We start from the raw sequence: 230,686 nt of genomic DNA on the forward strand, positions 1-230,686 counted from the left end.
TACGAGACGAATTCGCGATGTTGCCGCTTCCGCCCTTCGGGCTGATTAGCGTCCCGTTCCTTTCCGCCATTTTTTCTGTCTGGGCAAATTGTCGCCCTTGCTTGGGTTTTTTTGTTTTCCTTGCTATAAACCACGCTACTTTCAGCAGCCAACACACCATGGGGCTCTGTCCGGAAAGGGGTCTGAACCTCTCTGGATAAGCTAGAAACGAATAAAAAACGAATGTCTTCCAAAAGGGTCAGACCCCTTTTCGGACAAAGCCAAAAGGACTCAGTATGACTCCCGTCAAATCACTTAACCATGTCGGAATCGCCGTCCGTTCGCTCGAAGACCAACGTTCGTTCTATGAGGGCACGCTCGGTGCGGAGTATGAGGGAACCGAAGAGGTGCCGAGCCAAAAGGTTCGCGTCGCATTTTACTTGATCAACGATGTTCGACTCGAACTTCTCGAGCCCACCGATCCGGAAAGTCCGATTGCCAAGTTTATCGAAAAGCGAGGCGAGGGTTTGCACCATTTGGCCTTTACGGTCGACGATATTGAAGCTCGAATCGCCGAGTACAAAGAAGGGGGCGTTCGCATGATCGACGATACCCCTCGGCCTGGAGCTCACGATGCCCGCATCGCATTCGTGCATCCGAAGAGTAGCTGTGGCGTGTTGACGGAACTTTGCCAAGTCGGCGCCCACTAAGGGCTCTTGAGTATCCGCCGCGTAAAGGCGATAAACGAGACTCACAGCCAAAAAGTCCATTCTGCGCGTGCCGTCCAACGGCGGCTCGCTGTCATTTTTTACTGACCGTTCCTCTCGAGGCAACCGATGTCGACCTCTAAATTGTCTGTCAAAGACGACTTCCCCCCTGTTGAATACGAAACATGGCGCGCGACGGTCGAAGCCGACCTGAAAGGTGCTCCGTTCGAAAAGAAACTCGTCTCGCATACCTACGAAGGGATCGGTATCCAACCGGTCTACACCCGTAAGGACGAGCTTGCAGGTACCGATCCGACGGGATTTCCCGGTTCGAGCCCATTCGTTCGCGGCCGCAATCCGCTCGGCAGCGTGCTGACCGGGACCGATCTTCGCCAAGAACACTTGCATCCCGACTTGGGCGTTACCAACAAGGCAATCCTAGCGGACCTCGAGGGCGGCGTCACGTCGATCTTGATCAAGCTCGACTCGGCGGCCCGCGCGGGGCTCGATCCCGACAAGGTCGATGACTCGGAAAGTCACGACGGTGTCATGGCCTACGACGTCAACGATTTAGACGTCACGCTTAAGAAGGTGGGACTCGACATTATCGACGTCACACTCGACGCGGGGGCGGCATTCTTGCCCGCTGCTGCGACACTTGCCGGATTGTGGGAAGACCGAGGCGTGATTCCTGCCAAAGCTCGTGGAGCGTTTAACGCCGATCCACTCGCCGCACTCGCTCGCGATGGAAAACTACCGGTCAAGGTGGAAACGGCAATCAAACAGCTTGCCGACTTGGCAACCTGGACGTCACGCCACTATCCAAAGGTGACCTCGGTCGCTGTCGATACCGCCGTCTACCACGACGCAGGAGCGACCGCGGCCCAAGATATCGCCTTCAGTATGGCGACTGCGGTCGAATACTTGCGAGCGATGACCGCTGCGGGAATGACCGTTGATCGGGCAGCGGAACAAATCTTGTTCCGAACCAGTCTTGGCACCCACCATTTCTTGGCGATTTCGAAACTACGGGCTGCCCGCGAAGTGTGGGCACGAGTCATCGAAGCGTGTGGCGGATCGGCAAGCGGAATGAAGGTTCACTCTCGAACCGGCAGCCGGGTGCTGACGCAGCGTGATCCGTACGTCAACCTGCTCCGCAATACCGTCGCTTCGTTCGCGGGGATTATCGGTGGTGCCGATGCGGTCACATCGGTTCCGTTTGATCAAGCGGCTCAGTTGCCCAACGATTTCAGTCGCCGGATCGCCCGCAATACGGTTCTGATTCTAGACGAAGAATCGCACCTTAACTGCGTTGTCGATCCTGCGGGTGGCAGTTGGTTTATCGAGAAATTGACCGATCAATTGGCCAAGAAAGCTTGGCAGATTTTTCAAGAGATAGAACAGCAGGGCGGTATGATCGCGGCGCTTCAAAGCGGCTGGGTCGCCTCCCAAATTGAGGTCGCTTTCGCACCACGCGCGAAAGACATCGCTACCCGACGCGAAGGAATCACCGGCGTTAGCGAATTCCCGAACCTTGCCGAAGAGCAACTTGAGCAACGTCCCGTCGATGTGGCAGCACTACGCATCGCTGCGGCCGAACGCCACAAGGCGAAAGCGGCTTTCCTGGCAGATCTAAGCGGTGAATCCGATTTGTCGGCAGCCTGCTTCCAGGCGGCATCGGAAGGTGCTTCGATCGCTCAAATCGCTCGTGCGATCGGCTTTCATCAATCGTCGACCGAGATCACACCAATCGAAGCTCACTTGTTCGCCCAGCCGTTCGAAGAACTGCGTGACGCCAGCGACGTGTGGTGTACGACCAAGGGACAACGTCCACGCGTGTTCTTGGCAAACATGGGGCCCGTCGCCCATCACACAGGTCGGGCAACGTTCGCAAAGAACTTTTTTGAAGCAGGCGGTTTCGAAGTGATCGGAAACGATGGCTTCCAAGACGCCGATGCGGCTGCCGCTGCATTGAAGGACAGCGGTGCAAACATCGCTGTTATCTGTTCTTCCGATAAACTGTATCCCGAAATGGTCCCTGCGGTGACGCCGGCTCTAAAGGCCGCTGGGGCACGAAGCGTGATTCTCGCAGGCCATCCTGGCGACAATGAAGCGTCATGGCGTGAAGCAGGAATCGATCGTTTTATTTTCATCAAATGCGATGTGTTGGCCACGCTACGCGAACTGCTAGTTGACGAAGGAGTCCTTTCGTAATGAACGCCATCCCAAATTTTAGCGATATCCCTTTCGAGTCTGCCGCGAACGCGTCTGAGACGAAACCGAAGACGACACGCCAATCATGGCAGCAATCGGTTAGCGAAAACCAAGATCGTTTGAACTGGAAAACCCCAGAACAAATTCCGATCCACGCGTTGTATTCCGCCGACGATTTGAAGGACGTTGACCACCTCGATACGATGCCCGGTTTCGCACCGTTCATCCGTGGTCCCTATGCGACGATGTACGTGATGCGTCCATGGACCGTGCGCCAATACGCTGGTTTCTCAACCGCGAAAGAGTCGAATGCGTTCTACCGTCGTAATTTGGCGGCAGGCCAAAAGGGCTTGAGTATCGCGTTCGACTTGGCAACGCACCGCGGTTACGATTCGGATCACCCCCGAGTCGGCGGCGACGTCGGTATGGCAGGTGTCGCGATCGACAGTATCTATGACATGCGGACCCTTTTTGATGGCATCCCTCTCGATAAAATGAGCGTGTCGATGACGATGAACGGGGCCGTGCTACCCGTGATGGCGCTCTATATCGTCGCGGCGGAAGAACAGGGAGTGAAACCGGAACAACTTTCGGGAACGATTCAAAACGACATTTTGAAAGAGTTCATGGTTCGGAACACTTATATCTATCCGCCTGAACCAAGTGTTCGCATCATCGCCGATATTTTTGACTACACGTCGCGAGCGATGCCAAAGTTCAATAGCATCAGTATCAGTGGCTACCACATGCAAGAAGCGGGCGCGACCGCTGACTTGGAGTTGGCCTACACACTCGCCGATGGTTTAGAATACGTTCGGACCGGTATTAAAGCGAACCTCAGCGTCGATGCATTTTGTCCCCGCTTGTCGTTCTTCTGGGGCATCGGAATGAACTACTACATGGAAGTCGCCAAGATGCGAGCGGCTCGATTGATTTGGGCCAAGCTGATCAAACAGTTCGATCCCAAAAATCCCAAAAGCTTGTCGCTGCGAACGCATAGCCAAACAAGCGGATGGAGCTTGGTGGCTCAAGATGTTTACAACAACGTCATCCGAACGTGCGTCGAAGCGATGGCTGCAACGCATGGCCATACCCAGTCGCTTCATACCAATGCACTCGATGAAGCCATCGCACTGCCGACCGATTTCTCGGCTCGTATCGCTCGCAACACCCAGTTGTTCTTGCAGCAAGAAACCGATACCTGTAGCGTCGTCGATGCTTGGGGCGGTAGTTACTTCCTCGAAAAATTGACTCATGACTTGGCCCAGCGTGCTTGGAGTCACATTTTGGAAGTTGAAGAGGTCGGCGGGATGACCAAAGCGATTCAAGCAGGTATCCCGAAGATGCGAATCGAAGAAGCTGCCGCACGCACCCAAGCTCACATTGATTCGGGCAAACAGCCAGTGATCGGGATGAACAAATACCGATTGGAGGTTGAAGATGAGTTGAAAGTACTGCAAGTCGACAACACGGCCGTGCGAACCGCTCAGATCGAAAGCCTGAAAAAACTTCGCGAAGAACGCAACCAAGCGGATGTTGATGCTGCACTCGCCGAACTCACAAAAGCGGCTCGAGATAAATCGGGTAACTTGTTGGAATTGGCCGTTTCCGCGGCACGTGCGAAAGCGACGGTCGGGGAAATGAGTGCCGCTCTCGAAGAGGTCTACGGACGCTACGAGGCTCCGGTGACTGCGGTGCGAGGAATTTATGCGGGCGAGATTAAGGGACAGGATTCGATGAAGAAAGTCTTGGATTTGGTCGAACAGTTTGAAAAGGCGGAAGGTCGACGACCGCGAATCATGGTCGCGAAAATGGGTCAGGATGGCCACGACCGAGGCCAGAAGGTGATTGCATCGGCGTTTGCGGATCTCGGTTTTGACGTCGACATCGGACCGCTGTTCCGTACTCCCGGGGAAACGGCGAAGCAATCGGTCGAGAACGACGTCCATATCGTCGGCGTCAGTTCGCTAGCCGCCGGTCACTTGACGCTCGTGCCTGAACTAAAGCAGGAACTTGCAAAGCTGGGACGCGAAGACATTATGATCGTTGCCGGAGGAGTGATTCCCCCGCAAGACTACCAAGCGCTCTACGATGCGGGCGCGGCCGCTGTCTTCGGCCCCGGAACGGTGATTAGCGAGGCAGCCGTGATGCTGCTGCAAAGGCTGGCGGACCAGCTGGAAATTTCGCTTACACCTGCGTAAGGTTCTCTTAAGGCCGGAGACCGATACATTGTGGCAACGTGTCGCCCTTCGGGCTAGCCGTTCGGCATCCGTTTCGGTGGCTCACGCCACCGGCAAGGAGATGCCGGCTTCCAGCCTAGGTTTGTTGCTTTTCAGCAGGCCTTGATGGGCTGGTTTAGGCAAACGGATGGGCCTTTGGCCCTGAAACGCTCCCCACCGACTTTGGGTCGGTGGGAACACGACTAGCCAACCAATCTTCGCTCCATCGATACCGAGTCGAAGAAGGCGGTCGTCGGACATTTTCTTTTTTAACCTTGATAAACATGTCAGCCACAATGACTCGCCGCCGACACTTGACCGCAGACGACTACTTTAACGGTGTCCGCGAACATAATCTCTCCGTATTCGCTCAAGCATTGACGGTGATCGAATCGAGTAGTGATCGCCATCGTTTGATCGCCGAAGAATTGCTAACCCGTTTATTGCCGTGGACTGGCAATGCGCTGCGCATCGGAATCACAGGCGTGCCTGGTGTTGGCAAGAGTACGTTTATTGAATCGCTGGGCATGCTATTGATTCGGCGGGGGATGCGAGTCGCTGTATTGGCAGTCGATCCATCAAGCGGCGTTAGTGGAGGCAGTATTCTGGGGGACAAAACCAGGATGAATGAATTGGCCTCTCAAGACAACGCCTTCATTCGCCCCTCACCTGCTGCGGGAACGCTCGGCGGTGTCGCCAACAAAACTCGCGAAACGATGTTCATTGCCGAAGCAGCCGGGTACGATGTGATCTTGGTCGAGACCGTTGGCGTTGGGCAATCCGAAACGATGGTTTGTGACATGACCGATTGTTTCTTAGCGCTGATGCTGCCCGGTGCGGGCGATGAATTGCAAGGCATCAAACGAGGCTTGTTAGAGCTGGCGGATGTGATCGCGGTGAATAAGGCCGATGGCGACAACCGCAGAGCGGCCGAACTGGCTGCCCGCCAATACCATTCGGCACTCGAATCATTGACCGGTCACGACAGCGACAAAGCGCCAACGATTTTGACGTGCAGTGCGCTCGACGATAGCGGAATCGATTCGGTCTGGGAAGCCATTGAAAAGAAATGTGAAAGGCGACGAGAGACGGGTGAGTTCAGCGAGCGACGCCAAAAACAGAATTTGCGTTGGTTGTGGGCGTTGGTCGACGAGCAATTGAGAGAAGCGATTAAGAAGCATCCCGTTGTCCGACAAATTTACAGCGATATCGAACAGCAGGTTTTGGATGGGCAAATGCCCGCCGCCGCAGGTGCCAACAAGATCTTCGCCGCACTGTCCCTCGGCGGATCAGGTCAGTAGCTCAGGTCAGTAGCGCCGTCTCTCCGAGTCGTCTATGCGTTCGTTGGACCGCGCGGGCAACGCCGCGTGAACTCGGGCTATACGGGCACGATCGGTAAGTGACTCATAAAAAGATTACTCTTTTTTATTATCATCTTGAAATGGGATCGGTTGGTCATGCAACTCAGCCAACGCGTTGGCTGCAGCACGCTGTTCGGCATCCTTCTTGTTGTTTCCCCAGGCACCGATGAATTCCCGTTCGCCGATGACCGCTTGCACCATAAAGGCTTTCCGATGATCGGGGCCAACTTCGCGAATCATTCGATACATCGGAGTGTGGGACAGTTCTCGTTGTGCATACTGTTGCAAAACACTCTTGAAGTTGCTGGCACCTTGACTTTCAACGGCGATTCGCACTTCATCGGCAAGCCATTTTCGGAGCCTTGGACGGATGATTTCCGTACCGCCGTCAAGGTAGATCGCTGCGATCACCGATTCGAAGACGTCGCTAACGAGCGACTTGGGAAAGCTCCGGTTTCGAGTGACGCCACGCCCTACAATTAAGCAGCGGTCGAGGCCAAGTGAGATGGCAATTTTTCCACACGCCCGGCGGCTGACCACGTACGATTTGATCTTTGTCAAATCGCCTTCATTGTATTCGGGATACTCTTCGTAAAGCCATTCGCAGACCGTCAAACCAAGGACCGCATCGCCGAGAAACTCAAGCCGCTCGTTGCTGTCGAGTCGATGAGGGGCGCCCGACGCATGAGTCAAGGCGGACAGTAGTAGCGAAGGATCACGAAAGCGATAATCGATAATCTGCTGACACTGCTCCAGTTTCGATGCCTGATCACTACCTTCAATTCCAACGTGTTCTTCTACCAAGTTCACGTTAGATGAATCGCGATGAGAAGATTCCGGGTCCGATGATTCCACAAAAATACCGTATCGATTGCAATGTGACGCGAGTACAACGCCAATCGATCTAGCTTCAACACGCAGCCAATGGCAATTGCGAGTATCGGACCTGTCGATCGTTTTGTTGTGTTAAACTCATGTCACACGCCGGTGATCGGGTTGATGCTAGCCGATGGGAAAACCTTCCGTTTCCCGAAAGTGTTTTCGTGCGTAACCCGACTGCCGGTGTGCGACTACGGCACAGTTTACTAAAATCCAAGCTGCCTGAATAGATTGTTTTTTGTTAAACAACAAAGGCTCGATTCACCCGACGACACCCACCGATTCAATAATGGTTTCAATAATAATCTCAATCGTCTGCTTAAGCGTCATTTTAACGAGCGTGGGGTTGTTGTGGTTTTGGTTTGTGCGTTCAGGCGATTGATGTGCGGCCAGCATTTCCCACCACCGCAACGACCTCCAAGGCACTGGCTCTTAGTTGCTTCCCGATCCAGGCAAAACTAATGTCCATCGTTTGAGCATATCCCAGGTCGAATCGTGGCGGTGCCGCGGCGACTTGCAATCCGGTCACCAAGCCTTCGGTCGTGATTGCGCCACCGCTACTTCCTGGTCCGAATGGCTTTTTCGATGCGTCTTGGTTCGACGCGATTTTGTAGGCGACAATGTGCTCAAGTCGTCCAAGTCCTGGGATGGATAACGATGGGTAATAGGTCTGCCATGACCAAGGGAAGGAGACTCCGTCGCCAACAAATTCGCCTGACGTTCCCGCACTTACCCAACGACGAAGATCTTTGGCGGTTGCGATTTCCAGTGGCGGCGATCCGATTTCACGAACAAATCCGCTAAGCCAAAGCCGGTCCCAGCCCGTTTCGACCAATGCGACATCGGGGCCGCCCGGTATCCGTCCCCGAATCACGACGCGTGAACGGATTGTTTGCGGGCCATTTCCACAAACGGCAACCCGTCGAATCTTGGCCCGATCCCGACGATCCGTTCCCCCGCGACCGACAAATAAGTGCGAAACCGTTAACAATCCCCAACGCCACCGCGGATCGTCGGGCTGATGTGCGTCGGGCATCGCTGGCACCGGACGAACCGTCGTCCAACGAACGACCAACGACGCGGTCGCACGCTCAACTTCCGTCGTGATGGTCACGCCCGTCGGAACGACCTCTCGCACTTGGCGGACTTGAGTGGACAATTCCAGTACTCGATATCGCCCTGTCTTGCGATCAAGTAAACGAACCGATTCAATTGGGTTGATACGCCGTGATTCTAGAACGCGTTTGAGTTTGCGGGTGACGTTGAACTGGGCACGAATACCGTACGCATTGCCGACAACGGACAACCCCGGAGAAAATCCGACGGAGCGGATGTTCTCGCAGTCACGCTTCGTCGCCCGCTGCATCAAGGTTTGTTGCAATCGGCGCAGAGCATCGAACGACAATGACGCGGACCTCTTTTTCATTCGCCAAAATCACTTGTCATTTCGATATCAAACGAATCCAAGTCAGGATATCGTTGTGACAACCAGTCCTCGATCGCTTCATGAACGGTCACATCGTAGGTCGCGTCAGGCAGCTTCACGCGGATGCGTAGGATCCCATTGTTTGTCATCGCATCAAAGAGATCAAACTCGATTCCCATGCGATTCAAATGGGCACGAAGGTCGGTCGATAGCTGGGAAACGTCCACGGCTGCGACGGGCGGTTTTAATGCAACGATGCCTTCTGTTTGTTGTTCTGCTGGCTCCGAGCTCATCACTTGTTTCTCGCCAAGGCTAACGGCCGTAACCGCTGGCGTGGCCGCCATCACATCGAGTGGTTGGAACACCATTTCGCCCCCGACAAATGTCAATCCGTAGAGTGAGCCCGTTGGGTGTTGGCCGCAAATCCCTGGGGCTTGGCATGAGGCGTGAGAATGTCCATCCATTTCAATCGGACAGCCCGCAAACGGCATGAAGCCCAGATAGCGAAAACCGTAGAGCCGTTTGACGTTGCAATGATCTTTGCCGACGACCGACTCATAGAAACCAATCGGCACGTTCCTCGCTGGGACGGTGAACGACAAAGCGTTCGTCGATTTCTCTCGGGCTGACGTCGGAATCAACCCGCCTGCAGCACTGAGCAAACTGCCGATCGCTTCGACATTCTCATCCGTTTGGCTATCGAGCTCTTGGCTGATTTCCGTCAGATTCCAGCCATCTTCAAGCTTGATGCCGACATCCGCAATCCCGCATCCCGGACGAACACTGATCGAATACTCTTCGCTAAAATCGGGCATGTAGACAAGCGAGACGCGGACCATCCCTGGTACCAGAGTCGATTCACTTTTATTGACCACGACTTCGGCGGGTTCGATTTTTAGATACGGTTTTGGGCGATAATAACGAATGCCGCTATCTTGGTCGGTCGGACTTTTGCGAACGATCACTTTCGGTGTGCAGGCAGGCAGCGCAAGGGAAAACAAAAGGAGAGCCGGCACATAGCGGAGACATTTCCTTAGCGGCGGCGAAAACGTAGACGATGACATGGTGGCATCCGGTATGAGATACATTACTTCCAATCCTAAAAATCGGTCGTACCGGCGGTGCCGATTGAACCCACCCAAATGGTGACGCCGTGGGAGTTCTGCGTAAACTATCCGGCTTGGAGTCTGTTTGGCGATCCGCTCGGAGAGCTCGGCGAGATTGCAGCGAAGCTGCATTTGAGGAATAAAAAGTGGCCAGCGGCCAAACGCTCGATCGGCTCAAGAGTGAACTGTTGAAGAAAAGGTGTCCGGTACGAATGGCGTTGTCCACAGTGTTTTACGCTATTTTCGCCAATTTGGCGAGTCGTTGTTTGAATAACTTGCGGGGTATCTTCATCAGCTTGAGAATCTTCTCGCGGCGCTTGTTTTCGCGCGGCTCGATGCGTCCTGGCGATTGCCAATGACCGCGCAAACACTTTGCAACAAGGAAGCTTGCTTCATTGGTTTGCTCAAGCCAACGCACGCGCAGAGCAACCAGTTTGTCGAGAGCAACTGATAGGTCTCTGTAAAACTCAAGCTTCTTGCCTCTCTTGTATGCGTTAGGCCCGCTTGCAGCATCTTGACTCGAACGAGATTGTACGTCATTAGTCCCGCCCACAACTCTCGTTCAATTCTCTCTGGGTTCTGATTTCGTAGATGCTCAAGACCCATGGTGCATTTAATCCACTGGATATCCTTTTCCACCAGCCATCGCCCCCGATAGAGACCTCTAATCCAATGGGCAGGATGTTCCTCGATATCGAGCATCGTAGTAGCCATGGTGAATGACTGGTACCTCGAGCCTGCTTCACGAATCTTCTGATCGCATAGTCTTATGGAGATTGATTCAGGGACTTTGTTGTATTCCTTTTTCGTCATCCAATTTGGACGTGGCGGGCGCACCCAACTTGTTATTCGCTCGCTCTTGCTGAGCTGCTTCGCACCGATCGGATGGCTCTCTCGTTTATGATGGTTCTTCATTACGACTTCGACACCGATCTCTTTGCACATGGCAATCAACCAATAGGTACAGTAGTAGGAATCTGCAACCAGCAGATCGCCTTTTCGCAAGGAACCTTTTAGCTGACGAAGAAGCGTTGTTTCTCCACTTCCCTTTCTACTATAGGGTGCCGTCGCTAAGTCGATCAGTAAGCCTGTCACCATGGAAATCAATCCGACGCACCGGAGGATCGGAAAACCAAGTCCTTTAGCCTGCGCAGGGTACTGTGGGTACTTCTTCTGATTCTCTTCGGTGTCGGGAGCGTCGATTGTAAAACCATCTACATTGATGATCCGACCAAAGACGCCGCGTCTTCGAATCGCTGCGATTGTCTCTAGTCTCTAGCACCCGCCCTTAAATCGATGGTCATTATGATAACATCGAAACAGAGTCACGCGGGTGATCCTTTCTTTACAAGCCGTGGAGCGTTACCAAAAGTTGTTGAAAATGATGAAGCCTCTTTTAAGACGAAGCTCGGTAAGAAAGTTAAATCATTCAAGGATGCTTTGTTTGTTGTAGAAGCGACCGGAGGTTACGAACGACAAATCGTAAAGTGGCTGCAAGCAAACGATTTGGATGTTGCAATTGTTAATCCGAAACAGGTGCGACACTTTGCCAAAGGGATTGGTCACGATGCAAAGACCGATCCGATCGATGCCAAAGTGATCGCAAAGTTTGGAGAGGTTGTTCAGCCAGAACCGAAAGCAATCCCCTGTTCTGAGAGCGAGAAGCTTGATGCACTGGTCACTCGACGTAAGCAGTTGCTCGATCTTATCAACCAAGAGTCCAACCGCTTGAAACAAGCTTACGGTTCGGAGGTAAAAGAAATGATACGAGAATCGCTAGAAAGCCTGAAAAACCAGAAAAAAGCACTCGAAAAGCGTATCAAAAAAGCGGTTGCCGCGGACAAGAAGAATGCACGCAAAATCGAAATCTGTGAATCGGTTGATGGAGTTGGAAAGGTGACAGTTGCAACCTTGATGTCTGACCTTCCCGAGTTAGGTCAACTCAACCGCGCCGAGATTGCAAAGCTAGTTGGCATTGCTCCCATCGATCGTGATTCGGGAACGAAGAGTCGAAAACGATTGACGCAGGGAGGACGGAGCTACATTCGCAAAGTTCTCTACATGGCAACGCTGGTGGCCACACGCCGCAATCCGGTGATCCAGGTATACTACCAACGCCTGTTAGCCAAAGGCAAACTGAAAAAGGTTGCTCTGGTGGCAGCAATGCGAAAGTTGATCACAACCCTGAACTACCTCGTGAAAACGGATCAGTTGTGGGAGCCCCCTGATTCGTTCAAGCAAGAAAGAGGTGCCGCTTAAAACGCACGTATACGTTTTAAACGACACCCCAGGCGAGTCATCATCGACGCACCGTCGGCTCGGTTATTCCTTCAGTCAGTTGGTCCTCACCAGAGCTGCCGTCCGCTTCACCGAGCAAACCTATGTTGCCACAATACTACCAAGCCGTGAACCAATTCATCGAACACCGGAGTTATGCTCTTAGAAAACCTCGGGGGTTTGGGGGCTGGTCCCCAATTCCGCTGGAGGAACAAAATCGGAGGTCGGAAATACTTTATTTCCAAACCGAACTTGACAAACCATTAGACCGTTGCTGACCCCCGCGAAGCGTTCCTCGGGGAAGAGGCACGAAATCACTCCATCGAACAGTTAGCAGCTAACAACAATGGTGCTGACTCTGAAGCCGTAGCACCTTTTCATCAGTTAGGACAAGGGGGGGATGGCTTGGTGAAACGCCTACTTTTGAGCCGCGTGAAGGAACCTCTTGGTACGAGACCGAACCTGGCATGTGGATGATGATGTCCGAGGTCCAATACAGAGACTACTTGCGGACACAAGAAGAGCTCGTGAGTCCGATTCCAGACGACGATGGCGATCCTGAGCCAGTAGACGAGACCTATCGAGGAGGGCTACCGGCGACAAGCCTCGACGAAATCTGGATGGCTTCTGGAGGGACAGCACGCGGCAATATGGACTCTGTGCTCGGCTGGATCGGATTCGGGGGAGAGGTTGGTGGATTGATTGGGAGTATTTTTGTTGAGCCAATCGACTGGTTTTACACAGGGAAGGAAATCTATAATGAACCAGGGAATTCCTGGTCCTATGCCGGTTTAGTACCTTTTATTCCAGCAGCGGTAGGCAAGGGAGCCAAAGCAGCAGACAATGCCATGGATGTGGCAAAACAAATCGAGAAGACAGTCCCAGGGATCGCCCCAAACAGAGTACCGGCGGACTTTGCGGACGAGGCAGCTGATATAATGGAGAACGCGGCACGAAGCCGTGGGCTAACTCCGAACGCGAATGTGGTAAATATGGCGATACTCCGAAAGAAGATTCTCGAAAAGATCGCCGGGAAGCAGAAAGGCATCGACTATCACTTAGACGACCACATTCCGGAATTGATCGGAAAGGCAGACAAAGGGTTGGTGGAATATTGGCGAAAGGAAGTTCACCGCCTAATCGACGAAATGGAAGGCTGGGGAGGACGTTTGTCAAACAACGATGACGTGATGAACGCAGCAGCGAAGTATCGCGAACGGCTGGAAGAGATTCTAAACAAACGACTACGAGACCTCGAAGGTTAGGGACGGTGACGATTATGACGAATGAAGACTACGAGCAACTTCGCGTGCGATTCCGCGCCGTGTTCGATGCGAAGTGGGACCGAACTGAGTTAGAGAATTTTGATGACTTGCGTGAGAAGTTCGCTTTCCACATGGCGGACATTGCGACGAACCTGGATAAGCTGGCGAAATCTTACGAGTCCAGAGACTGTGACACCGCTTGCCTGGCAAACCAGACGGAGTTGTTCTTCGTTCATTGCGTCCCACACTTGATGGCGGCTGGGCAAATATACGATGAAATCCCGCAACTATTTGAAGAACAGAAAGGCGTCCATGACTGGAATAGTTTTGTCGATGAGGAGGTAACGAAGTAGCTGATGCAGCCTTGCCCCAAACAGTGGAGCAACTTGGAAATCACGACGTAGTTTCCAAGACGGCGACACCGGGCTGAAAAACCACGCTGGCCGTCACTCAGAGCTTTCGGCAGCCGATTACTTGCGGCGCGGGCAGGAAACCGTTCGTAGCGGTCGCCGCTTAAAGGGTGGCGGCCAGTACCCCGACGTAAGCTACTACGTTAGAAAAGTTGGGGACGACGCTTACAGTCTTGCGATCACTGACAAGAGCGGAATGATACTTTCGATTGACACGTGGCAGCATGGGGCAACGCCTATGACGAAGGCAGACATTTTGAAGGGACTTGCAAAAAGCGGCGTTACTCCACCGATAGGATTCTGGGAGCGACTATGATGTCAAAAGGCAGAATCTTAGATATAAAAACAAAGTTTGAAGCAGCAAATTTACGCGTCATGCTTCCAGACGGTATTTCCGATCTGTTCGATGTTCAAAATGAGGTCATCCGTTGGCTTGTCGTTGATGAGTCGAGCGAAAAAGGAGTAGAAATCGAATTCCACCTTTTCGATGACTTGGGAGGACCGACTACGAAGTTAACCGACATCCTCTACGTGGTTTCGACTGACCGAAAGGCCAAATTATACTTTGATAAACGGGAGTCTTCAGAATGGCGGGAAGGACTGACCAAGTTCGTTAACCAGATAAAGTCGATGGTCGTTGTGTAAAGCCTTGCCCCACGTCCGGGACTGGGTCGTATTGTTGGTCGAGGCGATGCGATAAACCCCGGCTTGCTTGCTGACGACTTGGCCAAAACATTCTCCGGTGGTCGTTACAGCGAAGGTAAACGCTTCGCGGGGGTCAGACTTGATCTTCGGTTTTCAGGTGGTTCCGATGAATGCTTTCCATTCATACAAGGCGGACTATCGTGCCTCGTTTACCTCGTCTTGAATACCCGAACGCCATTTATCATGTAATCACCCGTGGCGATGGAAGAAGAAAACTCTTTCACGATGCGCGGCATTACGAACGATTTACTCAAGGCTTGAGCGATGAGGTCGATCGTAGTTCTTGGCTCGTGATAGCCTTTTGTTGGATGCCGAACCATATTCACGCGCTGATTCGTACCCCGAGACCCAACCTGTGCAAAGGAATGCAACATTGGCTTAGTGGCTACGCCAATTGGTATGCGAAGCGAAATCGCCGTACCGGGCACTTGTTTCAGGGACGCTACAAAGCATTCTTAGTAGAAGATGAGGGTTACTATTGGAATTTAAGCCGGTATATCCATTTGAATCCATGCATGGGAGGAAAACCGCTTGCATTGACGCCCGAAGCTTACCCCAACAGTAGTTATGGAGGATATGCGCGGAAGAGTCGTCAGCTTGACTGGATTGCCTACGAAGAGCACCATCGTTACTGGACAGGACTTCATGGCGGTAGCGACCCATTCTCAAGTTACCGGAAGTTTGTCAAACAAGGTCTAACCGGTGAAGTGGATTCAAAAGTCGATCGGTTGCGAGATTGGGTCTACGGAAGCGAAGATTTTCTCAAACGGATGTTGGCCATGGCCGCAGGAGAGGATGTTGATGAGAACGATCGTCGTATTCGCAAGACACATCCGCTCAGTGCAGAGCAAATCATTGGTGCGGTAGCGGATTACTACCACGTTGAGCCACAAGCTTATCGCATCTTCCGTAGTCCTGCGGGTGGCCGCGACTTGGCAGCTTACCTGTGTCGACGTTATAGTGGAATCACCTTAAGAGAACTGTCCTTGCAATTTGGATTGTCTCATCCAGACGGATCAGCCAATTTGGTACGACGGGCGAAAGCGAGACTAAAGGAATCCGTGAAATTGAGAAACGAATGCCAGAAAATCGAAGAGCTACTAGGACTGAAAACCGAAGATCAAGTCTGACCCCCGCGAAGCGTTCTGCAAAACCTCGGGGGTTTGGGGGCTGGTCCCCAATTCCGCTGGAGGAACAAAATCGGAGTTTGGAAATACTTTATTTCCAAACCGAACTTGACAAACCATTAGACCGTTGCTGACCCCCGCGAAGCGTTCTGCACCGGTCCCGGCGATCCCGACGAACTGCTGGCCGAACTCGCTTCGTTCCGCACCGCCAGCCGCCAAACGCTCGAACAGCTCAAGAGTGAACTCGCCACAGCACTGGCAGATCAAAAATGACCGCTATTTCAAAAGTCGGCAATGTTCTAAAATAAGGACAAGGCTTTCAGGCGAGTATTTCAGGCGCCTGAAATAAGCAATACCTTCATCAAGACGCAATAAGCACAAACGCAATGAGATCAGGCAGTTACGTCAAACAGCCGACCGACTACCGGGCGTTCATCCCGGCCAATCTGCCGCCCGATCCAGCCATTAACCTGGATGCAGAGTTGTTGAAACTACTCTCTGACGCGGATCGAGCGTTGGGCCGTTTGGACGGTGTCGCTACCGTATTACCCAATCCAGACCTGTTTGTTGCGATGTTCGTTCGTCAGGAAGCTGTGCTAAGTTCGCAGATCGAGGGTACGCAAAGCACGTTGCAGGACATCCTTGCCTACGAAGCCGATTCAGAACAAACCACGCAGCCGGGCGATGTTGAGGAAGTTGTCAACTATGTCGCCGCAATGAATCATGGACTCAGACGTCTACCCGAGCTTCCGCTCAGCCTACGTCTGATGAAGGAAATTCATGAAAAACTGCTTCACGGTGTCCGGGGCAGTGAATGGTCGCCGGGTGATTTTCGCAAGAGCCAAAACTGGATTGGTCCGCAAGGCTGCACGTTAGCCACCGCAGACTTTGTTCCACCACCACCTCACGAGATGATGCAAGCTCTCGACAACCTAGAGCACTTCATTCATGACCGCGAATCCTTACCCGTCCTGATTCAATGTGGGCTGATCCATGCGCAGTTTGAAACCGTCCACCCTTTCTTAGATGGCAACGGACGTGTGGGCCGACTGCTAATCACCTTTTTGCTATGTGAGCGGGAAATTTTGCAGCGTCCACTGCTGTATTTGAGTTACTACTTGAAGGCTCGCAAAGCTGAATACTACGACCGACTCATGGCGATTCGCATTAGTGGCGACTGGGAAAGTTGGTTGAAGTTTTTTCTACGAGGCGTTTACGAAGTCAGTATCTCGGCCACCAATGTTGCCCGACAGATCATGGAAATGCGAGAGCAACATCGTCATTTGATCTCCACTGAGATTACTGCTGCCGCCAACGCTCACAAACTGCTTGACCACATGTTCGAGAAGCCGACGTTTTCGATTAACCAAGCCAAAGACGTGATGGGATGCGCTTTTGCCACTGCGTCATCCGTCGTCGAGCGACTGGAGAAAATGGGACTGCTCCGCGAGATCACCGGACAAGAACGCAATCGTCTGTATCAATACCAACCCTACGTCAGCGTCTTTCAAAAGCTGATGCCTGCCGAGGAAGAAGGCAAGTCAGCATGAGCATCGCCCCCGAATCTGCGTCGGTTCCGACAACGGCCTCCTAGTCTTCGCCGCCACCAGAGCCTCCACACTGGCAGTCACCGCAGTGGCAGGAAGCGGTCAGCCAGAATCCCGGCTTAGCGCCCTTCTTCGACAACCTTGAGTCGTTTGTGGAGTTGCCCAAACGCATAGGGACAGAGCATGAGATTGGTGTATTTGCCTTCTCCCTAGCGGAGGTATAGGATTCTTTAGAGAGTTTGCTGACGCTTTTCTTCAGGAGGTGCGTGATGGTTCGTTTGGCCCTTAGCGAGGTGTTTGATCCACAGGAGGTGGTGATCGCCCATCTCTACAATCGGACCTGCCGACGCTGTTTCCTGATGGGATATGACCAAGTCTCTGGCAAAAACTTCGATTACCGGAAAGTTTGGATCGAAGAGTATCTGAAGCAGTTTGCGCAAGCGTTCGGCATAGATTTGCTAGCATTTTCGATTCTATCGAATCATTTCCATGTGATTCTGAGATCGCGGCCGGACGTCGTCGCGACCTGGGACGACGAAGAAGTGGCTCGGCGCTGGTTGATGCTTTGTCCACATCGCCGTAAGTCAGGCGGGTCGCCTTTGCCTCCGAGCGAGCCAGAGCTCAAATCGATTGCGGGTTGCCCGATCAAATGCCAAGAAATCCGAGGGCGGCTGAGTAGTTTCAGTTGGTGGATGCGGTTATTGTGCCAACGAGTTGCAATGCGAGCAAATCATGAGGACTTTGGGAAATGGTTCTGTAGTGTTGCAGGAGGCCCTGATTGCGTCGATTCAATGCGTTGTCACCGAACGCACCGCCGCTATCATCTTTGCCGCCGCGCTCGCGAGCTATTGACACTCCCTGACTAGGCGTCTCTTCTCCATTTTTCTTGTCGTGACCTTCTTTGCGATGCCGAAGGAAAATGTACGTACTCGTTGCGGCCCCTCCGAGGAAAAGATCCTATCTCACGGGGGCACACGCCCGTTTCCCAACGATCAAGTGCAACAGGCAACACATAATTCTCGGCGAAGTCCAATCGGGGTGATACTACACCACCTGACATCATGCTCTGTCCCTTCGTCTCCTCTGTCCCTTCGTCTCCTCTGACCACCTTAGAAATGATTGTCACCAAAGCAGGTTTGGTTCCCTGGCCTAAGCTGATGCAGAACCTTCGAGCAACCCGAGAAACCGAATTGCTAGCCCACTACCCTGCTAAGGATGTGACCAGCTGGCTAGGCAACAGCCCCAAAGTAGCCAACGACCACTACGCCATGACGATGCAGGCATCATTCGACCGTGCAGTTGTCGAGGGTGCCGAGATTGCAGGGGTAACCGGTGGAGTACTTTCAAAAGTACCCCCGAAAGTACCCCAGACATTGCAGGACAGTACGCCATTAAGCCAAGACACAAAAAAAGCCGATGCTGAAAACCCCGTAAATAACTGGGATTGTCTTGCATCGGCTGTTGCTGTCTTGCCCTTAAGCTACCCCGCAAGGACTCTCACAATCGCCTGGAACACAGGGAAATACGCAAATCGATCAATCGGCGGTCCCACAGGCGGTCCCATTGGTGCACGGGATCAATGATCTAATCAGCGAATCGATCATCGAACTACAGCGAGAAGTGCTGGCGATTATACAGAGGATGGACGAAGTCTCACAACGCGATCTAGCGGGCATAGCGAGGGGTTTGGACAAACAGGCGAAGCAATCCAACTAGGGTGCAACGGAGGTGCCGTCTAAACTGCAGAAGATCACAGCTTCCGAAGAGCAAACAAACGCATGATTTGCCGTTCTCGATCGCGAGGCCGTCAAACGCGAGTGTGGGGCGTTGTCGATTGTTCACAGGTCAAGTTCGGTTCATTGATCACGAAGACGCTGCTAATGGCAAAGGGAGTGCAGGCAATCGGATGTGTTCAATTGGAAACAGCGAACTAGATCCGCTCGTCGGTACTTGCATGACTAACTGTCTTGCTCGTTCTGCAACTGGCGAAAAAAAGTTTATTGTCACATTGCATAACTCATTGAGCCGGTGCGGTGAACAGCTCATTGCACCAGTGTCGCCAGCTCAGTGCAGTATCGATTTTGGTTTAGCTGCAATGCCGCTACCTCGCTAACCCATCATGGCCGTCGTGCCTGCCTTCTGTCTTGTTGCAACACGACAGCGGATCGATGACGACCGAGGACACGCGAGCACAAAAGGTGACAGCGGGAGAGGGGCAGCGACAACGCGACCGTGGCAAAATGAAAGGCTCCCCGTCGTTCACTTGAGACAATCGATGGAATCAAATCGTCAATCTGTTTTTTTGACCCGCGACCCCCGGTCGGCCCAAACACGGTACCTAGTTATCTAGCAATCGTACCGTTTGTAATCGTCCCACACGATGAATGTATGAGCACCGAAGGTGTTGGCAGAGTCGTCAGGGGTTGCCGTCGCAAGCCTCCCGACACCCCAGCTTGCTCAGTCATCGCAAAATTGGATTCAAATAAGTCATGTGATGCAGGTTGCGACAGAACTGTTGGCATAACCGGGCCGTCGCGGTTGATGCTCCATTTGAAAACGCGCGATCGGCGGCTCCGCGTTTATGCCTTTGTTATGCCAAAATCTCGCGAAGTAGCGTTGCCTTCTGTTCACGAATGAAATTCAACTCATTTTCTTCGGTCTCGCTCATGTACGTGACATCAAGGGGGAACCTGAAGGCATGGGGCGAGATTGACTCGCGAATTGAAGGAAGTTCCTCGCGAGTTCGATAGACTATCAGGATGTCTACGTCGGATGCCTCGACTTCCTGATTGACGATCGACCCAAACAAATACACGCTGGACTCGATTGGGAGACGGCTCAATGGACGCAACGATTCAATTACATCTGAAGTATTAATGGTTGAGTGCTCCTAGTAATTGGCCCCATTTCAGTACACGCACGCCACAGTGCTTTGCTGCTGTAACGCTCTCTCCAGACGCTCTGCAGTTTGGATTTGATGCGAGAATGATGTCACAAGTGCCGAAACGGTCGATACCATCTCGAACTGACTCCGCGGTTAGATCGTAGTCATTCAAGGCCAATACGGTCATAGGCTGTCGTGATCGACGTTCAATGCGATACAACCGATTGTTTAGGCGTTGAACATTGGTGACAGCCGTATGCTGGCGCAGGCCGCGCAGAATGAATCGCGTCTCTTTCGGAAGGTAGTTGCGAAACTCCCGTTCACGGGCCGCTCTATAGAGATCACCTAGTCCGCCTATGCCAATCGGGCGGGATTCTGAGAATTGGATAGCCGACTGATCATAGAGTGCATCCTTCTTTATATTCATTGCGAATTCAATATCGCTGGAGGTGCACAGCTCATTAAGGTCTGTCGAGCGAACGGTTTCGACCGACATCGTTGCAATATGTACCGGTCGTTGAAGATTCTTGACCGACAATTCGATTTGGTTTGTGTCGCGTGCATTCGCAGACTGGATATCTTCATAAGATATCAGTTTGCTACAAGCCCAATTGGCAGACCATGAATCTTCCCGCGTCATAGCTAGTCGGCAAATAGCCGCTCCATGTCGGGAGGAAATTGCGATCCGTTCTGATCAGTTTCCCCTAGATGCTTAGCCTCAAAGTCGTCGACGTGCTGTCGAAACAGTTCAACTGTCTTGCGTTCGTCCGGCGTCAACATGACGCAATTGGCGTCACACGCAGTCAATAGCCGACGGTTGTTGGGAATAATCTTCACCCGAATCTTCCGGAGCCACTGGATGGGCATTGAACTCTCGGGGTTGAAGCGTTCTTCCGTCATCGGACCGTATTGCTCAAAGATGGTGTGATTTTCGGCGAGCAGCGGAGTGATGAAGTTTCGCGTTTCTTCTCTCGTATCGAAGGACACTACGCCAAACAGATTTGTGATCTTTTGTTTATGTGTCTGTTTCCAATTGATTACAAGTGCCTCGGGGTATTTGTCCTCGGCCTTGTCAATAATTGTATGGCAGGTTGGGCAGAGCAAGATGAGGTTTGTGTAGCGTCCGCGTTGTTCAGCAGTCAGCGTTGTGTTCGCCCTGGGTCCATCATCAGCCGCGCTGATGATGTGCGCCATTTCTGCAACATGCACAGTGATATCTTCGATATCACGAAACAATTCGGATAAGCACTCTGGATTCTGACAGAAGCCCCCCGAGTCAGCGAACAAACGGAGCTTTGTTTCTGTCGTTGGGGCAATTCGCCCTTTGTCACAACCTGCGCGCCGTTTCTTCGGCTTATCGTTCTTGGCTACAGTTTTCTTCTTCACGAAAAACGACGCCTTGTAGGCATAACGAAGTAATTATCCCTGGTTGGGACAGCGATAAGTCAGTCACGGGGGGTGTTATCACCGGTTTGATTGAGTGTTCTCGCCGGGGAGGTGAGATCGCCTCTTTGAGTATTCTCACCGACGCGGACTCCCCTGTCAAATTGCGGGCCGGCTTCGGTGGCTTTGCTGCACAGCCTGCTACCACGCTACTGCGTGCACCTCGAAGGAATCAAACCCCGTTGCGATGGACCGACGGCGATTGGGATGGTCCGCTGTTATGCCATTTCATTTCGCACATGCCGATTGGTCGAGTCAACGTCTTGCGAGCACGCTTAGCTGAGGATGATATTTCGTTAAGCGAGTTCACTGACATTGACGGTGTGCCCATTGAGTCGTTTGCAACGGAGGATGCCTGCGAACAATCCACAGGCTTTGGAAGAGGTTCGGCGATACATCGATCTGGCGACCACAAGTCACAAAGAGATCGTCATGTACGACATGTGTTATGGTCGCTTTTCAGATCGTCCCTACGCATGGCCGGAACTGGAAACAGCGATGTTGTTGGTTCGACTGTACGCAGCCGGTGAGATTCTCTTCATGCGTGTTGGTGACGCCATCAAACATGATGATCTCAACTCGGCACTATCGGAAACGAAAAACTGGCGAAAGATCACCGTGGTTCGAAAGGTGACTGCCAAGATCGAGGATGTGAAGAAAGCTCGTGAGCTTGGCAAAGAAGTTTTTCACGAGATGGGACCAGAAACGGAGGATGGACTCTACGCATTTTTGCGAAAGAAGCTAGAGCATCAACAGTCGTCTCTAAAACGATACTCCGAGCTTGCCGAAGATGGTCGCTACCCTGGTAAGGAAACCATTGGCGATTCATTGTCCACGATCAAATCCTTGTTGATGGTGGATGAAAGCAATCGATTTTTAGAACGCTTCAACGAGAACAAAGACAGTCTGCTCCAGCTATCCGACGACTTCAGTGACCTAGAACATTTCTTTGAGAGTCAGAAGCCGACATGGGACAAGATGCTCAAGGCGGAACAACAATTCAATCTAAACCAGCGTCAGCTTGAACAGGACGCAGATGCCAAAAAGGCGTTGGATCGTCTGAAAGTAATTCGCACTGCTGCTGAACCTTACGGGATGGTACAGGAAGTTAGTCCGCTTGTTCTTACGGTGCAGCAGGTCAATGACAAGCTAGTAAGCCAACAGCGAGAAAAATCACTCGGGCAGATCGAAACACAGATCCAAGCGATTCGACAAGAGCTTGCGGCGGCAGGTGATGATCCTGGGTTGTCATCGTCGTGTTTGAAACCGCTGGAGTCCGTCAAGAGTCAAGTGACTGGTCAAACTAGTTTGGCTCACATTACACAGGCAGAAACGGATGCAGTGAACCTGAAAGATGCTGCTATTGCAAAAATTGGTGATTTTCTCGCTCAGCAAGTAACCAAGAAAGCGACAGTCGTTGCTGAGGACGGTTCTAAGAAGGGAGGTGGAGTCGGTATCGTAACTCCCAAGTTCAAGAAACCAAAGGTAGTTCACCCAAAAACACTGACGACCAAGACTTACTTGGAAACACAAGAAGACATTGACGAGTTTCTTACCGCACTTCGGAAGGAACTCGAAGCAGCGATCAACAACGACGAACGAATTGAGATTCGCTAGCACAAACCAGGACCAACAGCATGTACCAGACCGGCGGCACTATCAAAGAGATACTGGAGTCAATCCAGCAGAACAGGTTCGTCCTTCCGGCGATCCAGCGTGAGTTCGTTTGGAAACCCGAACAGATCGCACGACTGTTTGACAGTCTGATGCAAGGCTATCCGTTCGGCACGTTTTTGTTTTGGAAGGTCGATAAGCTAAACAGCAACAAATACAAGTTTTACAGCTTCGTTTGTAACTATCATGAACGAGACGCTCCGCATTGCCCTCAGCTTCCAATTTTCCACGATACTGAACTCACGGCAGTTCTCGATGGGCAGCAACGACTGACAGCGTTGAACATTGGACTATGTGGATCGATGGCTTGGCGGGTGAAACATGGTCGCCGAAGCAATCCAGATGCGTTCCCTGAAAAACATCTTTTCCTCGATCTCCTTGCTGAGCATGGTGACGACGATGAGAACAGTGAGAAGTATCGTTTTAAATTCTTGACGAATGAACAAGCCAACGAAAGTAAAGATAGCGAATGCTGGTACAAGGTTGCCGACGTTTTGGCGTTTACAAATCCAACATTGGAGATGATTCAGTGGCTGAACGCCCGATTGCCACAGAATAGGGTCGAAGCTGCTTGTGGTCCACTCAATCAGCTCTACCAAGTCATCCACAATAAGAGTTTGCTTTCGTTTTACGAAGAAAAAAGCCAAGACTTGGAGAAGGTTCTCAATATCTTCATTCGCATGAACAGCGGCGGCACAGTCCTGTCGTATTCCGACCTACTGCTTTCGATTGCCGTCGCACAGTGGACAGGCGATGCCCGCAAGGAAATCCACACGCTCGTTGACGAACTCAACAACACCGGCGATGGATTCAACTTCACTAAAGACCTAGTCCTGAAGGCGGGGTTGATGCTGGCCGACATCGGCAGCGTCGGATTCAAAGTCGAGAACTTCAATCGTAAGAACATGGGGATTCTCGAAAAACGATGGCCAGAAGTTAAAGAGTCGCTGAAGGTCGCAGTCCAATTGTTAGCCAGTTTCGGTTTCACTGAGAAAACGCTAAGAGCCGACAGTGCATTGCTGCCAATCGCTTATTACGTCCGTCACCGCAAGCTCGACAGCAAGTACCTCACAACAAGTACGAATTGAAGACAAACGAAGATGAATGCTTTGACGGAATCCGGTTTCGCAGTTCGAAAGACGGAAAGGGTTGCTATGTGCTATTCTGCGATCAAGACGATTGTTTGCCAGATGTTGATTTGCGGCGGCGAGAACAACAGCTTGAATTAGACCAGGGATCTGTGAGGCGACTGGACTCAAGAAGATGGGCAACTGCGAATTTGGGAAGAGGAAATTAAAATGGACACCAAACAACTCACCGAAGCCCTGAGCAAAATCTACGACGAAGAACACCAGCGGATTGTTTTTTGGAACGATCCGCAGCAGGAGTTTGACCGAACCGTGGAGACGCTAGATCTCGATGGTATCAATGTCGTCAGACTCGACCAAGTTGGCAGCATTGAAACGAAGCTACGGATCGAGCGTGAAGAACCCGATGCCAAGTTCCTGTTATACGCTCCAACCGAAGAACCAGAGTTTGAAGACGACATCCTGCTCGACATCCGTTTGTATAGCCGCAGCTTTCGAGCAGATCGTTCGTCCATCATTCTCGATGAATTGGGACTGGCTCGGCAGCACCTTCGCAGCCATTTGACACTTCGTCGAAAGTTCTTCGACAACAAGGAACGGCTTGGCAAGCTCAAGCAATTGGTCAACGCTGACGACAACGAGTTGGACTTAGATCGCAAAATGTTGGCGGTCATCACGAAGGCCGATCAACCTGAGCTTTTTAGCATTGTTCGCACTTTGTTCCAATCGTTCACCGAACAAGAAGAGATTGACCTAGAAACGCCGCCGCCAAACTGGACACAAATCGAAAAGTTCGATCTGGACGGATCTTTTTGGAAGATGGTTTCCACGGCATTTGGTTACGAGGAAGAAAGTCCGACGCTGCAAAAACTGCTGATGCGGTTGATGTTGTCCGACTTCGCTCATCAACTTGGAATCAATGTCCCCCCTGCAATCCTGAAGTATCAGTTGAGCCGCAGCGGCACACGCAACGCCGTCGTCTGTCTCGCCCAGTGGCGAGACAGTGCAAAGCAAGCCACCAGCTTCAACATTCTGTCAGATGTGATCGCTTCCGCAAGCATACTGTGTCGGGGTTGCTCAAGCTGCTGTATCCCAACGAGGAATATGACAAAGAAGCTGTACGTCGCTGTCTCGATTACGCATTGGAAGTCCGCCGCAGAATCAAGGAGCAGTTGAAGAAAATCGGCGGCATGGAGTTTTACGATGTTCACTTCAGCTACATCGACGTGGAAACTTCCGAAGAGAAATTTATCTCCGTTCAAGAGCAAGGCGGCGGTTCTCTGATCCCTGATGGTCCCTTGAATCCTGGTGTGATGCACACTGTCGCCACAGGTGGAAATGATTCACATCTGGGGCTATATCGACTCGAAACGCAGGTCACCAGTGGCAACGGATCGCTGAAAATGTCGGGACTTGGATCAAACATGAAAGCCAAGGAAGCGATCAAGGTTGGTTTCGACTATTTCAAAGCGAACGCTAGCGGCGTCAGCGCATCGGTTAAGGTGGGCGATCACGACTACCACTTGCACATCATCGAACTCCACAATACCGGTCCCAACAGTGCGATGACATTGACCACGTTTATCGCCCTTTGTTCGGCGGTCCTAGCTAAACCAATTCAAAGTCAGATGGTCGTGTTAGGCAGCATGAGTCTGGGCGGCAACATCATTCCCGTCGAGAACCTAGCCGAGTCACTTCAAGTCGCCCACGACGCCGGTGCCAAACGAGTTTTGCTACCGATGGCCAGCGTCAGCGACATCCCAACAATCCCCGGCGAACTGTTCGCCAAATTCCAAACCAGCTTCTACTCTGACCCCAGAGACGCAGCGTTCAAGGCGTTAGGAGTCGAGTAGATTCAGGCTGAGGCGGTTAGCAGTTATGAATTGCCGGATGACTTTCAGCCTCGCATTCCGGCTCAGCCGAGTACAAGTGATGGGGACTACGACCACTACGGCGAGATGATTGAATAGCGGGCATGTCTCCATTTGGGGACATGGTCTATCTACACCGATGTGCGACAAACATACGATCGATGAATTAGAGGGGGCGTTGTCGCGGCAACTAGGCTGGCTGAGGTTGGGGCGGTCCAAAACGGTTGCAAGCTGCCGCAATGCTGACAGTAAGCGGTCGATCGGGATAGATCTTAGTGATGATCTTTTCGCGGAAGGACCTCGCCTCGTCGATCGAGATGACAACCCCATAGGTGCTATTGGCGTAGGCGGTGACGCTACCGTGACCTTCCTACCGTCGCCATAACGCGACGATGCTTTTTGGAGACACCAACATTGTGTCGGTCGTGCTCGCGTGGTTCTAAGGTCTTGGCTCCACGTTGACCGAGAAGACGGGTACATCGTGAATGTGTCCGCAAAATATCATAGAATTCTAAAAATATTCTCCAATGTCTCAATAGGCTTTCGCTGTGCTTGCAACGTGTTTGAACCCTCTTTGAACTCTCTTTACAACCACTTTCCAGAGACTTGCAGTTCGAGGTATGCATATGCCCACCGTTGCATTGTTTTAAGCGACTTAATTGGACCTTGCACTGGACTGACAAATCATTAGAACAGACCATTCTCTGTTCGACGGACCAGCATCACATGGCAGGTGGATCGCTTCCACTGTATTTGCGATCGGCCAACCCATTGCCCTTAATGCGTTGGTCGCGTCAGGCGTCCTGGAAGAACGCGAAGATGCGTACTAATTCACCCAAAGACTATCTCTTCCCAGCACCGCAGCGGCCGTTGTGCTTGGCCGATCGGCAAATGGTTGGACGGAATGGAAAGATAAAAACGGAACGACGTTAAGCGAAATCCATCGGGACACAGACGAAGACAACAACGCGGATACTCAATCAACGACAGAGGGCTAAGACGATGTCAAACGGCGAAGACGGAAAGAAGTGGTTGATCGGTCGCGACGATTCGCTGGCCGACGGAGACTCCGATTCGCGGTTTGAAAACTACGCCGCGAAGCAAAACAGAGAACACAAGCAACAGGGGGTCGGTCAGGGTGACCCCGTTGATCGTTCGGGTCTAGCAAGCTACCGCAAACGCGAAAATCTTGAGCCTCCCGCGACAACAATCTCCATCGCGGATCGAAGGCTGATTGATCTTCTCGACGAGTACGCATGGGTTCTCAATGACTCTTGGTCGGTTCCCGACGATCTCTCACCAAGGAAGTTTTGCCCGTCCGAGGTGCCGAACCCAAGATGGGACTCGTTGATCTGCCGACTCTTGCGTGATCGCGGTTTTTCAGCAGAAGTTGAAGAACTCGAAGGCGCGATGAGGGAATACAGGCAATTTGCCCGTGGATTTCCGTATCGGCCCCTTCAGGACGATGATGAAAATTGGTCTTATTTCGTTAACAGGGTCGTACAACCGGCACGGGAACCGTCTGCTTGGATGTGGCGACTTCTCTCGGATATGCGACAGGTGGTCGCCAATCAGTCGGGCATCCCAAACAGCAATGAGTTCGGTTCTTTAGGTGCGAATGAAGCTCATTCAGAAGGGTCGGAAGTCCCCCCCGCTGAACACGAGGCTTTTATTGAAGATGCCAACGTTGATTCAACCGAAGTCGTATTAATGCAGGAGGCACTTAAGACTGTCGTCGCGAACGGGCTTTCAGGAGTCGTGGCGATAGCGGCAAATGCCACATCGGCAGAGAGGGCCAGTGCTTCAATGAACCGATTGCTAGATGAGGACGCAAATCGCTGCGATTGGTCTCTAGAGAAATGGGTTCAGGAGTTGAGTTCGCGAAAAGAAAACTATTCAAAGAAGACAATCCAAGCTACAGCCAAGATAAAAGGCGGTGGATGGCAACTGTGCTTGAAGATGCGAGAGGCTAAGAAAAAGGACCGGCTGGTTTCCAAGGAAACTGGAAAAGATTTCTCATCGTCGAACCGTTTATAAGGAACTTTGGTTTCCTCAGAGGAAACTGAGAAGGTTTAGGAAACCAGGAGGCGGGACTTGTATACAAGTTCCTTCACTTCCTACATGGAGTTCCTTACATGGCCCATTCAAAGAGACGTCCCAGAGATCGGGACAAAATTGCGACACTGGTTCGCATTTTCCGAAGTGCCGTCACGAGCGGCGATCAAGTACTACGGGATGCTACTGCCGCTGAGCTAGCCGAGTACGGCATTGAGCTTGGCGATACATTCTCAGCCTGCCAGCGACAAGCAGACGGCACTACGGCACCAGGTTCGAGCGTGGGAGGCGGCACCCATGAGTAATGTCACAATTACCACCGTCTTATCAGACGATGACCGAGCGGCAATTGTCCACGACGTGATAGCTGCCTTCCGTCAGATCATGGCTGAAGCTCAGGAGCCGCGTCTAGTTGACGGCGACAGGCTAGCAGAGCTACTGGAAGTCAGCAGGCCCACCGTCGATAGGAATCGGGCCGATGGTGTTATTCCTAGCATCACGATCGGGCGGAGGCGTCTGTACAGACCCGATGCCGTGATTGATGCTCTTGAGCGTCAGGAGGGTAGCACCAATGCCTAGAACCACACAGAAACCGATTGTCGATTCTTACGCGACGATGCAGAGCAATAGCGATGATGTGGACCTGGGCGGTGATACGTCCGCAGTGCCGAGTCAGATTGTTACTCTTGCCTCATTTATTGCCAATCACCCGAAGCAATCGACACCCGTGATTGATGGCTTGTTGCGTTGCGGCGAAACGATGAACGTGATTGCAGCGTCAAAAATTGGCAAGACATGGCTCGTGCATGGTATGGCTCGTTGTGTCGCTACTGGCAGCGATTGGCTGGGCTATCCCACTCGACGGGGCCGGGTATTGATCGTAGATGCTGAGCTACACCCTAGCGAGCTGGTTCAGCGTCTACAGGCCGTGGCCCCTGAGTATGCGACCGTAGCAGACTTTCCGATTGACGTTATGTCGCTGCGGGGTCGGATGGTGAACATTAACCAGTTGGCTGAGCGGCTGAGGACGGACGTAGCACCGGGACGATACGCGGTGATTGTGGTTGATGCTCTTTATCGATTCTTGCCCAAGGGATGCAGCGAAAACGACAATGCCGCCATGATGGCGATTTACAATTGTTTGGATGGCATTGCTGGCCGTACCGGGGCAGCCATCGTTGTTGTCCATCACAGCAGCAAGGGCGATCAGTCGGGTAAATCGATTACCGACATGGGTAGCGGTGCAGGGTCGATAGCACGGGCGACAGATACGCACCTTGCGATACGTCCACACGAAGAAGAAGGGCTAGCCGTCTTGCAGGCCGTTTGCCGATCGTTTTCACCACCGGACGACATATCGATCAGGTTCGATTTTCCGCGATGGGAGCTGGCGTCCCGGGAGCCACGATTAGCTACCCGACAGACTACGGGCGACGAAAAGCAAAAACGCCTAGACACCGAGGCAGATGACGCCATACGAACAGCACTCAATGGCAAGTCGCTATCTGTATCGCAATTGCGAACCGCTACCGGGATGGGACCGGATCGGATACGGCGAGCGTTGTCACGACTAAAAACGATCAGCAAACGCTTGAAGAACCGGAGCACCGGCAAGAAGTCCGAACGGTTTCGATTGCCAAAACAACAGGATGGTTGAACGGGAGGTTGAACGGACGGTTGAACGCATACAACCACCGTCGTCAGCGGTTGAACGACGACGCTTATGTAATAGGCGTCGTGTCATCAACCGACGTAGCAGGATTGAGAAGAATGGTGTGCGTGCTAGTCCGAGTTCCCTTTTATCGATCAATGCAAGCTGTTTTGAAACTAGATAGCCAAAACACCTTTTGTTCAGCGTCAAGCAAATGCGAGTAAAAAGCAATGAATGTAGTAACGAACAAATACGGCAAAGCGTCGGATGGACCTTTGAGGCAATGGCTATGCAGGAACTAAACAGATGCGACAAACTGCCGCTTGAGTTTCAAGCAAAGCCTATTGAGTTTCAGGGTTGTTTCTGGCGTTCGTGATGAAACAACCCGTAAACGAAGAAATCACGATGACAAAACATGCGCACAGAACTAGGAAAACTGGTCTTTGGCATGTTGGCGGCGTAGTATGCAATCGTCGCGGCTAGGCTGATCCCCGAAAACCGGATTACACCACCGGCTGCCGTGGCGTTTCTTTCCTTGGTGTTTTGTAAGGTGTAACGATGGCTAGCTTACGTAAAGAATCCGACCGAGGCCGTACTGGGTGGCGGCTGCGGTTCTATGTCGATAAGAAACAGCGATCACTCTATTTGAGCGATCCGAGCAAGCGACGGGCGGAAAGCGTGATGCGTCACGTTGACGAGCTTGTGAGGGCCAAGGCTGCGGGCGTTAGTGCCGATGCCGCTACCGCAAAGTGGGCCGATGATCTTGATGGGCGGTTGTTTGATGCGTTGGCCCGTATCGGTCTTGTCGATGCGAAACGCAACAAGAGCAAGGGCGATGCAGGACGCTTGCTAGGTCCGTTCTGTGATGCGTACATAGCGAGCCGTACCGATCTTGCCCAAGGGACGATCGACAACTATGGGCACGCCCGACGGTTGCTTGTTGAGAAGTTTGGGGAACGATGCGTTATTGGTTCGATCACTGAGGGCGATGCAGAACGATGGCGACGATGGCTCCTTACCATCGTGGTCAAACGGGATGCCGATGGTAAGCCCACTAAGACGATGGCTGAGGCGACAGTGAGCAAGCACGTCAAACGAGCCAAGACTTTGTTTTCCGAAGCGGTAAAGGACCGTCTGCTAACCGAGAATCCATTTCTAGGACTCAAAACCAATTCCGAGGTGAACCGCGACCGCGACCACTACATTAACCGGCAGACGGCAACCAAGGTGCTTACCGCTTGTCCCGATCACGATTGGCGTTTGATCTTTGCACTTGCCCGGTTCGCTGGTTTGCGACGATGCGAGGTTCTGGCGTTGACCTGGGCGGACGTACTCTGGGACGTTGACCGGCTACGGATCGATTCACCCAAGACGGGTTTGCGATTCTGCCCGATCTTCCCTGAGTTGATGCCGTTTTTGAGAGCGTCGTTTGAAGCGGCCCCCGATGGTGCCAACCGATGTATCCAGCGATACCACCGGCTGGCGAACCTTGGGACGCAACTAAACCGGATTATCGAATCGGCGGGGCTCGTTCCCTGGGAAAAGACTTTCGGCAATCTGCGGGCGACCCGTAGGACCGAATTGCAGGAACGCTATCAAGATCACGTCGTCAATTCGTGGATGGGGCATTCAAGCAAGACGGCAGCGAAACACTACTTGCAGGTAACGGACGATCACTGGGCGGCAGGGGCGACGGCAGAGACCGGGGAGCCGATCGACACTGATTCGATTTATGGCGGTCTTGTGGGCGGTCTTATCAATGCCGATCAGGACGCCTCTAGGGAAATCACCGAACACGAAAAAACCCGTAAAACACTGGGTTTTACGGGTTCAGGATTCGTTAGGGTTACCCCACTAGCTACCCCGCAAGGACTTGAACCTTGAATGGCTGGACCAAAACCAGCTGTGTTGCCAATTACACCACGGGGTAGGAGTAGGCGAGAGTTTAGTATCTTTCTCGGTTATTGAAAAGAGGAAGTTTCGACTGTTTCTTGCGTTCCTTTCTTTTTTTTTGATTGCAACCATTTTTCTGCAAGTGCAACGAAATTCTTGCGGTCTTTGAGATTCTGCGGACGTCGAATCATTGTTTTCGCGATTAACTATTGAGTTTGCACTGCAAATGCAAGTCTCTGTAATTCGCTGGCCAGGTCAACGTTGACGACCGCGACTTTGGAGCCCAGTTTCAATGTAACGGGCGCGAAATTCAATAATCCACTGACGCCTAGCGAAACCAATTGGTTCGCCACTTCGGCCGCCTGGGCCGCGGGAATCGCCAGAATTGCCAAATGTGGCGGTTGGGCCGATAGTCTTGCTTGCATTTCGGCGGCGTCATGAATGGGGACCCCTCCGACAACCGTTCCGATTCGGGCGGGGTTGACGTCGAAGGCCGTCGTCAACGTGAAGCCGAGTCGCGAAAAACCGCGATATCGCAGCAGTGCGTCCCCTAGAGAGCCCGCGCCGATCAGGACCACCTCCCAGCGTTGGCCTGACCCGAGCACCTTGCCGATCTGTTCGAGCAGTTCTTCGACGTCGTAGCCGACTCCTCGCCGGCCGCTAGTTCCGATCGTGCTGAGGTCGCGGCGCAGGATCGCGGCCGAGACGTTGACGAGTTGCCCGAGTGTTCGGCTGTTGATCGTCTCGGTGCCCGCTTCCCGCAGACGATGAAGCTCACGAAAGTAGAGGCTGAGCCGACCGACCGCAGGCCGCGACAGCTGGGCGCGCGAGCGATCTTCAGCCTGGTCATTTCCAAGTGACAATTCTTCCGACAATGATTCTTCCATCGGTGACTCGGACGACATGGGGAACGCCATTTTTTTGTCGAGATCGGGAATCGCGGGATGAGTCTGGTACGGTGTATTCTGCGAAGGGCAGTGGGTGCTAGTCACCCTTAGTGTAACCTATTTTCGCCAGCCAAGAAGCTTGATAAAATAGGGCTGCCGAGCGTGATTCGCTTTCTGCGCGAAGTCCTTCACAAGGTTATTTTTCGATGTCCTACGGCGACTTAAATCCTTATGCGGCACCGGCTGAAACCGATGCGTATCGTGGATATTCCAATCCACACCCTCCTTTGGCAACTCGGGTCGAACGCTTTGTAGGTTCTCTGATCGATAGCTGCCTCACCATTCTCGTGTTTTTTACCGTTGGGATTCCGTTGTTTTTCGCGATCGCTTACTTCGGAGTTGAGTTTGACTTCGATCGCCCCGCATTTGATTTTTACGGGGATCTCGTCGCCGCGTTGTTTGCGGCCGTTTTTTTTATCATCATCAACGGCTACTTGCTGGCAACCAAAGGGCAAACCGTAGGCAAACTCGTCATGAAGACACAAATTGTGTCGGAAGAAACCGATCGCATTTTACCACTGGGGCGGTTGCTTCTTTTGCGTTACGTGACGATTTGGATCGCAAGCGGTTTGCCGGTCGTGGGGGGCTTCATCAACCTAGCCAATGCACTGGCTATCTTTCGTGCGAACCATAAATGCATCCACGATGACATTGCGGGAACCAAAGTCATTAAGTTGCTAAGCTAAAACGATCGTCTAGCCGGCATTCGTCAATCGCTGGCGGAGAAGTTAGCGAGGCAGTCGGCTTCTTGCAACATTTGATCGACCATGGCACGGACCGTGCTACCTCTGCTTTCTCGCAGCACTTGTTTTGCAAGTTGTTGCATCTGTGTTAGAGATAGTTTGGAGAGTACCGATTTGAGTGGCAAAATTCTTGGTGATGATACCGAGAATTCTTTTAGCCCCAGTCCCACGAGTATGGCAAAGCAGGCAGGATCGCTAGCCATCTCTCCGCAAATGCATAATCCTTTCTTGTGTCGCTTGGCGACGTCGACCAAGTGGGCGATCGCTTGTAGGACCGCCGGGTGCAGCGAATCATAGTATCGCTCGATGTGAGAATTGCCTCGGTCCGCCGCCAGCATGTATTGGATCAGATCGTTGGTGCCGAGAGCAAAAAAGTCGACCTCGGTCGCGAAGTGATTGGCCAACAAAACGGCAGCGGGAACTTCGATCATGACGCCAAAGGGCACGTCAGGAATCGACCATCCTTCCGCTTCCAGGTTCTGTTTGGCTACACGTACCACCTCTTTGCAAGCGATCACTTCATCCATGCTGCTGACCATCGGAAACATGATCTTTACATTGCCATGCGTCGACGCCATCAAGATTGCTTCGATTTGAGTTTGAAACATTTCGCGATGGTCTAGCGAGACACGAATACTACGCCAGCCTAAAAAGGGGTTGTCTTCTTCGGGCACTTCAAAGTACGGCAGCATTTTATCACCGCCGATGTCGAGCGTTCGAATCGTGACCGATTCTCCAGCGAACGATTCGACGACAATCCGATAGATATCGTACTGCGTTTGTCGATCAGGAAAATTGGTACGTGCCATGTAAGGAAACTCGGTACGATAAAGTCCGACGCCTTGTGCTCCATAGCGATGAGCTAGTTCCAAATCGCTGACCAGGCCGACATTGGCACGCAAACAAACGCTGGTTCCATCGCTCGACAGTGCATCGCGATCTTTGAATTCCAACAACTGTTCCTGCTGGCGGACGCTATCGGCCTTCAATCGTTCGTACTCCGAGCGGATAGCATCGCTGGGCTCGATATGCACACAACCGCTGTTGGCATCGAGAATCAAAGAGGCCCCGGAGTCGATGAGTTGCAGAGCATCTTTGACGCCGAATAGCGATGGGATGCCGAGTGACTTTGAGATAATTGCTGCGTGTGAATTGCGGTCTTCGGATTCGAGGATCAACCCCAAAATCATATGATGGTCTAGCGACGCGACATCCGATGGCATTAGTTCTTTGGCAACGATGATCCCTGGATGATGTAGCTGTACCGATTCACTTTCCTCGCCGAGCAGTTTGGCGAGCAACCGTCGACCAATATCTTCTAAATCGATCGCTCGCTCTCGCAGGTAGGGATCATCGATCCGCCGAAAGGCAGCAACGTAGTCGGCCAGTACCGTTTTGACCGCGTTGACGGCACTCGATCCCTGATCGATTTTTACCAGTAGCTTATCGATCAAAACACGATCTTGAAGGATCATTAAATGGCTATGGAAAATGGATGCGTCGGCATCACTCAATCGGTCGGCAACTTTTTTCTCTAAGCAGATCGTGTCGATTCGCGCTGATTCCAGTGCCGATTCGAGCCGCTCTCGTTCACTTTCCATATCGAGCGATTCATCGTCCAATCGGTCCGTTAATCCAAACGCGTGTCGAATCAAAACAGCTGGGCCAATCGCGAACCCGGAAAAAGCGGATTGGCCACGAAGAGCCACTGGTTTTTCACAGCATTGTTTGTTTTTGATTTGCTCGACTTTCGAAGCATTTGCATCAGCTTGTTCGCGTTCGAGCTGGTCGAGTAAGCGGGCACTCGCGACAACGGTTGACAATTGAAACGCGATCGTACTTAACGCACTCATCTCAAGAGGGCTAAACCAGCGTGGTTCAATCGATTGGATCGCCAGCACGCCGATGAGACTTTGCTGATTGAATAACGGAATACCAAGAAACGAGTGGTATATTTCTTCGTTTAAAGATTCGACGAATAGAAATCGCTCGTGTTCCTGAGCCTCATTGACATTCACAATGCCGCCCGTTTCAGCGGTATGCCCAATCAGACCTTCCCCGATGCTTAGCGTGACCTGGCCAATCAAGTCGGTTGATAAACCGATCGTCGCCCGCAGCGTTAGTTTGTGATTGTCGTAAAGGTAGATCGAGCAGGCTTCGGTATGCATCCGCTCGGCAACCAGCTGGACGATGTTTCGCAGGGTTTCGTCGGGTCCATGCGAATCGAGAATCAGCTTCGTAATATCTTCGAGTGTCGATAAACCGATTCGTTCGCTTTGCATGGCTTCGGGGCTGCTTTGGGAAGTGGGCCTTGCAGCCCTGAGAACCTATCCGAAAAGGGGTCTGACCCTTTGGAGGTATGTTGATTTTTAGGGCGTTTTTGTCCTTGCCGGAGAGGGTCAGACCCCTTTTCCGATGGGCTCGATGCGTCTTGCGTTTCCCTGCGGTGCAACCATCATACCAGCAGCATGATCGTTTCAGCATCATCGTCTCGCCAATTTGTGCAGGAAATGAAAATACTCTCGTTCAAACTGGCTTCAGGGCTCCCATCTTAGTGTTTTCGAATTGCAAAAAATAGGTGCCGTGAATGCCTGGGAAATAGGCGTGGTGCCTGTTTTCTGGGCGGTTGTTTTCGTTAGCGTGATTGGTCAAGGAGCTGTATGCGTCTTTAGGGGGTTGATTGCGTGGCAATCTGATCCCGCAAGGCGATTTCGTACAATCGGCACGGTAGCTGCACAAGTGGACAAAGATGAGGCGGGTTATCGAACCAGTTTCCAAAACGACCCAGCAATCGAGGCCTGAATGATGTATGTAGACGTTGACCATAAACGAACTCCAGCGCCCGCCGCTGGGTCCTCCAAGCATGGGGCACCGAAGCACTGGCTTGCCGCGGCAAGACGAGGCCTTGAGCAGGGTAGCGAGACAGAGATTCTCGTCGACCTACGAAGTGTCGAACTGATTTCGAGCCAAGAGATCGGCGAATTGATTCGGCTGCAGTTATCGGCGCGGCAGAAAAGCAGACGGCTGGTTCTGAACAATCCTCAGCCGAATCTGCTTGAAGTGTTTACGCTAACTCGGCTCGATCGATTGATCGAACTGAGGCATTCTGCGGTAACGCCTGCCACGTTCGTTTAATCCTGTTTTAGAACATTTTCATTTTACAGAATGCCATCGGCTGCGTGTTTCGTGGCGGCGGGTTCGAGCCGCAGCGATCTTCTCAACGGAGGCTGGAAGCCTCCGTCGCATCAAGAGTCAAAATGCTCTAGTAGAGCAGGAATTCGCACATGCAACTAACGGTGACGGCATCGTCGGTGCCGAGTGATGCGGCGGATCCGGCAGTACGTTCAATTGTCGGCATGTCGGCGATGTACATCACATTCACGTTCCATGCGACGTCGATGCCACGAATTTTTGACCAGGTGGTGAAGCCGGTTTCGATCGTGTAAGTCGTCTTCTCAAGTTCGGCAATCGCCGTGGCGGTGACCGATCCCGAGGAAGCGACGTAGTCGGCATTCATATCGTAGATACCCACATTGAAATCGAGCTGACTGGCCCGACCAAACAGGTAGCCATCCCAGCCGCTAACGATCTTGGCGCCCTGGAAATCGCTATCAAGAGATTCGTCGAACAACCGAGTCGCACCATCATACAGGTCAAAATCTTGGTCAAAGGCCATCAGACTATAGGCCACACCCGCGGAAAGGCCGCCGAATCGAGTTTGCCAAGTATCGCGGATGATCGCGTCACCGCCGTAATGTCGAACGCTACTATCGACATTCGGGCTTGCACCAGCTAGAGCCGCTGCAACTCCGTCCGCCGGGTTTAAGATCGAGATATCGCCGGCCGTGCCGTTGGATGAGCCATCGGCCCAGGCGTAAAAAAGGTTGCCTTCGAAACTGGTCCGCGTACCAAGAGCACGGCGGACGGCATCGATGCGAACGATCCCGCCGAAATCGTCAAGGCTGTCAGAAAACGCACTCGAACCATCGGATGCAGTGCCGAGGTCATAGTTCGGCAGGTCGGTGATCCAGGCTCCGACGCTGCCGGTCAGGTCAAAAGGGGAGTTGCTTATGGTGCTTTGCGCTTGAGCGAACCCAGGGAAAAGCACGCTCAGCGTCGTTATCAGTAGGGGGAGGGTGTAACGCATAGCTAAGGGTGTTCCAGTAATTTGTTCTCTTGATTAAGCTTTCTAGGAGCTTCGTAGTGATTCTGGTATCGATCCAATTCCTGTGAGTGATTCAATACCGTCGCTTAAGAACTCGGATTCTTCTCGTCCGAGGCGAAGGTAGTAGGACTTAGCTTGACGTTTCGCCGTGGTCGTATTGTTCACGATGGTCCGATTGTAGAAATTCTGCGGAATGAAAAGGATTTGTGCGTTTTCTCGATTTCTGGATAAACCATGTCGCAGCCCCTAACCGAAGAGCAGCAAAGCGATGAGGTGCGTTTTGGTTTTGGAGCCAATTGGAAGGCGTTTCTCGAGTCCTTGGACGAAGCACGTATTCAAGAAGCGGTCGCGTCTCTCCGAGAGAATTTGCTTTGCGAGTCTTATGCAGGGAAACGCTTTTTAGACATCGGTAGCGGCAGCGGACTGTTTTCACTTGCTGCCCATCGACTCGGATGCGATGTCGTGTCGATCGATTATGACCGTGAGAGTGTTGCTTGTACCAAACGTCTAAAGGAGCAATTCGGCGATTCGAGTCGATCGTGGTCGATCGATCGAGGGTCGGTACTCGATCCGGCCTTCATGAATTCGATCGGTACATTCGATATCGTCTACTCATGGGGTGTATTGCATCATACAGGCGACATGAAACGTGCGATTCTACTTGCGAGTGAACGAGTCAAGCCGGGTGGAAAATTCTTTATCTCCATCTACAACCATCAAGGTGGAGCAAGTCGTCGTTGGCTTAAAATTAAGCGGATTTACAATCGCTTGCCACCGAGAGTGCGGCCGATATGGGTGATCATGATCGCGGGAGTTTACGAACTCAAATTTGCTTTCGCTCGGCTTTTGCAGGGACGAAATCCGCTGCCTTTTGCCGATTGGAAAGCAAAGCGTCGTGACCGCGGGATGTCGGCCTGGCACGATTGGGTCGATTGGGTCGGTGGGTTGCCGTTTGAAGTGGCGACGCCTGAAGCGATTATCATGCCGCTTCGCGAACAGGGTTTTGTACTCGATCGTCTGAAAACCGTGGGCCACGGATGGGGATGCAATGAGTACGTGTTTCATAACGAAATGTAGATCGTCGATCTGCCGTCCGAGTAGAACGCGTTTGCAGTCAATCGATCGAAAGTTGGGCTCAGCCCATCGGCGGAGGTTATCCCTTCAGAGAGCTGAGCGACATTGCGGCGAAGCCGTTTTACGGTTTCATTCGCTGTGAGTTCAGAGCCTCGATGAATTGGTCGAGATCTTTTGGCGAAACGAGGTAGCTGCGTTTATCGGTCTTGATGCAAACCCGACGTACCGACAAGGCGGGAGCACTGGCAATGCTGCGCGATTTCGTTACCGACTCAATCGACTCGAGTGGGATTTGGTAGCACAGCATTCCACAGCGAATTGACAACGCGTCCGTTAGGATCGTGTAACGACAAGGAGCCGTGAACAAGGCCGTCAACAGGAGGCATCCTGTACCGACCAAAAAGACGATCGACGCATCGCCAGGCTGTTCCTGAAAAAACAAGTACAACCCTAGCGCAATCGATAGGCCTGGAGCGAGCATCAACAAAGCGGCCAGCCAAAGATCGATCGCCGAGTCGAATTGCATCGGTCGTTTAGAGTGTTTGTCAAATGCGTTCATCGGGTCGGTGGTTGATACCCTATTTCGCGAACGGCTTGATAAAGGGGATCACGTCGGCGTCATAGCTGAATCCCACTGTATCACCAACGTCAACAAAACGTTTGATTAAGTTGCCTTCCGCATCATAGATGAGGACGGCAGGAATCGACGCCAGATCCAGTTCGGAAAAAATATCGTCGCTGGCCGTTTCGCTGATGTACGTAGGGAACGTTGCACCCACCTCCGCTAAGAACGCGGCCACGCGGTCTTCGTAATAATCAGCCGGTCGGGTTTTTCGTCCATCAAAATCAACGTTGACACTAATGCAACTAACCTGCTCTCCGAGTTCGCGATGCAAACGGACAAGACCAGGGAACTCCTCTAAGCATGGTTGGCATGACAATGACCAGATGTCGACAACCGTAAGTTGGTTGCTGCTAGTAACCTTCTGCTCGATCTCTTTCCACTCCGCATAACCGATCGTTTGGCGGGCAGCGGACACATTGGGCTGAGAGACTTCCGACTTGGAAACGTCGGCATCACTCGGCATCTCGAGTCCGCCCGAACCACTTGGTGGCTCAGCCTCCGTCGCGGATGATGGCTCTGCGTCAGGGTCGGGAATAGCGCCCGCAGGCAATTCAAGTTTCCCCGGGACATCCAATTCGCCTGACGACTCGGTGTGGTTCGGTAGCGCCGTCGGGACCGAACTCGATTGGCCAGTCCCCTCGTCAAGGGGGCTGCTGCTATCGGGCGGTGCTACTACCGAGGGTTCCGTCGGGTCACTGTTGCAGCCTGCGAGCGAGACGAATATCATTAGCAGACTACTTTGCAAGCAAATCTTTTTGTGCTGGCTCATCATTCTCATCATCAGTTCTCTTTGATCCACGGATAGTTGTAATCAATCGATACGTTGAATTTTCCATTGCGAATCTTGCATTGTATCGCGACCGCCTGCGAAGTGTTCGGCGAATCGATGCGAATTATTGTAAGATAGATTGCTTTCTCTAACACCACATGCGGAGCGAATTCCTGTGACCGCTTCTGGCGAATCGCGAAACGACCCTTTCGGCACGACAACCCAGCTTCTCGTTGCCTCGAAGGAAGGTGACGTGGATGCGTTCGGTCGTTTGCTTGAGCAATATCGCGGCTACCTGTTGATGTTGGCACATCGCTATTTGTCACAGCGGCTTCGGCGTCGCATCGATCCGTCGGACATCGTGCAGTTGACTTTTCTGGAAGCCAACAATGACTTGAGTGCCTTTCGAGGGAAAACGCCAGCCGAGTTTTCGGGTTGGCTGCGAGGGATCTTGCGTAACAACGTTGCCACCGCTGTGACGCGGCATGTGACGACCCAGAAACGATCGTTGGCACGAGAGGTGGATGGGAACCGGAACGTCCGTGACGAATCAGGTGGCGATGCCTGGATCCAGCAGTTGCCAGGCAGTACGACCAGTCCAAGTGGCGTGGCGATTCGCGGTGAAGCAACCTTTGCGCTACTCGATGCGCTTCATCAATTACCGGAAACGCAAGCCGAAGCGATCCGGCTTCGCTATATGGAGAGTTTGCCACTTGCCGAAATCGTCGAGCGAATGGGGAAAAGCGACACCGCTGTCGCGGGGCTTCTCAAACGGGGACTTCAAAAGCTGCGGACAATCTTGGATGCCGAAACGAGTCCATGGTTCTAGGGATGCGTCAAGGTCTCGTTCACGACGACCAACCCCGTTTTTTTAATCTGGACAAAGCACGGAATGGCGTGGACGGAAGAAATTCTGAAACGTGAAACATCCTTCCGTCGAGCTTGTCTCGGCGGAGGAAAGCGGAGGAAACAAGTGGCGGCTACAAACCGCACGACCGAAAGAAATTCGCCCCACCCTCACGAATCGCCTCCGGCGATTCGTGAGGGTGGGGGAGCGTGGAATTTTGCGTTCATGGTAGCTGCCACTTGTTGCTCCGCCCGGACAAGCCGGACGGAAGCAGGGCCCCCCCCCTGTGAAATTCACTCCGTTTTTCTTAAGTCCCAGCCCCATCAAAAAGCAAAACGCTCGAGAGCGGCTTGTTGTTTTTTGTTCTCGTTTAACACTCCTGCCTGAAAAAGAGCATTGCTAACTGGGAACGAGCGTGACCATCAAGTGGGCATGTGACCAGGGACCACCAAGACCGGGTGGGGACTGCGACGGATTCGATCTTGTACGAACCCTTGGCCGAATCGATCATCCACTTCGAGCGGCATGACGAGCAACATTTTTTCGGCGGCCGCGAGCAAGTTTGGCGGAGCTTTTTCGCCGGCTTGAGGCAGTAAGTGATAGGTTAAATTTCGCTCCGTTGCTGTCTTGGCCATTTCGCGGTGGATCGCTTGATGAGCTTTGGCTAGTGCATCGCTAAACTGATCGGGTTCGAGCGCTTGCCCAGGGTGCAACGCTTCGATGATGCTACGAATGTTCTCGAACTGTTCCTTTTCGATCACCAGGTTAAGGGTGACGGTTGCATGGTCATCGGCCAGCCCGAACGCCCAAGCGGCAGCCCGGTTGGCCATGTCGCATTCACTGCCGAGCACGACAGAAACCCGCTTGGTGCATTTGCCGAGCAATTGATCTCCCCGGCGGATGACCAGAATCGGTTTCGTTGATCGAGCGAGAAGCACATCGATAACCGTCCCTGCACTGTCGGTTCCGACGTGTTCGAACGAGCGACCGAACGGGCATGGGACGATCACCAAGTCGACATTGTGATCTGCAAGTGCCGAGATGATTTTTTCGTAAGCTTCGCCTTCCGCCCCTCGGATCGGTCTCGCGCCGCTGACTTCTTTTGCCCACCGCGGTGCGATATCGTCCGATGCATTCGCGGTGTCGCGAGCATCGAGGACAAGTGTTTCGGTATTGAACTTTTCTCGCAAAAAACTTACCGCGGCTAGTGACGCTTGGTCTTGGTCCGATCCATCGACCACCCACAATGCACGCGATGGATGCACCGGCTGAATCGAAACCGCTTGGCCGACCTTGGAACGTTCGAACATCCGCATCGACTCTTCGACGTCGCGTTCCAAATCACTCGTTCGTGGATCATTGTTCATAAAACTATGCCTTTTGTTGTCACGGATAGGCTACGGTAGGTCTGGAATCCAGCCCATGTTGGTCGCTAACATCACATACGCGATCGCACCGATCACTTGAACGACCATAATCGAACCACCTAGCTTTAGGAATGTCCCCCAGCCGACGTGGACGTTGGCTTCTCTCTTTAACGCGTAAATTGCAATCACACAGGAAATCGACCCGATCGGGGTTCCGTTGCCTCCGAGGTTGCAGCAAATGATCAATACCCACCAGAGCGGTTCTGCGGGTACGGCGTCGCCAGAGATGTCTTGCACGATCGGGATCAACGTTGCGGCGACGGGGATATTGTCAACAATCGAACTGGCGACTGCCGAAAAAACACCCAACAGCGGCAGTAACCATTCCAATCGATTGCCGGATACCGCTACCACTTGCTCGGCGACCCAAGCCAATGCCCCGGTTTGCTTGACGCATCCAATAATCAAAAACAGACCCATGAAAAACAAGATCACTGTCCAGTTGACTTTGCCAATAGCGTCTTCGACCCCTTTTCCCGCGAATAGTAGTGCCGCGGTCGCACCGACCATGGCGACAAAATCCATGCCCACACCGAGTTGCTGAGCGAGTGCGAATCCGATCACCGTCAACGTTAAGATCAGGGCACTTCGGATCAGAACTTTACGGTCTTCTACCAATGCCCATGGGTCAAACGTTTCAATCTGTTCACGCAGCGACGCTCGTTCCGCTTCGCTTTGATGCCACGGTAAGTCATGGCGAAAGAAGAAACGTAGCCCCGCAATCGCGACACATAGACTAATCACCGCATAGGGTAGCGAAACTTGAATGAATTGCATGTAAGGGATGCCCGCCGCCGTTCCGATCATAATGTTCGGCAACCCACTGGCGAACGTTGCGATCGCGCCGCTGTTGGCACAGATCGCGACGCTCAAAAGTAAGGGCGTCGGTTTGTAATCGAGCGAACGGCAAATGACGAGCACCAGCGAACTGAGGATCAACATCGCTGGAACGATCGTCAGCACCGACACAAACAGGAACGTGACCAAGCACAACGTTATGAATAATTTGGATGCTTGCCCACCCGTCAAGCGGACAATCCACATACTCAAGAAATGGAACAAACCACTACGGCCTACCACATCGACTAGAATGCCGGTGCCAATGATGACGCCGAAGATGTTCAAGTCCTCTTTGAGAAAATCGTAGATTTTGATGTATTCAAACAAACCGAGCGAAAGGCTCATCACGACCAACACCGCAGCGCCACACAATGCGGCAACCGTTTTGTGAAACCGTTCGACCGCGACGCCAACATAGGTCGCCATCATCACGGCAGCAAACAGCAGCATGATCCAAGCCGAGGCAGGCTCGACTGGGGTCGCTTCGATGGCGGACGCGAGCAAAAGCATGTATGATCCTTGGTTGTACAGTCGATAAACAATCTCTCGTCCCCAGGCTCCGGCCCGAGAACGCTCTACTTCCGAGGCTCCTGCCTCATGAACCCGTTGTAAACAATCGTAACCCCTAACCTCTTTTCTTAGAAGGCGAGCAAATGGTGAACCTGTCTCTTCTGCAAATCTTAGCGATTTCCAGCTTCCTATTGGTTCCCGTTTGGACTTCGCATTCGGCAATCGCTGATGAAACCGGAGAAAATTCAATGATCGATATCTGGATTGGAACAAGCGCTTCACCCTTGAGTGAAGGCATCTATCATTGCAAGTTTAACACCAAAACGGGGCAGTTATCGAAGGCGGAATTGGCTGCCGAAGTCGACGGACCTGGTTTCTTGGCAATGCACCCAAATGGCAATGTTCTTTATGCGGTCGGATCGCTTGATGGGAAAGCATCCGTGATTGCTTTCCAAGTCAAAGACGCAGCTGGCAACGTTCAGCTTGAATTGCTCAACTCCCTACCGATTGGCGATGGCGGTGCTGCGCACGTGTCGGTCGATTCACAAGGCAAAATGTTGTTGACCGCGCAGTATGGTGGCGGTTCGGTCGCCGTGTTTTCACTGGCCCCCGATGGTTCGATCGAAGGTCGCACACAGTTGATCAAGCATCAAGGCGGTTCGAAGGTGGTTGAGAACCGGCAAGATCGGTCGCACGCTCATTGGGGTGGCTTTTCGCCCGATGAACGGTTTGCGTTTGTCCCCGATCTAGGCCTCGATCAAGTGGTGATCTACCGCGTCAACAGCGACGAGGCAAGCCTATCGGCAAACGGCTTTGGTGAAGCACCCAAAGGAGGCGGTCCGCGTCACATGGCGTTTCATCCGAACGGACACTGGATCTATGTTGTCAATGAACTCGCCCTGACGATGACGGTGTTCGACTATGATGCCCCAAGCGGAGCAATGACACCGAAACAAACGATTGAAGCGGTGCCCAAAAAGATCATGGAGAGGGAACTGTTCAACAGCGGATCCGAGGTGTGCGTCCATCCAAATGGTCGCTTTCTCTATTCGGCGAACCGAGGCCACGATACGATTTCCGTTTACAAAATCGATCAAGCGAGCGGTCGGTTGGAAGTCGTTCAAATCGAGCCCATTCGTGGTGCGACGCCTCGCAATTTTAACATCGATCCGACCGGTAAATGGCTGCTCGTGGCGGGACAGGATTCGAACACGCTCGCCTCGTTTGTGATGGAAGCTGAAACCGGAAAATTAACTTACAATCGCAGTATCATCTTCGTCCCCACACCGATCTGTGTTCTTCCCGTCGGAAAGAATCGGGACTAGTTTAACCGAACTCGTTCCCAGGCAGGAGACTCGGTACCGTAGAACGCGGCCCCGCTAGGCAGGCGGGTTGATGGAAATCGTTCCTAATCGATCAACGGTAGTTCATCATCCCGCTGGGACGCCATACCTTCTTTGAAGTGACGGCGGCACACGGAGAGGTAACGCTCGTTGCCGCCAATTTGAATTTGACTGCCGTCTTTGACGGGTTGTCCCCTGGCATCGATACGCAACACCATCGTTGCTTTGCGTCCACAATGGCAAATCGTCTTGATTTCTGAAAGACTGTCGGCCCACGCCAACAAGTGTTCGCTACCTTCGAAAAGATTGCCCAAAAAATCGGTTCGCAACCCGTATGTCATCACAGGGATATCGAGCAGATCACAAGCATCGCTAAGTTGCCGAACCTGAATTTTCGTCAGGAATTGTGCTTCGTCAACGAACACGGCATTGAGCGTTTTTGTTTGGTGCTGCGCTGCAATCGTGGTAAACAGGTTGTCAACTTGAGTGAAAACGGTTGCATCGGAGGAGAGTCCGATTCGTGAACGGACTTTACCCACTCCATCGCGATGGTCAATTTCAGGTATCAGAATCAGAGTGTTCATACCCCGTTCGCGATAGTTGTAGCTCGCTTGCAACAGTACCGTGGACTTACCCGCATTCATGGCTGAGTAGTAGAAGTAGAGTTTCGCCATTGGGGTCTATCCCGGGAGAGCCAAATCGTGGGGGGATGTGGGGGATGGAGTGGGTAGGTTTTCGCTTTCGTTCTATCGTCCGGAGGACGTGACGCCACCGATTGAGATTGGTTGCTTTGTGGGCTAGGTCCCTGCCAACGCATCCCGTTGCTTTTGAGTCAGGGTCGCGATTCCCAGGCGAGCTAAGCGAAGCAGTTCGGCAAGTTGGGTATCGTCGAAGGTGGCTTCTTCCCCCGTTCCTTGGATTTCAACATACTTACCGTTTCCGGTCATCACAACGTTCATATCCACATCAGCAGCGACGTCGAGCGGGTAATCCAAATCGAGTCGGACAATGTCATCAACGACTCCAACGCTGATGGCGGCCACGCTGTCGCGAATCGGTCCGTCACCAATTCGGCTGCCGGGAATTGCGATCTCGACGGCTTTCGCAAGTGCGATAAAGCCACCCGTGATTGCCGCAGTGCGCGTCCCACCGTCGGCCTGCAGGACGTCGCAATCGACGGTGATCGAATTCTCACCGAGCAGATTCAGATCGATGATTGCTCGAAGGCTGCGCCCGATCAGGCGTTGGATCTCCGTGGTTCGTCCATCGATTTTGCCGCCTCGGTCACGCGGTTTACGCGGGCTCGTACTGCCAGGCAACATGTTGTACTCTGCCGTCACCCACCCTTTCCCTTTACCTGCCATCCACGCCGGCACCGAACGGTCGAGCGATGCGGTACACAACACGATCGTGTTGCCGGATTGATACAGGACGCTCGCAGGATTAGACGGAATGTAGCCCGATTGGATCTGAACATCGCGAAGTTGGTCTGATCTGCGTGGTGGGTTTGGCATAATAAGTTTCTAAAATTCAGGGTTGTGGTAAATGTTTGAAATTGGAAGCCCGTAGCCTAGGCTTCCAGCCTGGGACCGCACATACCCAGCCCCGTAGCCTAGGCTTCCAGCCTGGGAACGCACATACCCAGCCCCGTAGCCTAGGCTTCCAGCCTGGGACCGCACATACCCAGCCCCGTAGCCTAGGCTTCCAGCCTGGGGCCGCGCATACCCAGCCCCGTAGCCTAGGCTTCCAGCCTGGGACCGAACATACCCAGCCCCGTAGCCCAGGCTTCCAGCCTGGGGCGCACACACCCAGCCTCGTAGCCTAGGCTTCCAGCCTGGGAACGCACATACCAGCCCCGTAGCCTAGGCTTCCAGCCTGGGACCGCACATACCCAGGCTGGAAGCCTGGGCCACGGTTGATACGCTTTATTCTTGAACGATGACACGTTGCCATGAATTTGGCTAGAATCAACAGCATCGATGCCGAGTCATGGATGTGCAAGTTTGGATCAAACCAAAAAACTAGCGCAGTGACAACCACCTTGAAACCAACGGTTGGTAGAAGCGATGAGCGAAAGTCGAGCCAACGAAGCCAGCGTCGCCGACGAGCGATTGGCCCAAGAAATCGAACGGCGACTGCGACAAGAAGACAGTGCACAACGCTTGAAAGCACGCTACGAAGCATTGCTTTTGGGAACGCGAAGCATCGTGTGGACCACCGATCCCGAGGGCCAATTCGTTGAGCCACAAATTTCTTGGCAACGTTATACTGGCCAATCGTGGGATCAACATGCGGGCCGAGGGTGGTTTGATGCGTTCCACCCAGACGACCGAGCGGAGTTTCGCGAATTGTGGCATTTGGCGGTATCTCAAAATTCAAACTTTCGCGCTCAAGGACAGATCTGGCATGACCAAAGTGGTGAGTTTCGTCTGTTTATTGCCGAAGCCGTTCCCGTTCTTGATTCGCTCGGTAACGTCATCGAATGGGTGGGAACGGTCAGTGATATTCACGAGCAACGAGTAGCCGAAGACGCGCTTCGCAAAGCGGAAGTCGAATCGAATCGTCAAAAGCACGAACTTGAAACGCTCTACGACTCTGCACCGGTCGGCATGAGTTTGGTCGATCGCAACCAGCGTTTTTTGCGAATCAACCAAGCGATGGCAAGTATGAACGGACTGCCACGTGAAGAGCATCTTGGACGCAGGGTCGCCGATGTTGTGCCTCAGCTCGAAAAGACGATCGTCCCCATTTATGAAAAGGTTTTTAATACCGCTGAACCTGCGCTCAATTTGGAACTAAAAGGGTGTCGCATTCGCGGAAAACCTCAACGCTGGTGGCTGTGCAGCTACTTTCCGCTGATTGGAAACGATGGAAACGTCTGGGCCGTCAGTTCGATCGTGCAAGACATCACACGGCGCAAAGTGCACGAACAGGAACTCGAAAAAGCAAACCAATTAGCGCTCCAAGCAAATTTGGCAAAAAGCGAGTTCTTGGCAAACATGAGCCACGAAATCCGTACGCCGATGACGGCGATCTTGGGATATGCCGAGTTGTTGATGCGGCACCTGAAGAATCCTGACAACCGCGGAACGGTCCAGATTATTCAACGCAACGGTGAACACTTGTTGCATTTGATAAACGATATTCTTGATCTGTCGCGAATCGAAGCGGGCAAACTAGAGGTCCGTTTGCATACTTGCAATCTGCCACAACTGATTGTCGACATTCGCACATTGATGCAGGTGCGTGCCGACGAGAAAAAAATCGATTTTGTCGTTCGTTGTGAAGGTCCGATACCTCAGTTTTTTGAGACCGATGCAGCACGTGTGCGGCAAATCTTGATCAACTTAATCGGGAATGCGATCAAGTTTACGGATAGGGGTAGCGTCGAATTTGTCACCCGGTTGGTCAACCTACGCTCCGAGCCGATGTTGGAATTTCGAGTGATCGACAGTGGACCAGGGATTAGCGAGTCCTTGCAAAAGCGATTGTTCGAGCCGTTTTCACAGGGGGACAATTCGGTTCACCGCACGTTTGGCGGCAGCGGTTTGGGACTGGCGATTAGCAAACGACTTGTCGGTATGCTTGGCGGTGAAATTTTACTCGAAGGATCTTCTGAAAAGGGGACGACATTCACCGCTCGCGTTCCTTGTGATCCACTCGCGAAAATCGACTTAGTCTACCCGACACTCCAGGAAGAGACGCGCCAAAAGCAACGCTCCGAAGTGATCGCTCGCACGCTCGATTGCAATGTTCTCATTGTCGATGACCGTCGTGAGGTTCGTCACATCGGCCAGAGCTTTCTCGAATCGGCTGGCGCAACCGTCATTGCCGCTCAAGATGGGCAACAGGCTCTCGATATGGTTGACAAGTCGACCAAGGAGGGTGGTAACGCAATCGATTTGATTGTCATGGATATGCAGATGCCGATCATGGACGGCTATCAGGCGACCGACAAGCTTCGCAAACAAGGATTTGCAAAGCCGATTATTGCTTTGACAGCCAACGCGATGAAAGGGGACCGGGAACGATGCCTCGGCCTCGGTTGTGACGATTATCTTACCAAGCCGATCGAAAGTGTCTCGTTCATCGAAATGGTAGCCCAATACACACAAGACATTAGCGACGAAGAACTGCTGCAAATCCGCCTGCGTCGTGCGACCGCCGCGGACGTGAGTGTCACGCCATCCACGTGCCACCGTCGAGAAGCAAAAATATTGGTCGTTGACGATAATGCCGATACAGCCAGTCTCATGCGAATGCTGTTGTGCGCTGAAGGGCATGATGTCCAAGTGGTCGGCGATGGCAAAACCGCTCTGCGAAAAGCGAAGACGTTTTTGCCTGATGTGATTCTGCTTGACATAGGACTTCCCGACATCAATGGTTTTGAAGTCGGCGAGCGTCTTCGCAAGCAAGGTTATAGCGGGCGCATGTTCGCCGTCTCGGGGCATGGTGAAGCCGATGACTTGAAGCGATCCAAAAACATTGGATTCGACAAACATCTCGTCAAGCCTGTGCCCGTGAACGAGTTGCTCCGACTAATTGATTCGTGAAGCAAACCTTCGCAAGTCGAGTGTCACCGGGTACTCGCAGCGCCCAACCAAGGCTGGCATGTTGGGCACATCGATTCGCCCGCCAGTCATGGTGGAGGCTTCGAATTGAATCGTTCGTCGTGATTCTGCTTCGGCCGCATTGATTGGGAATGTCTCGTTGCTCCGTCCACCGGGATGGACAGCGTGATAACGACAGCCACCGACCGATAAGCGGTTCCGCATATCGATCAGGTCGAACTCAAGAGGCGTGTGGATGCCAATCGTGGGATGCAAGCAACGTGGCGGTTGCCAGGCGCGATACTTGATCCCCGCGACAAATTGGTTCTGAACACCGGTTGCATGTAGCGGTACACGTATGCCGTTGCACGTCAAGGCATAGCGGGTCGGGTCCATACCGCTGGCCATCACCTGCATCCGTTCGAGTGACGAATCGACGTAGCGAGCGGTTCCGCCCGTCCCCGGTTCCTCGCCCATCACATACCATGGTTCAATCGCGCTACGAAGTTCAAGTTGGATCCCTTGATAATCGATCTCTCCGATCATAGGAAAACGAAATTCAAATTGCGGCGCATACCACTCAGGTCGCAAATTTGCACCGTGGCGGTTCAATTCAGCGATCAGTTCACAGAGATCTTGCCAGACAAAGTGAGGTAGCATGAACCGATCGTAAAGCGTTGTTTGCCAACGGGTTAACGGGTCCATGCACGGTTTTTCCCAGAAGGTTGCAATCGCCGCTCGTATCAATAGCTGCTGCGCCAAATTCATCCTCGGGTTTGGCGGCATTTCGAATCCGCGAAGTTCGACCAATCCCAAGCGACCTGTCGACGAATCGGGTGAGTAGAGTTTGTCGATACAGATTTCGGTTCGGTGCGTATTGCCTGTTAAATCGACCAACAAGTCACGAAATAGTCGATCGACCAACCATGGCGGACGGTTCTCGCCGAGTTGATCGAGCTGGGCCAAGGCGATCTCCATCTCGTAAATCGCGTCGACCCGCGCTTCATCCATCCGCGGTGCTTGGCTTGTCGGGCCAATGAAACGACTGCTGAATAGATACGAGAGCGATGGATGGTTGTTCCAGAACCGAATCATGCTCGCTAACAAATCGGGCCGACGAATGAATGGACTATCCGACGGCTTTGCACCTCCGAGCACGATATGGCTACCGCCACCGGTGCCGGTGTGCCGGCCATCGATATCAAACTTTTCTGCACCCAAACGACTCTGCTTCGCCTCTTCGTAGAGTGTCTCAATTTGGTCTACCAATGCATCCCAGGATGCGGTTGGGTGCGTGTTGACTTCGATCACACCAGGATCGGGAGTGACTTTGAACAGCTCGATGCGGTCATCGGGTGGCGGCAAGTAGCCTTCCAGAATGACGGGGATGTCTAGTTTTTCGCAGGTCTCCTCGATTGCAGCGACTAAATCCAAATAGTCTTCAAGTCGCTGCGCCGGAGGCATGAACACATGCAATCGCCCGTAGCGACATTCCACACACAACGCCGTGTTGACGACGTCATCGCTTGTCGGCAAATCATCGTCGACCTCATCATCGAGAATTTGTTCGTTGATCGGTAGGGAGCTCGCTTCGTCATCCACTTGCACGACCGCTTCGTTCCCTTTTTCCAATGGCGGCAGTGGCGGACGGGAGGCAAACGGATCGGCAGGTGATGAGTAGAATGCACCTTTCGCTGCGGTATCGCTCGGCAGTGTTGAGATCGGCAATCGCAAGCCGATCGGTGAATCCCCTGGGATCAAGTACAGCTTTTCGCTGCGAATCGGCCATCGGCCGCTAATCCAACCCGGTCGCGCTTGCCACCAAGCGCGTCGCAGCGGCAAGACAAAGCCGATCGGTTTGCTCAGCCCGTTGGTGAACGTCCGCATCATCATCGCTCGTTCATTCGGGTCTTCCAATTTTGGATCGGTTGGATCGACATCGACCGGCAACCGCTGCTCTCGCCACAGATAGTGAAAGACGTCCTCATAGACGGGAAACGACATTTTGGCACTGATATTGAGCTCCGCTGCCAAATGCCGGACGAATCGATTTGCGTCGTCGTGCGTAAACCCGTAGTCGGTGCCTTCGTCAGCGATGTACTTAGGATCTTTCCAAATCGGATGCCCATCGCGTCGCCACATGCATGTCAGCGCCCAACGAGGCAACGATTCGCCGGGATACCATTTGCCCATTCCATAATGCAGAAGTCCCCCAGGAGCAAACTTGTCGCGCAGGCGGAGCAGCAAAACATTGCTGAGCACTCGCTTTTCTTCGCCAACCGCGTCGGTGTTCCATTGTGGATCGTCCATATTATCAATCGACACAAACGTCGGTTCACCGCCCATCGTCAAACGAACGTCGCCTGCATCAAGGCGTTCATCAATCTTCTTTCCGGCGTCTAGAATCTCAGCCCACTGGCAATCGGAGTAGGGCTTCGTGACCCGTGGGTCTTCGTGGACACGAACGACACTCATTTCATGTTCAAACTCGACATCGCACGGTTCGTGTCCTCCGGTGATCGGTGCGGCGCCATCGTACGACGGGGTACAAGCCAATGGGATGTGTCCTTCGCCAGCAAACAAGCCGCTCGTGGGGTCGAGCCCGACCCAGCCGGCTCCGGGCAAGAAGACCTCGGTCCAGGCATGCAGATCACAAAAATCGGCAACGGGTCCCGATGGTCCTTCGATCGGTTTTTCATCGGCGGTCAATTGGATCAAATAGCCACTGACGAATCGGGAAGCCAAGCCGATGTGACGAAGCGTTTGCACGAGAAGCCAGGCTGAATCACGGCACGAACCGCTGCCTTTTGTCAGCGTTTCTTCGGGCGTTTGCACGCCTGGTTCCATCCGCACCAAATACTTCACCCGCTGTTGGGTGAGCCGATTGATGTCGACGAGAAAGTCGTTGATGCTGTTGGACGATTTCGGTAGCGTCGCGACCCATTCTAAAAAGGGCTCGGTCGGCGTTTGGTAGGCCAAGTAGGGTGCGAGTTGCAGTTTCGAGTCTTCGCGATATTCGAAGGGCCATTTTTCCGCATCCTCTTCGACAAAGAAATCGAACGGGTTGATGACCGTCATCTCGGCGGTCAAGTCAACCGTGAATGACAACTCGCTGGCGCGTTTGTTGAACACGAACCGAGCAATCGGATTGCCGAATGGATCTTGTTGCCAATTGACGAAATGGTCCTCGGGCTCCACCTTTAGATTGTAGGCATTGATCTTGGTTCGCCCATGATAGGCGGGACGCAAACGAACCAGTTGAGGCCCAAGCGAAATGGGACGTGAATACTTATACGTTGTTTTATGGTGAAGCGCGACGCGGATGGTCATAAAGAATTAGCCGGGTTGGTTAAAGTAGTCGTGGTTGAGTCGATTGCCGATTTCGTTCAGCTCGCCCTGCAAGAAATCGATGAATTGGTGCATGCCGCCCGCGAGCACTTCTTTGACGTTCGAGCAAGAGAGTCGATGTTTGAGTGCTGCGATCCGTTGCCTCGCTTCTCGTGGCACCGTTTCGTGCGACGAGTCACTGATCTCACCGAGCGACCAATCGGCACCCGCGACGCACGACCGAATGGATCGCGGGAAAGTGCGGTGGAACAGAAAGAACTCAACGACTTTTTCGAGCTCGACCAAGTGGTGCTCGCGTCGATAGGTCTCAAACCCACTAATCGCCAATAACAGTGTCGACCACTGCAAATCGTCAATCGCAGTGCCGACATCGTCCAAACGAGGTAGTAGGTTGAAGTACTTAACATCAAGGATTCGGGATGTTTTGTCAGCGCGTTCGATTAAACGTCCGAGATTGGCGAAATGCCAAGCCTTGTCGTGGGCCATGGTGCTGTCAAGCGTTCCCGACCACATGATCGCGTAGCGGCGCACGTTATCAAAGAACTCAACCGTTGGGTCGGTCAACTGAGCCTCCGTCGCTCCCGCAACAAAATGGTAGAACTCGTTGAGTTGTTCATAAGACTCAGAGGATAGACTCTCTCGAACCGATTTCGCGTTCTCACGTGCTGCACGCAAGCACGTCATCATCGAACTGTGATAGTTCAAGTCGAAGGCCAGGAACTTGACGACGTTTTGAGCGTTCGGTGGCCCGTATTCCTTGAGAAACCATTTGGTATCACCCGTGACTTGGACGAGTGGTTCCCAAGGGTCGACCAAGTTCTCGGGCTGGTCCAGGATAAGGTTGAGCGTGACTTCGAGAAAGCGGGCGTGATTCTCCGCTCGCTCCACTTGGCGGCTCATCCAATAGATCGATTCGGCAACTCGAGAAAGCATGGGGCAGTGACTTGTAAGAAAACGGGACTTGTTGGAAAACGGGACTTGTAAGAAAACGGGACTTGGGAATTTGCTGGCAGTCGGTCGGAATCTCGCGGCTAGGGTCTCGCCTTCAAGCAATGTTTGTTTGGACAATCATCGGCCTAGGCCTAGACTCCAACGCCTAGACTCCAACGCCTAGACTCCCACGGCACGGTTCGCGGTCGGCTAGTCGTTTACCGTGGCAACGGGTTGCCCCACTTCGGCGACGACCCAGGTGTCTTTGCTGCCACCGCCTTGAGAGGAATTGACGACGAGTGATCCTTTTCTGAGGGCCACGCGAGTCAAACCGCCAGGCATAACCCAGACATCATCGGGACTGCTGCACAGCACGTACGGTCTCAGGTCGACATGGCGTCCTTCGAGTCCATTGTCGCTAAGCGTCGGTACACGCGACAATTGAAGCGTGGGTTGGGCGACATAGTTACGCGGGTTCTCTTCGATTTTTTCAGCGAACGCGGCCCTTTCCTCGGGCGTCGCATGGGGGCCTATCAAGATGCCATACCCGCCCGATTCGCCAGCTGCCTTGACGACCAATTCATCGAGATGAGAGAGAACATACTTGCGGTCCTCCTCTCGCTGGCAAACGTAAGTCGGCACATTGGGTAAGATCGATTCTTCGCCCAAGTAATACTTGATCATCGCAGGCACGAATGCGTAGACAACCTTGTCGTCGGCAATGCCGGTCCCTGGCGCATTGGCCAGTGCAACGTTGCCAGCCCGGTAGGCTCGCATCAACCCTTTCACACCGAGGGTTGAATCTTTGCGGAAAACCTCGGGGTCGATAAAGTCGTCATCAATTCGTCTGTAAATGGAATCGACCCGCTGTAGTCCGTCGGTTGTCAACATGTAAACAAAATCGTCTTTGACGACTAAGTCGCGGCCCTCGACAAGTTCGACACCCATTTGTTGAGCCAAATATGAATGCTCATAATAGGCACTGTTGTAGACGCCTGGCGTCAAAACAGCGACGGTGGGATTGTCGACATGCGATGGAACCATCGATCGCAGCATCCCGTACAACCGCGATGCGTAATCGTTGACGGGACGGACTCGCGATGCACCAAACAACTGCGGGAAATTACGCTTCATAATGTGTCGGTTTTGAAGCACATAAGAAACACCCGATGGACATCGCAAATTGTCTTCGAGCACATAAACCGCTCCCGTGGCATCACGAACCAGGTCGGTGCCCGTTATGTGGCACCAAACATCGGATGGTGGACGAAGCCCAACACACTGAGGCAGAAACGAAGACGCCGAGTCGATCAATTCTTTGGGGATGATCCCGTCTTTGACAATCGCTTGTTCATTATAGATGTCCGACAAAAAACGATTGAGCGCTCGGATTCTCTGCCGCAAACCCGCTTCGATATGCTGCCAAAGCATGGCCGATACGATCCGCGGGATCACGTCGAACGGCATGATCTTCTCCGTTCCCGCGTTGTCGCTGTAGACCGTAAAGGTAATGCCCATTTGGTAAAGAGATTGCTCAATCGATCGTTGACGACGAAGCAACTCTTGGGGAGGCAGACGGTTGATCAAATCAACCAGCATCTCAGCATCAGGCCGAGCATAGGTTTGCCCGTCAACCAATTCGTCAAAGAATCCTTCGGCGTTGTATTGGTTTAACTTGGGGGCCGAAAGCGTTTGGGCTTGAGACTGACTTTGCTTCACTGTAGAGACACCGATATTGGAGAGAACTTGATTCACTCGAAGGAAGTCCAGGCCGCCAGTCTGGTTATAGATGAAAAAGTTTACATCAGCCGGGCAAAGATACTAGTGCCAAATGTGGAGGGGTTCGTTATTTAGCTTTACCGGCTTGCTTGGGGGAAAAAGGTGTTGGATAAAGCCTGAAGACCCCGTTTGAACCTATGAAACCAAACGAAATCTCCGAATTTTTTAAAATTTCATCTTAGCGTGACCAGACTTGTCACCGCGGTCGCTGATACTTGTTGTGTCGAGCAAAACAGCCTTCCGTTTGCTAGTCTCATTTAGAGACGGATTGATCGTTTTGCGTTTTCGACAGGTTCGAGAACCAGCGAACAAGATGGAGTGTCCAATACGTATGTCACGAGTTGATGAACTGACTTTTTTTATGAAAACATTGAAAAAAATCGGTTTTTTAGCCTCGCAGCTGGGTGAGAAGCAGAGACTTAGCCAATTGTATTAAAAAAAAGGATAATTGGCTTGGGATTTGCTCAAGTATTCAGCGTGATGGGACATTGGTCTTGAAAAGCCTGCAACCATTCATCCTCCCCTAATAAACAAGGAAGTACAGAAATGTTAGTTTTAAGCCGCAAAGAAGGTGAGCAATTGTTGATTGGCGATAACATCGTGTTGACGGTGAATCGTTTATCTGGCAATCGAGTGGCGATCGGTATCGAAGCCCCGAAGGACGTCCGTATCGTGCGAGGGGAATTGAATGCGACCGAAGAAAAGTCGAGCGACGTGAAAGCTACAGCCGCTCCACCGCAAGCAAAGCTTGGAAGTCGAGAGTCCGCACCGCTCAGAGGTCGGGGGCGTAACGATCATTCGAACTGGGCTCCGATCAGCATGATTGCAAACAACGGGAGCGTTTCAATCGCCAGCCAAGCGGATCGCTAGTCGCGATTAGGCGGCGCGGCGAAAGCTGGCGATGCATTCGTTGAAGACCGGCGTGATGCGTTTGGTGTCTTCCCTCGAAGTCACTCGGTCGGTGTCAATGCGTCGCTGCATTTCGGCGGCAGCCGAGCGGCTGGAGAGTTGCCCCAATGACTCGATCATTCGCCTGGGACGAGTAAGATTGGCCACGACGCTCCGTGCCGTACCAGATAGAGAGGCTTCTTTTCCCGTAATCCGCTGGCGAATCGCCCCTAGCCTTTTGCCTCGCTGAAACGACGAGTCATCCCACAAGCTCGCGATCGAGGAAGCGACGTGTTCGTCTGCCAAAATGTCACACGCTTCGGCGGTTGTCGAACGCCAATTCGCCCCTTTTGTTAGCAATCCTGAACAATAGGAAGCTTCAAGAACGGCCATCTTTTCGAAGGTTTTGGTTGTTCCAACGTAACTGTCGAGGAGTTCGGTTAACGTTTCACGCCGCCAAAACGACGCTTCTAAGAAGCATCCATCAATTTTCGCGGCCTCCTTGCGATTGACCTTCGTCGCGGATGAGCAACTCGGTTGGCACAAACGAACCTCACGATCGTGCCATCCTGCTGCGATAATTTTCCCACTGCGTCGGTTCCGAACCACGGGAGTGACGGCAGCGACGTCTTCATGCTCGAACTTTTCAAGTGCAGCATCGACCCAATCCGCGGTGGCAGTTAACCCATTTGCCAATACATGTACGAATCGGCCGCGTGATCGCTGCACTCCGCTGGTGATCAAATCGAGTGGACTCGATGATTCTGCCGTGACAAACTGAACTTCGTCACCAAGATCAAAAGGGTCATCGTACCGCCCGTCATGGGACACGATGACGTCGCAACCTCTCGGTTGATGTTCCAAGACACTGACGAGAGCATTTTCAAAGGCTGCGGTGTCCTGACCAACAGGCACTACAATCGAAAGTCGCGATCGCGTTGGGGATGTTGCCACCGATTCACCCTGCAAAAAAGAATGCCAGCATTGCCTGCTAGCGGTTGTGGTCCAAAACGACAGGCTCGTCGTTAAGAGTCATTTTCGGTAAAACAGGCGTCACAGATGAGACGTTCGCACCAATCGGTCGAGAAAGGTCACCGATTCTGTCATCATGACTGAACGCACGCTTTCAATCGGCAAACTTTGCCATCGGAAAAAATATTCCAAATCCTGCAACCGATGATTGTACCATGCATACTCGCCTACTTTCCGCCTCCAAATGGCCTGCCGAAGCGGCAAACCAAGTCCCTCCTTCCATTCGCGTCTCCGAGATTGGCTTTGGTGCCTGGGCGATCGGCGGAGGATGGGGCCAGCAGCAAGATGCGGAATCAATGCTAGCATTGAATGCAGCGATTGATCGCGGCGTCAATTTTATCGATACCGCTGCGGTCTACGGAGACGGGCATAGCGAGAAGCTGATTGCGGAGGTTTTGAAAAGCCGCAGTGAAGAAGTCTTTGTAGCGACCAAATCGCCGCCTGCCGATGGGCCTTGGCCGCCTAGCCCAACCTGTCGCTGGCAAGACCGATATTCGGCTGCCTATTTACGTGACAATGTAAACGATCGTCTACAGAACCTGGGCGTCGAGCGAATCGATCTTCTGCAGCTTCACACTTGGACGCGAGCGTGGAACGATGACCCACAGCCCTTGATGGTTTTGCATCGACTCCGCGACGAGGGGAAAATCAATCTGATTGGCGTCAGTACTCCTGAGCACGATCAAGATTGCGTGATTCAATTGATGAGAAATGGTTTGGTCGATGTTGTGCAGGTCATCTTTAACCTGTTTCATCAGGAACCGATGGCTCAGTTGTTACCGGTTGCGGCTGAAACAGGTACGGGAGTCATTGTACGAGTCGCACTCGATGAAGGTGTGTTGACGGGCAAGTATTCCGCGGACCACGTATTTCCCGAGGATGATTTCCGACACCGCTATTTCGCGGGCGATCGGATGCAGCGGTCTGTCGAAAGGGCCGAGGCGATTCGCGAAGATCTCGCTGCATTCGGTTTAGAGGAAGACTACACGATGGCCGACGTGGCATTGAAGTTCGCATTGTCACGTCCGGAAGTCAGTACCGTGATCGCCGGCATGAGGAACGTCCAGCAAGTCGAACAGAATACTCGAACGAGCCAATTGCGAGACCTTCCCGCCGATATGCTCACGCTGCTTGAACGTCACAATTGGCGACGCGGGGTTTGGTACGGCGGAAAATGAAGGTCCCTCTCGCCAGCATCGGGACTCCTACCGTCGCGAAAGTTGCCAAGACTTTCGCCTCCCCGGCATAATTGTTAACCGTGGCCGATACTCTTGGCGAGTTTCGCTACAAAGCAACAGCCTATCCGGCCTCGTGCATCGTCAAGGTTTCGTCCACGACGACCAGCCTTGGTTTTTGATCTGGTTGTCGTGTGAGGTTGAGGCGAGCAAGACTATGATTCGCGCCCCAGCAAATCAAACACCGATTGGGATGCCAATCGTTCACGGCGAAGCCGTTCTTCGGGATTGTCGAGAATCGCCTGAAGGCTACTCGATTGGTCGATTGATTGAGTCGATAGGGGGATCGGCTCGTATTGTTCGAATGCTTGGACTCGCTCAAATTGGCGTGCGATTCGGGTCGTTCCATCTTGCCCGGTCCACTGCAATCGATCCGGAGCACGGTGCCATTGGCTGTCGACTTCATCTGCGTAAATGTTTGCGGTATCGACGCCTCCATTGATCGCAAATGCCTCGACCGACTCGAACCCTCGAGCGTTGATTTGATAGTCTGGGCCGGTGATAATCGAACGCGCGGCAGAGACGTTCATGGTGTCATCGCCTGCGGAATCGTAGAGCGATGCGTTGTCATGACCGCCAGCGGTTGCGTAGGCAAAGACTCGCTCGAAACCGTAAGCGGCTTGAAACGTGTCGTCCGATCGAAGACTCGTGAATTGAGGTTTCACGGCCAATGTGTCATCCCCTGCGGAGTCGGTCATGAAAGCGGTGTCATAGCCGCCTGCGGTCGCATGAACGAAGATTTTTGAGATCTCGTTGACATTGAACTGAAAACCGACACCCGACAACTCCGCCTGGTTTGGCCCTGAGCGAAGCGTATCGTCCCCTGGGGAATCGTACAAACTCGCTCGATCTGGACCGCCACCACCATCGAAGACCAACGACTCGACGCCGCGAAGTTCGATCTGGAACCGATTCGTCGACAAGGTGCTAATGTTGCCACCCGTCGATCCGGGGTGCATGATGAGTCGCTCCGCTTGATTCGAACCGATGATATGGAGTGAATCCGCACCACCTCCGACATCGATCACCAAGGGTGACGTTGCGAACCCTGAATCGTTTTCGAAGGGGGACGAGCCTGTCGTTTCAAAACGATACTCGTTTCCTCCGCTACGTAGTACAATCCCATCGGTGAGATCGAGCACATACGAATCGTTCTCATTGGATCCTGGGAAGTAACGAATCTCTGCACCGGAGTTTGTCGAGTCAGGCAGATGGTCTCCGCTAGAATCGATCGAATCGCCGACATCGTCTGCACTCGGAGCCAGTAGGGCGGACGACAAGTCGACAACGTTGTAGGAAGCCCCGGTCAGCGGATCCGTTTGAGATTGAGTTGAATCCCTCAGTCGCATCAAGATGTCATCGATCGACGGGTTCAAGCCTTGGTCGATCATCGATTGCCGCACCAACATCGAGGCAGCGGCGATTTGCGGAGTTGCCATACTGGTCCCATCGAGTGTCGCAAAATCGTCAACATGTCCATCCCATCCATAGACATGTTCGGGCACTGCGCTGCGAATCGATTCGCCGCCGGTTGCTAACAAGCCGTCATTTCGCTGAGAAAACGTGCTTAGCAGCCCATCATCGCCGATGGAGCCTACTGCCACGACCGATTCGCTCGACGCGGGATACATGATCGACTGATCCGAGACCGAGCTACCAAAAAAGTTTCCTGAAGCGGCAAAGACGAGGATTCCGTCTTGGCGAAGCAATTGCAGTTCATCTTCGAGGATGCTTTGGGCTTCGTCTAGATTATCGGCATTGAGTGCTGCTCCGACGGACAAGTTGACGGTGGTGATCGGTGAAGCAAAGCTGTCGCGGTGATCGTGGACCCATTTTAGTGACGCTTCGATCCAGTCCAGCTCACCCATGCCGGTGTCATCGAAAACACGAAGGGCAACGATATCGGCTCCGGGTGCCACACCCGCGAAATCGTCGGTCTTTCCTGCCAATAGCCCTGCGACGTGCGTCCCGTGAAACCCGGCAGGACCGTCGTCATAGGGATTGGCATCGTTTTCGGCAAAATCCCAACCGCCGACGACTCGATAGCCAGGCCCAAATCCGCCGCCAAACGCGACATGGTCCCAAGCAACGCCGCTATCGATCACGGCCACCGTTTGGCCGCTGCCATCAAACGAATGACCTTCGAAAACAGAACCGCTGCCAATTGTTGCTGCGTTCCGGATCTCCGCTGCTTGATCTAGTAAATCGGGACGGAGGTCACTGCTGGCGGGCTGTTCGAGCAACTGCGAGTCAACGGTTGGCAAACTTGTTGGAGCCGATAGATCGCTAGACGTATTGCCAATCGATAGAGCTTCTAGCAATAGATCACCCGGTAGCGATGCCGACAAGGCGAATCTTTCTTCACAAATTTCGATACGGTTAAGATCGTCGAAGGAAAAGTCGTCTTGAATCAATTTCATCTGCAACGCTCGCTTTGCACTGGTTTGGGACTCGCCAAGGGAAACCTAGATCGCAGACTCACGCCTTTTCTACCTAATCGGAATTCCGAGACAACGAATCGAATTTTGTGATCTGATTTGCCGATACAACGTGAGTAGACGTTACATCTGTTACCACGAAAGACTGGATAAGAGAGGCCTTCGTTCGATGTCGCTGTTAAAATTGTGGAATTCCCTTTGCGGTCGCTCCGCAACTGAAAAGCCCGAAACAGAGGCTTCAGCCTCCACTTCGGAGATTGGCGAGACGACTCCAGCGGTGAGCCAAGCCTCGCAGGGGAGGGAGCCGGAAGCGAATGCGAACGAGACGAAGACGAGCGTCCCGAAAACAGGCACAACGAAAACAGCTACAACGAAAACGACTGTCGCCAAAGGGTTGTTTGGGTTTGGGCGATCGAACGTCGAGTCGGGACTTTGTAAGTTGCTTGCGCCGTTGAAGGTTGCGTCGTTGTTGGAAATCGGAGTGGGCGATGGCTCACGTGCGGTCGCGGTCGTCTCGGCGATTCAGAAGAACAATCCCGGTTCGCCCCTTCGCTATTGCGCCATCGACTCGTTCGAAATGGCCAGCTCGCCGGAGCACAACGAAGCTGCGATGTCGTTGATGCAGTTTCACCAGCGTCTACGCAGCGCGGGGATCTCACCACAAATTTTCCCTGGAAGTCTTGACCAAGAACTGCTCCGTCTCTGCCACACCGTTGGCCGCGTCGATGTGGTGTTGATTGCCGAAGACGCTCCGTCGTGGCAGAATCCGACCACGCTACGGAATCTGCAACGAGTTTGCCACGAAACGACCGTCGTGTTCCACGGGGACGCCGGCACATGGAAGCGTTATCAAACCACGCTGGCCGAAACACGCAAAGCCGCCTAAGTGTCGCTCAGCTCTCCGAGCGGATCGCGCCCACCGATTGGCTCATCTCTTCCTTCGCTTTCCTAGGCGAGTACGCTTTCCGCTCGGAGAACCAGACAATCGCCTTAAAGCGAATCCAGCCCCTGTCGGGCGGCTTCGACGGCGGGAGCGGCCCACTCTTGGTCGCGGTGCAGTTCGATGATCCCTTCGAGTACCGAACGCGCTTTCTCCATTGGCATCTTTTCGAGCGCTGTATCGACTCGCTCGATCAATTCCTGTGCTCGAGAATCGATCAGTACCTCGGGATATCGCTCACGCAATTGTTCAATTTCATTGCTTGCTAACAAAATCATCGAATTCATCGCTTCGTTGGTTTGAATGGTATCAGCATCGTAAATCGCCAACCATTGCCGGAGGCGTTCGATGGCCGTTTGAGGATCTTGTTCCCGTCCGGTCATGGCATCCAAAAAACCTTGTTCGGCGGCACTCAAAGGCGTGATCCCCAGTTTGTTTTGGACACCGAGCCTGCGTAATGTTCGTTTGAGTTCAATGGCTCGATCGAACTGGGTCACCTCCGCCGCTCTCGGGTCCTCAGGAAATTGTCTCAGGAATTGCCCAATCTCATCCACGGCTTCTTGTAAATCACCCGATTCCGTTTGCTGAACGATCGATTGATAGAGTTCGTCTGCCGTCGGCTTCTCGAGCGCCTTGAAAAAAAGGATAGCGCAAGCGACCAACGCGGCGCCCATCGCACAAACGGAGATCGCATGCCTCCAACGTTCCGCCTCGGCGCTATGCCCCTTGGCTGCGTGACGCGATCGCTCTTCCTCCGCATCAACCGTTTGGAAATGAGTTGAAGGTTCTTTGATTTCAAACTCCGTTTCATCCTTGCCTCTTGCCGCGGTGCCAACGGTTGCATCGGTGTTGCGTGAATTGACGGTAGCTACCGTTTTGGAGATGGTTCCATTTTCGCTACCAGCAATTGGTGTCCTCGCGTCTTCGATCGCCGAGTCGCTTTCGCCGGTTTCGTTTGCGAGAGAATGGTGGGTCCCCAATTGTTTACCATTCAGTGTTTGTTGATGTTTCAAGCCAGCACGCATCGCTTTTAGTCGATTCATGACTGACAAAGCGGTTGGCGGTCGATCTCGCGAATCTTTTTCCAACAGTTGGTGGACGAGTTCGACGAGCGCAATCGGCAGATCTTCGTTGATGCGGTCCAAGCGAACCGGTTTATCATTGCGCAGTGATTTGATGACCTGCGTAATACTTTTGTTATTGAAAGGAGGCTTTCCGGTCAGCATCGCATACATGACACTGCCGAGCGCGTAGAGATCCGTGCGAACGGTAACCCCATCACCGTCGGCTTGTTCTGGAGCCATGTAGTCGGCGGTTCCGAGTACCGAACCGGCCATCGTTTGCTCGCCAAATCCAAACAGCTTGGCGATCCCAAAATCGACCAACTTTACCTGATGATCGGGCGTGAGGATTAAGTTGGCTGGTTTCAAATCGCGGTGGATGACACCAAAGTCGTGCGCATGCTTGAGCGCCGCACAAACTTGGATTGAAAGGTCGATGGTGGTTTCCCACGTCAGTCGTTTTTCGCGGCGTATCATCGCTTGAAGCGGTTCGCCTTCGACCAATTCCATCGAATAGAAGAGTTGGCCGTTCTCTTCGCCGTAACCGACCAAACGGACGATACCGGGATGCTTGAGTCGTTTGAGCGTTTCGACTTCGCCAGCGAACCGGCGACGGAATCGCGGTTCATCGCCTATGCTTTGCGAAATCAGTTTCACAGCGACTTTCTCGCCCGATCGCTCATGCACTCCCTCGTAGACCGCGCCCATTCCTCCACGACCGAGCACATTTCCAATTCGATAAGGACCAAGAAATTCAGGAGACGTCGACATCAATTCGTTCTAATGTAGAGAAGTAAAAAGGGTGGGTAGCGGATCTTGTGAAAGATCCAATCGCAATCAGGATCTTTAACAAGATCCACTACGGCGATTTCAAGTCCAGAAATCGCGATCGAGATTTCGATAGCCGATCGCTTCGGCCAAGTGGACTTCTTCGATCGACGGGTCGCCTGCGACATCAGCAATGGTTCGTGCTACTCGCAAAATTTTGTCATGCGCGCGTGCCGACAATCCCATCTCCTCGACGCTGTGCCGAAGCATTTGTTGGCACGGTTTATCGAGTTTACAGTATTGACGTACTTGCCGACTACTCATCATCGCATTGTATTGAATCAGGCCATTTCCGAACCGCTGCTCTTGAGCTTCTCGTGCCTTCATCACATCGGTACGCATCTGAGCACTGGTGGTGCCTGCGGAATCGTTGGCCGCCAATTCATCAAAGGGGACTGCCGGTACTTCGATGTGAATATCGATTCGATCCATCAAGGGCCCCGAAATCTTCGACATGTATTTCTCAACCTGCGTGGGCAAACAGTTACACGTCCGCCGTGGATCGCTTCGGTACCCACAGGGACATGGATTGGCCGCAGCGATCAGCATGAAGTCGGCAGGGAAAGTTGAACTGCGAAGGGCTCGCGAAATCGTTACCACACCATCCTCGAGTGGTTGACGCATTACCTCGAGCGTTTTGCGGTTGAACTCCGGCAACTCATCGAGAAACAAAATCCCGTTGTGCGCTTTGCTGATTTCACCGGGTGAGGGTGGACTACCGCCGCCGACGAGTCCAGCATCGCTGATCGTATGATGCGGGCTACGAAAGGGGCGACACGCCAACAGCGGTTGGCCGGGCGGCAGTTGTCCGAGTGCGCTGTAAATTCGCGTCGTCGCAATCGATTCGGTTGCCGTTAGCGGAGGCAGAATTGTAGGCATTCGTTTGGCCAACATCGTTTTGCCGCTACCGGGCGGCCCGACCATGATTAGGTTGTGATTGCCAGCGGCGGCGAGCACCATCGCTCGTTTCGCCGATTCTTGACCTCGCACATCCCCAAAATCGAGATCGTAAACGCTGAATTTTTCGAACAACTGGTCGACACAGTTGGGGACAGGGTCGAGCTCAATTTCTTGAGAGAAAAAAGCGACCGCTTGAGCCAGACTTTGCACCGCAATCACCTCGATCCCCTCCACGACGGCAGCCTCGGCTGCGTTTTCCGAGGGAACGACGATGCCCTTCAACTCAGAATTCTTGGCCGCTTCAATTGCGATCGACAAAACACCTTTGATTGGCCGCGTTAACCCCTCGAGAGCCAATTCGCCGACAACCGCATACTCTTCCAATTGATCGAGTACCAATTGACCGCTGCCGGCTAGCACGCCGAGAGCGACGGGCAGATCGAACGAGGCCGCTTGCTTGGGCAAATCGCCAGGAGCCAAGTTGATCACGATGCGATCATGCGGGCGGATGAATCCACTGTTAACGATCGCCCGCTCGACCCGATGGGTGCTTTCTTTCACCGCCGCATCGGGCAATCCGACCAGAATGGTTTTGGGCAGCGCGGCGGGGGAGATGTCAACCTCCACGTCGACTGGCATCGCTTCGATCCCCAAGAGTGTGAAAGTCTTCAGTCGAGCCAGCATTGCCTTTGTCCTGTTGCCTGCGTCCTTCTGCAAAGTACTTTATCCCTTTACAATCGTACACAATTACGAAGCGGGCGGGGTTGACGGACTGATTTTTTAGGATTCTTCATGGCGGATCAACAACTTTTGACCGCCGCGTTGCAGCCACCGGTAGGTTTGGTAGTCGGATTGATAGACGGCATAGCCGCGGCGGTCTTGTGCACCGCCGTCAACACAGCCCTGCGGCATTCGATGTACCGAGCCGACGTTTCAAGTTGACAATCTCGGTCTACCCCCGCGCCAGCCCTCGGAGCGATGAAACAGCCCCTCAATTCCCCAGAAATGAGTCCGCGTACCTTTTCTTCTCCCAATTCCCCAGAAATGAGTCCGCGTACCTTTTCTTCTCCAGAAATGAGTCCGCGTACCTTTTCTTCTCCCGTACCTTTTCTTCTCCTTTGTTGTTAAACACTTAGACGCAAGAAAGGCCCTTTTTGTTTGGTGTCTCGTGAAAAATCCGGGCTAGCGCTGGATGACACGTTTAGCTCCATCCTTCGATCACGATTTTGCCGATCGCCCGGCCTGCTTCCAAAGTTGCGTGAGCAGCGCGAAGGTTCGCTGCGTTAATCGGCGACATCACATCGCCAGCGGTACCTTGAATTCGGCCTTCGTCGATCCATGCGGCGATGCGACTTAGTAAGCGATGTTGCTCGATCATATCAGGCGTCTGAAACATCGAGCGAGCGAACATGAATTCCCAGGAAAGCGTCGCTGCCTTTAACTTCATTTCATCCATTTCAAGTGGTTTGTTGTTCTCCACGATCGTAACGATATGTCCTTGAGGGCGAATCAGATCAGTCGCCGCCTTCCAGTGCCCGTCGGTGTCGTTGAACAAGGCGATGTAGTCGACGTACTTCAAGCCGATCTTTTCGATCTGGGGTCGCAGTGGCTCGCGATGATTGATGACATAATCTGCGCCGAGCTTCTTTACCCAGTCGGAGGATTCAGGCCGCGATGCGGTCGTAACCACCGTCAAGCCAGCAATCTTTGCCAGTTGAATTGCAATCGACCCGACGCCTCCGGCTCCGCCAACAATTAAAATTGTTTTTCCTTCGTCGGATCCGTCGACATCAATGCCAAGCCGTTCAAAGAACGCTTCGTATGCCGTGATGGAGGTCAGAGGGAACGCGGCGGCGTGCGCAAAGTCGAGCGATTTCGGTTTATGTCCAACGATCCGTTCGTCAATCAAGTGAAATTCCGAGTTCGCGCCTTGTCGAGTGATGTCACCCGCATAGAACACTTCGTCGCCTGGCTTGAACAACGTCACGTCGGGGCCGACCGCCTCGACGACACCCGCCGCATCCCAGCCGAGAATTTTTGGCGACGCTTCAACGATGTCTTTGTTCGTTTCATTGGGAGCTCGAACTTTATAGTCCACCGGATTGACAGCGATCGCTTTGACGGCCACCAATAAATCTCGCCCGGATGGTTCTGGTTTGTCGAGTTCAATATCCATTAGTGATTGGGGATCGTCAATCGACAAGTAGCGAGTGAGTGCAATCGCTTTCATGGTTTCTTCCATATTGAGTAGGTACTTCCGAAAAATGAGTGAGTTTGAAGGGGTGACGGTGTTTGGTTGTTGTGTGCGTGACAGCGTACAAGAAGGGGCACAGTGCTTAAAATCCTTGGCGATCACCGGTCACGGGCATACCTGAGTAATGGACATGAACAATTCGCCATCCGTGCACTGTCTTCTTCAGTACCTGCGTCTCACGACCTTGAGTGCGTATGGTCGACAAATCCTTTCGCATCGTGGCATCGAACGTCCAGTAGAATTCTACCCAGGCCGCGTTGCCAATGACATGAACGACGAGATCGCGGATCTTTAAACTTCGCTTTGAAAAATTGGCTCCCATCGTCTTTTCGTAAAAGTTGATCCTTATCTCGTCCCAGCCGTGCTGGTGACCGCGTGGCTGAATGAAAGAGACATCGTCACTCGTTTGCCATACCTTCGTTGCCAAATCAATGTCCGCCGTATCGATCGATTTTGCGTAACGATCGATTAACTCGCGTACTGCTGCCTCGTCGGTCATGTTGCCCTCTTCAGTTTGACTCCATGCCATCGCGGGCGCAAACAATGAAGAAACGAGCATCAACAAACCGACGGTTAGGTTCCGCAGCCAAGCCATTTGGCGATGCGAAGCACACGTGCCCTGGTTCATTGTGTTGTCACACGACACATTGTGTGTGAGTAAAACGTCGATCATCGGTTATTCCTTTCTGTTTGTGGAGCTAGTGCATTTAATTCTGACGTGGCTGGGGCTTCCAGCCCCCGTTGAGAAGAACGCTGTGGCTAGAAGCCACAGCCACGAAACACGCAGCCTGCGGCATTTTGCAAAATGCTCTAGTGCATTTTGAATTTTGACGTGGCTGGGGCTTCCAGCCCCAGTTGAGAAGAACGCTGCGGCTGGAAGCCACAGCCACGAAACACGCAGCCTACGGCATTTTGCAAAATGGTCTAAAAGATATCGGATCATTGGACGAATTCGTGGGCTGGGAAAACGCCGGGTAAGTTATTTTGGGCATGGCATGCTTGAGGAAACCTATCACTATCTCTCGCTGGGAATCCAAGAATTCACTCACATACTCTTCGGAGGAAGCTGCTTTTCAGTCCGGCTCGACGCTGCTCATATCCCAAACGCGAATCGTTCCGTCACGGCTGCTGGTGGCAATGCGATGAGCGACGCGGTCGAGGGAAACGTTGTGGACGGCTGAGGAATGCCCACGAAGGGTTGTGATCGGCTTACCACTTTCTAAATCCCAAACCCGGGCCGCGCCTCCCTGTTCGCCGGTGACCAAGTGTGTGCCTTCGCCACAGAAGGAAACGCCCCAAATATCTCCTTCGCTTCCCTTTAGATTCGATACCTCTTTGCCTGTATCCGTGTTCCAAACACGAACATTGGCGTTCCAACCTACCGAGGCAATCAATGAGCCTTTGGGAGCAAATCTGACGCCGTAGATCGGGCCGTCGTGGCCTGACATCGCGTTACGTTCCACTAGTGTTTCAGCATCAAAGATGCGAACAACCTTGTCACTTCCAACACTTGCAATCAGCTTGCCGTCACTTGAGTAGTCGACACCGAGGATCGAACCCGGATGGTTTTTACTTGCGACTTCTTCGCCACTATCGATGTCGTAGACGTGGATCGTACCTTCACGGTCGCCCGCGACGATTCGGCTACCATTGGGCGAAAACACCGCGGTGCGAACGGAATTCATCGCCTTCCACTCTTTGACAAGTTCAAAGTTTTTCGAATCCCAAATTCTTACCGTTTCATCGTCGCCACTGGTCATCAACAATGGTCGTGTGGGATGGTACGCAACCATCCATACAATGCCACGATGCGCATTGAAACTTTTCAGCAGTTTCTGGTTGTCGATATCCCATATCCGCACACTTCCATCTTCGATTGCCGCTGCTAATTGTTTGCCATCCGGCGCGAAATCGGAGGACCAAACCACTCCCGGATTATCGGGTAAGACAACCGAAGGGAAGTCATCGCCAGCGTCGGAGCGTAGCATTAGGATGCTTGCAACCACTAAGCTAAGCACCCCAAACGCGCCCGCGAACCATGCCGCCATCACCCAACGACGCTCCAAACGACGGTAGCTTCCCGAAAGTTTCTTCACTTCGCGAGCAGCCACGGCGGGAACTTGCAGAGGCGAAATGGGGCCATATCCGTTGACAATGGACGCCAGCGCCGTGGCGACGGCCGGAGCCGACTCAGGCCGGTCATCAGGTTTCTTCGCTAGTAGCGACATGATCAGATCCGACAAGGGACGGGTGATTCCAGCATTGACTTTGTGCGGCGGATCGGGAATGGTGTTCATGATGTTTTGCATCACTCCAAGCGCCGACGGCGCTTGGAAGGGGGCCACGCCGGTGGCCATTTCGTACATCACCGCACCGAGCGAAAACAGATCGCTCCGTTCATCGGCAGATTCGCCCAACGTTTGCTCGGGTGACATATAAAGCGGCGTACCGGTGACCATGCCTGTCTTGGTCAGCTTTACATCGTCGGTCGCTCGCGCGAGTCCAAAATCGGTCAACTTTACGCGGTCCGTTTCCGCCTCGATCATGATGTTCGCCGGTTTGATGTCGCGGTGAACCATCTCTCGCTTGTGCGCCGCCGATAAACCCGCCGCAACCTGCATCCCGATCCTAGCGACGTCATTGGGCGGCAGCGGTTGGCCATCACGCATACGGCTTTCCAGCGTATCACCTTCGATCAGTTGCATGACCAAATAGGCGACCTCGCCTTCCTGGGCCTTGGCAACTTGGTACATCGGCACAACGTGTTCGTGTGAAATCGCGGCCGCAGCTCGTCCTTCACGACAAAACCGTTGCTTAGCAATGTCGTTGGCTTGATATTGAGGATTCAGCACCTTGATCGCAACGCTCCGATGCAAATGGGTATCAAACGCATCTAGTACGATCCCCATTCCGCCGCGTCCGATCACACGAGCGATCTGGAAATGATGTAGCTTGCCGATATAGGCGGGGTCGTCCGAGGGTTCAAGAAAATCAAGATCGCCCACAGGCGAGGATTTTGCCAGCGTCTCAAGCGACGACGGATCTTTCGTGAAATCCGCTACCTGACCGCTCAAAAGATCCTTTTCAACGAGAGTCATCGCCTGCCAATAATTCGACTCGTTCGGTGGGTTCAAATCGCGTGCAGCAGCCACCAGAGATTCGACAGGGATTTCTCCTGTTGCCTCGGTTTGTAGAGTCGTCTGACACGCCGTACAGTCCCCCACGTGATCGGTCAATCGATCGTTGTCTTGATCCGACAACGTGCCACGGATCAAACCACTGAGTTGTGCGATGGTGGGACAAGCGGTTGGTATAGGCATGATAGATTTTTACAGAAACGTATTGTCGTAGATCTTGTTAAAATTCTTCCGCGAGCAGTCGTTCAATCTCGCTACGCAGTTTCGCCGTCACTCGGCTACGCGCAACATAGACCGCTCCTTTCGACAAGCCAATTTTCGCACCAACCTCCTCTGCCGAGCGTCCTTCGATCGCAGTCAACTCAAACGCAGCCCAGGTGTTGGGTTCGATCGTTGGTTTCAAAGTTTCCATCGCGACCGCGGCCAGTTGTCGTTGGTGTTCGAGTTCCCATTGAGCATCCAAGTCGCTGCGTCCATCACTCGCTTGGCCAAGCATTTCGTGTTGGTCGGTTTCATTGCCAATTGGCCCTAATCGTTTTCGCTTTGCAAAATAGGTCGACAACTTATTGCGAGTGATCGTGAACAACCAAGCTCGAAAGCCGCCTTTTTCTTTCTGATAGTCGAGTCGATCAATCGCCATCCCAACGCTTCGCATCACATCCTGAACTAAATCGGAAGCATCCGCATCCTGCAAGCCTCGACTACGAGCAAAACGATAAATCATTGGGCCGTAGTCGCGAACAAATTCGCTCCAAGCATCCCCATTGCCTCGATCGCGGAGTCGCAGCAATAACGTCGATCGCGTTGGTGGGGATCCTGTCATACAATGCCTCGGGTGAAAAGAATGGACACGCTGCATTGTAACCATTAATTATCAGCCGGCGAAGTCGACACGATCCCAATGCGAGCGGAGCACTGATACGCCCCGCTACGCCAGGGGCTCATGCCGGGCTTTCTTGCCTATCCGCTTCGACAACGTTCTCAGCAAAACTCTGGTATGCATTACCGACTTGCGTGGCCATCGAATCAGGCCAAGCGTGAAAATGGCCATCGGCGATGGCGTCAAAAATCGCTGTCGCGACTAAATCGGGTGATTCCGCGATCTTGTCGAAGCCCGCTGCAGCTCCCATTTCGGTGTCAATCGGCCCAGGATGAACGCTGACGACATGCGTACCTTGTTCGCTGAGCGAGCCTCGCAACCCCTGGGTAATCGCATAGCTAGCCGCCTTCGACGCGCAATAGGTCGCGAAATGGGGAAAGGTCTTGACGGACGCGACGCTATTGAGCTGTGCGAATGCTCCACCACCGTTCGCTTTCAAGACGGGAGCAAACGCTTGTGCGACCCGTATCAGGCCGTAAACATTCGTATTCATCTCAAACTGTAAATTTTCGATCGCATCGCCCGCGACCGCCGAAGCCGTCTTCATCACTCCCGCATTATTAACGACGACGTCAACATCCGTTGCGGTCTCTGCCGCAGCTACGATCGATGCAGGGTCATTCAAATCAAGCCGAATCGGTACGACCCGATCTCCATATTCAGCAACCAGCGGGTTGGCGGAATCGACGTTTCGCACGGCTGCATAGACCTTCACTGCTCCCCGGCGAATTGCCTCCTTCAGAATCGCTTTTCCAATCCCGCGATTCGCCCCAGTCACCAAAACGGTTTTGTTCTTTATGTCAAATGCCATCGATTTTATTCCTTTGTCGTCGCTGTTTTGCTGTATTTCCCCACGATCGTGGTTCTCAAAAGGGATTACCAGCCAATTCCAGTGATCTTACAGGAATCTCGAAAAAAACTTCTTGTCATTTCAACGCGGAACACGCTGTCCAACGCCTAGTGCATTTTGATTTTTGATGTGGCTGGGGCTTCCAGCCCCAGTTGAGAAGAATGCTGCGACTGGAAGCCACAGCCACTAAACACGCAGCCTACGGCATTCTGCAAAATGCTCTAGTGCATTTCGTTTTTTCGTAAGACGGGCATGGTTTGCTCAAAAGCTTCGTTTTTGAGCGGATTCAAGGTTATCCCCTTTTCGTTCCTACGTTCGTCAAATACGCCAACGGCGTTAAACAACACAGCCCAGGGTTAAGGTTTTGCGAGCGAAGCATAGCAAACCGCAACCCTGGGATTGGGACGCGACCACGCCCCCGTTCCCGCTTGATCGTCCCCAATGCGTTAGTCAGCCTGTTTCGGCACGACGGATTTCCATCCCGCATTCAGTTGTGCAGCAAGTTGGACTACGACTTCGCGGTTTTCCTTTTGGTCGGCGACGTTGTTGTTTTCTTGGGGATCCAATTGAAGGTCGTAAAGTTCTCGAGCAACGATTTCGTTGTCGTTCTTTTTCTTCCATTCGACGTAGCGATATCGTTCGGTTCGGATACATCGGCCCATATAGGCCACGTTGTCCGGAGCGATCCAGATTCCATCACGCAAAAACTGGCTGAAAACCGCCTCCTTCCATGGCAGGTCGCATTTTTCAAGTAGCGGGGCAAAGCTATTTCCTTCGAGTTCCTCACGCAATGGCACATCGGCCAATTCGCACAAAGTAGGGTAGACATCAACGAACTCGACCAGTCGATCACACTGTTTCCCATTTTCCTTTGCGTCCGGTGCGCGAACGATCAACGGCACATGCGTGTCGATTTCATAATTGGTCATCTTGCACCAACTATTGTGCTCTCCAAGCTTCCAGCCATGGTCGCCCCACAAAACGACAATGGTGTTTTTATCGAGATTGAGGTCTTTCAATGTATCAAGCAACCGACCAACTTGAGCGTCGATGTAGCTGACCGATGCAAGGTAACCGTGCTTTAACAACCGAGCCTGGTCGTCAGGGAACGAGCCTTCATGCGGGCGAGGTTGATGTTCGAAGTCTGTATAACCGCGAATTTCTCGAGCGGTATTAACGGCCATGATTGGAGCGTTTTTCGGAAGAAAACGATTTTCCGCCAAGCGAATCTTATCGCGATCGTACATGTCCCAATACCGTTTCGGGACATTGAATGGAAGATGCGGCCGATAGTATCCAACCGCCAGGAAGAACGGTTTGTCACCGCTTGCCAATTTGCCCATTTTCTCGATCGCGACAGAGGTCTGGGCACCATCGAAATAGGCGTCATCTGGAAGGTCGACGTTTTCCGTCGCAACATGCTTGAGATACCACTTGCCAAAGGGGTCGATTCGACGCGTATCTCCTTCGGCAATCAATTCCTGCTTCCGCTGTTCAAGCCAAGCCACGTTTTCCTTGGCGCGATAGACTGCGTCGGGATCAAAAGGATAGCCGTCAATATTGAGCTTGGGTTCGCTCCATGAACCGGGATCCTGAATGTCGTTGTGAAAAATCTTGCCGATTCCGACGGCATGGTAGCCGTTTTTCATGAACTGCTGCGTAAGCGTTACAGCATCGGGCTTGGCCGTACGGAAATCGGTACTCAAATCCCAAACTCGAATCGTGTCTGGGCGCAGTCCCGTCATTAAACTGGCTCGCGATGGATTGCAAACCGCTTGTTGACAATACGCCCGTGTGAACGTCACTCCGGATTCAGCCAACCGATTGATGTTTGGACTCTTGGCGATCGTTGAACCATAACATCCAAGTTCCGGACGTAAATCGTCAATGGCAATGAACAATACGTTGGGTGAGGTCTCCTCCGAAGGCTCCGCACCTACAGATACCGCCCCCAAAAAGGAGAAGGTGAAGCCGATGAGTGTGAAGCGTACAAAAGTTGGTATCATCGTTCTCGTCTTCATTTGTTCTTGCGTTTGAAAATGGTACTTAGCGGGATGTCGATCGGGTGCGATGAACCATCGTCAACGACGGATAGCCCATCACTTACTTTTTCACTCACTTTTTAGAGCCATACCTTCGGCCCTCATTTCTCGCCACAGGGCAATCATGTCCTTTTTCATAGCTGCAACGATCTCTGGCTTTTCTGCTGCAAGGTCATGTTCCTGCTGAGGATCATCGATCATATCGTAGAGTTCAAAACGATCGGGATCGGAGCTGACGAACCAAGTCTTTAGGCCTAAGCCTTCGTCTTTTCGGGGGAGCCAGCCAATCAGCGTGTAATTCTTGTTACGCATCGCGATCTGGGGCATGCGGAAGTAGGTATCGCCGTGGTGCGGATAAAACCAGATGGACGGGACGTTGCGATCAACCTTCTTATTCAAGAAAGCGTTGAAGGCGTCAATGCCATCGATGGGGCGATCCGATGGGACGGGAGCGCCGGCTAGTTTACAAAACGTTGGCAGAAAATCAGTGCCATTAAACAGGCTATCACTGATAAGACCTGCAGGAATAACACCCGGCCATCGGGCAATACCCGGTACGCGGTGGCCCCCCTCGTAAGGATAGCGTTTCATACCTTTTAGATCGCCAGGAGTACCGAAACACTTGTCTCGAATCGGATCTTCCCACTGACCTAGCGATTCTTCCAAGGTGACGGGTGTTTCAGGGCCATTGTCACTGGTCAAAATAACCAGGGTATTTTCCTTGAGTCCCAGGCTATCCAAGGTTTGCATCAGGCGTCCCAAGGCATCATCGAGTTGATTGACCGTTCCGTAGTACTCTTTCTTGTATTGAGAGATGTCCCGTTTGGGACGTTCCACGTCACCGTACTGCGTTTGTTTCTCAAGTCTTTCTGTGTTCGGAGTATCATACAGGTCGCTGTATTCGCGCGGGGGGGAAATCGGTGTGTGCGGTTCATGTGAGCACAGGTACATAAAAAAGGGCTTGTCTTTGTCGCGTTTGTTCTTAAGCCAATCCGAGGCCTGGTCGACGATAACATCGCAATACCAGCCGTCTACCTTGCCTACCGGTTCGCCATTGCGGTAAAACTTGCCCGCATCTTTGGGGCCGTCAAAAGCATTTAACGTAGTGCCCATCCAGTAATCAAAGCCCTGGTCACCGGGCCCCGGTTCATCGCGGCTATTCTTTTCCAGGGCAGAGAGGTGCCACTTGCCCCAGAAACTGGTTTCATAGCCCTTGCTCTGCAATATCTCTGCAATTGTCAATTCATTGTCACGGAGATGGGTATCTCTACCTTGAATATAAAAGAAACCACTGCGGTAAGGATTCCGCCCCGTCAGAAGGGCGGAGCGTGAAGGCGAACAAACCGTCCCACCTGCATGGCAGTCGGTCAGCCGAACACCCTCAGAGGCTAATTGGTCCATGTGCGGGGTCTTAATGATGGGATTGCCATAGCAGCCCAGGTCACCGTAACCCAAATCGTCAGCCAGAAACACCAGAATATTAGGAGGGGAAATACGATTGGGTTGTGCGACGGCCTCGGTGCCGCCAACGGCCATCGTGGCTACGACCGCCATGATCAATACGCAGTTGTTCATACTTGCCTCTAGAGTTTTAGACCTGGATGGACCTCAGTCTGCCCCCCCAACAGTGCCGTGTCTGTTGTGGATCAGCGTGTCTCGAATGCCTAGGTCAGAATTGATGAAACCATGCTAGTGCATTTTGGTAAACAATGCTCTAGTGGATTTGTCACAATTTGATTTTATCAACGGTCAGTTCTAACCCTCTCATTTTTATCTCTGTGCCTTCGTGCCTCAGTGAGAGCCCTCCAACACCCAGTCCAACATTCCCCGAATCGTCAAATCGATCCGAGATATTATTTCTGACCCCCCGTGAAGCGTTCCCCTTGTATTACGAGGCTGCGTGATGGGTTCTCAAGGAGGCACGAAGGCACAGAGGAAAAAAGATGAATGAGAATCAGATTGGAACAATCGTTGTGGATTGCGCGGTCAAACTACATAAATCACTCGGTCCTGGCTTGCTGGAAACCGTTTATGAAGCTGTTCTGGCAAAGCAGCTTCAGCAAGCTGGACTATCTGTTCATCGACAACTACCGATTCCGATCGAGTTTGCTGGGATGAGATTCGATGAGGGATTCCGGGCCGACATCATCGTCAATGAACTGGTAATCCTGGAATTGAAGTCCGTTGAAAAAACTCATCCGGTCCACAAAAAACAACTCCTCACTTACCTTAGGCTCACAAACTTAAAACTAGGTTACCTACTAAACTTCGGTGACGAACTGATGAAAGACGGAATCACTCGAATCATCAACGGTCAGCTCTAACGCTCCCTCCTTAATCTCCGTGCCTTTGTGCCTCTGTGAGAGCCCCTCCAATCCCCAGTCCAACAATCCCCGAATCGTCAAATCGATCCGAGACATTATTTCTGATCCCCGCGAAGCGTTCCCCTTGTATTACGAGGCCGCGTGATGGGTTCTCACAGAGGCACGAAGGCACAGAGGAAAAAAGATGAATGAGAATCCGATTGGTAATCCTGGAACTGAAGTCCGTTGAAAAAACTCATCCGGTCCACGAAAAACAACTCCTCACTTACCGTAGGCTCACAAACTAAAAATAGGTTGCCTACTGAACATCGGTGACGAATTGATGAAAGCCGGAATCACTCGAATCATCAACGGTCAGCACTAACCCTCCCATTTTAATCTCCGTGCCTTGGTGCCTCTGTGAGAGCTCCTCCAATCCCCAGTCCAACAATCCCCGAATCGTCAAATCGATCCAAGACATTATTTCTGATCCCCGCGAAGCGTTCCCCTTGTAATACGAGGCCGCGTGATGGGTTCTCACAGAGGCACGAAGGCACAGAGGAAAAATATGAATGAGAATCCGATTGGTAATCCTGGAACTAAAGTCCGTTGAAAAAACTCATCCGGTCCACAAAAAACAACTCCTCACTTACCGTAGGCTCACAAACTAAAAACAAGGTTACCTACTAAACTTCGGTGACGAACTGATGAAAGCCGGAATCACCCGAATCATCAACGGTCAGCTCTAACCCTCCCTCTTTAATCTCCGTGCCTTCGTGCCTCAGTGAGAGTCCTTCCATCCCCAGTCCAACATTCCCGGAATCACCCGAATCATCAACGGTCAGCACTAACCCTCCCTTTATAATCTCCGTGCCTTTGTGCCTCTGTGAGAGCCCCTCCAATCCCCAGTCCAACAATCCCCGAATCGTCAAATCGAGCCGAGACGTCATGTCTGGCTTCTCGAAGCGTTTCCTGCACGCGAATGCCTTGATGCGTTCAAGGATGGTATCATTGATGATTCTGGCTAGCCCTCGTCAATCCTCTATTGGCCCTGGTCTACATCCGCCCATTGCCGCGGTTCCATCGGAAGAAACAAAATCGAAAGCCTACGTTGCCTAACGATCTTTCCAGTCGCCCTTGTAAACGGACTCAAAAAAATGCTCTGGATCGTCTAACTTTCGCTCATTGGATTTCACCCTGGAATTCGAACCAATCTTTTCCTTAACGATTGAAAATGGAGTGTAGGTTAGCATCAAAAAGTTGCCTTGATCTGCAAAAAACTCGCACTCTGATCCACTAATTAGGTTGGCCCCTTGCTTCATGGTTCCCGAAAATCCTTTCATCCCGGAACGAGTAACTTCTTGGGGATTGTTTATTTTGTCCCGCATGGCAATGACAGTTGCTTCCGCTAGAGCCGTCGCGTCTTGGCTGCCAGAAAACTTTGTCACCACCAAGGAGTAGTTGGATCCCGTTACTGTGTTCACAGCCACCATTTCGTAAGCTTTGCGATTAGGAGTATTGATGGGTTGCGATTTCCGAATTCTTCCTGGGGGCACATCCACCTGGTAGCCCTCTAGTCCCCTGGTTTCCCGGCTAACAGCCTTGGAATACCCATAGATGGCAAGCCCACCCACCACACCACCGCAAAGCAAGATCGTCACGAACGCCAATCCTCCAACAATCGCCGCAATCTTTAATCCTGTGCTCCTACCCGATTTAGCCTTGGGTTTTCGCGACGGCGGTTTTGCGGGGCCGGGCGACCGATAGGCAGGTATGTGACCGGTTGGTGCTGGGAACGAAGCGGCGTTGCTCGCTGGAATTCCCGAAAAATCGTCGAAGGGATTCTCCGACTTTACAGGTGTGGCAACCCGGGAAGGCTGGACAGACGCTTGCCCCATTTGGGCAGCCGGCTTTTTTGGCGCCGCAATTTGAAGCACCTTGGCACATTTGGGGCATTTGACTTTCCCGGATTTCATGTCACTGGGTAACAGCATGATAGTTTCGCACTGTGGGCATTTAACCTGTCGCTTGCTCATGATGACACTCTAGTTTTTTTCGGATCAGTCCAAGGCTCGAGTAAATTCGAATCGACACCCTGTACTCCAGTGGGGGCCCAAGCAATCCCAATGCCGCTGGGGCAAGACTAACACAATAGGCATTGAGCCTTTGCATGCAGTCTCGCCATTTGGCGGAATGATTTAGGGAATTGCAGGCAGATTCCGGCTGTAGCCGAGACTACAAACGAGTGTGACTCGAAGCCGGATTTAGCGGGGCCGTCCGGGAAATGCGTGGATTCACTAGGATTCTATGCAAAGGAGAATCGCCCTGCAAGACGAAGCTCTGGCTCCTCCAACTGCGTCGTCGCAGTCAAAAGGGTCGAGCGGATTGGCCTTGGGTCCGAATGAACCGGCCGGTCAAACGGTATCTACCACAGGCCATCATCGCCAATGAACTGTTAATCTTGGAACGGAAGTCCGTTGAAAAAACTCCTTAAGCTCACAAACTTAAAACGAGGTTGCCTACTGAACATCGGTGACGAACTGATGAAAGCCGGAATCACCCGAATCATCAACGGTCAGCTCTAACCCTCCCTCTTTAATCTCCGTGCCTTCGTGCCTCAGTGAGAGTCCCTCCCAATCCCCAGTCCAACATTCCCCAAATCGATTCGAGATATTATTTCTGACCCCCGCGAAGCGTTCCCCTTGTAATACGAGGCTGCGTGATGGGTTCTCACAGAGGCACGAAGGCACAGAGGAAAAAAGATGAATGAGAATCCGATTGGTAATCCTGGAACTGAAGTCCATTGAAAAAACTCATCCGGTCCACAAAAAAACAACTCCTCACTTACCTTAGGCTCACAAACTTAAAACGAGGTTGCCTACTGAACATCGGTGACGAACTGATGAAAGCCGGAATCACCCGAATCATCAACGATCAGCTCTAACCCTCCCTTTTAATCTCCGTGCCTCTGTGCCTCAGTGAGAGCCCCTCCAATCCCCAGTCCAACATTCCCCAAATCGATCCAAGGCATTATTTCGGACCCCCGCGAAGCATTACGAGGCTGCGTGATGGGTTCTCACAGAGGCACGAAGGCACAGAGGAAAAAAGATGAATGAGAATCCGATTGGTAATCCTGGAACTGAAGTCCGTTGAAAAAACTCATCCGGTCCACAAAAAAACAACTCCTCACTTACCTTAAGCTCACAAACTTAAAACGAGGTTGCCTACTGAACATCGGTGACGAACTGATGAAAGCCGGAATCACCCGAATCATCAACGGTCAGCTCTAACCCTCCCTTTTTAATCTCCGTGCCTTCGTGCCTCTGTGAGAGCCCTCCCATCCCCAGTCCAACATTCCCCAAATCGATTCGAGATATTATTTCTGACCCCCGCGAAGCATTACGAGGCTGCGTGATGGGTTCTCACAGAGGCACGAAGGCACAGAGGAAAAAAGATGAATGAGAATTCGATTGGTAATCCTGGAACTAAAAGTCCGTTGAAAAAACTCATCCGGTCCACAAAATAACAACTCCTCACTTACCTTAGGCTCACAAACTTAAAACGAGGTTGATGCCCCAGCCGATCGGCTCACTGGCTATTTCACAAATCAAATCGGATCCAATCATCAATCGTCAGGAGCTGTTCGGTGTATGGGAGAACGGACGAGTGTCCGATTGCCTGCGTCCTTCTGCAAAGCCGTCTATCCCTTTACAATCGTACGCAAATAGCAAGCAGGCGGGGGAGCGACGAAAAGGTTATTGAAGAAAGTTTCCCAGCACGGCATGGGCACGATTGATTTTTTAGGATTCTTGATGGCGGATCAACGACTTTCGACCGCCGCACTACAGCCACCGGTTGGTTTGGTTGTCGGATCGATATACGGCATGGCCGCGGCTGTCTTGTACACCGCCGCCAACACAGCCCTGCGTCAAAATGTGGGGCTCGATCCGTTTTTGGTCGCTGCGATGAAGTCATTGCCAACGATCGTTGTGCTTGGGCCGTTTGTCGTTTGGATGCGAATTCATAACCAGACGATCGCCACCAGCTTAAACATGATCCCGTGGTTTGCCTTGACCGCGTTGGTCACCCAAGTGGTTGGCAACGGCATATTTCAATTCGCACTCGGGTCGATTGGCTTGGCAGCCACCGTGCCGATAACGCTCGGCGCGTTGATTATCGGGGGAGCGATTTTTGGCCGGTTTATTCTAGGGGAGCCAGTGCGTCCGCGAACCTTGGTTGCCATGTTTGTGTTGATCGCAGCGGTCGTCGTACTGAGCGTTCCCGATGCAGCCGTCCCCGCGTCCGAGCTTTCAGTCTCCGCGACAATGACCGTGCTGCCAGTCTGGGGCGGCGTCCTGTGTGCCGCTTCGGCAGGTCTGTCCTATGGGTTATTCGGTGTCATGCTTCGCAAAACGATGCACAGTGGTGTCTCAGCACCAGGGGCGATGTTGGTCAGTGGCATTGTCGGCGCGATCGCATTGTGGGGCACCACTTTTATGCGAATCGAGGTTTCTTCCCTCGCGATGATCACCAATCTTGAGTGGCTCTTTTTGGTGCTCGGCGGTGTGTTTAATCTGTCGGCCTTCATCGCACTTTCAACCTCACTCAAGGCGTTACCGGTCGTCTCGGTCAATCTCATCAATGCGTCGCAGGTGGCGATGGCCGCAGTTGTCGGTGTCACGTTATTCGGTGAGCGGATCACGTGGCCGTTGCTAGCCGGAATTATTCTGACGTTTCTTGGACTCGTCATTTTGGCGACCGGCCGAGGTCGCCGGCGGGACGTGCCCGAGTAGGCATCCGGCGGTTTCGCCGCAATGTCGCCCTGTTCTCCGAGAGAAAAGTCGGTCGTTTCCAAAACACCCTGATCTTCGCTAGACTATTCATCAGACCCATATCCTTTCCCTTCGTACCCCTTTCGATATGCAATATGGCCATCCTGAGTGCTTTTGAGATGCTGATGAAACCGCCAGCGGAATTGCCGTCGGTTGCGGCGGTTTTTGGTGGCGACACGGCGCTGCGGTCATGGTCGATATCCGCTCTTTGTGCGGGCGGCGACGTGACCTCGTTCGATGGTGACGTGGTTCGTTGGTCCGATTTGCGGGACGATTTGGCAACGGCGTCGCTGTTTGATTTTGACGGTAAACGAGCAATCATCGTCCGCGATGCGGATAAGTTCGTTTCGAATCATCGCCCTGAGCTCGAGAAATACGTCGCCAAACCGGGGACATCCAATCGCTTTGTATTGGACTTGTCTTCGCTCGCTTCCAACACGCGACTTTACAAAGCGATCGCAGCCGACCATTTGTTGGTCGCTTGCAACGCTTCGCCGGATAAAAAGCTTGGCATTACCTCTGCTTCGCGTCGGAAATTCTTGTGCAACCACGTCGCCAAGCGGCACAAGGCGACTTTGTCAGCCGATGCTGCCGATGCGTTGATCGAGATGTTGGGCGATGAAATGGGGATGATCGATACCGAGATAGCGAAGTTGGCGTTGTACCGTGAACCAGGCGAAACGATTGATGAGCCGCTCGTCCGTGATGTCGTGGCGGGCTGGCAAGGCAAAACGGTATGGCAGATTACCGACGCAATCGCTTCGGGGAATGCCGCTGAAGCGATGCTGCAACTCGACAAATTGATGAGTGGTGGTCAACGTCCGATCGCACTCCTTCCGCAAATCGCCTGGTCGCTTCGCCGTTTGGGGATGGCGACGGCTGTCGTCGAGCATCGCGAACGCGAAGGACGTCCGGTGCAGCTCGAAGACGCTCTTTCGGCCGCTGGAATTCAGCGTCCTGCAGAAATCCAGCAAGCGAAAAAACAACTTCGCGGACTCGGACGCGCCCGAGGTCGGCAACTATTACCCTGGCTCCTCGATGCCGACCTGCGTTTGAAGGGGACCCACAGCGCCGAGGGCCGCGACCGCTTTCTGTTGGAACAATTGGTCATGCGAATGGCAAAGTCGGCAAACTGAGCGGTTCGCCGTCAATCCGATGCAAGATCCACCACAAAGCCTGTGGGATCTTTAGCAAGATCCACTACAAAGCCGGCAAATCCTGTGTACCAGACGGGGGTTTGGGGGCCCGTGGTTCAATCGGCACAATATGATTTCCTGCTGTTTTACGCTGGGTTTTTCACCGTTGCCGCACCTTTTTCTATTCACTTGGCGACTCGTGAACTATTTTAACCTATTATGATTTTGTTGGTCAAAAGCTGCGAATCCTCGGGGCTAGACTAGACTTTGGAAAAAACGTTTGTGTAGAGTCCATTCAAATCCGTCAGGTTTGATTCGGAATATGCGTCGCCTAAAGGGCATTTTATGTGTGGAATTGTTGGATACGTCGGTTGCGAGGAATCAGGCCATTTTTTGTTGGATGGGCTGCGGCGGCTAGAATACCGCGGTTACGACAGCGCGGGGGTGGCGATTCATGGCGGTTCGTCGTTCAACATCACCCGCTCGGTGGGACGCATCGATTCGCTCGCTAACGAGTTGGGCTCGACGATGCCGAAGGGGACCCTCGGCATCGGGCACACACGCTGGGCTACCCATGGTCCGGCTACAATCGAAAACGCGCACCCCCATGTGGGTGGGTGTGGGGAGGTCGTGCTGGTCCACAACGGTGTGATCGAGAATTTCCAAGTGCTCAAGGATGAATTGATCAAGAAAGGTTACGAGTTTGTCTCAGCGACCGATAGCGAAGTCGTCGCGCATTTAGTTGCCGAAGAGCTAAAACAGGCCCCGATCAACGAAGAGCAGCCCAACCTTCGTTATTTAGCAGCGGTTCAAAACGCCGTTGCCCGGTTGCGTGGTACCTACGGATTAGCGATTGCGTTTCGTGATCATCCCAACTTCATGATTGCGGCTCGATTTGGCAGCCCGCTGGTGATCGGGGTTGGCAAAGGCGAGTACTTTGTGGCCAGTGACGCGTCGCCCTTGGTGGGGCGAACGGAGCGGATCGTCTATTTGGCTGACCATCAATTGGCGGTGCTCACGCCTGATGGTTTTTCGGTTTTGCATCGGGACCAGGGCAAGATTCGCGTCGAGATTCGCCCGCTCGAAACGGAAAGTGGTGAAGCGAGTCTCGAAGGGTTCGATCACTACATGCTGAAGGAGATCTACGAGCAACCGGAATCGATACGCAACGCGATGCGAGGCCGGCTCGACGACGAAAATGCAACGGCTGTATTCGGCGGATTGAATCTAACGCCACAACAACTTCGCTGTGTCGAGCGAATCATCTTGACCGGCTGTGGAACCAGTTGGCATTCGGCGTTGGTTGGCGAGTACATGATCGAAGACGTTGCACGATTGCCGGTTAGCGTGGAATATGCCAGCGAGCTGAGATATCGAAACCCTCCGATTGAAAACAACACGCTGATCTTTGGTATCACTCAAAGCGGTGAGACCGCCGATACATTGGCGGCTCTTCGTGAAACGAAGCGGAAGGGCCATCGAACGTTGGCGATTTGTAACGTCGTGGGCAGTTCGATCGCGCAGGCGTCCGATGGCGGCGTCTACTTACACGCGGGTCCCGAAATCGGCGTCGCTAGTACGAAAGCTTACACATCCCAGTGCTGTGTTTTGGCGATGTTGGCACTGTATTTTGGTCGGCTCCGTCACGTTAGTTTTGAAAGTGGGCAACGAATCATTGAGGAGTTAAAGCAATTACCTGCGGCGGTACAGCAAGCACTCGCTTGTGACGAGCAAGTGCGCGACGTGGCGAAAAAGTATCAAAATGCGTCGACGGTTTTGTATCTAGGCCGCCAATACAATTTCCCCACCGCGCTCGAGGGGGCACTTAAGCTAAAAGAAATCAGTTACATCCACGCCGAGGGTTATCCGGCGGCAGAAATGAAGCACGGTCCGATCGCATTGGTCGACGAAGAAACGCCGAGTGTTTTTATCATTCCGAAAGGCTCGACCTACGACAAGGTGATGGCGAACATGGAAGAGGTCAAAGCACGTGGGGGGCCAGTGATTGCTTTGGCGAGTCGAGACGATCCAGAGGTCGAATCGATTGCGGACGACGTCATCCACGTTCCTAACGTCCCAGGTTTTACTCAGCCGATTGTCAATGTGGTTCCGCTGCAGTTGTTGTCGTACCACATTGCCTTGCTGCGAGGATGTGATGTTGACAAACCACGAAATTTGGCAAAAAGTGTGACGGTCGAGTAGACTTTTCTTTTCTGCCCCCTTTGAGCGTTCGAGCTCAGCCTATTCTTTGATTTGGAGAGATTTATGCGTCAGACGGCACTTAGCGAAAATTCACGAAAAGCACTTATGATTAACATTGGCGAAGCGGCCGGTCGCGAGGTTGCCGATTTGATTGCTCAAATGGCTGCCGAAATCGAAGAGCTGCGGCGATCGAAAGTCTCGGTCACTCGGATCGTTCCCGGAACGGTCGAGCAGGCGACGTTTGTCGAAGAGCCTGTGTAAGTCTAGTTGTAAGTGGATCTTGTTAAAGATCCCTCGTCTCCAATGAGGTTGTGCCGCTTTTGAGTTCATCTGAGTCAACAACTTAACCACCTCTCCCAAACTTCGTTTGGGGGAGCTCGAACGGGACGCCCGTGCCGCCGTTTGGGAGGGGGGCTCCACGATGTGAATCCTGCAGGCTCCTTCCTTCGCGAATGCCTCAATGGCATCGCTCGACCTCCAGTCTTGAAGCGTTTTTCAAGTGAGTGCGTTTTGAAAGCAACTTTCGCGGAGCGAAAGGCGACGATCACTAAATCAACACGCTGTTAAAGATTCACTACCCAAAACTAAACCCCTCGCCAACCGTGAATGAAAAAACGGCTTACTCAACATCGGACGCAATATCGGACGCAAAATCGTTGGGACAGTGCGATCGAGGGCAACCCAAATGCATGGCGAAGAATTTCGCCGCCTCGATTGTTCGTTGGTTCGTTTGTCATTTTGATTGCCATCGGGACACTCGGTTTCTTGTACCTGCCGGGCATCCACGCCGATAAGCCTCTGTCATTTAGCGACTCCTTATTCATGGCAACCAGCGCGGTGTGCGTCACGGGATTGTCAGTCGTCGACACGTCGACGCAGTTCACCTTTCGCGGCCAAGCGTTTCTACTGCTGCTTATTCAGCTGGGGGGATTGGGCATGTTGGCGTTCACCAGCCTCGTGATTCAAGTGCTCGGTTTTCGACTGACGATTGGCACCGAATCATTGACCTATGAGCCGCGTCGCGGTGGCCCCAGGGTGAACCTTCGCCGTTTGACTCGTGACGTTATACTCTACACCTTCATTTTCGAAGCGATTGGAGCGGTGGCCTTGCTAAGTGTTTGGGGGCCACGCAGCGGGTTCGAACAAGCATGGTGGCCAGCCATCTTTCATAGTGTCAGTGCCTTTTGCAATGCTGGCTTTTCCACATTCGGTGATTCGTTGGTGGGGCTAAGAGATTCACCGCTGACGATTCTTATCCTGTCCGTGTTGATTGTCGCCGGTGGTCTCGGCTTCGTCACAATGGAAGAGTCTTGGCTTTGCTATCGGGCTCATCGTCGGCAAGCCAAAAAGAACAAGCGAAAACGACGGATGTCGTTGCACTCGCAATTGGTACTTATCACATCGGGGCTACTCATCCTTGTGCCTTGGCCAATGTTCGCATTTTTTGAATGGAACAACACGCTTGTCGACTTCTCATTGATCGACAAAATCTCCAACTCATTTTTCTTAAGCATCACGCCTCGTACGGCTGGGTTTAACTCGATCGACTACGCCGCAGCATCCGATAGCACCAACTTTCTTACGATACTGCTCATGACGATCGGCGGTTCGCCTGGCTCGACGGCGGGGGGAATGAAAACGACTACCTTTGCACTGATTCTTCTGCTGGCATGGTCGCGCATTCGTGGTAACGAAACGACCGTGTTTCGCAATCGATCCATTCCTGAAGACACGACTCAACGAGCGATCGGCTTGGCAGTGGTTGCAGGGGTCTTGATGGCGATGAGCGTCTTTGCACTAGCGATCAGTGATGGAACGCCGAATCCCCATGGTGGTTTTTTGGCTAGAATGTTCGAAGCGGTCAGTGCTTTCAACACAGTGGGGTTGTCGATGAACTTGACACAGGCATTGTCGTTTTCAGGCCGCTTGGTCACGATCGCAATGATGTTTGTCGGGCGAGTTGGCCCGTTAATGTTGGCGTCAGCACTTGTGATTGGGCGCGGTCGCCGTGGCCGTTTCCGCTATGCCTACGAAGATGTCGCGGTTGGATAAGGACGAAGCAATATGATAAAACGGTATGCAGTGATTGGGCTCGGTAATTTCGGATCGAGTGTAGCGGAGACGCTCGCTTCGCACGGCTCCGAGGTGATCGCAATTGATACGGACGGTGATACGGTCGACCGGATTGCGCCGCGTGTGACCAAGGCGGCGATGGGAAGTGGAACCGACGTCGACACACTCCGCCAAATCGGTGTCAAAGGAGTCGATGCGGCGGTCATTTCAACAGGCGACGATATCACCGCCAGTATCTTGACGACGATGGCGCTTCGCGATTTAGGAGTGAAGGATGTCTACGTCAAAGTCAATTCACGAGACCATGCCCGCGTGATGGAACGAATCGGAGTAACCGAGACCATCTTCCCCGAACGCGAATCGGCAATCAGTTTGGGCGTGCGAATGCGAGGCACGGCGGTGTTGAATCATTTTCGACTCGGGGAGGGATTCAGTATCCAAGAGATGGCGGTTCCCGAAGCTTGGCAGGGGCAATCGCTGCGGGCGCTCCAGTTGCGGCAAGAATACGATATCACGGTGGTGGCGCTGCATGATGTGCTTCACGATCAAATTTCAGTCACGCCGAACCCCGACGACCTTCTCAAAGACAGCGATACGTTGTTGGTTGCTGGAGCGGATAAGTCGCTAGCCAAAGTCGCCAAGTTGACTTAAGGGAGGCTGGTGCCGGGGTGGTGGGACGGTGTGTTCGTGTCGTGTCGACCCAGGGTTGCAGCGTCAATCGCAAAGGCGATTGCCGGTTTTAACCCTGGTCTGCGTTCTGTAACGCCGTTGGCGTAGGGAACAAAAACGAGGCAAGTTCGTGTTCTGGTAACCGTGTCTTTTGAGCACCCAGCCTGTCGGCCGCTAAGGCAAGCTTCGCTGCGGTTGCGTGCGACAATTGCACGGCTACGGGGATGATTAAATTGGATAATCCGCTAAGATATTGCGCGACGATGATGGCACTCGATTGCTTCACTGTCATTTGAAACCCCATTTCTCATTGAAAAACGCTCGAATGCTCACCACACCTACCTTTTCGACCGTCCGCTCGGAAATTTCTGGACTTTGCATCAAAGATTTGGTCTCCGAGTTCGGTACTCCGCTGTATGTTTATGACCAATCGGTGATCGACAAACGGATCGACGATCTTTCCGCGTTCGACCGTATTCGTTATGCCCAAAAGGCCAATAGTAACCTGGCGATTTTAGATCGAATGCGACGAAAAGGGGTCGTTGTCGATGCCGTCAGTGCCGGCGAGATTCGCCGCGCAATGGCTGCCGGATTCTCGACCGATCCAACCAAGCACGAAATTATCTATACCGCTGATATTTTCGATCATGAAGCATTGAAGCTGGTTCTTGAACATCATTTACCCGTCAACTGTGGCTCGCCTGACATGATCGGTCAAATCGGTTCCCAGCGTCCTGGGGCCGAAATCACCTTGCGAATCAACCCTGGTTTCGGTCATGGCCATAGCCAGAAAACGAATACGGGTGGCGAACAAAGCAAGCACGGCATTTGGCACGAACAGGTGGACCAATGTTTGATCGACGCAGATCATCATGGATTGATGGTCAGCGGATTGCATATGCACATCGGGTCGGGCACCGACTTGGAGCACTTGAGTGCGGTTTGCGAATCGATGGAAAAGACAGCATTGAAGGTAGGGCGTACCTTGCGAACGATTAGCGCAGGCGGTGGATTACCGGTGCCCTACAAGAGTGATGAAACCTACGTCGATTTGGACCAGTATTTTGCCCTTTGGGATGCGACTCGCAATCGGCTTGGTGAAACGTTTGGTCATCGGCTCGATTTGGAAATCGAACCGGGGAGATACTTGAGTGCGGAAGCTGGTTTCTTGATCGCCGAGGTTCGCAGCGTCAAGAAAGTCGGCAAGAATTTGTTTGCCCTCGTTGATGCCGGGTTCAACGACATGGCTCGTCCGGTCATGTATGGGGCTCATCATCCGATTTCTGTTTGTGGAGCGAAGGGGGATGTTTCGTCACGTGAATCAGTCGATGTGATTATCGGCGGCCCGCTCTGCGAATCGGGTGACATCTTTACTCAGCGAGAGGGTGGTTTTGTCGAAAGTCGCAGTTTGCCGATGCCGTTTGTGGGTGATTTCATTACGATCGAAAACGCTGGAGCCTATGGATTCGTGATGGCCAGCAACTACAACAGCAAGACGCGGGCAGCCGAGGTACTGATTGAAAACGGTAAAGCCAAACTCATCCGTCAGCGAGAAACCTTCGATGACCTGATCCGTGGTGAACAGATTCCTGAGATTGGGTGAGCACAATCCCCAGATTGGCTGAGTTATTGGCGAGCATCGGTCTCGCTCGTTTTTGCCGCCTTAACCGGGGAAAGTGATCCCGATTGGCGGCTTTTGCTCAGTCTTCAAACGGTATATCCTAATTGTCAACATCGCGGGTATCACGGCGGTACCCGTTTTTTTTTAGGCGACGCAGGCCACTCCGACAGAGTGCTCAATCGGAAAGCCCTTTTCCGATGAGCCAATAGGCGGCTCGAAACGAGTGAAATCGCGGCAAATCATCTATTTCGGGCCTCGTATCACGCCAGGCACCGAAGCAAGTTGGCAACTACGGAGAAATAGCTCGTGAGTCAAAAAGTATCGACCGGTCTGTTCATGATGATGTTCGGCTTCATCACCATGGCGGCCCCAATTAGCTGGTCGCAAGAGACGCAGCAACCCATCTCAGCAGCGCGCGAGACGACGTCCGCTGAATCGGAATCTCTGTCCGCAGCATCGGAATCTCTGCCCGCAGCATCGGAATCTGTTGACCTGGAAGCCTCCATCGCGGAAGCCGCATTGGCAGGGCATAACGCATGGATGTTGACGAGTTGTGTCCTCGTACTATTCATGACCGCTCCCGGTTTGGCGATGTTCTACGGTGGACTTGTCCGCCGAAAAAATGTGCTCAGCATTCTCATGCAATGTATGTTTTTAATGGGGTTGATGACAGTCCTTTGGGCATTGGTGGGCTACTCATTGGCTTTCGGCGGATCCGGCCAGTGGATAGGCAATTTCGAGTTTGCTTTTATGAACAACGTTCAACGATATTGGGACGTGGCCGCCAACGCTCCGGCGACCCCGATGGAAGGTGACATCCCTCGATTAACCCACATGTTGTTTCAAGGTATGTTTTTCATCATCACCCCAGCACTCATCTGTGGTGCGTTCGCCGAGCGGATTAAGTTCAGCGCGATGGTCGTCTTTTCGGTGTTGTGGGGCCTACTCATCTATTGTCCTCTTTGCCATGCCGTATGGGACGGTGGCATTTTGGCATTTGGCAGTAACTATGCAATCGCGGGTGGTGCGCTCGACTTCGCTGGCGGCACCGTGGTTCACATCAGCAGTGGGATCTCGGCCTTAGTGGCTGCGGTTTTGATTGGACCGCGGATGGGATACCCGCGTGAACCGCTGCAACCTCACAACTTGACCTACACTGCACTCGGTGCAGCGATGCTTTGGGTCGGCTGGTTCGGGTTCAACGCAGGCAGTGAACTGCTGTCCGATGAACTCACGAGTAGCGCATTTGCGGTTACCCACTTTTCCGCGGCTGCGGGAGCATTCGCTTGGGCGATGACCGAATGGGGCATCCTTGGAAAACCGACCGTACTTGGTGTCAGTAGTGGTGCGGTCGCTGGATTGGTTTGTATCACTCCGGCAGCTGGTTTTGTCCAACCGATGCCCGCCCTGTTCATGGGTGCGGTAGCGGGCGTCGTTTGCTACTTTGCCTGTAGTAAGCTCAAACATGCTCTACGCTATGACGACGCGCTTGATGCCTTTGGCGTTCACGGCATCGGCGGTACGCTAGGTGCCCTTCTAACGGGCGTCTTCGCGACTCGTGCGTGTGCGAATATTGACGGCGGAAATACGCTCGGCTTGATCGAGTCGGGATCCGCAAGCCTTTTGGTTGGCCAAGTGGTTGCTACCTTGATTACGTATGCATTCGCTGGGATCGGCAGTCTGATTCTGTTAAAAGCAATCGACTTTGCGATCGGCCTTCGCGTTCGTGCCGAAGACGAGCAACGTGGCTTGGATATTGTTGATCACGGCGAAGAAGGCTACACGTTCGCGTAGTTCGATTTTAAAGTGGCGTAAGCTTCGGGTTCGCGTACCTCCATGAAGAAACCGACAAGAACGTTATCGGCTCGATGGGTCTTCCCCGTAACGGGAAAACCCATCGATCGTGGCTGGGTCCGCGTCGACGATGATCGAATCGTCGAAGTTGGCAAAGGAAAATTGCCACCGGGAACGATCGATCTCGGAGAGGTTGTACTACTGCCACAATTGGTCAACGCTCATACCCACCTTGAGTTTTCGGACTTCAAGGAACCGATTGGCCATGTCGGTATTCCGCTTCACGATTGGATCGGAAAAGTCATCGGAGCAAGACGCGATGTATCGACGGCGGACCCGAGCAGAGCCATTCGAGCAGGAGTCGAGGAGTCGGCGGCGAACGGCGTCGCCCTGGTCGGCGATATCGCCACGCCGCCTCAATCGGTTGTCACGACTCAAAGCGGCGTGGAGGTCGTTTCGTTCGCCGAAACGATCGGGCTTGCCAGCGAACGGTTTCGTGAACGTCTCCGTGCGGCGACGGAGCATTTGCGTCTCTATCCCGACGCAGCGATCAGTCCTCACGCCCCCTATTCGACCAATCCCATTGCGATGGAGAAGTGTGTTGGGTTAGCAATCCAACACGGTTGTCCGCTGGCGATGCACGTCGCCGAATCGTCTTTCGAGCGAGAATTGCTGTGCACCGGAAAAGGGCCTTTCGCTGAGCGTCTGAAAGCTCTCGGAGTTTGGCAAGACGGGCTATTCCCTTGGAGCCGCCCATTGCGGAAAGAACCTTTTCAGCATTTGATCGCATTGTTGGCCAAGGCACCGCGTGGGTTGCTGGTTCACGGTAACGATTTGCGTACAGGTGAAATCGAATGCGTTGCTCGGCATCCGACGTTGACCGTGGTTTTTTGTCCCAGAACGCACGCGTTCTTTGGCTACGACCCACATCCCGTCGCGGAGATGATTGCCGCCGGGGTTCCCGTCGCGCTCGGGACGGATTCGCGGGCTAGCAATCCCGATTTGAGTGTTTGGAAAGAGGTTCAATTCTTGCTCCGCACCCGCGCCGATCTCGACCCGCATGGCGTTCTTCGCATGGCAACCTCCAACGGAGCAACTTCGCTCGGTCGCCCAGATTTGGGCCGCATTGAAGTCGGCTGTCAAGCCAAGTTCGGCTACGTCGAGACTTCGGCTCGCTCGGTCGAAAACGTCTTTTGTGATTTCGCAACGAACGATTTCCGACCTGTGAGGATCTCGTAGCTTGGGAGTCCAACCACACAGGAATCATCCGGGGTAAACGGCTCTATCCATCTTGCCCGTCTTCCGTTTGCCCGTCATCCGTTTGCCCGTCATCCGTTTGCCCGTCATCCGTTTGCCCGTCATCCGTTTGCCCGTCTTCTCGTTCCTGTCTCGACGTATCGCCTCCAGGCACCGGTTCTGGCTCTCCGCCGACGATCATCTCGGTAGGGATTTGCGATTCGATCCAGCGGACCATGGCATCGGTGGGTTCACGCTGGTATTTCAAGTCATCAATGATGAACTTCCTCCTTCCTCCGTTTTCTGTCCGATAATGGAGTACGCCGATCCCTTTTTTGTCCCATTTCTTTTTATCAAACTTTTCAATTTGAGAAATCTTGACTTCGCCACCGATACTTGAGCGAATGCTGTTTTCGGTCGTCTCTAAATAGCTGCTCTTGGTGCGAAAGTACTTGACCAGGCTGACGATTCCCAGCGGCATGGCGAGCAGAATGAACAGATATTGGAACCAGATATTTTGGCTAATTACCGCCACGGTTTCTTTTTCTGACAGGTATTCATGGCTCCATTGATTTTCTTCTGCGATTCGGTCCCAACGATCTTTCCAGCCTGAACGCTGAGTGTTTCCAGCTTCTTCGAATTCGTCTTCGAGCGCCTCCCATGCATAAGCGCGGTTGAGCTGCGCTGGATACTTAAAAAAGCCGTCGTAAACGGACAGTGCAGCAAAGCCGAGACAAGCCAATCCCGCCAGTAGATATTTTAAGAGAAACTTTGATTCGGGATTGGCACGCAGGTTCATGACATTGATTTGGTTTGAGAAAATAGCGTCGCTTTTGAACAAAAAGCATAATTACCGGTGACTCACGGCACAAGCTTTTGTTGTGGTTTCACGGAATCCTGAATCCTTTGCTTCACCATCGGCTTAGAGGTAAAGCAACGAGCGGATATGACGCTGCCAATCGAATTGCGTCTCAATCAACGGCTCAGACAATGTCTCTTTACGCTATCATCCTGCTTTTTTGAATTCGTTGCCGCAGAGACTTTGGTAGAAGCGGTTTTGAGTGACCAATTGTTCGTGGCTTCCGCTAGCAGATATCCTGCCTGATTCCATCACCACAATCCGGTCGGCCATCGACAAGCTCGTCGGACGATGGGTAATCATCACTCCGGTTCGGTCGACCAAGAATTTCGCCAAGGCTTGATGAATCAGTTGCTCGCTCTCTAAATCGATCGCACTGGTCGCTTCATCCAAGATCAAGATATCGGGATTTCTTAGAAAGGCACGTGCGAGTGCCAATCGTTGCATTTGGCCACCCGATAGTCGCATCCCATGGGTGCCGAGCATGGTGTCGTAGCCATCGGGGGTTTTGCGTCGAATGAAGTCATCGGCGAACGCTAGTTTTGCGGCTCGGACGACATCATGTTTGTCCGCGCCGGGGCTGCCGTAGCGAATGTTGTTCTCGATGGAATCGTCAAACAAGACCGTCCGCTGAGTCACCAGTGCGATGCGGCGTCGCAGATCGCGCGTCTTCATTTCTTGGATCGGGCAATCGTCTAGCAGCAGTTGTCCTTGTTGCGGATCATCGAATCGGCAGAGCAGATTGACGATCGTGCTTTTGCCACTCCCATTGGGTCCGACCACCGCGATCGTTTCGCCGTGACGGATGGTCAAGTCGACGCCACGAAGCACCTTCGGTCCTGATGGGTATTGATAGACCACGTTATCGAGACGAATCTCGCGATGGGGACGCATGACGGTTTTTCCGACAGCAGGTTCGGCCACTCGGATCGGTTGGTCGATGATTTCGTAAACCCGATCGGCCGCAGCGATCCCGCGTTGCAATCCACTCCAAACATCTTGAAGTTTTCGCGCGGGGTCCGATGCGCCAATCAGGAAACCAAAGAACAGCAATACCTCACTCATTTTCAGCGGCACCGTGCTCATCGTGAGCCCGAAGATCGCCGTTTGTTGATTGACCACCAAGTAGCCGCCTGCAAGGATCGCCAATCCGATGATCGTCATTCCCAATAATTCGCTAACACTTCGGGCGGCAGTGTTGTAGAACGCAACCTTCATCGACCTTTTGAAGTAAGCGCGAATGCCGCGATCGAACTTTGCTCGCTCGAAACCTTGCGTGTTAAATGCTTTCACGACGCGAATACCAGCGAACGAATCATTCAGTATCCCGTAGATTTGGCTCATCTCCTCCATCGCTCGGCGACTTGCCCGGCGAATCGCACGACTGATTTTGTGCATCAAAAAAGCAACGAGCGGGGTCACGACGGTGACGAGTAAGAGTAGCCTCGGGCAAACCATCATCGCTCCTGCTAAGCAAACCACCATCTTGAGCGGTTCGCGTAGCAGTCGTCCGAGCAAGATCGAGAGTCCCGCAGAAACTTGGGAGGTATCGTTTGTCAATCGCGATGTCAAATTGGCTGAACCATTCTCGCCAAATGCATCTAAGTCGAGACGCAGCGCTTTGCGAAAAAACTGAGCCCGCAAATTGATCACCGATCGTTCGGCGACGTACTGAACCAGCATCAGGTTGATGAGTAGAGCGACAAGCTTGATCGCCGTTCCGGTGATTAGGATGGCGACGATGAGTATCAGGGTTGCGTAGGCATCGGCTGGCGCGTACTGGTCAACGTAGGGCTGAACCCAAACGAGATAGGTGTGTTTTTCCGAGACCACGAGTCGTTTGGTCTTCGCAGCTTCGATCTGCAACTTCAATTTTCGGGACGCGTCCGCATCGGCAGCCTTGGCTTGGGCGGTCAAATCGACAATTTCGGCGTCGAGAACAGCCATTTGCTCGTTCGTCGCAGCGATTTCCTTCTCGACATGTTTGGGAATGCTATCGCCAGCAAACACCACTTCGACGATGGGGTAGAGGGTGCCGATATTGGCCCCCCACAGAACGGCGATAACGATCGAGGTGAGTACAATCCCGACAAAGGATCCTCTTCGGCGTGCGGCTAATCGAAGTACGCGGCCAAAATTTTTCATTGGTTTGTCGTCGTCCGTGACGAGGCGAAGGGAAACGAGCGGTTTGTCAACGTTGAATTTTAAGTGAGTGGATCTTGCGCTGATCCTGGCGCACGAGAATCTTTAACGACTTTCGCTACCACCAACCGTATAACCACCTTGTAGCGAACTGGCCGGTCCTGCGGCTAGACGAATTCGCCGGTCGCATCGACGGTACGATTGAGGACGAGATTGTTGCGATGGACCACGTTTTCGTAAGGACATTTACCCAGAATCCCCAAAATCTGATCGCTCGGTTCACCCAAAATCCGTTTCACCTCGCTGGCAGGGTAGTTGCATAAACCTCTGGCGATCTCGACCCCTTCGGGATCGACGATGGCCACAACGGCTCCTCGTTTGAACGTACCGTCGACATCGGTTATTCCGACTGCCAGAAGGCTGCTGCCCCGTTGGCAGACCGCTCGGGCCGCTCCCGCGTCGATGTGCAGCTTTCCATCGACGGTCGCCGAGCCACCGATCCAACGTCGTCGGCCCCGAATCGTATGCCGAGTTGGCAAAAACAATGTCCCAATCGGATCACCCGCAAATATTTTGTCTAACACCGCGTCGTCTCGTCCTGGGCCGATGATCGCGGTATGCCCGTGCGATGTCGCCATCGTGACCGCTTCGAGTTTACTGCCCATCCCCCCCCGGCTGACTTTGCTGTTGTGCTCTTGGGCCAAAGCGATAATGGATTCGTCCAGTTTTTCGACCACCTCGATCCGTTTGCTGGTCGGTCGCTGCGGGGGGCCGTCGTATAGACCGTCAACGTCTGACAAAATGATCAGCAATGTATCGGTCATTAAGCCTGCGACGTGGGCGGCCAATCGGTCATTGTCGCCAAATGTCGTCATCAATTCGGCGACGGCGACGGAGTCATTTTCGTTGATGACGGCAATCGCACCGAGTTCATGAATTTGCGTCAGGGCATTGCGGACGTGCAGGTATCCCGTTCGCCGCCGCAAATCGTTGGCGGTCAGTAGCACTTGAGCGGCGAACCGGCCTTTTGCCGCCAAGCCCGCTTCATAGGCTTGGATCAGATTGGTTTGCCCGATTGCGGCAACCGCCTGCAGTTGGGCGAGCCCACTCGGTCGATGGGGCAACCCCAATTTTCCGACACCTGCCCCTACTGCACCGCTACTGACCATCACAACTTGACGCCCGGAATCGGCGATACGGCACAATTGGGCGGACAATGCGTCGATTCGCTGACGGTCTAAACTGCCGTCTTCCGCTGTCAAGACGCTTGTTCCCACCTTCACGACGACGGAGTGTATTTGCTCGAGGACCCGTTTTCGCTGTTGAACTAAGGAAGGATCGACTTCTGGCATCAAAAAATACTACCCAAAAAAAGAGACTTTTCGTCATAATGAACGTTAATTCGGTGAGGATCACCAAATCAAATTGTGGGGGGGAATCGACGATCTTGGAAGGGCTGCTTACATTTCATGTAGATTTCAATTTCCTTTCGCATTCAAAACTACGAACTTTTCAATATGAGTGAACTGCATCACGAGTGCGGTGTTGCTGCGATTTACCATCTTTCCGGACGTGGGCGAAGCCCGATCTGTACCTCCGATGGACCGCGGCATATTTCCCGTTTGTTGCCTCGGATGCTGTTGGACATCCAAAATCGCGGCCAATTGGCCGCAGGGATGACAACCTTCGACCCCGATCGGCCATCGTTACTGAGAACCTTGAAAGACGTCGGCAGCGTGACCGAGGTGTTCCGCTTGAACCACCGAGCCAAATGTGAATCGCTGATGCGACAATTGGCGGGTCGAGCCGCGATCGGTCACGTCCGATACGCGACGTGTGGTCAAGATGACCGCAGCTACGCCCAGCCGTTCGAGCGAAAACATATCCACAAACGAAAATGGTTTGCCTTTGGGTTCAACGGCCAACTTGCCAATTACGGTTTGTTGAAAGAGCGGCTTTTGGCCGATGGCGATCACCATTTAACGCTCGATACTGACACCGAAATTATGTTGCACGAGTTCGGTCGATTGCTTAGTCAGGCTCCCGGGCGTATCGATTGGATCGACGTGCTGCGGCGAACGACGGCAGAATTTGACGGCGCGTACAGCATCGCACTATTGACGGCCGAAGGGGAAATGATCGTGGCTCGCGATCCACTTGGAATCAAACCGATGTGCTATGTCAACGACGGGCCGCTGTTCGCGGCGGCGAGCGAAAGTGTGGCGCTCTTGAATTTGGGGTTTTCGGATACCGATATCAAGTCGCTGCCACCTGGACATGCTATCATCATCGATCCGAAAACGGGCTTTCGGATGGAACGGTTTGCGGAAGCCAAGTCGCCCGCCCACTGCTTTTTTGAATGGATCTATTTCGCCAATGTCGCTAGTACGCTGGACGACAAGAGCGTGTACCTCAGTCGCACGCATCTTGGTGAAGAATTGGCACGAGCCGAACGAGAACTCGACCGAGTCCCGCTCGACGATGAAGACACGATCGTTGTCCCGGTCCCCGACACGAGCAAAGCGGCTGCCGACGCCATGGCGTACAAGTTGTCGATTCCCTGCCGTGAAGGACTCATCCGTAATCGCTACGCTGGTCGTACGTTTATCGAAGCTGGCCGGGCACGAAAAGCGAAGGCCGCAACCAAGTACACGCCGCTTCGCGAAGTGCTCGAAGGCAAGCGAGTTATCTTGGTCGAAGATTCGATCGTTCGTAGCACGACCATGAATGTGCTTCTCGACCGAATTCGTGAAGTTGGCGGTGCCAAAGAAATTCACGTTCGCGTCGCTTGTCCGCCGATCGTCGCTCCGTGCTTTTACGGGATCGACATGAGTACGATCGATCAACTGATTGCTCCAAAGTACTTTGGAATCAACGGCGAGTTGACCGATGAAGACCAACAAAAATTAGCCGATGATCTGGGGGCCGATACGCTCCGGTACCTGCCCGTGAGTGCGATTGCCCGTGCGATCGGATTACCCGAAACAAGTCTTTGCCGCGCCTGTGTGACGGGCGAATACCCCACGTCGTGTGGTCAACACTTGTACCAAATCGCATTGGACAATCGAGGCAACCAATTGGACTCGAAACGAACCTACGAGCAATTAGCGGCTGCGATGCAGCAAAGCTAGACGCTGGGTGGCTGGAATCTGGACTTGAGGCGATTTACGTGATGAATCGATGCGAAATGCGACTAACGCCTGGACTCCAGCTCGACTTTTGCGGTTTCGCCTGCAACCCTAAAGTTGCTAAAGTAACAGATACCGCTCAACAAAGGGAGTTTTGCAAGCATGGCACGAGAAGCTGTTTATCAACAAACCGAACCGGAGTCCGAGACCGAAGCAAAATTGCCGAAGGAACAAGATGGTTCGCTACGTCCACGCCGCATGGCCGAGATGGTCGGCCAGCGAGACGTGATTGAGCGGTTGCAGATCGCCATCGATGCGGCCCAAGGTCGAGGTGAGCCGCTCGGGCATATCCTCTTCGACGGCCCCCCCGGGTTGGGAAAAACGACATTCGCGACCGTCATCCCTGCGGAAATGGGGACCACCGTCGAGATGGCGAATGGTGCTGGCTTGAAAGCCCCCAAAGATCTGCTCCCCTATTTAACCAATCTGTCCGAAAATGCGGTCTTGTTTATCGACGAAATCCATCGAATTCCCAAAGCGGTTGAAGAGTATTTGTATACGGCGATGGAAGATTTCCGGATCGACATTATTCTGGGCGAAGGCGTCAGCGCGAGGACGCTCAATTACGAGTTGAGACCGTTCACATTGATCGGGGCAACCACGCGAGCGGGGATGTTGAGCGCACCGCTACGCGATCGCTTTCAAATTCGTGAGCATCTCGGTTGGTACGATCACGTCGAATTGTGCGAGATCGTCCGCCGCAATAGCGTCAAACTGAAAGTCCCCATCGATGATCCGTCGGCACAAGTGATCGCTGCTCGCAGTCGAAGCACTCCCCGGTTGGCGAACAACCGCTTGTTATGGCTGCGAGACTATTCGCAAAGCAAAGCAAGCGGGAAGGTCAACGCGAAAATCACGACGGCAGCTCTGAACATGATCGGTATCGACGAACGAGGACTCGATAAACAAGATCGTGGTTACCTCGATACTCTGATGCGAGTTTTCGTCGGAGGGCCGGCAGGATTGGAAGCGATCGCTCACACGATGAACGTCAGCAGTGATACGCTCGAGGATGAGGTCGAGCCGTTCCTATTGCGGAGCGAACTGATCGTGCGAACGCGGCGTGGGCGGATGGCGACGGCCAAAGCCTATGAGCATATGAAAATGGCGCCCCCCGAGCCCGCCTCTTGACGGGCCCACCTCTTGACGGGTCCACCTCTTGACGGGCCCGTTACAGGCTCCCCTCGCCGACGACAGGAGGCTGCTGGAATCGTGGCGACGAATCCCAAGCCGGAAGCCGAAAGGTCCCCTGCAGCGGCGTAGGCTGCCCGTCCTCGTAAAGACCATCGTTGCTATCCCGGATGATTCATTAGCCGTTTTGGCGATAGCGGCCTGCTGATTTAATCGTTTAACGCTTAGCCGAAGGCGTCAGCTTTTCCATAATCGGTCGCCTATGGCTTGGCGTTAAACAATCAGTCGAGTCAAACCGATTAAATCGACAGCCCGCTAACGCCAAAACGGCTAATACGCAGACTGTTTTTCGAGCAATGAATGTAAACGCTTTAAGGCGTAGACGTTAGCAAAACAATTTGCAAGCCCATGAATAATCCGGGCTAGCCCGGAGGATCGTTGCTATCCCGGAGGGCGTCGCATCCCATCCGGTGTGTCCTCCTCTGGGATAGCCGTTTTCTGGCCCTCGATTCGGGTGGCCCTCGATTCGGGTGGCCTGCACCAACGGAAAGAATCTGTTGGCCTCCCGCCATTTTGGCGGGAAAAAAAGGCTGCGCACGCCAAGCACCCACCACCTTACCTTACGACAGCCGCTAACCTTAGCCTGCTTCGCCGCATTGGGCCTCGTACGCTTCGGCATTCATCAGCGAAGACAGATTGGAATCGTCGCTCAATTTGACCTTCAGGATCCATCCGAAATCGTAGGGGTCCTCATTGAGCTTCTCCAAGGAATCGGGCAAATCGCTATGCACCTCGATCACTTCGCCGGTGACGGGGCTATACAGAGGGCTAACGGCCTTCACCGATTCGACTTCACCGAATTCCTCACCCGCCGTCACTTCTTTGCCGACTTCGGGCAAGTCCATGTACACCAAATCATTGAGCTGTGTGATGGCGAATGCAGATAGACCGACCGTGGCAATCTTATCGCCATCTTGCTCGCTAACGTCTGCCCATTCGTGAGATTCGGCGTACAACAATTTGGATGGATCGCGTGTCATGGTCTAATAACCTTTTGGAAACGTTCATGAAGTTGGGTGGGAAGAAAAATGTCGCGCTGTTTAGTCGGGGAAGCGACGAACTAATTGCTTGTGCGTTTGTAAAACGGCAAATCAACTCGAGTAGCATTGACCACTTTACCGCGGATGTCAATCTGGTAATTGGTATCGTTCGCGTGGTCCGTTTGAACATAACCCATGGCGATTGGATGGGCGAGCGTCGGCGACGGTCCGCCGCTGGTGATGACGCCAATCGGGTTGCCGGATGTGTCTAGGATACCACATCCATCACGTGCTGGACGTTTCCCTTCGGGGACCAAGCCGACACGGATTTTCTTTGGTCCGTCCGCATTGACTTGACGAAGGGCTTCAACGCCGATAAATGAGCGATCTTTCAACCGACACGCAAAACTCAAGCCCGCTGAAATCGGGTCGATCGTTTCGTCGAGTTCATGACCGTAAAGCGGCATCGCGGCTTCCATCCGTAGTGTGTCGCGAGCCCCCAGGCCGGCTGCGATGAACTTTTGATCTCGTCCGGCCAACAAGACGTTCTCCCAGACTCGCACCGCATCCTCGGCACGAACGATTAGCTCGATACCGTCCTCGCCCGTGTACCCCGTCCGGCTGACGATGATGGGTTTGCCGAACTGTTCGCCGATCCTCGCCTGATAGTATTTGAGTGAATCGATATCGAACGAAAAAAGCTTCTTACACGCTTCGATCGCCTGGGGACCTTGGACCGCAATCATCGCTGTCAACTCCGTCCGATCGGACATCGTGACGGTTGGGTAATCGGCAACGTGAGGTGTGATCCAATCTTTTATCTTCTGGTGATTCGAAGCGTTCACGACCATCAAGTGGTAACGCTGGCCCGACGGTGTTTCGAGATGAGAAACGAGCACATCGTCCAAAATGCCTCCGTCGTCTTTGCAAATCAATCCGTAGCGAACCCGTCCAACCGGCATGTCGGAAATCTTTCGGGTCAACAGTCGGTCGAGCAGTTGTTCGCTGCCCGCACCGTCAAAGCGGAGCCGGGCCATGTGCGAAACATCAAACAACGCCGCCGATGTCCGGCAAGCTTGATGTTCGGCCACGATCGAGGAATACTGAATCGGCATCTCATAACCGGCGAACGGCACCATGGTCGCGCCCGCGTTTCGATGCCACGCATCAAGCGGCGTTTTTAAAGCAATGGTATTGGTATTAAGTTCGCTCATCATGATTGCCTATTAAAGGTTGAATGGAGTTCATTCCGTTATCTGCTTTGCCGTTACTTCTAATCAACGGAATAAATTTCGTTCAGCGTCCTTCCGTCGAGCTTGTTTCGGCGGAGGAAACAAGTGGCGGCTACAAACCGCACGGCCGAAAGAAATTCGCCCCACCCCCACGAATCGCCGGAGGCGATTCGTGGGGGTGGGGCGAGCGTGGGATTTTGCGTTCATGGTAGCTGTCCGTTGCGGCTCCGAACCGGGGCGAGCCCGGCGGAAGCAAAACCCATTGGCCTCACACGCGATCAGTCGCCACGGAGCTTTAGGCCGAGATCGGTCAATTTCTCACGGACCTCATTCAAACTCGTAACGCCGAAGTTTTTGCACTCCAACATCTCGTCGCCCGTTTTTCGCAGTAGCTCGCCGATCGTGTTGAGTTGCAATCGCGCCATGCACTTGCGAGCTCGGACCGACAAGTTCAAGTCCGAGATTGGGCGTTCCAAGAACGCTTGCTCGTCTTCGGACATGTGGCTGGTGTCAATGGGTGGATCTTTGCTCTTCTTTTCGTGAGCGAATTGTCCGAGTGCCAAACCTTTGCTGGTCAGCATTTCGCGGATTTCCACCAAGCTGGTCTCACCAAAGTTCTTGCTGCTAAGCAACTCCGCTTCGGTCGAGCGAGTCAAATCGCCGATGGTGTCGATGCCCATCTTTTGCAGGCAGTTGCGGCTTCGAACGCTCAGTTCAAAGTTAGCAACCGGCATGTTCAACGTTTGGGCCAAACGATCATTTCGACGCTGAGCTTCTTCGTCGTAGAGCAAATTGCCCGTCGCCGCGGCATCTTTCAGGTACAGATTGGTCTGCGGGTGATCGGGATAGGACTCCAGGATCCGTCGATAGCAGCCTTGGGCTTTATCGAATTGATTGTTGTCCTCGTAGATCAGGCCAAGGTTGATCAGTGCACCAATGCCGGTTGGGAAGGCTTTCGTTGCACGCTCATAGAGCCGCAAGGCTTCTTCGTCGTTGCCCATTCGCTCGTTTTCGAGAGCCAAGCCGAACAGAGCGCCGGCATGGTTCTCATCGTTGCTGACGGCTCGTTGGTACAGCGCGAGTGCCTCTTCGAGTCGCTCGCCGACCAAAGCGACCGTCGCGGCTCGTTGGTACATGTACTCCGAGGTTTGCTCCGAGGGGCCAAAAATATTGTCGAGCAGTTCAAGGGCTTTGTCGACGCGGCCTGCGTAGCGATGAGCTTCAGCGATTCGGATATTGCAATCGTCGCTGTTGTAGCCCGACGTTTGGGCTTGCTGATAAAAAGAGATTGCCTCTTCGTATTGCCCCAACTCAAAATTCGCCCGTGCTAGATAAAAGAGCGACATCGCGCTTCCGTCTGCATTCTGTAGACGTTCTCGCGCATTGCGAAATTTACCGAGCAGGAACAAGCAAACACCGAGTTTGGTTTGAGCAGCAGGACTCAAGCCCTCCTGTTCCACCATTTCATTGACCGCATCTCGCAATTCGCCGAAATGAGCGTAATTCTCGGTAATCGCTGATCGAATCGCGGCCACATCCGATGGCCCAAACGAATTATTCGCCAGTACCATGTCTTTCAAATCGACCACATCGATATCGATTTCGTTCATCGAGCTTTGTCTCCTGGACAAAAACGCATATTGTTAGCTGAAAAAAGCCAGCGGTGGGATTTGAACCCACAACCCTCGCATTACGAATGCGATGCTCTGCCAATTGAAGCTACGCCGGCGACGATCGCCCAAAAAACGAAACGATTTTTCGATCTTCGGCGACACGATAAGAAAATACGCGATAAACGTGTTTTTCGTCAAGAGGCACGTTTTGTGCCGAATGATAGTAATAGAGTGCTGTTTTGTCGAGAGCAGCTGGCGAATTGCCAACGTCGCGAGCATGCGAACCGAAACTGTGGCGTTCCCACCCTAAGATTAACCGTTCCAATCGTTAAACGCTACAGTAATTTGTAGCGTTTAGGCAACATTCGGTGTTGTTTTTCGGCATCATCGTCATCTTTTACGTGCTAGGGTTCTTTGGACAAATTGTGTCCGCGACGAAACCCAACCCGCAAAGGACGTCTGGGTCGCTTTCTCCAGACGATGACTGAATAGCTCAATGAACCCAAACGCGATCACCCGGAAACCAAAGGCACGAAAAGACAGGACCGTCGGTCGCGTCTTGACGCTGGCGGTTCTGTTGCTGGTCAGCGTTTCAAGTGGCTGCTCCCAACTGCGATTGCCCGCCATCGATCCGACAGGCTCTTGCCTGTTTTCCCCCTTGCCGACGACGACGACCTTAGCCCTCCCCGGATGTGCTGGCGAAGGCTGTTTGAGCGGATTGAAATCGTGCTTGTGCCCATCCTGCATTGCCAATCCTCTCGCAGAGAACAGCGGTTGCAACTGCTTCGGTTGCCTAGGCGGCCTCGGTTGCCTCGCTCGACCGTTCTCAGGATTCCCTGATCCTGCATTTCCCGAACCGGAACCGCCACCGCCATGCTCGGCTCCCGGGGCGGGCGTCGCTAGCGGTGCCACTGGACCTGCGGAACCGTGCGTGCCGGGACCAACATGCGGTCCCGAATGCCAACAAGGACCTCCGGCTGTATTGTTTGGTTCCGAGATCGGCGAACAAGACAGCTGCAAACTACCCGATTCGGGCGAACGTGGGTGTATTCTGTTATCACCCCAAAAAATCGTCGCTCCCGTCGGTGGCGAAGTCATACTTCTATCGGGCATTTGTGGACCAGACGGTTACCTTCAAATGGGACAACCACTCGAGTGGATGTTGACGCCCGACTCGGTCGGCACATTTATCCAGGTCGGTGATGACGATCCCGGTATGCTGCACCAACTCGCAGGCATGAAGAAGGCTGAAAAGCATGACCCGTCGTATGCACATGGGGTCACCAGTACAAAACGAACACTGATCACTCGCGGCAACCTCGACCGCAGCGATGATGTGCTATTAGAAAAAGGCCAAACCTGGTTGTCGTTAAGTAGCCCGAGCGAAGGAACCAGCCGGGTGACGGTGTTAGCCCCCGAAAGTGAATGCTGGGATCAACGCAAAGCGACCGCTACGATCTACTGGATCGACGCTCGTTGGCAATTCCCGAACAATCAATCGGAGATGGCGGGAACGCCCGTTTCGCTCAACACTCGCGTCACCCGAGCCGAAGGTGCTTTGCCTGCGATTGGATGGACGGTCCGCTACGAAATTCAAAATCCAAGCATCGCCTCGTTCGCTGGCACAAACGCTTCCTCGGTCGTCGAAGTCAAAGTCGATGAATCGGGAAACGCCGGTGCAACGTTAAACCCAACGCCAGGAACCAGTGGCACGACAGCGGTCAAGATTGAGGTGATCCGCCCCGGCGGAGCGTCCGACAACATGCCGACGATGACGCTCGGTAGCGGGAATGCCAACGTCACATGGAGTTCACCACAATTGAGAATCGAAGCGGCAGGTCCCGAAGTGGCCAGCTTCGAAGTGCCGTATGAAATCGTTGCTCGCCTCTCTAATCCAGGAGACCAAGCGGCCAACAATGTTCGTGTCAGTGTTGAGCTGCCACCGGGAACTCGAACCGTTAGCGCGGACACGTTCGCACAAGTGCTGCCCAACGCAGTCGTCTGGGAAATTGGCACCTTGCCGCCCCAACAACAACTCGATCTGTTCATGACGGTCTCATCCCAATCACCCGTTGCGATGATCTTTCAAGCTCGCGGAGATGCCGGGTTGGTTTCCGAATCAACGGTACGCGTCGACATTTACCGCCCGTCCTTGACGATCACCGCGACACCGCTGCAAGATCGCTACGAAGCTGGACAAGAGGTAACGTTCAATATCGATGTCAAGAACACGGGCGAGCGTCCACTTAGCGATGTTCAACTGAAAGCTTTTGGCGACGAAGGGATGTTGCAAACCGAAAAAGGAATCCGAGACGTTGGCAACAACAAATCGGACGGCCCGCTGCAACCGGGCCAGACTTGGGAAACCAGTGTCAACTATACACCGACACGCGCCGGTCGACGCTGCGTTCGATTCGAAGGGCTCGCCGAAGGCGGTCAACGTGCTCAGACGCAAAGCTGTGTAACGGTTATCAATCCTGTTCCACCACCACCTGCCTTGACCGTTCGACTCGATGGCAAAGACCGCGTCCAAGTGGGCGATCGAGTCCTGCTTCGTGCATACATTACCAACTCGGGCAAAGTGCCGCTTCGTAATACCGAGGTGAGGTTGACTTACGATCCGCAGCTTCAACTATTGCAAGCGACCGAAGGAGCCGAACCACCACGGATGGGACAGTTGACCGTACGATGGCCAATTGAAAGCTTAGCGGTCAGCGAGACGAAAACGCTTGAAGCTCAATTCGAAGCGGTGGCAACAAGCCCGCAATCGCAAGCCCGTCTATCGGCAACCAGCCGAGATGGAACGACGGCTCAAACCGATTTGGCGTTCGCCATTGTCGCGGGGGCGCCGCCGGTCGCACCGCCTACCGCAGCACCACCGAGTCTACCACCCGTATTGCCACCACCCGCGATCCCAGGTGGTCCAGGGTTAACACCACCACAAAATTCCAATCAACCGGTTGCACCATCGCTTCCACCGTCCGCGGGAATCAATGATTCCACAAGCGGTCAAGTGAAAGTCGAAATCTTTGGACGCGATAATCCTGTCCAAGTAGGTGAACCGATTCGATATACGTTAAGAGTGACCAATGATTCGAACCAAAACGACGGTGAAGTGAGCGTCAAGTTCAATTTGCCGACCGGGGTTCGTATCGATTCGATTGCCCAGCGACGGAGTCCCGTCGGTGGTCAATACGAAATCAAGGCTGGCGAGGTTTACCTGGCCGACATCCGCTCGATGCGGCCAGGCGAAACCGTTGAATACGATCTCGTCTTAATCAGCAATCTGCCACAGCAAATCGAATTGACGGTCGAATCGGTCAGCCGAGCAGGTCGTGGTGGCAGCGACCGAGTCACCACCGAGGTGATTCCCTAAGGGGGCGGATCGGCAATGCGTAGTGGATCTTGTTAAAGATCCCCTCAAGCAATGCGTAGTGGATCTTGTTAAAGATCCCCTCAAGCACGGGATCTTTAACAAGATCCACTACCCCAATTGTCGCGAAGTAGCATCCGTGGCGGCGATAACGGTGTAGACGGGTGGCCCAGCCAACCTCGCCTCACGCGATCGCCTGGATCGCTTCGATAAAATCACGCATGAACTGGTAGCGATTTCCAGGGCGTTTTTGCAACGCTTTCATGACTACCTCGTCCGCCAACTTGGGGATATTGCGATCGGGTGAACGTTCGCTTGGCGGCAGGATTTCTTTGTTTTGAATGTTATCAAACGTCTCGTTAATATCGGCACCACGAAACGGCTCGCGAATCGCCAACGTTTCATAAAGGGTTACGCCAGCACTGAAGATATCGGAGCGTTCGTCGATCCCTCGGCTTCCGCTGACTTGCTCCGGCGACATGTATAATGGCGTGCCCGGACGCTGGCCCCCTCCGGTCAGCGTTTTCAGTTGTTGGGTTTCCGTTTCTTCGGTGGTCAAAACGCTTCGGTTTAGCGGTACGTTGTCGTCGGCTTGTCCCCAAACCTTGGCAACGCCCCAATCGAGCAGGATGACCTCTCCGAAATTGCCTACCCAAATGTTTTCGGGTTTCACGTCACGATGGATCACACCGCGAGCGTGTGCGTAGGCAAGTGCTTGGCAAGCTCCGACAACGATGTCCAACCGCCGCTGCATCGGAAAGGCATCGATTGTGTCCTGGTCACCCTGTGCAATGCGTTTAAGGATTTCGAACAAGTTTTCGCCCGAGATCCGTTTCATCACAAAGTAGATTCCCTGCTCGCTATCGCTACCGATATCATAGACGGGCACCGTGTTGGGATGCTGCAATTGTGCGGTAACGCGTGCTTCCCGGAGAATTCGTCGCTGCTCTCGTCGATCGAGACGCTTTTCGGGGAGCAGCATTTTGACGGCAACCGTGCGGCCCGTGATGGGATCAAAACCAGCTCGCAAAACAGCGCTCCCCCCCTTGGCCATGTCCCGCATACTGGTGTAGCGGGCCAAGCCGGGAGGAACATTTTGCGGTAAATCGGGATCCGTACCGGACAGAATAATAGTGGGTTCGTTGATCATCGATCCATTGTAAGCAAAAAGCGGAGTGGACTGCACCCATGTTGGCTATGGAAAACCAAAGGGCGTCAAAAACGACAACAGCTACACATCGATTTCTTCGGCGTCTTCCGCTCGTTCCATGATAAATCGGAAGCGTGCGGAAGCGTCACGCCCCATCAAGTCACTAATCACTCGGTCGGTTTCCAGATGATCATCCACTTCCACCTTCAGCAACCGCCGCGTTTTCGGGTTCAGCGTGGTTTCCCAAAGCACCTTGGGCATCATCTCGCCAAGCCCCTTGAACCGTGTGATCTCCGGTTTCGCTCGCGTGCCATGCTCTTCCATGATCTGTTCGCGGTGCTCTTCGTCCTTTGCCCAATACGTTTCTTTGCCGATATCAATACGATAGAGCGGCGGCACGGCAATGAACAAATTCCCCTCTGCAATCAACCCTGGCATGTGTCGGTAGAAAAACGTCAACAACAGCGTCGTGATATGATGCCCATCGGAATCAGCATCGGCTAGCAGGATGACCTTCTTGTACCTCAGAGTGGCCAGATTCATGCTGGCCCCAATGCCGCAACCGAGCGAGGCGATCATGTCCTGGATTTCTTTGTTGTCCAAGATTTTCTTGAGCGTTGCACTTTCGGTATTGAGCACCTTCCCACGTAGTGGCAATATCGCTTGTGTATTTCGGTCGCGGCCCTGCTTGGCGCTGCCGCCTGCCGAATCACCTTCGACGATAAACAACTCGGATCCCGCTTTGCCGCTGGCCAAGCAATCGCTCAACTTCCCAGGCAGCATGGTTCGCTTTGCGCCCCCTTTTCGCGAGACCGCATCCGCAGCAGCCCGAGACGCCGCGCGGGCACGAGCCGACGCGATGATGCGTGCAATGATCGAGTCGGCTATCGAACGATTGTTGTTCATCCACTGCTCCATCGCTGGACGCACCGATGCTTCGACCAAAGCCTGAGTTTCAGGATTGTTAAGCTTGTCTTTGGTTTGCCCTTGAAATTGAGGCTCTGCGATAAAGATCGAAATGATCGCAACCAATCCTTCGCGGATGTCCTCGTGGGTGATCTTGACCCCGCGAGGCGTCAAGCTATGCGTGTCGATGTAATTCCGAACCGCTTTATTGAGTCCGCTGCGAAGCCCGTTTTCGTGCGTCCCACCGCTGCCGGTTGGGATGCCATTGACGTAACTGCGAACATGCTCGTCCGTCGACTCGGTCCACTGAAGCGTTAGTTCCAATCGTATGTCATCATCCTTGCGAAGGATGAACGGTGTTTCGTGAATCGGACGAGCTTTGCGATCCTTTAGTACTTTCGCCAGAAAGTCGACGATACCTTGCTCATGCAAGAACGTCTCTTTGGTTTTGGCTGCTTCATCGATGTACGTCACCTTCACACCGCGATGCAGAAAGCTAACCGTTTCGAGTCGCGAGCGAATGGTATCGCTATCGAAATCGATCTTTGGAAAGATCGTCGGATCGGGTGAGAAGGTGATCGTCGTTCCCGTTCCCCGCACCGCTCCTTTGAGTTTTTGGATCTTGGTCTTGACTTGCCCCCGTTCAAAAATCATCCGGTATTGTGCCCCATTGCGGCGGACAATGGCGGTCAATTCTTTCGACAACGCATTAACGACCGACGCACCGACGCCGTGAAGTCCGCCAGCGGTTTTGTAGTTGCCACCATCAAATTTGCCGCCCGCATGCAGGACGGTGAGCACCATTTCAAGAGCTGGCTTTTTCGTTTTGGGATGCCGGTCAACGGGAATGCCGCGGCCATTGTCGCTAACGGTAATCGACGAACCGTCTTTGTGCAGCGTCACACTAATCTCCGAGGCGTGACCGTTCATCGCTTCGTCAACGGAGTTGTCAACAATCTCCCAAATCAAATGGTGCAGCCCCGACATACCGACCCCGCCGATATACATCCCCGGTCGTTTTCGGACAGGATCGAGCCCTTCGAGGGCGGTGATGTCTTTGGCGCTATAGGATTTCGTAACCGTGCTCATTGCATTTCTTGTGAATACGTTTCGTTTAAAAATTGGTCGGCGAGTGATGTCGCGTCCTGTCATGCCGAAGGCCGATAGGTTAAAAGCCCCCGACCCGTGAATCAGGAGTTCGTCTTGAGGTTCTTCCACAAGCCCCGATAGGGGACGACTGGAAACTACTCTTCGAATATCTCCGGTGCCGCGATCGGAGGCTTGATAATCTCGGCAATCTTGCCATTCTTTTGGATTTCATTTCCCCGTCCGCCACGTGCTGTAACGCGATACTTTGCGGTCGAGATTGTTTTCTTGGCCCCGCGATTGGTTTGCACGGTCAACAAGTCGCGATCACCCGTTGAAGGTTTAAACCCAAGCACGCGATCATCGGATGCCAAACGAATCAGGGTGACCCCCTTACCCGCACCCGACAAATAGTTGACCTCCTCAGCACTGCAGATCATCGCCCGGCAATTCCCGGTGACAGCCAAAATCACCTCGGTGCCGTGAACCACGGCGACATCGACAACGGCTGCGCCCGGTTTCACCCGAGCAAAACGTCGACCGGTTCGGGTCGAGGGTTCTGCAAAACTTTCCAACCCAAATCGCAAAGCAAAACCGTTCGAGGTGACGGCTAATGCGTGCGCCTGTGGGCAAAGTTCAGGCTTCTTGGGATCTTCCTTGATCTCGTCGATCACTCGCGGATCAAAGGAAATCGCAGCAACAATACGCTCGCCGTCTTTCAATTTGAACAATTTTTGAATCGGTTCGCCAAATCCGGTCGACGCTGGGATGTCAATCATCCGGGCGGTATAGCAAACGCCAATCGACGAGAAAAAACCGATCGATTCGCGAGTGCTGCCGGCAACACACGTCAACACCTCGTCCCCCTGACGCACCCGACTCTTGCTCGGGTCCGCAATTTGTTTCTGCCGTTTGACCCAACCGTCCTTGGTGACCATGACATGACAATCTTCGGCAACGATAAAATCTTCCGCAGCATATTCCGGCTCCTCCGCAACGGTTTCAATTGCCGACAATCGCTTGTTGCGTTTGTCTTTGCTGTAGTCCGCAATCAGCGATTCAATCTCGGAGCGAATGATTTGCCAGCGTCCCGATCGCGTGTAATCGTTCTCGTCGTCGCTAAGCAGCTTTTCAATCTCCTTAGCCCGTTTTCGTTTCTCTTTAAGCTCTTTCAGGATCACTTCGATTTCGAGTTTTGCCAGTCGGTAGAGCTTTAGCTCTAAAATCGCATCGGTTTGCTCGGCATCGAGTCCGCCCTTCGCCGCAGGAAAGCGGGCCATGATCTTTTCCGCCGCATCCGCTTTGCCGTCTGATTTTCGAATGATCGCGATGATCTCATCGAGCGCATCAAAGACGAGGGCAAAGCCCTCTAGTATGTGAATTCGACGATTCAGCGCCGCGAGTTCGTTTTCAAGTCGCTTCGTTAGGACGCTTAATCGGAAATGCAGAAAGTGCCAAAGAATCTCTTTCAAACCTAGCCGGTTCGGTGCACCGACTTCGGGGTTCTCGGTCGGCACCAAGCAGGTCAAGTTGACGTTGAAATTCTTTTGGAAATCGGTGTGCTTGTACAAATACGCCAACACCATGTTTTCATCGGCGTCCTTTTTAAGTAACAAGTCGATGCGAATGTCTTCGGTCGATAAGTCACGTGCTTCGATGACAAGTGGGAACTTGCCCGAATAGATCAGTTCGTTGATCCGCTCGACGAGCGCCGATTTATTGACGCCAAACGGAATCGCATCGATCATTAGCACCTTGCCGCTCTTGGACTTGGTCTCTAACTTTGCGGTGCCGCGAAGCTTGATCGTGCCTTGGCCGGTGCTGTAGATTTCCCGCAGCTCATCTTTGGTGTTCGTGATTTGGCCACCGGTTGGAAAATCGGGGCCCTGCACCGCATCGTTGGCGACGAGTTGGTAATCCTTGATCTCGGGGTCACGCAGCAGTTTCAATAATGCTTGGCAGACCTCCTTCAAGTTATGGGGGGGGATGTTTGTAGCCATCCCGACGGCAATCCCTGTCGCGCCGTTGACGAGCAAGTTAGGCACACGGCTCGGCAGCACGACCGGTTCTTCGCGGCTGCCGTCATAGTTCGGTTTAAAGGCGACCGTGCGAGTTGCCAAATCGGCGAGAACTTCCGATGCGATCGGCGTCATCCGGCATTCGGTATACCGCATCGCGGCAGCGTTATCACCATCGATGCTGCCAAAATTACCGCTGCCGTCAATCAAAGGCATTCGCAACGAAAATGGCTGCGCCATGCGGACCAGCGCCTCGTAGATACTGCTGTCACCGTGCGGGTGATAATTTCCCATGACGTCGCCGACGACCTTGGCACATTTACGGTGTTTCGCCGTCGCGTTGAGCCCTTGTTGGCTCATCGTGTACAAGATCCGCCGTTGGACTGGCTTCAGCCCGTCTCGAACGTCCGGCAACGCTCGGCTGGTGATGACCGAAAGTGAGTAGTTCAAATAGCGAGATTGAGCTGCTTGCCGTAGCGGAATCGATGTCAATAAAGCATCGTCAACGACGTCAAACAGCGATCCGTTCGACTCGGATTTACTTTTGCGGTTGGATGATCGTTTCGAGCGTTTTGCCACGCTAAATGGTCCTTTTTTCTATCAACTGGCCGGTTCGTTTGGTAATTTGTACGCTTTATGAGGATTTAACTCGATAGGTCAACCGTAGCTATTTTAACAATCCACCCGTTTATCCCAATCAAGCGTGTCCTGACGGAACCGACGGTCAGGTTAGAGGTGGCGTGTCGGATTGCAAAGGTCATGCGAACCCTAAGCATCATCCGATGTTTGCCATTAAGAGCCAATCCGAAAAGGGGTCTGACCCTTTGCAGGCGAGGCGAGAGGGGCAGACCCCTTTCGGATAGGCTCCAAGCTTTCGTTCGGAGATTTTTCGAACACCAAATCGATACGGCCAAGGTTCAGGAGGAACCGCAGGATGAGACGTCAAATTATCAACCAACTTGTTTGTACCGCTGCGGTGGCCATGCTGGCAACGTCAGTTCCATCAGCATCTGCCCAATCGCTCGGTTCCGGCGAACGAATCATCAATTCGCATGTCGTTAGCGACACGGTCGTCGGCGGATCAGCTGGCTCCTACGTTGGCGATCTTGCGAACGAGAATCCAGCGAACGACTCGTCCTTTGATTGTGAAAGCTGTGGCGAACGGTTTTCGGTCGGCGATTGTGGCGCCGGATGCGTGGGCCGCAAATACGGACAACCCGATCTGTTCTACAACTATTTCACGCAAGGCAACTGCAATGCCGTGAACGCCCAAATGTACACGTGCCCAGGACCCGTGTCCCCACACGTTGGCAATACCCACTTTACCTACCAGCCTTTCTATCCCGAAGAAATGCTTTATCCCCACAAGAACCGTTTTCATAACTACTATGACAATGGTCGGGGGATGAACCGGACGCGGGCGGTTTACTGGACTCCACCGGTTCGCACGGCAATGAGCAATTTCTATTGGAATTACTTGCGACTGCCACGCTAACCCCAGTAGCCGTGCCTCTCCGAGACACGGAATTTCCCAGTAGCTGTGCCTCTCCGAGACACGGAATTTCCCAGTAGCCGTGCCTCTCCGAGACACGGGATTTCCCAGTAGCCGTGTCTCTCCGAGACACGAGATTTCCCAGTAGCCGTGTCTCTCCGAGACACGAGATTTCCCAGTAGCTGTGTCTCTCCGAGACACGAGTATTTCGCGTCTCGGAGAGACGCGGCTACTCTTTCGCGTCTCGGAGAGACGCGGCTACGGATTACATGTTTATTTTCACACTTTCATTGGCTTGATGCTATGATTCGACAACTTCTCATTACCGCTGGCTGCCTAGCGACTTTGGCTGGATTTTTTTCGGGTGAAAACGAAGCCGATGCGGGCGACCCGTACGCAATGACCCAAGTTTGGGCTCATAACTACGCGATGGATCGCCCTTGGCATGGTGGTTACTACTACCAAAACTCGGGGGTGCCTCAAGCATTGATCGTGCCTCCGACAGCCCATATGCGACAAACCTTGTCGTGGGGCGTAAGCCAGAACCAAATGTATCCGATTTACCATCAATACGGACGCAGTGCCGGCGCCCCAGCAAGCGGCGCACAAGGCCGATTCCGTGCGACCCCGCAATGGCCCAGCCACACCGACCAGTTTGGCGTGAACTACGTCCGCGGGCCTTGGTAAAAGGAGCACAGCCTAGGCTTCTAGCCTGGGCAAACGGAACCACACCGCCCAGACCTCTCGTCTGCGCGGGAGAGGTATTCGCCCAGGCTAGAGCCTCGGCCACGTTCAAACCGCCGTGAAACAAGCGGTCTCGCTTATCGACGGCGTTCTTTCAAACGCACAGCTTTACCGATACGATCACGCAAGAAGTATAGCTTGGCTCGGCGAACGACGCCGCTTCGTTTGATTTCAACCTTCTCGATGCGTGGGCTATGCAGCGGGAACTTGCGTTCGACACCTTGGCCAGCGACGATTCGGCGAACGGTAAACATTTCTTTTGATCCGCTTCCACTCTTAGCAATCACGACGCCACTGAATACCTGGATTCGTTCTTTGGCACCTTCAAGGATTTTCAGGTGAACGTCGACCGTATCTCCAATATCAAATTGGGGTGGATTTTCTTTGATCGAACTTTTCTCGACCAATTCCATAATGGTTTGTTGGCTCATATTGATTCTCGCTTCTGTTTAATTGATTAATTGTTTGGTTTGTTTTCGGGCAGCAAATCACTGCGCCGCTGCCGCGTCCGTTCTCGGCTTTGTGCATCGCGCCAGTCGGCAATCGCTTTATGGTCGCCACCGAGCAAAACGCTTGGAACTTCATGGCCGCGATATTCTCTCGGCCTCGTGTATTGAGGAAACTCGAGCAATCGATTGCCTCGACTAAACGAATCCTCGATACAACTATTTTCATCGCCAAGCACACCCGGCAAAAGCCGGACAACTGCATCGACGATAACCATCGCGGCCACCTCGCCTCCGTTGAGGACAAAGTCGCCAACACTGACTTCTTCCGGTTGCAAGATGTCCACAACTCGTTGATCGAACCCTTCGTAGCGGCCACAGAGCAGCATGATCCGATCGCTGGTAGCGAGGTCTTCGGCAAGCGGTTGATCGAACCGTTTGCCACCGGGGGAGAGCAAAATCCGCCGAGCAGGTTTTGCGTCCATCGTTTCTACTGCTTCCACGCAATCGACGGTTGTATGGACTTGAATCAACATGCCCGGCCCGCCACCAAAGGGGCGGTCATCCACTTTGCGATGCGGCGTGTCTGCCGCCCAATCTCTCAGGTCGTGCCTGTGGATTTCGACCAACTTTCGCTGGATCGCCTTGTCGAGCAAACTCTGGGTTAGGTAACCATCGAAAATGGCAGGGAACAGAGTAACAATGTCAAATCGCATGGAACAGAAACAGCCCGTGTTTATTCGCTGGCCGCTTCTTCCGTCGCTGCGGCGTCATCCGTCGCAGTTTCCGCCTTGGGCTCTTCTGACTCGGGTGCAGCTTCCGCCTTGGGCTCTTCCGCCTTCGGCTTGGGAGCTTCGGGAGGTGCCGGCGTGTATTGCTTCCGCTTGCCAAGACGCTCCAACGCAGCCTTTTGCTGTTCCAGATGCGTGCCGTTGGTTCCGTACTTCTTGATCAGCACGGCAACCTTATCACTCGGCTGCGCACCGACGCTGATCCAATGGTCGATACGATCTGACTTTAGTGAAACCCGGGCATCGGTTTCGGGGCACATGGGGTCGTAATAGCCGAGTTCTTCGATCACTCGGCCATCACGCGGACTGCGTTGGTCCATTGCACAAACGCGGAAGAAAGGACGGTGGGACCGGCCTAACTTTTTCATTCGAATTCTTACTGCCATTAAACTTCTTCGCTTTCCGTGTTGAAGCACTCGCTTCAATAAAGGGTTACACTTTCGGTCAGACTGCCTGGGACGATCAATGATCGTGCCGGGTCGGTGCCGCATACGTACGGCAATACTACTTCTTCCGTTTCATTTTTCGCAACATTCGGTCGCGTTCTTTTTTTCGTTTTTTCTTCTCGGCAGGCGACAATCGCTCGCCGGTACTTTTCTTTGTTTTCATGCCCAGCGTCGGGTCGCCCAGCGCGGCGCCTTGCTGCATTTGCCGCATCATCTTCATGCGGTCGCCGACGCCTTTGCCCATCATCGCTTGCATCATCGGTTTCATCGTTTCGAATTGTTTCACCAATTGCGAAATCGTCGACGCTTGGACGCCCGCCCCCTTGGCGATTCGGGTCCGCCGGTGGATGTCGATCGACTTTGGATTACGACGCTCTTCCATCGTCATGGAATTGATCGCACCGATCGTTTGCCGAATCCCCCCCGCGGCTTCGTCGCTATCCATCATCTCTTTGAATTGGCCCATGCCAGGCATCAAGCCCATCATCTTGCCCATCAATCCTGGCTGAGCGACCTTCATCATCATGTCTTTGAAGTCGTCGAGCGTGAAGTCGCCCGACGCCATCTTTGCTTCGATCTCTTCACGCTCTTTTTCGTCGACGATTCGATGGGCTTCACGAGCAGCTGCGACGATATCGCCCATCTGCAAAATTCGGCTCGCCATCCCCTCGGGACGAAACGGTTCGAGAGCATCAAATCGCTCCCCGGTACCGATAAACTTGACCGGGACTCCCGTTACCTGTTTGACCGACAACAACGCACCGCCACGGGCGTCACCGTCAAGCTTGGTCATAATGACGCCGTTCAGTTCCAACGCGTCATTGAACGCTCCGGCACTGTTGACCGCGTCCTGGCCCGTCATCCCGTCGACGACCAAGTAAACCTGATCCGGTTGGACCTTTTTATCGATCCGCTGCAGCTCGCCCATCAATTCTTGGTCGATCGCCAATCGGCCGGCGGTGTCTAGAATGACAACGCGAGCCCCTTCGGCTTTCGCCTTCGCGATCCCATTCCTGCAAACCTTGACCGGATCCTTGTTGTCCGATTCGCTATAGACGGGGACGTCTAGTTGGCGGCCAATCACGTGCAATTGCTCGATCGCCGCGGGCCGCTGCAAGTCAGCCGCCACCAACATCGGGGTGATCTTCTCTTCCTTGAGCAGCTGCGATAACTTGCCGCACGTCGTCGTTTTACCACTACCTTGCAAGCCGCAAAGCATGATAATCGTCGGCCCCGACTCCTTCAGGTGCAGGGACGAGTCGACAGGCCCAAGGATCGAAATCAGCTCGTCATTGACAATCCGCACCAACTCTTCGTGCGGACGCAGACTCAACAGCACACGTTTGCCGAGTGCTCTCTCGGAGACATGCTCCATGAAGTCCTGGACAACCGAATAGCTAACATCGGCCTCCAGCATCGACTTTTTGACCAATTCGAGCCCGTCGCGCATATTACCTTCGGTCAACTTGCCTTTACCAGACAAGCTCTTGAAAGCAGACTGCAAACCTTCGGACAGCGAATCAAACACGAAAAAACTCGAGCGAAAAATGGAGGGGAAGAGACGAATAAGTCGGCAAATCGCCGGCTGGACCTATTTTTGAGGACCCGAGAGTGTACCGACCCGCTAGCGGGTCTGTAAATGGAGTATCCTAGTAAAGTCGGTGATTTTTCCTTTAACGGATTCCGTTCAAGCCGACTCGGCGGTTTCCGCTTTGCTGATGGCTAACGCCGCGGCGACACGCTCGGCTGCTGATTCACCACTTTCGATACAGCCGGGGACTCCGACGCCATTCAAGGAGTTGCCCGCCAATCCCAACGTTGGGAAGGATCCCAAACGACGGTTGATCAATTCGACCCGGTCGCAGTGGCCGACATGGTACTGCGGCATCGCCTGCCGCTGTTGGCTCAACCGCGTGAACAGCGGCTCTCCACTTAAACCGATCAGATCCGCCAATTCCCCTCGGGCGATTTGAATCAACTCATCGTCGGACTTTTCGAGTAGCTCGCTCTGGCAAGCACCACCAAGATAGACGCGAAGCAAAACGTGATCCTCGGGCGCTCGCCCGTCATATTTCACGCTAGAGAAGCTGCATGACAAAATTTGCCGTTCTTCAACGATCGGTACGACAAAACCGAACGCGTCGAGCGGATGCTGAATCTGGTCGCGGCGATAGCCCATCGACAATACCGCGCAACTGGCGTACTCGATCCGACTCAACTCTTCCGCAACCTTGGCATCGACGAGGCTAAGCATTTTGGCCGCATGCCGTGCCGGTGCCGCAATGATGACCGCGTCAAAGGTTTCTGTCGACGCCTGTTGGCCCCCCACTTCCAAGACCCATTGCCCCCCCGCGTTCTGTTGTACGCTTTCGACAGGACGTTCGGTTTGGATCGTATCGACCGGCAACCGACCTCGAATCGCTTCGATTAAACGGCTCATGCCTCCTCGCAGTGTTGCAAATTGGCCATACCTTGCGCCAGAGGACTTTTCGGCCGGTTTGCCCTTGCGCGCCTTTAACATCGCCGAAATCAAACTGCCGTGTTTGCGTTCCATTTCCAAGAATCGAGGCATCGTCGCAGCCACGCTAAGTTTCTCAGGATCGGCAGTGTAAATTCCACCGACAAGAGGCTGCACAAGTCGCTCGAACAGTTCTTTTCCAAAACGGCGAGTCACAAATGCCTTGAGCGATTCGTCCTCTTCGCGATGCTTTTGTGGGACAAAATATTCCCAGCCCGCACGCAGTTTGCCCAGCATCCCGAGCGTCCGCGTTGTCACCAACGGCCAAAGACGCGAAGGAGCCATGATCAGAAATCCTTCAGGGATCGGCTCCAACCGACCACGGCTAACGACCATCGCTTTGCGTCCCAGTGGATTGGTTCCGATCAAATCGTCACCCAACCCAACTCGCTCGCAAAGCTTCACACCCGCGTTTGGAGTCGTGATAAAATTGTCCGCAGCACTTTCGACGAGAAACCCGTCGATCTCGGTCGTTTCGATAACCCCTCCGACTCGCTGGCTCGCCTCAAACAAACGGACTTCAAATTCGGGATTGATTTCGAGTAAGTGATGAGCCGCCGCGAGTCCGGAAACCCCGCCACCAATCACTGCGATTCGATGTGTCACTTCGTTGTATCCTGTGTTGATAATTGGTTTTTCGCTAAAACCACGTGAGCAACGCCTCCGCGTTTTGCAGCAACGAACGGCCGACGCAACGAACGCGCGGCAGGCTGGGCCCGCGGTCTAACGGGCCCGCGGTCTAACGGGTCACGCGGTCTAATGGGCACGCGGTCTAACGATTGGTTGACGAAACGGAAGCCATCACCTAGGCGGCCCAAACGTCAGCTTTTAAGGTGGAAGGTACCAGCAATCGGGCTCTTCAGCAAACAGGTTGTCCGTCATTGCCTAAGCTCTCGCTCACGCTTTGATGGGAAAAATCGCTGCAAATCACCACCAAAAATCCACTCGGCAAACGATTCCTGCATGACGGACCGACGGCGTGCCCGAATCCTCGATGCGATCAATAGCCCCTCCTCTCGAAACAACGCCTATTGGTGACGCTCCTGCACAATCTCGACCATGAAATTACGTAATCCGTATGTTTTTTCCTGATTCAGAACAAACAATATGCGATACTAGTTATAGGACAGGTCGTTTGCCCCACGGTCGGTCCGTTTTTGATCACCCGGGCATCGAGTGATTGCCCCTATTCGATGTCCGGAGTGATCTTTCTTATTCTTGGCAACTTTGATGCAGTCCCCCCCCCCTCTGCAAATTACCTGCACGAATGATCCTGTTTATGAGGGGTGCCTAACTGCTTCATTGCAAAACACAGCCCGTACTTGCAAGCATAATTATGGAAAATTTTTCTGTGCCTCTTTCTCACCATCTCGATGCCGCATTTGCTCAAGAGGTGGAAAGATTGTTCCAAGAGGTTTGGCATGCACTTTTGCGGCATGAGCCTGTCTATCCCGTAATCGATGCCGTTTCGGACTGCGCTTACATCAAGTCAGCCGACGGCCAGATTTTGCATTCCAATTCCATCTTCGAGGAGACGTTTGCGGGCACGGTGAACTCGGTCGGCCGATTCAGTGCTGACTTTTTGTCCGAAACCATTCGCACCGTTTCGTTGCATTCGGACGCGTTGCTGCTTGCGGGCTGTTCTTCGGTCGAATTTGAGCATGCTGGTATCGACCAGCGAGGACGTTCCCTAACACTTCGTACCATGAAGCGTTCATTGACAGGCTGCGGACATCCAAGGGCAGCGATTTTAGGAGTCACTCGAATCATCGAAGTCAAGCAATGCGATTCCAGCGAACTTGAAACACCTCAGCTAGCTTCGCTATGGAACCGCTTTGCTAGTTTAGAGGATCGCGAACAGCAGGTAGCGGTCCTCGTCACCAAAGGCGAAACGGTCAAACGGATGGCAGCGTTGCTAAAGGTATCCGACAAGACGATTGAGAATCGCCGAAATTCAGCAATGAAGAAGCTTGGGGTTTCGACGCAAGCAGCCCTGATCTGCTTGATGGTCCGTCTGCAAGACAACGGCTACTGTGACTTCGGCCTGTAATCGATCTTGCCAACGATCTTTGCAATGCAAGTAGCGGATTTCGTCAAGGGTTTCGATTTTCCGTGTGGACGAAAGTCTTGGCGACTGTCGCTACCGGATGCTAAAGAAGGCATTAAATATCCTTTAATCTTTGTACTGCCTCGCGTGCTCGTTTCAAAAACGCCACCTTCGGCTCGCCCGCTTCTAAAAAGATCGGCGGCCCAATTGTGATACAACTCAGCAGCGGCACCGGCAACACCTCGCCTCGCGGCAGGATGCGGTTCACATTGTCGATAAAGACCGGAACCAGCTCCAAATCCGGACGTTTTTTGCCCATGTAGTATAACCCGCTTTTGAACGTTCCCATTTCATTGTCGCTCGACGATCGACCTCCTTCGGGAAACACAATGAGCGAATAGACATCTCCCATCTGCTGCAACATCGAATCGATCGGGCTGCGGTGAACTTTGATCTCCTTGCGGTCGATCAATAGAGCATTGAAGCTACGAGCCATATGCGGTTTGACCCAGCCCGACGACCAATAATCTTTTGCGGCGACCGGTCGCGTTACTGCGCGAACTTCGCGCGGCAAGGCCGACCATAACACGACCGCGTCGAGATGGCTGGTGTGATTGGCAAAATAAATCCGCTGGCAAGTATCGGGTTGGCAATCGACCCAACGCACCGTAAACCCGCTAAACAGTTTCGCCAATAGAACGATAAAGTGACTCGTGATTGTCATAAACGGCAGTTTACTTGCCGAGCGGTTCTTTGCGAAGCGGCGTCATCCCTGTTCTTTCGCCAAAGATTGCCGGCTCCCTTGAACCGTTGGAACCTTTGAATCGTAAATCTCAACCGCCAACGACTCATACCCACGAACCATCGCATCGAGCGAGCCCGTCGCTTGCACCATTTCTCGTCCTTTTTGTCCCATCGCTTTGGCGTTTTCGGGATGCTTCAGCAAACGAACCATTGCCTCGGTCATCGCATTCTCATCCTCGGATGCGACCAGGTGTCCGGTCACTCCGTCAAGAACCGTTTCCGCAATCGAACCGACTTCGGTAGCGACTACCGGAACTCCACACGACAGTGCTTCCAAAATCGAAACAGGCGACGCTTCGTTGAGCGATGGAAGAGCGAACACATCCATCGCCGCAACCAGCTGCGGAACGTCATGCCGCGTCCCGAGCAAATGCACGCGGTCGCGGATCCCCAACAGCCCGATCAGCGTTTCCATTCCTGCTCGCTCCGGTCCGTCACCCACGACGACAAAGTGAGTATCAGGGCATCGTTTGAGGACTGCCGCAGCACTCCGTAAGAACATCGCATGGTTTTTTTCAGGCCGTAGCGCCGCGACAATTCCCACGATTGATTCATCTCTGGTCAATCCGAGTTCGGCGCGAAGGTTTTGCCGGGCTTCATCACTCGGCACAAACCGATCACAATCAATTCCGTTGCGAATGACATTGATTTTATCGGCCGGGAATTTTTCAAAATCTCTCAGAAATTCGCCATGTGAATCAGCAACCGCAATGAACGCGTCGGTGATTCGAGTCAAAACCCGATTGAGTTTCCCGACACCGTCTGGCCATCCCGTTGAATGAAGTGCCGCAGCGATCACAGGGACGCCAGCGATTTTGGCTGCCAATCGCCCCCAGAACATCTTGTCGCCCGCACCAACTGTAATGACCACATCCACTTGACGCGTGGTCATCAGATGAACCAGTCGCGGCAAAATGCGAAGGTCGTACTTGCTAGAGAGTAGATTTGAATGAACTTTAAAGTCTTTAGCGATTTCCTCGCCAAGCGGTCCTGCTTCTTTTAAGCATGCCACTTCGGGGATCATGCAATCACGGTTCATCCGCTGCATCAAGTTGACCAGCAACGTCTCTGCACCGCCAACCGGCATACTCGTAATCACAAACAGGCACCGTAGCGGCCCGTTTGCACGACGAGACAAGACAGGACGATAGAGTTGTTGAATTCGTTGGAACATAATAGCGACTTTGCAGTAGCCGAGTCTCTCCGAGACTCGTAATTCAGTACCCGAACTTCTCCGGGACTCATAAAACAGTAGCCGAGTCTCTCCGAGACTCGTAATTCAGTACCCGAACTTCTCCGAGACTCGTAAAACAGTAGCCGAGTCTCTCCGAGACTCGTAATTCAGTAGCCGAGTCTCTCCGAGACTCGGGGCTGTCAGCGTCTCGGAGAGACGCTGCTACTTGTATTCAATCTTTGGTTCGTTGGAAACTTTTGCTGGATCAAAGCTCAGCCAATTTTGAAACCTTGAAAAGTTCGGGTCGCCATGAAAACGGCGAATGTGAAATGCGTCACGTCCGACCAAGTTGTACGCGCCAAACGCACTGCAAAAACCGTGCATCCCTGATTCATGAACCATCTCGATCGCTTGCGGTGTCAATTGCGGTGGTAGTCCATAGGGGAAGGCAAAGTAGCGGACTTGGTCCCCGATGATATCTTCTAGTCGCTCTTTCGCATGAACGATTTCATCGTGAAGGACGGCGGGATCGGTAACATTTGAAAAGTCGATATGACTTCGCGTATGCAGCCCAATCTCAATCCCCATCGCGGATATCTCACGCAATTGCGCGGCTGTATTCACCGCCAAGCGAACGCCTGCTTCGATATCATGTGGAAACGGTGTCTGGTTTTCAATCGCATCGACGGTAACAAAATAGACACACGGAATCTGGCGGTCGGCGAGTAGAGGCAGGGCAAAATCGAGATTCTCAGCATAACCGTCATCAAACGTAAACGTCACACTTGGTCGAGGCGAATGATTTCGCCCAACTCGCCGTTGGATCTCATTCAATCCGACCAAGTCGAAACGGGCTTGGCAATAATCAACGTGAGACAAAAAATCGTCTCGCGAAATCGTCCAATCGTTTGGGTGCGTGTCGGCCACTCGGTGATAGAACGGGACAAACATCGGCGCGGTGCCACGAAGAATCAATCGTCGGTTTCGAACCTTGCGAACGGGCGACGTGACGACGACGCGAGCACGAAGAGCGGCGGCCTGGATCGTGTTCATATCAAATGGCAAGCAAACGGAGGGTCAGTAACGGCACAACACCCAAACCTACGCCACGCTGAACCGAACCCGCTCAAAAAGGCTGCGGACGAGCAAATCCGATTCGTTCCAATGGGAACTGCTAGCGATTGTAGCGGTTATCCAATCCGTTTACTGAACACCCACCATTCGATCACCAGCAAAACCAAGACGCCAAGCAGTAGCCATCGCCAGTACTCGATTCGTTTTTCCAGTGCAGCGGAATCGGCTTCAACCGATTCATAGCCCAATTCGACTGTCGGCGCCACAGCGATCTCGCTTTCCCGAGAATCGAACAGGTTGACCGAAAACAGGTCCACCACTCGCTCACCCGATGTGACCCGATAATTTCCGGGTTTATCGGTAGCAACAATCTCAACGGTCCCCGACGGGCCGACCGGCGTTCGAATCGCCTGATCGCCAACCCGCTCCACATCCACCTCGGGCAGCGCACTTTCGAGCCGCAGTCGCACCGTATCGCCAGGCTTAAACGATGGTGCCCCACTCGCCTCTGCCGCACCTGCCAAATAACGCAGCACATTCAATACAAATACGGGCCATGACCTTTCGGCGTACCAATTCGTATTCGTTTGAGTCGCGCCATCCGCATCCTCGCTAACCAGTTCAAACCCTAAGACTAAATCTTGATAGCCATCGCGAGGTGCCAACATCATGACCGGTCCAATGTCGGCCCCCAGCAACTCAATTGCACCCGGCGGCCCTTCCAACGCACGGCCTTGAAAGATCAAGAGTGAAAACAGTTCAAGGTATCGCATGAGCGGATGGGTTCGGTCCAAATCGACAAGCACGACACCCGACGGCTCTGTTTTCCAGCTCCAGTCGGCATCGCGAGCCATTTCGTTCTTAGGCGGAATCGATCCGATGAAGAAGGTATTGGTCGTTGGCATCGAAGGCGGCGAACAGCGGTCGTAGACAATCAAATCATCGGTCCCCGCCGACGCACGCTGCGTGTACGCTTCCGTCGCCAGATAAGAAGGCAGGACAAACTGCGACTCACATATCTTGCTCGACTTAGGCGTTTCGAGAGCTAACTTGAGAGGCGTGTTGCCTGGCGTCACGACCAGAACCGAGACTGTTCGCAGCGGTGTCAATCCAGCGTAGGCGACGTTATCGATTTCCAGATCGTCGTCAATGTCCAAAGCGAATTCCAAAGAGACCGCCTCATCACTTTCGAATGCAAACGACAATCCAACCTGTTCACCAGGCGGCAAATCGACATTTGACGCATCGAGCAGTTCGCCATCAAGCGTGAGCGTGGCCGGCGCCGATGCAGCGACACTACCCAAGTTCACGACCGTTGCGAACGCTTGAATCTCGGACGGTTTTTCCACATTCCGCTCTGCCGAGAATGCCAATACCGCGAGGTTTTTCGGAGTGGTACTTCCCAGTGCAATGTACTGTGGATTCAAATTGCCAAGATCAAATTCGGTAACCGTTTGGAAACCACCATCGCTGTAAAGCAACAGATCGGCAGGCTTCGCATCGGCGACCTGGACATCGTTGACGTCGCCCGCTTCGCTCGTCCGACGCGGGTTTGCCAATCCATCGGCCGCTTTCAATGCCCCTAAAACATCGGTCGGGCGGTTCGTCACCGCCACTCGCGACAAAGCCTCGCGTAGACGACGCCGATCGGACGTAAACGACTGCAACACCTCCGTACGATCACTGAATGAGATTAGCATCGCTGTCTCGTCATCGTTCATCGCCTCGATCCGCTCAGCGATCAACGCTTTGGCCTGCTCGAATCGATTCGCATACCCCTCAACATCCGCCGCCTGCATGCTGGCCGATATGTCGACCAAGAAAATCAAACGCCCCTGGCTGGCGACTTCCCCCCGCAGTCCGGGACGAAGGAGAGCCAATGCAGCCAAGGCGACGATCAACAACTGCAAAAACAACAACAAGCTGCGCCGGAGTCGCTGCAGCAAGCTGTTGACATGCAAGTCCTCGATCGTTCGTATCCACAAATAGGTACTCGGTACTTCAACCGGTTCACGGCGCAGTTTCAGAAAGTACAGTAGGATGATGCCAATCGGGATCAATGAAAACAGTCCCCACTGCAGCGGCGTCAAAGTCGATATCCAACTCATCGAACCACTCCTCGCTGACGCAGATATTGAGTAACGATCGTTTCCACGGGAGTGTCGGTTCGGACTGGAACGTAGACGATCGAACGTTGCGAGCAGAATTGTTTGACGTTACCGATAAACGATTGGACCGTTTCTTTGTATTTCCGCAGCACGTACGCGTTGATGGTGATCTCCGATTCGTCACGATCTTCGACATCGATCAATTTCCGGTCGCCTCGGAGTGGCGGATCGATCTCTTCGGGCGATAAGATGTGCATCACAAAGACATCCATCCGCCGCCCGATCAACATTCGAAGAGCCGACTCGTAGCCCTGTTTATCCATCAAGTCGGTCAGCAAGACAGCTACACCGGTACCTGTTGTGCGGATGGCAAAGTCGCGAACGCCGTCGTGAAGTGAAACGTTATGCCCGCTTTCGACACTATCCAAATAGGCCAGCATTTTCCACAAACTCGCTCGGCCGCGAAGAATCGGAGCACGGCGACCTTCTTTACCGAGCACCGAAACACTGACCCGGTCCGCTCGGCAAAGCCCGACATAGCCCAAGGCAGCCGCGAGTTGTTTGGCAACGCGAAGTTTCGTCGGATCGCCAAAGTTCATCGATTCGCTGGCGTCAACCAAGGCAAAAAAGTGCAAATCCTCTTCTTCGAGAAATAGTTTAAGAAACAATTGGTCCAAACGAGCGTAGAGATTCCAATCGATTTGCCTTAGATCATCACCAGCGACATAGTTTCGAAAATCGGCAAACTCGACGCTTTGCCCTTTGCGCCGACTGCGCCGTTCGCCCTTCATCCGTCCGCGAAACACTTTACGCGACACCAATTCCAAACGTTCGAGTCGCCCCAGTAATTCGCTGCTAAGCAGTGGCTGCGTATTCGTTGTCGGCATTCAGGGGCTCTAGCTTCACTTTCGGAGAACTTCTCAAATCAAAACCGTCTGCCCGAAAAGCTCGGTCAGTCGTTTTCAGGATGCCGTCATGATACCTGAGATCCTAGCTGTTGTCAGTTATGGATGATCTTCGACGCCAATTCCTCAACGCAGCTTCGCTATTCGACATTCCTCGTTCGACCTTCGATATCCCGTCTGGCGTGAATCTCTGGCCACAACGATTCGAGATACCGGTCCATTTCTGGAAATGGGCTTTTCAACATTCAAAGATTCCAGAAAACGAGATGCGATGGACAAGCAACGAAGCGTCATTCTCGATCAAAACACCCAATTGTTGTCGCTCTGCTCAACGAGCGAAAGCGTTTTCGCGGGCGAAAGGGCGAAAGGGCGAAAGGGCGAAAGGGCGAAAGGGCGAAAGGGCAAGTGGGAGTCCAGGCTTTCACCGATTCACGCGTCTCCCCGAGTCGCCTAAAGGCTATGCATTTAACCAATGCGGCGACTATCGCTCCAAAACGCCGAAATGTTCAGCCAGCTTTTCCGCGTTCGGCTTTTCGACAATGCCTCGTTCGGTGATGATGGCTGTGACGAGTTCGGCAGGGGTAACGTCGAAGGCTGGGTTCATAACATCGGCAGCGTCCGGCACGAGCTGAATCCCGTAAGGCCGTGCGACCTCGTCTCGATGCCGCTGTTCGATCGGAATGAGGTCTCCGCTTTTAAGCTTTGTATCAAACGTACTCGAGGGGCCAGCCACATAGAAAGGCACGTTGTGATACCTTGCCAAAACCGCTAATGGATACGTTCCAATCTTGTTGGCAATGTCACCATTTGCTGCAATGCGATCGGTGCCAACAATGACGGCATCCACACGACCTGATCTCAGCAAGCTCCCCGACATTGAATCGGTTAAGACCGTGACTGGAACGCCAGCCTGCGACAACTCCCAAGCTGTCAAGCGAGCGCCTTGAAGCAGTGGTCTCGTCTCGTCGGCAAAGACATGAATTGCATGTCCTGATTGATGCAACTCATAGATCGGTGCCAGCGCCGTGCCCCACATTGAAGTCGCCAATCCACCTGCATTGCAATGCGTCAATACATTTTTGCACGAGTGAAGTTGTTTGGCTCCATGCCGACCGATTGCTTGACACATTTGACGATCTTCTTCGTGAATCGCTTTTGCTTCGCTCACCAAGCGATCGTGCAAGAGGTTGTCGTCGGAAGTTGACTCGAGGACCGTTCGCATTCGGTCGAGTGCCCAAAACAAGTTCACCGCCGTCGGACGGCTTTCGGCCAATCGATCGATTGCGGCGCCGTAGGCGGAACGAGCCCGAACGTCACGGTTACCGTCGGTGTCACGGTTACCGTCGGTGTCACGGGCGCCGTCGGTGTCACGGGCGCCGTCGGTGTCACGGGCGAGACAAACACCGTATGCTGCAGCGATCCCAATCGCCGGAGCACCACGCACCGATAGCCTTTGAATAGCAGCAAACGTTGTTTCGACCGTCCGGCATTCGAGCATGACAAGGTCCGACGGTAATTTCGTCTGGTCGATCAGTGTTAAGACGTTGTCGGCAAAGGAGAGTGTTTCAGGCATAAGGCAATCAATAGCTAAACGCATCCGCGTCTTCTTGGGGGGCCGGTTGGTAACTGTGCGGCTCCATACTGCTGCCCGCTCGTCCTTGGCTCAAACTTCGCACCGCACTGCTGTAGCCAAACATCTCCTTGAGTGGAGCGTGAGCGGTAATCACCGTCATCGCTCCTCGTGTTTCGGTCGCCGCGATGATCGCGCGACGCTGTTGCAAATCGCCGACGATTTCACCCATATAGTCTTCGGGCGTCGTGACTTCGACCTTCATCACCGGTTCAAGCAAGACAGGTCCAGCCGCTTCGAGCCCCTTGTCGAATGCGTCGCCTGCTGCGATTCGGAACGCAACCTCGTCACTTCCCTCTTCATGAGTTTCGGCCTCGAAGACTTCGATTTTCACACCTGACAACGGGAATCCTGCGATCAAGCCTCCCCCTTCGGCACGCTGCCTGAGCTCATCGATTGCCGCAGCTCGAACGTTGCCCTGCAACGGTCCTTCGGGCGGCAAGCGATCAAAAACGAGCACCGGCGATGAAGTGTCCTCCAGTTTCGTGACCCGCACCTTCAATCGAGCGAACATGTTGGTCGCCCCGATTTGGCGATTGCATTGGCCTGTTATCGTCGCATTGCCAGCAATCGTTTCTCGGTAGTTCACTCTTGGTTTGTAGAATTTGACGTTCAAGCCAAAGTCACGAGTCAGCCGATGCTGAATCACTTCGAGATGCAATTCGCCCATGCCGCTAATCAGCGTTTGTCCGACTTCCGTATTTTCAACCGCTTGGAACGTCGGGTCTTGTCGCTTGAGCATCTCCAGCGTTTCTTCTAGCTTTTTGCGATCGGTCGTGCTCTCAGGCTCAATCGCCATCGACAACACCGTATCCGCGAACTTGATACTTGGCAGTTCAATCGTTTCCTTCGTATCGCAAAGCGTGTCACCGGTTATCGCGAACCGCGGTCCGATCAAACAGCAAATATCTCCGGCGCCGACCGAGTCAATCTGTCCATCTCGATCCTTCTTGGTGGCATGGATTTGCCAAAGTTGAGCCACGTTCTCTTTTTTGTCACGGTTCGGACATTGAACACGCGAATTTTGTTTTAACTCTCCGCTGTAGACGCGGACCCAATAATTGTCACCGGTTTTCGCAGGTAGAATTTTGAAGACCAAACCACAAAACGGCTCCTTCAAATCAGGCTTGCGTATCCGCTTCTTATCCGGCTTCTTCGGATCCACCCCTTCGACGGGTGGCCGATCGAGGGGGCTTGGCAAATAGTTGCCAACCGCTGTCATCAATGGCTGGATCCCGATTCCATGCAACGCCGACCCGCAAAGGACGGGTTGAATCGTCATGTCGATACAGCCTTGGCGAAGCGCCGCAATCACCATCTCTTTGGGGACGGGCTTTTCCTCCATCGCCAACTGCATCGCTTCATCACTCAGCTCGTAAACGACTTCCAGCATCTGCTCACGCCAAAGCATGGCATCGTCGAGCAGTTCTTCGGGGATATCGATTTCCTTGACCTGCTTGCCCTCCGTTTCTGGATCGAACTCAAGCAGTTTCATGTCGACCAAATCGATCACACCTCGAAACGGATTGTTCACGTGGGGGGGGCCTTGCCCGACCGGCACCTCGACGGCGACCGGGCGACCGCCTAGCCGAGGAGCAATGTCGTTGAAGACCGAGTCGAAGCTCGCTCCTTCGCGGTCCATTTTGTTGATAAAGACAATTCGCGGAACACCGTAACGATCCGCTTGACGCCAAACCGTTTCACTTTGCGCCTCAACCCCTTCTCGCGCCGAAAAAACCGTCACTGCACCATCGAGAACTCGCAAGCATCGCTCAACTTCGGCCGTAAAGTCAACGTGCCCGGGCGTGTCAAGCAAGTTGATCGAATACTGTTGCCAATTGTATTTGACACAAGCGCTGAAAATGGTGATCCCACGCTCCTGCTCTTCAGGATCGTCGTCCGTGTCGGTCGTGCCATGGTCGACGCGGCCCACACGGTGCTTCGCACCGCTGAGGTAGAGCATCCGTTCGGTAACCGTTGTCTTGCCAGCGTCGATGTGGGCAATGATGCCGATGTTACGCAGTTTGGATATTTCGATAGCCATCGCAGGTCAAAATTCAGTGGATGATTTGTATGTTTGGAGAGCGTCACTAAGATACACACGCGCACGAAAAACCGCGACCGGGCAAAATACCCGAACGCGGTTTTGTGGATCGTTTTAAAAGGAAAGCCTACCAAGCGAAGTGAGCAAACGCCTTGTTCGCGTCCGCCATGCGGTGGGTGTTTTCACGTTTGGTATAAGCGACACCCTCTTTCTTGTAAGCCGCCAAGACCTCGTCGGCCAACTTCAAGTGCATTGGGCGGCCCTTCTTGTCGCGAACGGCTGCGAGCAACCAGCGGATAGCCAAGCTCTGCTGGCGGGTTCGGTTGACCTGCATCGGAACTTGGTAACTCGCACCACCGACTCGTTTACTGCGAACTTCAATGTAAGGCTTGATGTTCTCTACCGCTTCTTCGAATATCTCGATTGGCTCTGCGTCGGTGTTGCGTTTGGCGATTTCAGCCAACGCGTCATAGAAAACCTTTTGTGCGGTCGTCTTCTTGCCGTCAAGCATCAAGCAATTGATGAACTTGCCCGCCAACAACGAATTGTGCTTCGGGTCGGGCTTCAAAGAAGTTCGGCTGGCAGTAATACGTCCCATAATTGAATCTAATCTATTCGGCTAAGGTTTGTTTTTTGGGGAAGGGGGGGGGAATCGGAACGAACTACTTCTTCGCACCGTAGCGACTTCGCGATTGCTTACGCCCATCGACACCGAGTGCGTCACGCGAACCACGAACCACTTGGTAACGCACACCGGGCAAGTCGCGAACACGACCACCACGCACAAGCACGATCGAGTGTTCCTGCAGATTGTGGCCTTCACCAGGGATATAAACCGTGACTTCTTTGCCATTGCTAAGCCGCACACGGGTGATCTTTCGAAGCGCCGAGTTCGGCTTCTTCGGTGTCATGGTGCGAACTTGCAAACAAACACCCTGTTTTTGAGGGCATTTTTCGAGCACAGGCGACTTGCTTTGACTCTTTTTTAACTTTCGTCGCTTGCGGACGAGCTGATTAATCGTTGGCATAGAAGATGTTGTTGCTTCGTTAACTGCGTCAAACGTGGAATTACGAGAAGGGCAAGTATCCGTTTCCGATCGTTTCTGTCAATAGCTACCGGAGAATCCGTCGCTAGAAAGTCAGAGAATTCGGGATTTCATCGTAAAAACAGGTGCCTGATCTAAGATGGCTATTAAAATATGGGTGTCGGCATCGGTACCTTTCGCTCCGCGAACGTGCGTTCTGGGTGCGATCCTTCGCGATGCGAGAGGCGACTTTCTCTAAAACAACTGTCCGAAAACGGCGAATTTTCTCTCCGAGCGTAACATGATTCGATTTTCCCTTAGAACAAACCTGCTAGCCCTCACACTGCTGGTCGTCCCCTTCGTATCCAATGCGTCGGCCCAATTATTCCATTTTGGCGGATTCGGAGGCGGTGTTCGTATCCGCGCCCCCTTCGTAGCCGTCGACGTGGATCCATGGGGAGGGGCTCGCGTCCGGGCTCCATTCACCGCGGTCGATTCCGGATTCGGCCATCCACCTTTGGGCCCGCCGATCGGTCGCAGTCCGTTTTGGTCGCCGTTTCCGCCGCCGGTTCCCCACGCCGATTACCGCTCCTATCGTTTCGAGTCGTACCGCTACGCTCCCTACGGCCAAAGTTTGGGTGACTACAGCTTGCCTGATTACGATCCACGCTACGACCGTTACGATTACGACCACTACGCGCATGCCGACGATCCGCGACTTGATGCTCCCGCTTATCGTGGCCAAATCGGTGCGGATTCGTATTACCAACCCTCTCTGAGCGATGATCCGCCGTATTACGACCAGCAGGCCGAGGACGAGTTTATCGAACGGCTCTATCCGAATCAGAGCCGCCAAGACAACGTGATCTCCTCGGCGATCCCTCAACCGTCGCCACACCGCAGTCGGTTGGATGACCAGCTGCTTCAAGCTCAAGCCGAATCGCTAGCCGAACAGCGAATTTACGCTGCTGAAAATCTGTCGGCCACAATTTCCGATACAACGCTCGCTCGCTCAGCCGCCCAATTGGCGGATGGACTGGCTGCGATGGGCGAAGAAGGCAGTGCCTGGTTAGATTATTTGGCCCCCGACGACATCGTCCGCTGGGTCGACGCCGGTTCACCCAACAATGACTTGCTTGTCAATCTGATCTCTGCGTATGACGGGGTCGTGTCCAACCCACAACTTGGCTGGGTTGCCTCGATGGCTGGATTTCGTGAAACGCGGCACCAGTTGCATCTGCGAATCCGCTTCATCGAGTCGCCTGGCGGAACACCGCTTGTCGATGAACCCCAATACTTAGAGCCCCAATACTTAGAAGATTCGGGATCGTCGATTCTGTCTGCTCCAGACTTGGGCTCACCCGAACAAGCTGCCACTGCCGAGCAACAAGCTGACGAACCAGCAAGTGAAGAGACAGCCAAACCGAATGTCGACAGCAAAGATGCAAACTCCGACTTCGAAACGCTACCGCCTCCTTCACCCAAGCCCGACTCGGATGAGCCGTTTGGGATTTAGACCATCGGTTCGGGCTGGCCACCGGTTTTGCGTGATCCGCGGCCCTTCATGAAGCGATGGCCAAAATCGGTTAATACAAAGATTCGTAGCGACCCCAAAATCGCAATCAGCACGGTCGCCATCCAAATACGGCTTCGACGCGTTTGCTTGAATACCCCGCCTTCGCCGACGGCTGGTTGTTGTTGTGGTTTGAGAGGCATCCCATACATCATCGCAATTTGATCCATTTCGACCAAGTGGATAACAGGGATGTCTTGACGCATGAACCGAGTCATTATCGAGTCGATTTCTAGCACGCGACGCGATGCGGAACGATTTAGCCCGGGCTTGTAAGCCCGTTTGCCGATCGTTTTCCCGACCGATACCGCACCACCGCCGACGTTGATGTAAGCCTTGTAGTCCTGCGACCCGGCCTGCAGCCGATAAACCTTCATTCGCTCTTCGATGGCCGCACCGAAATCATCCGCCTTCAGTACCTCCAACTCGTTCCGCGTGATCGCTTTGCGAATCAGCCGCCGGCCTTCATCGCCAAGACCAATCCCCAAGTCCTCATAACCACCATAGGAACAGGCGATCGATCGGAAGGGAACGTAGTTTTCTTCAAACAGCATCTTTTCCATGTCGATCCAAAGCAAGATCGGCTCGTTGGCTCCCCACTGGCTCGAACCCGCACTCGCCAAAATAATCGGGCGGGCACCGAGAATCTTCAGCGCGGCCAACACCGATACATTCATGCCAGGAAACGACCCGCTATAGCCCACCGCAACCAAATCGCCTTGCCCCACGCCAGCTTTTGTCAGCATGTCGACGACGACCGCAGCCATGTTGGGATTCGTTGCGGTTTGCTTGGCACCCAGCCGACCACTTAGCGTCGTGACCGGCGTCATCAAGGCACCAATGATCCCCGTCCTCGCCGGATCAACCGTCGTATTCACATCTAAACCCAGATGCAAGCGTTCATCGCGAATCGCTTCCATCATCTCCGAAGCAAGCTCGGCAGCTTGTATTTTCTTGTCGATGTCCGATTGAGGTACTTCGACGCGAAAATACTCAACCGAGGCCAGGCCGGCAAGCGAAAACAGGGCCATGAAAACAATGATCGACTGCGAGACTTGTCGAGGTCGCCAATACAAACGCTTCACAGCACCAACTCCAACCCGAGCAACATTAAAACCAAACGAACCACAGTCGAAGCGGTTATCAAAATGCCCAACGTTTCAATCATCCCTTGCCGGTCAATCCAAATACCGATCAAACCAGGGATGATGTAGCCGATCACTTCGTAATCATTGGACTCGGCCAACGACTCCATATCCATCGCTTCGGTAGGCATGCCGATCGATGGTGAAAACCATTCCAAAAAGATGCCGACTAAAAAGCCGACCAACACCATCAATACCGTCCGCCGTTTGCCGTAGATGACAATCAAATTTGACAGCGAATAAACGATAAAATAGGTGACGATCGCTGCAGCAAACGTTGCAGCGACCGTCAGCGGTTCGTCGAGCGAAAGCGCGATATACCCAGGCACGACCATCCCGCCAGCCGCCAAGCCAAAGATCTCGGAGAACAGCAGGCTGACGGCCAAGCCAATCCCGATCGATATTGTTAATGTATCCATGTGACTTTTTGTGAGGTGATCTCTTTTCTCTTTTCTCGCTTAAAACGCTTTCTCATCGGCGATCCCGCGATTGCGAAAGTATCGCACGACATCCAAGCCGACTCCACCGATATTCGCCATCCCCATCACCAACGCCGAGCGACCGCAAAGGCTGACCGTTTTCTCAAAAATCTCATCCGCACCATCCCCTTCGGCCATCACTAATTTCCGCGGGTCCAATCCTGCTCGAGTCGCAAACTTGGCGAAAATGTAAGTGCCCGACCCGATCAGAACGTAGTGGTCAGCCGCCTTCCATTGTGCACAACACTCAGCCAATTGCTTCGACCGATCCGGACGATCGAATCGGCAATTGAAAATCATGATCCGTTTGGTCACGTTAGCATAGCGATCACATGCCATGTTCCAAATTCGCTCGGTTGACTCTGGATCGTTTGCAGCAAACCCGTTCACAAAACTGATTTCGCGGCCAAAGAAATTTAGATCCGCTACGGTCATAATGCCCGGATCAGGCGTCGCTGACCACATTCCTTGCAATGCGGTCGAGCGCTCTACCCCTAGATCGTGTAGCACCCGCAATGCCAAGGCGACGTTTTCCGCATGTTCGATGTATGAAAACTGAGCCATCTCGAGCGGCAAAATCGCGTCGACCTCTTCGTCACCAACCGTAATTAGCTCCGTTTTGCGATCGTCACAAACTTTGTGAAACGCATCCAAATGACGCCGCTCGGCCGTGTATAGCTTTCCTTCCTTGGGGACCATTCCCAGTAACGCCCAGGCGACGTCCTTCTCTCCTGGTCCCATGACGTCCAAATGGTCGGCCCGCGCATTCGTGATGACACTGTGGGTTGCATGCACCAGCATAAATTCGCACAACCATTGCAAGTAGGGAATCAGCGCCATGCATTCGATCACCAAAGCTTCCGATTCCGCTTCCGCCGCCGCACGGACGATCCGAACCTGCTCAATCACATTCGCACGCGCCGGGCGGAACACTGGATATTCTGCACCATCGGGCAAAATCATGCGTGCCAACGTGCCAGTCGTTTTCGCACAAGTCCGCGTGCCCGATGCACGCAGTCCTGCTGCGATCAAACGAGTCACCGACGACTTGCCTCGCGTTCCATTGACATGGATCCGAGTGGGAATCTTCGCCAATTGGCGGCGGTGAAAATAGGACTCAAGTAAGCCCAGCCCGACCAAAGTGCCGGTGGTGCTTAATAATGCAAGCGAACCATCCATCGTTGATGGTTATTCCGATACTGAAATTTGTAATGAAAAACTCAATCGCTCCGAACCTATGCGGAGCGAATTATGGTGAAGTCCACAAACCGTGCTAGTCCCATTCCCCTGAAAATGGGAAAAAAAGGAGACTTCTTGCTCAACGCACTCCCAAAACACTCGTTCAATAGGCGTCTGGCTGGCAATAGGCGTCTGGCTGGGAGCACACGGCCCCTCCGATGCCCAAGTCGGATGTCCAAGTCGGATGCCCAAGTAGGATGTCCAAGTCGGATGTCCAAGTCGCGAAAAGCATCTGGGCGGACGGAGGAAGCACGCAAACAATCGGTTGGCAAATTTATTTTTAAAAAAGATCCGACGTCTCTTGATTTTGTGAACTAGGTTTCTTGTAGAGCGGGGCCTTCTCTTTCACTACCACGAGCTCACCAATGTTTACACCACAAAAAGCCATACGCCGATACCCAAGTCGCGATCGAACGGGACGCCGAGGGGTTGCGACCGTTGAGTTGGCAATCTGCTTGCCAATTATGGTTGCCCTGACTGTCGGCACAATGGATTTATGTTCGATGCTGTTCATCAAAGAATCGGTCACGTTGGCCGCTTACGAAGGAGCTCGACAAGGGGTTGGCCGTGGGTTTACCAATGCGACCGCACGAGCACGTGTTCTGGAGTTCTTGGACGAACGAAACATCCAATACTCTTCCGCCGACGTGGTGCAAATCGATGCACCTGGATTCGATAACGCCGAAACACTCGACAACGTTCGTCTTACCGTGACGGTCCCCTTGGCCGGAAACCTGAACGTGCCGTCGAAATGGTTCGGTGACATGAGTGTGAACGCCACGGTGACAATGCGGAAAGAGTACAAAAACCTTGATGAGGACAACTAAGCGATGAATAGAAAACGCCAAAAACGCTCTGGAGCGACCATGGTTGAATTCGCAATCGTTGCGAATCTGTTGTTCGTCATGATTTTCGCAAGTATGGAACTCGCCCGAATCAACATGGCTCGCAACTTAGCTCAAGATGCCGCCTACTATGCCGCACGAGTCGTGATGGTCCCCGGTGCAACGGCCGCCGAAGCCAATGCCGAAGTGGACCGGATTATGGGGACGCTGCTCAACAGCCAAGGTTACTCGTCGAGCGTCAACGATCTCGATTTTGATTCGGATACCGTCGAGGTGACCGTCACCGTCGACATGAAAAAGATCGCGCTTTTTACACCGATGTTTATGCCACAAACCAAAGTGGACTACACCGCGAAATTGCGAACCGAACGCTATGAAGGCTTCTTCGAACAGTAAAGCCCAAACGATAGTGCACCAACAGCAGCTAACACCCGAGTAAAGAAACCCGAACCCGCTCCTTGAACGACACCCCTCTTCTCCCCCTTGATCGATCGAGAACTCTCATCATGACTACTTACAGCCGAAATCGCAGCGTTGGGCCTCGCCGTGGAAATGTCATGGCACTGATGGCACTCGTGATGCCACTGCTAGCCCTCCTGGCAGCATTCTGTATCAATACCGCTCAGATGCAATTGACTCGGACCGAATTGATGGTCGCGACCGATGCAGCGGCTCGAGCGGGCGGACGAGCGTTCAGCGAAGACCAAACGGTCGAAGCCGCAATGACGGCTGCTGTGGCCACCGCAGCTCTCAACAACGTTGACGGATTGCCGCTGCAAATTCGAGCCGACAGCTCAGCGGGTGAGATCGAGTTCGGTATTACGTCGCAGCCAGACGGACTAACGGGACGCTACTATTTTGAGAAATTGTCAGCTTCTCAATTGGCGAATAATTCACAACTCGCTAGCGCCGTACGCGTCATCGGTCGTCGTGACAGCGGTTCTCTATCGGGAAGCGTTCCCCTCGTGATTCCTGGAATTCTCAATACCAGCGACTTTGATGCGACCCAAGACTCCGTCGCCATGCAAGTCGACCGAGATATCTCGTTGATCCTTGACCGCAGCGGTTCGATGGTCCCCGAACTGACGTTCGATTGGCCAAGTGGCGAAAATCCCTACAGCACTGCCACCATCGAAGCGGGGGTTGCTGCTGGACAAATTACCAAACAAACCAACCGACACGGAGACGTCAGCTATTACTACGCCTCGGGCGTCAATTCGATGACCTATCAACAATGGGCATGGACCGAGCACTACGGTTTGCCCGATTGCCCGGTGCAACCTTGGCAAGAATTGGTCGAAGCCGTTGACGCTTTCTTGAGTGTTCTTGACTCCACCGTTCAAGAGGAACAGGTTTCCGTGGCTAGTTATTCCACCTATGCCACACTCGATATTGGGTTGACGAAAAACTTTGGCGACATCCAATCGACCATTCGCTCGCTCGACCCCGAAGGTTGGACCGCGATCGGACGTGGGATGGAAGCTGGCCGGCCTGCTTTGACCTCGGGCAACGCTCGTCCCTACGCAGCCAAAACGATGGTCGTGATGACCGACGGCAACGAAAATCGTGGCCCCGATGCATTGCAAGTGGCAAATGAAATCATTGCGAATTGGCCGGTGACAATCCATACCGTCACCTTCGGCAGTGGAGCCGACCAAAACGCTATGCGAGAAGTGGCTGCCGCAGGCGGCGGAAAGCACTATCACGCTGCCGATGGAGCGCAACTCAAGGCGATCTTTGAAGAAATTGCAAACAATCTACCTACCATTTTGACGAAGTGATCTGTGGCAAATTACTGCGATAAATCCGAGTTCCGAATCTGGATGCTGCTACCCATCGGGCTGTCCATCTGTATTCTCACCTGGGCATTCTCTTTGCCAATGCGCCACGCCGTCGCGCCGAATCAAGAAAACGATCTTCCCGCCACCCCAGTGAATTTGTCGCCGCGGCAAATCGAGTCGCTCCAACGAGAACGCGAGGCCGAAAGATTTCGCGAGGCTGCACTTCGTGCCGACGCGGCTTGGATGCAGAAACGACGCGAAAAAGAACGCTTGCGACGAACCCGCCCACTGCCAGATGCCGCCGCAGCGAACGACTACCAGCAAACTCATTTCAATAGCGTGAGAGCCAAAATCGTCGAACTCGCCGATGCCGAACCAGGATCACTGGAATGGCAATATCGACGCGACCTCGAAGATTCACTCGACCAACCGCAGTAATCTGAGGAAGTTCGGAGTCGTTCTTGTAGGCTAGGTCTGGGGGGCTCAAAAAACTCGGAAACACGAACAAGACTCGGAAACACGAACACGAACTCGCAGCGTGTTTGTTCCCTACGCCAACGTCAACGAAATTCTCTTCGACCTTCCATCGATTCCCGATTATCATAGAAGCCCGGTCCATTTCCATTGACTCTTATTTTTCTCGGCTAACTCGTCTCATGGCATTCCGTTTTCGCTCCGAAAAGCATCTGCCGGCCCTACTGATGATCTGTATGATCGGCATCCCCAATGCCGTTTCGGCTCAGAATAATCCGTTTGATGCTGCCGGTCCCGGTTTTCCTCAGCCCAGCAAACCGCTTTCGACGGGTAGCTCGTCGCCCGATTCCGACGATGAACAGCAAGACGATCCGTTGGTCGATCAATTGCGAATCAAGGCAAGATACGGTGGTGTCAAACTCGCCGAAGCGATCTCGTCACTCGCTCGAATCGGCAGTTGGTCTGATGTCAACGCATTGCTTGGGCAAGTCAACGATACGACCATCGATGCGAAACAGCTAGCTGAAATGTCGAAACAAATCGAACCAGCGTTGGGGCTGCGTATCGACTACCATGAAGCAATCGACGACAAAGCACGCAGCGGACTAAAAAAGTTGCGTGATGCACAGCGTCAAATCGCAAACTCGAAACCACGTCTTGACGCTGCGATCCAAGATCTCGACGATCCCTCGGTCGACAAGCAAATCGCAGCCGCCCGAACCCTGCTCGCTGGTGGTAACGCCGCAGTAAAGCAACTCGTGCAACATGCTGTGCTCGACAACCCACCCGCCCTGCGTGATGCGATCCTGAGGACGATGCTGCGGTTTGGCGACGAGGGACCAAGAGCACTTCGTCAATTGGCAATCTATGGAAAACCAAGCGAACGACTCGGAGCACTCAAGTCATTGGTTCGCATTAACAAAAACGATGCACTCGAATTACTGCTCAGCACCGTCTACTGGCCAGCAGCATCGGATGCGGAGATTGCGTTCGCAAGCAGCACGCTTCGCCAAGCGAATCGCCCCACCCCCACCGCCGAAGAGAGCATTGAATTCCTCTCACGACAACTCTCGTCAAAAGTCCGCTACGCGTCTCAAATCGACAATGATTTGGCCACGCGCACGATGTGGTTTGTCAACCAAACACGTGATGGTGTCGATGTCCAAACCGCTCGGCTACTCACGGCCGTCAATCGCGATGCCGTCGACATCGCATCTCTACTGCGCCGTTTTGAATCGCTACCAAGCGACGTTGCAAACGACATACTCAGCGCCGAATTAAACTACAGAATCATGCTCGACCTCGATTGGGGAGACGCTGAGCAGATTGCCGAATTCCGTTCCACCCACGCCAGCATTTTGGGACAAACGAGTTTGGAAAACGCTCTATCAGCAGCCATCGAAATGGACTCCCAGCCTGCCGTTATTGGTTTATTGCGGATGATCGGATCGGAAGCAAGCCCGGCGTTGCAATACCGTTGGTTGACCTCGACTTCGCCCGAACCGTCGCCGCTCGTTCGTGCAGCGATGTCCGCAAACACACGGGTTCGTTACGAAGCCGCAGCAGCGATCGCTGGCTTCGGCATCAAGGCCGACTATCCCGGTCGCAGCTTTGTGATGCAGACGCTATCCGAAATGGCTGCACTCGATTCACTTCCGACCGCAATATTGATTGAAACAAGGCCCGAAGTGATCGTCGACCAGGAGACGATATTGAGTAAACTTGGTTACTCTGTTCGCGTTGCCTCCAGTGTCGCTGATGCGGAAGAAATGGTGAACATGGGCGGCGACCTGCGTCTGTTGGTATCCAAAACGCAACTACCCGACCAAACGCCTGCTGAGTTGGTCGACCGAGTACGTCGACTCTCGCGTGGGAAATATTTACCGATCGTCTTCTACGGAACATACGACGAAGCGATCGACGCGTCTCGCTGGGAAGCCCCCGTCATCTACCGAGCGAAAATGCCGCAATCGGAAGCGTCCTTCTACGATATGTTTGACCAGTTGAAACGACGCTCACGACTTTCAGCCCTGACCCCATTCGATCGCCAGGTCTACCGAGAAAAAGCCAAGCTGCCCCGCTAATGACTTGCCCCCGGAACGTTCTCGTTCTGAATGCTTCGTGAGCAATTTGACCTTCAAATCGCCATCAATCGGTGCTGCTATTGGTACAAATTGTCGCTTTATGCCCAATGAATGGGGAAAAGTCCGGTTTCGACCTAGAACAAAACTTCACACTAAGTTAACGTAAACCTAACGGGTTTCGTCGTTGACCTTTTGCTTCCGGTTCGAATGCGGAGGGGTGTGCCATGTTCTACGACCTTCTTATTGCCAGCGTCGGCGTCTTTTTGATCGCTGCGCTAGGATTCTACGGAAGTTGGCTTCTCGGCCAGCGCCGCCACCGGTTCACAGACGCTTTTTGCGTGGTCGGTCTGCTTGGCGCCCCCGTGTTTTCTTGGTTCTTGTCAGAACAACTTTGGTTGGCGAAGTTTATTCCTGTAAGTGGAGCGGTGGTGTGGTCAAACTTTACCCCGGTATTGTTGGCAGTCGCTGCAGGCACGGTCTTCGCTAACCAAGCGAACTCCATTTTGCGGCGAGGTATGGTAGGGACGCCCCTTCTTGTCATCGCAATGGCCTGCTTGATCGGGCCGATGGCTCGACCTGTGATTCGGCCCTTAGCGGGGTTTGATTTTGATGGTGCACAATCGCAAGCGAGTCAGTGGCGAAATGGTGTTTGTCTTCAATCTCACGAGTCGACGTGTTGCCCGGCTTCGGCAGCAACCCTGCTCAAGTTACACGGAGTCGATTCGACCGAGCAAGAGATGGCTCGCGCGTGCTTGACCGGTCAAGACGGAACCAGTTCATTGGGGTTATTTCGAGGCCTTAGTACGGCAACCCGCCAAGCGTCGAAGAAGGCTTGTGTCGCAAATCGTAATCCTGAAAGTTGGACGTCTGGGAATCAGTTGCCGGTGATTGCACTGGTTAGGTTTGAATCTTGTCTTCCGGCGAGACAGACGCACTTTACCGATCGGTACTTTCGTTTGACTAGCTATGGCGACCACCGAGAAGGCCATGCCGTCGTGGTGGTTGGTCATACCGATGACGGAGACTGGCAAATTAGTGATCCAGCGGTTGGGCGGGTTACGTGGTCAGACCAACAATTCCGAAGCCGATTCACGGGTCAGGCGATCTACTTGGCGGACCGGTAGTTACACGCGACTCGTTACACGCCACAGCAGCATAGGGGTGGCAAGGTGGGTGGCAAGGTTGGCTTTCGCCCGCTGCCAGTCGATCAATGGATTCGGCAAAGGGGAAAGCTTGTCAATCGCCTTTCGCGTCAGTCATCCAATTGCGGTTTGACTTGCTTCCAAACGTCCAATGCGGCGTCGGCGAAGCTGCAGAAGAAGCCTGGTTCGCTCGGTCGTTCGTCCAGCACCGAACGCCAGAAGGCGCGGGCGCGGAAGTGATGACGTTTGTGCTGTCCGCCTGATCTTCGGCCGCCGGGACCCCGCCCGCGTCCGCGTCTGCCATGATCTCTTCCGCCACCGCGATGGTGGCGACGATGTCCATGACCGTGCTCGCTTTCCTCTTCCATGGCAGCCTCAATGGCTTCGTCGGTTGCAATTCGGCGCGTCAGTTCGAGCCAGCCTTCGCGGCTGTGAAGCAGTTCGGACCAGTTCTCATCGGCGGCCTCGCAGTGAAATTCCTCCAACGCTGAAAGCTGTTCGGCATTTGCCAGATTCAGCGCCCAATGCCGGCCCGCCGCTGCGCCCGATTCGGAGTGAACCGCTTCGGTAGCGGGTTCGGATTCGGTTGACGCCTTTAAACGTCGGACCGCACCGTCGATCGATGTGATTTCTTCAAACGGCCCGATCTCTTCGAGCTTCGTTTCAAATGCTTCGCAGGCGATTGCGGACCAATTGAGGAGGGAGCCGGCTCGCTTCATTCGCTTCTTCAGCTCGCAGGGTACGGTAATGGTGGTTCTTGAAAAACTCTTCTTGTGCATTCATCTTTCCTGGGAAAATGCGGTTCTAAATATAGCCGCCCGCTCTCAATCGCTAGCGGCCTTCAATGCATACACTTTATGCATTGGGGCGAAGGGTGTCAAGTGCGGCAGGCAAGAAAAGTGCTAAATCGCCATGATTGCGAACCTGTTCCTGGGGCCGTCCATGAAAAGCATGAGCCCCACTTGTGTCAGCCGCTTGGAATTCTAGACTAGCGGCTGGCAAATGCGACACGATCGACAGCGACGCATGACTGTGTCGGAAGCATTGGTTCTTTCGTTGAGTCGTTCTCAAGTTGCCCTTTACAGAGGAAGCAGCTGTGGTGGGATCCGTTTTCTGTTTGTCGCTGCCCTCTTCAGGCCAGCTTCTACTGGTCGCCAGCGTGGTCGTGGGGCTATGTGCAATGGCGATTGTTGTGATCGCTATGAAGTGGGGATCGTTTTGGTTTCAAGCTTACATGTCGGGGGCAAACGTCAGCATGGCGAGCTTGATCGCGATGACGTTTCTAAGGATTGACCATCGTATGATCGTGACGGCCATGATCATGGGCCGCCAAGCTGGGATCGGCAAAGAGCGGTCCGGTGGGATGACCACGGCGCGGCTACAATCGCACTTTTTGGCGGGCGGCAATGTCATGAACGTCGTTCGCGCGATCATCGCGGCGCAGCGGGCCGGGATCGATTTGGATTTCGATCGCGCCACCGCGATCGATTTGGCTGGTCGCGACGTGCTTCACGCTGTTCAAACCAGTGTCTCCCCAAAAGTCATCCATTGCCCCGACAATACCCATGGAGGCCCCCACACACTGAGCGCGGTTGCCAAGAACGGAGTGGAATTGCGGGTCGCCGCGTGCGTCACCGTCCGCACCAATCTAGAGCGATTGATTGGCGGAGCGACCGAAGAAACGGTGATCGCGAGGGTCGGCCAAGGGATCATCACCGCGATCGGTTCCGCAGATTCGCATATGGATGTTCTGGAGCAGCCATCGCAAATTTCCAAGGGTGCGATGTCGAATGGACTCGATGCAAATACGGCCTTTGCGATTGTCTCGATCGACATTTCCGACATTGACGTGGGGGAGAATATTGGTGCCCGGTTGCAATCCGACCAAGCGGATGCGGACACACGAATTGCGCGAGCACGAGCGGAGGTTCGTCGCGCCGAAGCGGTCGCCCGCGAGCAACAGATGAAAGCCAAGGTGACCGAGAGTAAAGGCAAAATGGTGCTTGCCGAAGCCGAGGTCCCCGCCGCTCTCGCCAACGCATTTCGCGAGGGGCATCTACGTAAGCCGAATACGCCGTTGCTTCACTAAAGCATTTTGCAAAAAGCCGTAGGCTGCGTGTTTAGTGGCTGTGGCTTCCAGCCGCAGCGTTTTTCTCATCTGGGGCTGGAAGCCCCAGCCACAGCATTCTTCTCAACTGGGGCTGGAAGCCGCAGCCGCAGCGTTTTTCTCAACTGGGGCTGGAAGCCCCAGCCACAGCATTCTTCTCAACTGGGGCTGGAAGCCCCAGCCACAGCATTCTTCTCAACTGGGGCTGGAAGCCGCAGCCGCAGCGTTCTTCTCAACTGGGGCTGGAAGCCCCAGCCACAGCGTTCTTCTCAACTGGGGCTGGAAGCCGCAGCCGCAGCGTTCTTCTCAACTGGGGCTGGAAGCCGCAGCCACAGCATTCTTCTCAACTGGGGCTGGAAGCCCCAGCCACAGCGTTCTTCTCAACTGGGGCTGGAAGCCGCAGCCGCAGCGTTCTTCTCAACTGGGGCTGGAAGCCCCAGCCACGTCAGAAATCAAAATGCTCTAAAGGCGTCACAACCATCAAGTAAATGAATTGGAAAACGTTATTGCTTGAGAGGTTGGCCTCCGGCCTGGCGGCGACCCAAACGCCTTTGATTCGGTGGCATTGGGCGTGAGACACCGGCAAAGATGCGCCGCCCTGTGGGCTGAAACCCAGCACCGTGTTCGTCGGGCTCGTGTTTGTCGGGCTAATGGGGCGAGCGGACGATGTCCGCTCAATTGCAGGGGCTAATCATCTTTCTGACTCATCTCTGATCGTTCCAAGTGTTTTTTTAGGAACGATTTGAGCTTTCGGCTCCGAACGTGTTTTAGTTCTGTCAACTGCAAAGTCACCTTTGCAGTGGTGTCGCCATCTGCACCCTCTGGGCCGCAAACGCCGATCGCATGCAGTGCATCCAATTCGGCGACTTCCTGGGGTCGTTCCAGAGTGACTTGAACGCCGGTAATCTCTTTTGTCTGGACGCTGGCCCACGTATTTTTACGGCCTTTGGGTCTGACCGCGACGCGATCGGGTGCATCGAATTGCAACGAATCGTCACCAGCCACTTGTTCGAGCAATCGGAGCGTCTTATCGGCCAATTCGATTGGCCACACGGGCTGCGAGTTTTCGGGGAATCCTTTTGCGAGCGAATGCCAGCGACGCCCGAGTACCTGCCAAAGGTCGGTCCCTCCTTCTGACTCCGCAGGATTCTTCATCGCCGCGGCGTCGTTTGCCGTCTTAGCCTTCTTAGCAGCCTTCTTTTTACTTGCTTTTGCGGTAGTCGTTCTGGTCTTTGTGGCTTTACCGGAAGCGGTCGTCGCTGGTTTCGGTTTCGGCTTTGAAAAAGTTTGGCCAGGGTTCATTGCTTCGGCCAAGTAGGGAGCTGTCAGGCTGCCGTTCGCTTTGTTTGCCGTGGCGACGAGTTGTTCAGGCGTTCCTGCGAATACAATTTCGCCACCTTCGACGCCAGCGCCCGGTCCCATGTCGATAATCCAGTCCGCACTTTTGATAATATCCATATTGTGTTCAATGACGGCGATCGTATTGCCCATTTCGACCAACCGTTGCATGACAACAAGCAGCTTTTCAATATCGTCAAAGTGCAAGCCGGTGGTCGGTTCATCGAGAATGTAGAGCGTTTTGCCTGTCATCGGTCGAGCCAACTCGGCAGCCAATTTCACTCGTTGAGCCTCACCACCCGACAACGTCGGAGCCGGTTGCCCCAGCGTCACATAGTCCAGACCGACATCGCAAATGGTTTGCAAGATGCGAGCGATACGGGGATAGTTTGCAAACAATTCAAGAGCCTCGCCGCACTGCATTTCCAAGACATCCGCAATCGACTTCCCATGGAATTTGACGTCCAAAACATCAGGCCGATAGCGGCGAGAATTGCAATCTTCGCAGGGAACCCAAACATCAGGCAAAAAGTGCATTTCGACCTTTAGATGCCCGTTTCCTTCACACGTTTCGCAGCGACCGCCCGAAACGTTGAAGCTAAAGGTTCGCGACGAAAACCGCCGCTCAGCCGCTTCGGGGATCTCAGCAAACAATTGACGAATCAGGTCGAACATCCCCGTGTAGGTTGCCGGGTTACTTGACGGACTATTGCCAAGCGGCGATTGGTCGACTTGGATCACTTTGTCGATAAAGCGAATGCCGTCCATCTTTTCATGGCGTCCTGGGCGAACTTTGGCACGGTGCAATCGACGAGCTAAGGCGGGATACAAAACACCTTCGATCAACGAACTCTTTCCGCTGCCGCTTGGACCGGTGATCGCCGTTAGCACACCAAGTGGCAAATCAAAGTCGACGCCGTTAAGATTGTTTTCGCGTGCTCCTTTGATGGACAACAAGTTCACGTATGGATCTCCGCTTGGGCTAAGCACGGGCCGCCGTGAAGTAGGAATGGCCAATGATTTCTTGCCGGTGATATAGCCGGCGGTAACCGATTGATCGAAAGGCTCGACCGACTTCGGGTTCCCTCGTGCAACCAAACGCCCTCCATAGCGGCCTGCCCGCGGCCCAAAATCGCACAAGTAGTCACTGTTGGCGATCACATCATGATCGTGCTCGACCACCAATAACGTGTTACCCAAATCTCGCAGCCGATGTAACGCTCCGATTAGCCGCGTGTTATCTCGTGGATGCAGCCCAATGGTTGGTTCGTCCAAAACGTAAAGCACACCACACAAACCGCTGCCGAGTTGCGAAGCCAAGCGAATCCGTTGGGCCTCTCCACCCGATAACGTTGCCGCGCCGCGATGAAGCGTTAGGTATTCGAGTCCGACGTCGAGCAAGAATCGGACTCGTGACGACACCTCTCGCAACAATTCGCCCGCTATCTTTTGCTCTCGTTTATCAAGTTCCCATGAAGCCACATGGTCGGCCAATCGGCCGAGTGGCATTTGCACCAAATCGGCCATCGTTCGTTCTCGAAATCGGACGGCTGCAGCTTCCTCTTGCAATCGTGATCCATCGCAAGCGCTGCAATCAATTTGGTCAACAAACTGTTCCAACTTCCCTCGCAATCCTGGCGTCAAACGAGCGGCTTCGGCCAACGCAGGGTAAAACCCCTTGAACTGATACCGGAACAACACCGCATCATCGGTCTTGTCTTTCGCTTTCGCTTTCGGGTTGGACTGCGAAGCTCCATCGCTTTCACGAACTTCGATCCAAGCGTCTTGGGTGCCGTGGAACAGGATTCGCCGTTGTGCGACCGTTAGATCGACATACGGTATATCGATCGGAATACGAGCATGGCGTGACAAGGCCCGCAGCATCGATCGCGATATGGATTGATCGAGCGATGGCCAAAGCAGTGCGGCACCATCTGCCATTGTCGCCGTCGGCGAACCGATCAATGCGGCAGGATTGGTACCTGTTTGCGTCCCCAAACCTTCACAGTGTGGGCACCAACCGATCGACGAGTTGAACGAAAAGTGATGCGGTGTCAGGTGTGAAAACGAACGTCCGCAATCGACGCAAACCAAATGTTGGCTATGCGAGATGATCTGCCAATCGTTTTCAACTCGATCTGGATCGGCGATGGCGACTTTTAGCTCACCGACGCCGAGCGATAACGCCTGCTCGACACTATCGCTAATACGCGAACGGTCCGATTCTTGGATCACGACTCGGTCGACGACGACTTGAACGTCATGCTTTTGACGCGAATCGAGCATCGGAGCTTCTTCGAGTGAAACGGTCACGCCGTTGATGCGGATGCGTTGATAGCCCGTACTTCGCAGGGATTGCCATGTGTCCTCCGATGCGGGACCCGATTGAACGTCGATCGGAGCCATCAATAGTGCTCGCGTCCCAGTCGCCATCGACATCACCTTGTCGACAATTTGATCCGGTGTTTGCGTGCCGACGGGAACTTGGCAATCGGGGCAGTACATCGTCCCGAGCCGAGCCATCAAGATGCGCAAATAGTCATAGATTTCGGTCACGGTACCAACGGTACTGCGTGGCGAATGCCCTAGATTCTTTTGCTCCAATGCGACGGCGGGTGACAGCCCTTCGATCCGCTCGACCTTGGGCTTTTGGACTTGCCCAATGAATTGACGGGCATAGGAGGACAACGATTCGACGTAACGTCTTTGGCCTTCGGCGTAGATGGTATCCATCGCGAGCGAACTTTTTCCGCTCCCGCTCGGTCCGCAGAATACGGTCATTGCATCGCGAGGAATCTCGACGTCAACGGATTTCAAGTTATGCTCGGTCGCCCCTTCGACGGTCACGTGTGTCCCCGAGTTCGTCGCGGGGGTCATTGATTGCTTTTCCTTGGCTGGCGAATCGACCGAGTTTTTGGTCGCTTGGCGTTTGATGCCCAACGACCGAGCCAGCGCGGCTCCGGTATAACTGCCAGCAACCTTAGCGACATCGGCAGGTCGCCCCGCGGCGACCACTTGGCCTCCGCCCTCGCCACCTTCGGGACCGAGGTCGATCACCCAATCCGCCGTTTTGATGACGTCGGTGTTGTGCTCGACAATCACAATCGTGTTGCCACGATCCGCCAAGTCATGGATCACGTTGAGCAGCAGTTGAATATCAGCAAAATGGAGTCCTGTTGTCGGTTCGTCGAGAACATACAAGGTGCGTCCGGTCTCGCGTTTACTCAGTTCCCGTGACAATTTGATGCGTTGTGCTTCGCCGCCTGATAACGTCGGCGACGGTTGGCCGAGATGCAGATATTCGAGCCCCACGTCGACCAAGGTTTGCAATTTGTCCGCCACCTTGGGGATGTTCTTGAAGAGTTCCAAGCCTTCAGAAATGTCCATCTCTAACACATCCGCGATCGATTTTCCTTTGAACTCGACCGATAGGGTTTCGCGGTTGTAGCGACGTCCTTGGCAAACGGGGCACGTCACCCAAATGTCGGCCAGGAAATCCATTTCGAGCTTCGTCGCTCCGTTGCCATTGCATGCGGCACATCGTCCGCCGTCGACGTTAAAGCTAAACCGGCTCGCCGTGTAACCTCGCGTTTTGGCCTCCGTCAACTTCGCGAACAGATTTCGAATTTCGTCAAAAACCTTGACGTAGGTGCCTGGGTTACTTCGTGGCGTCCGTCCGATTGGCGATTGGTCGATTGCGATCGTTTTGTCTAAATGTTCGAGTCCGCTGATCGAACGATGTGTCCCAATTTCGCAGCTGGCTCCATTGAGGGCGCACCTCAGTGCGGGTTCGACGATTCCACCGATCAGCGAACTCTTGCCACTACCGGAAACTCCCGTCACACAAGTGACCGTTCCCAGCGGGATCGAAACATCGATATCCTTCAAATTGTGAAACGTTGCACCGTAAATCGTAAGCTGCGTCTCGGCGTCGATCGGGCGAAGGGTTTTCGGCGGCTCGATCTTTCGTTTGCCTGACAAAAATTGGCCCGTAACACTCTTGCTTGACTTGGAGACAGCCGTCACGTTTCCAGCGGCGACAATTTCCCCCCCCTTGATGCCCGGACCCGGCCCAAAGTCGATGACGCGATCCGCGGCACGCATCGTGTCTTCGTCGTGTTCGACGACGATCAGCGTATTCCCTCGATCACGAAGTTGGGTCAGTGTTTCGATCAAGCGATCGTTATCACGCGGATGCAAACCAATCGAAGGCTCGTCGAGGATATAGAGCACGCCGACCAAACCGCTGCCGATTTGGCCTGCCAAGCGAATTCGCTGCGATTCGCCACCCGACAAAGTAGGGGCTGTCCGCCCCAACGTGAGATAGTCCAAGCCGACGCCGAGTAGGAATCCCAAACGAGTGCGGATTTCCTTGAGTGCTTCCGAGGCGATCTTGGCGTCGGTTTCGTTGAGCGTGACGTCGCTGAAGAAGTCAACCAAACGATCGATTGGAAGTTCGCACAATTCCGGCAACGTTTGCTTTTCAATGTGGAATGATTCTAGAAAAGATCGGTTAGCGGTGCTAAGTGTGACCGCGCTTGCTTGGTCGTTCAGTCGTCGTCCATGGCAATCGAGGCAATCGATTGTACTCATGTATTTTTCGAACTGCTTTTGCTGCATCTTGTTGCGATTGGTTTTGTATCGCGTTAGCAGTTCGGGAATGAAGCCTTCGAAGGATCCGGAATACTTCTTTGCTTTGCGTCCCCCTCGCCAGACAAATTCAAGAGCGTCGTTGGTGCCCCAGAGCCAAATGTGTTTTGCTTCGTCGGGTAAGTCTCGCCATTTGCCTTCGAGCATGGTGCCGGGCTTGAGATCAAGCGTTTGATCCATCGCATCGGCGACGCCCTTGTAGATATGGCGGCGATAGCGGCCCAGGTCACCCCATTTACCGAGTAGGTCGATGGCACCTTTGCGGATCGACAGCGAGTCGTCAGGAATCAACAATTCGGGCACGAACGTGTAGAGATGCCCGATTCCATCGCAGGCGGGGCACATGCCTTGCGGGCTATTGAAGCTAAACAGTTGAGGGGATGGCGGTTTGAAACTTTTGCCACACGCGCCGCAGGCGTACTTGGACGAATACAACACGTCTTCGGCTGGTTCCGCCGTAGCCGCATCGTTGGCTTCGGTTAGCGAGACAATCGCCGACGATTCACCTAGCTTTAACGCCGTTTCAAGCGCTTCAATCACTCGGCCACGATCCCGCGAGTCAGGATCGATGCGAGCGACGACGACTTCCACATCGTGGCGATGTTGTCGATCGAGGGTGGGGGGATCGTGTAATTGAATCGTTTCGCCGTCAACACGTGCACGCGAGAAACCCTGTTTGCGAAGGTCATCAAACAGGTCGCGAAATTCTCCCTTTTGACCGCGAACGAGAGGAGCCATCAACCACAACGTCGCTCCGGCCGGTAGCGATAAAATGCGTGAAGCGATCGCATCGCGAGATTGTGCCGTGATTTCACAGCCACAATCGGGGCAATGGCCGGTGCCGACGCGAGCGAAAAGGACTCGCAAAAAATCGTAAATTTCGGTGATTGTGCCAACGGTACTACGCGGGTTATTACCCGACGATTTTTGGCTGATCGAGATCGATGGACTTAAACCGCCCACAAAATCGACGTCGGGTTTGGGCATTTGACCCATGAACTGCCGAGCGTAATTGCTCAAACTCTCGACATACCGACGTTGGCCTTCCGCGTACAGAGTGTCAAATGCTAGCGAAGATTTTCCACTGCCACTAACCCCTGAGAAACAGATCAATTCGCCTCGCGGTAGCGTCAAATTGACGTCTCGCAAATTGTGTTCTCGAGCGCCTTTGACTGTGATTTCCTTGGTCGCCATACCGGAAATGATACCTTTTTTCCTGTTATTCTGTGCATATGTCGCTCGGCTCGCCGAGCGGAAAGCGTCCACCGATAGGCTCGGCCCAGCTTCCGATCCCTAAACCGAAGACTCTTTCCGCTCGGAGAACCGAGCGCCAATCTTGAGAAGCCTCAAGCTAAGAATATCAACAAGGCAGAGAAAGGGCGCGTGCCCTCGTGAAATTTATTCATTTGGGGTAAGATTTGTCCTTACGAATCGACATGAAAGAGGTGACGCAGCAAATGGCAAAAGGATTGTTCACTCAAGGAATGTGCATCCTGCTGCGCGAACCGGTCTCGATTCAGGACTTAGAAGAACGGTTAAAGGCGTTTGAAATCGTCGGTCGACACGAGTCGATCGAGGATGATGACGCACCGGAAACGCTGGTCTTAAAGTATCGTGAGGACGTTGGTGGCCATTTATTGGTGACGCCGTCGAGGTCGCGCTGGCCCGATGATATGGGAGACCCCGACGAATCGCCTGAACGTTTTGTCGCTTGGTCTCTCGGCCAATTCGGCCCCCTGGCCTTCCCCGGATGTCTGCAACGAGCTGGTGAGCAATCGTGGGGCTGGGAGGAAGGCGGTCAGGCGGTCGCCGAACATACCGCACACATCCGGCTATTGATAAGCTACGTTCTGGGTACCGAAGAAATCGAGGGGGAAGAGGATGACGAGGACATCCCGCTCGTGCCCGAAGATTATGATGCGATGCACGAAATGCAATTCATTACTCGCGCCGTGACGGAACTATTGGAGTTGCCGCAAGCGATTTGCTACTTCAATCCAGGCGGTGAGATTCTCAGAGGGCAAAATAGTTTGCGGCAAGGTTTGAATTATGCCTGGAATCATCAGTTGCCTGCGCTCGATATGTGGACAAATGTCCGAATCTTCAAAGCGGACGAAACTTGGTCGTTGATGGACACCGTCGGAAACGGACAACTCGACCTACCCGATTTAGAAGCGGTTTTTCGTACCGATCAGTTTGATCCCGCGGATGTTGAACGGTTCCTACGCAATGCCTCACTCTATATGTTGACGTCGGACGAGGAGGTGGAAGAAGGAGATACTGCGGACGGACCAGGAGAAATCAATTGGATGGCGATGGAATGCGACGAGGCTTTGTCGGATCCCCCGCGGGCAACCATGCGATGGATCCCTCAAAACGGTTCCGATCCCCCAGCGGAACTGCTAGCACGCGGCGAAGCACCCGACGAACTCGACGAAGAAGATGATGATGATGAATTCGACGAAGATTTCCTCGACGACGATTTTTAGCAAAAAGGGCGTCCTGTTTCGTCCCGTTTTATCTTTAGGGTGCGGTATATCGTGACTGGGGCCTCCAGCCCCAGTTCTGCGGCTGGAAGCCACTGCCACAAAAAAACGCAACCCTAAAGTCCTCTTTTGACGAAGCGCTAGGTTTCCTGATTCCGTCGTAGCATTCACAAGCGGGAAACCTACGCCACCTGGAGGATGAGCGACCAACTTGGCAGACGATTGGTCGAATGCGATGAAGTCAAGCGACGCGCCCGCAAACGCTCGGCTGGCAGATTTACTCTGTTCGAGGCTCCTGCCTCGTGACGGGGCAAGGGAGCTTCCGCCTCCTCTCATGAGGCTCGTGACACAGGGAACTCTACCCATTGGGCTCACCGGCGGGAGCACGGGAACACGTTTACGATTTGCCCACGCCCACACGTGGCATGCCCTTTGCATCTACCGTCTTTGTACCGGGTAATCGCTGAGTCGTTTGGATGTCTGCTATTTGCCCTTCCGAAAGAAATCAATTCGGCAATACAAACGAGGGAGAAGCAATGAGGGAACGTGTCACATGGATAAACCACAATAACCATTGATCGACTCAACGACCTCACGCACCACTCGCCGCTTTTACACGTCTCAAACGAAACGAATTCATGCGCAACGAACGAGAACAAAAATTTGATAAAATGCGTACTTCGATCGAAGAACGATTTTCCAATGAGCCCGATGAGCGAAACGAGGGCATTGGGAAGAGAGAAAACATGCTTGCCTTTGGAGCGGCTATTGCGGCAACCTTTCTGGCAAGAAATGCTTTGCAAGCGAGCTGGCGAACCACGCTCGATCGTGACCCGCCGAAGAACCCGGCTTCGCCCGAAGTGGATTGGAAAGATGCATTGCTATGGGGAGCTCTCTCAGGAGCGGTCGTCGGCATGGCTCGGATCGCATCACGGCGAACATCCTCCGCCGCCTACAATCATTTCCGCTCTTAACGCTTGCAGTTGAATCAGCGACATCATCCCGCCAATCCATCATCACACAAATCAATCGCGATGAGATAGCAGACTTTGATATCGGATTTCATTTTCGCTTGATGGCTTTTTATCTTGGACGTCCGAGCATTTTCACTGTGTCGTACGTGATGTCGTCGCCTACATCCCATTCACCTTAGCGGCAATTGTTTCGCTGCGTCGTACAATCGATACCTCTTAAAAACTTTCCCTCGTTGGCTTCGTTTCTAAATCCAATCGTTTGCATACCCCTTTCGCAAAAAGCCAAATAGACATGATCGCCACCGCTATCCAAATCATCTGCATCGTCGTGTTGGTTGCGTTGACGGTTGGTTCGCTACTTAACATCAGCACATCTTCTCATTGGTTCATTCGGGCCTGGGATTTCCCGCGGATGCAAATCCTTGGCATTGCGGTTTTTGTCGCGACCGCCTTCTTTGTTATCCAAATTTGCCTATCGACAGCGATTCCTATATGGGCTAGCTGGATGGTTGCTTTGATTGTTCTGTTCTTGATGGGCTGGCATGGATACCGAATTGTTCCCTATACACCCATTTGGCCGCAGCAAACTCTTTCACCGCCCACGCCGGATTCTGACAACAGCTTGCGATTGATTATCAGCAACGTGGAGATGGAAAACGATCAGTACGAAACATGGATGCGGACCATCGAGAAAGAAAATCCAGACGTCGTCGTTGCTCTGGAGGTCGACGATTCTTGGATGGATGCTTTGGTCGATTGGCGATCACGTTATCCGCATCAGATCGCCTACCCACAAGACAATTGGTACGGGATGCTGCTCGCATCCAAATTGCCAATCGTCGAGTCGGATCTGAAATTCCTCGTTCAGCAGGACATACCATCGATCCACGCCAAACTCAGATTGAGATCAGGAGAAACCATTCAATTGATTTGCGTCCACCCGCGTCCTCCTGAACCACTGCGTGATAACGATTCAAGTAGCCGGGACGCAGAAATGATGGTGCATGGTGAACAATTGCAAACGGAGAAAGGGCCAGTCATTGTCGGTGGCGATTTGAACGACGTTGCGTGGTCCCGAACGACGCGGCTATTTCTGCGAATCAGTGATTTATTGGATCCGCGACGTGGCCGAGGCTTCTACAACTCGTTCCATGCACAGCACGCCTTCATGCGATTTCCGCTTGATCATGTCTTCCATTCGCAACATTTTGGGCTGCGGCAACTACGTCGTCTCGGCAACGTCGGTTCTGATCACTTTCCGATTTTAATCGAACTCCAGTATGAACACGAGATGACTGATCAGCAAGAATCGTTGGAAGCTTCGGAAGCGGATGAAGAATTGGCAGAGGAATTGAAAACGCGAGAGCATGTCTAGACAGCGATACTCCGTCGAGTTCTCGTTTAACCACTATTCCTTTCTTGCTTGGCCTGGTTCGTCGATCATCGACTGCAGCGTCTTTTCCAACTGTTCGGCCAACTCGGGTTGTTCGCTAATCAAGTTATTGAGTTCTTCGATATCTTGAGAGTGGTCGTAGAGTTGGTAGGGCTTGTCGAACGGTCTGCTACTCGGTCGCGATCGCCCGCCTGAACCTCGCGTGGCAATGAATTTCCATTTCCCTGAAAAGAGTGCAAAAGAGCCGTTGATGGAATGCCCAATAACGGGTGCCCGTTCGTAATCGCCTTGCTGAGAAAGCAGCGAATAGAAACTGTAGCTGTCTTCGCCTGCGTCGTCGGGGATCTGTTGGCCAATGACGTCAGCGCAGGTGGCGAGGATATCCACGATACTGGTTGTGGTATCCGATGCAAGACCGGCCTTGAACCTCCCCGGGAATCGCACAAAGAACGGCACTCGGTGTCCACCATCGAAGATGTCCGCCTTCTGTCCGCGATAGGGGAAATTCGCATCGTGGGTCGCTGCGTGATAGCCTTGAACGGATTCGTCCGTTGTATGGTCGGCTCCATCCGCACCCACTCCTGGGTTCTCGGGCGAGTGGAGGCGTTTCATGAACGAGCCGTTGTCGCTGGTGAAAAGGATCATCGTATTCTCATCGATACCGACGTCCTGCACAGCGGCCATCACTTGCCCAACCGTCCAGTCGGTTTGAATCACATAATCGCCATACGGTCCGATCCCTGATTTCCCTTGGAAGCGTTTGGCGGGCATGACCGGCTTGTGCGGTGCTGGCAGCGGCAAGTAGATGAAAAACGGCTGCTCGGCTGCGGCCTGCTTCTTGATGTAGTCCACCGTGGTCTCGGTCAGTTGATCAAGTACCCGTTCGTGCTCGAACTCGGTTCCCGTCTCTCCGGCTCGTAAATATTCTGGGAACTCACGGTTTGGTTTCATCTCGACTGCTTCGGCATCAATCTTATCATCGTTGATGAAGACATATGGCGGGAAGTCCAATGAGGCGGTGATGCCATAAAAGCGATCGAAACCATTTTCCAACGGCCCATTGGCAACCTTGCCCGTTAGATCCAGTTTGTTTTTTCCTTGGAGTGGCAGGTCCATACCCAAATGCCACTTGCCGAAGCAAGCCGTGGTGTATCCGCTGGCCTTGAAGAGATCCGCGATCGTGAACCGCTCCGGTTCAATCAGGTGTGTTGAATAGCCATTGAGAACACCATTTTTGAGTCGGCTGCGCCAGCAGTAACGTCCTGTCACCAATCCGTAGCGTGTCGGCGTGCAAACGGCGGAACCGGAGTGAGCGTCCGTAAACGTGACGCCCTCCTTAGAGAGTCGGTCCAGGTTCGGGGTGGGGATCTTTGAATTCGGATTGAGAGCATGGACGTCACCCGACCCCATATCATCGGCCAAAATAATGATGACGTTCGGTTTGCCAGTGTTCGAATTGTCCGCCGCGCTGAGAATCGTGGTTGTGGATAGGACGATGAACAGGGATGCGAGCAGTCTCATGTTGGTGGTTCTCGGTATTTGATTTGAATTATCGGGTCATTACTTGGTAACAAACGACGACAACCACTATAGCTGAAAAGTCACTACATTCGAGGTAGTGGGATTCGCCAGGGGGCCGGTAGTGTCAGTCCTGGGGGCAAGCAGCCTCGACTGCCTTGGAAATGCTATTATTCACTGAGCGAACACAAATGGCCGTGCGTGATGAATGGATGAGTGTGCGATTAGTGCTGATTAGTGTTCCAAATTCTCCGTTCCCTCAACTTTGAAAAAACTCAAAGTTGTCTCACTCATGTTGGCGCAGAGGGGTGCGTGATGAATGGATTAGTGTGCGATTAGTGCTGATTAGTGTTCCAAATTCTCCGTTCCCTCAACTTTGAAAAAACTCAAAGTTGTCTCACTCATGTTGACGCAGAGGGTCAACCTTAAATTTCATCCTGGTTGAGGGGCGAATATGGTAACACTGATCTTCGCTAATCGAACACTCATTTTCCAGGCTGCCGCTCAATCGAACACAAATGTCCGTGCGTGATGAATGGATTAGTGTGCGATTAGTGCTGATTAGTGTTCCAAATTCTCCGTTCCCTCAACTTTGAAAAAACTCAAAGTTGTCTCACTCATGTTGGCACAGAGTGTCAACCTTAAATTGCATCCTGGTTGAGGGGCGAATATGGGAACACTAATCTTCGCTAATCGAACACTCATTTTCTAGGCTGCCGCTCAATCGAACACGAATGGCCGTACGTGATGAATGGATTAGTGTGCGATTAGTGCTGATTAGTGTTCCAAATTCTCCGTTCCCTCAACTTTGAAAAAACTCAAAGTTGTCTCACTCATGTTGACGCAGAGGGTCAACCTTAAATTTCATCCTGGTTGAGGGGCGAATATGGTAACACTGATCTTCGCTAATCGAACACTCATTTTCCAGGCTGCCGCTCAATCGAACGCAAATGGCCGTGCGTGATGAATGGATTAGTGTGCGATTAGCGCTGATTAGTGTTCAGCATTTAATTCTTAACGATTATTGGGGACGTGAAGATCGTCGATGACAAAACGCTTCCATTCCAGTTCACCTTTCTTTCCAAAGTTGATGAGATAGCCGACCCGTTTGCGGGCGATTCGCATGTAATTAAACAGTTGTGCCTCATGATCCGAGCACAGTTCCTTCAACGCCTTCAACTCGACCACGATTTCACCAAATACCAGTAAGTCAGGTCGGTACTTTGCATTGAGATGATGCCCCTTGAAGTAGATGTCGAGTTCCGCCTGGGCCACAAAGCCAATTGTCCGAAGTCCCAGTTCAACCTCCAATGCCGATTGGTAGACATCTTCAGCCATGCCGTAGCCAAGCTCGTTATAGACCTCGAAAGCGGCCCCCATCAGATCGTAGCCTTCTTGCTTCAACATAAAATAGCATCCTTATTGAGGGGCGAATGTGGGTAACACTAATCTTCGCTAATCGAACACTCATTTTCTAGGTGTCAATTGGGGCGTCATTTGGGGCCAGCCATTTTCTTTTTGATCTATCGGTTCAATCTTGGTAGATTCGAGGAACACTGATTAAACCAAGGAGAGCAAAATGCCTCGACAACCTCGCTATGAAGCCGCCGACCACGTTCGTCAAGGCGGTTGGCGTGCTGAGCGAGAAAGCCTTCCACTTCGGCGTCAATCGCGGCTTGAAGCATTTTGCGGGCTCCTTCACGGACCAGTTCATCCAATGGGCTTTTCTCGTCGAACTGAGCTCGGAAAGAAATCACTTCCGGATCGAGCGGCTCGTCCACTGGTAAAGCGGTTCGTTCTGTTTTAACTTGGTTCATGGCGTATTCCTTTGCCCACTTCGGGCCGTTGGAGGGTTGAAGTTCCAACAGGATGCGCCACCTTTTTCATTTCTTCAAGAACACAACTTTTGATAATATCTCATTTGGATGTCCCTTTCTGGAGTTTGCAAAACCTTCTTGCGAATTCTATCCGCTTGAAGTTTCTGATTAAACTCAGTGGCTACTCAGAGGGGTCGCGGAGGTACATTCCAGCTTGCCGTGGATGGTATCGTTGGCATCTCGGGCATCACGCTTGTTGCAAACTCCAACACCTTGGCTGATGGATTTGCCTTTACAATTGCTATCTAAAATGGGGTTTTCCGCCGACGTCGGGCGGCCAGGAGAATTCCAACGCTTGCTAATCCGATCGGCAGCGACGGTTCAGGCACGGCACTGATCGATACGTTGTCCAGCCAAATCGTCGTATCCAGACCGTCCGATTGGAGTGAATTCCCGGCTGCCATGAATTCTAACAATACCGTTCGCCCAGCCAGCGAAGAGACGTCCGTGGTGATCGTCGCAAACATACCATCATCCTGTCGGGTGGTTGCCGATCCAAGAAATTCCGTGCCGTCGTTATCGACGCTGAAAAACGAAGGAAAAACAGGGTCGCTGATCGCCAATAACGGGTCAAACGTATCTGGATCGAATAGTGTCGCTTGAAAGCTGTCCCGAACTCCGTTCGAATCAAATACTCCGTCGGTGCCAAGCCGATACTGAAACATCAGTAACATCGAGCCCTCAGGCAATGTGAACTCCTGTTGCAACTGAACCGCATCCGAACCGTCGCCGACGAGGAACTTTGCTTGGCCGTTGTCATCCGTCGGTGGATCGCCAAATAGCGGATCGACCTCCCAGCTAACAAAGAAATCTTGAGTGGAATCGGCAGGCGTTTCAGGTTGAGAAAAGTCACCGTTACTGATCGCGGCAACAGCAAAACTCGTCGATAGGCAACACCAAGCATAAATCGTGACTTGAACGACCTGCCGGACCGAATGAGTGGTTTTGTAGAATAATTGATTCATCGCTGTGCCTTCCATCTCAATGATTGATTTGATGCGTATTGTAGTACTTAGGGTTGGAGAATGAGAACTTTGGTTTTGTTTTTTCAAAAGAGTGACCGTTGCAGCCAATCGAGTTCATTGAACAACATGCCATCGTCCTCTCGACCTTCTGATACTCGGTCATCGAGACTACCACTTCCGATCCTTCGACTGGTACTTGGTTCGAAAAAATCTAGCAGTACGATGTCGGTGGCTTGATCCGAGCCAAGTGGATTCCGCTCGGCCTCGCCGAGAGTTGATGCGACCACCGCAGACGAAGGTTGCTGCGATAGTTGATTGATCACGAGCAATGCATCGAGTGCGGTGATCTCGCCATCGTTGGAAACATCGTACAACGGGCTGGCGGCCATGTTCATGATGCCAGCAATCTCCTCACCAACCAACGTTTCCTGTTGTGCTAAATGATTGATGACGTTTAATGCATCGAGAGCGGTAACCTTCCCGTCACGATTGACATCGCCATCGAGGTTGTCGTTATGGAATGTTGGCGGGGTCCCTTCCTCACTTGTCAATGCCAGCTGTTGGATGTTTCCATCGTCCATCGAACCACTCGACGAAACGATGCTTTGTAGCACGCCGTCAAAGTTGTAACCGGATTGCCCAGGCGTTTCGACTGCGATCACGAGCGAATCGGTGAAACCGCCGGGTGAAAGTGTTCCCTCGCCCAATATCTCGAAATACGGGGTACCGTCGCTGAGCACACCATCGGGATTGGCGACCACCGCACCGGCAGGCTCTAAGTTCTTAATCAGCAATCGCATCGGATAGCTGAAGGTATCGGGCGTCGTGTTGACCACGAAGGCTTGGAACCCCCAGGTAGAATTTCGACGATTGAATTGCCGTCCGTATGAGCGAAGTCGGACCACTTGATCCGGGAGTGAAAGCGTATTCGTGCCTGGCGTCGGAGTCGCTGCCTCCCAGCTTGACGCGTCCGCACCCAAGGGAGAAGGATCGATCCGATTCAAAGAATTGCCGGAGCCATCGGCGGAAACGGGCCAAGGGGCCAAGTCGTCGTAGAATAACTCGTCAACGTTGATGTGTGGCGTAATCCCCGGATCATCCAATGGCGGCTCATCGGGCGATTGCAGCTTGACCACGCCGTGGTTATTGGAGAGCGAACCGGAAAAGGGACCGACCAACACAACCGTCTCTCCGATTCCAAACTGAGCTTTGAAGGCCGCGACTCGGCTTTCATTAGCCGAGTCCGATGGATCAAACGTCGTGACCACCAAACTTTGACCCGACGCCATCAATTGACCGGTCGCAAAATCGAAATCAGCTTCTCCACGAAGTCTCCAATCCGTCAGGTCAATAGTGGACCCGGTCCGGTTGGTGAGCTCGATAAATTCCAAGTCGCTGGGTGTCATCGATGGGTCCAAATCCAATGCTGCTTGGGAAACCTGGCCTGGATGGTAGTTCAACTCGCTGATCACCACGTCTGAAAATGCGAAGTCGCCATTGGTGAAGCCTAGGCTTCGATCTTGCAGCGGGACCAAACGCAAGGTGTCCGGTATCCGTCCCAATGACATGCCGTTGAAGGTCGCACCAAATTCAACGGCATCCTCTATTCGAGTGACCACGCCGCCGACGGCCTGGGTCAAGTAGACCTCTTCGCCTTCTGCGCCATTGAGTGCGAAGCTGACTTGGCCAGGCAGTGCGGGATCGACGTTGAAATCCTCTTCGTCAAACACAACCACTTCACCAGGCTGCAATGCCGCGATGGTCGGGATTTGATACTTCAGTAATTCGTCTCCCGAATCGCTCAACCACCAACCACTAATATCGATCACCTGATCGCTAGCGTTGAGAAGTTCAATCGAATCGGATTGAGGAGCGTCCGTGTGCGAAAGGATTTCGTTGATTATGATTCCCTGGGGCGCCAAATAATCACCGCCGGGTGATCCCCCCACGACTCCGCCAACAGCCCAACGGTAGGGTTTTTCCAACTGGTCGGCGGGAGTGTTCAAGGGGTCGATAAGTGAAAGCGTCCCGCCGCTGCCGTCTGCGGCGATGGGCCACGGATCACTGTCAATATACTCAACCGCCATAATGACATTGTCGCTCTCGTCGATGATCTGAATCTCTTCGCTGCTGTTCTTCAAACTTCCGCTCCACGTGCCGAGAACCAAAATCGGCGAATCAGCGGAAGAACCGTAACGAGTCGCAAAGGATACGGCGTCTGCGACGACGACCGCGCGCTGCATCGGTGCTAGCACCACGTCATCGAACTCAAACTCGACGGCGTTCGCTAGACGTAGGCCCGAGAGAGAAATCGCTTCGCTGGCCGACGTGTTCATGACCTCAATGAACTCGAAGTCGAAATCATCCGCGACGGATCCTGGAACCGCATCGATTTCGGCATCGGTCACTTCATGAGGATGGTAGTTGATTTCGGTGATCCTAAAATTCGTCGCATCCGCGACTGCTCCGGCCACAACAAAGTCGGATGCCTGAAGCGCTGACCACTCGCCTTCTGTATCCACGGCCCGCGTACGAATTTGCACCGATTGGTTTAACACGATCGGATCGTCCACACTTGTAGCGCCGACCAACGCGGCATCAAAGCTAAAATCACTGCTGCCGACCGGCCCGGTTCGCTCGCCATTCACCATACTGCGGACTTGATGCACTTCGATTGCGATGACGTTGTTGCCAACGACCAACAAGTTGGGATCCAACGTGATGCCGGTAAAGGTATTGCCGTCATCAGCTGCCGCGTTGCTGGCACCGGTAGAGTAGTCGATCGAACCGGTCGGCATATTCATTCGAGCGGCTTCGACACCATTGATGTAGACGACCGCTCCATCGTCCACTTTTAACTGCAATGCCAAGGCGTCAAACGCTTCGGTCACCGTGATGGTTTTCCGGAAATACGCCGTCGGAAATTTGTCGGCTGGATCGGCGCCGTACGAAATCACCGTCGCCTCATCGGACTCTCCGTAGCCAAGTTCAGCATCGCCCATCGACCATGCCGAATCATCATAGCTGGAAAATTGCCAAGCGGTTCCCAGGTCCGTGCCAGTATCATCATACATCCACGATGCCCCGGCGCTGACGATCTCTCGCTGGTTCGTGTGGTTGTAAAGGGTAGCGTCAGGATTCACACTGCCGCCGGCAAGACGCGGGTCCGATCCATCGGTCGTGTAATAAATCGATCCAACGCTTGCGGAAAACGTCAATTCGCTGCCTGGATCCACTGGACCACCAACTTGAACACCGGAATCAATCAGTGTCTTGGGCGCTTCCAAGTTAGGGTATAACCCGATTGTCTTGTAGTCATCGAGAACAAGGTCCGACCGGTCCGGAAAATACTCATTGATCAATCGGTTAATCTCAGTCGTCCACTCCGCTTCCTTGGTGTAGGGTTGCTGCGCGACGCGGTAATCACCCCAACGAGCCGATTCGCCAGCAATGGCGTCTTGCAACTCGTCCACACGAGCGTTGAATCTCGCTTGATTGGCGGCTGGAGTCAGGGCACCGCCTTCTGAAAAGTGCATGTGCAGTCGGTCTCCGAAGCGAACCACAAATTCAGGAATCTCCGACAGGTCGGCCAACATTTCGGTTGGGTCAACCATCCCACTGGGCAGAGTACCATCGACACCCTCCAACGTCCGCTCGCTGTCCCATGCGTACATTCGCCACTTGGCGTCATCAAGTCCACCGCCAGCCGCTCGCCAGTTGTTGTGGGGCTTGATATCAGAGTTGCCACCATAGGCATTGATAATCGTGAAGTCGATAAAATTGTCGACGTCCAACCGCTCGGTCACTTCATCCCAGTCTTTGGCGGCCGCCGCTGCCTGCAGCGCGTTGTAGGAATCGATCGTTCCATCAACTGGCGTCCCCCCATTGAGTGCGTCGATTCGATCGTCATCGCCGCCATGGTAGGCAGCGTAGTGTGACGCCTCGGGTCGTTCATGCACGTTGTAGACGCCCCAATACAAACCATTCAAATACAGGTTCGCATAGGTTCCACGCCCTCCATCATCATTGCCCATCGCGATCATCGAATCACGAATGAACTGATCGCGGATCATGGTTGCGCGTTCGCGCTGTTCCGCGTTATTGTGGACCCACGAATTGTTGTACACCGCCCTCAATTGCAGGCTATTGAATTCGGTTACTGCCGAACCCCCGAGCGCAGCGTTGACTGCGTCATCGAACAGCGGATAATTTAAACGTCCTGCACCGTATTCCGATCGGAATCGAAGACTCATCGAATGCTTGGGGGACGAAGTGGGAATCCGACTTGCACCGCCTGAGATTTGAAGACCCGCATCGATCTGAAATCCAGAACTTCCGTCTGCGAGTATCCATTCCACCGATGAGGCAATCTCAATATCTTCCTCTCGCGGATTGCTGTAAATACCATCGGTACCAAAGATGTCGTCGACATCCGCAGTCAGCGATAGCGTCGGTAAATCCATGAGAGCCGTCAGGACTTCCGCATTCGCAATGTCAGGATCGACTTCGTAGTCAGCGTTCGCTGAACCCCACTTGTTCGGAAATCCGCTTGGATCCGCAGGCTGATCCACCACGTCATTCAAGTAGAAATACGATTGAGTATCGACGTTGGTTGCCAACAAACCGGTCTTGAACGCAGCGGCGCGAAGCGTCGTCGTCGTGATCGGTACCGATGCGGTTGGCGAGGTGTTTGCACCTGCGAAAACGGCCGTTCCGTTGGACAGCGTCGGAGTACTGCCGTCCGTGGTGTAGACGATTGTCGCACCCGTTGTCGCCGAGGTCACATTCACGACGATCGGCGCCGTGTAAAAGCCACGGTCCAAACTAAACGTGGTGTCTTCCACAAACCCCTCGACGCCCACTCCGTTGACTGAGCCCGGCGTTGGAGTGGAAAAGTATCGATGAGCATTCCCGGATACAACGGACGGATCAATCCCGTAGGAGATGTCTTGAAACTGTTCGGGATAGTCACTTGTCGCGGAACCAAACTCGTTGGCAACTTGACCATCGGGGCGAACCAAGGCAAGGTACTCGCCATCCGCACTGAGTTTGAAATTCGTGTGAAGTTCACCGCTCGACGGTTCGGGTGTGCCATCGCCAGATGCAAACACCACCAAGAATTCCCCCGCCGCCAATTCCGATTGCGGTGTGTCGGGGAACGTCCATTGATCCAATTCATCAGCGTCATCGGTCAAGGACCAACCTTCGAGGTCACCCGCCATGTCACCGATATTTCGAATCTCAACCCAATCCGATGATCGACCATAGCTGTCGGTCAAAGAGGAACCATTGGAAGCAAGGAACTCGGTGAGTTGAAAGTCGGCCGCCAGCAATTGGCGTTTTTCGAGTGTTTCCAGTCGACGGAGTCGGGTCTTCTTCGGTCGCAAGCGGGGCATCGGAGCCTCAAGGTTTGGTATGCATTCTAGGAATAAGAAATGATCGTCGTTCGGTAACTCAATTTTCCTATCACGTCGCCGAGTCGAAAACCTGTGGAATAACTGACTGATTTTAGCATCGTCTAGAATAGCTCGATCCGTTTGCGTTGCAATCGCTTCGCTTCTGCCCAAAGAACGTCACGCGTGGCGCCAGTATATCAGAAGAGTTTGTGGGGCATTGATGGGGAATAACGAATCTTGTTTGTTTTCCTGGCAATTCAACCTACCCCGAGCGACGTCGATTGTCCTACTGCGTCATTTGGTTGACGATTATGCCGCCGGCATTTCAGCGATTAGCGGCCTGTCGATTTAATCGTTTAACGCTTAGCCGAAGGCGTCAGCTTTTCCGTAAACGGTCGCCTATGGCTTGGCGTTAAACAATCAGTCGAGTCAAACCGATTAAATCAGCAGGCCGATTAGCCCCGGATCACGAAGCACATCCGTATCAACAGAAGGACTCTCTGTCGACTTCACCCGTTGCACCTCTCCCGACGCAGCTGGGGGAGCGATGCCCTTAAGGCATTCGCGAGGGAGGGGGCCTGCCGGAAGCACATCGTGTAGGCCCCCTCCCGAACGTCGGCTTAATGCCGTGTTCGACCTCCTTCAAGCTTCCCTTGGGAGTGGAGGTTAAGTTGTAGACTCAGCTGAACGCAATAACTGCACGACCTCTTTGCCGGGGGGCGGAAAGCCAGAGGTGAAGTCGTTTCTTTCAACCGGACAGATCTTAGGGGCTGTTTTCGTTGCAATTCATCCTACCCCAACGGGGTTTTTATTCCAAATTATTAGGGTCGCAAACGAAGCGAACGCACCCTGAAGATCGGATCAGCAAAAAAAATAGCGTAAAAATCGAAAGAAAACGCGGCAAATTACATGTGTTGAGGACGTGATGGCAATTCCGGTTGATTAACTTTTCTGAAGTTTACGGTTAATTTGCTTGTGCATTGTTTGAGACTTAGGTAGGTTAGGTAAGTGTTGATGGTTGGATCGAGGCCCCCCGGCCTGTTCCAATACTGTGATTGTTATTCTTTAACAGAGAGAGATTTTGATGAAATTTTGGAAATGTGTGGTACCGTTGGTGGCAATGATCGTCGCCGGCTCGTCCGCCTCGGCTGATGTATTTACCTATCTTGGGGATACTGGGGGTGCCAGTAACCTCAATGTTGTGGCGAACTGGTCCACAGGGGGATCGCCTGCAACGGGATTGCCTGTATCCGGTGACACGGCCAATGTGAATGTTGACGCGACTTGGCCAAATACCTCAGCTGCCCTTGGTTTAATCGTGGGCGGTGACCTTATTTTTGATGGCGGTATTACGGTGACAGCGGCTACAGACGTTGTGGGCACAACCCCTGACAGCGTTACATTCAATAATGTAACGGTTAACGTCGGTGACGACATCTTCACAGGCGGCGCGGGCGGCAACTTCATTTTCAACGACGGCTCGGTCACTAACGTGGATGATGATTTCCAAGCCAATGGCGGCGGCACCATCACGATTAATGGTGGCACCCACTTAAACGGAATTGCCCCTCAAGGTACCGCGCAGTTCGGTGCCCAGAACGCCAGCACTATGAATGTCAATGGCGGTACGATCACAACGGGGATATTTGGCGTCGGGGACACTGGCCTTATGACTATCGGCGGCTCGGCGGTGCTTTCTGGCGGTGGCGATACCACGACGCTCGCGGGCACTATCGATGTCTCGGATGCTTGGACCGGTTCATGGACCATTGATGGACTCGTCGGCACCGCTTGGCGCAGCGAAGTCATCGGTGGCGGTTGGCTACTCGATGGCAACATCGTCGATGAAACCATCTTTGACAGTGGTTTCCTTGTAACAAACAGCGGGCAAACGCTTTCGCTTGCCCCTAGCGCAGTTCCAGAGCCCGGCTCGTTGGCGGTTCTTGGACTTTGCGGGGTCGGCATGATTGTTCGCCGTCGTCGTCAAAAGTAAGCCGCAGATTATCATACCGTTTTTGCAGCGATCACCTGCAATCGACTGAGGCCGACGAAATATTCGTCGGCCTCTTTTTTTTTGCTCGCCAACAGCATCCTGCCATCATCTGAGACTCTCCGGTATTTTCATTGGCGCCCATTCGCGTCATTAGCGGGCAAAACACTTCCTTCGCGTTCGCCCAAAAGTTTGCCCGCCAATGGCGCTAATTGTCGCGAATCAAATGCTGAACGAGCCTGCCGGATTCGTGGTGATTAGGGTCGATTAGTGTTCCCAACACAGTATGGGGTTTTAGGAACACTAATCTGCACTCATCATCACTAATAAGGAAATTGGAGAGGAATTGGGTTCAGGCTCGGGATTCAGAAGCGTCCGAAGAACAATCGCGATGTGCGATTGCCCGTCACGTTCTTTTGACTCTATCGCTTGCACCGGAGGGAAGCAATGTTGACCGGTAACCGAAAGGTTGCCGTTATTCATTGGCGCCCATTCGCGTGATTAGCGGGCAAAACACGTCCTTCGCGTTCGCCCAAAAGTTTGCCCGCCAATGGCGCTAATTGTCGCGAATCAAATGCTGAACGAGCCTGCTGGATTCGTGGTGATTAGGGTCGATTAGTGTTCCCAACACAGCATGGGGTTTTAGGAACACTCATCATCACGAATAAGGAAAATTGGAGAGGAATTGGGTTCAGGCTCGGGATTCAGAAGAGTCCGAAGGACATTCGCGATGTGCGACCGCCCGTCACGTTCTTTTGACTCTATCGCTTGCACCGGAGGGAGGCAATATTGACACGGTAACCGAAAGGTTGCCGTTTTTCATTGGCGCCCATTCGCGTCATTAGCGGGCAAAACACGTCCTTCGCGTTCGCCCAAAAGTTTGCCCGCCAATGGCGCTAATTGTCGCAAATCAAATGCTGAACGAGCCTGCTGGATTCGTGGTGATTAGAGTCGATTAGTGTTCCCAACACAGTATGGGATTTTAGGAACACTAATCTGCACTCATCATCACGAATAATGAAAATTGGAGAGGAATTGGGTTCAGGCTCGGGATTCAGAAGCGTCCGAAGGACAATCGCGATGTGCGACCGCCCGTCACGTTCTTTTGACTCTATCGCTTGCACCGGAGGGAAGCAATATTGACGGGTAACCGAAAGGTTGCCGTTATTCATTGGCGCCCATTCGCGTCATTAGCGGGCAAAACACTTCCTTCGCGCTCGCCCAAAAGTTTGCCCGCCAATGGCGCTAATTGTCGCGAATCAAATGCTGAACGAGCCTGCCGGATTCGTGGTGATTAGGGTCGATTAGTGTTCCCAACACAGCATGGGATTTTAGGAACACTAATCATCACGAATAATGAAAATTGGAGAGGAATTGGGTTCAGGCTCGGGATTCAGAAGCGTTCGAAGGACATTCGCGATGTGCGACCGCCCGTCACGTTCTTTTGACTCTATCGCTTGCACCGGAGGGAGGCAATATTGACACGGTAACCGAAAGGTTGCCGTTTTTCATTGGCGCCCATTCGCGTCATTAGCGGGCAAAACACGTCCTTCGCGTTCGCCCAAAAGTTTGCCCGCCAATGGCGCTAATTGTCGCAAATCAAATGCTGAACGAGCCTGCTGGATTCGTGGTGATTAGGGTCGATTAGTGTTCCCAACACAGCATGGGGTTTTAGGAACACTCATCATCACGAATAATGAAACTTGGAGAGGAATTGGGTTCAGGCTCGGGATTCAGAAGCGTCCGAAGAACAATCGCGATGTGCGACCGCCCGTCACGTTCTTTTGACTCTATCGCTTGCACCGGAGGGAGGCCATATTGACGGGTAACCGAAAGGTTGCCGTTATTCATTGGCGCCCATTCGCGTGATTAGCGGGTAAAACACTTTCTTTGCGCTCGCCCAAAAGTTTGCCCGCCAATGGCGCTAATTGTCGCGAATCAAATGCTGAACGAGCCTGCCGGATTCGTGGTGATTAGGGTCGATTAGTGTTCCCAACACAGCATGGGGTTTTAGGAACACTAATCATCACGAATAATGAAAATTTGAGAGGAATTGGGTTCAGGCTCGGGATTCAGAAGCGTCCGAAGAACAATCGCGATGTGCGACCGCCCGTCACGTTCTTTTGACTCTATCGCTTGCACCGGAGGGAGGCAATATTGACGGGTAACCGAAAGGTTGCCGTTTTTCATTGGCGCCCATTCGCGTGATTAGCGGGCAAAACACTTTCTTCGCGCTCGCCCAAAAGTTTGCCCGCCAATGGCGCTAATTGTCGCGAATCAAATGCTGAACGAGCCTGCCGGATTCGTGGTGATTAGGGTCGATTAGTGTTCCCAACACAGCATGGGATTTTAAACCAAGGAGGGCAAAATGCCTCGAAAACCTCGCTATGAAGTCGCTGATCCAGCGGAAGTCCAAGTGTTTCACCTAATCCAGCGTTGTGTTAGGCGGGCATACCTTTGTGGCCAGGATCGCTTTTCGGGCCAGTCCTTCAAACACCGCAGAGGATGGATTCGTGATCGATTGGAATTTCTTGCTAGCATTTTTGGTATCGATTGTCTTACGTATACCGTACTGAGCACACACATGCATATTGTTCTGATGTACGGCGGAAAATATTGCACGACGGGCAAACCGCGAGGACCCGTGTACGGGACGGTTCTGGGAAGGAAGATTCAAGCTGCAAGTTCTTTTGGATGAAGCGAGCCTGCTTGCCTGTGCTGCGTATGTCGACCTGAATCCAATCCGAGCAGCGATGGCCGAGACAACTGAAACGAGCGACTACACGGGAGCGAGAGATCGGCTTGATGATTTAGCCGAGCGGCAAGATCGCAGTCGACCAAGCACTCATGAGTGGGAACGTAGTCGTCGTCGCCGCAAGAGCGGCTGGATGAGTCCGATTGAGATTGATGAGAAGAACGATCCGGTTGGCCCGTGCGTCGACGCGTTTGGTCGCCGGGCCAGCAGCAAGGGGTTCTTGGCCGTTTCGATGGGCCGCTATCTGGAATTATTGGACTGGACTGGCCGTCAATTGCACCGTGCAAAGATTGGCAAAATCTCTGACCACTTGGCCCCAATTTTGAGTCGCATTGGTTTGGACACACATGGATGGTGTGAGATTGTTAAGAAGTTTGGTCGGGTTTTCAAGCGAGCAGCGGGGACCCCTGAGAGCCTGGCACGCGAGGCGATCTGTTGTGGCCAAGGTTGGATGTGTGCTCCTGAGAACCCGCTATCCCGGATGATTCATGGGCTTGGAAATTGTTTTGCTAACGTCTACGCCTTCAAGCGTTACGTTCATTGCTTGAAAAACAGTCTGCGTATTAGCCGTTTTGGCGTTAGCGGGCTGTCGATTTAATCGTTTAACGCTTAGCCGAAGGCGTCAGCTTTTCCATAAGCGGTCGCCTACGGCTTGGCGTTAAACAATCAGTCGAGTCAAACCGATTAAATCAGCAGGCCGCTATCGCCAAAACGGCCCATGAATAATCTGGGCTAGGGGTGTCTTGGACGAGGCCTTGAGTCCTCGTCCATTTGAGAACATCGAGTTGGGACGAGCCAGCTATCGTGCATCCGTTTCGGTTGGCAATTCGGCCACTTGAAGCTCGGCTTCGTTCATTGGTTCTTCAATGTTCTTGGGCCAAACTTTTCCGATCTTGTCGATGGCTTGGTCGACGGCTTGCTTGGTGACCCCTTCGATCAAAGCAAGGTTGGTACGCAGCGTTGCTGCTGACCATTGTTGCAAGAGTGGCAATGTGCTTTCACGCATCGAAACGATGCGGGCGGAAAGACTCGCGAGTGCCTTGTTGGCTTCAAACCGTTCCTCCTCGTTCTCCTGCACAACCTCTTGCTCGGCAACCTCTTGTTCGGCAACGAGTAGCACATCGTCACGGGCGACTTCAGGATCGGTCGATACAAGCTCGTCATGCCGAAACTCGTCATTGGGAAGCTCGTCGATTTCGACGTGGTTTTGCCGATCACCGATGTCGTAGGGTTCCGTGGCGATGACGGAGAAATCCCAGACGGGGACGTCATTGGAAGCTAGATCGTATGGCAGGTAGGGGTCATCCAGGGTGACGATCATTGCCGAACAACCGACTGACGCCAGCTCTTGTTTGACGATTGGCTCTGGTTCGGGTGCCGCTTCAGCCGTGAGCACGCTTTGACCGAGATGACGGTAGGCATCAACTCGTTCCGCAGCGAGCGAGTCCAGCTCGCTACGGTGGTTGCGGGCGATCTCGACGCGAGCGGCTGCTTTACGGGCCGCTACTTTACGGGCCGCTGCTTTACGGGCCGCTACTTTATTGGCCGCTACTTTATTGGCCGCTTCTTTATTGGCCGCTTCTTCAGCGGCGGCCACTCGAGCGTCTTCGGCTGCTAGTTGCGTTGCAACCGCGACCGCCTGCTGCTGCAGCTCAGCGATTTGTGAGAGCGTGCTTTGTGCGGTGGGCGTCACCATCGCGAACGGTTCCGTTATCTGTTGAACCGACACACCGACACGTTGACAAATCGATTGAGCTACTACGAACAAAGAGGTGTTAGCCGGGGTCGAATTCTTCAGGTTCGAAGCGGCAGGTTTGGAGGTGTCCTCTTTGGGCTCTTCGCTTTGAGCAATCATGTTGAATTCATTCTTCGTCTTGGGTTCAAACCACGAGTACGAGTAGTTGCCATCGTGATCGAACAAGCATCGGTCGCCCATATCCGATAGGACCGTCTCTGACGTCGCAGCTACCGATCGGTCCGTTTTGGGTTGGGCCATTTCCGATAGATCCGTGCTTTCCTCCGCTAGACGCTGCTCGGCATACCAATCATCGGTATCCCAGTCGTCAGAAAATTCTTCCTCCCAGCTATCGGCTTCAGGCATCGCTTCGTCGGCGATTCCATGATAGTCAGCGAATTCGCCATCGTACTCATCGTCATAGTACTCGTAAGAGTAATACTCAGCGTCGTCCGATTCGTCAGCGGCGTTCTGTTGGGCAACCTCATCGACAGCGACCTCATCGACCGCAACCTCATCGACCACGACCTCATTGACAGCGACCTCATCGACGGCAACCTCATCGACCGCAACCTGATCGACCACGACTTCATCGACCACGACCTCATTGACCGTGGCCTCATTGACCGTGGCCTCATCGACAGCAACCTCATCGACGGCAACCTGATCGACCACGACTTCATCGACGGCAACCTCATCGACGGCAACCTGATCGACCACGACCTCATCGACCGTGGCCTCATCGACCACGACCTCATCGACGGCAACCTCATCGACCACGACCTCATCGACCACGACCTCATCGACCACGACCTCATCGACCACGACCTCATCGACGGCAACCTCATCGACCGCAACCTCATCGACGGCAACCTGATCGACCACGACTTCATCGACGGCAACCTCATCGACAGCGACCTCATCGACGGCAACCTCATTGACAGCAACCTCATTGGCGGCGGCTGCTTCGTTCTCAGCAAACTCTTCGATCAATTCGTTTATTGCATTGGGATCCGTCAGTTCTTTCATTTGCCGGTCGACGAATTCAGCCAGATAGGCCTTCCACTCTTTCCATTGTTCGAATCCGGTTTCGGGTTTGATGGCATCAATGGCTTTGATGGCAGCAAAGAGCTGGGCATCGCGATCATAACGATCGTTGGAGGCGGATCCAACGAGTGGACTCAGTGCGACTGCACCGGTAACGATACAGCTCAGGGCGAAGCGACGTAGTCTTTTTCTAATTTGAACGTTCATAATAAATCCTCATGATTTTGGGCGGCGTTTCGCTTCGTATTCGACAATGTGTGACCTAAGCGATTGGCCGTATGGTTCGTCGCAAGCAGGGGCGACGGAGTGCTAAGAAGCATCGATATCCAAATCGATTTCTCAAAGACTCGGTGATAATGGGTAGGTACTGCGACTTGATCGAAGAATAACAATGGGTGGTCGAGTTCAAGACGACCAAGATCAAATTCGCAACACGAATCATATCGACGACTTTAGCGGAAGCGGCTAGTCTACGGACCAGGAAAACCTTAACGATTCCCTGTTGCTGATCCGGTCGGGGCAGTTAGAAGAGTTGTGAGGCTAGTGGCAAGGAGGAGAAGGCACAGCAAGCTCCAATCGAAAGCAACCGCATTGGGCAGAGAAAAGGCAAATCGACCAACTTGATGCTCGGTCCCACAGCCTCGTCTCCAACGCTTTGCAGGGACCGATGGGTTAGTAGGCAGCCGTTATCGCATCGATGTTGCTTTTGATCCGCTCATGAATTTGAGTTAGCTCGTTTTCGAGGGTCTGGTTGCTGCGGTAGAGACGCACCAACGTTTCACGAGTCTCTTTGAGTTCTTCGCTGACCTTTTTTTGGTACTCGTCGATCGCGATTCGCTCTTTCTCGACTTGAGTGAAGTCTTCTTCCAAGTTCCTTTTGATCACTTGGTTTGAAGTCAGCATCGACTCTGTCGCACGGATCGATTCTTCCAATACTTTTTGTTCGAACTCAACTTCCTGTTTTCGGATGGCTAATTGATTCAGCCGCAGTCGCATGTTTCGCAGCCCAAACCGATAATCGATCAATGGGCGAAGGTAGTGGTAGCTGATTGGCTTCACGACGTTCTCATCGAGCAACAGTTTCGCTGCATCTTCGCTGACGACGATACGTTCGCCGACCTCAAATTCGACATCGTTCCCTTCGGCACGTTGCAAGCGGCTATCGACGGCGCGGCCGCTGCCATCAAAGTAACCGCCGTCAAGAGCACCACGAGAATCGGTACTATCGACTTCAATTTTGTGTTTTTTTATAAATTCAACCAAAGTCCAGCGGCTTAGCGGAGGGTCGTCCTGCGTCGATTTACTGCCGTCCCGCAAATACGAATTCAGCGTTTCCGGTGGCACTCGATCGCCAAACAGCATTTTGACTTGTTCTTCATCGACGCGACCAAAGATGTTGTCCGCATTTGGCACACTGCCTTCGGCAACAAACATTTGGTGTCCATCGAGTGGCAGCAATTCGTAGACGGACCAACTCTTCGGTCGTCCACTTTCGATCGCTTGAATCTGCGATGGTTCGAGCGGCATGGTGGGTACAAGCGTCGCACGCTCAGGGGAACTACTGCTAACCCGGAATTCTCCCAAATAAAACGTGGGAACTCGAATTTGGCTATCGGGAAGTGTTTGTTCAGCAAACCCATAGACCACCAAATCGGGTGGCAGAAGTGGGACAGGATCGGTAGCGACGGCTTCTTCGGCTTCGCTTGGTTCCATCCCAGGGGGCACTTCTTCGTTGTTTTGTGGTTTGGTAAGCACGATCGAATTTGGATCGTTTTGCTGCATGTTCAGCGAACGCCACACTCGTCCTGTTTCCACAGCCACTTCGGACAATTGTTGCGTCAGCGACATCAAGCCTTGGCTCAACTCCGGGTCCGACGCGCTGCCGAACTTAATCGCGTACTGTTCCTCTGCCGCCTTTTCCTCGCGTTTTTCGAGTTTTTCCTTCGTTAAATGCCACGCGGCACGACTCTTCAAAGCGACGGCGACCGGAAAGATAAAGGTGACTGCCAAAATCATTGCGAACAGGGCGAAAACGATGTGATACCATCGCCAATCACGAGCCGCTTTCCACAAAACCACGAAAAACCCGATCACAAAGATGATCAGAAATGCGAGAATGACATATTGCATGATCGCTCAGGGCTATTCGCAGAGGAGTCAAAGGAGAAAGTGAGACGCAAAGCAGGTCCATCTGATAATAAGTTGGGTAAGATGCACCGTCAAGCTTTTCTCGTGATCTATCGCATAAAGGGGGCAGATTGTTTCTATCGACATGCCCGCAAAGTCGAGCCAATCGGTCGATGTGGTACAGACCGACTTGGTAAAACAGTTGCAATCGTGTTATCCGGTCAAGCCGCGCCAGGAGTTAGTCCGATTCCAAATCGTGACAACCCATCCGCGCTACATCGGTTATCGCGGCGGTTGTCGAATTTCGTGGCTGTGGCTTCTCGCCGCAGTCGGTCTTGTGCTGGAGCTGGATGTTCCTGCCACATTTTGCCGCGAAGCCGCCTAAAAACTGATAACGATTCCTGTGAGCTACCCCACCCCCCCTTTATCGAGTTTCCTGTTCCATACCGTTTTCGGACAGAGCCTAATTTTGGTCGCGGTGTTGATCGGCGTCTCTTCGGGATGCCATCGACAATACTACCGCAAACAAGCCGATTGCGAAGCCAATTATTTGCTCGACGAAAAAGCGTCCCATCTGTCGCGACCACCCGAAACAGCCCTGCGAATTGACGTCGACCGCCGCAGCCGAATGTTCAACCCGTTTGACCTTGATTTTCAACCGATGCCGCTCGACGACCCGTCGTCCTACGAGTACATGCAATGCGTGGATGGACGCCGCGGATACCCGATGTGGGAAGCGGCTGGCGTAACCAATACGGTTGAAAGTCCCGATTGGTGGCAGTTCTTGCCGCTCGATGAGAACGGTGTTCTGGTCCTGAATGCTGAAAATGCCGTGCGTATCGCGCTACTGCATTCCCCCGATTATCAAGAGCAACTCGAGGAGTTGTATTTGGCCGCATTGCAGGTCAGCAACGAACGTTTCGTTTTCGATACCCAGTTTTATGGTGGGGCCCAATCGTTTTTAACGGCCAGTGGTCGTCGTCGTTTCGGTGATGGCGAAAGCCGTACTGAATTCCAAGTCGGCACCTATGATGACGGCAGCAATGCTTTATCAATGGATCGTCGATTCGCGACCGGAGCAACCTTGGTTGCCGGTTTGGCCAACAACATTGTTTGGCAATTGAGCGGTCCCGATACCCAGAACGTGAATACCCTTCTCGACTTTTCATTCATCCAGCCGCTCCTTCGCGGTGCAGGTCGCGATGTGGTTTTGGAAGAACTCACGCTTTCCGAACGCAACCTGTTAGCGAATGTGCGGGCGTTCGAGCGTTATCGTCGCAGCTTCTTTTTGCGAATCACGACCGGTCGAGGTTTGGAAAGCACGGTCGGCTTGAACGGTCCATCGATTAGCATTAGTGGACAAGGCTTTGGGACCAGTGGCGGAGGGGCGAGTGGTTTTCTGGGGCTGTTGCAAACTCAGCTTCGTATCCGCAACCTTGAAGAAAATATCGCGCGGCAGGCCGAGAACTTGCTGATTCTCGAAGACACCCTGATTGAACAACTGACGAAATTGCCCGAGAGCGCCGAGACGGGACCGGCAACGATTCTGAGCGACCGGCTTCAAGTTGCCCAAGCAAAGTCGAGTTTGTTGCAATCGCAAACCGACCTGGTTACTCAGAAAGCTGGTTACGAACGTTCGGTCGACCAATTCCTGCGTGAACTCGGTCTACCGCCCTATCTTAGCGTCAAATTGGAAGACCCTATCTTGCAGCGTTTCGAGTTGATCGATCGTGACCTACTCGGTCGGCGCCAGCAATTGGCTGATGTTCGAATCCAAGTCGGGCAAATCAACGTCGCAATCCTTGAGGAAGGAAAATATGAGATCGATGAGGAAACGGGTTTGCCCGTCTCTCAATTGCAGTGGACCGAATCTCTGAAAGAAAATCTGGCCAAACTTCGGGAATCGCTCAAGCCTCTCGATGAATTCAATACAACGCTGATCGAAGAAGATTCGCCACGGGTTGTGACCGACATCGAACGCTTCACGAAATCGCTCGACCAGCGTGTGGTTCAGAACCAGAAACTGCGTGCCAACTATCAAAAACAAAAAGACCAAATAGGCACGTTGCTCAACACATCCGATATCGACGAGTCGCTTTTCGATATCGAGGAACTGGCAACGCTATCGGATGAATTGACGGCAACCCATCAAGAGCTGGGCGAACGATTGGCATTGTACCAACAGCGGATTGAAAAGCTGGAAGCAGACATCGACCGTTACGTTAGCGAGGGACCCGAGGAAGACGATCCGGTAGAGATCGCACGCGTGATTCGCAATGAAGTGATCTTGGCTTCTCAGGATTTGTTGTCGGAACTGGCCGACGATGTGTTGACATTGCAACTGGTTCAAGCGAAGGCCCGTGTCGAGAGTGTCCTGCTGCCGGAAGTGGAAATCGATCCCGCGACCGCGCTGCAAATCGCTCGGGTCAACCGCCGCGATTGGGCAAATGCACGTGCGGATTTGGTCAACCAATGGCGATTGATCGAGGTGGTCGCAGACGATCTGGAAAGCAACCTCGATGTCGTCTTTAGCGGAGATGTTCGGAACGTTGGTAACAATCCGCTGAATTTGCGGTCGTCGACAGGCCAACTTCGCATGGGCTTACAATGGGATGCACCGATCACTCGGCTCACCGAACGGAACAATTACCGGGCGATTTTGATTGGCTACGAACAAGCCAAACGTGATCTCTATTCGTTCGAAGACAGTGTGTGGCAGCAATTGCGTAGTGAAATCCGACAATTGCAAGCGAACCAATTGACGTTCGAATTGGGGCGACAAGCGGTGGGAATTGCTGCATCGCAAATTGAACTCAATACGGATATTCGCGCCATCAATGAAGCTCGCAACCGTAGCAACGGGCCGACCGCCGCTCGTGACGCAATTAGTGCACTCAACGACTTGCTTCGCGCCCAAAATACGCTGCTCGATATCTTCGTGAACTACGAAGTGGTGCGGCGAAGTTTGGATCTGGATCTTGGTACGATGGAATTGACCCCCGAAGGATTGTGGATCGATCCCGGTAAGCTTGATCCCGAATACTTGCTGACTCTATCTGGAACGTCGCAGTCGGGGATGGCGGGAGCGTGTAGCGATTGTTGTTTGCCACGTCGCCCGCTGCCACCGGAGCCTGTCTTTGCGACACCGCCACTGGAATTCGCTGACGGTGATCCGATCGATGAAGCCGGATTCGAGGCAGAGAGTTTTCTGCGGAGCAATTGACGACCATCGAGGTGGTAAGCTGTGGATGCCGGGTCATGTCGTTTGTAAAGAAAACGATTTGACCCGGCCTACGCTATACACCCAGTCTTGCTCTCGCTTCCTCCGCCCAGGGGCTATCAGGGACGAGTTGCAGGAATCTTGACCAATGTTCGGTTGCCTCGTCCGGTTGGTCGAGTTCGTCGAGTGTTCGAGCGAGATAGTAGTGAACGTCGCCGTATTCGGGATAGACACTTAAAGCGCCAAGAAATGCAGCAACTGCCAAATCCTTTTGTCCGGTTTCAGACAGCACGATCCCCAAGCTTGCTCTGGCTTCAACCAAATCGGGATCGAGTTCGATCGCCATGTAGTAGCGTTCACGAGCGGCGATCGGTTCATTCATACGGTACAGAAGCTCTCCGATTTGGAAACACAAATCGGCACGCGCTCCATCTCGAGCGAGAATGGCGTGGTAAAAATCGACGGCACGCTGTAGATCGTCTTCGTCTTCGGCTCGGTAGGCCTCGTGAAGCAGTGGGTCGTCTGTTGCGGAATCCCGTCCCGAACTAGGAAACGAATCGTCCACCTCGCGGACGATCGATAAGACGTGGCGTGGCTGCTCTTCGCTGGCTCCGTCGTCAGCCCTTGTTTGGGGAGCGATGGGCGGTTCTTGTAACGCATCAAAATCAAACCGCAATTGGCCTCCCGGTTCAATCAATCCCTCGCCGCCTCGAAGCAGCACCTGCTTGCCTTCGATCAGGATCGACAGCTGATCGAGCGGGCGGTGGATATTTGGCATCAGCTCTATCCACTCGACCAACCGCTGTTCGATCACGGTTTCGCTTTCACCTTCTGCAATCCAACGAGCCAAGCGTTTGGCTGTCGCGACTTCCGCAAAATCGAAGTACGGCAATCGGTGTAGCATTTCGACAGGCGTGATTAATCCGAGACGTTGCCAGCGACGAATGACGCGAACGGAAACGCCTAGCAGGTGGGCCAGCATGACAGGGGTGTAGAACCGACGACTCGATTGCTCTAAATCGACCAACCCAAGGCGTTGCCAAAGTTCCGTTTCATGCAGTAGTTCGCAGGATCCCGTTGCGATGGCCTCGCGTGTCGGTTCGTCCAACAGGTTGGCTTCGGAAAGAGGAGATTGGTTGGCGCCGATCACGACCCAGTCTACCTGTTGTGGATTGGCATCGGCAGCTTTTGAAACGATCATTGCACCGAACGAACGAAGCACGTTAGCCGCCTCGCGGCGGGGCATCGATCCAAACCGGCCCCGAAGCGAGATGCGAATACCGCTAAGTGAATCATCAACTGAGGAAACGCCGCGAGGATCGGACAAAGCAGGATCATTCCTAAAAGTTCGTTTGACGGCGTGCCCAGCGGGGCCGCTGCTGGTTGAATAGCATTGGACGAGGCCTGGCGAGAACTGGATCAAATCAGCCTGTCCCACAGGTGACACGGTTTAACGGGAACAATTATCCACAATTCAAAATAAAAAGCGAGTGATGAACCTTGGCGCTTGGTGCATTGTCGGTCATCTTGAATTCATGGTGTCATGAGTGGGCAAGACGATCGCTGGTGCGACGCCTTTTTCGAAAGGCCAGTCGTTACTGGAGGAAAGTCCGGGCTCCAAAGGATAGGATGGTCGATAACGTCGACCGGCCGCGAGGCTAGGGAAAGTGCAACAGAGAATAGACCGCCACCGATTGCCTCCTTGAGAGGCAGTTGGCGGTAAGGGTGAAACGGTGCGGTAAGAGCGCACCAGCGGTCGAGGTGACTCGATCGGCTTGGTAAACCCCATCCGGAGCTAGACCAAACAGAATGCAGTGAACCGGTCCTTGGATCGTTACAGCGTGTGATCCGCACGCTTATCGACATTCGGGTAGGTCGCGATCGAGGCGGCGAGCAATCGTCGTGCACAGATAAATGGTCGTCGGCGAAAAACATTTGTGATTCGTTACAGAACCCGGCTTACCAGCCCACTCATGACACATTTTCTTACAATCTTCTCGCCTGCGACTTATTATCACCTTGAATGATGTGTACAATATCCGTATGCGGGCGCAAGGGCAAAAATTCTCGCACTCGCTTGCCGATAGCGAGGCGTTTAGCAGGTCGGAGGGGCTGTCGGTTTTGTAGCGAAACTCGCCAAGCGTTTCGGTCGCGGCCAAGAGGATGCCCAATAGCCGAAAACCAATAGCCGAAAGTCTTGGCGACTTTCGCTACGATAGAAACGAGGATTGAGCCCGGTTTCTAGAATATCACAGCCTCCGAGAGCGATACGTCGAACGCAATATCATCATCTCGGCCTAGGGGCTTGAGCCTGAAATCACTTTTCCATTCACTCGCAGGAACCCAACAACATGGTTTTCAATCGATTGCGATTGCTGTTCACCACTTGCCTTCTGCTATCTTGCTTCGGATTTTTGGCCGTTTCCAATTCGAACGCCAACGATACGGTCAAATCGCAAGTCGAACGGATCAACGATGCGATTGAACAGGGGTGGAGCGATTACGAAATTCGCCCTGCTCCGGTTGCCAATGACGCCGTTTGGTGCCGCCGCGTTTATCTCGATATCCTTGGACGCATCCCTACGCTTGAAGAGTTGAACGAGTTTCTCGCCATCCGCGGGACAGACAATCGCGCGAAATTGATTCAAACGCTGCTGTACGATGACCGCTATACCGAAGAGTATGCGAATCATTGGGGGACAATTTGGACGAACATTCTCATTGGTCGTTCTGGAGGAATGGATAATCGGGAGATGACCAATCGCGACGGGCTGCAGAAATATTTGCGTGATTCCTTCGCGTTCGAGAAACCGTACGACACGATGGTCCGAGAGTTGATTACGGCGACGGGCACGACCAAACCGGGGACCAAAGATTTTAATGGCGCCGTCAATTTCTTAATCGACAAGGTCAACGCCGACGACGCCGTGTTGGCGACCAGCAGCACGTCGCGGATTTTTCTCGGTCAACAAGTACAATGTACCCAATGCCACAATCATCCGTTCAACCAATGGAAACAACAGAAATTTTGGGAGTTCAATTCGTTCTTTCGGCAAACGCGTGGTCTAAGACGTTTCGTTGATGGAACGCGCGATGTCGCGTACGGTGAACTGGCAAACCAAGATTTCGCAGGCGAAGCGAACGACCCCGAAGATGCACTGATCTTCTACGAACTTCGAAACGGATTGACTCGCGTTGCCTATCCCGTGTTCACCGATGGAACCGAAATTCCCAAAAGTGGGTATTTGGCCGATGTGAACCGGCGTGAAGAACTCGGACATCTGATGATGGAGAGCGAATTTTTGGACAAGATGATTGTCAATCGAATATGGTCTCACTTTCTTGGTTTTGGGTTCACCAAACCAATCGATGATCTTGGTCCGCATAATCCGTCGTCGCATCCGGCGCTGTTAGACTCGCTTGGCAAAGCGTTCCGTGATAGCAGCTATGATTTGAAGCAACTGATGACATGGATCACGATGAGTAAGCCTTATCAGTTGGCGGCGGTACTCGGAAAAGCGAACCAGATCGATGATCCGTCGATTGGCGAAATGCCGAAGTTTTCGCGTTTCTACTTGCGTCAAATGAGTGCCGAGCAATTGTACCAATCGCTGGTGACGGCAACCGACGCAGGTGCAGTGGGTAGTTACGAAGAACAAGAGCGGCAGCGACGTGAATGGTTGAAGCAGTTTGTGGTTGCCTTTGGTACCGATGAAGGCGATGAAGCGACCACGTTTAATGGTTCGATCCCGCAAGCATTGATGCTGTTCAACGGTGACTTGACTCGTCAAGCTACCAGTATCAAGCCGGGCAGTTTTTTGGATCGAATCCAGAAAGACGGCAAAACGACGCGAGATCGTTTGACTTCCTTGTACATGGCAGCGGTAGCTCGGCGTCCGACTAGGAATGAGATAGCGGTTGCTGCGAAGTTGTATGCTGCGCGGCAAAACAACGAACTCGAAATGTTACAAGACATGTGGTGGGCGCTACTCAATAGCAATGAGTTTATCCTGCAGCATTAATAGTAGCAGCGTCTCTCCGAGACGCTGGGTTTTCGAGTCTCGGAGAGACTCGGCTACTTGTACGCTGGGTTTTCGAGTCTCGGAGAGACTCGGCTACTAGGACGCTGGGTTTTCGAGTCTCGGAGAGACTCGGCTACTATTCCCCTTTCCCTTCATGGAAAAAAACGATGACTCAATACTGGCAAACTCCGGCTGGAATGACCCGACGACATTTTATGAGCCATCTTGCTGGCTCCTCGGGCGCTTATGCGGCCTCCTTAATGATGGGCGGGACCATCTACGCTCACGCGGATGAATTGAAACAGAAACGGCGATCGGCCATCATGTTGTGGATGGGCGGAGGACCAGCAACGATCGACATGTGGGACCTGAAGCCAGGTGCTGCGACGGGGGGCCCGTTTCGTCCTATTTCCACGACGGGAGATATGCAGATTTGCGAGCATTTGCCCTTGATGGCCCAGCAAATGAAGCACATGTCCGTCGTCCGCAGTATGTCGACACGGGAAGCCGATCACGCTCGCGGACGCTACTACATGCACACCGGTTTTGTGCCCAACCCAAATATCGAACACCCCAGTTACGGATCGGTGATCGCTCATGAATTGATCGGCCAACGACCTGAATTGGAAATCCCACCCTTCGTTTCCGTCGGAGGTGCCAGTACAGGACCGGGATTCTTGGGGATGGCTTGGTCACCTTTTTCAGTCAGCAGCAATGGTCGAGTTCGAAATCTTGAAATGAAGATGGAGGACACGCGGTTGATGCAGCGGATGGCGGCACTCAGTATGATCGAGGATGGGTTCTCAAAAAGGACTCGCGATACTCCCGCGTCGGAGCACGCCAAAGTGCTACAGAAGACCTATGATCTGATGACCAGCGATCAAATGAAGGCGTTCAAGGTTGACGAAGAACCGGATGATGTCAAAGAGCGTTACGGCACCAACGGGTTCGGCCAAGGATGCTTGCTCGCCCGTCGTTTGGTCGAAGCGGGAGTTCCCTTTATTGAAGTCGATTTAGGTGGATGGGACAATCATAGTGGCGTTCATGCAACGCTGCAGGACAACAAATTGCCAACGCTCGACAAAGCGATGAGTGCACTCATCGAAGATCTCGATCAACGTGGCTTACTGCAAGACACGGTGGTGATGTGTATGGGGGAATTCGGACGGACGCCAAACATCAATGCGGCCGCCGGACGTGATCACTTCGCCCGTGCTTGGTCCTGCGTCGTCGGTGGCGCAGACATCAAGCCCGGGATTGCGGTAGGGGCAACGAGCCGCGATGGTTCGGCGGTCGAGACCGAACCGTTTACCAGTGAAGACTTGATGACAACGGTTATTAAGGGGCTAGGCATTTCGACTGAGAAAACGTTCACCAGCAAGAATGGACGCCCGATGAAAATCGCAGGTGGCGGTAAAATCATCACCGATTTGATCGGCTGATTCGCCTGCCGTTGTCGTCGTGGCGGCTTCGAGTCGCCATCGGTGTTATCCGAGTGCAGAATAGATGGTGGCTAGAAGCCACGACGACACCGATAGCCCGCTTGTCAGCTTGTATGCGATGCTGCCAACATCCTTAGATGCCCGACATCCTCGCACGAGACGATTTTACGCTGTCCAACGACCCGGGAGAATGAGGACACGGTTGCTCTTGGCGTTTTCGCAACCGGGACTTGAAAGAACTCCGTCGAATTGGCTGGATCGCTGTCGCCTTCGGCATCTTCTTTTCACGGTTTGTCATCGCTTTCTTGCTTGGTCCGCTCGTTGCTGGTATTGCGGGACTTGCAAATGGACAAAACGGTGCATGGTTCTTTCTAGGATTCGCTGCATTTTCTCTTCTAGCCCGGATGATTCATGGGCTTGCAAATTGTTTTGCTAACGTCTACGCCTTAAAGCGTTTACGTTCATTGCTCGAAAAACAGTCTGCGTATTAGCCGTTTTGGCTATCGCCAAAACGGCTAATGAATAATCCGGGCTAGGTGGCTTGGGAAACAAACGTGTTCCGCTCGGCGGCATTGCCGATGCCGCCTTTCCCATGATGTTTTCGGTCGTCTTCAGCATGGTCGGTGCTGGAGTGATGATTGTAGCCCTTGTCGCACAACAGCGGAGTTTTGTGATACACTTTGACAACCGCAATCTGGTGATCGAGCGACATGGAATCGGCAGTGAAAAACGATGGTCGTTTCCTGTCGAACCGATCAAAAGTCTGGACATGGCCGATAGCGGCATGCAAGCCAACGGGCGAGCCTGGCCGGAATTACAAATCGAAACGACGGATGGTAGAATCGTCCGCCTGTTGACTGGCCGAATGGAAATGCAGATCGCACCCCTTGCCGCCGTTTTGCACCAAGCGATCTTTGACAAACGTATCTCGAGCAACGATTCAGGAAAACAATGAAGTACTTACTAGGATTTGACGTTGGCAGTTCCTCGGTCAAAGCATCGCTACTGGAAGTCGAATCAGGTAAATGTGCGGGAACTGCCTTCTATCCGAAAACGGAACAGAAAATCGATTCACCAGAGGTGGGATTCGCCGAGCAAGATCCTCAGCAGTGGTTTGATTGTGCGGTTTTGGCTTTGAAGGATGCGATGTCAGATGCGCATGCGGAACCCGACGATGTGGTGGCGATCGGTATTGCTTATCAGATGCACGGACTTGTTTGTGTCGATAAAGCTCAAAACGTTTTGCGGCCTGCGATCATTTGGTGCGATAGCCGCGCGGTTCCTTACGGAGAAGCCGCGTTCGAAGCGATTGGAAGCGAGCCGTGTTTGAGTCATCTGATGAACTCGCCCGGAAACTTCACGGCTGCTAAGTTGGCTTGGGTGAAAGAGCATGAGCCTGAGATCTATAGCCGCATCGACAAGATTATGCTGCCGGGTGATTTTTTGGCAATGAAATTGACGGGTAAAGCCGCGACCACTGTTTCGGGGTTGTCCGAAGGCATCCTCTGGGATTTTTCGCAAGAGACGCCGGCCGATTTGGTTCTTGATTACTTTGGATTTGACCACTCGATTCTGCCCGAGATCGTGCCCACCTTTGGGACGCAAGGCACTTTGTCGGACGAAGCGGCGGCTACGTTGGGACTGCGAGCAGGAACGCCCGTTTGTTATCGCAGTGGTGATCAACCCAACAACGCATTTTCGCTCGGCATTACCGAACCGGGTGAGATTGCCGCAACGGGCGGAACCTCGGGGGTTGTCTACGGCGTGACCGAAGCTAAGAAATTCGATCCAAGGTCGCGAGTCAATACGTTTGCTCACGTCAATCATCACGCCGACAATCCTCGCTTAGGTGTGCTGCTTTGCATCAACGGCACGGGGATTTTAAATGCATGGATCAAACGTTTGCTCGGTGATGTCTCGTATGATGAGATGAATGCATTAGCGGCGTCCGCACCGATTGGTTCGGGCGGGATCACCATTTTGCCATTTGGTAACGGAGCCGAGCGGGTGTTGTGCAATCGCCAAATTGGCGCTTCGATAAGTGGGATCGATTTTAATCGCCATGACCGAAGTCATCTATGCCGTGCCGTCCTTGAAGGCATTGTGTTTTCGTTTATGTATGGCATGGAAGTGATGAAAGAATCGGGCATCGAGATCAAGTCGATTCGAGCCGGGTTTGCAAACATGTTTCAAAGTGAGGTTTTTTGCGAAACGCTCGCTGGCGTTAGTGGTGCAACGATTGAACTGTACGAAACCGATGGTGCTCTCGGGGCTGCTCGCGGTGCGGGCGTAGGTTCAGGAGTCTTCGAATCAATGGAAGACGCATTTGCCGATTTGGAAAAACGTAAAGAAATCGATCCGTCCACTGGAAGCTACGCAGAAGCATACCAGGTTTGGAAGCAGCAATTGGATCGTGCAATTGGTTGTTGACCTTTAGGCATCAAAGTCGAGATGACTCTGTGAGTCAGCTTCGCGATTTTGATATAGGTCATTGCTTGGTTGGTTGTCACTGGAATCATCGTCGGTCTCGGCTTGCTCAGCCTCCGCTGACGATTCGAACGTATCGTACATCTGCCGACCATCCGCATCACGGTCGCTGGTTTGTTCCCCCGCATCGATCGCTGACGTCTCCCCTGATTTTCCAGCTGGCGTTTCCTTCGTTGCCTGTTTGGCTACGGAATCTGCCGTTTGCGATTCGGCATCACCACCTCGTGCGGAGGCTCGGATCGACCCGGCGATCGAAGCGGAGGCGGCGTTGGGTTGGACGTTCATCGATCAGCTCCGTAGTTGAAAGGGGGATGTTTTGATTCCCGTTACTGAAACCAACTCTTTCGTTCGCTCTGTGCCGCACGCGGTTTCGTCGCTTCAGGCATTGTACTGGAATTGGCTGCAGTCGGGGGTGGAGAACGTTTTTCTTGATCGGTATCTAAATTCGCTGAGGCATTCGCCTGAGCATTCATGTTTGGGAAGAGCCACTCCAGTGTTTCCCCCATTCCTTCAAACGCGCGTCGTTCAATGGTTGGTGAGTGGACGGGACCGCGGACGTCCATCGTCCAAAGTGTATAGCGGTCTCCTCGAAGCGGCCTAACGACACTGGTGAACACATTTTGTGGGCTGACTCGCGTATTGAACGTTAGGTCCAGTTCACGCCGTCCGTCGAGTGTCCCGGTGCCTTGCAGGGCAACCCAATCACCCCACAAACGGAGATCATTGAAGGTGATCAAATCCCCGAATATTGTGAAATCGACCGACCCATCGGTAAACGCAACGTCTTCGCTTGGACGGATGCGTAATTGGTTGAGAACCTGCATAATGAATGGCAATTGATAGACGTTGGCACCTGAGATTTTCGCATCACCGTTGCCTTTCAAGAAATCCATCGTCCCGAGACTGCCGGCAAACGCGGCATGCCCACTAAGGACTCCTGACAATCCATTGTTGCTATGACCAAGATCGGCTAACAATGTTGGAACCGAAGCATTTCGCAAAGTAAAGTCGACGTTGAAATTGCCCGACGATAAGAGTAGGTCACCTTTCATTTCCAAGGTTCCGTCGAAGACCCGCCCCATCATCGGCCGCTTAGAGAGTGATCGAGGATCGTAGGCGGATGTGTTAAGCGGAGCATTCACCCATGCAGCATTTGAAATAGCGTCATTTGCAATCGCGGCCAATCCAAAATCCAAACGATCATCGACAACTTGAAACGGACCACGAATCGCTGTGATTTGCAAGTCGTTGATATGCATCGAATCGATGGCCACTTCACCTGCAGCGCGGATGCCATCCTCATCTCGTTGGCCATTGACTTTTATCTCGCCACGTAGTGAATGGACTGGGCCAACGTCAGCAATTCGGTTGCCTTCAAGTTGTAGTGTCACATCCCAGTTGAAATCAGGTTCACTGTGAAAACGGTCGGGCAGCGTCAATTTCGTTGCCCCACGAATGCTTAGGGGGCCTCTTAACTGTAATCGTCGCATCGCTTCGCGCATCGCGCCGGGAAGAGCGCCGATCAGTTCCGCATCGGGCAGAAGACGACTCCCTTCTTTAAGATTGAGGGACAATTCCCAACGGCCACTTGGCCCACGTACGCAGATACCATCGGCTGTCAAACGCGATGCGCCATGCTGTCCTCGAAGCGAATCGATACGGACGGTGGAACCATCGTAGCGAACGGTCCCGCCACTGATGTCGATACGATAGGGTAGGGAACAGGGCCGCATACTAAGACTTCGATTATTGACCTGCGACGAAGCAAATTGACGAGCGGTCAGATCGACTTCGATCGGATCACCATTCTGTTGCATCGAAATCGACACTTCCGCCTCATCGAGAACGCCACCTGGTGCGATCGAATCCCAAATCCGCTGGGCCGATTCTGGCAGCGACAAGCGTAGCGATTCGTCCATTGGAATGGTGGACACTTGGAAGTCGAGTTGTAACTGTTTCGGATTCACCAGGGAATTGTCAGAGCTAGTGATTCGGAATAGATTCGATTCCGCGGTGGACGGTTTTGGGATTTGGTAAGTTCCATTGCAAAGGACAACGCCCGAGTTGGCGCTCATGCCTCGAAAACCAACCAAACGAACCAAGTCATCTTCGATTTCGATTTGGCCCTCGACGTTGTAGAGCGGGTAGGCGAATTTTTCGTAGCGCAAGTGCCCGTCCTGTACTCTCAAATCAAGCTGCCGGGTCGTCCGACCGGCGGCATCGGTTCCAATCGTAACACTCGCTAGATGGATACGCCCACGCGGACGAAGGGTACGGACAAATGATTCCAGTTTCGACTGTGTGACCCCGCGATGGGACAACGCATTGATCAACGTGCTGTCAATGGCGATGGATCCATCTGCCGCCGCTACAAATGTTTTTTCGTTGGTGATTCCAGGACGAATGGGCAAGCGAAACATGCACCGCAATCGATGGCTGTCGATTCGTCCAGTCACCGAATCGCTCGACGCGATCCCGTTTTGAATTTCGATTTGGCCCACCACGTTCTGCACGGGGTAGGGGAATTTCTCATATTGAACGTCGACGCCTTTGCAGTTCACGATTCCACTTGTGTCCCAAATCCCATCACGGCAAATGACGTCTGCGTTCACATCGACCCGGCCATACGGTTGAAGCTTGTTCCATGCTTCCCGCATTTTTGTTGTTAAGCTATTGGCAAAGGAAGCGTCGAGGAGCAGCCCTGCGATCGAGATTCTTAGGTCGGCATCGCATGGCATTTGGTAGCCATGAATACGTCCGTTCGCTCGGACCAAAGCATCGCCAAAAGTTGCTTGCGATGCTTCGATGTGGATCTGCTTCGGAGTTGCAGAAACAACCCCGTGCAACTGTGTGATCGGTTTGGGCAGTTTCGGATGATGAAAACTGCCTTCGTGAATCGTGGTTCGAACCGCGAAATTTGGTTTCTTGCCATCGCATAGAAGGGCTGCAATCGACAGATCACAAATGCAGTCGAGCCCCCGTGATTCTAGCAGTGGTTCTTGGAATGCCAGCGGTAGGTTATCAAACAATCGTTGCTCAATGCGCAAATTGCGAACGGTGCAGCGGATGTCGTGTGTCGCTTTTGTCTTTTTGATTTCTGCGTTGATACCGTCCGCGTAGTCGGCTGAGCCCGAAACGGTAATGACTTGGTCAATGCTACCGTCAAGCTGCGGGCGATTTAGCAAGCTGATGTTTGTCAACTCGGTGGTGATTGGACGGCGTGAAGTATCATTTCCATAGAGGTGGATTTTGGCGTCACGCACATCAATGCGCGGGCAAACGGGGCCGAACTTCGGTAGTGGCAACAACCTTCCAATCGATGCAATGGCATCATCCGAAACGGTGATGTTCGCGTCGATGCCGGTCAGAGCGATTCGGGTCGTCGTTAAAGGGATCTCTTTGTCAAACAGTTTTTCGGGGTGGACGTTTGCAAAAACGATCATCCGTTTGACCGAGATCATTTCACGAAGTGGTCGAGATGTTGCCGATCTGTCGGTGATCAACAAATCATCGAAGACAAGCCCGACTTGCGGTTCAAATCGACCACGACGAATCGAAATCTCGATCTCTGTCACGCCTTGCGAGGCATAGTGATTCTGGAGTGCTTTGAGAAAATGTCGGCGTGCTTGTTCGCCGATTGTATCGGGGGCCAACATCCGAGCGGTAAACACGATGGCCGTCAGAATTAGCGCAGCCCATAACCACTTCGAGAGGAAACTCGATTTCGCGTCTTGCGGAGCAGCACGACTCGGAGACACTCGGGCGATGCCATTGCATAAAAGGAAGATGCGTCCATGCTTGTGCAGAATCACCGCAAAGTGCGGCGATTGTTACACAACCTACCTCCGCAATGGTACGCGCAGAATCAGTTTGCAATCCAGCCCAAAAAGTCCCAAAACCGATAGATCCAAGGCGACTGCCAGGGCGTGTTGAGTGACGTCGAGACGGAAAAGACGCTCAATGCAAGCAATGTCATGAAAATGCCTCGCCCGCGCGGTTTTTCCGCCATCACGTCGACGACCGGGGCAATAATGATCAACCACATCGGTGTAAACCACAAAACCCAGCGGAAACAACAACTTACGCCCCCATAATTACGGTCGATCGTTGGTCGAAACAGATAAAATAGGATGCAAACGAGGCTGGCGATGAGCACACACCTCGTAAAACGCCGGAAATCGTAAGGCCCATGATCCATGCCGCTTTGGAAGCCCCATGGTAGCAATAGCCAGAGGGGGGTCAGCGAAAAGATCCCATAACTCCCTAGCGTCATATTCAAAAAGTATCTCGGAATCGACGCTTCCCCCTTATCAACACCCTTCCGCTGGCCCGCTTGCCAATAACTACCTGGGTATTCGTACCAGTCGTCCCAATCGTGAAGCGACCACATCTCGGGGCCTTTTCGAATCAACGCAAACAATTTGTTTTCGGTGGATCGCACCAACCAACGATTTTCTTCATCCGACGTCTCAATTGAAATCTCGCTGTCCAAATCGATCGTATTGTCTTGTTTTAGCTTGCTTTCCACGATCGCTTCGGAGGGAGGTTCAGCCGACGATTCAAAATCGGTGATATGCCACCCTGTCCCACGATGGGCATAGGCGGGACGGATACTTTCATGGGCAATCCAATTGGTACCGAAAAAACCGATCGCAACCACCAACACGCCGCCGAGAAACGGGGCCAACGATCGGATGTCGATCATATTGAACAAGAAAAACCACAACACGAGCATCGCCAATGCTGGCAATTCGTTTGCGGCGACAAATGCGGCCGCAAACCCGGCCAAGAAGTACCATTCCAAAGGAACAAAGGTGGATTGGTCGCTAACCGTTTCATCGGTCTTCTCAGCCGACATCAAGTAGATGTACGTTACCAAGGAAGTGAATGCGACCGCGACGAGATGATTGTTTAGTGACATGGCAAAGGGGAACACCATCGTTCCGCCGACGATGGCTAACGACAAGGCGTAGCGAGTCCAATTGCTTGCCGTGATTCGTTCGATCGATGCAAAGCTAGTCGTGATGAACAGAGCCAGTAGCGGCAAATTAACGAAGATTAGGATCACGCGAGGCGCATAGAGCGGATCGGTGGACACTTGCAGACCGGAGAACAGGTGGATGAACCACGTGACTCCAGCGACGATCGTCGGAAACAGCGGCGGTTTGCTGCTGTAATAGTGCAGTTCCCCATCATCACCCCGGTGTCTCACTTTGTCGATCGTATCAAAAGGGCGGTGTTTTCCCGTTTTATCCTCGATTTGAATCAGTCGATCGATTTGATAGGTGCCGTCTTCGGCTAGCGCCGCCACGGTTGCCCAACGACTACGATCGTTGGCACTCAAGAATGCCGAATTACCATCTTCACTCGTTGCCGACGCAATCCGCCCAGCCGCGAGCGCGAGGGCGAAAAGGAGAAGGACCAAGTATCGATCTCGGCGTCGTTTCCTAGCTTGTTCGTCTTTATGCATCATCTATTGTTTTAAGTCATTGCTGTTCGATTCTTGAGCATCTGACACACCGACGCGGTCAGCGATGCTATAGGGATCATTTCGTTCACGCGAGAGCGAAACGATGAGTTCGGCCAACAACCCAGCCAAAAAGAACTGTGCTCCGAGCAGAACCGCCAAAATGCAGTAGTAAAAGATCGCCGTCGCGTGCAGGTTGAGATCGTCCATCGTGGTCGACAAACGCGAAATGACCCACATCGCCGACAGGTAAACGATTCCCAATCCTCCGACGGCGAAGCAGCTCAAACCGGCAGCTCCAATGAAGTGAAAGGGACGATTGGCAAACCCGGTCAAAAAGTAAATCGTAACCAGATCCAAAAAGCCCTTGAAAATGCGGCTGACCCCATATTTCGAATGGCCAAATTCACGAGCGTGATGTTCGACTTCGATTTCGCCAACTCGCCAGCCTTTGCTGCTTGCCAACACCGGAACAAATCGATGGAGTTCTCCATACAGTTTGACTTCGTCGAAAATCTGGCGTCGGTACGCCTTGAAACCACAATTGTGATCGTGTAATGCAACACCCGTTAGCTTACTAACCATCCAATTGAACACGCGGCTCGGCCAGACTTTATGCCAAGGGTCGTGACGAACCCGTTTCCAACCGCTAACGACATCGCACCCGGTAGCCAACTTCTTCAAGAATCGAGGAATCTCTTTCGGGTCATCTTGTAGATCGGCATCCATGGTGATGACAATATCTCCAATGGCGGCGTCAAAACCGGCTGACAATGCGGCGGCTTTACCAAAATTCCGCCGCAGCCGAATGGCTGCGATCCGAGAATGATCGGTCGCTAACGTTTCCATCACTTGCCACGATTGGTCACGCGAACCATCGTCGATCAATATCACTTGATACGACAAATGCTCTTCCTCGCACAATGACTCAATCTTCGAGCAGAGCGTTTGTAGCGATTCTTCTTCGTCCAAAACGGGAATGACAAACGATAACATCGGATTGGGGGCAGGCCGATCGTCGAGCGATTCGCGTGACAGTCGGTTCGTCGTAGGATCGCCTTCAAAAATGAGTTTTTCGGAACTTGACATCGACTTCGCTTGATTTATTGCAGGAGGGCTTGGTTTATTGCAGGAGGGCTTGCGTCTATTGCAGGAGGGCTTGGTTTATTGCAGGAGGTAGGTTGGTCCTCTTCTATCTTTTGCGTTAGTGAATGATCCGGTTCGAAGTTGAATCGCCAATCATAGCAACTCATCCAATATACCCCATTAGCGGTAAACGCGGAGATTCTCCGCACCATGATGTCGGTTTTTTCATTGTTCCAAAATAGTAAGCGAGTTTGCATTGGGCTATAGCGAGGGACGGTTCCCTGAACGACTGGGCAATAACAGTCGATTTTCCAGCGTCACAATCGGCACAATGCTCACGCGATGAGCTTCATTTCATCGCATGCCAATGCTGTTTCTGGCGTTTCAGGACGAGGGTGCGTGGTAGAACGAAAATCTTTGGATGTATCTCGATGCGATCAACGCCATCAGACACTCGACGACGATAAAAACGAGGCGGGCGAGGATCGCTGCCAACAAGGCTTGGGTGGCACCGATCGCCAAGCCTAGAATCGTGGCAAGGACAAATTCTCGCACGCCCGCACCACCGGGAATTAAGGAGACGAATCCGATCACCATCGCAAGCGAAATCGCGGCGGTTGACATCGGCCATACCGACAAGAAGGCTGTCTTCCAATCCGGAGGAGCCGCTGCCGATGGGATCGCCGAAACGAGCATGGCGAACGAACTGCCAATGCACAACCAAGACAAAATCGACCACCCCCAACCGCTCGCACAGGCGGCCCAAGCGCGACTGCCCAGCCGTGTGTCGCGTCCTATAAGCCGGTTGGTTATCGGTTGTAGCAGCGGCGGTAATGTTGGCAGACTGGCGACGATCGCCCCGATCACTGCGGCAGCGAGCATCCAAGGCGGGACTGGCAAGGTGCAAATAATGACACCCGCAACCGCCGCTCCAACCGCCATCATCATGAAGGTCTCCAAAAACACACTAATGGTCGCAGGCACGGCGGGCACCGAGGCCTTCGACAAAGCTCCGACTCGCATCACGACGACCATTGCCTTGCCAGGCACGTACTTGCCGATATGACCGAGTGTTTGTGCTGCGATAATGAGCAGGCGATTCGGACGATGTCCAAACACGGACAACCATCCACCGAGCACCATTGCGTTGGGAAGCAGTCCAAGGGCGTACAGTGCCGCTGCCATCGCAATCCGCGTCCAGTACAAGTTTCCAAGTGTTGGTAGACTGCGACGCATTTGGTCTCGCTTTTGAATCAACGCTACCCGCTCGTCAGAATCCGGCTGGCTGGCAATTTTCAGTTCAACTTGAGTCACTTCTTCATTCAGTCGGCTCGCTTCAAATCGCCACTGCTGAACCGCCGAGCGGGTTGCCAATACCAGGCCGACGATGACCACGATGATGACAATCCGCTTCAAAATTCGGCGAAGCATTGATTTTCGCCGAGCAGCCTGTTCCAATCGCTGCGTGCTTTCGGTTTCCGTTTTTGGCATGGTGGCAGTTGGGCTGAGCTTTCCTTATCGAGTAGTAGCATGAGCCTGGGTTGCTCAAATCAGGGCTCGTCAGCAAGCCACATCGAGCAAGTCCACTCCCCCCGGACTCGCGCCCGGGTCCATTACCTGCCGTCGCTATCGCGACGATGGCAAGAATGAAAAACATACCGGATTTGCTCTTGAAAACCGGATTTTGAGAACCCGCGGCTCTAGCGCCGTCTGCTCCGTTTCCGGTCGCTGGCGACCGGACAGGGCTGGGTTTTGCACGAACCTTCGACAAGCTATACTGCAAAAGTGTAAACGCAAGTTATACTCGCCCTCGTAGCTCAGGGGATAGAGCACCGCTTTCCTAAAGCAAAAAGGCAACCCTTAGACCCCGCTAAAACACCGTAATTTACGGGGTAAATCGTTTTCGGCTACCCTCTATCACCCCCTATGATCCGCCCTTCGGGGCGTCACTGACGCCCCGTTTTTTGAGCATTACGTCAACAAAAAACCGCAAGACCTATTTTGCCAAACGGAGTACTCCATCGCTGGATCCAATGACGAGGGCCCCAGCGATGGCGGCAGCCGCAACACGACGCGGCTGGTGATGAGAGACTGCGGTCGACCGTCGCCGGAAAACGCGTCGGCGGCCGGTGACGCCGAAAACTTTGTCACTGCAGTGACGCATGAAACAGCGCCCCGTTTGGATGATCATCAACTCACGCTCTCGGAACTTTTGAAAGGACAGTCATGAGTGATTCTATATCGGGGAGGTTCCTGTCACCCCAGGTCAGGAACGGGGAAGCAACACCGGCAAGTCTTTTTCCAAGCCTAGGATCTCGCGATAGACTCGGGGGGCCACGGGATGTGGTGGTAAAGCTGATTTTTGAAAACCAAGACGGAGAAGACGAACAAGAAGGAATAATTTACCTCGATTCGTACCAAGCAAAGAAACTTGGAGTAAGACTAATCGAGCTGTCTGCGGATTCACAGTCTCGCAGGAAATAGTTTTTTGGGTTGGCAAGCGGCACGCCCGCCGTGATTTGAAGGGTAGCCCAACCAGGAAGTTGGCTTGCATGGTGCGGGACGTCCCGCATAACCGGCGGCCGTTTCTGATGTGGGCCGTGGCTGTGGCTTGCCATGTCAAATGATGACCAATAGCGACAATGCAAAATGCCACGTCTGACCACATCCGCACCAACAAAAAAACCGCACCAGTTTCCTGAATACGGTTTCGTCTATTTGCTGGTGATCGTTTCCTAGTCGAGATAAATCCGTTTGGCTACCAAGTTCGGAATGACCATTTGCGGCGGTGGCACAATCTTTTGAACCAGCCAACGCCAAATCCTGCGGGTGGTGGGGAAGTTCATCGTGCTACCATTTTGTTGGTTTTGATCGCACCTCAGCCGCCGTCGCCTCGAACGGGTTGAAATCGTCGTCGATTGGTCGGTACTCCACCCAGGGAACCGAATCGTCATCACCAGACGCACCGCATAGCGTCCATTCGTCTAGCAGGCTGGCTGGTATCCCATCGGCATCGTGAAACGCCTGTAGCAACGAGGACTCGCCAGCCAGTGCGTCATTGGCCTTGATGTGCGTCTCGACGTCGTCATACTGCTGCCGATCTGTGTAGGGTAGCTGGCCAGCGGGGTAGAAGATTCTCGTACTCATCGCAATTCAACCTTTCGCCCGATGTGGGCGCATGAAAACGCCGCTCTACACGCTTAGAAAGCAGGCAATCACACCTGCCCGCTGGCCTTCACTCCCCTGCCTGTGCAAGATCAACGCTTGGGATCCCAGCGACGTATAGAACGGCGTTCTCATTCTCATTTATCCATAGATGTGATTGCTGGTCTTGTCGCTCCTGGTGAAGAAAACCAAAAGCCAAGTCGAGTGAGTTTCTAAGCACAATCGACAACCGGACTGCTCTTAATTTGTCGGATACTGCGGGCGGCGTCAATAGCGGTTGTTGACAGAGCTTGTTGGGTACGTCGGCATCGATTGTATGAATTACGTAAATCCGGTTTTCACTCAAAATAGCTCATCCCATGGTCGGACTGCGGAAAAACGGTGTTTAGCAATGTTTTGCAGGGCACTGCACCTGCATGCGGATTTTAGGCTAAACTAAAAGAGATGCACCAAGCAAAACGAGGACTACAACAATCACTCTTCCCGCTCGAACACAATCGCTTTACGGCCGTCTCGGCTCCCGGGGCATAGACCGCAGGTTCGTTCGTAAATTTATCCTACCAGAATGGTGGGATGACAATGCTACGAGTACGGACGCTGGCTATACCGAACTGGCGCTGCGGATTTCCCAAGGTATTGGTTTTTCTCTTGAATCTCTACTTCAAGACGATGGTCCTCCGCAACTTGTCACTTCCGGTAATTGTAAGTTCAAAGGTGAGGCGAGATTAAACGACCAGGATTCAGTCGTGGGAATCTGTAAGCGTGCGGCAGAACTCGCGACTGCGGCTATAGGCGGCCTGCCTAGTGAGCTTGTCGGTATCGAGCCTGAACAAATTCGCAACGAGATTTTGGCAGATGGTAATTCTTGGGTGGATCTTGAAAACCTCACGGAGTATTGCTGGTCTCGAGGGGTTCCTGTTCTTCACGTGACCAATTTCCCTTCTGGCATCCACAAACCAGACGCTATGCTTATTTCGGTTCATGGGCGGCCTGCAATTATCATCTGCAAGAAGAACAAACAGCCCGCGTGGTTATTGTTCTTTTTGGCCCATGAACTCGGGCACCTAATTGCGGGACATGTCTCAGGCGACTCGTTGATTGTCGATTCCAAGATCACCGATGATGTGGATGAGAAAGATGATGAGGAAACCATTGCAGACAAGAACGCGATAGCAATATTAACTGGAAGTGAAACTCGCAGCTATCGAACGAATCGAACACCACCAAACGCCTCTCACCTTGCCAAAATCTGTCAAAGAAAAGGCATTAATGACAGTGTTTATCCTGGCCACATTGTTCTAAATTACGTTCACGGATTGAGCGGTAGTTTTCATGCTCTTGGAGCGGCCGCACTTCTTGTGTTGTATCCGAACGCCAATGCTCAGAAAGTTCTCAATCGATGCCTCGCCAGAAACATTGACTTCGACGAACTCCCTGAGGACCACGCAGAGTATTTGATGCGGATTGTCGGAGCGAATGAACGTTCTAGCTGACAATGACGCGTTGGTAAAATTGGCTCAATGCCGGTTGCTTTACGAAGTACTGCAGTGTTTCAGCGACGGTTCACGATATGTTGCTACTGAGACTTTTAATCCGTGGCTTCGACGAAGACTTAAAAGCAGAAGGCTCCCTGCTATTGTCTCTGAAGAGATTGATAAGATTTCGCTCACGACAGTTGAACTAATCGACTCCCAAAAAGAGATGCTGATACAACTCGCCTCTCCAAAGATCGATGCAGGAGAAGCGGTTCTGTTTTCAGCTGCGTATGGCGAACCATCGGTGATTGTATGCACCGGAGACAAGCGAGCAATCCGAGCATTGGCCGAACATCCTCTAGTTACCGATTTTGAAGCCGGGTTCCGCAGAAAATTCTTGTGTATCGAACAGGCTTTGCTTTTGGCAATACGCGAGCATGGCTTTGACCCAATATTGCGAAAAGTGAACCTTGGGCTTTCCGAGAGCCTTCCTCTTGACACCGCAATCCGCTCTTCATTTGGGAGTGGACGCGATTCAACCGAGGAAAATGTCATATCGTCGCTGACTGGCTACATTGAGGATCTCCGCAAGGATGTGGGTGATTTGCTGTTCAATTCAAGTGATTTGTGATTCGTTTGAATGGCAGCTAAAGCTGCCTGGCTCACTCACCCCGAAGAAACGCAATCAGCACGCCACGCCGAATACGTCGCCACCTGGATCCCGGCATTTGCCGAGCGGGAAGGAGGCCCATCGAAATCCACTTTCTCAGTGTGGCGGTGCTGACGCCTGCGATTCTGGAAGCCTCGGTGATCGTCAAAAGATTGTGGCTGTCATCGGCGTCATCGTCGCTATCGTTCTGCTCGATCATCATCGGTGCACACTACGAAACGGAAATGAGAAAAGGAACCGCCGCCCAAGATATACGGCGGTCCCCCTCACCAGCCAACGCAGCTGATATGTAAAAACCGCTCACGCCAAATAGCCATGACGCGAGCGGGGGTGCGGACTCACAACGCCAAAAGGACGAAACAGCGAGCAAGCCACGCACCTTGGTCTGTCTATCGACCAACTGCCTCCCAGAGTGTTGCACGAATCACTTCCGCAACATCGTTAACCGCTGGCCGTTCCGGTAGAATACGCCGTCCTCTTGTCCGTCCCTCAGCTATCGCTATGGCTTCGATTATCTTCTGACGCATGTGGTTCAACTGTTGATCATAGCTGGGTGGCTCCTCTGAATCCGCCGAGCCATGTGCCATTATTCGGCACGCTTGTTCCTTCAAGTTTTCGGGGATGTCGGCCGCTTCGAGCAAATCATGTAGTCGTTTCCATCGGACCCCGTACCACTGGTGCGTATATTCCTGACCGTTCAACGCACAATCCAGCTGATACACAAGTTCCATCATTTGCCGCGATCCATCACCAATAACCTCGCCACTTCTGGCGCGTTCAACTAGCTCTTTTCTGCTGATAGCCAATAGGCAAAAGACTGGTCCGCCACCTCGAACAGACATTACGTAAACCTCCCACCGTTTCTTTGATTCTTGACATGCTTGGCCGTGGCCGCTGTATTCTTCGCAGTTTGCTGAGACGCTTTTAATTGTTCTCGCTCGAAGTTTCTTACAGCACCTCCCACGAGGTTTGCCGCAAATGCCGAGAAGGTTCCCGACGGTCCAGTGCGTCGCATCGTTTCTTCGATCGCCGCATCTTGCTCGCTAGCTTTTTCTTGATTTCGCTTGCGAGCGGCTTCAAAATCTGCCTCCGCTTGCGAAAGTGCTCGGTCAGCCTTCGTGTCGTCGAAGTCGCCAATACCTCGCAATCGTTCAATCTCAGCTTTTCTAGCGTTGAGTTCTTCCAGTGGAGTACGCATCGCATCGGCCATCGCATTGGCTTGCTGCTCCATCGTTCGCATTGCGTTGTCGAGGTTGTCGTTCGCTCGAGTGCGTGCATCCGCCGCATCATCTTTGTTGATCCGACCCGCTTTTTCGTCGGAGTCGATTTGCCTGTTAACTCGCTTATAGATTTCAGCCGGTGAAACGCCTTTATCTCCCCATTCCTCAGCCTTCGTGAATATTGCGTCCGCTCGCTGGCGGGATGCTTCCTTTTCGGCTGCCGCTAATTCCTCAATCACTTTCTTCTTTGCTTTGAGGACTTCGATCTGTTTGATTTGTGCTTCCGTAAGTCCTTCGTCGGCTAGCCGCTTTCGATCGGCTGCGTCCTGTCCTTGTTCGAGTGCTAGAATTTCCAACTCGATCGCTTTGACCTTTTCAGCGAAAACATCGCTGTCACCGTCGGAAGCACCACTTTGACTTCGACGATCCAACTCGGCTCGCATTTTGGAAGCTTCCTCGTGACTGACTTCGCCGGAACGTTCCATCTTGTCAATGATGTCTCGTTTTTCTTGCTCGACTTCCGCTGGTGTTTTCAATTCGTCCTTAAGTGCTTTGGCTTCTGACTCGCTTTTGTTCTTCTTCCTGGCAGTCTCAATCTTCGCCATCAACGCGTTAAGTTCTTTTCGAGCTTCATCCGCATTGGAAGACACATCGAACGAGACCGACATGCTGGAAAGATCAGCTAACGTAGACGCCAGTTTTCCCGCTGCGTCTAGCGGATGAGTGATCGAATAGACAATGGCACTCATCGAGGACATAGCCATCAACGTCAAACGGACAAAGAAACGCTCGCCCATAGCGAGTGCTTCGCCATACATCCACTTGAAAGCGTCGATAACTCCCGCGACGCCCTCCCAGAATGCAAGCCGGATCCCTGCCCACAATGCTTCTGCCGCCATTCCGTAATCGCCGACGGACAAAGCACCCATCAACGTGCTCGACACAAGTTTGATGACTCCGACAACGCCCGATACCATCGACTTGACTTTGGACCACGCAGCACCGAAGTCTGTAACGGAAACAAGTAGAGAACCCAACACGCCCGCTATAATCGCACCCTCGGCAAGGAATACAGCACCGACAGCGCCGACGGCCAATATGATTGGTGTGATCGGTGCGAAGACGACAGCCCAGAATGTTGACCATGCGGTCGTTGCGATCGCGGCCGCTGTGGTCCAGGCGGCCGACACTGTGAACGCTGCGGCCGACATCAATGACGCTGGAGCCAATGCCGATGACAGCACCCACGTAAATCCTGCCCACGCCGTTGACGCGATCCCTGACGCTGCGGTCCACGCCGCTGCAAGGATCCCGCTCTCAGCAATTCCTTTTGCGGTAATTGCTGAACGAATCATGCTGTATGCCGTCCAGGCTGCAGCGGAAATACCTGCCGATACAGAGTTAGCGCTGGTGAACGCCGTGATAACAGCCGACAACCCCGACCAGGCTGAAGCAATAAAGGTTGCAGCCGCACCCCACGCTGTAGTCGCAACGCCAGCCAATGACGCGATGACTCCACTGGATGCTGTCCAGGCGGACATGATGAATCCAGAAGCTGCCCCCCACGCAGCCGAGACAAACGACGAAGCCGCGCCCCATGCAGCTGAAGCGATTGCAGCCGCCCCGGTTAATGTCGCATCAACCCCGATCATTGCGGCCGAAATCGCGAAAGCAGCACCGCCCCACGCAGCGGCGACAATCGCGGCACCCGCAACCCAAGCCGCTGTGCTAAGTGCCGATGACAATACCGTCGACAACACGGACCAGGCCGTCGAGATAATATTTGCCGTTGTCGACAGAATTCCTCCCAGTGATCGCCACGCAACCCCGATCGCTGACGCAGCAACAGACCATACCGTCTGCAGGATTTTTGCGCTGATGATCGCTTTGATTTGGAATGCGTAGAACGTATAGGTGGCAGCTTTCCACGCGATCGAGATCCCAGCCGTTGCTATATTTGACGCGGTGACAAATGCACCGATCCCCATCGCCGCGGCTTTTGCTGCAGCTCCCGCTGCGATCATGCCAGCACCAGTTACACCGACGGCGACCGTTGCGGCTCCGGCTGCGTAAACGAGGTCCGTGTTCGCTTTGACGAATTTACCTATCCCGTTGACCGCTGTAGCTGCCAGACTGACGAAATCGCCCATCGATCCAATCATCGGTCCACCGAGTGCCGCAGAAACGTCCATGATCGCGGACCACAAACGTTTCTTCGCATTCGCAAACTCGTCAGCGGTTCGAACCGCATCGCCCTGAGCTGCGATTGTGCCACGCATAATGATGTTAAGGCGGGCCTGTGCCTTGGCTGCGTTGTCGGTGATTGCTGGGTCCAGCCCCATCGCAAGCATTTCTTGCTTCACAGCCGTTTCGGTGAGGATGACACCATACTTCTTCATCACTTCGCCGGATCCGGTCATCGCAGCCATCAAGTCGGCAAAGACACGATCCGTTTCCATATCGTTGAACGAACCGAGATCAACGGCAAGTTTCGATAGCGTTTTGCTGACCCCTGTTGCATGTGCCGGCATCATCCCCATCGGGACGAGCAAGTCTTGCATCCCGGCCAACATCCCCGACATTTCGCCCTGGGTGGTTCCGAGCGTTGCCGCCATCTCGTCGGACCACTTACGCATCTCAGTGGCCGAATCACTGAAAACGACGTTGAACTTACTCATCGTTTCTTGGACGCGAGACGCTGCGATCAACGGTCCTGCCAGTGCGGCACCACTTGCGGCGCTCATCATCGCACCAATGCGTGTTATTTTTGTGCCCAGTTTGTCGAGACTATCTTGGACGCCCTTCGCGCCCTGTTCAATTCGATTGCGAATGCCGATTTCGACATAGCCTTCGCCAGATTTGATTGCTGCTAACGCCATCGACTAGCCTTTAATTAAAGTGAAGTAAACGTAGTGGCTGACTGTAACTGTGTGTACCGGGGTTCAGCATTTCGAGGGAAAGCAAATCGATCTAGTGAAGTACCTTTGCCCCGGGGGGGGTACATGGGCAGGAACGCGGTTTCTAGACGCTCCTGCCCACTACGACGATCGCCAAACATTTATTCCTGAAGGGAAACAAACGCACGGTGCTGACGATTCGTCGCTTTCCCCCTTATTCCGCTTCAATGCCAGTAGAGCGAACACCGCCGCGATATTCGGCCATGGCAACGCCTATGTCGCTATACCCTCGCATCGAGACGCCCAGAACGCTGAACTCGGCTTCGGCTGTTTCGATGACTGGTTCGACGCGGCCGCCCAAAGCAACGATTTCCGCTACTGGCAAAATCTCGGGATCCGCGAGTAAGTAGTAAGCCGAAGCACTGTGTCCCGTGAACGATGAATCGCTCATGTAAGGCGATGACTCGGGTGTGAAGCGATCCTTCCAAACATTAGCGTCAGGTTCGTCGGTGGATCCCTTGATTTTCTCCGAGTTCATTAGCTGTAGCGAAGTAGTTCTGAGAAGCGTCGGAACCAGAAGGATCGAAGGCTGTACCCCAATCGGATTACCGTTTGGATCGGTCTGGGCAGAAAATACTGCCTCGGCTGCAGCCAGCCCAACTGTGCCCAGTGGCTCTGTGCTGACATTATTGTTCGCGTCTTTGAAGAATGCTGAGTTGTTCAGGAACTTAGTCCAGAAGATTCGATTCAGCATCAACGCAGCACCACGGCCGAGTTGCTTTGATCGATTGACCAATGCGCCAAGGTCATCGTTGACGACATCCGTCCGAGTGATTGTCAGCATCCTGGCATAGGTGTCCGCCTTGTTTGTGTAGTCGGTTTCTCCTAGGTTGCCATGGACGATCGAGCCATCTGGAGCCAATCTTTGGAACGCAACATCCCCAACGAGCGAAACCGTAGTTGTTTCTTTGAAGTCTGTGACGCTGCGGATAGCGGCAATCCGAAGTGGGGTAGTGTCGGCAGATTCCCAGCCTGCCATCAAAAACTTGTTGGCAACGTTGCTAAGAATTTTCGGTAGCGAAACCGATGAGAAACCACTGGCAGATAGGAAGCCAAAAGCGTGTCGGTGTGCTTCGATCGAAACTCTTGGTTCATAATTTCCCCGGTAGCCATTTTCTGCAGCCGCGGTGAGGATCAATTGGTTCAGTCCACAGCCACGGGGGAAACGACGATCGGACTCCTCCAATGTCGCGGCTGAATAGTGGTTATCGATCGACGGCAATCGGCCTGCTTTGCAGATTGCGGCTTCGAGGACTCGACTGTCGCTAACGGTGTGGAGGTAGTTGGTTTCGACGCTCATTGCATGGCTCCTGTAAATGAATTGGTTGACTGACCGGATTCTACTGCCTGTCAAAAGTCGTGTTGCCAGAAAATGGCACGTAATCGATGTTGACTAAAAACACTGCGAGACAATCAGGGTTGGTGCATCGGGTGCGTCTAGTTCGGGTGCCATCTGGTTCAGGCCACGAGCGTAACGTTTCAATCTCCTTGCATCCGCAAACCTCGCAGCGAGCTCGGCAAATGTAGACGGTCGGCAGTCGTTCGTTTTTGTTGCTCATCGTTCGCTTCCAATTTCAGACGTGTCCACTGCCGGTCGCGGCTCCTTTGTTGCCCAGTTACCTGGCGGCGGTCCTACGTCGATATGGAGCGACCTGATAGCCAAGCCTGATTCATCGTTCGGTTGCTCGATAACTCGGACCAACCAGGGTCGTAGGTCGGTAGCTTTTGCAATCGCGAGCAGACTGCCAGCGGGGATGTCGTGTTGCACTCGGCCAACTAACGCGCGGCCGTTGTCGATGGTGAGCGGGATCAACACGCAAATGGTTTCGCTCGTTTGTTTCGCTTCGCTCGTTTCATTCATTTGATTCATTCACTTCGGTTGTTTGTTTCGGCGCGAACGTGATTCGGATTGTGAATCCTGGGTAATGCCATGACCTAAGCGATACTCGCACATTGCATAGCAGTAACTCACCTAATCGTTTCGCGTCACTCGTTGCTCGCTCGGTGCAAACGCTGTAATACGGCTCCAAGCAAACGTGACGCTCGCCATCGGCCTTGATGACGAAAGGGTGGTCCACAAGGTGGCTGTACCCTGCTCGGTCCAGCACATGGGTCAATTGCTCCCATGCTCGCCTCTGTGGTAGATCACCCCGCTCGGCCGCCTGACGCATCGCGGTCTTGAGCCACGGCGGGTCGGAGTAGGTCGGTTCCGGTTCGGTCAATCGCCATGCACGACGAACCGCTTCGATTTCGCGGTCTTGGTCGATTCTCGACGGTGGTGCGGTTGTTCGGTTCATTTTTGTTTCGCTCGCTTTATTCATTTGATTCGCTTCGTTTGTTCCATTCATTTGATTGCCTGCCAGGGAAGCATTCGCGTCCGCCTCTTGACTCCCGATGTTCACTAGTTTCTGGTCCAGGTGGTCCAGGTTTTTCGCGTTTCTCGCATCGGACCTGTAGTCAGTGTTTTCTATTCATCCTTTTAGTCCTGTAGCGGGGTGTTTTGTGTGTTATTTAAGTTGTCACTAGGGACTTGAAGTGGGGAAAAATTAGGACCACTTGGACCACCCCGTTATTTACGGTGTTTTTTGAATTTATTGCTTGGACCAAAACTGGACCAAGCCACCAAAACCTGGACCACTTTTTTTGACGCAACGAAGCTGTTTATTCCCCAAGTGTCCTGATCTTGTCGCGGTCCCGTTTTTGGTCCAACTTTTCCCTACCCTCTTGGGCAAGCTCGATGTTCACTAGTTTTCGCGGTCGTTCGCCTTCTTCTCTCGGTCGGACTTCACTAACAAACGGATAGGCCGACATCAATCCTTGTAGGAACTTGGCTCTCGTCCCTGGGTGGTCTCTTCCGCATTCATGGCAATAGCCAATCCAGGAGTCGTATAGGTCATCTCGATGAACGAGGTATTCCGGCTCGTTTGGGTCGTCCATGTCGCGAAGATGGCAACACTCCTCAACGAAACCACGAATTGGTGAAACAGCACGTTTGAAGTTTTCAAGTGCTTCTCGTCCGCTCTCAGGCTGTGGCAATCGATGGTCGTCGTAGACTCGGCAGAATCCAACCAGAGACCACTGAAATATCCCAGCCATTTCATTGAGCAGTTTCTTTGTTAACTCAAAATCTTCTTTGCCAGCGAATGAGTTGTTGAACTTGAGAATGACGACGCGATTGACGATTGCCATCGCCGGGTCATTCAGCGTTGGTATTCCGTTACAAAGCAACAAGAACTTCGTTTTCAGTTTCGTCGATGTAGCGGCGTCCATTCGTTTGACGTTGACGTCAATCGAGTCTTCACCAACAACCGCAAGTAGCGTTTCTAAAATCGATTCAGTGTCATGCCGATAACGATCTAGCTTCGCATCCCCGATTACGGTCAGTCGCTTGTTTAGCAACGGTTGCAACCCAAAATCACCCGCAAAATCTTTTAGCTTCGGCGAGGCGGTGAAGCATTCCCCCACCATGTGTTTGAGCACCCGGGCGATGACTCCTTTCCCTGACCTTGAAACGCCGTCAAGAATCAGCATCTTTTGCAGCCGGATGTGATCCATTAAGCAGTAGCCAAACCATCGCTGGAGCGTATCGATCGACTCTGTATCTACTAGTTTGGTCGATCGATTCCAGAACACTTGGTCAAGAAACTGGATCCAGTTTGGGCAATCGGCCTGGAAGTCAATTTCGTAATCGTGGCAATACGAGCTGAACCAACTCGATGTATGCGGCAATACTTCCTGGGTCGCTTTTTCGGCGAGCTTATCCAAATTAAGCAAGCCATTGCTGCCGGCCCAGAGGTTTCGAGCGGTCTTATCTGGTAGCAAGCACCCCATGTCGATGTGATCGGGCAGGATGCAGATCGACTGAACGGCCTCGGTTACATTCCGGACGAGTGCTCCTGTCACTGCTAATTTTTTCGGTCTCGCTTTCGCGGCCGCCTGGTCGCTTTCATATTTCCCTTTGTCAACGTCTTGCTCCCATCGCTCGGTTGACTCTTCGCAGTCTTGGCGGAAGCGATTTTCAATAAACCCACGAATCCGAGCACGGATATAAGTTTCGGTTTTTGGCTCCCAGAATTGGCCTTTGTAGGTGTACCATCTTTCTCGCCAGTGCCGAATGTCTCGACCGGCTGCCCTGTACGATGCCAAATTCTCTTCGGCCAAACGGGCTGGATCGTTGATTGGAATTTTGATTTCGACGGAACCGTTCACTGCCAGCGAAGAAACAAACTCCCTGGCCTCCTCACCCTCGATCACTCGCGGCTCGGCGCCGGCCGCCAGAGCGTCATCAACTCCCTTTCCTTGGTCGGCTGGCCACGTCTCGATTGCGACTGACTGGATGGGTGATCCGTCGCCGCTGAAATACTCGTAGGACTCGGCGATTGACTTAGCGACGTCTTTGTTCGTGGCGTGATCAGCGTCAAACGCCAATAGCAACCTTTGGGATCCAGACGACTCGATAGCGTCAATGGCGTGCTTCCAATTCCCAACGCCAGCAACGCCAATCGTACGTACCCCCGAAAGCGACGCTGCAACATCAGCTTTCAATGGTCCCTCGGTGAAACGTACAGTATCGGCTGAATCAATATCAACTTTCGCTGGTAACGCGAAATGAACGATCGTTCCGGGCGTAGGGTAGAACTCTCCAATTTTTCCACCATCTTTGTATTGAGACGTATACGGCTTGTACTTACCTTTGCTAGGGTCGTCCGGCTTCGTCTCTATCGCGATGATGTTCCCGTCGGCGTTTCTCGCAGGAATCATTAAGCAGTCACGCGACTTGATGACTATTGCCCGGCCAGGGAAGACGCCTGGTACGTGTCGCGAGATGTCTTCAAATTCATCTTTGTATTCGGCATGGATTTTCATCTCAATGCATGACGAGTTGTCTGCTGTAAAGTAGCCAATCCGATCAATCTCATCGTCGGTCAGTCCGCGCTCTCGCAGCTGCGAGCGGTGATCATCACTGAGACCGCATAACTCAGCCAGGCGGGAGTAGATGCGATGACGAAGCGAAACCACTTCCTCTGGCAGGGGCTTTAGTTCGGGCTTTTTGATGGCTGATTTGCCATTCGCTTTCTTACTCGATTTTGAACTACGCTTCTCGCTGGGTGGAATTTTCAAGTAATCGCCAACTCGATCCACCGCGTCGGGAAAGCCAATCCCAAGAGCCCACATTAGCACCGCGAGCCCATCACCAAACTTTCCGCATTGGTTACAAATCGCTCCCCCCTCGTCGTCGAGATTTGTGAAGTTCCAGCGATCAGTACCACCGCATTTTGGGCAGGGGCCGTGAACGCCTGGGTTTAGATAATCGTCACCGATTCCAGCCAGGGTGGTGATGATTTCGGCCCATCGTCCGCGTGACGCTGCTTTGACGTCGTCGACATTGTACGTTGGCTTATTCTTTTGCTGCGGTTTGCTTTTCTGCTTCGGCGGCTCGGGTGCAATGATGGTTCTCATCGTGTCACCTCCGCTGCATGCGACTGACGCGAGATACCGATACGGGCCCTGTGTCCGTCGCATGGCTGCCACGATACGCGGTATCCGCAGGCATACGCGGCCGCGAGGACCGCGCCATCGCTGACATGCTGGCCGGTCAGACACGCTGCCGAGTGCCGGGCTGTTTCGGTGGATAGCCACCGGGTGGTCGACGGCCGCTGGGTAGCCAGCCACTGGGCCGCGGCTGATATCTCGTCCGCTCTAGGCGGTGGACCTGCGGGTGCAGCTCGGTGATCGCTGACTATTCCGTGGTCGTCGATGGGGATCTGCTGGCCCTCGATCGTCTCGACGATCGGGTATTTCTGGTTGACCTTTGGCCGGGGTGTCCGTACCATGTGTTTAGATTCCTTGTGATGTTTCCGTTTTGCGGCGGGACGATTCAGATAACGGCTCGGGTTGCTGCCCTGGGCCGTTTTTTTGTTGGTGGCTCAGACGTACTGCTTTGGCTTTGGGCGTCGTGCGACTTTGGGCGTCGATGTCGTGACGCTGGCAGGGTGACGCCTACGCAACAAGAATTTGCCAAGCTCTGATTCGCTAATTCGCCATCGCGGGCGTTTGGCGTTTTGTGTCTTTGCGACATTCGCGGCGGCAAGCTCGCCGCTATGGATCCAGGCTAGGACCTGTTCGGAATCGACGCCCAGCATCGTGGCGGCGTCCACTGGGGCGTAGTGTTGTTCCAGCATGTTTTTTTCTCCGGTGATTTGATTTGAAAGACGTTGGAAACGTTGTTCAAAATCTACGCGGGGAAAAAACAAAAGCACGCCCTACCAGCGTTTTGGTAGGGTTGTGGTAGGGTCTGATTTGGTGATTCGCTTGCAGGAAAACGACACGAAAAAAACCGCAAAAAACTTTCGTTTCATGCGGTTTGGTAGGTTTTTTGGTAGGGATGTTTTCGGCTCAGTCGGGCTTTTCCGGCTTTCCTGGGTATGGAAGCCGTTCTGACTTTCTCGTTAGTTGCGTGATTGTCTTGGTTTCAAAGGGATGTAATTTTTTCCAAGCAATCGCTCTATCACGATGGCTTCCTGGCGTTATCTCGCAGTGCAGCTTGAACGCATCCACTATCGGCGGTGGTTCCGGCTGCGAATCAGGCGGCGGCGTTTTGGCCGACGACTTGTCCAACGCATCCCAAATCATCGACCGAAAAGTACGCAATATGTCATCCATTGATTCAGTGATTGCAAGCCGTTCCCTATCTAATTCAAGCACGGTCCTAATCGCCTCAATGTCATCTCGCCCCCTCATTGCAAAACATGTTTCTTCAATCTGTTTTATGCGGTCAATCTTTGCCAGCGACTCGGGCAATGAGTATTCCGGTATGAAATCAAAGATCTCCGGCGGCAACGAAGGAAGGTCCAGAACATCGGTTCTAAACGCAACTCTGTGCGTCGTCTCGGGAATGTGTCCGTTTTCGCTGAATCGCAACCACATTTCACGGTCGTACATTTGCCTTCGACGCATGGCCTGAATACTTTCCATGACTTCCAGATATGTCGTGATTGCTTTTTCAAAGTATTCCAGTTTCAAACGGGATTCAGGCAAATGCATGGCAGTGTGTCGCTCGCTCATTTTTCACCCCCTTCGCTTTGCATCGACTCGGCAAACATCGGCTTAACCCACTGATAAACGTGATCGACAACGGCTTGCAGTCGATCTGGTTCAATCCACTCGACATACATAGCCCCCATCGAATCGTCAGAGTGCCCCATGATCCGATCGATTGCCGCCCGATCGCGGCTCCCATCGGCTACGGTTCGGAATTGATGACGCAACGAATAGAACCCTCTGCCCTTTTGATGCAATCCACAAGCAATACACAACTTTCGAAACTCTGCGGATAGCGGATTCGCGCCTTCATCTTTGTGCCAGCTCAAACCTCGTTTTGTTAAGAACACAAGCGGGCAATCTGGCTTGCTTGTTTGCCGGGTTGCTTCTATCGCTGCTTTGGTTTCTGCCCACAACGGGCAATCTCGTTCTACCGATGTTTTCGGCCTGGGGGACCGCATCCATTGGCCATCGATGTGCCGGCCTTCTAGTTGCCCGATGTCGGAATTGCCGAAACCACAATTCAGGGCAAGCAACATAAACGTTTGCATTTGTGGGCTTGCTTCGCGGTAGAGCGTTTGCAGTTCCTCTATCGTGAAGATCTTTGCCGGCTTCGCTTGCTTGGCCTTCTTGATCGATTTACGGCTTGGCTTTTCAAACCCCAGCCCAAACCTTACCGGGTGCTCGATCAAACCTTGCTTGTAGGCGAAGTTGAAAAACGTTTTTGTTCTGCGGATGAAATCGCCAAGAGCGATTAGTTGCAGTTTCTTTGAATACTTTTCACGCAACTTTTGGAAATCGCTTGGCGTCAGTGACTCGACGGTTCGGTATCGCCCCCAGTCCTTTATCAGCGATCGGCCGACACGCCGGTAGTCCAGCCAAGTGCGGCGGCTCAACTCACCCGAAAACACTTTGGCTTCACGGTGTTCGAGCAATCCGTTGACCATGTCCTCAACCGTCAACGCTTCGACATTCCTGGGCGGTGGAGTCTTGCCCTGTTGAAGATAATCGTTTTCGTACTGCCAACGCTCAAGAGCACCTTTCCAGTCGTCCCACGGTCCAAAATAGTGGGTTCGCTTGTTTATCTTTTTCGCCCAACGTTTGCTGTTGTGCGGATACAAGGGAAAGTCCGGATACGGCTTGTTTGGTTTCTTGGGGCGGGTAGAATCGTTCACGGTAGTTACCTCGGGGTCATGCTTGTAGGTGACTGCTTGACGCCCTGGCCGACACTGCTGGGGCGTCACTTTTTACGCCTTTTGATGATAACCCTTTGTAGCCGGGGCGTCAAACGGGGCGTCAACTCAGAAACGCCTCACTTTGAAAACGCCGTAAAACAGCGTGATTGACTACAAAAGCCCTCGTAGCTCAGGGGATAGAGCACCGCTTTCCTAAAGCGGGTGTCGGAGGTTCGAATCCTCTCGAGGGTGCTGGCGGCTACAAACCGCACGCCCGAAAGAAATTCGCCGCACCCCCACGAAACGCCGGAGGCGATTCGTGGGGGTGCGGCGAGCGAGGAATTTTGCGTTCATGGTAGCTGCCACCTGTTGCTCCGCCCCGACAAGCCGGACGGAAGCAGGAAAACCCGACAAGCCGGACGGAAGCAGGAAAAACACCCCTGTGAAACTCACTCCGTTTTTCTTAAGTCCACGCCATTCGTCCCAGACTCGGGGGGGGGAACCAGGGAATCCGTGATCAACGTCCAACGTCCCGTTTGGCGTTGAAACCGCTTCCATTTTCAGCTACAAAACCACCATTGTTGGCGGTTTCTATGAAGAGCATCCACGCGGAAGTTAGGCAGCCATGTCGATGTCTCCACGAATTATTCTGCTTCTGGGCGCAGCTCGCGAGTTCGACCGGGGATTGCTCTCGGGGATTGCTCGCTATGCCTCGCTCCACGGTCCTTGGACGTTTTATCGTGAGCCGCATGGTTACTTCGTGCGTTCGACCAGAACGAGATTCGAGGAACTCCGAGCCTGGAAACCGGACGGAGCCGTATGTCCTACCAGCCGGCTCGATCTGATTCGGCGGCTCAATGTGCCCGCGATCGTTCTAGACGTTAACCAGTACGATGGTAAATATCCAGGCGTTCAATCAGAGGATGATAAGGCGGGACAGTTGGCGGGTGAGCATCTGCTGTCGTTGGGGCTAGAGCACTTTGCCTTTTGTGGCTTCGAATCGATGCGTTGGTCCCAGCAGCGTGGGGCCGCTTTCCGCTCAACCATTGCCGAGGCGGGCCATCAGGTTGATGTGTTTCAACCGGCTCATCGACGTGCGGCTACTTGGGCAAAGGAAGAGCCACTCATTCAATCATGGCTTGAGTCATTGCCAAAGCCGGTCGGCCTTTTTTGTGCCAACGACGACCGTTCGGCGAACATCTTGGAGTGCTGTCGAGCATTGGATTACGGTGTGCCAGAGGACATTGCGGTGATCGGTGTAGACGATGATCCCTATGTCTGTGAAATTGCCAACCCACCACTGAGTAGTGTCTCGATGGCTTCGGATCGGGCAGGCTACGAGGCTGCAGAGTTGCTTTATAAGATGATTCTTGGCAAAGAAAAAATGTCTGGGCAACGCATCATCGCGCCTGCGTCAGGCGTCGTCGCGCGGCAATCAACCGATATCATGATGGTCCGAGACGCCGATGTGCGTTCTGCGCTTCAATACATCCGAGAAAACGTCGCTCGGCCGATTCAAGTCCGAGATGTTGTCAAGGCAACTCGCTTGTCACACCGAACATTGAACGATCGATTCTACCGAGAATGTGGCTCATCGATCTTGAAGCATCTCACAGCTGCTCGCGTGGCCCACATCTCAAAACTACTGCGCGGCACAAGTTTGCCGGTCTGGAAAATTGCACAAATGGTCGGCTTCGATTCCGACCATCATTTCGCCCGATACTTTCGCAGAGCAACCCACTTCACGCCGCAGGAGTATCGACAGAAGTACTCCCCACCGTAGTGGTTTCAGTAGACCTCGTGGACGAGGTTACGGAACCTACGGATGGCAAACCCACCAACTAGCTGCCTTTGCACGCTAATCACGCGAATGAAATGAATCAAGACCGTTGGTTGATGTAGACGCCTAACCCGCTAATGAACGCTAATCAAGCATGAGCGTCCTGGTTCGAATGATAATCTTAGCGTCCCTTAGCGTGCATTAGCGGTTCGTCTTTGCGGCCAGCATTTGAGAGTGGTAGGAAGATCGGAAGAAAGCAAGTCAGATGCGAAAGTTGCGTTTTTGACGACCTCTCAATCACCAACCGACATCTGGACCTTCAATGCATCATCGCCGTCGCTTGCTCGGCTCATCGCCTGTTGAATCTCTTTGAGCGGATAGACGCCGGTGATAAACTGTGGCAACTTCTCGATTCGTTGGCTTGCGGCCAAGCGAATCGCCGTCGTGAATTCGTCGGCGTACCGAAACGTCCCCAGTAAACTGATTTCACGGAGCATGATATCGTTGACCGGTAAGGTGATATGGTTATTACCGACCGTCCCAATCTGGACAATCGTCCCGCCACGGCGAACCATCTGCATTGCACCTAAAACGGCTGGTTCCGCTCCCGAGGCTTCGAAGACTTTGTCGAATCCTCCATCACTTAATCCGATTGCATGCTCGATCATGCCGTCACTTGTCGGATCAAGAACATGATCGGCTCCCATGGCTGCGGCCGTATCGCGACGTTGCCGTGACGGCTCACTCACCGCGACAACACTTGCACCAAACGACTGTGCAGCTACGGCTGTGAGTAAACCAATAGGGCCACCGCCGGTAACGAGTACGCGTTGACCGACAAGGTCTCCAGCACGGCGAATGGCGTGCAACGCAACGCTGAGCGGTTCCATCATCGCTGCGATTCCGTCATCCATGGAGTCAGGAATCGAGTGGCACTGATGCGCCTGCACCTTAACATATTCAGCGTAGGCACCATTGGTTGGCGGCGTCGTGCTGCCACTGCCGAGCATGACAACATGCCTGCAAAGATTCCCACGACCCGATGTACAATCTTCACAGCGGCCACATGAACGTGCTGGGTTAACGACAACCCGCTCGCCGGGAGAAGTTTGCTTTACGTCAGGTCCAACGGAATCGACGATCGCGACGAATTCGTGCCCGAGGATAAACGGGCGCGAGGGAACAAAAGGGCCACACCTGCCGTGTCGGTAGTAATGCACATCTGACCCACAGATACCCACCCGTAGAACACGCAGCAAAACTTCGCCGGGACCGGGTTGGGGTTGCTCCGTCGTTTCGAGACGCAGATCGCGCTCGCCATGTAGTATGCCCGCAAGCATGAATCGTCACCTTACTCGTTAGAAAATAGTTATATGTTTGGAAACAAGTGGCACAGGCTTCCAGCCTGTGATGCCCAAAACCCCAGGCTTCCAGCCTGCGATGGCCAAAACCCCAGGCTGGAAGCCTGGGATGGCCAAGACCACAGGCTGGAAGCCTGTGATGGACAAAACACAGGCTGGAAGCCTGGGATGGACAAAACACAGGCTGGAAGCCTGTGATGGACAAAACCTAGGCTGGAAGCCTGGGATGGACAAAACACAGGCTGGAAGCCTGTGCCACGTAACGGCTAAGCCGAAAAGTCCAGTGGACCGCTGGTGGAATCGTTGTTCTCCGGCAGGCCGAAGATTGCGTTGCGGTCCAGGACCGGAGCCAAGATTTTCTCCACTTCCCGAATCGCTTCTTCCTCGTACGGATCGTCGAGCCATTTGACCCAATTTCTTACGTTCTCTGGCTTCCCGGTACCGATCACACACGTCGTGAGATCTTCGCAGCGAGTTGAAAATTGTACGCAAAGCTTGGCCGGGTTCATATCGCGAGAACGACAATACAAGATCGCTTCTCGGCAAGCCTCGCGAGTTATCGCATCGGCAGGATGCCAATCCGGCAAATCCTCACTCGTCAACAACCGTTGTGCAAAGGGAGCGGCATTGATGATTCCAACGCCATGTTGTTTGAGGACACCGGCCATCTCGGTGGCAAGCCGGCGATTCTGCAACGTGTAATGGTTGTAGTTCAGCGTGACGTCAAACTTGTGATTCTGCAATGCGTAAACCAGCGGCTTGAATGGATATCCGGCAATCCCAACATTGCGAACCTTGCCTTTCTGTTTCTCCTTGAGTAGCGCCGGAAGCGCCTGATCGATCGATCGCTGGTAGTCGGTAAACTCAACGTCGTGCAGGAAGACAATGTCGAGGCAATCGGTACCGAGGCGAAACAAACTCGTGTCGACGCTCTCAATGACTCTTTCAGGGCGAAAGTCAAAATGATCGTCTCCAAAACGACCGAGTTTCGTGCTGATCGTGTATTGATCGCGAGGCACATCACGCAAAGCGATTCCCAGTAGAACTTCCGACACGCCCCGACCATAAAAAGGAGAGGTATCGAAGTGATGGATGCCAAGTTCCAAGGCCACCTGCACCGCCTCTAAACCTGCTTCGGGGCGAACGTAATGAAAGGCGTGGCCGAGCGAGGAGGCGCCGAACGAAATGATCGGCAACTCCAAGTCCGTGTTTCCAAGTCGACGAGTTTTCATTGAAAGCGTCCAGTCAGTCTCTGTGATTTGAAGTGAAAGTTGGATGCGAAGTGGGAGTTAGCCCAAAGCAAAGTAGAATACGCCCATAATTGCCAACAAGAAGCAGGCGATCAAACGAGGATCGGACCAGCCAACCAAGGGACCGTGGAAAATCACTTGCAGCGGATTCGGCCAAGTGGTCAATTCGGTCTGCTCGCGTGAAGGTCGTGGCGTTGCCAAACTGACAATGACGTAGACCGCGGACCAGATAATGAATCCCCACGCCGCCTGCATCATAAAGCCAATTCCCAATCCGTGCTCTGCGTCCGAGACCCACTGCACGTCGCCAAACGCTGGCAGATCGATCAGGAACACAACGAAACCGAGGACAAAGCCCAGAATTAAAGTCACCAATGCGGCTTGTTTGGTGCCGCGTGGCCAGAACACCCCCCAGAGAAACACAACGGTAATCGGCGGCGCGAGAAATTGGGCTGGCATTTTGTTGATCGCTTCAAAGATGGAACCGAACTTGTCACCTTGAGTCGACCAAACCATCGCTAGTAACATGACAACAATTGCCGTCATTCGGCCAATCAAAACCTGCTGGCGATCCGACGTTTGAGGCCGGAAGTGTCCAACGATGTCCACCGCCATCAACGTTCCTGCGCTATTGAGAGCAGCAGCAATCGTACTCATCAAAGCAGCCAAGAGCGCCGCTGCAATAATGCCTTTGAGCCCAGTCGGAACGAGTTCGTTAATCATCACTGGCAACGTCTTAGCCGCCTCGTCACCGATTTGGTCTTTGAACAAAACGTAACCGAAAACGCCAGGCAAAACCATTAAGAATAGAGGCAAGATTTTGAGTGCTCCAGCAAACAGAGCCCCTTGTTGCGAGTTGGCTTGGTCTTTCGCACCGATCGCCCGTTGCACGATCGTCTGGTCCGTGCACCAGTACCATACTCCAAGAACGGGATAACCAAACAAGAACGCATACCAAGCGAACCCATCGGCATTGGAAGCATGCAGCATGCTTAACTGCTGTGGCTTGGTCGCCTCGCGAAATTCGGATAGCGAACCGATACCGACTTCAGGTAGAGCGAACAAGGCCAGCAACGTGACAAGGACAGCGCCCGCCAACAAGATCACGGTCTGAACCGTCTCGGTAACGACGACCGCCGTCAGCCCTCCGATCACTGTATAGATTGACGTGACCAACGAGATCACGACGATCGAAGCGACTACATTGAGCCCGAAAAACTCTTCAAACACGGCGGCGCCAGCGTACAGCGAAATGCCAATGTGAATCAGCAGTGCCGAAGCGATTGACATGAAGGCCATGATCGTGCGGGTCTGACGACAGTAACGTTTCTCAAGGTATTCTGGCAGCGTTGTGATCTTGCTCTTGAAGTAGAATGGAACGAAAACAAGAGACAGCAAAATAAGAGTGAAGGTGGCCATCCATTCAAAATTCCCCATGACCAGCCCGTATTTGTAGCCGCCTTCCGCAAGCCCCACCAGATGGATCGTTGAGATGTTCGATGCGAACAAAGCCGCACCAACCACTGGCCATTTGAGCGAACGCCCCGCCAGGAAATACTCGTTGCCCGTTCCCGTTTTCCGGCGTACCGAAAAAATCCCAATGAGCATGATGCCAATTAAGTAGAAAACGATTACAGAAAGATCGAAGGTCGAAATATTCATTACTTGGCTCCTGCCAAATCATCGGTAACACTTGCATCACCCGGCCCGTCCAGATCGTAGAATCGGGCGCAGGTGCCGCCGAGAATGGCATTGCGTTCATTCTCCGCCAGTTTGTTTACGTAATCCACAACGATCCCCATCACGTCTTCGTAAGTAGCGGCTAGCGTGCAAACAGGCCAGTCCGAACCAATCATTAGCCGCTCCGGGCCAAAAGCCTCGAGAGCGATGTCGAGGTAAGGCCGGAAATCATCCACTTGCCAAGCGTTCCACACCGCTTCGGTGACCATCCCCGAGAGCTTGCAGCAAACGTTGTCATGCGTTGCTAGGTCTCGCAGATCGCGTTCCCATTGCGTTGTTCGGCTACTGGTCGGTCCACTGGTCGAGGCAATCGCCGCAATCGCCGGTTTTGCAAGGTGGTCTACCACAAAGGGCTGGTTGGGAAACTTCTCCACCAGTGTAATCGCAGGGCGAATGTGAGGCGGCTTCAGGAGTAAGTCGTAAGTCAAATCGAAGTTTGCGAGCTGAGAGATGGCCGCGAGGTGGTTGACGCTGATCGCGTAATCAATATCAGCCATGTCGTGGATTAACTCACGGACACCCCTGAGTTTTGGATGAGAGGCAAAACGTTCGAGCTGCTCGCCGAGCTGTGGTGATTCGAAATCAACCCAGCCCACGACGCCCTTGATGAAAGGATGCTGGTCAGCCAACTCGAGTAGCCATTCGGTTTCAACGAGCATTTGACGTGCCTGCACAGCGATTGTGCCGTCAAACCCTACGGCTCGAAGCTGCGGCTCGAGGGTTTCCGGTAGGAAATCGTGCCGCAAAATACTCATCTCCTCGGACATCCAGACATAGTCCGCGGGATTGTACTTCCAGAAGTGCTGATGACTATCTATTTGCATCGGTTCCAACTCGACAGGATGAAGCGTTGCTGTCTGAGTTTAGCAGGCCTCTTTGAGGAAAAACTCCCCACTTATGGCGATTGAGTCACCATAAATGGCGTGTGGCCGTGAGAATGGCTGCCGACGTTCCTGCCTGATCGCGAGCCGTTCAAAAACGACTCGGTAAAAAATGGCAATGGAAAAGCGTGATTTACAGCGAGGTGCTGCTCTTTAGCACGGGGACGAGCAACGCCATCACGACTGCCAGGACCAAGATCGCCATGACGAGCAACATAATCGGTTCCAATAGGCGGACGAATAAATCGAGTCGACGAAACGTTCGCTTTTCCAGAGAGTCGGCGATTTCGGGTAGCACGGTGTCGAGCGAGTTGCTCTCTTCGCCAACGCTAATCATCTCGGTCACACTGACGGGTAAGTAGCCGGAGGCCCGCAGTGGGGTCGCCAAGCTTTCGCCGCTGCGGATGTTCTCGGTGGCGTCGGCAATCGATCGACTTAATAGTCGGTTGCCAGTCGCACTACGGCTGATTTCCAGCGACTTGATGATCGGGACCCCATTGCCCAGTAGCGTCCCGAGCACTCGGCAAAAGCGGGCGACCGCCAAGTTCATCAAGATGTCTCCTAGTACCGGGATTTTTAACTTGAACGAATCGGCCAAGTCTTTTCCTGAATCGCTGTTTAGTTTCATCTTCACGAGCACGAAGGCAACCAATGCCAAGACTAAAACGATCCAGCCATAACTTTGGAGGAAGTTACTAAAGGATAACAACGCTTCGGTTGCCCAAGGCATCTGTCCTTTTTTGCGAAGTCGCTCAAACAGCATTTCGAATTTGGGAACAAAGAAAACGAGCAAGACCGTAATCACAACCGTGCCGACCGAAAACAAGAAAACCGGGTAAGCCATCGCACTGACGGTTCGGCCTTTCAAGTCCTCTTGTAGCTCCGTAAATGCACCCACTCGCTCAAGTGCATCCTCGAGAAACCCGCCTTCGCTACCTGCCCGTACCATGTTGACGCTCATCTCGCTAAACACACCTGGGTAACGAGAGAACGCCTGTCCGAGTGGTTCGCCATCTTCGACACGCGCGCGGATGTCGCCGACCACTTCCTTGAGCACTTTGTCGGAGGTTTGCGACCCGAGCACGTTGAGCGAGCGGATCATCGGCACGCCTGCGCGTAGCAGCGATGCCAATTGTCCGTAGAAAATCGACATCGTTTGACCATTTACTTTTTGCTTTCGGCCAAAAACCGATGCAAATGACCCGCGAGACGATTGGGTTGTGTCTTCCACCGTGACGGGGAACAGGGACCGCTCGGACAAGATCGCAGCGACCTCGCGAGGTCCCGTTGCTTCGATCGTCCCGGAGACTTGTTTGCCCGACATATCGCGAGCGATGTAGCTGAACACTGGCATGCTTATACGGCCTCGCCCCGAGTCACGCGGAGAACTTCATCAATACTCGTTTGCCCTTCGATGACCTTATCCCATGCGTCCATTCGCAGGGTTCGCATACCATGCTTGATCGCCGCCCGCCGAATATCCCAACTGCTCGCTCGATCTTGCGCCAGTTGGCGAATCTCTTCATTCGTGACTAGCAATTCGTAGATCCCCATTCGTCCGCTATAGCCTACGTGCCGGCATTCACGGCAGCCCACGCTTTGGTAGAGCACCGCACCATCGGGGTGTTCAGCAAAACGATCCCAAGGGAAATCGGCCGGGATATCCTCTTTATTTGGCTTTATGGCCGTCTTACAGTGTTTGCACAATCGCCTCACCAGTCGTTGAGCCATGACGGCTTCGACTGTACCGGCTACCAGGAATGGTTCGACTCCCATGTCGCCCATGCGGGTAAACGCTCCTGCGGCATCGTTGGTGTGCAACGTACTGAAGACCAAGTGACCGGTCAGTGACGCTTGGATCGCATTTTCGGCCGTCTCCAAGTCGCGAATTTCCCCCACCAAAACAATGTCGGGGTCATGCCGCAAAATACTTCTTAAGGACGCTGCAAAGGTTAGCCCAATCTTCGGGTGGACCTGGATTTGGTTGATCCCATCAAGTTGATACTCGACCGGATCCTCCGTGGTGATAATCTTCGTCTCAGGGCTACGGATTTGCAGCAAGCTGCTGTACAAGGTTGTCGTTTTACCCGATCCCGTTGGGCCGGTGACCAGTACGATGCCGTGCGGGTATGTGATGATTTCACTAAAGGTTTGGTAAACCTTTTCGTTCATGCCCAAGCTGCGAAGATCAAAGACCATCGACGACTTGTCGAGAACACGCATCACCAGGCCTTCGCCGTGAATCATCGGAATGACGCTGAGCCGGATATCAACTTCGCGTCCATGGACGCGGAGTTTGATTCGTCCGTCTTGAGGCAATCGTTTTTCCGCAATATTCAATCGAGCTAGGATCTTGAGGCGGCTGATAATGGCTGCCTGGAAGCGGTTGATCTCAGGGGGGGTCGGTTGAGGATGCAAGATACCGTCAATACGATAGCGAATTTGCAGTCCATCCGATTGCGTTTCAATATGAATATCGCTCGCTCGTGTTTCGATCGCTTCGAGCAAAATCTCGTTTACTAGGCGGACGACGGATGCCTCCTGAGCCATCTCACTCAGTTCGCTGCCGTCGGTTTCGATTTGGTCGAGCAGTTCGACGTCATCATCGACTTTCGCGGCCATCAATCCTTCGACCGTCTCGCTGCCGACCCCAAGATGTTGTTTGACCAAGCGAGCGATTTCGGCTCGCTCGGCCACGACCGGTACAATACTTTTGCCCGTAACCGCGCTCGCCTCATCCAGTGGGTAAAGATCAAGCGGATCGGAGGTGGCAACGATGATCATGCCATCGTCGATGCCGATCGGAAACAGGGATTGTCGATAGATGAGCTTCTGTGGAAATCCTTCTAGCGCCTTCAGGTCAACCTCGATTTCGCGCAGGTCCACATAGTCGAGACCGACCTCTTCGGCCAACGCCTGCATCGCATCTCGTTCGTTGACGAAGCCGAGTTCTACAGCAGCTTGAATGACATTGGGCGAATTGCTTTGTCGACTCTGTTCAAGTTGTTCGTTACTAATCAGTCCGCGGCGTTTCAGGATTTCTCCGGCTTGCATCGTGCTATCTTTCTTATTCAGTTGTTTGATAATTCAGTGGCCTAGGGTTTCAGCCACATTTGATTTTAGGGTCAGCCGTTTTGGCGTTAGCCGCGGTTCCGTTGATGAAACCGTGGCCAACTCAAACGGCTAATGTTGCAGATCTTATCATAGATCCTGCGGCCTGGGGATCTTTGACAAGATCCACTACCACCAACCCTAATTTCTTTATCCGCGACAAACCAAACCGCTAAGGATGGCTATCTGCCACCGCCACCGCCGCCGCCACGTCCACCGCCAGTGTTGCCGCCGCCGCCTCGGCCACCGGTTGTTTGGCCGCCACCGCCTCGGCCGCCGGTTGTTTGGCCGCCGCCACCCCGGCCACCGGTTGTTTGGCCACCACCGCCTCGGCCACCCGCGGCGCTCTGACGCATCGCGCGAATCATCGCGGCTTGACGAGCCGCGTCGTTGCTTGAGGCATTTGAAGACGTAGAATTTGTTGAGCCGGTGGTCGTTGTCTGGGTTGATGCGCCGAGAACCGATTCAAGTGCCATGCGAACGACATCTGCCTTAATGTTTCCCTTCAGCGTCACCACTTCGACACTTTCTTCCGTTTGCATCCCACCTTCATCAAGTGCGAGGACCAGTTGTCGGACCTCTTCGAAATCTTGCGGTGTTGCGGTTACCACAAGCGAGTTACTGCGCGCGTCCACCGCGATAACGATCTTGGAGGGCTCGCTCTGAGTTGTTTGGGTACCGCCACGGTTACCTCCACCACCACCACCACCACCACGACCACCTCCCCCGCCGCCTCGGAGCGCCGCGATTATTTCTTGAGGATTCGTTTGTCCACGCCCGCTCGATTGCGTGCCGCCATTGATACGATCAGCAAACACACTCTTGACCACTTCCGCCACGCTTGCCGCATCTTGGTAGATGATCGGAATCAATGCTGGCTTGGCAATCAACTCGATGTCTTCAGGGCTTTCTTGAATGTCTAGCTTTCGCAAAATCATTTCAACCAATTCCAAGTCGAGCGGATTGGCTTGGACAATCAAGGCGTTGAGTCTAGCATCGGGAACAATGCTGATTGATCCGGTCGAGGTCAAAACGGATCTCGCAGTCGATCCGCCACCACCGCCTCCGCCACCACCGCCACCCATTCCTAGTAGCCCAAGCATCCCTCCTCCGAGGCCACCTGAAAACGAATCGCCCATCGATGAAAGCGAGCTATCGACGCCGCCAATAATGGTCGAAATCAATTCGGCGGTCGCATCGGCTTTGGCATACTTGAGCCAAAAAATGGTCGGCAAGTCCGATTGGGCTGTGGTGTTTGGAGCGAACGATTCCATCAGCGCTTCGAATGTATCGAGTGCTTCGGTATCTTCGGAGGCGACAATCATGCCAGCCGGAGTAAACTGGACGACAATGTCAGCTCCTTCAAAATCGAGTGTGATCGATGGTGGATCACCCTCGGCGACCGTAGCCGACTCGTTTGCTGACGCCGACTCGTTTGCCTGGGCCGCGACCAATGTGGTCGGCGATGTGAGCGATGAGCGCACCGATGCAAAATCGGGAGCTTCAACGGAACCGCTTTCCGAAGGGCTTCGGAAATCGGGTTTTCCGTCGTTTGCGGGGATTTCATCAGACGGTCGCTTCGCGGGCTGTGGATCCGGATGAATCCGCCGATCGGGAATTCCAGCCCGCGTCTCCGATGAACCATTCGATGAACCACTTGAGGGCGAGATGGTTCGAATTTGGTTCGTGCGACCGAGCACCGACCATACGTCTTGAACTTGCCTAAATGCATCCATGCCTGACGGACCATTGTAGGGCAGCATGCGAACCTTGTTGCCAAGTTTGCCCATGACATCGTTGCCTTCGAGCTCTCCAATCAATTTTTCAACCATCGCGATCTGGTCGGCTGACCCGCGAATCCATAGCCGGTTGGTCGAGGGGTCGCCATCAACAATTGGACCTTGGCCACCCGTTTCGGTGATGCCGAAAAACTTGTTGATCGTTAGCAATGCCTGTGCGGGATCTAGCTGCCTCAAGTTGATGACCTTGAATTCCTGGCCGCTACCCTCTAATTTCGCAATGGTCGCCGCGATCAACGCTTGAGTTTCAGGCCGCGCGTAGGAGACAATCGACTTTGTTTTCGGGTCGATCGCAATACGCGCATCCGGCGTTCCAGCCAACAAGGTCTGCAATACATCGAACACCGTCGAACTGTCGGCAACCGTGACTGGATGAGTTTCAAACAAAGGCTTTGACGGTTCGTCCGTCGAGCCCTCTTCGGCGGTCGCCAGCGGTTTGTCGGCTTTGGAAACAATACTTTCAAGCAGACTGACTTTTCCGGGCATTCCGGTTGCATAGATCCGCTCGCCATAGGCACCGACGGAAAGACGAATCGATTCGTTCGAGTTTTGCAAGTCTTCTAAGCCTAGCAGCGGTCGAGCGATCTCCAGAACCTCATCAGCACCGCGATACTTCAGTACGATCTCGACCACGTTCGACTCGGTCTCTTGAGCATTTGCCAATAGTTTGCGAATGGCCAACAACTTGCTAACCGTTTCGGTCACCTTCACTTGCCGAGCACTATCGAGAACGATGATTCGGCCCCACGGCCCAATCAGTTGTGCGAGCTCTTGCCGGGCGGCATCGGGCGTTAAACTGCCGAGCGGAAAGACACTGCTGACGATGTCACTTTGACTGCGACCATCGAGGTCATCTAGACTGACCAATTCAGCTAGCTCGCTGATCAAGTTTGCCGCATTGTCTACCTCTAAATCGATCAACAACAGCATTCGGCCGCGGCGAACCAATGCGTAGCCACGGTCCAAAAGCAAACGGTTCAAAATGTCGAGCGTCCCATCAACACTATAAGATCGGGTGGGGTCGACATAATTGACAGATCCAGTGGGATAGCGATCGATCTGTAGCGACAAATCCGCTTGCTCAGCATACCAATTTAGCACGTCTTCCCAGGCTGTGCCCTGAAAGTTCAGCACCAATTGCTCCATGGAACCGCTCTGTACCGGCTCGTCGGGTGCCGTGACGGGCTCCTCAGCGTTAGCGGTTTGAGCTTCGACAAGCTGGGCTGCCGCCTGTTGGGCCTCCGCTTGCTGAGCTTCCGCTTGCTGGACTGCCGCTTGCAGGGCTTCTGCTTGTTGGGCTTCCGCTTGCTGGACTGCCGCTTGCTGGGCTTCCGCTTGCTGGACTGCCGCTTGCAGGGCTTCTGCTTGTTGCGAGTTTGCTTGTTGTGCGTTTGCGACCGAAACGTGCGACGCTAAGAATAGAATCGCAAGGACGGCGAAGGAGGTACTCTGGTGAAGCGATTTGTTCATTCGAGGAGCATTGTTGGACGTGGAGGAGCGGTAGGTTTGGAAATGCCCAAACGCCGGAAAGAGAAAAAGGAAGCATGCAATTCCAATATGGTAATCACGCGATGGAGCCACCGTTCCGGCGACTTCGCTCAACTTTGCTAGAAAACCTTTGTCATGCCGCAAAAATCAGCACATTACTCATAGTGCTCCCAATACAACCCCTGTGGTCGGCCAGAGTTTCGCTTTACCGGTGTCATCCGTCGAACAAGATCCTAAGTCCTTTGCAGAAAACGACTTGTAGGCACCCTGAAAAAAGGCTGGCCCGTTGTGCGAAAAATCGCCTCATGGTAGAATTTTGCCCTGGATAAAAAGAGCCGATCTTGGCTTAGAACGGGTGTTTCTCGCACCATCACTCCTGTTAGGACAGCACGTTGGCAGACGACGACAATAACAACGAAGAAGGCCAAGATGAATCGACCTCCCCCGAGCAATCGGGCGGTCCCGAGCAATCAGGCGGTAATTCAGGCAATGGCAATGGCAATGGCAATGGCAATGGCAATGGCAATGGCAATGGCAATGGCAATGGCAATGGCAATGGCAATGGTAACGGCAACGGCAACGGCGGCGATATCCCCGTAGGCGGGTCGGAAGGCGGGGCGGGCGCGTTTCGAATGATCGACTTGCCGATCGAGGACGAGCTTCGCGAAAGCTACCTGACCTACGCGATGAGCGTCATTGTTAGTCGAGCGCTACCGGATGTCCGTGACGGACTCAAGCCAAGTCAGCGGCGGATCTTGGTGGCGATGAATGATTTGAATCTCGGGCCGGGCAGCAAACGAGTCAAATGTGCAAAAATCTCAGGTGATACCTCGGGTAACTACCACCCCCACGGCGAAAGTGTGATCTACCCGACGTTGGTTCGGATGGCCCAAGAGTGGAATATGCGGTCATTGTTGATCGACAAACAGGGTAACTTCGGTAGCGTTGCGGGATTGCCACCTGCCGCGATGCGGTATACCGAAGCGAGGCTCAGCGCGGTCGCTGCGGCCATGCTCGGAGATTTAAAACTCGATACCGTCGACTTCATTCCTACCTATGACGAAGTTCGTACCGAGCCGACGGTGCTGCCAAGTAAATTTCCGAATCTGCTCATCAACGGCAGTGGCGGGATCGCCGTCGGGATGGCGACGAGTATCCCGCCGCACAACCCGAGCGAGGTTTGTGAGGCTCTGATTCAATTGATCGATCGTCCCGACATGACGATTGATGAATTGTGCGAAATCATCCCCGGTCCTGACTTCCCGACCGGCGGGATCATCTGCGGACGTGCTGGAATCCGGCGAGGCTACAAGACAGGACGCAGTACCGTTGTCGTGCGCGCCCGTTGCCGTATCGAAGAGATGAAAGGCGGGCGTTCGCGAATCGTCGTGACGGAGATCCCTTACCAGCAATACCGTGATCGCGTGATCGAAAAGATCGCGGCACTCGTCAACGGCGAACGGATCAAGGGCATCTCGGCAATTCGCGATGAAAGCGACTTGAAGGAGCCGGTTCGCTTGGTGATCGAGCTGAAACGCGATGCCGATCCTGACGTGGTTCTCAACCAGCTCTACCAATTCTCGCCGCTGCAAGACACCTTTTCGCTGATCTTCTTGGCGCTCGTTGATGGGAAGCCGCGAGAACTCACTTTGAAGGAAATTCTACAAGAGTTTCTGCGGCATCGTGTCACCGTCATTCGTCGTCGGACCCAGTTCTTGCTCGCCCGTGCTCGCCGCCGAAAACATACGGTCGAAGGCTTGCTTTTGGCGCTCGCGGATATCGATAAAATTATCCGCACGATTCGCGAAAGCAAAACTCAGCCCGAAGCGAAGCAGCGTCTGATGCAAATCGAATGCCCCGCGGCGATGATGAGGCGGGCGCTCGGCGATAGCGGTTTCGACCAATTCGTACTCGAACGCGGAGAGGCCGAAAACTATACGCTGACCAGCGTCCAAACCGATGCCATCATGCGGATGACGCTCGGCCAATTGGTCAATCTCGAACAGGAAAAACTGATTGGCGAACACACGGCGTTGCTCGAGGAGATCACTGATTATTTAGATATCTTGTCGAGCCAAGCTCGCATTAATTCGATCATCAAAGAGGATTTGGAAGAGATGGTTCGGCGGTTCGGCGACAAGCGGCGAACCGAAATTAGTATGGAGGAACTCGGCAATATCGATCTTGAAGATCTGATTACCGAGGAGACGATGGTCGTGTCGCTCAGTCATCGCGGCTATATCAAACGCACGCCGACAAGTGTTTACAACACACAACGCCGTGGTGGGAAAGGACTCAAAGGGGCAAAGACTGACGAAGAGGATCCGATCGAGCACTTGTTTGTCGCTAGTACTCACGCCTACCTGTTGTTCTTGACGACGACAGGAAAAGTGCGCTGGCAAAAGGTTTACGACTTGCCTCAATTGGCTCGCGACTCCAAGGGCCGCGCCATCGTCAATCTGCTGAATCTCAGCGACGATGAGAAGATTGCCGAATGCTTGGCCGTTCGCGACTTCGATCAAGCTGGCTACTTTGTCGTCATGGCAACCCGAAGTGGATTGGTCAAAAAGACGCCGCTTGAACAGTACAGCCGCCCTAAGAAGAATGGCATCATCGCCATCAAACTTCGTGAGGGCGATGAATTGGTCGATGCCGCCGTCATCGGGCCGGGCGACGAAGTCGTTCTGGTGACCGCATCCGGTATGGCGATCCGCTTCCGCGAATCCGATGCTCGCCCGATGGGCCGAAACACCTCAGGCGTGAAAGGCATCCGTCTCTCCAAGGGCGACAGCGTCGTTGGTATGGTCGTCGCCGATCCCGATGCGACGTTGTTGACTGTCTGTGAAAATGGCTTCGGTAAGCGGACCTTCTTCGGCCCCAACGCAGCCGTCGAGATAAGCAATGGTTCCAACGACGGTGACGATGATGAAGAAACAAGTGAAGATTCCCCTGAAGAGGTGTCTGAAGAGGAGAATGGCTCTTCCAGTTCTCGCTATCGCACACAAAAACGTGGCGGCAAAGGCGTTCGAGATATTCGTACCAGCGCCCGAAACGGTAGCGTTATCGGTATCGCTCGCGTGAACGACGACGATGAGCTGTTTATGATGACCAGTAAGGGCAAGCTGCAACGGATCAAGGCAGCCGATATCAATGTGATCGGTCGCAATACACAAGGCGTTCGCATTATGAACGTTGATGAAGGCGACAGTTTGATCGCCGTTGTCCGCGTTCCGCCCGAAGAAGAGTCCGACGCCCCGATCGAGCCAGTGGCCGTCGAGGGGAACACGGTTGAAGGTCGCGTCGTTGACGGTGATGCGGTTGAAGGTAACACGACGGAGCCACCGGCAAACGAAGGACCAACCGAGAGTTAACCGGCCTGTCAATTAAATCGGTTTGACTCGACTAATTGTTTAACGCCAAGCCATAGGCGACCACTTATGGAAAAGCTGACGCCTTCGGCTAAGCGTTAAACGATTAAATCGACAGCCCGTAACGCCAAAACGGCTAATACGCAGACTGTTTTTCGAGCAATGAACGTAAACGCTTTAAGGCGTAGACGTTAGCAAAACAATTTGCAAGCCCATGAATCATCCGGGCTAGGGACAACGGCGTCAGGGAGGGAAGAATGTCTCGCTTGGCTTTGATAAAACGGCTTGTTTTGCCGAGGTTTATTTTGGAACGTCCGATTGCCGATGCACCGACAACATTCTTTTCGCCCTGCGGTGCCTGAAAAACCTATCCTTCGGTACTTGGGATGGATGAATCAACCCACGGATTCTTCGGTGGAGCCAAATTCAGAGGCGTGGATCTTGCCAAGGATCCTTCCGCGCAGTGATCTTTAGTAAGGCAGGGGATCTTTAGTAAGGCAGGGGATCTTTAGCAAGGCAGAGGATCTTTAACAAGATCCACTGCCTCCAAACTCTCATGGTTCTAAATCGGTTTTCTAAAGAATCGCGAGCGGGTTTCGTTTCGATTCGAGCGTGCCTCGGGTGACTCCTAGCCGGTTGGTCGCTTGTAGCGTTCGCCACACTTCGCCACCCGATAACTCTCCGGCAAGGAGTTTTTGGTAGGTGTCGACGACTTGCTTCGATTCGGTCGCGTTTTGTTCGAGCAACTCGATACGATACCAGTTGACACCACTTCGTATCAGATCGGCAACGATTTCCGAACCGCTTTGCGCGGTCGCGTTGTAAAGGGTATTGCGGCATGCAACATCCGCTTCAAGCGGATGCTCGGCCCCGACTCGGTCGCGCAGCTTGACAAGGTGCCGATCGCAGGGGCGTCCGCAATTGCTCTTGTTCGTGCCTGGTGACATGACGCTACAAAACACACAATGCTCCATATGAAACATTGGCATGTGTTGATGGATGACGACCTCAAGTTGACTTGTTCGAATCGAAGCGACCAGGTCCATTAATTGGTCGCGATTCAAATCGTAGGACGCGGTTACCCGCTCGGCTCCCTGGTCGATCAACCATTCGGCAGATCGATGATTTGCGGTGTTCAATGAGAAGTCGGCGACCAGAGGTTTTGCGGTTTCACGCAAATGCCGCAGCGCCGCCAGGTTTCGCACGAGGAAACAATCGGCATCGAGTCGTTGAAGAACCCGCAGCAAACCCATTTCTCCTGGCTTTTGGATTCGCACGTTAGCAATGCCAATTCTCGCTCCATTGTCATGAGCGATTTGAACAGCGTCTTTGTATTGCCGAACGTCGTGAAGGTCGGTGTAGATGAGGCATGAAGGGTTGCATTTCGAAACAGCCTCGATTTGTTCGAGCCTGCGGCACAGGACAGCCAAAGATGGTTGGCTCAGTGGGGGGGCAATTGGCGGTGGTTCATTCCCCAATGGTTCAAGTAATGCTCGGCCTGCGGTGGCATTGATACTCCGCAATGTCGGAGTGGAGAGTTTTTTTGTAAGCGCATCGGTTAGTTCACGCCGGAGTTGGTTCAGTAGACTCGTCGGGACCATTGGTTCCCCAACGATCGTTGCGTGAAGGGTTCGCAGTTCGAATGACGTGCTTCCCATACGGCCAAGTTTTTCGCGAAGCAGGGTCTCGTCGAGTGGATGTTTGCGAGCGACCTCGAGTTTCTGATCGCCTTCGACATCAATCGATATGCCATTCTCTGTCACAGCAGAAAGCCGTAGCGTTTGGCCGGCTTCGGCGTGAGCGGTGACGTCAATCGGTTGGCGACGTCGGGAATCTTGACCTGAGAAACTTTGCCGCAAGCGTCGATTGAGTTTGGGGTCGTCGTTTTTATAGACGGCATCGCCCGTTTGGACGTTTAGCCAATCGATTTCGCCTCGCCCGAATCCAATCCAGACCCGATCGTTTTGCTTAGCCGATTCGAGGCGGTTTCCATTGTGGTCGTCCAGTGAATAAATGCGTCCGCCTTGGATCGAGATGGATGAGTCGGCTATCCCGGTCGGTTCAATTGCCAATCCATCACCGAGGGATACCGGTGCATCGACGATTAGGCAAAGCCGCTCCTTCTTTACGGCGAAGACTTCGCCGAGTCGGATGCCACGTTTGGCCGAGTGGACGCCGGGAACCAAGCGTTTGTGATCGTTGCCTTCCATCCAACCTGGCGAGAAACCGCGTGAAAAGGAGAGTTCCATTTCTTGACGGGCTGTTTGATCGACATGCACTTTTCCAGTGCTCGTCACATCGTCGATCGCTCGTCGATAATGCCCGGTAATGTTGGCGACATATTCGGGTGTCTTCAATCGACCTTCGATTTTTAGGGAGGCGACTCCAGCATCGATCATATCGGGAATCGCGGCGTAGCCGGCTAGGTCTTGCGGGCTAAGCAAGTAGCGGACCTCGCCGAGATCACGATCTTCGCCATCGACAATTAATTCATATGGCAACCGACAGGCCTGGGCACAATGGCCTCGGTTCGCACTGCGACCGCCCAGCGATTCGCTCGTCAAACATTGGCCACTGTAGGCCACGCACAATGCACCATGAATGAAGCACTCGACCGGCATGTCGGTTGCTTGGGTGATTTCTTTGATTTCGTTTACCGACAACTCGCGAGCCAAGACGACGCGTGACAAACCAAGATCGGAGGCAACTTCGATGGTTTCGGCGCTGGTCAAGCTCATCTGGGTGGAGGCGTGGATTTCCAAATCGGGGCACACCGCTTTGATTATGCGTGCGACGCCAAAATCTTGGACCAAGACGGCATCGACGCCTGCGGTAGCGACTTTTTCGATGATCTCAATAAGCCGCGGCAATTCGCAGGGGAAGGCTAGCACATTCATCGTCACATAGCCGCGTACACCGCGAATCCGTAGCCAACTCATCAATTCATCGAGGTCGGCAAGGCCAAAGTTCTTGGCCCGAACACGTGCATTGAAGCCGCAGTCGAGTCCAAAATAGATTGCGTTGGCGCCGTTTTCGACCGCCGCACGGGCACATTCCCAATCCCCCGCCGGGGCAAGTAACTCAATCGGATGGCTCGGTAGAGGCTGGCTGGTTCGGTTCATGCACTAAGTATGACAGGCGGGTGGACGTTTGGGAATTGCAAGAGTTCGTGGGTTGGGAGATCGCTGAGATTGGCTAAGATCTAAGGCCAATGCAATGGATCTTGATAAAGATCCCTGTCCACCTGGATCTTTAGCAAGAGGATGATCGGTTGAAGAAACAAGAACGTGCGGACTTGGTTCGCCTGCGTTTGCAGGCAATGTATCCTGATCCGCCAATCCCGCTTGACCATCGAGATGAGTTTACATTGCTCGTTGCGGTGCTCTTAAGTGCCCAGTGTACGGACAAGAAGGTGAACGAGGTTACGCCGGAATTGTTTGCTGTCGCAGGGACGCCCCAGAAAATGCTGGAACTCGGCGAAGCAGAGATTCTGCGATTGATACGACCGATCGGATTGTCAAATTCGAAAGCAAAGAATTTAATGAAATTGTCTCAGCGCTTGGTCGAGCATCATGACTCCGCCGTGCCCCGTACATTCGAAGAGCTCGAAGCCTTGGCAGGCGTTGGCCACAAAACAGCCAGCGTTGTCATGGCACAGTCGTTTGGTGTGCCGGCGTTTCCAGTCGATACACACATCCACCGACTGGCCCAACGTTGGGGTTTGACGAGCGGCAAAAGTGTTACGCAAACCGAAATGGATTTAAAAAAGTTGTTTCCAATCGAATCCTGGAACGATCTCCATCTGCAGATCATTTACTATGGCCGCGAACATTGCACGGCTCGCGGTTGCGACGGAACCAAATGTGAAATTTGTCGTGAATTGTATCCGAAGCGAACCAAGGCGGTTGTTTGCCAAAAGCCCTCGTAGCGGGCTTTAGGCCCCTTCGCGACGAATCAATTCAACCAAGCTATCGGCGGACGTGAATTTGCCGACCACGCTCGTTTGAGGAAACATCAACTTAGGGATGGTTCCCTTTCCGACTCGATTGTATATCTCAACATGCTTAGCGATATACTTTCCAGGTGTCCCCGATGATAGTTCCGCGTTGATTTTTTCAGCGTCGACAAGGGATGCCACTTTTGCTTTTGCCGCCGCATACGTTGGCGGCGTTTTGCTTTGGAGCATCCAATTGTGGAATTCTTCAAACGCGGCGGGGTCGACCCGCCAAACTGCGATCGCAAGACTCGTTACCTCGCACGATTCACGATACATCGGGTTGGTAATGCGGATGCTGGAATTGCAGGCGGCATTCAGTGGAACGGGCAACAACATGACAGCCAAGTCA

174 protein-coding genes, 3 tRNA genes, 1 other RNA gene and 2 pseudogenes (1 of these 180 cut by a window edge) are annotated in these 230,686 nt (G+C 53.2%); 81 read left to right on the top strand and 99 right to left on the bottom strand.

The window, feature by feature from the left end:
• Nucleotides 1–275: 275 nt before the first annotated feature.
• The 4 genes from mce to meaB all read left to right on the top strand — a co-directional run bounded on the left by mce (nt 276) and on the right by meaB (nt 6,420).
• Nucleotides 276–689, top strand: a complete 414-nt coding sequence (gene mce, locus Q31b_RS19075) for a methylmalonyl-CoA epimerase (protein WP_146601240.1) — start codon at nt 276–278, stop codon at nt 687–689.
• 126 nt (nt 690–815) lie between these two features.
• Nucleotides 816–2,900, top strand: coding sequence for a methylmalonyl-CoA mutase family protein (locus Q31b_RS19080; RefSeq protein WP_146601241.1), 2,085 nt, complete (start codon nt 816–818; stop codon nt 2,898–2,900).
• Nucleotides 2,900–5,101 carry a methylmalonyl-CoA mutase gene (gene scpA / locus Q31b_RS19085; protein WP_146601242.1) on the top strand — a complete coding sequence of 734 codons (2,202 nt, stop codon included), beginning with the start codon at nt 2,900–2,902 and terminating at the stop codon, nt 5,099–5,101. Before Q31b_RS19080 ends, scpA begins: the two co-directional genes overlap by 1 nt.
• Nucleotides 5,102–5,403: 302 nt before the next feature.
• Nucleotides 5,404–6,420, top strand: a complete 1,017-nt coding sequence (meaB, locus tag Q31b_RS19090; RefSeq protein WP_231617694.1) for a methylmalonyl Co-A mutase-associated GTPase MeaB — start codon at nt 5,404–5,406, stop codon at nt 6,418–6,420.
• Nucleotides 6,421–6,534: 114 nt separating this feature from the next.
• Here the strand turns inward: meaB and rnc are convergent, their stop codons facing one another.
• From rnc to Q31b_RS19110, 4 genes are all read right to left on the bottom strand, one after another.
• Nucleotides 6,535–7,290 (bottom strand): ribonuclease III, encoded by a 756-nt coding sequence (gene rnc / locus Q31b_RS19095; protein WP_231617695.1) that lies wholly within the window; start codon nt 7,288–7,290, stop codon nt 6,535–6,537.
• A 439-nt stretch (nt 7,291–7,729) separates the two neighbouring features.
• Nucleotides 7,730–8,785: a hypothetical protein gene (locus Q31b_RS19100; RefSeq protein ID WP_146601244.1), complete on the bottom strand. Its 1,056-nt coding sequence runs from the start codon at nt 8,783–8,785 to the stop codon at nt 7,730–7,732.
• The gene (locus Q31b_RS19105) at nt 8,782–9,849 is read right to left on the bottom strand and encodes a hypothetical protein (protein ID WP_146601245.1); all 1,068 of its coding nucleotides are present in this window, start codon (nt 9,847–9,849) and stop codon (nt 8,782–8,784) included. The genes Q31b_RS19100 and Q31b_RS19105 overlap by 4 nt, the downstream gene beginning before the upstream one ends.
• A 333-nt stretch (nt 9,850–10,182) precedes the next feature.
• On the bottom strand, nt 10,183–11,154 hold the full coding sequence (locus Q31b_RS19110; RefSeq protein WP_146601246.1) for an IS4 family transposase: 972 nt from the start codon (nt 11,152–11,154) through the stop codon (nt 10,183–10,185).
• A 42-nt stretch (nt 11,155–11,196) separates the two neighbouring features.
• Between Q31b_RS19110 and Q31b_RS19115 the strand changes: the two genes are divergently transcribed.
• The 5 genes from Q31b_RS19115 (at nt 11,197) to Q31b_RS19135 (ending at nt 15,678) form a co-directional block, all read left to right on the top strand.
• A complete protein-coding gene (locus Q31b_RS19115; RefSeq protein ID WP_197171840.1) occupies nt 11,197–12,150 on the top strand; it encodes an IS110 family transposase in 954 nt (317 codons plus the stop codon).
• Nucleotides 12,151–12,695: 545 nt separating this feature from the next.
• Nucleotides 12,696–13,433: a hypothetical protein gene (locus tag Q31b_RS19120; protein WP_146601248.1), complete on the top strand. Its 738-nt coding sequence runs from the start codon at nt 12,696–12,698 to the stop codon at nt 13,431–13,433.
• 14 nt (nt 13,434–13,447) lie between these two features.
• Nucleotides 13,448–13,786 (top strand): hypothetical protein, encoded by a 339-nt coding sequence (locus tag Q31b_RS19125; RefSeq protein WP_146601249.1) that lies wholly within the window; start codon nt 13,448–13,450, stop codon nt 13,784–13,786.
• Nucleotides 13,787–14,059: 273 nt separating this feature from the next.
• Nucleotides 14,060–14,488 (top strand): hypothetical protein, encoded by a 429-nt coding sequence (locus Q31b_RS19130; protein WP_146601250.1) that lies wholly within the window; start codon nt 14,060–14,062, stop codon nt 14,486–14,488.
• Nucleotides 14,489–14,688: 200 nt separating this feature from the next.
• Entirely contained in the window at nt 14,689–15,678 is a 990-nt protein-coding gene (locus tag Q31b_RS19135; protein ID WP_197171843.1) for a transposase, read from the top strand.
• Here the strand turns inward: Q31b_RS19135 and Q31b_RS28455 are convergent.
• Complete coding sequence (locus Q31b_RS28455; protein WP_197171845.1) at nt 15,649–15,942, bottom strand: hypothetical protein; 294 nt, start codon at nt 15,940–15,942, stop codon at nt 15,649–15,651. The genes Q31b_RS19135 and Q31b_RS28455 overlap by 30 nt on opposite strands.
• Nucleotides 15,943–16,061: 119 nt before the next feature.
• Here Q31b_RS28455 and Q31b_RS19140 point away from each other — a divergent pair, with 119 nt between their 5' ends.
• The 4 genes from Q31b_RS19140 (at nt 16,062) to Q31b_RS28465 (ending at nt 19,156) form a co-directional block, all read left to right on the top strand.
• The gene (locus Q31b_RS19140; protein WP_146601252.1) at nt 16,062–17,225 is read left to right on the top strand and encodes a Fic family protein; all 1,164 of its coding nucleotides are present in this window, start codon (nt 16,062–16,064) and stop codon (nt 17,223–17,225) included.
• 266 nt (nt 17,226–17,491) lie between these two features.
• Nucleotides 17,492–18,088 (top strand): hypothetical protein, encoded by a 597-nt coding sequence (locus Q31b_RS29115; protein ID WP_231617696.1) that lies wholly within the window; start codon nt 17,492–17,494, stop codon nt 18,086–18,088.
• A 195-nt stretch (nt 18,089–18,283) separates the two neighbouring features.
• On the top strand, nt 18,284–18,805 hold the full coding sequence (locus Q31b_RS28460; RefSeq protein ID WP_197171847.1) for a hypothetical protein: 522 nt from the start codon (nt 18,284–18,286) through the stop codon (nt 18,803–18,805).
• Between the two features lie 195 nt (nt 18,806–19,000).
• The gene (locus tag Q31b_RS28465; RefSeq protein ID WP_197171849.1) at nt 19,001–19,156 is read left to right on the top strand and encodes a hypothetical protein; all 156 of its coding nucleotides are present in this window, start codon (nt 19,001–19,003) and stop codon (nt 19,154–19,156) included.
• 656 nt (nt 19,157–19,812) lie between these two features.
• Here the strand turns inward: Q31b_RS28465 and Q31b_RS19155 are convergent.
• The 3 genes from Q31b_RS19155 to Q31b_RS19165 form a co-directional block, all read right to left on the bottom strand.
• A complete protein-coding gene (locus Q31b_RS19155) occupies nt 19,813–20,064 on the bottom strand; it encodes a nucleotidyltransferase domain-containing protein (protein ID WP_197171851.1) in 252 nt (83 codons plus the stop codon).
• A gap of 31 nt (nt 20,065–20,095) precedes the next feature.
• A complete protein-coding gene (locus tag Q31b_RS19160) occupies nt 20,096–20,602 on the bottom strand; it encodes a hypothetical protein (RefSeq protein ID WP_197171853.1) in 507 nt (168 codons plus the stop codon).
• Between the two features lie 146 nt (nt 20,603–20,748).
• Nucleotides 20,749–21,315, bottom strand: a complete 567-nt coding sequence (locus tag Q31b_RS19165) for a hypothetical protein (RefSeq protein ID WP_197171855.1) — start codon at nt 21,313–21,315, stop codon at nt 20,749–20,751.
• 585 nt (nt 21,316–21,900) lie between these two features.
• On the opposite strand from Q31b_RS19165, the gene Q31b_RS19170 reads away from it, so the two are divergent.
• From Q31b_RS19170 to Q31b_RS19215, 10 genes and pseudogenes are all read left to right on the top strand, one after another.
• Nucleotides 21,901–23,166: a hypothetical protein gene (locus Q31b_RS19170; protein WP_146601256.1), complete on the top strand. Its 1,266-nt coding sequence runs from the start codon at nt 21,901–21,903 to the stop codon at nt 23,164–23,166.
• 20 nt (nt 23,167–23,186) lie between these two features.
• A complete protein-coding gene (locus Q31b_RS19175) occupies nt 23,187–24,311 on the top strand; it encodes a DUF262 domain-containing protein (protein ID WP_146601257.1) in 1,125 nt (374 codons plus the stop codon).
• A gap of 210 nt (nt 24,312–24,521) precedes the next feature.
• Nucleotides 24,522–25,487 (top strand): hypothetical protein, encoded by a 966-nt coding sequence (locus Q31b_RS19180; protein WP_146601258.1) that lies wholly within the window; start codon nt 24,522–24,524, stop codon nt 25,485–25,487.
• Nucleotides 25,376–26,164: a S16 family serine protease gene (locus Q31b_RS19185; RefSeq protein WP_390622336.1), complete on the top strand. Its 789-nt coding sequence runs from the start codon at nt 25,376–25,378 to the stop codon at nt 26,162–26,164. Before Q31b_RS19180 ends, Q31b_RS19185 begins: the two co-directional genes overlap by 112 nt.
• An 875-nt stretch (nt 26,165–27,039) precedes the next feature.
• A pseudogene (locus Q31b_RS19190) lies at nt 27,040–27,180 on the top strand (DUF4357 domain-containing protein); the annotation flags it as partial.
• Nucleotides 27,181–27,184: 4 nt separating this feature from the next.
• On the top strand, nt 27,185–28,219 hold the full coding sequence (locus Q31b_RS19195) for a hypothetical protein (RefSeq protein ID WP_146601260.1): 1,035 nt from the start codon (nt 27,185–27,187) through the stop codon (nt 28,217–28,219).
• Between the two features lie 98 nt (nt 28,220–28,317).
• Nucleotides 28,318–28,542 (top strand): hypothetical protein, encoded by a 225-nt coding sequence (locus Q31b_RS19200; protein ID WP_146601261.1) that lies wholly within the window; start codon nt 28,318–28,320, stop codon nt 28,540–28,542.
• Nucleotides 28,535–28,816: a helix-turn-helix domain-containing protein gene (locus Q31b_RS19205; RefSeq protein ID WP_231617698.1), complete on the top strand. Its 282-nt coding sequence runs from the start codon at nt 28,535–28,537 to the stop codon at nt 28,814–28,816. Before Q31b_RS19200 ends, Q31b_RS19205 begins: the two co-directional genes overlap by 8 nt.
• Nucleotides 28,809–29,894 carry an AAA family ATPase gene (locus Q31b_RS19210; RefSeq protein WP_197171859.1) on the top strand — a complete coding sequence of 362 codons (1,086 nt, stop codon included), beginning with the start codon at nt 28,809–28,811 and terminating at the stop codon, nt 29,892–29,894. The genes Q31b_RS19205 and Q31b_RS19210 overlap by 8 nt, the downstream gene beginning before the upstream one ends.
• 552 nt (nt 29,895–30,446) lie before the next feature.
• Nucleotides 30,447–31,772 carry a tyrosine-type recombinase/integrase gene (locus Q31b_RS19215; protein WP_146601263.1) on the top strand — a complete coding sequence of 442 codons (1,326 nt, stop codon included), beginning with the start codon at nt 30,447–30,449 and terminating at the stop codon, nt 31,770–31,772.
• Here Q31b_RS19215 and Q31b_RS19220 read toward each other — a convergent pair.
• Nucleotides 31,747–31,818: transfer RNA gene (locus Q31b_RS19220), tRNA-Gln, on the bottom strand. The two genes, Q31b_RS19215 and Q31b_RS19220, sit on opposite strands and share 26 nt — an antisense overlap.
• 169 nt (nt 31,819–31,987) lie before the next feature.
• A complete protein-coding gene (locus tag Q31b_RS19225) occupies nt 31,988–32,773 on the bottom strand; it encodes a redox-sensing transcriptional repressor Rex (protein WP_231617699.1) in 786 nt (261 codons plus the stop codon).
• Between the two features lie 101 nt (nt 32,774–32,874).
• Between Q31b_RS19225 and Q31b_RS19230 the strand changes: the two genes are divergently transcribed.
• Nucleotides 32,875–33,414, top strand: coding sequence for an RDD family protein (locus Q31b_RS19230; RefSeq protein WP_146601264.1), 540 nt, complete (start codon nt 32,875–32,877; stop codon nt 33,412–33,414).
• Nucleotides 33,415–33,437: 23 nt separating this feature from the next.
• Here Q31b_RS19230 and ptsP read toward each other — a convergent pair whose 3' ends face one another.
• Nucleotides 33,438–35,753: a phosphoenolpyruvate--protein phosphotransferase gene (gene ptsP / locus Q31b_RS19235; RefSeq protein WP_146601265.1), complete on the bottom strand. Its 2,316-nt coding sequence runs from the start codon at nt 35,751–35,753 to the stop codon at nt 33,438–33,440.
• A 520-nt stretch (nt 35,754–36,273) separates the two neighbouring features.
• On the opposite strand from ptsP, the gene Q31b_RS19240 reads away from it, so the two are divergent.
• The gene (locus tag Q31b_RS19240; protein ID WP_146601266.1) at nt 36,274–36,606 is read left to right on the top strand and encodes an STAS domain-containing protein; all 333 of its coding nucleotides are present in this window, start codon (nt 36,274–36,276) and stop codon (nt 36,604–36,606) included.
• Between the two features lie 127 nt (nt 36,607–36,733).
• Here the strand turns inward: Q31b_RS19240 and Q31b_RS19245 are convergent, their stop codons facing one another.
• Nucleotides 36,734–37,618 carry a hypothetical protein gene (locus Q31b_RS19245; RefSeq protein ID WP_146601267.1) on the bottom strand — a complete coding sequence of 295 codons (885 nt, stop codon included), beginning with the start codon at nt 37,616–37,618 and terminating at the stop codon, nt 36,734–36,736.
• Between the two features lie 252 nt (nt 37,619–37,870).
• On the opposite strand from Q31b_RS19245, the gene Q31b_RS19250 reads away from it, so the two are divergent.
• Entirely contained in the window at nt 37,871–38,713 is an 843-nt protein-coding gene (locus tag Q31b_RS19250) for a class I SAM-dependent methyltransferase (RefSeq protein ID WP_146601268.1), read from the top strand.
• Between the two features lie 118 nt (nt 38,714–38,831).
• Here the strand turns inward: Q31b_RS19250 and Q31b_RS19255 are convergent, their stop codons facing one another.
• Together Q31b_RS19255 and Q31b_RS19260 are read right to left on the bottom strand one after the other, a co-directional pair.
• Nucleotides 38,832–39,236: a PH domain-containing protein gene (locus tag Q31b_RS19255; RefSeq protein ID WP_231617700.1), complete on the bottom strand. Its 405-nt coding sequence runs from the start codon at nt 39,234–39,236 to the stop codon at nt 38,832–38,834.
• 52 nt (nt 39,237–39,288) lie between these two features.
• Nucleotides 39,289–40,134 (bottom strand): TlpA disulfide reductase family protein, encoded by an 846-nt coding sequence (locus Q31b_RS19260; protein ID WP_146601269.1) that lies wholly within the window; start codon nt 40,132–40,134, stop codon nt 39,289–39,291.
• Between the two features lie 109 nt (nt 40,135–40,243).
• Here Q31b_RS19260 and Q31b_RS19265 point away from each other — a divergent pair, with 109 nt between their 5' ends.
• A complete protein-coding gene (locus tag Q31b_RS19265; protein WP_231617701.1) occupies nt 40,244–40,933 on the top strand; it encodes a sigma-70 family RNA polymerase sigma factor in 690 nt (229 codons plus the stop codon).
• A gap of 440 nt (nt 40,934–41,373) precedes the next feature.
• Here Q31b_RS19265 and Q31b_RS19270 read toward each other — a convergent pair whose 3' ends face one another.
• On the bottom strand, nt 41,374–42,318 hold the full coding sequence (locus tag Q31b_RS19270; RefSeq protein ID WP_146601270.1) for a universal stress protein: 945 nt from the start codon (nt 42,316–42,318) through the stop codon (nt 41,374–41,376).
• A gap of 30 nt (nt 42,319–42,348) precedes the next feature.
• Entirely contained in the window at nt 42,349–43,728 is a 1,380-nt protein-coding gene (locus Q31b_RS19275) for an ArsB/NhaD family transporter (RefSeq protein WP_146601271.1), read from the bottom strand.
• A gap of 143 nt (nt 43,729–43,871) precedes the next feature.
• On the opposite strand from Q31b_RS19275, the gene Q31b_RS19280 reads away from it, so the two are divergent.
• Nucleotides 43,872–45,053: a lactonase family protein gene (locus tag Q31b_RS19280; RefSeq protein ID WP_146601272.1), complete on the top strand. Its 1,182-nt coding sequence runs from the start codon at nt 43,872–43,874 to the stop codon at nt 45,051–45,053.
• Between the two features lie 83 nt (nt 45,054–45,136).
• Here the strand turns inward: Q31b_RS19280 and Q31b_RS19285 are convergent, their stop codons facing one another.
• Both Q31b_RS19285 and rph read right to left on the bottom strand, forming a co-directional pair.
• Nucleotides 45,137–45,745, bottom strand: coding sequence for a thymidine kinase (locus tag Q31b_RS19285; RefSeq protein WP_146601273.1), 609 nt, complete (start codon nt 45,743–45,745; stop codon nt 45,137–45,139).
• 123 nt (nt 45,746–45,868) lie between these two features.
• The gene (rph, locus tag Q31b_RS19290; RefSeq protein WP_146601274.1) at nt 45,869–46,585 is read right to left on the bottom strand and encodes a ribonuclease PH; all 717 of its coding nucleotides are present in this window, start codon (nt 46,583–46,585) and stop codon (nt 45,869–45,871) included.
• Between the two features lie 552 nt (nt 46,586–47,137).
• On the opposite strand from rph, the gene Q31b_RS19295 reads away from it, so the two are divergent.
• On the top strand, nt 47,138–49,624 hold the full coding sequence (locus Q31b_RS19295; RefSeq protein ID WP_146601275.1) for a response regulator: 2,487 nt from the start codon (nt 47,138–47,140) through the stop codon (nt 49,622–49,624).
• Here the strand turns inward: Q31b_RS19295 and Q31b_RS19300 are convergent.
• From Q31b_RS19300 to Q31b_RS19310, 3 genes are all read right to left on the bottom strand, one after another.
• Nucleotides 49,610–52,951 carry a transglutaminase family protein gene (locus Q31b_RS19300; RefSeq protein WP_146601276.1) on the bottom strand — a complete coding sequence of 1,114 codons (3,342 nt, stop codon included), beginning with the start codon at nt 52,949–52,951 and terminating at the stop codon, nt 49,610–49,612. The genes Q31b_RS19295 and Q31b_RS19300 overlap by 15 nt on opposite strands.
• A gap of 6 nt (nt 52,952–52,957) precedes the next feature.
• Nucleotides 52,958–53,902, bottom strand: a complete 945-nt coding sequence (locus Q31b_RS19305; RefSeq protein ID WP_146601277.1) for an alpha-E domain-containing protein — start codon at nt 53,900–53,902, stop codon at nt 52,958–52,960.
• Nucleotides 53,903–54,109: 207 nt separating this feature from the next.
• On the bottom strand, nt 54,110–55,654 hold the full coding sequence (locus Q31b_RS19310) for a circularly permuted type 2 ATP-grasp protein (protein ID WP_146601278.1): 1,545 nt from the start codon (nt 55,652–55,654) through the stop codon (nt 54,110–54,112).
• A gap of 570 nt (nt 55,655–56,224) precedes the next feature.
• Here Q31b_RS19310 and Q31b_RS19315 point away from each other — a divergent pair.
• Nucleotides 56,225–56,548 carry a carbon storage regulator gene (locus Q31b_RS19315; protein WP_146601279.1) on the top strand — a complete coding sequence of 108 codons (324 nt, stop codon included), beginning with the start codon at nt 56,225–56,227 and terminating at the stop codon, nt 56,546–56,548.
• Between the two features lie 6 nt (nt 56,549–56,554).
• Here Q31b_RS19315 and Q31b_RS19320 read toward each other — a convergent pair whose 3' ends face one another.
• A complete protein-coding gene (locus tag Q31b_RS19320; protein ID WP_146601280.1) occupies nt 56,555–57,520 on the bottom strand; it encodes a glycosyltransferase family 2 protein in 966 nt (321 codons plus the stop codon).
• Between the two features lie 233 nt (nt 57,521–57,753).
• On the opposite strand from Q31b_RS19320, the gene Q31b_RS19325 reads away from it, so the two are divergent.
• Nucleotides 57,754–58,776, top strand: coding sequence for an aldo/keto reductase (locus Q31b_RS19325; RefSeq protein WP_146601281.1), 1,023 nt, complete (start codon nt 57,754–57,756; stop codon nt 58,774–58,776).
• Nucleotides 58,777–58,988: 212 nt separating this feature from the next.
• On the opposite strand, the gene Q31b_RS19330 is transcribed toward Q31b_RS19325, so the two are convergent.
• Nucleotides 58,989–61,253 (bottom strand): S8 family peptidase, encoded by a 2,265-nt coding sequence (locus Q31b_RS19330; RefSeq protein WP_146601282.1) that lies wholly within the window; start codon nt 61,251–61,253, stop codon nt 58,989–58,991.
• A 187-nt stretch (nt 61,254–61,440) separates the two neighbouring features.
• Between Q31b_RS19330 and Q31b_RS19335 the strand changes: the two genes are divergently transcribed.
• Nucleotides 61,441–62,157: a hypothetical protein gene (locus Q31b_RS19335; RefSeq protein WP_146601283.1), complete on the top strand. Its 717-nt coding sequence runs from the start codon at nt 61,441–61,443 to the stop codon at nt 62,155–62,157.
• A 104-nt stretch (nt 62,158–62,261) separates the two neighbouring features.
• Here the strand turns inward: Q31b_RS19335 and Q31b_RS19340 are convergent, their stop codons facing one another.
• Nucleotides 62,262–64,043, bottom strand: a complete 1,782-nt coding sequence (locus tag Q31b_RS19340) for a serine/threonine-protein kinase (protein ID WP_146601284.1) — start codon at nt 64,041–64,043, stop codon at nt 62,262–62,264.
• Nucleotides 64,044–64,142: 99 nt separating this feature from the next.
• Nucleotides 64,143–65,684 (bottom strand): YifB family Mg chelatase-like AAA ATPase, encoded by a 1,542-nt coding sequence (locus Q31b_RS19345; RefSeq protein ID WP_146601285.1) that lies wholly within the window; start codon nt 65,682–65,684, stop codon nt 64,143–64,145.
• 108 nt (nt 65,685–65,792) lie between these two features.
• Between Q31b_RS19345 and Q31b_RS28470 the strand changes: the two genes are divergently transcribed.
• Nucleotides 65,793–65,942: a hypothetical protein gene (locus tag Q31b_RS28470; protein ID WP_197171863.1), complete on the top strand. Its 150-nt coding sequence runs from the start codon at nt 65,793–65,795 to the stop codon at nt 65,940–65,942.
• 259 nt (nt 65,943–66,201) lie between these two features.
• Here the strand turns inward: Q31b_RS28470 and Q31b_RS19350 are convergent, their stop codons facing one another.
• The 7 genes from Q31b_RS19350 to Q31b_RS19380 form a co-directional block, all read right to left on the bottom strand.
• A complete protein-coding gene (locus tag Q31b_RS19350; RefSeq protein ID WP_146601286.1) occupies nt 66,202–67,230 on the bottom strand; it encodes a zinc-binding alcohol dehydrogenase family protein in 1,029 nt (342 codons plus the stop codon).
• 106 nt (nt 67,231–67,336) lie between these two features.
• Complete coding sequence (locus tag Q31b_RS19355; RefSeq protein WP_146601287.1) at nt 67,337–67,927, bottom strand: YybH family protein; 591 nt, start codon at nt 67,925–67,927, stop codon at nt 67,337–67,339.
• Between the two features lie 400 nt (nt 67,928–68,327).
• Nucleotides 68,328–70,574 carry a WD40 repeat domain-containing serine/threonine protein kinase gene (locus Q31b_RS19360; protein WP_146601288.1) on the bottom strand — a complete coding sequence of 749 codons (2,247 nt, stop codon included), beginning with the start codon at nt 70,572–70,574 and terminating at the stop codon, nt 68,328–68,330.
• A 37-nt stretch (nt 70,575–70,611) separates the two neighbouring features.
• Nucleotides 70,612–71,214, bottom strand: coding sequence for an RNA polymerase sigma factor (locus tag Q31b_RS19365; protein WP_146601289.1), 603 nt, complete (start codon nt 71,212–71,214; stop codon nt 70,612–70,614).
• A 118-nt stretch (nt 71,215–71,332) separates the two neighbouring features.
• Nucleotides 71,333–72,082, bottom strand: a complete 750-nt coding sequence (locus tag Q31b_RS19370; protein WP_146601290.1) for an SDR family oxidoreductase — start codon at nt 72,080–72,082, stop codon at nt 71,333–71,335.
• A 485-nt stretch (nt 72,083–72,567) separates the two neighbouring features.
• Nucleotides 72,568–74,127, bottom strand: coding sequence for a sulfatase (locus Q31b_RS19375; RefSeq protein WP_146601291.1), 1,560 nt, complete (start codon nt 74,125–74,127; stop codon nt 72,568–72,570).
• A 105-nt stretch (nt 74,128–74,232) separates the two neighbouring features.
• Nucleotides 74,233–75,738, bottom strand: coding sequence for a sulfatase family protein (locus tag Q31b_RS19380; protein ID WP_231617702.1), 1,506 nt, complete (start codon nt 75,736–75,738; stop codon nt 74,233–74,235).
• Nucleotides 75,739–76,106: 368 nt separating this feature from the next.
• Between Q31b_RS19380 and Q31b_RS19385 the strand changes: the two genes are divergently transcribed.
• Both Q31b_RS19385 and Q31b_RS29690 read left to right on the top strand, forming a co-directional pair.
• Nucleotides 76,107–76,487, top strand: a complete 381-nt coding sequence (locus Q31b_RS19385) for a GxxExxY protein (RefSeq protein WP_146601292.1) — start codon at nt 76,107–76,109, stop codon at nt 76,485–76,487.
• A 188-nt stretch (nt 76,488–76,675) separates the two neighbouring features.
• Nucleotides 76,676–76,774: a GxxExxY protein gene (locus tag Q31b_RS29690; RefSeq protein ID WP_197171865.1), complete on the top strand. Its 99-nt coding sequence runs from the start codon at nt 76,676–76,678 to the stop codon at nt 76,772–76,774.
• Between the two features lie 11 nt (nt 76,775–76,785).
• On the opposite strand, the gene Q31b_RS28480 is transcribed toward Q31b_RS29690, so the two are convergent.
• Nucleotides 76,786–76,947 (bottom strand): hypothetical protein, encoded by a 162-nt coding sequence (locus tag Q31b_RS28480; protein ID WP_197171867.1) that lies wholly within the window; start codon nt 76,945–76,947, stop codon nt 76,786–76,788.
• A gap of 91 nt (nt 76,948–77,038) precedes the next feature.
• Here Q31b_RS28480 and Q31b_RS29695 point away from each other — a divergent pair, with 91 nt between their 5' ends.
• Nucleotides 77,039–77,137: a GxxExxY protein gene (locus tag Q31b_RS29695; RefSeq protein ID WP_197171869.1), complete on the top strand. Its 99-nt coding sequence runs from the start codon at nt 77,039–77,041 to the stop codon at nt 77,135–77,137.
• 15 nt (nt 77,138–77,152) lie between these two features.
• Here the strand turns inward: Q31b_RS29695 and Q31b_RS28490 are convergent, their stop codons facing one another.
• Nucleotides 77,153–77,416: a hypothetical protein gene (locus tag Q31b_RS28490; protein ID WP_197171871.1), complete on the bottom strand. Its 264-nt coding sequence runs from the start codon at nt 77,414–77,416 to the stop codon at nt 77,153–77,155.
• A 165-nt stretch (nt 77,417–77,581) separates the two neighbouring features.
• Entirely contained in the window at nt 77,582–78,127 is a 546-nt protein-coding gene (locus tag Q31b_RS19400; protein WP_146601293.1) for a hypothetical protein, read from the bottom strand.
• Nucleotides 78,128–79,269: 1,142 nt separating this feature from the next.
• On the opposite strand from Q31b_RS19400, the gene Q31b_RS29700 reads away from it, so the two are divergent.
• The 8 genes from Q31b_RS29700 to Q31b_RS19440 all read left to right on the top strand — a co-directional run bounded on the left by Q31b_RS29700 (nt 79,270) and on the right by Q31b_RS19440 (nt 87,360).
• Entirely contained in the window at nt 79,270–79,410 is a 141-nt protein-coding gene (locus tag Q31b_RS29700; RefSeq protein WP_197171873.1) for a GxxExxY protein, read from the top strand.
• Between the two features lie 205 nt (nt 79,411–79,615).
• Nucleotides 79,616–79,756, top strand: coding sequence for a GxxExxY protein (locus tag Q31b_RS29705; protein WP_197171876.1), 141 nt, complete (start codon nt 79,616–79,618; stop codon nt 79,754–79,756).
• A 468-nt stretch (nt 79,757–80,224) separates the two neighbouring features.
• Nucleotides 80,225–81,259 carry a DMT family transporter gene (locus Q31b_RS19415; protein WP_146601294.1) on the top strand — a complete coding sequence of 345 codons (1,035 nt, stop codon included), beginning with the start codon at nt 80,225–80,227 and terminating at the stop codon, nt 81,257–81,259.
• Between the two features lie 134 nt (nt 81,260–81,393).
• Nucleotides 81,394–82,434, top strand: coding sequence for a DNA polymerase III subunit delta (gene holA, locus Q31b_RS19420; RefSeq protein WP_146601295.1), 1,041 nt, complete (start codon nt 81,394–81,396; stop codon nt 82,432–82,434).
• A 345-nt stretch (nt 82,435–82,779) separates the two neighbouring features.
• Nucleotides 82,780–84,636 carry a glutamine--fructose-6-phosphate transaminase (isomerizing) gene (gene glmS / locus Q31b_RS19425; RefSeq protein WP_146601296.1) on the top strand — a complete coding sequence of 619 codons (1,857 nt, stop codon included), beginning with the start codon at nt 82,780–82,782 and terminating at the stop codon, nt 84,634–84,636.
• A 63-nt stretch (nt 84,637–84,699) separates the two neighbouring features.
• A complete protein-coding gene (locus tag Q31b_RS19430) occupies nt 84,700–84,897 on the top strand; it encodes a hypothetical protein (protein WP_146601297.1) in 198 nt (65 codons plus the stop codon).
• Nucleotides 84,898–85,242: 345 nt separating this feature from the next.
• Complete coding sequence (locus tag Q31b_RS19435; protein ID WP_146601298.1) at nt 85,243–86,688, top strand: TrkH family potassium uptake protein; 1,446 nt, start codon at nt 85,243–85,245, stop codon at nt 86,686–86,688.
• Between the two features lie 12 nt (nt 86,689–86,700).
• Nucleotides 86,701–87,360, top strand: a complete 660-nt coding sequence (locus Q31b_RS19440; protein WP_197171878.1) for a potassium channel family protein — start codon at nt 86,701–86,703, stop codon at nt 87,358–87,360.
• An 88-nt stretch (nt 87,361–87,448) separates the two neighbouring features.
• Here the strand turns inward: Q31b_RS19440 and Q31b_RS19445 are convergent, their stop codons facing one another.
• Entirely contained in the window at nt 87,449–87,670 is a 222-nt protein-coding gene (locus Q31b_RS19445; RefSeq protein ID WP_146601299.1) for a hypothetical protein, read from the bottom strand.
• A gap of 33 nt (nt 87,671–87,703) precedes the next feature.
• Here Q31b_RS19445 and lysA point away from each other — a divergent pair, with 33 nt between their 5' ends.
• The 3 genes from lysA to Q31b_RS19460 all read left to right on the top strand — a co-directional run bounded on the left by lysA (nt 87,704) and on the right by Q31b_RS19460 (nt 92,032).
• A complete protein-coding gene (lysA, locus tag Q31b_RS19450) occupies nt 87,704–88,981 on the top strand; it encodes a diaminopimelate decarboxylase (RefSeq protein ID WP_146601300.1) in 1,278 nt (425 codons plus the stop codon).
• A 354-nt stretch (nt 88,982–89,335) separates the two neighbouring features.
• Nucleotides 89,336–90,793, top strand: coding sequence for an ammonium transporter (locus tag Q31b_RS19455; protein ID WP_146601445.1), 1,458 nt, complete (start codon nt 89,336–89,338; stop codon nt 90,791–90,793).
• 42 nt (nt 90,794–90,835) lie between these two features.
• Nucleotides 90,836–92,032 (top strand): amidohydrolase family protein, encoded by a 1,197-nt coding sequence (locus Q31b_RS19460; RefSeq protein WP_146601301.1) that lies wholly within the window; start codon nt 90,836–90,838, stop codon nt 92,030–92,032.
• A gap of 43 nt (nt 92,033–92,075) precedes the next feature.
• On the opposite strand, the gene Q31b_RS19465 is transcribed toward Q31b_RS19460, so the two are convergent.
• The 3 genes from Q31b_RS19465 to proB form a co-directional block, all read right to left on the bottom strand.
• On the bottom strand, nt 92,076–92,828 hold the full coding sequence (locus tag Q31b_RS19465) for a hypothetical protein (RefSeq protein ID WP_146601302.1): 753 nt from the start codon (nt 92,826–92,828) through the stop codon (nt 92,076–92,078).
• 207 nt (nt 92,829–93,035) lie between these two features.
• Nucleotides 93,036–95,033: an ABC transporter ATP-binding protein gene (locus tag Q31b_RS19470; RefSeq protein ID WP_146601303.1), complete on the bottom strand. Its 1,998-nt coding sequence runs from the start codon at nt 95,031–95,033 to the stop codon at nt 93,036–93,038.
• Nucleotides 95,034–95,197: 164 nt separating this feature from the next.
• Nucleotides 95,198–96,382 (bottom strand): glutamate 5-kinase, encoded by a 1,185-nt coding sequence (proB, locus tag Q31b_RS19475; RefSeq protein ID WP_146601304.1) that lies wholly within the window; start codon nt 96,380–96,382, stop codon nt 95,198–95,200.
• A gap of 165 nt (nt 96,383–96,547) precedes the next feature.
• Between proB and Q31b_RS19480 the strand changes: the two genes are divergently transcribed.
• The gene (locus Q31b_RS19480; RefSeq protein WP_146601305.1) at nt 96,548–98,161 is read left to right on the top strand and encodes an amidophosphoribosyltransferase; all 1,614 of its coding nucleotides are present in this window, start codon (nt 96,548–96,550) and stop codon (nt 98,159–98,161) included.
• Nucleotides 98,162–98,320: 159 nt separating this feature from the next.
• Nucleotides 98,321–99,349 (top strand): Holliday junction branch migration DNA helicase RuvB, encoded by a 1,029-nt coding sequence (ruvB, locus tag Q31b_RS19485; RefSeq protein ID WP_146601306.1) that lies wholly within the window; start codon nt 98,321–98,323, stop codon nt 99,347–99,349.
• Nucleotides 99,350–99,987: 638 nt separating this feature from the next.
• Here the strand turns inward: ruvB and gcvH are convergent.
• From gcvH to Q31b_RS19505, 4 genes are all read right to left on the bottom strand, one after another.
• Entirely contained in the window at nt 99,988–100,389 is a 402-nt protein-coding gene (gene gcvH, locus Q31b_RS19490) for a glycine cleavage system protein GcvH (RefSeq protein WP_146601307.1), read from the bottom strand.
• Nucleotides 100,390–100,469: 80 nt separating this feature from the next.
• Nucleotides 100,470–101,606: a glycine cleavage system aminomethyltransferase GcvT gene (gene gcvT / locus Q31b_RS19495; protein ID WP_231617703.1), complete on the bottom strand. Its 1,137-nt coding sequence runs from the start codon at nt 101,604–101,606 to the stop codon at nt 100,470–100,472.
• A gap of 293 nt (nt 101,607–101,899) precedes the next feature.
• Entirely contained in the window at nt 101,900–103,231 is a 1,332-nt protein-coding gene (locus Q31b_RS19500) for a DNA-directed RNA polymerase subunit alpha C-terminal domain-containing protein (RefSeq protein ID WP_146601308.1), read from the bottom strand.
• A gap of 45 nt (nt 103,232–103,276) precedes the next feature.
• A tRNA-Thr gene (locus Q31b_RS19505) sits at nt 103,277–103,350 on the bottom strand.
• A gap of 380 nt (nt 103,351–103,730) precedes the next feature.
• Here Q31b_RS19505 and Q31b_RS19510 point away from each other — a divergent pair.
• Nucleotides 103,731–106,610, top strand: coding sequence for a DUF11 domain-containing protein (locus tag Q31b_RS19510; RefSeq protein WP_146601309.1), 2,880 nt, complete (start codon nt 103,731–103,733; stop codon nt 106,608–106,610).
• A gap of 181 nt (nt 106,611–106,791) precedes the next feature.
• Here the strand turns inward: Q31b_RS19510 and Q31b_RS19515 are convergent, their stop codons facing one another.
• From Q31b_RS19515 to Q31b_RS19525, 3 genes are all read right to left on the bottom strand, one after another.
• On the bottom strand, nt 106,792–107,757 hold the full coding sequence (locus Q31b_RS19515; protein WP_146601310.1) for a serine/threonine-protein kinase: 966 nt from the start codon (nt 107,755–107,757) through the stop codon (nt 106,792–106,794).
• 81 nt (nt 107,758–107,838) lie between these two features.
• Nucleotides 107,839–109,752 carry a DNA gyrase/topoisomerase IV subunit B gene (locus Q31b_RS19520; RefSeq protein ID WP_146601311.1) on the bottom strand — a complete coding sequence of 638 codons (1,914 nt, stop codon included), beginning with the start codon at nt 109,750–109,752 and terminating at the stop codon, nt 107,839–107,841.
• Between the two features lie 155 nt (nt 109,753–109,907).
• On the bottom strand, nt 109,908–112,346 hold the full coding sequence (locus tag Q31b_RS19525; RefSeq protein WP_146601312.1) for a DNA gyrase/topoisomerase IV subunit A: 2,439 nt from the start codon (nt 112,344–112,346) through the stop codon (nt 109,908–109,910).
• 355 nt (nt 112,347–112,701) lie between these two features.
• On the opposite strand from Q31b_RS19525, the gene Q31b_RS19530 reads away from it, so the two are divergent.
• Together Q31b_RS19530 and Q31b_RS19535 are read left to right on the top strand one after the other, a co-directional pair.
• Nucleotides 112,702–113,262 carry a hypothetical protein gene (locus Q31b_RS19530; RefSeq protein ID WP_146601313.1) on the top strand — a complete coding sequence of 187 codons (561 nt, stop codon included), beginning with the start codon at nt 112,702–112,704 and terminating at the stop codon, nt 113,260–113,262.
• 300 nt (nt 113,263–113,562) lie between these two features.
• On the top strand, nt 113,563–113,946 hold the full coding sequence (locus Q31b_RS19535; protein ID WP_146601314.1) for a hypothetical protein: 384 nt from the start codon (nt 113,563–113,565) through the stop codon (nt 113,944–113,946).
• 134 nt (nt 113,947–114,080) lie between these two features.
• Here the strand turns inward: Q31b_RS19535 and rplS are convergent, their stop codons facing one another.
• The 5 genes from rplS to hemG all read right to left on the bottom strand — a co-directional run bounded on the left by rplS (nt 114,081) and on the right by hemG (nt 118,810).
• Nucleotides 114,081–114,434: a 50S ribosomal protein L19 gene (gene rplS / locus Q31b_RS19540; protein WP_146601315.1), complete on the bottom strand. Its 354-nt coding sequence runs from the start codon at nt 114,432–114,434 to the stop codon at nt 114,081–114,083.
• Between the two features lie 26 nt (nt 114,435–114,460).
• Nucleotides 114,461–115,165, bottom strand: a complete 705-nt coding sequence (trmD, locus tag Q31b_RS19545) for a tRNA (guanosine(37)-N1)-methyltransferase TrmD (protein ID WP_146601316.1) — start codon at nt 115,163–115,165, stop codon at nt 114,461–114,463.
• 20 nt (nt 115,166–115,185) lie between these two features.
• Nucleotides 115,186–115,608 (bottom strand): 30S ribosomal protein S16, encoded by a 423-nt coding sequence (rpsP, locus tag Q31b_RS19550; RefSeq protein WP_231617704.1) that lies wholly within the window; start codon nt 115,606–115,608, stop codon nt 115,186–115,188.
• 136 nt (nt 115,609–115,744) lie between these two features.
• Complete coding sequence (gene ffh / locus Q31b_RS19555) at nt 115,745–117,214, bottom strand: signal recognition particle protein (protein ID WP_146601318.1); 1,470 nt, start codon at nt 117,212–117,214, stop codon at nt 115,745–115,747.
• Between the two features lie 159 nt (nt 117,215–117,373).
• Nucleotides 117,374–118,810, bottom strand: a complete 1,437-nt coding sequence (gene hemG, locus Q31b_RS19560) for a protoporphyrinogen oxidase (RefSeq protein WP_197171880.1) — start codon at nt 118,808–118,810, stop codon at nt 117,374–117,376.
• A gap of 730 nt (nt 118,811–119,540) precedes the next feature.
• On the opposite strand from hemG, the gene Q31b_RS19565 reads away from it, so the two are divergent.
• Nucleotides 119,541–120,254, top strand: coding sequence for a helix-turn-helix domain-containing protein (locus Q31b_RS19565; RefSeq protein WP_146601320.1), 714 nt, complete (start codon nt 119,541–119,543; stop codon nt 120,252–120,254).
• 112 nt (nt 120,255–120,366) lie between these two features.
• Here Q31b_RS19565 and Q31b_RS19570 read toward each other — a convergent pair whose 3' ends face one another.
• The 9 genes from Q31b_RS19570 to rpsL all read right to left on the bottom strand — a co-directional run bounded on the left by Q31b_RS19570 (nt 120,367) and on the right by rpsL (nt 131,018).
• Entirely contained in the window at nt 120,367–120,975 is a 609-nt protein-coding gene (locus tag Q31b_RS19570) for a lysophospholipid acyltransferase family protein (protein WP_146601321.1), read from the bottom strand.
• A 42-nt stretch (nt 120,976–121,017) separates the two neighbouring features.
• Nucleotides 121,018–122,160, bottom strand: coding sequence for a glycosyltransferase family 4 protein (locus Q31b_RS19575; protein ID WP_146601447.1), 1,143 nt, complete (start codon nt 122,158–122,160; stop codon nt 121,018–121,020).
• Nucleotides 122,161–122,451: 291 nt separating this feature from the next.
• Nucleotides 122,452–123,282, bottom strand: coding sequence for a polysaccharide deacetylase family protein (locus Q31b_RS19580; protein WP_231617705.1), 831 nt, complete (start codon nt 123,280–123,282; stop codon nt 122,452–122,454).
• 137 nt (nt 123,283–123,419) lie between these two features.
• Nucleotides 123,420–125,411 carry a vWA domain-containing protein gene (locus tag Q31b_RS19585; protein ID WP_146601322.1) on the bottom strand — a complete coding sequence of 664 codons (1,992 nt, stop codon included), beginning with the start codon at nt 125,409–125,411 and terminating at the stop codon, nt 123,420–123,422.
• A complete protein-coding gene (locus Q31b_RS19590) occupies nt 125,408–126,298 on the bottom strand; it encodes a DUF58 domain-containing protein (protein ID WP_146601323.1) in 891 nt (296 codons plus the stop codon). The genes Q31b_RS19585 and Q31b_RS19590 overlap by 4 nt, the downstream gene beginning before the upstream one ends.
• Nucleotides 126,299–126,797: 499 nt before the next feature.
• The gene (gene mtnA, locus Q31b_RS19595; RefSeq protein ID WP_146601324.1) at nt 126,798–127,913 is read right to left on the bottom strand and encodes an S-methyl-5-thioribose-1-phosphate isomerase; all 1,116 of its coding nucleotides are present in this window, start codon (nt 127,911–127,913) and stop codon (nt 126,798–126,800) included.
• Nucleotides 127,897–129,990 (bottom strand): elongation factor G, encoded by a 2,094-nt coding sequence (gene fusA, locus Q31b_RS19600; protein ID WP_146601325.1) that lies wholly within the window; start codon nt 129,988–129,990, stop codon nt 127,897–127,899. Before fusA ends, mtnA begins: the two co-directional genes overlap by 17 nt.
• A gap of 127 nt (nt 129,991–130,117) precedes the next feature.
• Nucleotides 130,118–130,588: a 30S ribosomal protein S7 gene (gene rpsG / locus Q31b_RS19605; protein ID WP_146601326.1), complete on the bottom strand. Its 471-nt coding sequence runs from the start codon at nt 130,586–130,588 to the stop codon at nt 130,118–130,120.
• 64 nt (nt 130,589–130,652) lie between these two features.
• On the bottom strand, nt 130,653–131,018 hold the full coding sequence (rpsL, locus tag Q31b_RS19610; RefSeq protein ID WP_008708955.1) for a 30S ribosomal protein S12: 366 nt from the start codon (nt 131,016–131,018) through the stop codon (nt 130,653–130,655).
• Between the two features lie 298 nt (nt 131,019–131,316).
• Here rpsL and Q31b_RS19615 point away from each other — a divergent pair, with 298 nt between their 5' ends.
• Entirely contained in the window at nt 131,317–132,531 is a 1,215-nt protein-coding gene (locus Q31b_RS19615) for a hypothetical protein (protein ID WP_146601327.1), read from the top strand.
• Here Q31b_RS19615 and pgsW read toward each other — a convergent pair.
• The 3 genes from pgsW to pgsB are packed head-to-tail and all read right to left on the bottom strand — an operon-like array spanning nt 132,528 to nt 135,391.
• Nucleotides 132,528–133,673, bottom strand: a complete 1,146-nt coding sequence (gene pgsW, locus Q31b_RS19620) for a poly-gamma-glutamate system protein (protein ID WP_146601328.1) — start codon at nt 133,671–133,673, stop codon at nt 132,528–132,530. The genes Q31b_RS19615 and pgsW overlap by 4 nt on opposite strands.
• Nucleotides 133,670–134,152, bottom strand: coding sequence for a poly-gamma-glutamate biosynthesis protein PgsC (gene pgsC / locus Q31b_RS19625; RefSeq protein ID WP_146601329.1), 483 nt, complete (start codon nt 134,150–134,152; stop codon nt 133,670–133,672). Before pgsC ends, pgsW begins: the two co-directional genes overlap by 4 nt.
• A 39-nt stretch (nt 134,153–134,191) precedes the next feature.
• Complete coding sequence (pgsB, locus tag Q31b_RS19630; RefSeq protein ID WP_146601330.1) at nt 134,192–135,391, bottom strand: poly-gamma-glutamate synthase PgsB; 1,200 nt, start codon at nt 135,389–135,391, stop codon at nt 134,192–134,194.
• Between the two features lie 425 nt (nt 135,392–135,816).
• Here pgsB and Q31b_RS19635 point away from each other — a divergent pair, with 425 nt between their 5' ends.
• The 6 genes from Q31b_RS19635 (at nt 135,817) to Q31b_RS19660 (ending at nt 141,759) form a co-directional block, all read left to right on the top strand.
• A complete protein-coding gene (locus Q31b_RS19635; RefSeq protein ID WP_146601331.1) occupies nt 135,817–136,278 on the top strand; it encodes a TadE/TadG family type IV pilus assembly protein in 462 nt (153 codons plus the stop codon).
• A 3-nt stretch (nt 136,279–136,281) separates the two neighbouring features.
• Nucleotides 136,282–136,692 (top strand): TadE/TadG family type IV pilus assembly protein, encoded by a 411-nt coding sequence (locus Q31b_RS19640; RefSeq protein WP_197171882.1) that lies wholly within the window; start codon nt 136,282–136,284, stop codon nt 136,690–136,692.
• 110 nt (nt 136,693–136,802) lie between these two features.
• The gene (locus tag Q31b_RS19645) at nt 136,803–138,077 is read left to right on the top strand and encodes a vWA domain-containing protein (protein WP_231617706.1); all 1,275 of its coding nucleotides are present in this window, start codon (nt 136,803–136,805) and stop codon (nt 138,075–138,077) included.
• Nucleotides 138,078–138,080: 3 nt separating this feature from the next.
• Nucleotides 138,081–138,515, top strand: coding sequence for a hypothetical protein (locus tag Q31b_RS19650; protein ID WP_146601332.1), 435 nt, complete (start codon nt 138,081–138,083; stop codon nt 138,513–138,515).
• Nucleotides 138,516–138,733: 218 nt separating this feature from the next.
• Nucleotides 138,734–140,635, top strand: a complete 1,902-nt coding sequence (locus Q31b_RS19655) for a hypothetical protein (protein WP_146601333.1) — start codon at nt 138,734–138,736, stop codon at nt 140,633–140,635.
• A 224-nt stretch (nt 140,636–140,859) separates the two neighbouring features.
• A complete protein-coding gene (locus Q31b_RS19660; protein ID WP_146601334.1) occupies nt 140,860–141,759 on the top strand; it encodes a cysteine peptidase family C39 domain-containing protein in 900 nt (299 codons plus the stop codon).
• Between the two features lie 128 nt (nt 141,760–141,887).
• Here Q31b_RS19660 and Q31b_RS19665 read toward each other — a convergent pair whose 3' ends face one another.
• Both Q31b_RS19665 and Q31b_RS19670 read right to left on the bottom strand, forming a co-directional pair.
• The gene (locus Q31b_RS19665) at nt 141,888–142,556 is read right to left on the bottom strand and encodes a hypothetical protein (protein ID WP_146601335.1); all 669 of its coding nucleotides are present in this window, start codon (nt 142,554–142,556) and stop codon (nt 141,888–141,890) included.
• Between the two features lie 76 nt (nt 142,557–142,632).
• Complete coding sequence (locus Q31b_RS19670) at nt 142,633–142,848, bottom strand: hypothetical protein (RefSeq protein WP_146601336.1); 216 nt, start codon at nt 142,846–142,848, stop codon at nt 142,633–142,635.
• A gap of 25 nt (nt 142,849–142,873) precedes the next feature.
• Between Q31b_RS19670 and floA the strand changes: the two genes are divergently transcribed.
• Together floA and Q31b_RS19680 are read left to right on the top strand one after the other, a co-directional pair.
• Entirely contained in the window at nt 142,874–143,866 is a 993-nt protein-coding gene (gene floA, locus Q31b_RS19675; protein ID WP_390622337.1) for a flotillin-like protein FloA, read from the top strand.
• Between the two features lie 34 nt (nt 143,867–143,900).
• Entirely contained in the window at nt 143,901–144,350 is a 450-nt protein-coding gene (locus tag Q31b_RS19680; RefSeq protein ID WP_146601337.1) for a hypothetical protein, read from the top strand.
• Nucleotides 144,351–144,571: 221 nt separating this feature from the next.
• On the opposite strand, the gene uvrA is transcribed toward Q31b_RS19680, so the two are convergent.
• Nucleotides 144,572–151,066, bottom strand: a complete 6,495-nt coding sequence (gene uvrA, locus Q31b_RS19685) for an excinuclease ABC subunit UvrA (RefSeq protein WP_146601338.1) — start codon at nt 151,064–151,066, stop codon at nt 144,572–144,574.
• A gap of 263 nt (nt 151,067–151,329) precedes the next feature.
• Between uvrA and Q31b_RS19690 the strand changes: the two genes are divergently transcribed.
• The 3 genes from Q31b_RS19690 (at nt 151,330) to Q31b_RS19700 (ending at nt 154,707) form a co-directional block, all read left to right on the top strand.
• Nucleotides 151,330–152,361 carry a DUF4261 domain-containing protein gene (locus Q31b_RS19690; protein ID WP_146601452.1) on the top strand — a complete coding sequence of 344 codons (1,032 nt, stop codon included), beginning with the start codon at nt 151,330–151,332 and terminating at the stop codon, nt 152,359–152,361.
• Between the two features lie 668 nt (nt 152,362–153,029).
• Entirely contained in the window at nt 153,030–153,332 is a 303-nt protein-coding gene (locus Q31b_RS19695; protein ID WP_231617707.1) for a DUF4235 domain-containing protein, read from the top strand.
• A gap of 292 nt (nt 153,333–153,624) precedes the next feature.
• Nucleotides 153,625–154,707, top strand: a complete 1,083-nt coding sequence (locus Q31b_RS19700) for an endonuclease/exonuclease/phosphatase family protein (RefSeq protein ID WP_146601340.1) — start codon at nt 153,625–153,627, stop codon at nt 154,705–154,707.
• Nucleotides 154,708–154,740: 33 nt separating this feature from the next.
• Here Q31b_RS19700 and Q31b_RS19705 read toward each other — a convergent pair whose 3' ends face one another.
• From Q31b_RS19705 to Q31b_RS19725, 5 genes and pseudogenes are all read right to left on the bottom strand, one after another.
• Complete coding sequence (locus tag Q31b_RS19705) at nt 154,741–156,246, bottom strand: sulfatase family protein (protein ID WP_146601341.1); 1,506 nt, start codon at nt 156,244–156,246, stop codon at nt 154,741–154,743.
• Nucleotides 156,247–157,257: 1,011 nt separating this feature from the next.
• Nucleotides 157,258–157,650, bottom strand: a complete 393-nt coding sequence (locus Q31b_RS19710) for a GxxExxY protein (RefSeq protein ID WP_146601342.1) — start codon at nt 157,648–157,650, stop codon at nt 157,258–157,260.
• Nucleotides 157,651–157,844: 194 nt separating this feature from the next.
• A pseudogene (locus tag Q31b_RS19715) lies at nt 157,845–158,060 on the bottom strand (IS256 family transposase); the annotation flags it as partial.
• Between the two features lie 305 nt (nt 158,061–158,365).
• Nucleotides 158,366–159,085 carry a PEP-CTERM sorting domain-containing protein gene (locus tag Q31b_RS19720; RefSeq protein WP_197171885.1) on the bottom strand — a complete coding sequence of 240 codons (720 nt, stop codon included), beginning with the start codon at nt 159,083–159,085 and terminating at the stop codon, nt 158,366–158,368.
• An 83-nt stretch (nt 159,086–159,168) separates the two neighbouring features.
• The gene (locus Q31b_RS19725; RefSeq protein ID WP_146601345.1) at nt 159,169–164,481 is read right to left on the bottom strand and encodes a lamin tail domain-containing protein; all 5,313 of its coding nucleotides are present in this window, start codon (nt 164,479–164,481) and stop codon (nt 159,169–159,171) included.
• Between the two features lie 1,084 nt (nt 164,482–165,565).
• Between Q31b_RS19725 and Q31b_RS19730 the strand changes: the two genes are divergently transcribed.
• A complete protein-coding gene (locus Q31b_RS19730; RefSeq protein WP_146601346.1) occupies nt 165,566–166,474 on the top strand; it encodes a PEP-CTERM sorting domain-containing protein in 909 nt (302 codons plus the stop codon).
• A gap of 2,687 nt (nt 166,475–169,161) precedes the next feature.
• Nucleotides 169,162–169,824, top strand: a complete 663-nt coding sequence (locus tag Q31b_RS29120; protein ID WP_231617708.1) for a hypothetical protein — start codon at nt 169,162–169,164, stop codon at nt 169,822–169,824.
• Nucleotides 169,825–170,025: 201 nt separating this feature from the next.
• Here the strand turns inward: Q31b_RS29120 and Q31b_RS19740 are convergent, their stop codons facing one another.
• A complete protein-coding gene (locus tag Q31b_RS19740; protein WP_146601347.1) occupies nt 170,026–172,215 on the bottom strand; it encodes a hypothetical protein in 2,190 nt (729 codons plus the stop codon).
• A 465-nt stretch (nt 172,216–172,680) separates the two neighbouring features.
• Nucleotides 172,681–174,138: a hypothetical protein gene (locus tag Q31b_RS19745; protein WP_146601348.1), complete on the bottom strand. Its 1,458-nt coding sequence runs from the start codon at nt 174,136–174,138 to the stop codon at nt 172,681–172,683.
• Between the two features lie 142 nt (nt 174,139–174,280).
• Here Q31b_RS19745 and Q31b_RS19750 point away from each other — a divergent pair, with 142 nt between their 5' ends.
• Nucleotides 174,281–174,520 carry a hypothetical protein gene (locus tag Q31b_RS19750; RefSeq protein ID WP_146601349.1) on the top strand — a complete coding sequence of 80 codons (240 nt, stop codon included), beginning with the start codon at nt 174,281–174,283 and terminating at the stop codon, nt 174,518–174,520.
• An 18-nt stretch (nt 174,521–174,538) separates the two neighbouring features.
• Nucleotides 174,539–177,358 (top strand): hypothetical protein, encoded by a 2,820-nt coding sequence (locus tag Q31b_RS19755; protein WP_231617709.1) that lies wholly within the window; start codon nt 174,539–174,541, stop codon nt 177,356–177,358.
• A gap of 73 nt (nt 177,359–177,431) precedes the next feature.
• On the opposite strand, the gene Q31b_RS19760 is transcribed toward Q31b_RS19755, so the two are convergent.
• On the bottom strand, nt 177,432–178,682 hold the full coding sequence (locus tag Q31b_RS19760) for a tetratricopeptide repeat protein (RefSeq protein WP_231617710.1): 1,251 nt from the start codon (nt 178,680–178,682) through the stop codon (nt 177,432–177,434).
• A gap of 217 nt (nt 178,683–178,899) precedes the next feature.
• Between Q31b_RS19760 and rnpB the strand changes: the two genes are divergently transcribed.
• From rnpB to Q31b_RS19790, 6 genes are all read left to right on the top strand, one after another.
• Nucleotides 178,900–179,333: RNase P RNA component class A (gene rnpB / locus Q31b_RS19765), an RNA gene on the top strand.
• A 373-nt stretch (nt 179,334–179,706) separates the two neighbouring features.
• Nucleotides 179,707–181,377: a DUF1549 domain-containing protein gene (locus Q31b_RS19770; protein ID WP_146601350.1), complete on the top strand. Its 1,671-nt coding sequence runs from the start codon at nt 179,707–179,709 to the stop codon at nt 181,375–181,377.
• Nucleotides 181,378–181,544: 167 nt separating this feature from the next.
• Entirely contained in the window at nt 181,545–182,819 is a 1,275-nt protein-coding gene (locus tag Q31b_RS19775) for a DUF1501 domain-containing protein (RefSeq protein WP_231617711.1), read from the top strand.
• A 230-nt stretch (nt 182,820–183,049) separates the two neighbouring features.
• Nucleotides 183,050–183,310, top strand: coding sequence for a hypothetical protein (locus Q31b_RS19780; protein WP_146601351.1), 261 nt, complete (start codon nt 183,050–183,052; stop codon nt 183,308–183,310).
• A 50-nt stretch (nt 183,311–183,360) separates the two neighbouring features.
• Nucleotides 183,361–183,774, top strand: a complete 414-nt coding sequence (locus Q31b_RS19785) for a hypothetical protein (protein ID WP_146601352.1) — start codon at nt 183,361–183,363, stop codon at nt 183,772–183,774.
• On the top strand, nt 183,771–185,249 hold the full coding sequence (locus tag Q31b_RS19790; RefSeq protein ID WP_146601353.1) for a xylulokinase: 1,479 nt from the start codon (nt 183,771–183,773) through the stop codon (nt 185,247–185,249). The genes Q31b_RS19785 and Q31b_RS19790 overlap by 4 nt, the downstream gene beginning before the upstream one ends.
• Nucleotides 185,250–185,252: 3 nt before the next feature.
• On the opposite strand, the gene Q31b_RS19795 is transcribed toward Q31b_RS19790, so the two are convergent.
• The 6 genes from Q31b_RS19795 to Q31b_RS19820 all read right to left on the bottom strand — a co-directional run bounded on the left by Q31b_RS19795 (nt 185,253) and on the right by Q31b_RS19820 (nt 195,006).
• A complete protein-coding gene (locus Q31b_RS19795) occupies nt 185,253–185,591 on the bottom strand; it encodes a hypothetical protein (RefSeq protein ID WP_146601354.1) in 339 nt (112 codons plus the stop codon).
• A gap of 41 nt (nt 185,592–185,632) precedes the next feature.
• Nucleotides 185,633–189,064: a DUF3971 domain-containing protein gene (locus Q31b_RS19800; protein WP_146601355.1), complete on the bottom strand. Its 3,432-nt coding sequence runs from the start codon at nt 189,062–189,064 to the stop codon at nt 185,633–185,635.
• 107 nt (nt 189,065–189,171) lie between these two features.
• Complete coding sequence (locus Q31b_RS19805; protein ID WP_231617712.1) at nt 189,172–190,779, bottom strand: hypothetical protein; 1,608 nt, start codon at nt 190,777–190,779, stop codon at nt 189,172–189,174.
• On the bottom strand, nt 190,780–191,862 hold the full coding sequence (locus tag Q31b_RS19810) for a glycosyltransferase family 2 protein (protein ID WP_197171887.1): 1,083 nt from the start codon (nt 191,860–191,862) through the stop codon (nt 190,780–190,782). It abuts the gene before it with no gap.
• 381 nt (nt 191,863–192,243) lie between these two features.
• Nucleotides 192,244–193,350: a lysylphosphatidylglycerol synthase domain-containing protein gene (locus Q31b_RS19815; protein WP_146601356.1), complete on the bottom strand. Its 1,107-nt coding sequence runs from the start codon at nt 193,348–193,350 to the stop codon at nt 192,244–192,246.
• 1,359 nt (nt 193,351–194,709) lie between these two features.
• Nucleotides 194,710–195,006: a hypothetical protein gene (locus Q31b_RS19820; protein WP_146601357.1), complete on the bottom strand. Its 297-nt coding sequence runs from the start codon at nt 195,004–195,006 to the stop codon at nt 194,710–194,712.
• A 764-nt stretch (nt 195,007–195,770) separates the two neighbouring features.
• On the opposite strand from Q31b_RS19820, the gene Q31b_RS19825 reads away from it, so the two are divergent.
• The gene (locus Q31b_RS19825; RefSeq protein ID WP_146601358.1) at nt 195,771–196,517 is read left to right on the top strand and encodes a hypothetical protein; all 747 of its coding nucleotides are present in this window, start codon (nt 195,771–195,773) and stop codon (nt 196,515–196,517) included.
• A 208-nt stretch (nt 196,518–196,725) separates the two neighbouring features.
• A complete protein-coding gene (locus tag Q31b_RS19830; RefSeq protein WP_146601359.1) occupies nt 196,726–197,130 on the top strand; it encodes a hypothetical protein in 405 nt (134 codons plus the stop codon).
• A 31-nt stretch (nt 197,131–197,161) separates the two neighbouring features.
• Here Q31b_RS19830 and Q31b_RS19835 read toward each other — a convergent pair whose 3' ends face one another.
• From Q31b_RS19835 to Q31b_RS19880, 10 genes are all read right to left on the bottom strand, one after another.
• Complete coding sequence (locus Q31b_RS19835; RefSeq protein ID WP_146601360.1) at nt 197,162–197,371, bottom strand: MerR family DNA-binding transcriptional regulator; 210 nt, start codon at nt 197,369–197,371, stop codon at nt 197,162–197,164.
• A gap of 187 nt (nt 197,372–197,558) precedes the next feature.
• Entirely contained in the window at nt 197,559–198,011 is a 453-nt protein-coding gene (locus Q31b_RS19840) for a hypothetical protein (protein ID WP_197171889.1), read from the bottom strand.
• Nucleotides 198,011–201,268 (bottom strand): hypothetical protein, encoded by a 3,258-nt coding sequence (locus tag Q31b_RS19845; protein ID WP_146601362.1) that lies wholly within the window; start codon nt 201,266–201,268, stop codon nt 198,011–198,013. Before Q31b_RS19845 ends, Q31b_RS19840 begins: the two co-directional genes overlap by 1 nt.
• A gap of 232 nt (nt 201,269–201,500) precedes the next feature.
• A complete protein-coding gene (locus Q31b_RS19850; protein WP_146601363.1) occupies nt 201,501–202,646 on the bottom strand; it encodes a phage major capsid protein in 1,146 nt (381 codons plus the stop codon).
• A 255-nt stretch (nt 202,647–202,901) separates the two neighbouring features.
• Complete coding sequence (locus tag Q31b_RS19855; protein ID WP_197171891.1) at nt 202,902–203,207, bottom strand: hypothetical protein; 306 nt, start codon at nt 203,205–203,207, stop codon at nt 202,902–202,904.
• On the bottom strand, nt 203,200–203,643 hold the full coding sequence (locus tag Q31b_RS19860; protein WP_146601365.1) for a hypothetical protein: 444 nt from the start codon (nt 203,641–203,643) through the stop codon (nt 203,200–203,202). The genes Q31b_RS19855 and Q31b_RS19860 overlap by 8 nt, the downstream gene beginning before the upstream one ends.
• Nucleotides 203,644–204,007: 364 nt before the next feature.
• Nucleotides 204,008–206,806, bottom strand: a complete 2,799-nt coding sequence (locus Q31b_RS19865; protein ID WP_197171894.1) for a phage/plasmid primase, P4 family — start codon at nt 206,804–206,806, stop codon at nt 204,008–204,010.
• Nucleotides 206,807–207,273: 467 nt separating this feature from the next.
• Nucleotides 207,274–207,528 carry a helix-turn-helix domain-containing protein gene (locus tag Q31b_RS19870; protein WP_146601367.1) on the bottom strand — a complete coding sequence of 85 codons (255 nt, stop codon included), beginning with the start codon at nt 207,526–207,528 and terminating at the stop codon, nt 207,274–207,276.
• A 214-nt stretch (nt 207,529–207,742) separates the two neighbouring features.
• The gene (locus Q31b_RS19875) at nt 207,743–208,411 is read right to left on the bottom strand and encodes a hypothetical protein (RefSeq protein WP_146601368.1); all 669 of its coding nucleotides are present in this window, start codon (nt 208,409–208,411) and stop codon (nt 207,743–207,745) included.
• Nucleotides 208,408–209,562: a tyrosine-type recombinase/integrase gene (locus Q31b_RS19880; RefSeq protein ID WP_146601369.1), complete on the bottom strand. Its 1,155-nt coding sequence runs from the start codon at nt 209,560–209,562 to the stop codon at nt 208,408–208,410. Before Q31b_RS19880 ends, Q31b_RS19875 begins: the two co-directional genes overlap by 4 nt.
• Before the next feature lie 179 nt (nt 209,563–209,741).
• On the opposite strand from Q31b_RS19880, the gene Q31b_RS19885 reads away from it, so the two are divergent.
• Nucleotides 209,742–209,814: transfer RNA gene (locus Q31b_RS19885), tRNA-Arg, on the top strand.
• Nucleotides 209,815–210,187: 373 nt separating this feature from the next.
• Nucleotides 210,188–211,345, top strand: a complete 1,158-nt coding sequence (locus Q31b_RS19890) for an AraC family transcriptional regulator (RefSeq protein WP_146601370.1) — start codon at nt 210,188–210,190, stop codon at nt 211,343–211,345.
• Nucleotides 211,346–211,635: 290 nt separating this feature from the next.
• Here Q31b_RS19890 and Q31b_RS19895 read toward each other — a convergent pair whose 3' ends face one another.
• The 7 genes from Q31b_RS19895 to Q31b_RS19925 form a co-directional block, all read right to left on the bottom strand.
• Nucleotides 211,636–212,682, bottom strand: coding sequence for a zinc-dependent alcohol dehydrogenase (locus Q31b_RS19895; RefSeq protein ID WP_146601371.1), 1,047 nt, complete (start codon nt 212,680–212,682; stop codon nt 211,636–211,638).
• A 287-nt stretch (nt 212,683–212,969) separates the two neighbouring features.
• Nucleotides 212,970–213,935, bottom strand: a complete 966-nt coding sequence (locus Q31b_RS19900; RefSeq protein ID WP_146601372.1) for an aldo/keto reductase — start codon at nt 213,933–213,935, stop codon at nt 212,970–212,972.
• Between the two features lie 57 nt (nt 213,936–213,992).
• Nucleotides 213,993–215,615 (bottom strand): sodium:solute symporter family transporter, encoded by a 1,623-nt coding sequence (locus Q31b_RS19905; RefSeq protein ID WP_146601373.1) that lies wholly within the window; start codon nt 215,613–215,615, stop codon nt 213,993–213,995.
• Nucleotides 215,615–216,517 carry an amidohydrolase family protein gene (locus Q31b_RS19910; protein WP_146601374.1) on the bottom strand — a complete coding sequence of 301 codons (903 nt, stop codon included), beginning with the start codon at nt 216,515–216,517 and terminating at the stop codon, nt 215,615–215,617. The genes Q31b_RS19905 and Q31b_RS19910 overlap by 1 nt, the downstream gene beginning before the upstream one ends.
• 190 nt (nt 216,518–216,707) lie before the next feature.
• Complete coding sequence (locus Q31b_RS19915; RefSeq protein ID WP_146601375.1) at nt 216,708–217,928, bottom strand: type II secretion system F family protein; 1,221 nt, start codon at nt 217,926–217,928, stop codon at nt 216,708–216,710.
• Between the two features lie 2 nt (nt 217,929–217,930).
• On the bottom strand, nt 217,931–219,628 hold the full coding sequence (locus Q31b_RS19920; RefSeq protein ID WP_146601376.1) for a GspE/PulE family protein: 1,698 nt from the start codon (nt 219,626–219,628) through the stop codon (nt 217,931–217,933).
• A 239-nt stretch (nt 219,629–219,867) separates the two neighbouring features.
• Nucleotides 219,868–222,954: a secretin N-terminal domain-containing protein gene (locus Q31b_RS19925; protein ID WP_197171896.1), complete on the bottom strand. Its 3,087-nt coding sequence runs from the start codon at nt 222,952–222,954 to the stop codon at nt 219,868–219,870.
• Nucleotides 222,955–223,604: 650 nt separating this feature from the next.
• On the opposite strand from Q31b_RS19925, the gene gyrA reads away from it, so the two are divergent.
• Nucleotides 223,605–226,343 (top strand): DNA gyrase subunit A, encoded by a 2,739-nt coding sequence (gene gyrA, locus Q31b_RS19930; protein WP_390622339.1) that lies wholly within the window; start codon nt 223,605–223,607, stop codon nt 226,341–226,343.
• A gap of 572 nt (nt 226,344–226,915) precedes the next feature.
• Here the strand turns inward: gyrA and Q31b_RS19935 are convergent.
• Nucleotides 226,916–229,462 (bottom strand): DUF3656 domain-containing U32 family peptidase, encoded by a 2,547-nt coding sequence (locus tag Q31b_RS19935; protein WP_146601378.1) that lies wholly within the window; start codon nt 229,460–229,462, stop codon nt 226,916–226,918.
• Nucleotides 229,463–229,611: 149 nt separating this feature from the next.
• Here Q31b_RS19935 and nth point away from each other — a divergent pair, with 149 nt between their 5' ends.
• Entirely contained in the window at nt 229,612–230,268 is a 657-nt protein-coding gene (gene nth, locus Q31b_RS19940) for an endonuclease III (protein ID WP_146601379.1), read from the top strand.
• Nucleotides 230,269–230,274: 6 nt separating this feature from the next.
• Here the strand turns inward: nth and Q31b_RS19945 are convergent, their stop codons facing one another.
• A protein-coding gene (locus Q31b_RS19945) for a vitamin K epoxide reductase family protein (protein ID WP_197171898.1) crosses the window boundary here: on the bottom strand, nt 230,275–230,686 show its final stretch. The gene runs 977 nt beyond the window's last position; the window shows 412 of its 1,389 coding nt (coding positions 978–1,389); the start codon falls outside the window, past its right edge — the gene reads right to left on this strand; the stop codon is at nt 230,275–230,277.

Source organism: Novipirellula aureliae (genome assembly GCF_007860185.1).
In the GTDB taxonomy this organism is placed as follows: domain Bacteria; phylum Planctomycetota; class Planctomycetia; order Pirellulales; family Pirellulaceae; genus Novipirellula_A; species Novipirellula_A aureliae.

Coding starts and splice junctions, on each gene's coding strand:
- mce (WP_146601240.1), top strand. CDS start 276: ATGACTCCCGTCAAATCACTTAACCATGTCGGAATCGCCGTCCGTTCG.
- Q31b_RS19080 (WP_146601241.1), top strand. CDS start 816: ATGTCGACCTCTAAATTGTCTGTCAAAGACGACTTCCCCCCTGTTGAA.
- scpA (WP_146601242.1), top strand. CDS start 2,900: ATGAACGCCATCCCAAATTTTAGCGATATCCCTTTCGAGTCTGCCGCG.
- meaB (WP_231617694.1), top strand. CDS start 5,404: ATGTCAGCCACAATGACTCGCCGCCGACACTTGACCGCAGACGACTAC.
- Q31b_RS19100 (WP_146601244.1), bottom strand. CDS start 8,785: ATGAAAAAGAGGTCCGCGTCATTGTCGTTCGATGCTCTGCGCCGATTG.
- Q31b_RS19105 (WP_146601245.1), bottom strand. CDS start 9,849: ATGTCATCGTCTACGTTTTCGCCGCCGCTAAGGAAATGTCTCCGCTAT.
- Q31b_RS19115 (WP_197171840.1), top strand. CDS start 11,197: ATGATAACATCGAAACAGAGTCACGCGGGTGATCCTTTCTTTACAAGC.
- Q31b_RS19125 (WP_146601249.1), top strand. CDS start 13,448: ATGACGAATGAAGACTACGAGCAACTTCGCGTGCGATTCCGCGCCGTG.
- Q31b_RS19140 (WP_146601252.1), top strand. CDS start 16,062: ATGAGATCAGGCAGTTACGTCAAACAGCCGACCGACTACCGGGCGTTC.
- Q31b_RS29115 (WP_231617696.1), top strand. CDS start 17,492: ATGGTTCGTTTGGCCCTTAGCGAGGTGTTTGATCCACAGGAGGTGGTG.
- Q31b_RS28460 (WP_197171847.1), top strand. CDS start 18,284: ATGCTCTGTCCCTTCGTCTCCTCTGTCCCTTCGTCTCCTCTGACCACC.
- Q31b_RS28465 (WP_197171849.1), top strand. CDS start 19,001: ATGATTTGCCGTTCTCGATCGCGAGGCCGTCAAACGCGAGTGTGGGGC.
- Q31b_RS19160 (WP_197171853.1), bottom strand. CDS start 20,602: ATGTCGGTCGAAACCGTTCGCTCGACAGACCTTAATGAGCTGTGCACC.
- Q31b_RS19170 (WP_146601256.1), top strand. CDS start 21,901: ATGCCTGCGAACAATCCACAGGCTTTGGAAGAGGTTCGGCGATACATC.
- Q31b_RS19175 (WP_146601257.1), top strand. CDS start 23,187: ATGTACCAGACCGGCGGCACTATCAAAGAGATACTGGAGTCAATCCAG.
- Q31b_RS19180 (WP_146601258.1), top strand. CDS start 24,522: ATGGACACCAAACAACTCACCGAAGCCCTGAGCAAAATCTACGACGAA.
- Q31b_RS19195 (WP_146601260.1), top strand. CDS start 27,185: ATGTCAAACGGCGAAGACGGAAAGAAGTGGTTGATCGGTCGCGACGAT.
- Q31b_RS19200 (WP_146601261.1), top strand. CDS start 28,318: ATGGCCCATTCAAAGAGACGTCCCAGAGATCGGGACAAAATTGCGACA.
- Q31b_RS19205 (WP_231617698.1), top strand. CDS start 28,535: ATGAGTAATGTCACAATTACCACCGTCTTATCAGACGATGACCGAGCG.
- Q31b_RS19210 (WP_197171859.1), top strand. CDS start 28,809: ATGCCTAGAACCACACAGAAACCGATTGTCGATTCTTACGCGACGATG.
- Q31b_RS19215 (WP_146601263.1), top strand. CDS start 30,447: ATGGCTAGCTTACGTAAAGAATCCGACCGAGGCCGTACTGGGTGGCGG.
- Q31b_RS19230 (WP_146601264.1), top strand. CDS start 32,875: ATGTCCTACGGCGACTTAAATCCTTATGCGGCACCGGCTGAAACCGAT.
- ptsP (WP_146601265.1), bottom strand. CDS start 35,753: ATGCAAAGCGAACGAATCGGTTTATCGACACTCGAAGATATTACGAAG.
- Q31b_RS19240 (WP_146601266.1), top strand. CDS start 36,274: ATGATGTATGTAGACGTTGACCATAAACGAACTCCAGCGCCCGCCGCT.
- Q31b_RS19245 (WP_146601267.1), bottom strand. CDS start 37,618: ATGCGTTACACCCTCCCCCTACTGATAACGACGCTGAGCGTGCTTTTC.
- Q31b_RS19250 (WP_146601268.1), top strand. CDS start 37,871: ATGTCGCAGCCCCTAACCGAAGAGCAGCAAAGCGATGAGGTGCGTTTT.
- Q31b_RS19255 (WP_231617700.1), bottom strand. CDS start 39,236: ATGCAATTCGACTCGGCGATCGATCTTTGGCTGGCCGCTTTGTTGATG.
- Q31b_RS19270 (WP_146601270.1), bottom strand. CDS start 42,318: ATGAACAATGATCCACGAACGAGTGATTTGGAACGCGACGTCGAAGAG.
- Q31b_RS19275 (WP_146601271.1), bottom strand. CDS start 43,728: ATGCTTTTGCTCGCGTCCGCCATCGAAGCGACCCCAGTCGAGCCTGCC.
- Q31b_RS19280 (WP_146601272.1), top strand. CDS start 43,872: ATGGTGAACCTGTCTCTTCTGCAAATCTTAGCGATTTCCAGCTTCCTA.
- Q31b_RS19285 (WP_146601273.1), bottom strand. CDS start 45,745: ATGGCGAAACTCTACTTCTACTACTCAGCCATGAATGCGGGTAAGTCC.
- rph (WP_146601274.1), bottom strand. CDS start 46,585: ATGCCAAACCCACCACGCAGATCAGACCAACTTCGCGATGTTCAGATC.
- Q31b_RS19295 (WP_146601275.1), top strand. CDS start 47,138: ATGAGCGAAAGTCGAGCCAACGAAGCCAGCGTCGCCGACGAGCGATTG.
- Q31b_RS19300 (WP_146601276.1), bottom strand. CDS start 52,951: ATGACCATCCGCGTCGCGCTTCACCATAAAACAACGTATAAGTATTCA.
- Q31b_RS19305 (WP_146601277.1), bottom strand. CDS start 53,902: ATGCTTTCTCGAGTTGCCGAATCGATCTATTGGATGAGCCGCCAAGTG.
- Q31b_RS19315 (WP_146601279.1), top strand. CDS start 56,225: ATGTTAGTTTTAAGCCGCAAAGAAGGTGAGCAATTGTTGATTGGCGAT.
- Q31b_RS19325 (WP_146601281.1), top strand. CDS start 57,754: ATGCATACTCGCCTACTTTCCGCCTCCAAATGGCCTGCCGAAGCGGCA.
- Q31b_RS19330 (WP_146601282.1), bottom strand. CDS start 61,253: ATGAAATTGATTCAAGACGACTTTTCCTTCGACGATCTTAACCGTATC.
- Q31b_RS19335 (WP_146601283.1), top strand. CDS start 61,441: ATGTCGCTGTTAAAATTGTGGAATTCCCTTTGCGGTCGCTCCGCAACT.
- Q31b_RS19340 (WP_146601284.1), bottom strand. CDS start 64,043: ATGTCGACGTCTCCTGAATTTCTTGGTCCTTATCGAATTGGAAATGTG.
- Q31b_RS19345 (WP_146601285.1), bottom strand. CDS start 65,684: ATGCTGGCTCGACTGAAGACTTTCACACTCTTGGGGATCGAAGCGATG.
- Q31b_RS28470 (WP_197171863.1), top strand. CDS start 65,793: ATGGCGGATCAACAACTTTTGACCGCCGCGTTGCAGCCACCGGTAGGT.
- Q31b_RS19350 (WP_146601286.1), bottom strand. CDS start 67,230: ATGAAAGCGATTGCACTCACTCGCTACTTGTCGATTGACGATCCCCAA.
- Q31b_RS19355 (WP_146601287.1), bottom strand. CDS start 67,927: ATGATCGACGTTTTACTCACACACAATGTGTCGTGTGACAACACAATG.
- Q31b_RS19360 (WP_146601288.1), bottom strand. CDS start 70,574: ATGCCTATACCAACCGCTTGTCCCACCATCGCACAACTCAGTGGTTTG.
- Q31b_RS19365 (WP_146601289.1), bottom strand. CDS start 71,214: ATGACAGGATCCCCACCAACGCGATCGACGTTATTGCTGCGACTCCGC.
- Q31b_RS19370 (WP_146601290.1), bottom strand. CDS start 72,082: ATGGCATTTGACATAAAGAACAAAACCGTTTTGGTGACTGGGGCGAAT.
- Q31b_RS19375 (WP_146601291.1), bottom strand. CDS start 74,127: ATGATACCAACTTTTGTACGCTTCACACTCATCGGCTTCACCTTCTCC.
- Q31b_RS19380 (WP_231617702.1), bottom strand. CDS start 75,738: ATGAACAACTGCGTATTGATCATGGCGGTCGTAGCCACGATGGCCGTT.
- Q31b_RS19385 (WP_146601292.1), top strand. CDS start 76,107: ATGAATGAGAATCAGATTGGAACAATCGTTGTGGATTGCGCGGTCAAA.
- Q31b_RS29690 (WP_197171865.1), top strand. CDS start 76,676: ATGAGAATCCGATTGGTAATCCTGGAACTGAAGTCCGTTGAAAAAACT.
- Q31b_RS28480 (WP_197171867.1), bottom strand. CDS start 76,947: ATGTCTTGGATCGATTTGACGATTCGGGGATTGTTGGACTGGGGATTG.
- Q31b_RS29695 (WP_197171869.1), top strand. CDS start 77,039: ATGAGAATCCGATTGGTAATCCTGGAACTAAAGTCCGTTGAAAAAACT.
- Q31b_RS28490 (WP_197171871.1), bottom strand. CDS start 77,416: ATGACGTCTCGGCTCGATTTGACGATTCGGGGATTGTTGGACTGGGGA.
- holA (WP_146601295.1), top strand. CDS start 81,394: ATGGCCATCCTGAGTGCTTTTGAGATGCTGATGAAACCGCCAGCGGAA.
- glmS (WP_146601296.1), top strand. CDS start 82,780: ATGTGTGGAATTGTTGGATACGTCGGTTGCGAGGAATCAGGCCATTTT.
- Q31b_RS19430 (WP_146601297.1), top strand. CDS start 84,700: ATGCGTCAGACGGCACTTAGCGAAAATTCACGAAAAGCACTTATGATT.
- Q31b_RS19435 (WP_146601298.1), top strand. CDS start 85,243: ATGAAAAAACGGCTTACTCAACATCGGACGCAATATCGGACGCAAAAT.
- Q31b_RS19440 (WP_197171878.1), top strand. CDS start 86,701: ATGATAAAACGGTATGCAGTGATTGGGCTCGGTAATTTCGGATCGAGT.
- Q31b_RS19445 (WP_146601299.1), bottom strand. CDS start 87,670: ATGACAGTGAAGCAATCGAGTGCCATCATCGTCGCGCAATATCTTAGC.
- lysA (WP_146601300.1), top strand. CDS start 87,704: ATGCTCACCACACCTACCTTTTCGACCGTCCGCTCGGAAATTTCTGGA.
- Q31b_RS19455 (WP_146601445.1), top strand. CDS start 89,336: ATGATGATGTTCGGCTTCATCACCATGGCGGCCCCAATTAGCTGGTCG.
- Q31b_RS19460 (WP_146601301.1), top strand. CDS start 90,836: ATGAAGAAACCGACAAGAACGTTATCGGCTCGATGGGTCTTCCCCGTA.
- Q31b_RS19465 (WP_146601302.1), bottom strand. CDS start 92,828: ATGAACCTGCGTGCCAATCCCGAATCAAAGTTTCTCTTAAAATATCTA.
- Q31b_RS19470 (WP_146601303.1), bottom strand. CDS start 95,033: ATGAAAAATTTTGGCCGCGTACTTCGATTAGCCGCACGCCGAAGAGGA.
- proB (WP_146601304.1), bottom strand. CDS start 96,382: ATGCCAGAAGTCGATCCTTCCTTAGTTCAACAGCGAAAACGGGTCCTC.
- Q31b_RS19480 (WP_146601305.1), top strand. CDS start 96,548: ATGAGTGAACTGCATCACGAGTGCGGTGTTGCTGCGATTTACCATCTT.
- ruvB (WP_146601306.1), top strand. CDS start 98,321: ATGGCACGAGAAGCTGTTTATCAACAAACCGAACCGGAGTCCGAGACC.
- gcvH (WP_146601307.1), bottom strand. CDS start 100,389: ATGACACGCGATCCATCCAAATTGTTGTACGCCGAATCTCACGAATGG.
- gcvT (WP_231617703.1), bottom strand. CDS start 101,606: ATGATGAGCGAACTTAATACCAATACCATTGCTTTAAAAACGCCGCTT.
- Q31b_RS19500 (WP_146601308.1), bottom strand. CDS start 103,231: ATGAACGAAATCGATATCGATGTGGTCGATTTGAAAGACATGGTACTG.
- Q31b_RS19510 (WP_146601309.1), top strand. CDS start 103,731: ATGAACCCAAACGCGATCACCCGGAAACCAAAGGCACGAAAAGACAGG.
- Q31b_RS19515 (WP_146601310.1), bottom strand. CDS start 107,757: ATGATCAACGAACCCACTATTATTCTGTCCGGTACGGATCCCGATTTA.
- Q31b_RS19520 (WP_146601311.1), bottom strand. CDS start 109,752: ATGAGCACGGTTACGAAATCCTATAGCGCCAAAGACATCACCGCCCTC.
- Q31b_RS19530 (WP_146601313.1), top strand. CDS start 112,702: ATGAGACGTCAAATTATCAACCAACTTGTTTGTACCGCTGCGGTGGCC.
- Q31b_RS19535 (WP_146601314.1), top strand. CDS start 113,563: ATGATTCGACAACTTCTCATTACCGCTGGCTGCCTAGCGACTTTGGCT.
- rplS (WP_146601315.1), bottom strand. CDS start 114,434: ATGAGCCAACAAACCATTATGGAATTGGTCGAGAAAAGTTCGATCAAA.
- trmD (WP_146601316.1), bottom strand. CDS start 115,165: ATGCGATTTGACATTGTTACTCTGTTCCCTGCCATTTTCGATGGTTAC.
- rpsP (WP_231617704.1), bottom strand. CDS start 115,608: ATGAAAAAGTTAGGCCGGTCCCACCGTCCTTTCTTCCGCGTTTGTGCA.
- Q31b_RS19565 (WP_146601320.1), top strand. CDS start 119,541: ATGGAAAATTTTTCTGTGCCTCTTTCTCACCATCTCGATGCCGCATTT.
- Q31b_RS19570 (WP_146601321.1), bottom strand. CDS start 120,975: ATGACAATCACGAGTCACTTTATCGTTCTATTGGCGAAACTGTTTAGC.
- Q31b_RS19580 (WP_231617705.1), bottom strand. CDS start 123,282: ATGAACACGATCCAGGCCGCCGCTCTTCGTGCTCGCGTCGTCGTCACG.
- Q31b_RS19585 (WP_146601322.1), bottom strand. CDS start 125,411: ATGAGTTGGATATCGACTTTGACGCCGCTGCAGTGGGGACTGTTTTCA.
- Q31b_RS19590 (WP_146601323.1), bottom strand. CDS start 126,298: ATGCCGACAACGAATACGCAGCCACTGCTTAGCAGCGAATTACTGGGG.
- mtnA (WP_146601324.1), bottom strand. CDS start 127,913: ATGCGTTTAGCTATTGATTGCCTTATGCCTGAAACACTCTCCTTTGCC.
- fusA (WP_146601325.1), bottom strand. CDS start 129,990: ATGGCTATCGAAATATCCAAACTGCGTAACATCGGCATCATTGCCCAC.
- rpsG (WP_146601326.1), bottom strand. CDS start 130,588: ATGGGACGTATTACTGCCAGCCGAACTTCTTTGAAGCCCGACCCGAAG.
- rpsL (WP_008708955.1), bottom strand. CDS start 131,018: ATGCCAACGATTAATCAGCTCGTCCGCAAGCGACGAAAGTTAAAAAAG.
- Q31b_RS19615 (WP_146601327.1), top strand. CDS start 131,317: ATGATTCGATTTTCCCTTAGAACAAACCTGCTAGCCCTCACACTGCTG.
- pgsC (WP_146601329.1), bottom strand. CDS start 134,152: ATGGATACATTAACAATATCGATCGGGATTGGCTTGGCCGTCAGCCTG.
- pgsB (WP_146601330.1), bottom strand. CDS start 135,391: ATGGATGGTTCGCTTGCATTATTAAGCACCACCGGCACTTTGGTCGGG.
- Q31b_RS19635 (WP_146601331.1), top strand. CDS start 135,817: ATGTTTACACCACAAAAAGCCATACGCCGATACCCAAGTCGCGATCGA.
- Q31b_RS19640 (WP_197171882.1), top strand. CDS start 136,282: ATGAATAGAAAACGCCAAAAACGCTCTGGAGCGACCATGGTTGAATTC.
- Q31b_RS19645 (WP_231617706.1), top strand. CDS start 136,803: ATGACTACTTACAGCCGAAATCGCAGCGTTGGGCCTCGCCGTGGAAAT.
- Q31b_RS19655 (WP_146601333.1), top strand. CDS start 138,734: ATGGCATTCCGTTTTCGCTCCGAAAAGCATCTGCCGGCCCTACTGATG.
- Q31b_RS19660 (WP_146601334.1), top strand. CDS start 140,860: ATGTTCTACGACCTTCTTATTGCCAGCGTCGGCGTCTTTTTGATCGCT.
- Q31b_RS19665 (WP_146601335.1), bottom strand. CDS start 142,556: ATGCACAAGAAGAGTTTTTCAAGAACCACCATTACCGTACCCTGCGAG.
- uvrA (WP_146601338.1), bottom strand. CDS start 151,066: ATGGCGACCAAGGAAATCACAGTCAAAGGCGCTCGAGAACACAATTTG.
- Q31b_RS19690 (WP_146601452.1), top strand. CDS start 151,330: ATGGCAAAAGGATTGTTCACTCAAGGAATGTGCATCCTGCTGCGCGAA.
- Q31b_RS19695 (WP_231617707.1), top strand. CDS start 153,030: ATGCGTACTTCGATCGAAGAACGATTTTCCAATGAGCCCGATGAGCGA.
- Q31b_RS19700 (WP_146601340.1), top strand. CDS start 153,625: ATGATCGCCACCGCTATCCAAATCATCTGCATCGTCGTGTTGGTTGCG.
- Q31b_RS19705 (WP_146601341.1), bottom strand. CDS start 156,246: ATGAGACTGCTCGCATCCCTGTTCATCGTCCTATCCACAACCACGATT.
- Q31b_RS19710 (WP_146601342.1), bottom strand. CDS start 157,650: ATGTTGAAGCAAGAAGGCTACGATCTGATGGGGGCCGCTTTCGAGGTC.
- Q31b_RS19720 (WP_197171885.1), bottom strand. CDS start 159,085: ATGAATCAATTATTCTACAAAACCACTCATTCGGTCCGGCAGGTCGTT.
- Q31b_RS19725 (WP_146601345.1), bottom strand. CDS start 164,481: ATGCCCCGCTTGCGACCGAAGAAGACCCGACTCCGTCGACTGGAAACA.
- Q31b_RS19730 (WP_146601346.1), top strand. CDS start 165,566: ATGAAATTTTGGAAATGTGTGGTACCGTTGGTGGCAATGATCGTCGCC.
- Q31b_RS19740 (WP_146601347.1), bottom strand. CDS start 172,215: ATGAACGTTCAAATTAGAAAAAGACTACGTCGCTTCGCCCTGAGCTGT.
- Q31b_RS19745 (WP_146601348.1), bottom strand. CDS start 174,138: ATGCAATATGTCATTCTCGCATTTCTGATCATCTTTGTGATCGGGTTT.
- Q31b_RS19750 (WP_146601349.1), top strand. CDS start 174,281: ATGCCCGCAAAGTCGAGCCAATCGGTCGATGTGGTACAGACCGACTTG.
- Q31b_RS19770 (WP_146601350.1), top strand. CDS start 179,707: ATGGTTTTCAATCGATTGCGATTGCTGTTCACCACTTGCCTTCTGCTA.
- Q31b_RS19775 (WP_231617711.1), top strand. CDS start 181,545: ATGACTCAATACTGGCAAACTCCGGCTGGAATGACCCGACGACATTTT.
- Q31b_RS19790 (WP_146601353.1), top strand. CDS start 183,771: ATGAAGTACTTACTAGGATTTGACGTTGGCAGTTCCTCGGTCAAAGCA.
- Q31b_RS19795 (WP_146601354.1), bottom strand. CDS start 185,591: ATGAACGTCCAACCCAACGCCGCCTCCGCTTCGATCGCCGGGTCGATC.
- Q31b_RS19805 (WP_231617712.1), bottom strand. CDS start 190,779: ATGATGCATAAAGACGAACAAGCTAGGAAACGACGCCGAGATCGATAC.
- Q31b_RS19810 (WP_197171887.1), bottom strand. CDS start 191,862: ATGTCAAGTTCCGAAAAACTCATTTTTGAAGGCGATCCTACGACGAAC.
- Q31b_RS19815 (WP_146601356.1), bottom strand. CDS start 193,350: ATGCCAAAAACGGAAACCGAAAGCACGCAGCGATTGGAACAGGCTGCT.
- Q31b_RS19820 (WP_146601357.1), bottom strand. CDS start 195,006: ATGAGTACGAGAATCTTCTACCCCGCTGGCCAGCTACCCTACACAGAT.
- Q31b_RS19830 (WP_146601359.1), top strand. CDS start 196,726: ATGCTGATACAACTCGCCTCTCCAAAGATCGATGCAGGAGAAGCGGTT.
- Q31b_RS19835 (WP_146601360.1), bottom strand. CDS start 197,371: ATGATGATCGAGCAGAACGATAGCGACGATGACGCCGATGACAGCCAC.
- Q31b_RS19840 (WP_197171889.1), bottom strand. CDS start 198,011: ATGTCTGTTCGAGGTGGCGGACCAGTCTTTTGCCTATTGGCTATCAGC.
- Q31b_RS19845 (WP_146601362.1), bottom strand. CDS start 201,268: ATGGCGTTAGCAGCAATCAAATCTGGCGAAGGCTATGTCGAAATCGGC.
- Q31b_RS19850 (WP_146601363.1), bottom strand. CDS start 202,646: ATGAGCGTCGAAACCAACTACCTCCACACCGTTAGCGACAGTCGAGTC.
- Q31b_RS19855 (WP_197171891.1), bottom strand. CDS start 203,207: ATGAATGAAACGAGCGAAGCGAAACAAACGAGCGAAACCATTTGCGTG.
- Q31b_RS19860 (WP_146601365.1), bottom strand. CDS start 203,643: ATGAACCGAACAACCGCACCACCGTCGAGAATCGACCAAGACCGCGAA.
- Q31b_RS19865 (WP_197171894.1), bottom strand. CDS start 206,806: ATGAGAACCATCATTGCACCCGAGCCGCCGAAGCAGAAAAGCAAACCG.
- Q31b_RS19870 (WP_146601367.1), bottom strand. CDS start 207,528: ATGCTGGAACAACACTACGCCCCAGTGGACGCCGCCACGATGCTGGGC.
- Q31b_RS19875 (WP_146601368.1), bottom strand. CDS start 208,411: ATGAGCGAGCGACACACTGCCATGCATTTGCCTGAATCCCGTTTGAAA.
- Q31b_RS19890 (WP_146601370.1), top strand. CDS start 210,188: ATGTCGATGTCTCCACGAATTATTCTGCTTCTGGGCGCAGCTCGCGAG.
- Q31b_RS19895 (WP_146601371.1), bottom strand. CDS start 212,682: ATGCTTGCGGGCATACTACATGGCGAGCGCGATCTGCGTCTCGAAACG.
- Q31b_RS19900 (WP_146601372.1), bottom strand. CDS start 213,935: ATGAAAACTCGTCGACTTGGAAACACGGACTTGGAGTTGCCGATCATT.
- Q31b_RS19905 (WP_146601373.1), bottom strand. CDS start 215,615: ATGAATATTTCGACCTTCGATCTTTCTGTAATCGTTTTCTACTTAATT.
- Q31b_RS19910 (WP_146601374.1), bottom strand. CDS start 216,517: ATGCAAATAGATAGTCATCAGCACTTCTGGAAGTACAATCCCGCGGAC.
- Q31b_RS19915 (WP_146601375.1), bottom strand. CDS start 217,928: ATGCCAGTGTTCAGCTACATCGCTCGCGATATGTCGGGCAAACAAGTC.
- Q31b_RS19920 (WP_146601376.1), bottom strand. CDS start 219,628: ATGCAAGCCGGAGAAATCCTGAAACGCCGCGGACTGATTAGTAACGAA.
- Q31b_RS19925 (WP_197171896.1), bottom strand. CDS start 222,954: ATGAACAAATCGCTTCACCAGAGTACCTCCTTCGCCGTCCTTGCGATT.
- gyrA (WP_390622339.1), top strand. CDS start 223,605: ATGATCGACTTGCCGATCGAGGACGAGCTTCGCGAAAGCTACCTGACC.
- Q31b_RS19935 (WP_146601378.1), bottom strand. CDS start 229,462: ATGAACCGAACCAGCCAGCCTCTACCGAGCCATCCGATTGAGTTACTT.